Source organism: Pantoea sp. IMH (assembly GCF_000599885.1).
In the GTDB taxonomy this organism is placed as follows: Bacteria; Pseudomonadota; Gammaproteobacteria; order Enterobacterales; family Enterobacteriaceae; genus Erwinia.
Genome location: NZ_JFGT01000003.1, coordinates 56,979 through 235,354 on the forward strand (window position 1 = coordinate 56,979; position 178,376 = coordinate 235,354).

Annotated in this window: 141 protein-coding genes, 10 tRNA genes, 4 rRNA genes and 2 riboswitches (1 of these 157 only partly in view); of the genes, 53 read left to right on the forward strand and 102 right to left on the reverse strand. The window is 53.6% G+C overall.

The window, feature by feature from the left end; translation table 11 throughout:
* The 3 genes in view from amiB to nnr are tightly spaced (at most 2 nt apart) and all read right to left on the reverse strand, a layout consistent with a single transcriptional unit that may run on beyond the window.
* Positions 1-1,490, reverse strand: the 5' portion of a protein-coding gene (gene amiB, locus EA20_RS0105630; RefSeq protein ID WP_024965905.1) for an N-acetylmuramoyl-L-alanine amidase AmiB. 151 nt of this gene lie to the left of the window's left edge; only the first 1,490 of its 1,641 coding nucleotides appear in the window; it begins with the start codon at positions 1,488-1,490; its stop codon lies beyond the left edge, outside the window.
* A 2-nt stretch (positions 1,491-1,492) separates the two neighbouring features.
* On the reverse strand, positions 1,493-1,966 hold the full coding sequence (gene tsaE, locus EA20_RS0105635) for a tRNA (adenosine(37)-N6)-threonylcarbamoyltransferase complex ATPase subunit type 1 TsaE (protein ID WP_024965906.1): 474 nt from the start codon (positions 1,964-1,966) through the stop codon (positions 1,493-1,495).
* Entirely contained in the window at positions 1,963-3,486 is a 1,524-nt protein-coding gene (gene nnr, locus EA20_RS0105640; RefSeq protein WP_024965907.1) for a bifunctional ADP-dependent NAD(P)H-hydrate dehydratase/NAD(P)H-hydrate epimerase, read from the reverse strand. The genes tsaE and nnr overlap by 4 nt, the downstream gene beginning before the upstream one ends.
* Between nnr and queG the strand changes: the two genes are divergently transcribed.
* A complete protein-coding gene (gene queG / locus EA20_RS0105645; protein WP_024965908.1) occupies positions 3,485-4,624 on the forward strand; it encodes a tRNA epoxyqueuosine(34) reductase QueG in 1,140 nt (379 codons plus the stop codon). The two genes, nnr and queG, sit on opposite strands and share 2 nt — an antisense overlap.
* 312 nt (positions 4,625-4,936) lie before the next feature.
* Here queG and EA20_RS0105650 read toward each other — a convergent pair.
* The 6 genes from EA20_RS0105650 to orn form a co-directional block, all read right to left on the reverse strand.
* Positions 4,937-5,012 (reverse strand) — tRNA-Gly (locus EA20_RS0105650).
* 226 nt (positions 5,013-5,238) lie between these two features.
* Positions 5,239-6,030, reverse strand: a complete 792-nt coding sequence (locus tag EA20_RS0105655) for an A24 family peptidase (RefSeq protein ID WP_152540212.1) — start codon at positions 6,028-6,030, stop codon at positions 5,239-5,241.
* 401 nt (positions 6,031-6,431) lie between these two features.
* Positions 6,432-6,507: transfer RNA gene (locus tag EA20_RS0105660), tRNA-Gly, on the reverse strand.
* Between the two features lie 28 nt (positions 6,508-6,535).
* Positions 6,536-6,611: transfer RNA gene (locus EA20_RS0105665), tRNA-Gly, on the reverse strand.
* Positions 6,612-6,639: 28 nt separating this feature from the next.
* Positions 6,640-6,715, reverse strand: a tRNA-Gly gene (locus EA20_RS0105670).
* A 415-nt stretch (positions 6,716-7,130) separates the two neighbouring features.
* Positions 7,131-7,676, reverse strand: coding sequence for an oligoribonuclease (orn, locus tag EA20_RS0105675; protein ID WP_024965910.1), 546 nt, complete (start codon positions 7,674-7,676; stop codon positions 7,131-7,133).
* A gap of 96 nt (positions 7,677-7,772) precedes the next feature.
* Between orn and rsgA the strand changes: the two genes are divergently transcribed.
* The 3 genes from rsgA to mscM all read left to right on the forward strand — a co-directional run bounded on the left by rsgA (position 7,773) and on the right by mscM (position 13,187).
* On the forward strand, positions 7,773-8,834 hold the full coding sequence (gene rsgA, locus EA20_RS0105680) for a small ribosomal subunit biogenesis GTPase RsgA (protein ID WP_024965911.1): 1,062 nt from the start codon (positions 7,773-7,775) through the stop codon (positions 8,832-8,834).
* 108 nt (positions 8,835-8,942) lie between these two features.
* A complete protein-coding gene (gene asd / locus EA20_RS0105685) occupies positions 8,943-9,842 on the forward strand; it encodes an archaetidylserine decarboxylase (RefSeq protein ID WP_024965912.1) in 900 nt (299 codons plus the stop codon).
* Positions 9,843-9,851: 9 nt separating this feature from the next.
* Complete coding sequence (gene mscM / locus EA20_RS0105690; RefSeq protein ID WP_024965913.1) at positions 9,852-13,187, forward strand: miniconductance mechanosensitive channel MscM; 3,336 nt, start codon at positions 9,852-9,854, stop codon at positions 13,185-13,187.
* 42 nt (positions 13,188-13,229) lie between these two features.
* On the opposite strand, the gene epmA is transcribed toward mscM, so the two are convergent.
* A complete protein-coding gene (gene epmA / locus EA20_RS0105695) occupies positions 13,230-14,207 on the reverse strand; it encodes an elongation factor P--(R)-beta-lysine ligase (RefSeq protein ID WP_024965914.1) in 978 nt (325 codons plus the stop codon).
* A gap of 279 nt (positions 14,208-14,486) precedes the next feature.
* Here epmA and frdA point away from each other — a divergent pair, with 279 nt between their 5' ends.
* From frdA to EA20_RS0105720, 5 genes are all read left to right on the forward strand, one after another.
* Complete coding sequence (frdA, locus tag EA20_RS0105700; protein ID WP_024965915.1) at positions 14,487-16,268, forward strand: fumarate reductase (quinol) flavoprotein subunit; 1,782 nt, start codon at positions 14,487-14,489, stop codon at positions 16,266-16,268.
* On the forward strand, positions 16,261-16,995 hold the full coding sequence (locus EA20_RS0105705) for a succinate dehydrogenase/fumarate reductase iron-sulfur subunit (protein WP_024965916.1): 735 nt from the start codon (positions 16,261-16,263) through the stop codon (positions 16,993-16,995). The genes frdA and EA20_RS0105705 overlap by 8 nt, the downstream gene beginning before the upstream one ends.
* A gap of 10 nt (positions 16,996-17,005) precedes the next feature.
* Complete coding sequence (gene frdC / locus EA20_RS0105710; RefSeq protein WP_024965917.1) at positions 17,006-17,401, forward strand: fumarate reductase subunit FrdC; 396 nt, start codon at positions 17,006-17,008, stop codon at positions 17,399-17,401.
* Between the two features lie 10 nt (positions 17,402-17,411).
* Positions 17,412-17,768 (forward strand): fumarate reductase subunit FrdD, encoded by a 357-nt coding sequence (gene frdD / locus EA20_RS0105715; protein ID WP_024965918.1) that lies wholly within the window; start codon positions 17,412-17,414, stop codon positions 17,766-17,768.
* A gap of 74 nt (positions 17,769-17,842) precedes the next feature.
* On the forward strand, positions 17,843-18,367 hold the full coding sequence (locus EA20_RS0105720; protein ID WP_024965919.1) for a lipocalin family protein: 525 nt from the start codon (positions 17,843-17,845) through the stop codon (positions 18,365-18,367).
* 36 nt (positions 18,368-18,403) lie between these two features.
* Here EA20_RS0105720 and EA20_RS0105725 read toward each other — a convergent pair whose 3' ends face one another.
* Both EA20_RS0105725 and efp read right to left on the reverse strand, forming a co-directional pair.
* The gene (locus EA20_RS0105725; protein WP_024965920.1) at positions 18,404-18,538 is read right to left on the reverse strand and encodes an entericidin A/B family lipoprotein; all 135 of its coding nucleotides are present in this window, start codon (positions 18,536-18,538) and stop codon (positions 18,404-18,406) included.
* 229 nt (positions 18,539-18,767) lie between these two features.
* Positions 18,768-19,334 carry an elongation factor P gene (gene efp, locus EA20_RS0105730; protein WP_024965921.1) on the reverse strand — a complete coding sequence of 189 codons (567 nt, stop codon included), beginning with the start codon at positions 19,332-19,334 and terminating at the stop codon, positions 18,768-18,770.
* Between the two features lie 41 nt (positions 19,335-19,375).
* On the opposite strand from efp, the gene epmB reads away from it, so the two are divergent.
* Positions 19,376-20,404, forward strand: coding sequence for an EF-P beta-lysylation protein EpmB (epmB, locus tag EA20_RS0105735; RefSeq protein ID WP_024965922.1), 1,029 nt, complete (start codon positions 19,376-19,378; stop codon positions 20,402-20,404).
* 111 nt (positions 20,405-20,515) lie between these two features.
* On the opposite strand, the gene EA20_RS0105740 is transcribed toward epmB, so the two are convergent.
* The 4 genes from EA20_RS0105740 to EA20_RS0105755 all read right to left on the reverse strand — a co-directional run bounded on the left by EA20_RS0105740 (position 20,516) and on the right by EA20_RS0105755 (position 23,721).
* Complete coding sequence (locus tag EA20_RS0105740; RefSeq protein ID WP_024965923.1) at positions 20,516-20,866, reverse strand: DUF4156 domain-containing protein; 351 nt, start codon at positions 20,864-20,866, stop codon at positions 20,516-20,518.
* 196 nt (positions 20,867-21,062) lie between these two features.
* Positions 21,063-22,709, reverse strand: a complete 1,647-nt coding sequence (gene groL, locus EA20_RS0105745) for a chaperonin GroEL (RefSeq protein ID WP_024965924.1) — start codon at positions 22,707-22,709, stop codon at positions 21,063-21,065.
* Between the two features lie 46 nt (positions 22,710-22,755).
* Entirely contained in the window at positions 22,756-23,049 is a 294-nt protein-coding gene (locus tag EA20_RS0105750; protein ID WP_024965925.1) for a co-chaperone GroES, read from the reverse strand.
* Between the two features lie 210 nt (positions 23,050-23,259).
* Positions 23,260-23,721, reverse strand: a complete 462-nt coding sequence (locus EA20_RS0105755) for an FxsA family protein (protein ID WP_024965926.1) — start codon at positions 23,719-23,721, stop codon at positions 23,260-23,262.
* Positions 23,722-24,108: 387 nt separating this feature from the next.
* On the opposite strand from EA20_RS0105755, the gene aspA reads away from it, so the two are divergent.
* From aspA to EA20_RS0105780, 5 genes are all read left to right on the forward strand, one after another.
* A complete protein-coding gene (aspA, locus tag EA20_RS0105760; protein ID WP_024965927.1) occupies positions 24,109-25,542 on the forward strand; it encodes an aspartate ammonia-lyase in 1,434 nt (477 codons plus the stop codon).
* Positions 25,543-25,659: 117 nt separating this feature from the next.
* Positions 25,660-26,961 carry an anaerobic C4-dicarboxylate transporter gene (locus EA20_RS0105765; RefSeq protein ID WP_024965928.1) on the forward strand — a complete coding sequence of 434 codons (1,302 nt, stop codon included), beginning with the start codon at positions 25,660-25,662 and terminating at the stop codon, positions 26,959-26,961.
* Positions 26,962-27,161: 200 nt separating this feature from the next.
* The gene (locus tag EA20_RS0105770) at positions 27,162-28,886 is read left to right on the forward strand and encodes a protein-disulfide reductase DsbD (protein ID WP_024965929.1); all 1,725 of its coding nucleotides are present in this window, start codon (positions 27,162-27,164) and stop codon (positions 28,884-28,886) included.
* Between the two features lie 61 nt (positions 28,887-28,947).
* The gene (locus EA20_RS0105775; RefSeq protein WP_024965930.1) at positions 28,948-29,526 is read left to right on the forward strand and encodes a transcriptional regulator; all 579 of its coding nucleotides are present in this window, start codon (positions 28,948-28,950) and stop codon (positions 29,524-29,526) included.
* A 110-nt stretch (positions 29,527-29,636) separates the two neighbouring features.
* Positions 29,637-29,712 (forward strand) — tRNA-Phe (locus EA20_RS0105780).
* A 262-nt stretch (positions 29,713-29,974) separates the two neighbouring features.
* On the opposite strand, the gene EA20_RS0105785 is transcribed toward EA20_RS0105780, so the two are convergent.
* Both EA20_RS0105785 and EA20_RS0105790 read right to left on the reverse strand, forming a co-directional pair.
* The gene (locus EA20_RS0105785) at positions 29,975-30,661 is read right to left on the reverse strand and encodes an epoxyqueuosine reductase QueH (protein WP_024965931.1); all 687 of its coding nucleotides are present in this window, start codon (positions 30,659-30,661) and stop codon (positions 29,975-29,977) included.
* A 257-nt stretch (positions 30,662-30,918) separates the two neighbouring features.
* A complete protein-coding gene (locus tag EA20_RS0105790) occupies positions 30,919-31,278 on the reverse strand; it encodes a hypothetical protein (protein ID WP_024965932.1) in 360 nt (119 codons plus the stop codon).
* A 450-nt stretch (positions 31,279-31,728) separates the two neighbouring features.
* Between EA20_RS0105790 and EA20_RS0105795 the strand changes: the two genes are divergently transcribed.
* Positions 31,729-32,469, forward strand: coding sequence for a carbonic anhydrase (locus EA20_RS0105795; protein WP_024965933.1), 741 nt, complete (start codon positions 31,729-31,731; stop codon positions 32,467-32,469).
* 1,436 nt (positions 32,470-33,905) lie between these two features.
* Here EA20_RS0105795 and EA20_RS19545 read toward each other — a convergent pair.
* On the reverse strand, positions 33,906-34,166 hold the full coding sequence (locus tag EA20_RS19545) for a TraR/DksA C4-type zinc finger protein (protein ID WP_024965935.1): 261 nt from the start codon (positions 34,164-34,166) through the stop codon (positions 33,906-33,908).
* Between the two features lie 1,168 nt (positions 34,167-35,334).
* On the opposite strand from EA20_RS19545, the gene EA20_RS20110 reads away from it, so the two are divergent.
* Positions 35,335-35,538, forward strand: a complete 204-nt coding sequence (locus EA20_RS20110) for an Hha/YmoA family nucleoid-associated regulatory protein (RefSeq protein ID WP_071995383.1) — start codon at positions 35,335-35,337, stop codon at positions 35,536-35,538.
* A gap of 246 nt (positions 35,539-35,784) precedes the next feature.
* Here the strand turns inward: EA20_RS20110 and EA20_RS0105820 are convergent, their stop codons facing one another.
* The 3 genes from EA20_RS0105820 to EA20_RS21265 all read right to left on the reverse strand — a co-directional run bounded on the left by EA20_RS0105820 (position 35,785) and on the right by EA20_RS21265 (position 41,903).
* Positions 35,785-36,069, reverse strand: a complete 285-nt coding sequence (locus tag EA20_RS0105820; protein ID WP_024965937.1) for a hypothetical protein — start codon at positions 36,067-36,069, stop codon at positions 35,785-35,787.
* A 778-nt stretch (positions 36,070-36,847) separates the two neighbouring features.
* On the reverse strand, positions 36,848-40,954 hold the full coding sequence (locus tag EA20_RS21070) for a S6 family peptidase (RefSeq protein WP_255342948.1): 4,107 nt from the start codon (positions 40,952-40,954) through the stop codon (positions 36,848-36,850).
* A gap of 676 nt (positions 40,955-41,630) precedes the next feature.
* Positions 41,631-41,903, reverse strand: coding sequence for a DUF333 domain-containing protein (locus EA20_RS21265; RefSeq protein WP_369699780.1), 273 nt, complete (start codon positions 41,901-41,903; stop codon positions 41,631-41,633).
* A gap of 701 nt (positions 41,904-42,604) precedes the next feature.
* Between EA20_RS21265 and EA20_RS19550 the strand changes: the two genes are divergently transcribed.
* Positions 42,605-42,853, forward strand: a complete 249-nt coding sequence (locus EA20_RS19550) for a NirD/YgiW/YdeI family stress tolerance protein (protein WP_255342939.1) — start codon at positions 42,605-42,607, stop codon at positions 42,851-42,853.
* A 334-nt stretch (positions 42,854-43,187) separates the two neighbouring features.
* Here EA20_RS19550 and EA20_RS0105840 read toward each other — a convergent pair whose 3' ends face one another.
* The 5 genes from EA20_RS0105840 to EA20_RS0105860 form a co-directional block, all read right to left on the reverse strand.
* Positions 43,188-43,826: a LuxR C-terminal-related transcriptional regulator gene (locus EA20_RS0105840; RefSeq protein WP_024965940.1), complete on the reverse strand. Its 639-nt coding sequence runs from the start codon at positions 43,824-43,826 to the stop codon at positions 43,188-43,190.
* A 44-nt stretch (positions 43,827-43,870) separates the two neighbouring features.
* A complete protein-coding gene (locus tag EA20_RS0105845; protein ID WP_024965941.1) occupies positions 43,871-44,461 on the reverse strand; it encodes a helix-turn-helix domain-containing protein in 591 nt (196 codons plus the stop codon).
* A gap of 1,253 nt (positions 44,462-45,714) precedes the next feature.
* Positions 45,715-46,098 carry a YfaZ family outer membrane protein gene (locus tag EA20_RS0105850; RefSeq protein WP_024965942.1) on the reverse strand — a complete coding sequence of 128 codons (384 nt, stop codon included), beginning with the start codon at positions 46,096-46,098 and terminating at the stop codon, positions 45,715-45,717.
* Between the two features lie 255 nt (positions 46,099-46,353).
* The gene (locus tag EA20_RS0105855) at positions 46,354-46,848 is read right to left on the reverse strand and encodes a FidL-like protein (protein ID WP_024965943.1); all 495 of its coding nucleotides are present in this window, start codon (positions 46,846-46,848) and stop codon (positions 46,354-46,356) included.
* Positions 46,845-47,654, reverse strand: a complete 810-nt coding sequence (locus EA20_RS0105860; RefSeq protein WP_024965944.1) for a winged helix-turn-helix domain-containing protein — start codon at positions 47,652-47,654, stop codon at positions 46,845-46,847. The genes EA20_RS0105855 and EA20_RS0105860 overlap by 4 nt, the downstream gene beginning before the upstream one ends.
* A gap of 370 nt (positions 47,655-48,024) precedes the next feature.
* Here EA20_RS0105860 and EA20_RS0105865 point away from each other — a divergent pair, with 370 nt between their 5' ends.
* From EA20_RS0105865 to EA20_RS0105875, 3 genes are all read left to right on the forward strand, one after another.
* Positions 48,025-48,993: an XdhC family protein gene (locus EA20_RS0105865; RefSeq protein ID WP_024965945.1), complete on the forward strand. Its 969-nt coding sequence runs from the start codon at positions 48,025-48,027 to the stop codon at positions 48,991-48,993.
* 209 nt (positions 48,994-49,202) lie between these two features.
* Positions 49,203-49,622, forward strand: a complete 420-nt coding sequence (gene umuD / locus EA20_RS0105870; protein ID WP_024965946.1) for a translesion error-prone DNA polymerase V autoproteolytic subunit — start codon at positions 49,203-49,205, stop codon at positions 49,620-49,622.
* Between the two features lie 8 nt (positions 49,623-49,630).
* Positions 49,631-50,029, forward strand: a complete 399-nt coding sequence (locus tag EA20_RS0105875) for a hypothetical protein (protein WP_024965947.1) — start codon at positions 49,631-49,633, stop codon at positions 50,027-50,029.
* Positions 50,030-50,195: 166 nt separating this feature from the next.
* On the opposite strand, the gene treF is transcribed toward EA20_RS0105875, so the two are convergent.
* A complete protein-coding gene (gene treF / locus EA20_RS0105880) occupies positions 50,196-51,872 on the reverse strand; it encodes an alpha,alpha-trehalase TreF (RefSeq protein WP_038381534.1) in 1,677 nt (558 codons plus the stop codon).
* 488 nt (positions 51,873-52,360) lie between these two features.
* Here treF and EA20_RS0105885 point away from each other — a divergent pair, with 488 nt between their 5' ends.
* Entirely contained in the window at positions 52,361-52,987 is a 627-nt protein-coding gene (locus EA20_RS0105885) for a LysE family translocator (protein ID WP_024965949.1), read from the forward strand.
* A 15-nt stretch (positions 52,988-53,002) separates the two neighbouring features.
* Positions 53,003-53,914 (forward strand): LysR family transcriptional regulator, encoded by a 912-nt coding sequence (locus EA20_RS0105890; protein ID WP_024965950.1) that lies wholly within the window; start codon positions 53,003-53,005, stop codon positions 53,912-53,914.
* A gap of 24 nt (positions 53,915-53,938) precedes the next feature.
* Here EA20_RS0105890 and EA20_RS0105895 read toward each other — a convergent pair whose 3' ends face one another.
* Entirely contained in the window at positions 53,939-54,718 is a 780-nt protein-coding gene (locus EA20_RS0105895) for an L-threonylcarbamoyladenylate synthase (protein WP_024965951.1), read from the reverse strand.
* 240 nt (positions 54,719-54,958) lie between these two features.
* A complete protein-coding gene (locus tag EA20_RS0105900; RefSeq protein WP_024965952.1) occupies positions 54,959-56,026 on the reverse strand; it encodes an SDR family oxidoreductase in 1,068 nt (355 codons plus the stop codon).
* Between the two features lie 99 nt (positions 56,027-56,125).
* On the opposite strand from EA20_RS0105900, the gene EA20_RS0105905 reads away from it, so the two are divergent.
* Positions 56,126-57,031, forward strand: coding sequence for a LysR substrate-binding domain-containing protein (locus EA20_RS0105905; protein WP_024965953.1), 906 nt, complete (start codon positions 56,126-56,128; stop codon positions 57,029-57,031).
* A 5-nt stretch (positions 57,032-57,036) separates the two neighbouring features.
* Here EA20_RS0105905 and yjdN read toward each other — a convergent pair whose 3' ends face one another.
* The 5 genes from yjdN to gltP all read right to left on the reverse strand — a co-directional run bounded on the left by yjdN (position 57,037) and on the right by gltP (position 66,449).
* Positions 57,037-57,471, reverse strand: coding sequence for a VOC family metalloprotein YjdN (gene yjdN, locus EA20_RS0105910; RefSeq protein ID WP_024965954.1), 435 nt, complete (start codon positions 57,469-57,471; stop codon positions 57,037-57,039).
* 94 nt (positions 57,472-57,565) lie between these two features.
* The gene (locus tag EA20_RS0105915) at positions 57,566-60,517 is read right to left on the reverse strand and encodes a bifunctional diguanylate cyclase/phosphodiesterase (protein ID WP_024965955.1); all 2,952 of its coding nucleotides are present in this window, start codon (positions 60,515-60,517) and stop codon (positions 57,566-57,568) included.
* A gap of 431 nt (positions 60,518-60,948) precedes the next feature.
* Positions 60,949-62,598 (reverse strand): dihydroxyacetone kinase subunit DhaK, encoded by a 1,650-nt coding sequence (locus EA20_RS0105925; protein WP_024965956.1) that lies wholly within the window; start codon positions 62,596-62,598, stop codon positions 60,949-60,951.
* A gap of 624 nt (positions 62,599-63,222) precedes the next feature.
* Positions 63,223-64,767, reverse strand: coding sequence for a PAS domain-containing methyl-accepting chemotaxis protein (locus EA20_RS0105930; protein ID WP_024965957.1), 1,545 nt, complete (start codon positions 64,765-64,767; stop codon positions 63,223-63,225).
* A gap of 377 nt (positions 64,768-65,144) precedes the next feature.
* Positions 65,145-66,449, reverse strand: a complete 1,305-nt coding sequence (gene gltP / locus EA20_RS0105935; RefSeq protein ID WP_024965958.1) for a glutamate/aspartate:proton symporter GltP — start codon at positions 66,447-66,449, stop codon at positions 65,145-65,147.
* Positions 66,450-66,979: 530 nt separating this feature from the next.
* Between gltP and acs the strand changes: the two genes are divergently transcribed.
* The 3 genes from acs to actP all read left to right on the forward strand — a co-directional run bounded on the left by acs (position 66,980) and on the right by actP (position 71,177).
* Entirely contained in the window at positions 66,980-68,935 is a 1,956-nt protein-coding gene (gene acs / locus EA20_RS0105940; RefSeq protein WP_024965959.1) for an acetate--CoA ligase, read from the forward strand.
* Positions 68,936-69,210: 275 nt separating this feature from the next.
* Positions 69,211-69,522: a DUF485 domain-containing protein gene (locus EA20_RS0105945; protein ID WP_024965960.1), complete on the forward strand. Its 312-nt coding sequence runs from the start codon at positions 69,211-69,213 to the stop codon at positions 69,520-69,522.
* Positions 69,519-71,177, forward strand: a complete 1,659-nt coding sequence (actP, locus tag EA20_RS0105950; protein ID WP_024965961.1) for a cation/acetate symporter ActP — start codon at positions 69,519-69,521, stop codon at positions 71,175-71,177. The genes EA20_RS0105945 and actP overlap by 4 nt, the downstream gene beginning before the upstream one ends.
* A 188-nt stretch (positions 71,178-71,365) precedes the next feature.
* Here actP and EA20_RS0105955 read toward each other — a convergent pair whose 3' ends face one another.
* The 3 genes from EA20_RS0105955 to EA20_RS0105965 form a co-directional block, all read right to left on the reverse strand.
* Positions 71,366-71,911: a YfaZ family outer membrane protein gene (locus EA20_RS0105955; RefSeq protein ID WP_024965962.1), complete on the reverse strand. Its 546-nt coding sequence runs from the start codon at positions 71,909-71,911 to the stop codon at positions 71,366-71,368.
* 143 nt (positions 71,912-72,054) lie between these two features.
* Positions 72,055-72,753, reverse strand: coding sequence for an LrgB family protein (locus EA20_RS0105960; RefSeq protein WP_024965963.1), 699 nt, complete (start codon positions 72,751-72,753; stop codon positions 72,055-72,057).
* Positions 72,746-73,174 carry a CidA/LrgA family protein gene (locus EA20_RS0105965; protein ID WP_024965964.1) on the reverse strand — a complete coding sequence of 143 codons (429 nt, stop codon included), beginning with the start codon at positions 73,172-73,174 and terminating at the stop codon, positions 72,746-72,748. The genes EA20_RS0105960 and EA20_RS0105965 overlap by 8 nt, the downstream gene beginning before the upstream one ends.
* A 102-nt stretch (positions 73,175-73,276) precedes the next feature.
* Between EA20_RS0105965 and EA20_RS0105970 the strand changes: the two genes are divergently transcribed.
* Positions 73,277-74,179, forward strand: coding sequence for a LysR family transcriptional regulator (locus tag EA20_RS0105970; RefSeq protein WP_024965965.1), 903 nt, complete (start codon positions 73,277-73,279; stop codon positions 74,177-74,179).
* A 39-nt stretch (positions 74,180-74,218) separates the two neighbouring features.
* Here EA20_RS0105970 and EA20_RS0105975 read toward each other — a convergent pair whose 3' ends face one another.
* Together EA20_RS0105975 and EA20_RS0105980 are read right to left on the reverse strand one after the other, a co-directional pair.
* On the reverse strand, positions 74,219-75,868 hold the full coding sequence (locus EA20_RS0105975) for a Na+/H+ antiporter (protein WP_024965966.1): 1,650 nt from the start codon (positions 75,866-75,868) through the stop codon (positions 74,219-74,221).
* Positions 75,869-76,019: 151 nt separating this feature from the next.
* Positions 76,020-77,369, reverse strand: a complete 1,350-nt coding sequence (locus tag EA20_RS0105980; protein ID WP_024965967.1) for an NCS2 family permease — start codon at positions 77,367-77,369, stop codon at positions 76,020-76,022.
* A gap of 101 nt (positions 77,370-77,470) precedes the next feature.
* Here EA20_RS0105980 and EA20_RS0105985 point away from each other — a divergent pair, with 101 nt between their 5' ends.
* The gene (locus tag EA20_RS0105985) at positions 77,471-77,731 is read left to right on the forward strand and encodes a hypothetical protein (protein WP_024965968.1); all 261 of its coding nucleotides are present in this window, start codon (positions 77,471-77,473) and stop codon (positions 77,729-77,731) included.
* A 25-nt stretch (positions 77,732-77,756) separates the two neighbouring features.
* Here EA20_RS0105985 and EA20_RS0105990 read toward each other — a convergent pair whose 3' ends face one another.
* Positions 77,757-78,419, reverse strand: coding sequence for a glutathione S-transferase family protein (locus EA20_RS0105990; RefSeq protein ID WP_024965969.1), 663 nt, complete (start codon positions 78,417-78,419; stop codon positions 77,757-77,759).
* A gap of 41 nt (positions 78,420-78,460) precedes the next feature.
* Positions 78,461-78,931, reverse strand: coding sequence for a redox-sensitive transcriptional activator SoxR (soxR, locus tag EA20_RS0105995; RefSeq protein WP_024965970.1), 471 nt, complete (start codon positions 78,929-78,931; stop codon positions 78,461-78,463).
* A 112-nt stretch (positions 78,932-79,043) separates the two neighbouring features.
* On the opposite strand from soxR, the gene soxS reads away from it, so the two are divergent.
* Positions 79,044-79,433 carry a superoxide response transcriptional regulator SoxS gene (gene soxS / locus EA20_RS0106000; protein WP_024965971.1) on the forward strand — a complete coding sequence of 130 codons (390 nt, stop codon included), beginning with the start codon at positions 79,044-79,046 and terminating at the stop codon, positions 79,431-79,433.
* A gap of 13 nt (positions 79,434-79,446) precedes the next feature.
* Here soxS and EA20_RS0106005 read toward each other — a convergent pair whose 3' ends face one another.
* Entirely contained in the window at positions 79,447-80,769 is a 1,323-nt protein-coding gene (locus EA20_RS0106005) for a diguanylate cyclase domain-containing protein (protein WP_024965972.1), read from the reverse strand.
* An 868-nt stretch (positions 80,770-81,637) separates the two neighbouring features.
* On the opposite strand from EA20_RS0106005, the gene EA20_RS0106015 reads away from it, so the two are divergent.
* Positions 81,638-81,919: a YjcB family protein gene (locus EA20_RS0106015; RefSeq protein WP_024965973.1), complete on the forward strand. Its 282-nt coding sequence runs from the start codon at positions 81,638-81,640 to the stop codon at positions 81,917-81,919.
* A 52-nt stretch (positions 81,920-81,971) separates the two neighbouring features.
* Here EA20_RS0106015 and EA20_RS0106020 read toward each other — a convergent pair whose 3' ends face one another.
* Together EA20_RS0106020 and EA20_RS0106025 are read right to left on the reverse strand one after the other, a co-directional pair.
* Positions 81,972-82,931 (reverse strand): ATP-grasp fold amidoligase family protein, encoded by a 960-nt coding sequence (locus tag EA20_RS0106020; RefSeq protein ID WP_024965974.1) that lies wholly within the window; start codon positions 82,929-82,931, stop codon positions 81,972-81,974.
* A gap of 8 nt (positions 82,932-82,939) precedes the next feature.
* Positions 82,940-84,196 (reverse strand): hypothetical protein, encoded by a 1,257-nt coding sequence (locus EA20_RS0106025; RefSeq protein WP_024965975.1) that lies wholly within the window; start codon positions 84,194-84,196, stop codon positions 82,940-82,942.
* Positions 84,197-84,733: 537 nt separating this feature from the next.
* On the opposite strand from EA20_RS0106025, the gene EA20_RS0106035 reads away from it, so the two are divergent.
* A complete protein-coding gene (locus EA20_RS0106035; protein WP_024965976.1) occupies positions 84,734-85,129 on the forward strand; it encodes a transposase in 396 nt (131 codons plus the stop codon).
* 1,733 nt (positions 85,130-86,862) lie between these two features.
* Here the strand turns inward: EA20_RS0106035 and EA20_RS0106050 are convergent.
* Positions 86,863-87,603, reverse strand: a complete 741-nt coding sequence (locus EA20_RS0106050; RefSeq protein WP_024965978.1) for a nitroreductase family protein — start codon at positions 87,601-87,603, stop codon at positions 86,863-86,865.
* Positions 87,604-87,990: 387 nt separating this feature from the next.
* Between EA20_RS0106050 and EA20_RS0106055 the strand changes: the two genes are divergently transcribed.
* Positions 87,991-88,953 carry a VirK/YbjX family protein gene (locus EA20_RS0106055; RefSeq protein WP_024965979.1) on the forward strand — a complete coding sequence of 321 codons (963 nt, stop codon included), beginning with the start codon at positions 87,991-87,993 and terminating at the stop codon, positions 88,951-88,953.
* A 289-nt stretch (positions 88,954-89,242) separates the two neighbouring features.
* Here EA20_RS0106055 and ssb1 read toward each other — a convergent pair whose 3' ends face one another.
* A complete protein-coding gene (gene ssb1, locus EA20_RS0106060; RefSeq protein ID WP_024965980.1) occupies positions 89,243-89,782 on the reverse strand; it encodes a single-stranded DNA-binding protein SSB1 in 540 nt (179 codons plus the stop codon).
* A gap of 304 nt (positions 89,783-90,086) precedes the next feature.
* On the opposite strand from ssb1, the gene uvrA reads away from it, so the two are divergent.
* Entirely contained in the window at positions 90,087-92,918 is a 2,832-nt protein-coding gene (gene uvrA, locus EA20_RS0106065; protein WP_024965981.1) for an excinuclease ABC subunit UvrA, read from the forward strand.
* Positions 92,919-93,091: 173 nt separating this feature from the next.
* Positions 93,092-94,144, forward strand: coding sequence for an NAD(P)-dependent alcohol dehydrogenase (locus EA20_RS0106070; protein ID WP_024965982.1), 1,053 nt, complete (start codon positions 93,092-93,094; stop codon positions 94,142-94,144).
* A gap of 80 nt (positions 94,145-94,224) precedes the next feature.
* On the opposite strand, the gene EA20_RS0106075 is transcribed toward EA20_RS0106070, so the two are convergent.
* The 6 genes from EA20_RS0106075 to dnaB all read right to left on the reverse strand — a co-directional run bounded on the left by EA20_RS0106075 (position 94,225) and on the right by dnaB (position 99,320).
* On the reverse strand, positions 94,225-94,557 hold the full coding sequence (locus EA20_RS0106075; RefSeq protein WP_024965983.1) for an MmcQ/YjbR family DNA-binding protein: 333 nt from the start codon (positions 94,555-94,557) through the stop codon (positions 94,225-94,227).
* Between the two features lie 96 nt (positions 94,558-94,653).
* Positions 94,654-95,070, reverse strand: coding sequence for a secondary thiamine-phosphate synthase enzyme YjbQ (locus tag EA20_RS0106080; RefSeq protein ID WP_024965984.1), 417 nt, complete (start codon positions 95,068-95,070; stop codon positions 94,654-94,656).
* Between the two features lie 129 nt (positions 95,071-95,199).
* Positions 95,200-96,393 carry an amino acid aminotransferase gene (locus EA20_RS0106085; protein ID WP_024965985.1) on the reverse strand — a complete coding sequence of 398 codons (1,194 nt, stop codon included), beginning with the start codon at positions 96,391-96,393 and terminating at the stop codon, positions 95,200-95,202.
* Between the two features lie 71 nt (positions 96,394-96,464).
* Complete coding sequence (locus tag EA20_RS0106090; RefSeq protein ID WP_024965986.1) at positions 96,465-97,079, reverse strand: YitT family protein; 615 nt, start codon at positions 97,077-97,079, stop codon at positions 96,465-96,467.
* A 241-nt stretch (positions 97,080-97,320) separates the two neighbouring features.
* Entirely contained in the window at positions 97,321-97,788 is a 468-nt protein-coding gene (locus EA20_RS0106095) for an Lrp/AsnC family transcriptional regulator (RefSeq protein ID WP_024965987.1), read from the reverse strand.
* 116 nt (positions 97,789-97,904) lie between these two features.
* Complete coding sequence (dnaB, locus tag EA20_RS0106100) at positions 97,905-99,320, reverse strand: replicative DNA helicase (protein WP_024965988.1); 1,416 nt, start codon at positions 99,318-99,320, stop codon at positions 97,905-97,907.
* Positions 99,321-99,420: 100 nt separating this feature from the next.
* On the opposite strand from dnaB, the gene EA20_RS0106105 reads away from it, so the two are divergent.
* Positions 99,421-100,401: a quinone oxidoreductase gene (locus EA20_RS0106105; protein WP_024965989.1), complete on the forward strand. Its 981-nt coding sequence runs from the start codon at positions 99,421-99,423 to the stop codon at positions 100,399-100,401.
* A gap of 272 nt (positions 100,402-100,673) precedes the next feature.
* Here EA20_RS0106105 and pspG read toward each other — a convergent pair whose 3' ends face one another.
* The 3 genes from pspG to EA20_RS0106120 all read right to left on the reverse strand — a co-directional run bounded on the left by pspG (position 100,674) and on the right by EA20_RS0106120 (position 103,570).
* Positions 100,674-100,907 carry an envelope stress response protein PspG gene (pspG, locus tag EA20_RS0106110; protein WP_152540216.1) on the reverse strand — a complete coding sequence of 78 codons (234 nt, stop codon included), beginning with the start codon at positions 100,905-100,907 and terminating at the stop codon, positions 100,674-100,676.
* Between the two features lie 249 nt (positions 100,908-101,156).
* Positions 101,157-102,152: a tRNA dihydrouridine(20/20a) synthase DusA gene (dusA, locus tag EA20_RS0106115; RefSeq protein WP_024965991.1), complete on the reverse strand. Its 996-nt coding sequence runs from the start codon at positions 102,150-102,152 to the stop codon at positions 101,157-101,159.
* A gap of 176 nt (positions 102,153-102,328) precedes the next feature.
* Complete coding sequence (locus EA20_RS0106120; protein WP_024965992.1) at positions 102,329-103,570, reverse strand: conjugal transfer protein TraF; 1,242 nt, start codon at positions 103,568-103,570, stop codon at positions 102,329-102,331.
* A 471-nt stretch (positions 103,571-104,041) separates the two neighbouring features.
* Here EA20_RS0106120 and zur point away from each other — a divergent pair, with 471 nt between their 5' ends.
* Positions 104,042-104,560, forward strand: coding sequence for a zinc uptake transcriptional repressor Zur (zur, locus tag EA20_RS0106125; RefSeq protein WP_038381536.1), 519 nt, complete (start codon positions 104,042-104,044; stop codon positions 104,558-104,560).
* A gap of 199 nt (positions 104,561-104,759) precedes the next feature.
* Here zur and EA20_RS0106130 read toward each other — a convergent pair whose 3' ends face one another.
* The 4 genes from EA20_RS0106130 to EA20_RS0106145 all read right to left on the reverse strand — a co-directional run bounded on the left by EA20_RS0106130 (position 104,760) and on the right by EA20_RS0106145 (position 107,742).
* Positions 104,760-104,969, reverse strand: coding sequence for a CsbD family protein (locus tag EA20_RS0106130; RefSeq protein ID WP_024965994.1), 210 nt, complete (start codon positions 104,967-104,969; stop codon positions 104,760-104,762).
* Positions 104,970-105,234: 265 nt separating this feature from the next.
* The gene (gene dinF, locus EA20_RS0106135) at positions 105,235-106,554 is read right to left on the reverse strand and encodes an MATE family efflux transporter DinF (RefSeq protein WP_024965995.1); all 1,320 of its coding nucleotides are present in this window, start codon (positions 106,552-106,554) and stop codon (positions 105,235-105,237) included.
* Positions 106,555-106,657: 103 nt separating this feature from the next.
* Positions 106,658-107,266 carry a transcriptional repressor LexA gene (lexA, locus tag EA20_RS0106140; RefSeq protein WP_024965996.1) on the reverse strand — a complete coding sequence of 203 codons (609 nt, stop codon included), beginning with the start codon at positions 107,264-107,266 and terminating at the stop codon, positions 106,658-106,660.
* A gap of 107 nt (positions 107,267-107,373) precedes the next feature.
* Complete coding sequence (locus EA20_RS0106145; RefSeq protein WP_024965997.1) at positions 107,374-107,742, reverse strand: diacylglycerol kinase; 369 nt, start codon at positions 107,740-107,742, stop codon at positions 107,374-107,376.
* Between the two features lie 128 nt (positions 107,743-107,870).
* Here EA20_RS0106145 and plsB point away from each other — a divergent pair, with 128 nt between their 5' ends.
* The gene (gene plsB, locus EA20_RS0106150) at positions 107,871-110,294 is read left to right on the forward strand and encodes a glycerol-3-phosphate 1-O-acyltransferase PlsB (RefSeq protein WP_024965998.1); all 2,424 of its coding nucleotides are present in this window, start codon (positions 107,871-107,873) and stop codon (positions 110,292-110,294) included.
* Positions 110,295-110,358: 64 nt separating this feature from the next.
* On the opposite strand, the gene ubiA is transcribed toward plsB, so the two are convergent.
* The 8 genes from ubiA to pgi all read right to left on the reverse strand — a co-directional run bounded on the left by ubiA (position 110,359) and on the right by pgi (position 118,650).
* Positions 110,359-111,243, reverse strand: coding sequence for a 4-hydroxybenzoate octaprenyltransferase (gene ubiA / locus EA20_RS0106155; RefSeq protein ID WP_024965999.1), 885 nt, complete (start codon positions 111,241-111,243; stop codon positions 110,359-110,361).
* A 1-nt stretch (position 111,244) separates the two neighbouring features.
* Positions 111,245-111,772, reverse strand: a complete 528-nt coding sequence (gene ubiC / locus EA20_RS0106160; RefSeq protein WP_024966000.1) for a chorismate lyase — start codon at positions 111,770-111,772, stop codon at positions 111,245-111,247.
* Positions 111,773-111,907: 135 nt separating this feature from the next.
* Positions 111,908-112,306 carry a phosphate-starvation-inducible protein PsiE gene (gene psiE / locus EA20_RS0106165; RefSeq protein ID WP_024966001.1) on the reverse strand — a complete coding sequence of 133 codons (399 nt, stop codon included), beginning with the start codon at positions 112,304-112,306 and terminating at the stop codon, positions 111,908-111,910.
* 166 nt (positions 112,307-112,472) lie between these two features.
* Positions 112,473-114,566 carry a YjbH domain-containing protein gene (locus EA20_RS0106170; RefSeq protein ID WP_024966002.1) on the reverse strand — a complete coding sequence of 698 codons (2,094 nt, stop codon included), beginning with the start codon at positions 114,564-114,566 and terminating at the stop codon, positions 112,473-112,475.
* Positions 114,566-115,321 (reverse strand): capsule biosynthesis GfcC D2 domain-containing protein, encoded by a 756-nt coding sequence (locus tag EA20_RS0106175; RefSeq protein ID WP_024966003.1) that lies wholly within the window; start codon positions 115,319-115,321, stop codon positions 114,566-114,568. Before EA20_RS0106175 ends, EA20_RS0106170 begins: the two co-directional genes overlap by 1 nt.
* Positions 115,318-115,965, reverse strand: coding sequence for a YjbF family lipoprotein (locus EA20_RS0106180; protein ID WP_024966004.1), 648 nt, complete (start codon positions 115,963-115,965; stop codon positions 115,318-115,320). The genes EA20_RS0106175 and EA20_RS0106180 overlap by 4 nt, the downstream gene beginning before the upstream one ends.
* Positions 115,966-116,043: 78 nt before the next feature.
* On the reverse strand, positions 116,044-116,292 hold the full coding sequence (gene yjbE, locus EA20_RS0106185) for an exopolysaccharide production protein YjbE (protein ID WP_024966005.1): 249 nt from the start codon (positions 116,290-116,292) through the stop codon (positions 116,044-116,046).
* A 708-nt stretch (positions 116,293-117,000) separates the two neighbouring features.
* Positions 117,001-118,650, reverse strand: coding sequence for a glucose-6-phosphate isomerase (gene pgi / locus EA20_RS0106190; protein WP_024966006.1), 1,650 nt, complete (start codon positions 118,648-118,650; stop codon positions 117,001-117,003).
* A gap of 221 nt (positions 118,651-118,871) precedes the next feature.
* Between pgi and EA20_RS0106195 the strand changes: the two genes are divergently transcribed.
* The 4 genes from EA20_RS0106195 to EA20_RS0106210 all read left to right on the forward strand — a co-directional run bounded on the left by EA20_RS0106195 (position 118,872) and on the right by EA20_RS0106210 (position 124,494).
* Entirely contained in the window at positions 118,872-120,677 is a 1,806-nt protein-coding gene (locus EA20_RS0106195; protein ID WP_024966007.1) for a sodium:proton antiporter, read from the forward strand.
* Between the two features lie 52 nt (positions 120,678-120,729).
* Positions 120,730-121,043: riboswitch (Lysine riboswitch) on the forward strand.
* 95 nt (positions 121,044-121,138) lie between these two features.
* On the forward strand, positions 121,139-122,494 hold the full coding sequence (gene lysC / locus EA20_RS0106200) for a lysine-sensitive aspartokinase 3 (RefSeq protein ID WP_024966008.1): 1,356 nt from the start codon (positions 121,139-121,141) through the stop codon (positions 122,492-122,494).
* A 208-nt stretch (positions 122,495-122,702) separates the two neighbouring features.
* Positions 122,703-123,398 (forward strand): aquaporin Z, encoded by a 696-nt coding sequence (gene aqpZ / locus EA20_RS0106205; RefSeq protein WP_024966009.1) that lies wholly within the window; start codon positions 122,703-122,705, stop codon positions 123,396-123,398.
* Positions 123,399-123,576: 178 nt separating this feature from the next.
* The gene (locus tag EA20_RS0106210) at positions 123,577-124,494 is read left to right on the forward strand and encodes a bile acid:sodium symporter family protein (RefSeq protein WP_024966010.1); all 918 of its coding nucleotides are present in this window, start codon (positions 123,577-123,579) and stop codon (positions 124,492-124,494) included.
* Between the two features lie 61 nt (positions 124,495-124,555).
* Here EA20_RS0106210 and EA20_RS0106215 read toward each other — a convergent pair whose 3' ends face one another.
* Together EA20_RS0106215 and metH are read right to left on the reverse strand one after the other, a co-directional pair.
* On the reverse strand, positions 124,556-126,181 hold the full coding sequence (locus tag EA20_RS0106215) for a Na/Pi cotransporter family protein (protein WP_024966011.1): 1,626 nt from the start codon (positions 126,179-126,181) through the stop codon (positions 124,556-124,558).
* Between the two features lie 211 nt (positions 126,182-126,392).
* Positions 126,393-130,130, reverse strand: a complete 3,738-nt coding sequence (gene metH / locus EA20_RS0106220; RefSeq protein ID WP_369699781.1) for a methionine synthase — start codon at positions 130,128-130,130, stop codon at positions 126,393-126,395.
* Positions 130,131-130,271: 141 nt separating this feature from the next.
* Between metH and iclR the strand changes: the two genes are divergently transcribed.
* Positions 130,272-131,105, forward strand: coding sequence for a glyoxylate bypass operon transcriptional repressor IclR (gene iclR / locus EA20_RS0106225; RefSeq protein WP_024966013.1), 834 nt, complete (start codon positions 130,272-130,274; stop codon positions 131,103-131,105).
* Positions 131,106-131,167: 62 nt separating this feature from the next.
* Here iclR and aceK read toward each other — a convergent pair whose 3' ends face one another.
* From aceK to EA20_RS0106265, 8 genes are all read right to left on the reverse strand, one after another.
* Positions 131,168-132,946 carry a bifunctional isocitrate dehydrogenase kinase/phosphatase gene (gene aceK / locus EA20_RS0106230; protein ID WP_024966014.1) on the reverse strand — a complete coding sequence of 593 codons (1,779 nt, stop codon included), beginning with the start codon at positions 132,944-132,946 and terminating at the stop codon, positions 131,168-131,170.
* 17 nt (positions 132,947-132,963) lie between these two features.
* A complete protein-coding gene (aceA, locus tag EA20_RS0106235) occupies positions 132,964-134,268 on the reverse strand; it encodes an isocitrate lyase (RefSeq protein WP_024966015.1) in 1,305 nt (434 codons plus the stop codon).
* 30 nt (positions 134,269-134,298) lie between these two features.
* The gene (gene aceB, locus EA20_RS0106240) at positions 134,299-135,897 is read right to left on the reverse strand and encodes a malate synthase A (RefSeq protein ID WP_024966016.1); all 1,599 of its coding nucleotides are present in this window, start codon (positions 135,895-135,897) and stop codon (positions 134,299-134,301) included.
* A 444-nt stretch (positions 135,898-136,341) separates the two neighbouring features.
* Positions 136,342-137,271, reverse strand: a complete 930-nt coding sequence (metA, locus tag EA20_RS0106245; RefSeq protein WP_024966017.1) for a homoserine O-succinyltransferase — start codon at positions 137,269-137,271, stop codon at positions 136,342-136,344.
* Positions 137,272-137,742: 471 nt separating this feature from the next.
* A 5S ribosomal RNA gene (gene rrf / locus EA20_RS0106250) occupies positions 137,743-137,858 on the reverse strand.
* Between the two features lie 211 nt (positions 137,859-138,069).
* Positions 138,070-140,972, reverse strand: a 23S ribosomal RNA gene (locus EA20_RS0106255).
* A 218-nt stretch (positions 140,973-141,190) separates the two neighbouring features.
* Positions 141,191-141,265, reverse strand: a tRNA-Glu gene (locus EA20_RS0106260).
* Between the two features lie 89 nt (positions 141,266-141,354).
* Positions 141,355-142,896, reverse strand: a 16S ribosomal RNA gene (locus EA20_RS0106265).
* Together the 16S, 23S and 5S rRNA genes with 1 tRNA gene alongside form the textbook arrangement of a ribosomal RNA operon.
* A gap of 629 nt (positions 142,897-143,525) precedes the next feature.
* On the opposite strand from EA20_RS0106265, the gene purH reads away from it, so the two are divergent.
* Positions 143,526-145,115: a bifunctional phosphoribosylaminoimidazolecarboxamide formyltransferase/IMP cyclohydrolase gene (gene purH, locus EA20_RS0106270; RefSeq protein WP_024966018.1), complete on the forward strand. Its 1,590-nt coding sequence runs from the start codon at positions 143,526-143,528 to the stop codon at positions 145,113-145,115.
* A gap of 15 nt (positions 145,116-145,130) precedes the next feature.
* A complete protein-coding gene (gene purD, locus EA20_RS0106275) occupies positions 145,131-146,417 on the forward strand; it encodes a phosphoribosylamine--glycine ligase (protein ID WP_024966019.1) in 1,287 nt (428 codons plus the stop codon).
* Between the two features lie 257 nt (positions 146,418-146,674).
* Here purD and EA20_RS0106280 read toward each other — a convergent pair whose 3' ends face one another.
* The 7 genes from EA20_RS0106280 to nudC form a co-directional block, all read right to left on the reverse strand.
* Positions 146,675-147,340 carry a DUF1481 domain-containing protein gene (locus EA20_RS0106280; RefSeq protein WP_024966020.1) on the reverse strand — a complete coding sequence of 222 codons (666 nt, stop codon included), beginning with the start codon at positions 147,338-147,340 and terminating at the stop codon, positions 146,675-146,677.
* Between the two features lie 117 nt (positions 147,341-147,457).
* Positions 147,458-147,730 (reverse strand): nucleoid-associated protein HU-alpha, encoded by a 273-nt coding sequence (hupA, locus tag EA20_RS0106285; RefSeq protein WP_002438605.1) that lies wholly within the window; start codon positions 147,728-147,730, stop codon positions 147,458-147,460.
* A 188-nt stretch (positions 147,731-147,918) separates the two neighbouring features.
* A complete protein-coding gene (locus EA20_RS0106290) occupies positions 147,919-148,509 on the reverse strand; it encodes a YjaG family protein (RefSeq protein WP_024966021.1) in 591 nt (196 codons plus the stop codon).
* Between the two features lie 65 nt (positions 148,510-148,574).
* A complete protein-coding gene (gene nfi / locus EA20_RS0106295; RefSeq protein WP_024966022.1) occupies positions 148,575-149,243 on the reverse strand; it encodes a deoxyribonuclease V in 669 nt (222 codons plus the stop codon).
* A 2-nt stretch (positions 149,244-149,245) separates the two neighbouring features.
* Positions 149,246-150,313 (reverse strand): uroporphyrinogen decarboxylase, encoded by a 1,068-nt coding sequence (hemE, locus tag EA20_RS0106300; protein WP_024966023.1) that lies wholly within the window; start codon positions 150,311-150,313, stop codon positions 149,246-149,248.
* Between the two features lie 176 nt (positions 150,314-150,489).
* Positions 150,490-151,194, reverse strand: coding sequence for a polymer-forming cytoskeletal protein (locus tag EA20_RS19960; RefSeq protein ID WP_152540217.1), 705 nt, complete (start codon positions 151,192-151,194; stop codon positions 150,490-150,492).
* A gap of 154 nt (positions 151,195-151,348) precedes the next feature.
* Positions 151,349-152,122, reverse strand: a complete 774-nt coding sequence (nudC, locus tag EA20_RS0106310) for an NAD(+) diphosphatase (RefSeq protein WP_024966025.1) — start codon at positions 152,120-152,122, stop codon at positions 151,349-151,351.
* Positions 152,123-152,203: 81 nt separating this feature from the next.
* Here nudC and EA20_RS0106315 point away from each other — a divergent pair, with 81 nt between their 5' ends.
* From EA20_RS0106315 to thiH, 7 genes are all read left to right on the forward strand, one after another.
* Positions 152,204-152,710: an Rsd/AlgQ family anti-sigma factor gene (locus EA20_RS0106315; protein ID WP_024966026.1), complete on the forward strand. Its 507-nt coding sequence runs from the start codon at positions 152,204-152,206 to the stop codon at positions 152,708-152,710.
* Between the two features lie 125 nt (positions 152,711-152,835).
* Positions 152,836-152,936: riboswitch (TPP riboswitch) on the forward strand.
* A gap of 82 nt (positions 152,937-153,018) precedes the next feature.
* Complete coding sequence (thiC, locus tag EA20_RS0106320) at positions 153,019-154,947, forward strand: phosphomethylpyrimidine synthase ThiC (RefSeq protein ID WP_024966027.1); 1,929 nt, start codon at positions 153,019-153,021, stop codon at positions 154,945-154,947.
* The gene (gene thiE / locus EA20_RS0106325) at positions 154,944-155,591 is read left to right on the forward strand and encodes a thiamine phosphate synthase (protein ID WP_024966028.1); all 648 of its coding nucleotides are present in this window, start codon (positions 154,944-154,946) and stop codon (positions 155,589-155,591) included. The genes thiC and thiE overlap by 4 nt, the downstream gene beginning before the upstream one ends.
* The gene (locus EA20_RS0106330) at positions 155,581-156,342 is read left to right on the forward strand and encodes a HesA/MoeB/ThiF family protein (RefSeq protein WP_024966029.1); all 762 of its coding nucleotides are present in this window, start codon (positions 155,581-155,583) and stop codon (positions 156,340-156,342) included. Before thiE ends, EA20_RS0106330 begins: the two co-directional genes overlap by 11 nt.
* Positions 156,326-156,526, forward strand: coding sequence for a sulfur carrier protein ThiS (gene thiS, locus EA20_RS0106335; RefSeq protein WP_024966030.1), 201 nt, complete (start codon positions 156,326-156,328; stop codon positions 156,524-156,526). The genes EA20_RS0106330 and thiS overlap by 17 nt, the downstream gene beginning before the upstream one ends.
* Before the next feature lies 1 nt (position 156,527).
* Complete coding sequence (locus tag EA20_RS0106340; RefSeq protein WP_024966031.1) at positions 156,528-157,301, forward strand: thiazole synthase; 774 nt, start codon at positions 156,528-156,530, stop codon at positions 157,299-157,301.
* The gene (gene thiH / locus EA20_RS0106345) at positions 157,301-158,428 is read left to right on the forward strand and encodes a 2-iminoacetate synthase ThiH (RefSeq protein WP_024966032.1); all 1,128 of its coding nucleotides are present in this window, start codon (positions 157,301-157,303) and stop codon (positions 158,426-158,428) included. The genes EA20_RS0106340 and thiH overlap by 1 nt, the downstream gene beginning before the upstream one ends.
* A 289-nt stretch (positions 158,429-158,717) precedes the next feature.
* On the opposite strand, the gene uraH is transcribed toward thiH, so the two are convergent.
* From uraH to EA20_RS0106415, 14 genes are all read right to left on the reverse strand, one after another.
* Positions 158,718-159,140 (reverse strand): hydroxyisourate hydrolase, encoded by a 423-nt coding sequence (uraH, locus tag EA20_RS0106350; protein WP_024966033.1) that lies wholly within the window; start codon positions 159,138-159,140, stop codon positions 158,718-158,720.
* 157 nt (positions 159,141-159,297) lie between these two features.
* Entirely contained in the window at positions 159,298-163,518 is a 4,221-nt protein-coding gene (rpoC, locus tag EA20_RS0106355) for a DNA-directed RNA polymerase subunit beta' (RefSeq protein WP_024966034.1), read from the reverse strand.
* A 207-nt stretch (positions 163,519-163,725) separates the two neighbouring features.
* Positions 163,726-167,754, reverse strand: a complete 4,029-nt coding sequence (gene rpoB / locus EA20_RS0106360) for a DNA-directed RNA polymerase subunit beta (RefSeq protein ID WP_024966035.1) — start codon at positions 167,752-167,754, stop codon at positions 163,726-163,728.
* A gap of 324 nt (positions 167,755-168,078) precedes the next feature.
* Positions 168,079-168,444 carry a 50S ribosomal protein L7/L12 gene (rplL, locus tag EA20_RS0106365; RefSeq protein ID WP_024966036.1) on the reverse strand — a complete coding sequence of 122 codons (366 nt, stop codon included), beginning with the start codon at positions 168,442-168,444 and terminating at the stop codon, positions 168,079-168,081.
* 70 nt (positions 168,445-168,514) lie between these two features.
* Positions 168,515-169,018 carry a 50S ribosomal protein L10 gene (rplJ, locus tag EA20_RS0106370; protein ID WP_024966037.1) on the reverse strand — a complete coding sequence of 168 codons (504 nt, stop codon included), beginning with the start codon at positions 169,016-169,018 and terminating at the stop codon, positions 168,515-168,517.
* 379 nt (positions 169,019-169,397) lie between these two features.
* The gene (rplA, locus tag EA20_RS0106375) at positions 169,398-170,102 is read right to left on the reverse strand and encodes a 50S ribosomal protein L1 (protein WP_024966038.1); all 705 of its coding nucleotides are present in this window, start codon (positions 170,100-170,102) and stop codon (positions 169,398-169,400) included.
* Between the two features lie 3 nt (positions 170,103-170,105).
* Positions 170,106-170,534 (reverse strand): 50S ribosomal protein L11, encoded by a 429-nt coding sequence (gene rplK / locus EA20_RS0106380; protein ID WP_024966039.1) that lies wholly within the window; start codon positions 170,532-170,534, stop codon positions 170,106-170,108.
* A 196-nt stretch (positions 170,535-170,730) separates the two neighbouring features.
* A complete protein-coding gene (gene nusG, locus EA20_RS0106385) occupies positions 170,731-171,276 on the reverse strand; it encodes a transcription termination/antitermination protein NusG (RefSeq protein ID WP_024966040.1) in 546 nt (181 codons plus the stop codon).
* A 1-nt stretch (position 171,277) separates the two neighbouring features.
* Positions 171,278-171,661 (reverse strand): preprotein translocase subunit SecE, encoded by a 384-nt coding sequence (gene secE, locus EA20_RS0106390; RefSeq protein ID WP_024966041.1) that lies wholly within the window; start codon positions 171,659-171,661, stop codon positions 171,278-171,280.
* 229 nt (positions 171,662-171,890) lie between these two features.
* Positions 171,891-173,075, reverse strand: a complete 1,185-nt coding sequence (tuf, locus tag EA20_RS0106395; protein WP_024966042.1) for an elongation factor Tu — start codon at positions 173,073-173,075, stop codon at positions 171,891-171,893.
* Positions 173,076-173,188: 113 nt separating this feature from the next.
* Positions 173,189-173,264 (reverse strand) — tRNA-Thr (locus EA20_RS0106400).
* Positions 173,265-173,270: 6 nt separating this feature from the next.
* Positions 173,271-173,345 (reverse strand) — tRNA-Gly (locus EA20_RS0106405).
* A 156-nt stretch (positions 173,346-173,501) separates the two neighbouring features.
* Positions 173,502-173,586: transfer RNA gene (locus EA20_RS0106410), tRNA-Tyr, on the reverse strand.
* Positions 173,587-173,615: 29 nt separating this feature from the next.
* Positions 173,616-173,691: transfer RNA gene (locus EA20_RS0106415), tRNA-Thr, on the reverse strand.
* An 861-nt stretch (positions 173,692-174,552) separates the two neighbouring features.
* Between EA20_RS0106415 and coaA the strand changes: the two genes are divergently transcribed.
* Positions 174,553-175,503 (forward strand): type I pantothenate kinase, encoded by a 951-nt coding sequence (coaA, locus tag EA20_RS0106420; RefSeq protein WP_024966043.1) that lies wholly within the window; start codon positions 174,553-174,555, stop codon positions 175,501-175,503.
* 24 nt (positions 175,504-175,527) lie between these two features.
* Here coaA and birA read toward each other — a convergent pair whose 3' ends face one another.
* The 3 genes from birA to rrf (EA20_RS0106435) all read right to left on the reverse strand — a co-directional run bounded on the left by birA (position 175,528) and on the right by rrf (EA20_RS0106435) (position 178,250).
* Positions 175,528-176,490: a bifunctional biotin--[acetyl-CoA-carboxylase] ligase/biotin operon repressor BirA gene (gene birA / locus EA20_RS0106425; RefSeq protein ID WP_024966044.1), complete on the reverse strand. Its 963-nt coding sequence runs from the start codon at positions 176,488-176,490 to the stop codon at positions 175,528-175,530.
* Complete coding sequence (gene murB / locus EA20_RS0106430; RefSeq protein WP_024966045.1) at positions 176,487-177,524, reverse strand: UDP-N-acetylmuramate dehydrogenase; 1,038 nt, start codon at positions 177,522-177,524, stop codon at positions 176,487-176,489. The genes birA and murB overlap by 4 nt, the downstream gene beginning before the upstream one ends.
* Before the next feature lie 610 nt (positions 177,525-178,134).
* A 5S ribosomal RNA gene (gene rrf, locus EA20_RS0106435) occupies positions 178,135-178,250 on the reverse strand.
* Between the last annotated feature and the right edge of the window lie 126 nt (positions 178,251-178,376).

A 178,376-nucleotide genomic window follows, 5' to 3' on the forward strand; every position in this document is an offset into this window, starting at 1 on the left:
TTTGCTACTGATGCGCTGACCTGATTTCCCGCCGGCACTTTCAGCCGCTGCCCCACCCAGACACCATCTTTTTTTAGCCTATTCAGGCTGCGCAAGGTCGACATACTGACGCCATAATGCGCTGCAATGCCTGACAGCGTTTCGCCACGCTTCACGACATGACGCTGGGTCGCGCCGGAATAAAGGGCGGAAGCGCCGGAGTTCCCTGCTGAATCAACCGCCGTTGCGGAGTGCAACGGACGGTTTTCCGCCTTTGGGAGCGTTTGTAGCGGATGCGCCAGGAAGTAGTTGCGGAGTCCCTGATGAATCGACTCGGCAATCTTCTGCTGGTACGCGCTGCTGCCAAGCAGCCGCTCCTCCGAAGCGTTACTAATGAAGCCGGTTTCCACCAGCAGCGAGGGGATATCGGGTGAACGAAGAACGCCAAGACTGGCATGCTCTGGCCGTTTTTTATGCAGCGAGCCTACCTGCTTCAGCTGCGCCAGTACTTTAACCGCAACGTCATACCCCACGCGCTGGGAATGACCGAATTGCAGATCCAGCACCGCCTGACTGAGATAGGGGTCAGCCTGGCTGTTAGCCAGAAGATCGCCGGCGCCGCCCAACAGTTCTGACTGTTTCTCGTGCTGCTCCAGCCAGCCAGCCATCTCGCTGTTTGCGCGGCGATTTGAGAGCACCCACACTGAGGCGCCAGACGCGCTGCGGTTAGGCGCAGCGTCGGCGTGGATAGAGACCAGCACGTTTGCGTTTTGCTTTCGCGCCACCTCTGAACGGCCCATGACGGAAATAAAATAGTCGCCGTCGCGGGTCATCACGCCTTTAAACATCGGATCTTTGTTCAGAAGCGCTTTCAGCTTGCGTGAAATCGCAATGGTGACGTTTTTTTCTTTAAGCCCTCCCCGGCCGATTGCGCCGGGATCCTGTCCGCCGTGTCCCGCATCAATCGCCACGATAACAGCCTCGTTTTCCGCTCTGGGCGTTTTCCCGGGCCGGGCAACCTCGTTTCCGCTGGTGACGGTTGTCACCGGATTGGTTTTGAACGGGTTTTCAGAGGGCGCTGAGGGTGCCGGGCGGGGAGCGGCGCTACTGGCCGCGTTTGCAGATCGAGAACCGCTAATCGTAAACACTACGTTGTAGTTGCTGCCGCTGCGCTGGGTGACAGCACGCGTTTTACCCGGCTGGGTTAATTCGAAAACCAGACGGATACTCTGGCTGTCCTTAGGCTGGCTTGAGCGGATGCGCTTTACGATATTCTGACCGCTGAACGTCAGCGGCAGCCCCTTCACCACGCCGCTCTGGCGGATGTCGAGCACCACACGCTCCGGATTGTGCAGGGGGAAAAAACCATAGATAGGCTGGCCGCTGAAGCTCAGCGTAACGGTGGCTCGATCGTCACCGTTCGCGACTTTGATATCTGACAAACTGGCAGCAACGGTTGCAAACGAACTGAGTAAAAGTGCCAGTATCAGACCAAACTTCATGCGCAACATCATCAACAACCTTTTTCCATAATTATCTGCTGCACCATCGCTTCGCCAGCGGGGGAACAGGCGTGGAGCTCAGCCTCACGCGCTTCGCCCTGATAGCGCAGATGCAGCTCAAGATCGGGCACAGGCAGTACACCGGCCCCCTGCTGCGGCCATTCAACCAGGCAGAGACTTTCATCGGTGAAGTAATCGCGGATGCCCATAAACTCCAGCTCTTCAGGATCGGCAAGGCGATAAAGATCGAAGTGATAGACCCGACGATTCGGCAAAATGTAAGGCTCGACGAGCGTATACGTTGGGCTTTTCACATTCCCTTTATGGCCGAGTGCCTGCAGAAATCCCCGACTGAAGGTTGTTTTCCCCGCGCCCAGATCGCCATAGAGATATATCGTTACCGCACCTTTACAGGCACTGGCCAGGCTGGCACCAAGTGCAAGGGTGGCTGCCTCATCAGGCAGTGTGATTACACAGCTCTTCATTCTTTTGTATTTAACATCTCTGGGTTGACAAACAGATACAGCTCGGAAAAAAGATCGGTCGCTAACATCCCCCGGGTACCGTGACGAAGCGCCACGGCTTCGGCGGCGGCGCCATGTGCCACGCAGCCCGCGCAAGCTGCATCATACAATGAGAGCTTTTGTCCCAACAAACCGCCAATTATGCCGGAGAGCACATCCCCCATGCCGCCGCTGGCCATCCCTGCGTTACCCACATCGGCAAACGCCAGTTGACCTTCAGCACTGGCAATCAGGGTGCCGGCGCCTTTCAGTACCACCACGCCGCCGTAGCGTTTAGCCAGCTGCTGCGCTGAATGTAAGCGATCGCTTTCGATTTCGCTCGTTTTGACGTTCAGCAGCCTTGCCGCTTCGCCTGGATGCGGCGTAAGGATTCGATTTTGACGCTTATCAGGACTGATTGCCAGCAGGTTAAGCGCATCTGCGTCCCAGAGCATCGGTTTCTGAGCATTTTCTATCTTCCTGAGCGCATTTTTACCCCAGCTTCCCTGGCCTAAGCCCGGGCCAATCACAATAACATCGGCCCAGTCCAGCGCCTGTTCAATAGCATCATCGCTTAACTCCTGCACCATCAGCTCCGGGCGAGCCGTTAACAAAGGCGCGATATTTTCTTTGTGAGTAAGCACTCGCACTAATCCTGCGCCGGCCCGCAATGCCGCTTCGCCGGTCATCCGAATCGCTCCTGCCGTGCCAAGTTCTCCGCCAACGATCGCAAGTTTGCCCTGATCGCCTTTATGAGAGGTGGGCCGCCTCGGCTTCAGCCAGCCACTGAGGGAGGTCGCATCAAAACGGGCGTAAGGCGCGACTTGCCCGGCGATAAAAGGATCGAGGCTTAGCGCATGAAAATGCAGCTGGCCCACCACATCCCTCGCTTTGCCTGTTAACAGCCCCGGTTTCAGTGCAATAAAGGTCAACGTATGAGCGGCAAAAACGACCTCCCCTGGCGTAGTACCGTTTGCTGCGACCAGGCCCGAGGGCACATCAACGGCAAAAACCGGTGCTGAGTGAGCATTTACTTTGGCGATCAGTTCAGCGTAAGGCGCTTCAGGAGAACGGCTCAGCCCGGTACCCAGCAGCGCATCTACAATCAGCTCTACATTCTCCGGCCAGTAAGCGGCTGGCTCGTGGATTATCCCCCCCGCCGCCAGCCAGGCTTCACGCGCCTGTGCCGCTTCTTCCGGTAGCGGTTTCGTTCCCTCGCAGGCAATCACGGTCACCGACAGCCCGGCGGATTGTGCCAGCCGGGCAATGATAAAGCCGTCGCCACCATTATTGCCATGTCCGCAGAGCACCAGCCAGTGTTCCGCGGAGGGCCAGAGCGCACGTAGTTTTGCGAAAGCCGCTTCTCCGGCACGTTGCATCAGTTCGAACAACGTGATGCCAAGGCTGTCTGCACCTTCTTTCTCGAATTGCGCCAGCGTCTCTACAGGCCAGACAGAATAAGGTAAACTGGGGCTGTTTTTTTGTCTGTTTAGGTTAGTCATGTCGCATCCTCTCGATCTCCATCAGCTTGCCCGGGATATTAAACAGTGGGGGCAGTCGCTCGGTTTTCAGCAAGTCGGTATCTGTGATACCGATCTGAGCAGCGAAGAACCGCGCCTTCAGGCCTGGCTTGACAAGCAGTATCATGGCGAGATGGAGTGGATGGCACGTCACGGCATGATGCGCGCCCGTCCCCATGAACTGCTGCCAGGTACGCTGCGGGTTATCAGCGTACGGATGAATTATCTGCCAGCGAAAGCGGCCTTCGCCAGTACCCTGAAAAATCCTCAGCTCGGCTATGTCAGCCGCTATGCGCTGGGCAGGGACTATCACAAAGTATTACGCAACCGACTAAAAAAGCTTGGCGATAAAATACGCGAACGCTGTGCCGAAGCTCAGTTTCGTCCTTTCGTGGACTCAGCGCCACTGCTCGAAAGGCCCTTAGCAGAGAAAGCCGGGTTGGGCTGGACGGGCAAACATTCGTTGATTCTGAATCGTGAAGCAGGCTCCTGGTTTTTTCTGGGAGAACTCCTGATCGATCTGCCGCTTCCCGTCGACAGTCCGCAGGAGGAACAGTGTGGCCGCTGCGTGGCTTGTATGACCATCTGCCCCACAGGCGCGATTGTAGAACCCTATACCGTTGATGCCAGGCGTTGTATCTCTTACCTGACGATAGAGCTGGAAGGTGCCATTCCTGAGGAGTACCGGCCACTTATTGGTAACAGAATTTATGGCTGTGATGACTGTCAGCTTATTTGTCCCTGGAATCGTTACGGTCAGCTGACCGATGAGGATGATTTCAGCCCGCGCGCTTTGCTGCATGCACCGCCTTTAACCGAGCTGTTTAAATGGGATGAGACGCAGTTTCTGCGGGTGACGGAAGGTTCTGCCATCCGCCGTATCGGTCATCTGCGCTGGCTACGTAATGTGGCCGTTGCGCTGGGGAATGCGCCCTGGTCAGAAGAAGCGCTCAAGGTACTTGCTGCCCGGCGAGGTGAAAACACCCTGCTTGATGAGCATATAGAATGGGCGATTCAACGGCAGCTGGCGGCCAGGAGTAAAGATGCAGTTGAGTTACAGAGCTCACAGCATAAGCGACTGGTCAGGGTCGTGGAAAAGGGATTACCGCGTGATGCATAACTGAGCAATGGAGGAATATCGTGCGGCAGATAAGTTTCCCACAGGCTGTGTATAAAATTAAAAAATCGTTGTCATTCAAATGTCACGGAAAGCACAAGCGATCCAGTTAACAATTTGACACATTAGATTTATTTTATAAAACAATCAATTACTGATTATCGTTAGATTTATACATAGTCAGATGTATGGGTTTAGCCAATACAAACCTGTGCATAACTCTGTTGACGAAGTTTTTATATGCGCGAAAATGACGACGCGCAGCGGCATTCGCGCTGTGGATAATTTCAACCGTGGACGTTTAGAAAACCTGTCTGGAGCGGGAAACGAGACTCGAACTCGCGACCCCGACCTTGGCAAGGTCGTGCTCTACCAACTGAGCTATTCCCGCTTAAGGCGCTGACGTCTGAAAAAAAGGAGAAAAAAGCGACAAAACCAACGTAACCTATTGATTTTTAATTAACTCTCTATCCCGAATTTCGGAGCGGGGGGCATTATGGCCTTATTGCTTTCCGATGACAAGATCTTTTTAGCGTCCCGCATCAATACGTCCCCCCCAAAAAGCGCGCAAAACGGGTGAGTTTCTTCAGCACTGACGCTCTAAAAAAGCAGTTTAATCAACAAGTCGCATTAATCAGTATCAGCCATCCTGCCGCAGCCAGCGCGGGGCCAAAAGGAACAGGGTTGTCGAAGGTTTTTTTACTTCTCATTCTGGCAGTAATTATGTAGAGCAGACCGATCAGCGAAGCAATAAGCAGAAGAACAGGCAGACTTTGCCAGCCTGTCCAGGCGGCCAGGCCTGCCGCCATCTTACAATCGCCATATCCCATGCAGGTTTTACAGAATATCTTCTCTCCCAGCCCGCAGAGCAGTCTGAGCGCCATATACCCCACCATCCCTCCCGCTACCGCATCGGATAACGCAACAAAAGTCCCGTTCAAATTAAAAAATAATCCTGTCCAGAGCAGCGTCAATGTCAGGGTATCCGGTAACAGCAACGTATTGAAATCGATAGCGGAAAGCGCCAGCAGTAACCAGCTAAAGATCAGCAGACCGGTCAACACAGTGCCAGGCGGATAAAGAAAACCAGCGAACAGACACAACATCAGGGACAGCGCTTCAATCAGTGGATATTGCCAACTGACAGACTGCCCGCAATAGCGACATTTCCCCTTTAGCACCCACCAGCTGATAAGCGGCAGATTGTCGTACCAGCGAAGGACGCTCTGACAGGATGTACAGTGCGACGGTGGATATAAGAGGTCAGAGATGACGGTGGAATCAGGATGTGCAGATAAGATATTTACCGGCAAACGGTAGATGACAACATTTAAAAAACTTCCCACGCTCAGGCCCAGTACTGCCATTCCTGAAAACCAGAGTTCAGGAAAACGTTGTGAAATATCCATGATCGCGTCCACCCATTATTATCCTTTACTCCCGATCTCACCCTCAGAAAGTAGCATTGCCCTGTGCCCGGCTACAGCAGAATAACGTCTGTATGCGGTGCAAGTTCCACTAAAGATTTTCCGGCTACTTTGTCTGGTTATTTCCTGCGAAGCGGGTCGAAAGGCGACGGACGGAAACAGCCAAATCAGCAAGCTGACGTACCTGATCGCGAACTTGAACCGTGGAGACGCCAGGTGTTGGGTGTTGGGTGTTGGGTGTTGGGTGTTGGGTGTTGGGTGTTGGGTGTTGGATTCGGAATGTAGATGATGGCGTTTGGCACCGCAAAATGACAGGCACAAAAAAAGGAACCGCAGTTCCTTTTTCCGTTAATTGCACGCCTTAACGGCCTGCAAATCTTATCTGGAGCGGGAAACGAGACTCGAACTCGCGACCCCGACCTTGGCAAGGTCGTGCTCTACCAACTGAGCTATTCCCGCATTGATGCTGATACCTGTTGTCGCGTTTTGGAGCGGGAAACGAGACTCGAACTCGCGACCCCGACCTTGGCAAGGTCGTGCTCTACCAACTGAGCTATTCCCGCACTGACGCTGGTACCTGTTGTCACATTTTGGAGCGGGAAACGAGACTCGAACTCGCGACCCCGACCTTGGCAAGGTCGTGCTCTACCAACTGAGCTATTCCCGCTTAAAATGCTGACTGCTGTTTCAACAACGTTAACTTATTATAACGAAACTGGCTACCTCTTTAAGGTAACTGCTTGTTTAAAAAGAACTTTATCAAAACCGCATTCTGGAACGTGGGGAATTATGAACGTATCAGGGGGGAATGGCAAGCCCTTTCTTCACCCAGCCGTTTAAGTGGTTATTACGCAACCAGGCACCACGAAAACAGTCTGTAAGCGCCTCTTTTCTATTTAAAGAGAGAAGCGCATACGCCGTTTACTGCCTCTATATCGCCCTGGCAAGGCTTCTTTTTATCCGCTTAAGGCAGTATGACCAGAAAAAAAGAGTTTGCGATGGGCAAATAAACAGATTGTTGTCCTGCGTCTCATGACATCCTCTCTCCAAAGGATGCCGCTGGAGTTCGCTGGCACGGTAGATTACAGCCTGAAGAGCTGCTCGCGATACCAGCTCAACTCGGCAACGGACTCCCGGATATCATCCATCGCCTGGTGTGTCCCCTGCTTTTTGAAGCCGGTCAGCACCTCAGGCTTCCAGCGCCGGGCCAGTTCTTTAACCGTACTGACATCCAGATAACGATAGTGGAAATACGCTTCTAACTCCGGCATGTATTTGAACAGGAAACGGCGATCCTGTCCGATGCTGTTGCCGCAGATAGGCGAACTGTTCTCCGGCACCCACTGCTTCAGAAACGCAATAGTCGCCAGCTCGGCAGCGCGATCGTCAACCTTACTTGCTTTAACACGCTCAACCAGCCCACTGCCGGTATGCGTTCTCACATTCCATTCATCCATCAGCGCGAGCTGCGCGTCTGACTGATGAACAGCGAAAACCGGACCTTCTGCCAGAATGTTCAGATCGGAATCGGTGACCAGGGTGGCAATCTCAATAATGCGGTCCTGCTCCGGATCAAGCCCGGTCATTTCAAGATCAATCCAAATCAGATTATTGGCATTTACAGTCATGGGGTTCCTCGCCGTGGCTTATATCATCAAACGTAAGGGTGTATCATAAACGTTTTGCCCTGTCAGGGCGAAGCCTGCCAAGCCTTGTGAGGAAGAGTGAGTAAAAACAAACTGTCGAAAGGTCAGCAACGTCGCGTCAGCGCCAACCATGAGCGCCGCCTGAAGCAGCGTGCGGATAAGCCAGAGCCGGACGACAGCCTGTTCGGTGAAGCGCGCGATGGCGTCGTGATCAGCCGCTTTGGTATGCATGCTGACGTGGAAGATGCGGATGGATCGGTTCACCGCTGTAATATCCGCCGCACGATCCGCTCGCTGGTCACCGGCGATCGCGTACTCTGGCGTCCCGGCCAGGAAGGCGGCGCCACCGTAAAAGGGATCGTCGAAGCTGTCCATGAACGGACCTCAGTACTGACCCGTCCGGACTTTTATGATGGCGTAAAGCCCATTGCCGCCAATATTAATCAGATCGTGATCGTTTCAGCCATCCTGCCGGAGCTTTCGCTCAATATTATCGACCGTTATCTGGTAGCAAGCGAAACGCTGGATGTGGAGCCGCTGCTGGTCCTGAATAAAACTGACCTGCTTGATGATGAAGGCCGCGCCTTTGTCGATGAACAGATGGATATTTACCGCAAAATTGGTTACCGCGTCCTGATGGTTTCCAGCCACCGTAAGCGGGGTCTGGCAGAACTGGAAGCTGAGCTTACAGACCGCATCAGCATTTTCGCGGGCCAGTCCGGCGTGGGCAAATCCAGCCTGCTTAACGCCCTGCTGGGGCTGGAACTGGGTGAGGGAGAGATCCTGACCAATGACGTTTCTGACGTCTCAGGCCTGGGACAGCACACCACCACGGCGGCCAGACTCTATCATTTCCCGCACGGCGGCGACGTCATAGACTCACCTGGCGTCCGGGAGTTCGGTTTATGGCACCTTGAACCGGAACAAATCACCCGCGGGTTTGTCGAATTCCGTGAGTTTTTAGGCCATTGTAAGTTCCGTGACTGCAAACATGATACCGATCCCGGCTGCGCCATTCGCGAAGCCGTGGAGAACGGTGAAATCGATGAAGCGCGCTTTGAAAATTATCACCGCATTCTGGACAGCATGTCAGATATGCAGCTGAAAACGCGCCGTAACTTTTCTGAAAGCAGCGACTGAACTTGCCTGCCCGCGCTTCCACGCGGGCAACATAGCCTAATTGTAAGGGCACTGGTACAATCCGCCCCCCTTTCTTTAACTGCTATCTGATCAAGCCAGGAGGCTACCGTGTTGGATCGTTTAAAACTCGGCCTGAATCATGTTTTACCTAAAAAAGCCCTGACGGAACTGGCGGGCTGGGGCGCAGGAAAGCGCGCCGGCTGGCTCACCAAAGCGGTGATTGATGCTTTTGTCTGGTTCTATAAAGTCGATATGTCCGAAGCGCAGAAACCGGATACTGCCAGCTATCGCACGTTCAACGATTTCTTCGTCCGTCCCCTGCGCGATGAAGCCCGCCCGATTGAAACCGATCCCAATCTGCTCGTTCTGCCGTGTGATGGCGCAATCAGTCAGCTGGGTCATATTGAGGGCGATCAGATTTTCCAGGCGAAAGGACACACCTACTCGCTGGAAGCGCTGCTTGCGGGCGATCGCGCCATGGCGGAGATGTTTCGTGACGGCGAATTCGTTACGACCTATCTGGCCCCTCGCGACTATCATCGCGTACATATGCCCTGTAACGGTATCCTGCGTGAAATGATCTATGTACCGGGCGATCTCTATTCGGTTAATCCCCTGACGGCGCAGAATATCCCTAATCTTTTCGCCCGTAATGAACGCGTTATTTGTCTGTTCGATACTGAATTCGGACCGATGGTGCAAATTCTGGTCGGTGCCACCATCGTCGGCAGCATCGAAACGGCTTGGGCAGGGACCATAACGCCGCCTCGCGAAGGTGTGATCAAGCGCTGGAGCTGGCCGGGGGCGGAAGAAGATGGTGCGGTTGTCCTGCTGAAAGGTCAGGAAATGGGCCGCTTTAAGCTCGGGTCAACGGTGATCAACCTGTTTGCGCCTGGCAAAGTCAAACTGGCGGAAAGCCTGACGCCTGAAACCATTACACGTCTGGGCCAGACGCTGGCCATTGCACTGCAAAAAACCAGTGCGGAAGACGTCTTACACCACTCATAGCAGACTCCTATGTTACGCCTGATTCTTACTATTTTGTTGAGCTGGATGCTTCTCCAGCCCGCCTGGTCAGCCAGCCCGCCGGATGCCGGCCAGATCAGACAGCAGCTTGAAGAAGCCCAGTCTGACAAAAATGCGCCGAATCAGGCGGAAAGGGTGGAGATCCTTCAGGCCACCCTGAACTGGCTGGAAGAGCGGCAGGCTTCGCTTGAGAATATCAATGCCTATCAGCAGGTTATTGACGATTTTCCGAAATTAAGCCGCGAGCTTCGCCAGCAGGCAGCCTCACTACTGGATAAAGAGAAAAGCGTGCGCAGCACGATGACGGCAGCCGAGCTGGATCAGGAAATCCTCCAGGTGAGCAGTCAGCTACTGGAGGAGAGCCGTCAGGCGCAGCAGGAGCAGGAGCGTGCCCGTGAAATCAGCGATTCACTTTCCCAGCTTCCACAGTTGCAGTCGGAGGCTCGCCGTGCGCTGAATGAGATCGAGCGCCGTCTGCAGGGCCAGGCGGCGTCCGCCACGCCGCTGGCGCAGGCGCAGCTAATCTCTCGTCAGGCCGAATCAGCCGCCCGGAAAGCCCGGGTGGACGAACTGGAACTCGCTCAGCTTTCGGCGAATAACCGCCAGGAGCTGGCGCGTATGCGCAGCGAAGTGCACCAGCGTAAGGCCTCTCAGCTCGACACCTACCTTCAGGCATTACGCAATCAGCTCAACAGCCAGCGTCAGCGTGAGGCGGAACTGGCACTGGAGCTTACCGAACAGTTAGCGGAGAACAGCGGCGATTTGCCGGAAAGTATCAGCCAGCAGTTTCGCGTGAACCGTGAACTTTCTGCCGAACTCAACCAGCAGGCACAACGTATGGATCTGATCGCTTCGCAACAGCGGACAGCGACCAATCAGACCATTCAGGTGCGGCAGGCGCTGGGCACAATCCGTGAACAGTCAGAATGGCTGGGCGTATCCAATTTGTTGGGAGAAGCCCTGCGCGCCCAGGTGGCACGCCTGCCGGAGATGCCAAAACCGCAACAGCTCGATAATGAGATGGGGCAGCTACGTGTGCAGCGTCTTTACTATGAGGATCTGCTGGAGCGTCAGCAGTTGCTCCGCCAGTTAAAACAGGATGACGGCAAGCCGCTCACCAGCGAGCAACGCCGGATCCTTGATGCCCAGTTGAAAACCCAGCGCGAGCTGATTAATTCGCTGCTTGCCGGCTGCGATAACCTGATTCTGGAAGTCACCAAGCTGAAAGTCGCCAACGGGCAGCTTGAAGATGCTTTAAATCAGGTGAAGGAAGCCGCGCACCGCTATCTCTTCTGGACGGCGGATGTCAGCCCCGTCGGCCTCAGTTTTCCGTTAGATCTGATCCGGGATCTGAAGAGCTTGCTCTCGCTCGACACCTTAGGTCAGATGGGCGGCGCGCTGGTAATGATGTTCACCAGCAAGGAAACCGTGGTGCCGATTCTGGCCGCCCTGCTGCTGGTTGGTTTCAGCCTTAGTTCACGGCGCCATTTCCGGGAGTTTCTCAACCGCTCCTCGCAGAAGGTGGGTAAGGTTACCCAGGATCAATTCAGCCTGACGATGCGCACCGTTTTCTGGTCGATTCTGGTGGCGTTGCCGGTGCCGGTACTGTGGATGGCGTTTGGCTACGGCTTGCAGCACGCCTGGCCCTGGCCCATCGCGGTTGCGATAGGCGACGGCGTGACGGCGGCGGTTCCGCTGCTCTGGGCATTTATGATCAGCGCCGCCTTTGCGCGTCCCCAGGGCCTGTTTATCGCCCACTTCCGCTGGCCTCAGACCCGCGTAGCGCGGGCGATGCGCTTTTACTCTCTCTGTGTCGGGCTGGCCGTGCCATTGATCATGCTGCTGATTAGCTTTGATAATCTTGACGATCGGCAGTTCTCCTCCACGCTGGGGCGGCTCTGCTTTATTCTGATATGCGGCACGCTCAGTCTGGTGACCGTCAGCCTGAAACGCGCCGGTATTCCGCTCTATCTTGATAAAGAAGGTAGCGGCGAAAATGTGATCAACAGTATTCTCTGGAACCTGATGATTGGCATCCCGCTGCTCGCTGCGCTCGCCTCCTGCATCGGTTATCTCGCCACCGCCCAGGCGCTACTGGCACGACTGGAAACCTCAGTGGCTATCTGGTTCCTGCTGCTGGTGATTTACCATATTATCCGTCGCTGGATGCTGATTCAGCGGCGGCGTATCGCTTTCGATCGCGCCCGTACCCGCCGCGCTGAAATTCTCGCCCAGCGTGCTAAAGGAGAGGAAGAGCTTTCCGCTCAGCAGGCCAGTTCAGATACGCTTGACGTTGAGGAGCCGGTTATCGATCTGGATGCGATCAGTGCGCAGTCCCTGCGCCTTGTCCGCTCGATCCTTACGCTGATTGCGCTGCTCTCGGTCATTGTGCTCTGGTCAGAGATCCATTCCGCGTTTGGTTTCCTGGAAAATATCCGGCTGTGGGATGCCAGCACGACCGTGCAGGGCGTGGAAAGTCTGCAACCTATCACGCTGGGTTCGGTGCTTATCGCCATTCTGGTGCTGATCATCACCACGCAGCTGGTACGCAATATGCCCGCCCTGCTTGAGCTGGCACTGCTACAGCACCTTAATCTGACGCCGGGGACCGGCTACGCCATTACCACCCTGCTGAAATATATGTTGATTCTGGTGGGCGGGCTGCTTGGATTTTCCATGCTCGGCGTTGACTGGTCGAAGCTGCAGTGGCTGGTGGCCGCGCTGGGCGTCGGGCTGGGGTTCGGCTTACAGGAGATTTTCGCTAACTTCGTCTCCGGCCTGATTATCCTGTTTGAAAAGCCGATTCGTATAGGTGATACCGTCACTATCCGCGATCTGACCGGCAGCATTACCCGCATTAACACTCGCGCCACCACCATTACCGACTGGGACCGCAAAGAGATTATCGTGCCGAATAAGGCCTTTATCACCGAGCAGTTTATCAACTGGTCGCTTTCCGATTCGGTCACCCGCGTCGTGCTGACGATCCCCGCCGCGGCAGAAGCCAACAGTGAGGAAGTGACCAACGTGCTGCTGACGGCCGCCCAGCGCTGCCAGTACGTGCTGGATACGCCGCCGCCGGAAGCTTTCCTGGTTGATTTACAGCAGGGAATTCAGCTGTTTGAGTTGCGTATTCACGCGGCAGAGATGGTGCACCGTATGCCGCTGCGGCATGAGCTGCACCAGCTTATTTTGCAGGGCTATCATGAGCATGGTCTGGAAATGCCGTTCCCGCCGTTTCAGGTCAAAATGGAAACCGTCGGCGGTAAAACGGCGCGGGATCCAGCCGCTCCGGTGGCGCGGACTTACAAATCAGGCGGACTCTGACATTATGCGCGGGGCAGCCCCAGAAGGTTGCCCCGCACCTGCTCAGCAGCGGTCAACCGAAAAGGCGATAACCTCGCTCAGTGTCTCCGCCTTCAGGGCAAGCATCACGATGCGATCCACGCCCAGCGCCACGCCGGAACAGTCAGGCATTCCGTGCGCCAGCGCCTCCAGCAGATAGATATCAATCGGATGCTGTGGCAGGCCCCGGGCGGCGCGCTTGCGGTTATCCTGTTCAAAACGCTGACGCTGCTCGCGGCTGTCGGTCAGCTCACGGAAACCATTGGCCAGCTCAATTCCCTTATAGTAAACCTCGAAGCGCTCTGCGACGCGGTGATCTTCCGTGCTGATTTCCGCCAGCGAAGCCTGAGAGGCGGGAAAATGGTAAACGAAAGCTGGCTTCTCTTTACCGATATGCGGTTCCACGCCCACCATAAACAGCAGCTGTAACAGCGTATCGCGATCGTCGATGCGCTCAGCCAGTTCCCCTTCGCCCAGCTTAACGGCCACTTCGCGCAGTTGCGCCTTATCAGCGGAAAGCGGATCGATCTCCAGATGACGCAGGAACGCCTGCTGGTAAGAGAGCGTTTCCGCAGGCGCGCACTCCAGTACCTGCTGAAGCAGATCGTCCACCTCATTCATCAGCCGGTACATATCGTAATGCGGACGATACCACTCAAGCATGGTGAATTCAGGATTATGATGCCTGCCCGCCTCTTCGTTACGAAAGCTGCGGCAAAGCTGGTAGATCGGTCCACTGCCCGCCGCCAGCAGCCTTTTCATATGGTACTCAGGGCTGGTCATCAGATAGAGATCTTTCCCTTCTGCCGCACCCGGCCCGACAAAGCGCGTCTGGAACGGCACCAGATGGATATCGGTCACGGTCGCCTGACTCATCGCCGGGGTTTCCACTTCAAGCACCCCACGATCGGCGAAGAAGCGTCGGATTTCGCTCATTATCGCCGCGCGCTTCAGTAAATTCGCAATCGGGGCGCTCGGCTGCCAGCTGGCCGTATCGCTCATAGTTTTTACTCCTCAGGAAGAAGGTGAAGCAGTCTACCCGTCCAGGCGGAGACAAACAAATCTGCGGAAAAATAAAGCCAGTGATGCCGTTTAACGCGACCCGATAAGCCGTCCACTTTTTGTTGAAAACTCCAGACAGCTCGCATTTTTGATGCTGGTTTTTCATCCGAATACCGGAACATATCAAGTTTAGCGCTCCCGGACACTTTTATACTACCCGCACCGGAAGTGAGGGTATTTTCTCATCTTCCATCATGACAAGCTGACAGGGAGAATACCGTGCAACTCTATACAGCCGATCTCGTCATCGTGGGTGCGGGCGGCGCCGGACTCCGGGCCGCCATCGCCGCTGCCGAGGCTAATCCCACCTTATCTATTGCGCTGGTTTCTAAAGTCTACCCAATGCGGAGCCATACCGTTGCCGCTGAAGGAGGCTCCGCCGCCGTCACCCAGTCCCATGACAGTTTCGATCTCCATTTTCAGGATACCGTCTCAGGTGGAGACTGGCTTTGCGAACAGGACGTCGTGGACTATTTTGTTGCGCATTGTCCGCGGGAAATGGCGCAGCTGGAAAGCTGGGGCTGCCCGTGGAGCCGGCGCGACGATGGATCGGTCAACGTGCGGCGTTTCGGTGGCATGAAGATTGAGCGCACCTGGTTCGCCGCCGATAAAACCGGCTTTCATATGCTGCATACGCTGTTTCAGACCTCGCTGAAATACCCGCAAATTACCCGTTTCGACGAACATTTCGTGCTTGACCTGCTGGTTGACGAGGGGGAAGCCCGCGGACTGGTTGCGATGAATATGCTGGAAGGCGCGCTGATACAGATTCAGGCGAATGCTGTCGTACTGGCGACCGGCGGTGCCGGGCGCGTTTACCGCTACAACACTAATGGCGGCATCGTCACCGGCGATGGTATGGCCATGGCCTTTCGCCACGGCGTGCCGCTGCGGGATATGGAATTTGTCCAGTACCATCCCACCGGCCTGCCTGGCTCCGGCATCCTGATCACCGAAGGCTGTCGGGGTGAAGGCGGTATTCTGATAAATAAAGATGGGTATCGCTATTTACAGGATTACGGTATGGGGCCGGAAACGCCGCCTGGAGAGCCAAAGAATAAATATATGGAGCTGGGCCCACGGGACAAGCTTTCCCAGGCGTTCTGGCATGAATGGCGCAAAGGCCGCACCATCGCCACGCCGCGTGGTGATGTCGTTCACCTTGATCTGCGCCATCTCGGCGAGAAAAAACTGCTGGAACGGCTGCCTTTTATTTGCGAACTGAGCAAAGCCTATGTGGGCGTCGATCCGGTTAATGCCCCGATTCCGGTCCGTCCAACTGCACACTACACCATGGGCGGCATTGAAACTAATGCGCAGTGCGAAACACGTATACGCGGGCTGTTTGCGGTAGGTGAATGCTCCTCCGTTGGCCTGCACGGCGCTAACCGCCTCGGCTCTAATTCACTGGCAGAACTGGTGGTATTTGGTCGCCTGGCGGGTGAACAGGCCGCAGAAAGGGCGCTTCAGGCCAGTAAAACCACGGCATCCGTACTGGATGCGCAGGCCAGAGACTGTGAGCGGCGGCTGCAGGCGCTGGTCGCCCAACAAGGGGACGAAAACTGGTCCACGCTGCGCGATGAAATGGGCATGGCGATGGAGGAAGGCTGCGGTATCTACCGCACGCCGGAACTGATGCAGAAGACCATCGACAAGCTGGCCGAACTTAAAGCCCGCTTCTCTCGGGTACGCATTACTGATACCAGCAGCGTCTTCAATACCCAGTTGCTCTACAGCATTGAACTGGCCCAGGGGCTGGAGGTGGCCGAATCTATGGCGCATGCCGCTTTCCAGCGCAAGGAGTCTCGTGGCGCTCACCAGCGGCTTGATGAAGGCTGCACGGAAAGGAACGATGCCGATTTCCTCCAGCATTCACTGGCTTTTTACCGTGCCGGAGACGCGCCTCAGATCGCCTGGGACGCCGTGACCATTACCCACCTTCCCCCTGCGAAGCGCGTATACGGTGAGGAATCCGACCGGAAGGAGAAGATCAATGAGTAAAGACCTGCGCTGCAAAGTCACCATCCAGCGCTATAACCCTGAAGCTGACAGAGTGCCACGCCGGGAGATCTTTGACGTTCCCTGGGATGAGCAGACCTCGCTGCTTGATGCGCTGGGCTATATCAAAGACAACCTGGCTTACGATCTCTCCTACCGCTGGTCCTGCCGGATGGCCATCTGTGGCTCCTGCGGCATGATGGTCGATGGCGTCCCTAAACTGGCCTGCAAAACATTTCTGCGCGACTATCCTGATGGGCTGTGCGTTGAGCCGCTGGCGCATTTTCCCGTTGAGCGCGATCTGATCGTGGATATGAGCCATTTCATCGAAAGCCTTGCCGCGATCAAGCCATGGATTATCGGGAATAAACAGGATCCGCAAGCCGGACCTGGCATCCAGACGCCGGGGCAAATGGCGAAGTACCATCAGTTTGCGGGCTGCATTAACTGCGGTCTGTGTTATGCCGCCTGCCCGCAGTTTGGCCTCAATCCCGACTTTCTGGGACCGGCGGCCATCACGCTTGCGCACCGTTACAACCTTGACAGCCGTGACCGGGGGAAACAGGAACGTATGCCTCAGCTGAACGGGGATAACGGCGTCTGGCCCTGCACTTTTGTCGGTTACTGCTCCGAAGTCTGCCCGAAACATGTCGACCCCGCCGCCGCCATTCAGCAGAGCAAGGTGGAGAGCGCGAAAGATTTCATGATTACCCGGCTCAGACCGCAATAAGGAGTGGCTGATGATCTCGAAACGTAGACCCTATTCCCGGCCAATGGAGGCCAATTGGTGGTGTAAATCCCATTTTTACCGTTTTTACATACTGCGCGAGGCCACGGCGCTGCCCGCGATCTGGTTCAGCATTGAGCTGATCGCCGGCGTCTTTTCACTGCGACACGGTCCGGAAAGCTGGGCGGGATTTGTTGCTTTCCTCCAGCATCCAATAGTGTTGCTGCTGAATATAGTGACGCTGGCTGCCGCGATTTTACATACCAAAACCTGGTTCGAACTGGCGCCAAAAGCGTCAATCATCATTATTGGTGATAAAAAGCTTTCGCCAGGCCCGATAGTTAAAGGGCTATGGTGTGTCATGGTGCTGGTCAGCGCAGGAATACTTGCGTGGCTGATCAAGTTTTAAGGAGATGAAAATGAAATCGCAACCAGTGCGTTCTGACGAGCCTCTGTTCTGGGGAATGTTTGGCGCGGGCGGCATGTGGGCGGCGCTGGTATCACCCGCGCTGGTCCTGCTGGCCAGCCTGATGCTACCGCTGAGTGGGGCATCAGATCCCACCTTCAGCTACGACCGCATTCTGCATTTTGCCCAGTCGTTACCTGGCAAAGGGTTTCTCTTCCTGGCGATCGTATTGCCGTTGTGGTGCGGCCTGCACCGTCTTCATCACGGTATGCACGATCTGAAAATCACCGTGCCGGCCGGGAAATGGGTCTTTTACGGCCTGGCGGCAATTCTCAGCGTGGTGGCGGCAACGGGCCTGCTGGCGCTGTGAATTAACCGGCTGAAGGCTGGTGACGCGCAGAATATACCCTATACTTAAGCTATTCATACTTAAAGGAATAGCTTATGTCTCTCTGGAAAATGCTGGCCGCAGGCGGCGCAGCGCTGCTCTCGGTTGCCTGTAGCACCACGCCGCCTAAGGGTGTCACGCCGGTAGCCGACTTTAATGCCGAACGTTATCTGGGTCGCTGGTATGAAATTGCCAGGCTGGATCACCGTTTTGAACGCGGCCTGAACCAGGTCACAGCGACCTACAGCAAACGCGATGATGGTGGCCTGAAGGTCGTCAACCGCGGCTTTAATGAGAAAAAACAGCGCTGGCAGGAGAGTACGGGTAAAGCCTATTTTACCGGCCCGGCCGATCGGGCGGCGCTGAAGGTTTCTTTCTTCGGGCCATTTTACGGTGGCTACAACGTGATTGCGCTGGATGATGCCTATCAGCATGCGCTGGTATGCGGCCCTAACCGGGACTATTTGTGGATTCTGGCGCGCACGCCTGAGATCGGCGATGAGGTTAAAGCGTCGCTGCTGGCGAAGGCGCGGGAGGCAGGTTTTGACGTGTCGAAACTGATTTGGGTGAAACAGGGCTAAAGAAGCTGCCGGTGCCCGTCAGGCACCGGCCACAGATTACTGAGCGCTTCGCTGAATGGCCTGGCCACCGGCTTCTACATCTTCGCCTACGCCCTGGGTGGTATTACAGGCTGTGAGCAGAGAGGAAAGCACCAGAACGGAAAAAATTGTGGCGATACTTTTCTTTAACATAACAATTTCCTTTTAAGTAGAAGTCATAACCGCGATTTAAGCATAGCTGTAATTCAGCCAAATGCTCGCGCAGTAGATAAGGAAACGGAAATTTCTGACAGAAACGTTAAGAGGTAAAAAGCCGCACGGATAACGATCATTTTTAGCGAAGGAAGAAAAGCGGGGAATTCGGCTGCGGATGCAGCGACCGCTGAAAACAGGGCCTGAAGCTCAGGCCCACAGCGCGATTTTATTTTACGCGTGACACGTATTCGCCAGAACGGGTATCAACTTTGATCACTTCACCAATCTGCACAAACAGTGGCACTTTCACTACTGCACCGGTAGAAAGCGTCGCTGGCTTACCGCCAGTTCCTGCGGTATCGCCTTTCAGGCCCGGGTCAGTATCAACAATTTCCAGCTCAACGAAGTTTGGCGGCAGAACCTGAATAGGCTTACCGTTCCACAGCGTCACGATGCACTCTGCGTTATCCAGCAGCCACTTAGCGGCGTCACCGACAGTCTTCTCTTCAACCGGGTGCTGCTCGAAGGTTTCCGGGTGCATAAAGTGGTAGAACTCACCGTCGTTGTACAGGTAGTTCAGGTTGGTATCCACAACGTCAGCGCCTTCAGCGGAGTCGGTAGATTTAAAGGTTTTTTCCACACGGGTGCCGGTCAGCAGGCGGCGCATTTTCACGCGGGCGAAAGCCTGACCTTTACCGGGTTTAACGAACTCGCTCGATTCGATAGCGTAAGGTTCGCCTTCGAACATGATTTTAAGACCGGGACGGAAATCGTTGCTAGAATAAGTCGCCATAAAGGCCCTCTACAATTTAACACTGGTACTTAGCCAAAAAAATGGCACACATTGTAACCCTAAATAACCCTTCGCGAGAAGAATGGTTGCATCAACTTGCAGATGTAATCACCGATCCAGACGAATTATTGCGGCTTTTAGACCTCGATTCGCATCCGGCGCTATCGGCAGGCCGCGAGGCCCGTCGCCTTTTTGCCCTGCGCGTGCCCCGGGCCTTCGCCGCCAGAATGCGAAAGGGCGATCCGCAAGATCCCCTCCTGCTGCAAACGATCACTGCCAGCCAGGAGTTTATTGATGCGCCGGGTTACAGTACCGATCCGCTCGATGAGCAAACCAGCGTGGTGCCGGGTCTGTTACATAAATATCGTAACCGTGCGCTGCTGTTGGTGAAAGGCGGCTGCGCCGTCAATTGCCGCTACTGTTTCCGCCGCCATTTCCCTTATTCTGAGAACCAGGGCAACAAGCGCAACTGGCAGCAGGCCCTGGAGTATATCCGAGAGCAGCCAGAACTGGATGAGATTATTTTCTCTGGCGGCGATCCGCTGATGGCAAAAGATGGCGAACTGGACTGGCTGATCGGCCAGCTGGAACAGATCCCCCATCTGAAACGGCTGAGGATCCACAGCCGGTTGCCGGTCGTGATCCCGGCCAGGATTACGCCTGCGCTCTGCCGTCGCCTGGCAGAATCACCTTTGCAAGTGCTGATGGTGACGCATATCAATCACGCTCAGGAGATCGACGACGATCTGCGTGAGGCGATGCAGGCGTTAAAGCATGCAGGCATCACGCTGTTAAATCAGAGCGTTCTTCTGCGGCAGATTAATGACGATGCCACCACGCTCGCCGCGCTCAGTAACGCGCTGTTTGATGCCGGGATCCTGCCTTATTATCTGCACGTGCTGGATAAAGTGCAGGGCGCGGCGCATTTCTATGTCTCTGATGAAGAGGCGCGACGCATTATGCGGGAGCTTCTGGAGAAGGTGTCGGGCTATATGGTGCCGAAACTGGCGAGAGAGATTGGCGGTGAGCCGAGCAAAACGCCGCTCGATTTACAGCTGCGTCAGGTTTAAGCCGGTAAATCTGCAGGGGACGCGATCTCTGTCCCCCGCTCTGCTTGTTCCGTTTGCCGCTGGAACGGCTCGGTGTCAGGCGCCGGTTCTGTTAATGATTGCCTCAGGCAATCATGGGCATTTATAGACCTGGCCGCTCATTTTGCTGTCGAGAGGAGCAAAGCTTGACCAGAAGTTTTGCGTCGGGCTGGTGGCACCATAAATGACGTTGCCGCCCATGTCTGCCGCGCGGTTGCGCAGATCGTTCGCCGCACCACGCAGCGAGCTTCCTTCTCCGCCAGCACCGCTTAACCAGTTGCTCTGTGAGCCGGTCAGGTTGCCCAGCAGCTGGCATTCACTGCCCGGCTGCTGATCGGTAAAGGTCACCTTCTCACCCGCCGCGCTCAGCGTGTTGTTCGAGCTACTACAGCCAGCCAGAAGTACCGCTGCGACGGAGAGCCCCAGCAAAACGTTAATCCGCATTGTAATCCCCATTTATTATCATCAGAGTCGGGTGGCAGCGTAGCAGAAAAAGGTCGTTTTTTTCTGAACTTTCATTGCCCTAATCCCGTTATAGCCGAACGAATGCCCTACTACTTATACTATTTCCGGCCCAAAAGAAAAACCCCCGGCCGTTTCCGGTCGGGGGTTTTCTGATGACTTAAGCAGTCGTCGGCAATTACATCATGCCGCCCATGCCGCCCATACCACCCATGCCGCCGCCAGCACCTAAGTCAGGCGCATCGCCTTTAGGCAGGTCGGTCACCATGCATTCGGTGGTGATCATCAGGCCAGCCACAGACGCCGCGTACTGCAGTGCAGAACGGGTTACTTTGGTTGGATCCAGGATACCGAAGTCGATCATGTTGCCGTATTCTTCGGTCTGCGCGTTGTAACCGTAGTTACCTTCGCCCGCTTTCACCATGTTCGCCACAACAGATGGCTCTTCGCCAGCGTTGGAAACGATCTGACGCAGCGGTGCTTCCATCGCACGCAGGGCAACTTTGATACCGACGTTCTGGTCTTCGTTCTGACCACGCAGCTCGGTCAACTGTGCCGCAACGCGAACCAGCGCCACGCCACCACCAGCAACCACGCCTTCTTCTACCGCAGCACGGGTCGCGTGCAGGGCATCTTCAACGCGGGCTTTCTTCTCTTTCATTTCAACTTCAGTCGCTGCGCCCACTTTCAGTACGGCCACGCCGCCTGCCAGTTTCGCGACGCGCTCCTGCAGTTTTTCTTTATCGTAGTCAGAAGTCGCTTCTTCGATCTGCTGACGAATCTGCGTCACGCGAGAAGAGATAGCGGTTTCTTCACCCACGCCATCAATGATGGTGGTGGTGTCTTTGTTGATAACAACACGTTTCGCCTGACCCAGATCTTCCAGCGCCGCTTTTTCCAGCTCCATACCGATCTCTTCAGAGATAACGGTACCACCGGTCAGCACAGCGATATCCTGCAGCATCGCTTTACGACGATCGCCGAAGCCAGGCGCTTTAACCGCAGCCACTTTAACGATACCGCGCATGGTATTCACTACCAGGGTCGCCAGCGCTTCACCTTCAACATCTTCTGCAATGATCAGCAGCGGCTTACCGGCTTTCGCAACGGCTTCCAGCACTGGCAGCATTTCACGGATGTTGGAGATTTTTTTGTCAGCCAGCAGGATAAACGGTGATTCCAGCTCAACTGCACCGGTTTCTGGCTTGTTGATGAAGTAAGGAGAGAGGTAGCCACGATCGAACTGCATACCTTCAACCACATCCAGCTCGTCCTGCAGGCCGGTGCCTTCTTCAACGGTGATAACGCCTTCTTTGCCCACTTTTTCCATCGCCTGAGCAATCAGTTCGCCCACGGTTTCATCGGAGTTAGCAGAGATGGTACCTACCTGAGCGATAGCTTTAGAATCGGAGCAAGGCACAGAGAGGTTTTTCAGTTCCTGAACCGCAGCGATAACAGCCTGATCGATACCGCGCTTCAGATCCATTGGGTTCATGCCCGCCGCGACGGCTTTCAGACCTTCGGTGATGATGGACTGAGCCAGTACGGTTGCGGTGGTGGTGCCGTCGCCTGCTGCGTCATTCGCTTTAGAGGCCACTTCTTTCACCATCTGTGCGCCCATGTTTTCGAACTTGTCTTCCAGCTCGATTTCACGCGCAACAGAAACGCCATCTTTGGTGATGGTCGGTGCACCAAAAGATTTATCCAGAACCACGTTACGGCCTTTCGGGCCCAGGGTAACTTTTACTGCATCTGCCAGTACGTTAACGCCACGGAGCATTTTTACACGAGCGTCATTACCGAATTTTACGTCTTTAGCTGCCATCTTAAATATCCCTTAAATTCGTTTCGTTCAGTGAGGTTCGCGTCGATTACGCTTCAACAATTGCCAGAATGTCGCTTTCGGAGATGATCAGCACCTCTTCATTGTCGATTTTTTCAGTCTTGGCACCATAGCCTTCGTTGAAAATGACCACGTCGCCTGGCTTGACGTCCAGTGGCTTCACGTCACCGCTCTCCAGGATGCGACCATTACCGACAGCCAGCACTTCGCCACGGGTTGATTTACCCGCCGCAGAGCCGGTCAGAACGATGCCACCTGCTGATTTAGATTCCACTTCTTTACGCTTGACGATAACACGGTCGTGCAGAGGACGAATTTTCATTGATAGCTCTCCTTTGAGAAGTCCAATCAGTCTTTTGGGATGAAAGCCGGGCGTCACTGGCACCAGCCTCGTGACGGAAGAGATAGGGACGCGGAGGGACGCTTTCAAGGGCAAAAAAATAAAAAATTATGCTTCTGCGTCACAACTGGTCAATTAACGAACGGATATAACCGCGAGGCGAAAAAAAAGGCGGGAATCTCCGCCTTTCGCTTATTTACGATCGTCGCGATCGTCATACTCAATCAGCGTTGAGTCTTTTCGTTCATATTCGCCCTCAACGGTATAACCGCTGTCCGGACCTGCACCCGCACCGCGCCAGACGCGCAGATGCGGCATCAGCTTCAGTGTGAGGTGCTTCTGTACCGGAGGAAGCAGCAGCAGCAGGCCGAGGAAGTCAGTAAAGAAACCGGGGAGCAGCAGCAGGAACCCCGCCAGAATCAGCGAAACGCTTTTGATCATCTCCGCCGCCGGGCTTTCGCCCGCCTGCAGCTTCTGCTGCATCAGCATAAAATTTTTCATTCCCTGGTTTTTGACCAGTGAAATACCAATTACCGAGCTGAAAACCACCAGCAGCAGCGTCAGCAGCACGCCCATCACGTGCGCCACCTGAATGAACAGGCTAATCTCGATCCAGGCGAGAAGGAAGAGTACTAAAAACGGTATCCAGCGCACCGCAATCTCCTGTATATCAGCGCCGGTCCGCTTCGGGCGAACCAGCAAAAATGGGATCTTAACGATCGTAATAGGAAGAGATGGGGGCAGCCTGGTACTTTTCAACCTTGCTGCACTGACTCCTGCTGATAATCATAGTGGGATCGACATCAAATTTGCGCACAAAGCGATAAAAAAGTGCGGGCTTTATGATCTGCTAACACGTTTTCTGGCGCTGAGGGAATATGATTGGACCGGGTTTAAAACATCTCAAATGAATAAAGACGGGGTTTTGTGCCCTCCTGCTCCTGGAAGCAGCGGCAATGTAGTAATATTTACCCGGTAAATTTTTCATGGGCGGCGCTGATCCAACAAAGGAGCTGCGTGCGCGCTAATAAGAAGGTTCCCATGACGACAAGCATCCGCATCGAAGAAGATCTGCTAGGCATGCGTGAAGTCCCGGCAGAGGCCTACTACGGTGTCCATACTCTGCGCGCGATCGAAAACTTTTATATCAGCAGCAGTAAAATCAGCGATATTCCCGAATTTGTCCGCGGCATGGTAATGGTGAAAAAAGCGGCGGCGATGGCCAATAAAACGTTGCAGACTATTCCCCGTAACGTGGCAGACGCCATCATTATGGCCTGTGACGAGGTGCTGAATAACGGTAAATGCCTGGATCAATTCCCGGTTGACGTTTATCAGGGCGGCGCAGGCACCTCCGTCAATATGAATACCAACGAAGTGCTGGCCAATATTGGTCTGGAGCTGATGGGGCATCAGAAAGGCGAATATCAGTTTCTTAACCCTAACGATCACGTCAATAAATGTCAGTCCACCAATGACGCCTACCCGACCGGCTTTCGCATCGCACTCTATACCTCAATCCTGACGCTGCTGGAGGCGATTGGCCAGCTGAGCGAAGGCTTTCAGCGTAAGGCAAAAGAGTTTGAAAACATCCTGAAAATGGGCCGGACCCAGCTTCAGGATGCCGTGCCGATGACGCTGGGTCAGGAGTTTCACGCTTTTAACGTGCTGCTTAATGAAGAGATCAAAAACATTCGGCGTACCGCCGAACTGCTGCTTGAGGTGAATCTGGGCGCTACCGCCATCGGGACACGGCTGAATACGCCGGAAGGTTATCAGCAGCTGGCGGTACAGAAGCTGGCTGAAGTCAGCAACCTGCCCTGCGTTCCGGCGGAAGACTTAATAGAAGCGACCTCTGACTGCGGCGCCTATGTAATGGTGCACAGCGCGCTTAAGCGTCTGGCCGTTAAGCTCTCGAAAATCTGTAACGATCTCCGTTTGCTCTCTTCCGGCCCACGGGCGGGCCTCAATGAAATCAACCTGCCGGAACTGCAGGCGGGTTCATCGATTATGCCTGCCAAGGTCAACCCGGTCGTGCCTGAAGTGGTAAACCAGGTCTGCTTCAAAGTGATTGGCAATGATGTGACCGTTACCCTGGCGGCGGAAGCAGGTCAGCTACAGCTTAACGTCATGGAGCCGGTTATTGGTCAGGCGATGTTTGAATCTGTCCATATTCTCACCAATGCCTGTATGAATTTGCTGGAAAAATGCATCAATGGCATTACGGCTAACAAGGCCGTTTGTGAAGCCTATGTCTTTAATTCTATCGGCATCGTGACCTACCTCAATCCTTATATTGGCCATCACAACGGCGACATCGTCGGCAAAATTTGTGCGGAAACGGGCAAGAGCGTACGGGAAGTTGTGCTGGAGCGCGGCCTCCTTACGGAAGCGGAACTGGATGACATTTTTTCCACCCAGAACCTGATGTTCCCGGCCTATAAAGCCCGACGCTACACCGATGAACACGAATAACAGCAGCATTCCCTGACCTGATTAAGGCGCGCCGGTTTCCACAACGACGCGTCTTTTTTTATGGCGAGGCCTACATATTCTTAACGTTTAGTTATCATAAAATCTAAGGAGCGAATCATGATCGTGCCGGAGTTAATTATTGTTCTTCTGGCGATCTACCTTGGTGCCCGCCTGGGCGGCATCGGCATCGGCTTTGCTGGCGGTGTGGGAGTGCTGATCCTGACGCTGGGCTTTCAGGTCAGGCCTGGCGCCATCCCGTTTGACGTCATTGAAATTATCATGGCGGTGATCGCCGCAATCGCCGCGATGCAGGTTGCGGGCGGTATGGATTATCTGGTCAGCCTGGCGGAACGCCTGCTGCGCAAGCATCCGCGTTACATCACCTTCCTCGCCCCGCTGGTCACCTATTGCATGACTATTCTGGCCGGTACAGGTCATACCGCGTTTTCCACCCTGCCGGTTATCGCTGAAGTGGCTAAAGAACAGGGTGTACGCCCCTCACGACCGCTCTCTATTGCCGTGGTCGCTTCGCAAATTGCCATTACCGCTTCGCCTATCTCGGCGGCGGTCGTGTTCCTTGCCGGGATACTCGAACCGCAAGGGGTCAGTTACCTGGGGCTGCTTGCTGTCGCTATCCCTTCCACAATGGTGGCGATTTTTATCGCTGCGCTGATCACCAATTTTCTGGGTAAAGAGCTGAAGAGCGATCCGGTTTATCAGGCGCGCCTGGCGAAGGGCGAAGTCTCGCTACGCGGAGCCAGCGTGTTTGAAGAGAAGAAAGGGGCAAAACGTTCCGTTGCGCTGTTTTTGATCGGTATCGTTGCCGTTGTATTCTACGCTACGGCGATCAGCGATGCCGTCGGACTGATTAGCGACCCGGTGCTGCCCCGCAATGAAGCGATCGTGGTATTCATGCTGACTATCGCCGCGCTGATCTGTCTGAGCTGCAAAGTGGATACGGCAAAAATCCTCTCCGCCAGTACCTTTAAGTCAGGGATGAGCGCCTGTATCTGCGTGCTGGGCGTCGCCTGGCTGGGAGACACTTTTGTAAAAGCGCACATTGAGGAGATTCAGCAATTCGCCGGAGACCTGCTCACTCACTACCCGTGGATGCTGGCCGTCATTCTGTTCTTTGCCTCCACCCTGCTTTACTCTCAGGCGGCGACCACAAAAGCGCTGATGCCGGCGGCGCTGATGCTGGGCGTGTCGCCGGTGACCGCCGTCGCTTCCTTTGCTGCGGTCTCTGCACTGTTCGTGTTGCCAACCTACCCTACGCTGCTCGCGGCGGTAGAAATGGATGACACAGGTACCACCCGCATCGGCCGGTTCGTCTTTAACCACTCGTTTATCATCCCTGGAACGCTGGCGATTATCCTCTCTGTGATCTTCGGCTTTGTCTTCGGTCACCTGTTCCTCTGACCGGTAGCCTTTTCTTACGGCGGCTAATGCCGCCGTAAGCGCCCATCCTTTGCCCTCCCGGTTACAACCTGAAAGATCTGCCGCTTCCTCTGCATGTTATAGTCTGCGCTGTCCGTATAAAAATGAGTCAGGGCCTCTCCGTCAGGCGCTACGTTTACGGGCGTTTGGTTCGATCAGTTCAACATGGAAAGAGCTTCTTTATGGCCCAGCGCATCACCACACTTTTTTTCCTGCTGTTTGTTACCCTGTTTTGTACGGGCGCCAGCGCCTCGCTGTTTGAGAAAAGCAGCGGCAACCAGTTTGTTCCGGTTAATCAGGCTTTCGCCTTCGACTTTAACCAGCAGGCCGATCGGTTGACCCTGTGCTGGCAGGTGAAGCCGGGCTATTACCTTTACCGGCAACAGTTCAAAATCTCAGCGCAGGATGCGCAACTCGCTGACTGGCAGCTGCCGCAGGGGAAAGCGCATGAAGATGAGTTTTATGGCAAAACGGCGATCTTTCCTGAAAGTCTGACCCTGCCGCTGACGCTGCTGCACGCGGATAAAGGCGCGACGGTGACGGTCACCTGGCAGGGTTGTGCCGCAGCGGGCTTCTGTTATCCGCCGGAGACGCGAACCCTTCCCTTAGACGAAATTTCCGCAGCCGGTGGCACCGCAGCAACCAGTGCTGCTTCGGATCAGAGTCAGACAACGTTACCGGACACAACCGGACATAGCCTGCCTTTTTCACCGCTGTGGGCATTGCTTATCGGCATCGGTATTGCCTTTACCCCCTGCGTATTGCCAATGTATCCGCTCATTTCAGGGATCATTCTTGGCGGCAATCGCCACTATTCCACCGGCCGTCTTTTTGCCCTGGCGATGGTTTATGTACAGGGAATGGCGCTGACCTATACGGTAATGGGGATTATCGTGGCGGCGGCAGGACTGCGTTTCCAGGCCGCCTTACAGGCACCTGCGGTACTGATTGGACTCTCCGCGCTGTTTATTCTGCTCGCGCTTTCCATGTTTGGCTTGTTCAGCCTGCAACTGCCCTCCTCTCTGCAGACGCGCCTTACGCTGTGGAGCAATCGTCAGCAGGGAGGATCGCTGACGGGCGTGTTTCTGATGGGCGCGCTTGCCGGTCTGATCTGCTCGCCCTGTACCACCGCGCCGCTGAGCGCTATCTTGCTCTACATAGCGCAAAGCGGAAACATGCTGGCTGGCGCGGGAACGCTCTGGCTTTACGCGCTGGGAATGGGTTTGCCGCTGATCGCCGTTACCGTGTTCGGCAACCGTCTGTTGCCAAAAAGCGGCGTCTGGATGCAAACCGTCAAAGAGGGTTTTGGCTTTGTCATCCTCGCCCTGCCGGTATTCCTGCTTGAACGTCTTATTGGCGATCTCTGGGGGCTGCGTCTGTGGAGCGCGCTGGGCGTCGCCTTTTTCGCCTGGGCCTTTATCAGCCTGAAATCCTCAAATGGCTGGCTGCGGCTGGGGCAGATAGTGATGCTCACCGCCGCACTGGTGGCGGCGCGACCACTTCAGGACTGGGCCTTCAGCGATACGACAACGCGACAGGCGGCCCCTCACCTGACGTTCGATCGCATAACGAATACCGCAGAGCTGGATGCAGCGCTGGCGCAAAACCGGGGACGAATCACCATGCTCGATCTCTATGCGGACTGGTGCGTGGCCTGTAAAGAGTTTGAGAAATACACCTTCAGCGATCCGCAGGTCCAGGCCGCACTGGGCGATGTTCAACTGTTGCAGGCGGACGTGACCGGCAACAGTGCGCAGGACAGTGAATTGCTGAAACGGCTTCAGGTGCTTGGACTGCCGACGATCCTGTTCTTTGATGCTAATGGCATTGAAATACCGCACTCGCGTGTGACAGGCTTTTTAAAGGCGCCCGCGTTTCAGCAGCATTTGCAGAAACTGGCGCAGTAAACGACACTGGAAACCGACTTTTTGGCTAAGATGTGAATTATGCATACAAGAGGTGATCCACTTGCAACGTGAACAGGTACTTGAGCATGCGTTAAACATCCTTGAGCAAAACGGGCTGGCTCCCACCACCTCGTTCGCCATGATGGCGAAGGAAGTGCAGTGCGAGGAGCAGGATCTGAAGCGCTTCTGGCCTGACCGTGAGGCGCTGCTCTACGATGCCCTGCGCTATCATGGTCAGCAGATTGATATCTGGCGTCGCCAGTTGCTGCTGGATGAGACCCTGAATGCGGAACAGAAGCTGCTGGCGCGTTATCAGGTGCTGGCTGAAGCCGTCAAAAATAATCGCTATCCCGGCTGTTTATTTATTGCAGCCTGTAGTTTTTACCCCCAGCCTGACCACCCGGTTCATCAGGTGGCGGAGCAGCAAAAGCGCGCCTCATGGCAATACACGCACGACTTGCTGGCCGAACTGGGCACCGATAATCCCGAGCTGGTCGCGCATCAGATGGAGCTCATCCTGGAGGGATGCCTGAGTCGCCTGCTGGTGAAGCGCAGTGTGCAGGATGTGGAAACGGCCCGGACGCTGGCGGAGGATGTGCTGAGCTTCGCACTGTGCCGCAAAAACGGCGCGCTGACCTGAACAACTTTCGCACTGACTGACTGAAAAGCAGGCAGTCAGTGCGGATTTAGCCACTTTCTGTGACAAACCCGTTGACGGCAGAGCGCCTTTACGGTTTAATGCGCCCCGTTGCCCGGATAGCTCAGTCGGTAGAGCAGGGGATTGAAAATCCCCGTGTCCTTGGTTCGATTCCGAGTCCGGGCACCATTATTTAAAGAACCCGCCTTACGGCGGGTTTTTGCTTTCTGGGGTTCCGGAATAGCTGTAGCCGGTTTGACCGCAGACATCGCTGCTCTGCCTCTCTCATCCAGCCTGAATAGCTCCACATATGCTTTGTCACTCAATCCCACACCGCTGGTTTTGAGATCGGTAGTAAGCACTATCCCCATCACCTAAAAAATCTGCTGTACTCATCGCCGCAAGATAGCATCTGGTCTTTGTGAAGAGACAGAACACAAACACGGACGGGTTATCCGCCAGCCAGAGAATAAGCCTGTTCGTCATCTTTACCGTAATAAAGCTGACCAAGTTTGATTAACGCCCTTCCCTGAGATTTGCGATGTAAATTCGTATCGCGCAGTGAGTAAACGCATCCGCAATATTCCTGTTGATAGAAATGTTCGCGCTTACTGATCTCAATCATGCGTGATGAGCCGCCCTGCTTGCGCCAGTTATAGTCCCAATACACCATACCCGGATAATGCGCGGCAGCGCGCTGGCCACAGTCATTAATCTGCTGCATATTTTTCCAGCGGGAGATACCCAGCGAACTGCTGATAACGCTGAAACCATGTTCGGCGGCATAAAGCGCGGTGCGCTCGAAGCGCATATCAAAACACATGGTACAGCGGACGCCCCGCTCCGGCTCCCACTCCATCCCTTTCGCACGTTCGAACCAGTTATCCGTGTCGTAGTCAGCATCGATAAAGGGCACGCCATGTTTCTCAGCGAAGCGAATATTTTCATCCTTGCGAATGAGATACTCCTTCTGCGGGTGGATATTCGGATTATAGAAAAAAATGGTGTAATCAATCCCTGATGCCTGAATGGCTTCCATCACTTCACCGGAGCAGGGAGCGCAGCAGGAGTGCAGCAGCAACTTAGTTGCGCCGTTCGGCAGTGCCAGTTTGGGTCTTTCAAAGTCAGTAGGCGTCATAGGCCATTCCTGGAAATGGGTTTACTGGAGATTGTAGCATCTGTGAATGAGCAGCTCGGCGTGTGAAAATAGTCAGGTCTCACTGAGACGGGCCGTACTTTTCTACATCCACGCTTACGCTGGGCTGTGTGCTGATACAACCACACCACTGACATCACTCCCTGCCAATAGATCTGAATTGTCATCGCAGCATATCAATGTAAGAGATTGCCAGCTGAACTCGCGACTTCTCCCGGCGAGCGTCGATACCGGTAAAACTACTCAAGTTCGCTTTTGCAGGTGTCAAACATTGCTGACAGCTTATCCTCGATGCCTGCCTCTTTCTGACCATAATAAGCAAAGACGCTGGTCTGGTGATGACTGAAATGCGCGATATCCAGCCACGCAACAAGCGTACCCTGTTCTGACAAGTTATACCGTTTACTCCCATTACTGTAAGGTTCATCCTCTTCCATGAAAAGATTGTGCCGGTAAGCTTCAGTGTCCAGACACCGCTCTACCTGCCAGACCTCGCCAGAAAAATAGGCCGTTTTTACTGCAGGGTGTAACCCTACTGTTCCCAGATCGACGCAACCGGCAAGGAATACGCTGACGACAATAAGCAAAAACCTTTTCATTTCAGCCTCGTTATTACGAAAATTCACGTTAATGCTTAGGGTTTTTAGCAAGCCGCCCGGAAATAATCCTGGTGCAAGCACGCCAGCCTTTGGTTATTAAGCTCTGCCGGTTAATGCCCGCGCGTGGTCAAGCCTACTTCCGCTTGCTCTGTACCCCCCACACCGCTATTTAATCATATCTTTACGCAACAATGCCTCTCTGAACTTCATACAAACATAAATATTTAACAACGCACTCTTTTCTGGCTGGGTTTTATCCGGGATATTAACAATTAACGCCTATTTTAACGTTATTCTGCCACTTTTATTCCTGGCCTGAAATAAGACACGCAATTTGCGCTTTCGGGGTATATCGCAACCCTGCCCAAATTATATCGGTTTCAGAAAGATTAACTTTTGCGTGGGTATTATCTCAGCAATTTACGTTAACCCGGAATCCAGGAGCATAAGATGCAACCGAACTCCCCCGCTAAACCTTCCCGCCGGAAGATCCTGAAACAAACGCTGGCCATTTCCGCGCTCTCCGTCACCGGCCTGACCACGCTGTCGGTGCCTACCATTTCTTTTGCGGCCTCCCTGAGCAAAGAGGAGCGTGATGGAATGACGCCTGATGCGGTCATTGAACGTTTTAAACAGGGTAACCTGCGCTTTCGTGAAAATCGTCCAGTTAAACACGACTTTCTGGAACAGAAACGTAGCAGTGTTGCGGGCCAGTATCCTGCCGCAGTAATTCTGAGCTGTATCGATTCACGCGCGCCGGCAGAAATCGTGCTGGATGCCGGTATCGGTGAGACCTTTAATTCGCGGGTTGCAGGTAACATCAGTAACCGCGATATCCTCGGCAGTATGGAGTTCGCCTGCGCCGTGGCTGGCGCAAAAGTCGTTCTGGTGATGGGTCATACGCGCTGTGGCGCGGTACGTGGTGCCATTGATAACGCGGAGTTAGGCAACCTGACCGGCCTGCTCGATGAGATTAAGCCGGCCATTGCTAAAACCGCTTACAGCGGTGAACGCAAAGGCAGTAACTACGATTTCGTGGATGCCGTTGCGCGTAAAAACGTTGAAATGACCATCGAAAATATCCGTAAAAACAGTCCGGTATTAAAAGATCTTGAAGCGCAGAAAAAGATAAAAATCGTTGGCAGCATGTATCACCTCAGCGGCGGCAAGGTCGAGTTCTTCGAGGTATAAACTGATAATGAGGCGTGGCCGATCCTGTTAAGCGCATATGTAAAGGATAAAGGCATATCAGGCTGCGCCTCTCCAACGCTTTTCCAGTAAAACCCAGCGGCATTCCCAGGCTCATTTAGGTTTTATCTGGCATATTTAAACAGAGTAGACGCTGACCGTTGTTTACGTACGGCCTGTTGGTCCCGGTCACTTCAGACGGGCTCTGCTGTTATTCCCGTCAGTGCCGCCAATATCCTGCTGTGATTTATATGCAAGACGGCGCGGGCCTTTGTTGTAACAATCCTGTGGTGAAGAGCGCTTACCAGCACTGCCGGGCCATTTCAGATAACGGAATAAGTGAATTTCTACAGCGTAAGTTAAGGTAATTTCACTAACGTAAAAGGGAGCTGGGATTAAGCATGTTAATTTTGCGCCCTGCAAATGTTTATTATTGGTTAAAATAAATTAGATAACTCCATTTAACTTAACCTGCATTCCATAATAATCAGCACTAAATGGATAAATTACGAGACTCCGATGGTCATTCTGCGCTGCCAGGTGCTACTATTCTCTCAGCCGTATTTCCTCAGCGTTTCAATACAATTTCCGATGGCCCACTATGTCACATGTATATAAAATAATTAATTTATTCGTGTTTATCTGGATCCTGGCAGGGCTTTCCATTTTTCTTTTTGTCCTGCACCACCATCATGCAGCAACCATGGTGAATACAGCAAAATGCCTGTTGAACAAGGAGCCGGATAATTATCCTGGCTGGTTCTCGCACCTCGCACAACTTATTTACAGAACGTTATTTGAAACCTGCGATCATGATTACCGTTAATGGCTAATGGTTTTTATGCAAAATAAAATGCAACAGTGAACGCCATTCAAGTAAAAGTAACCAGATGGCATAACCGGCGGCACAGTAAAGCACGATAAACAGGATCATTTCCGTCACTTTATCCGAGGGGCGCATCCGAACAGACTCCCAATATTTTTGAAAATATCCCATTTACATGACAAATGTTCTGTCTGACATAGCATGCTTCGCTTCGTTAACAGTATCTGATAAGCATCATCAATTTCCCGTAAACGCCTGACGTAAAAACAGATAAGCGTAATATAACCGCACTAAAAGTGCTTTTGCATCAAGACAGCCAAAGCCTTACAGGGCTAAGCCAATTAATACTGCGTATTCTCAGCCTGGCGGGAGACTTGCAACACGCGTTTCAGGGTGGCTAATGCCCACGGTTTATCACTTCTGGTATCAGAAAACGTTGATGAAAAAAAAACGGCCTGTCGGCCAGACGTTGACCTGATGCAAACAGAGTGCAAGAGGGATTACTGTTGCTCTCTGTTTGCAGTTTCTGGCCGGTTCAGGGCGCGTAGTCAGATAATCCAGCTAACAACATGTCACCGGCGATGCCAGCGAATAGCCTGACCGGTAACCAGGCTTACGGCACCTCATTCTCCGGTGCCTGTCCTGTTCCAGCCTGACCCAGTTGTCCGGTTCGTTCACGTAGCTCCAGGATTTCCTGGCAGGTAACACAGGTCGTTACTGAAGGCAGCAACTGCCGCCTCGCCAGTGGAATTTCTTCGCCGCAGTTTTCACAATGGCGGCAGCCGGGCCGACTCAGCTGACGACGAATGACCGCGACTTTCACGTCCGCAGTAAGGTCAATCACCTCCATCGCTTCATCAATAATGTCTGCCATATCTCTATTCTCCTTATTGCTAACGTCGGCTCCGTAAGTTCGTACCCGGGAATTCAGACGTATTACAGGCTACCAGCGCCAAACGCCCTGCCTGGCTTCATCCAGACCTAACGCTGGCGTTCTGCATACCTGCTTCCCGTTCCCGGAAGCTGAGCCAACCCTTTTGCCGGTGCTTTTGTGCAGGCCACTATTTTTACCTGCCAGAAATCCCGTCTAACGGGCTGTGCCTCCGTTCCCATAACGGGTTTATCACTGGATAAGCGTTTGATAATGATTACCTGCGCGACCAAAACGATTTATCAATAAACAGAAATTTTTTGTAATTATTCCGGTTATGAGAACTAAAGTTATCACCCATGATTATTATATCGGTTAAGCCTGTCAGAAGCCTGCGTCACTATAGTAAAAAACCGCATTCAATAAACATAACCATCCCATATTACTCCCAATGTAATAAAATCATTACGGACCACAGTTAAAATCCCATTAAGATTATTTTTCTGCACCTCAGGGACATCAACAACAGGTAAACCTCTTTCTCTTTTCAGTTTCACCATGGCACCGGAAGTTATGCTTAAAAACCGCTCCTGTTAGCGTAATGCTATAAATAAACCACTCAATAAATATACCAATAAAAATAAACTCCTTATATTACAGGAAAATGGCCCATTGAGTGTTAACAGAAAGAGGATGAAGTGTTAATTATCCCAGCCAGATAAACCACAGAAATCAGCCCGCTACTTTTTTTACATGGTTGATATCCCTTTCTTTCACCATTATAAATAGTTCATTCCCAAGATAATATATTTCTTCATCCATCGTAAATACGTTAAACAAAAAATACCCTCATGGCCACGATGGATTAATAACTATAATGAATTTACGTTACGTGGCAGGCAGACATGCAGATATGAAAGAAAAAACTGACCATCCACACCACGAAATTACTGACAACCCGCTTCAGTGTATTATTCTGGAAGCAGGAGTTCATAACCCGACAAAAGGCATCACGTCAACGATTTTTGCAAGTGTTTCAGAAGGCCGGAATATCACAGGCCGGAATCGACATATCCGCCGGCGCGCCCGCACTCGCTAACCCGGCAACATATTATAAAATCAACAAGACCTTAATCAGTGACGGTTATTTTTTATATTGCGGAGAGGTATAATGGATAAGATTTTTTACTTAAATAAATTAAGACGATGCCCTTCTAAAGATATCCTTGATATGGTGACCTGCTATATGCGCAGAACAATCCCATACCAGGATCGCGCTTCATTTGAAGGGGCATACGATCATCGTAAAGCAGAACTGATTATGAACGAAATTTGTAATGAAATGCCAATGGGAGGGTGGCAACCGAGCCGGTAAACGGCATTTTATATTGATTTTTATACAATCTTTTCAGCAGGATAGCTATCTAATTTCAGAGTTTTCTCCCGGTAATCCAGTGCGGATAGGGCAGTATCTGTTGAGAAGAGCCAGCACTGTTTCCTGTAAGTTTTTTTGCTTAACGTTAACTCGCAAACACCTTCTCCGCTGAAGGCGTTTGCGAAGCGATTAACCTTGCCGGGGGACCATGTAAAAACATCCTGTCGGGCAATGACGAAAGCGCACTCAATTTTTTATCATCAGCAGACCGTCAAGTTTACTGAGCAAGGCTTTTAGCGACGAATAATCCTGTTTCATATCGTCATAAACAAATAGAAAACGATTTATCCCCGCCCGAATCGACTGAAGTTCATGACTTTGCAGCAATGACTCGCTTTGGCGTTCCAGTTCAAGCGCCAGGCTTCTTAGCTCGGGTGGGGCATTTTTAAGTTCTGCAATTAATACATCTCTTAACAGATCGTTTTTTTCATTTCCATCAGTTACATCAGTTACATCGTTACTTAACGTCATATTTTACCCACCCAATAATTAATAAACTAACTTATTATTTAAAACTACCTTTAAGCCAAAAAAAATAGGTCATTGAGAAACCAACCACAAAGCCGCCCCCAGGCTTTAAAGCAGTGCATATATAGTGAAGAACTAACGCAATTTACCTTTAACATTTATAATCACAACAAAGGTTAAAGCGGGAAAACGATCTATGCCACATCAAAGAAAGCCAGGGTTATACTTTTTGACAGCCTCGGTTTTTATGAGATTGCGAGGATAACTGAGGAGATTATCGCAACCGCGGAACGAAAACCCTCATTTCATCAAAGAAAAATACAAAGCAATACCGCCACTCCAGAAGAGTACGCAAAAGAGCAACATCAACCACCACGTGCCGCTACGCGAATACGCCTGATTTTCGACTTTCACCTTACGCCTCCAGATATTTTCAGAAATAATTTCATTTCCCACATCCAATGACGAAAAGTCATTTTGATTTGAATGTTTTTTACGCAAATCAGGGTGCCCTGGCATCTTTAAATCATCACTAAACCAGGTTAACGGCGGCAGACGACAATTGATTTACATCAAGTTAGGCATGAATTTACTGACATTTTGCAGAGCGGTTTATTTATGCAGGATCAATAAATAAAAAAGGTAAAGCTTGTTAATAACCTGCGTTACCTAAACAATTACCGAGAAAGTAAAGGCGCATATGTTATCCGGTTTGTTATTCCGAAACCCAACGGGAAGGATACAGAGCACCACCTCAGGTGACATGATGCTCTGTGAACGCTTAAAAGTGATAAGAAAGCCCGATAAGCCCACTGTAGTCCGTTTTGAACACGCCACCAAAACTGCTTTCCACCTTCGCGTTTACGGAGAGATCCGGCGTGATAGCGCCTTCAATCCCCAGATTCGCACGATAGCGATTATCGGACCAGGCATCATACTGACGGCTTGCATGGCGATCTTTCAGCGTCGTTGTGGGTCCGTTTTTTCCCGGTGAATACTGGTACGCAAGGGAAGCGGACAGGTTCACATTTTTAAGTTCTGCTCCCAGGCCGCGTTTTTGCACTCTGATGCCCGCATTGCCGAACCAGGCATTGCCGGAACTGAGAGAAACGTCCGCATCCTGCCCCTTCATTGAGTAGCCAGAAAGCATACCGCCACTGACGCCAACAAACGGGGAAATCATCAGGGCATCGTTAGCGAAACTGAACTGATAACCGGTTCGCAAGCCACCAGCCAGCATGAGACTATCCCGTTTTTTACCATTGATCCCCAGCGCAGGATCAAGCGTCAGTTCCTGATTCAGATACATTCCACTGCTGGCCGCATCAGCAAACCATCCGCTCTCAGACTGCCATGAATAATAGGCTCCCAGGGTAGCCAGACGGTGATCTTCTTTCCCTTTCCCCTCACCTTCAACCTGCCCTTGTGTGTAGCTGGCGCTTACGCCCACTATCTGCGTTCCGTCCTGACGATCCCAACCCAGATTGAGCGTCTGCTGGCGGGCATTCAGGCCGAGAAAGCGGCCTTTTCTTTGCTCAACGGTGACCCAGGAGCCGCTACTGTCCGGCGATGTCCGTAGCCGGTCTGTCCGGTTATGTAGCTGGCTGACCGCTTCGCTAAAGATATACTGCCGCGACGCCAGCATTGCCCGCGTATTCTGAATAAGCGGTTGATTATCGGAAATGGTGAACCAGTCCTCCGGGTTGAACGCCGGCTTTTTCACCGTGTCGGTCTGACCTTCTGACGCTTCTGACTCCGCTTTTTCCTGACCGCCCGCCTCAGTTTTTTCGCCCGGTTTCGGCGTGTCCGCACCGGTTTCCGCCTTCACATCATCTTGTGCTGGCGTTACCGTGCCCGTATGCGGCGTTGAGTCATCTTGTGCTGGCGTTACCGTGCCCGTATCCGGCGTTGAGTCATCCGGCGCTGGCGCTACAGTGCCGGTATCCGGCGTAGCGTCCCCCGACGCCGGTGTTACCGTTCCTGTATCCGGCGTTGTGTCATCCGGCGCTGGCGTTACCGTTCCCGTATCCGGCGTTGAGTTATCCGGCGCTGGCGTTACCGTGCCGGTATCCGGCGTAGTATCACCCGGCGCTGGCGCTACAGTGCCGGTATCCGGCGTAGCAGGATTAGGCTCTTCGGGCTGTACCGTCTGATTATGCTCAAGTACCCACTTCACCCGATCGTTCTCATCCTTAACCTGATAATTGGGCTGATAGACACTGAAGCCACTGTAGCTGTCAGCAAAGGTGAAATAGTCATGCGACGTGCCTGCTGGCGCATCAATCATCACCAGATCCTGAACGAGCGCAACCGGCTTACCAGCATCAACCAGCAGGCTCACATCCAGCAGGTTACTGCCTCCAGTGGCTGAGTTTTTAATAGTGAGCAGATCGCTTTCCAGCGTTTCTGGCTTCACGCCTAACATCACCCTGAGGCCTGACGCATCCAGTGAATCCACGCTGAGCGTTTTTGCATGCCAGTTTCCAGCCGGTACCATAGAAAGCGTTGCCCCGCTATCCGCCTGCAACGTACTGATGTGACTGTTATCCGTCATCATCCAGCCCGCATCGCCATTCATTGCCATTTGGGTCACGCCGGATGAGGTGACAGCCCCCTGATAGTTCACTTTCCCGAGAGAAAGGCTGGCATTGTTCGCCAGCCGGACATCGCCCACCACCAGGCTTGCCGGCAGAAGCGATAACGAATCCGCATCGCGGACAGGCTGGCTACAGGCCGCGTCGTCTTGATAAATAACAGCATAACAACGCCAGCTCTTTTCCTCAGAGGATCCGCTGCCGTTATAGCCGAAAACGAGATTTGCCGACTCGTCAGCAACCACATTTGCCTCCACAAGCGCATATTCGCCAACCTGGAAAGCCGCGCCTTTGCCCACGCTGATTTCCGTGGCTTTAAACAGCGACGTTGCCCAGTCATCATCAATGACGACGCCTCCCGCATGCGCAACCGGCTGGCCTGAAAGAACAAGCGTCCCTTGCTCAGCGGTAAGGTTGCCATTGAGGTTCATTCCTCCTGTCAGGGCTGTGATCGCTGTTGCGTTCTCAGGGGTGAGGGTAACGTCCAGCGCCCCGTTGGTGGCCGTTTCGTCCACTTCGCCCAGAAAACCACGGAAAACCTGCTGATTCAGCTGGCCTAAACGGGAATCGATCACCACATTGAGGTCCGTTCCCAGATAGGTCCAGGTCGCGGTAGAGCTTTTATCGGTCGGGAAATACCAGTAAGACTCAGTGTTTAGCTGGAAATACTCGGTATCTTTGGTATAGGGGTTGCTGTAGACATAAATTGAACCCGGCGTGCCCCTGGGATTACTGCCGCTGAACTTGTTTAATGCAATATCGGCACTTTCATAGCCAGTGAGGGTCAGGCTTGCGCGGCGATCGGGGTTGTGGTTTACCAGGCTTGCGCCACTATCGGTATGGTTGATTTTTTTGAAGCTTAACGCGTTGCCATGTAAATCGAGCTTGCCGCCACGGTAGCCAAAAAAGATATTGCTGGTCGCAACCTGCTCCGCATCCTCAAGGACGACTGTCGGACGGCCGCTGACTAAGGTCACTGATGAGAAAGCTTGTTTATTCCCCGAAGCATCCGCGCGCTGATCGAGGATCACCGTGCCATCGCCCACATTGAGGCTACCTGCGTTACTGCCTTCGGCATTGATATGCAGCGTGCCTGCGCCAATTTTATGCAGCGCGTCGCCGGCCAGGCCATTAACCTGCCAGAGCACCTCTTTGCCCGCGTCAACCTCAACGCCGCCGCCAGCCCAGCTGGCCTTGAGTCCATCGGCAGGCTTCACGGTGTAATTATTGGAAAACTGGAGCTTGCCCGCGCCCATATTGATCGGTGCGTTAAGGATGATTGCGCCGCCCGCACCGTTAAATCGCAAATCTTTGGTGGCGTCCAGCTCAGCATTACTGGCGGCAGAAGGCGCAACTTCAGCGTAAGCGGCATCCAGCCCGGCCCATGACCAGGTCGTGTTTAGTTGGGTGATGGCATCTTTATTCCAGTAAACAGATCCATTACCCGCCATGTCGACAATATCAGGTAAGGTATTACCGGCAATAATGTTCTGAATATAACCGTCAGGAATATATTCCCATATACTGGTTTCGCTTGTGATTTTGTCATCCACGACGCCACCATGCAGAACACCCGCGATTTTCCAGGCTTTATCCTGCTCGTCATAGACCATAATCGGGCTGCCGCTGTCACCACTCATGGTGCCTATTGAGAGCGGAGAAGTAAGGACGTTATCGGGCCCGTAACTGGTCGCCCGCAGAGAGGTCTCCCGCAGATCAATAGTATTGGCGTTGATAGTACCGCCACTTACCCAGTTATAAGCTGCGCTCAGCGTAATGCGTTCCGTCTCATCGTCACTGACCTGGCTCTGCGTACCACCACCGATACGGGTGTACCAGGTGTAGCGCGAGGTATCCCCTTTTCTGATTTCTGATTTTTCCACTACGGCAACAGGAGCCGCATCGGTCACGACCTTATTCAGACGCGGCAGATGAAAATCTTCGTCTGCGAGGGCCGACTCATTACGATTGATAAGCGTATAAGTTGCGCCATACTGTGCGCCATTGCCAAAGCCCACCGTTTTATAGCCGGTATTATGGCGCGCGCTGGCGAGATAAGAGGGTGCCACAAGAGTGCTGAATCCCGTATTTACTACCATGCCAAAATCAGGCACGGTAAAATCAAGATAACCCGAAAGCGAGCCATCCTTTTTATATACGGGCAAATGACTTTCCCCGACGGTATACCTTCCCAGATTTTCTGCAAAATCCCGGTAATCCTGAACGTCAACATCATGCCGCATAATACCGGCATAAGACTTAGTACAGATAAAAACAGTGCAGCAAAAAGCCACGCCCCCGAAATATTTCAATAGAGTGCCCTCAAGGAAAAATGTAAATCAGTACATTTATAATCAAAAGGATAATAACACCCGATTAAAATTTATCTGAACTCTTCTTATTGCCCTTTGTTTATCAGAACCTAAAGAAACGCAAAAACCACCTAAAACGGATCATAAGCCATTGTTTTATCGCGTATAAAAAATCAAACCAAAACCGGAATGCATGTTATAAAAGCATTAATAAAATCATCAAAAAATGCATTTTTAATTACATGGGTATTTTAAATGATAATGAAATCTGGCATGAGGATTTTTATCAGCAGAGCATTATAAATTTTCACAGGAAACCTTTCAGGCTATATAATCAGCAGCGGTAAAGTTAAAATAAATTTCTTTTCAATTTTTATACATAAAACTATATATATTTAAGAAAGCCAGTACAGATAGTTTTCCAGCGCGTATTTCACGTTCCTTAAAGTTTTTTTATTTTATGGTGGGCAAGCGTAGGGCATAGTTCTGACTGAACATGGACTCTTTGCCAGAAAGAAGACAGACCAAACGCCTTAAACCGGTTAACGTTTTGCCGCCCCGAGTGTAAGAGCGGCGATCTGTGTGAGTCCTGAGACAGCCTCAAGGCCCCCTTACAGGGTGAGCACGCCATCAGGGTAGCGCTGATAAACGGGCCAGCTTATCGGGCTGGATGATCCCGATGAAAGAGTGCCCACTGCTCAATCCGCTCCCCTGAGGGTAAAGTGCAATAGCCTGTCGTACCTGCATCCGTTTCAAGGTGTGACGTTTTTCCACCTGACTGCAGGCACCAGTCGGCAGCCGGATTATGCATATTCAAACGCGGTGGCTTGGCGTTCTGTTGTGAACATGCGGTGAGTAGTAGTCCTGCCAGAATAACGCCTGGCTTTAGTTTATTTTTAATCATCCGATAAGTTCCCATTGTGATTTTCATTCAGCATAGCGCAGGCAATTTGTATCCACCTGTTGAAGGATAAAAAGGCAAGTAACTCGTTAACTGTCTACGGCCATGGCATGCGGGTATCATCCTGCTGACAGTGATTCGCCTGTCAGTGTTGCTTTCGCCATCCTGTTGTTCCACACAGGAACTCTAGCGAATAAGCCCTCAACTTCACTTCAACACCGCCCGCTTTTGTTAGGTGGCAGCCAGCATTCATGCCGGTGATAATATAATTGCCCTCAAAAAAGAGCATATGTAAATGAAATCAACAATTATCATGCATTATTATCCATTGTAGCTTATTGATTTTACAATAAAAGTTTTGTAGAAGAAGTAGTCAGCATCGTTTGCACCTTACAACAATAATATGCAGCGAACTTTACAGAATTTATTTTCGGTCTGCATAATCCTGCGACTTCAATCCGTAATCTGAAAGGGATGGCCGTATCAGCAGAGCCCGATCGCCTCTCCCCATGAATTATTACCGTGAAGGACGGGTGAATTTTGTCATTACATAACGAGATCATCCCTCAGAGTTCCGTTACGGGATGAGGTGAGTGATCGTTGCCGTTGTTACGTTTGAACCCGTCCCTGGACAGGACTGCTTATCTTCATTAAGGGAATGATATATGAAAAAAACGCTATGGATTCTTCTTACCTTACTCGGTTCAACATCCGCCTTTGCCCGACAGTAAGTGACCGTCGCGCAGGCCAAAAAAATGCATGACGATCGTCACGTGGCGATAACGGGAACCATCAGCGGTCGGGCTGATGACGATCATTACTGGCTACAGGATTCAACCGGCCGTATCCGTATTGATGTGGATGACGACGATGATGATGGCCGTTACCTGATTGGTAAAAAGGTCCGGATAACCGGTGAAATCGATCGTGATGATGGACATAACGAAATCAGCGCCGATCGCGTTTATATCCTGGAGTAAACCCTCAGTCTTAAATCAGGTCAGCACCCGGAAAGAATCTGTAAATACGTATGCCTTACGGGTTGTTTATTAAATAATACGATGTAACAAAAGCACGCCAGCCTTAGCGTGCTTTTACTTTTCAGGCATGCCTGTTTTGCGCATCAACAACGCCGCATTCGCGCTGGGGAGAAGGGAAAACCAGCGGCGCATTCGTGACGGGGGGATGTATTTATAGCCTCGACTCAGTTAATAAGCAAAAAGGAAAACTCTATAATATTACGCCGACTGATAAAACCTGCTAATTAAAAAGCTGCTATTACTCATCAGAAGCAACGTTGAAATCCAACTTTGTCTAAAGTTCCCTTTCGTTGATCACCCCCATATAAAGCTCAAGTAGTGAGATATTATTAAGTAAGGCATGAAATTCACGATCGCCTTTGAGATCATATTTTTTCATCACGTTATACTTATGTGCGTAAATCGTTTTTACAGATAAGCCAAGTGATGCCGCTGTTTCACGCACTGTATTTCCATTTTTTAAATAACTCATGACTCTTAGTTGTACCAGAGACATTCGTGCATAACTGCATCTGATACAGTCTGTCGGCCTGTAGATTTTTGACGCCTCCGCACGCGCGACCGCCCATGCCTTAATCATTTTTTCTCTGACTTTTAGGACAGATTCAGTACGATCGATGACAGTCAAAGCCTGATAACAGACCGGAAGCTGCGCAGAAATAATACTTTCTGTTCGATCGACAAAAACCAGCAGCACACTTCCTTTTTTTCGATAGCGATAGGCAGGCTGACACATAAAAAGTCGCCATCGGGAGACGCTGAGGATAATGAAATCAGCGTCTTTCAGGCTTTCGCTATCAAAACCTGAAGAAAAATCGATATCAACACTTGATAATAGTGTTTCTTCAAGTATCACAGAGATGCCAAGCCTGAAATAATAATCTTCATCCGTGCAAACTACTTTAACTGTCATTTTCTATTCCTTCTGGCATCTCAAAATAACGATACTATTTTTGGCTAGATAAACTTCCCGTTAACCAGCTCAAGTTCTCCCTTTTCTTTTAACTCTTTCAATACTCTTGAAATGGAGCTTTTAGAAAGATGCGAACTGTTTTCAATCAGATAAAGTGCTGAAAAACGCTTCTTCAGATGCGGCGGCAGTTTTTTCCAACGGCCAATCAGGGATAGCACTTCGTCATGCGAGTTACCCTTGGGCAACTGAATATAATTCATTAAATCTGAATACTGTCCTGACAGGATGGACATAGCATCATGAAACAAATCCTTTTCAAATATCAGGCGCCAAAATGACTCATAGTCAATAAAGCTAATCTTGCCATAATCTATCCTTTCCAGGTAGACGGGTGGATCATCCAGCGCAGGAGTGACGCCCACTACCGAGGGAGCGGAGAGGATATTAAGAACCTTATTCTCTCCCTTCAATTTCAGTAAAAAATCGCCATCGAGAATGAACATGACCCGACGGACATTATCTTTAGTCAGATGATAACGGCGTTTGCCTCGCGATATTTCATCGGGATTTGCAATTTGCGTATAACCCGCCAATGTATCGATGATTCGCTCATGATTTTCAGTAACTCTAAACATATCAGTTAACTCAATCTCACTGACGCCCGTAGCAACGCTTCGTAGCCAGCAATCAGTATCAAAAAATTAATAAAAACTTGTTTTTTTATGATCTCTTTATTTTCCGCTGGTGCATTGCATTTAGCCTGAACCACCTCCACACTTGGCTGATGAAGACTGTAAATGACCTGGCTGGCTATAATAAAACCCCACCCGTAAAATTCAATCCCACAAACAGCACGAAAGGGAGGGCATAACACTACCTATTCAATAAATAGTAGTTCAATGTGCTATTTTATTGACAACAATCAGTTTTTAAAAGCTATAAACCAAGTTATCCTGGTTGTGTTATAACTTTTTTCTGAAAAGTTGATTTTAACAAGGTCAATTTCAAGCATATGTTATAAAAATCACACTACTAAAGAAGAAAAATAAAGATTCCATAAAAAACAAACCATTTAAGAAATGAGCATTACTTTTTTGGGTTCAATGTTAAACCTCCAGATAAAAATAACAGGTTAAGTCATTTTGGTTTATCGAAAGTAAATCACACACCCGAAAAATCAGACAATTAAATATACAAATACAATAAATTTAGATTTTTATGCTAAATTTTATATATTTTTTAGATAAAAAAACCAATAAAAAGCGAAGGGATTTATTGCGTCTAACTCTTTTACATTATGACTACCTGTAACGCTTTTCAAATATCAGTCTTTATACTCTCTTGTTTGTATCATGCTTGCCTCGATTTCCACTCATTATAATAAAAATTATGATTTTTCTTAATGCCCTTCCCTTTCGTAGTGTGAATTCCGCTTTAAAAAACTGGTTCCAGGTTCTGCCAGAAGGCCAGAAAAAGCAACAAGGAGCATCTTTTTCTCACTCCTGAGCATCCTTGCGCCCACCAATAAAATTATAGAGTGTCATTTTGGACTGCCTATCCTACTGGTTTTACTGCATCTGCCCGCCTATTGTCGTGAATCGCCTACTTCTGGAGATGGTCAAAAGCGCCACGCTTCGCCAAGTCTTCTATACATTTTCGTTAAACAGATTATTATATCCAGCTGCCAGGTTCAGCACGGCAATTTGTGAGTCAGCTCGTCTGGCACTTGATGATCTGTCAGGCTTTTTGGCAAAGCCTATATTCCGCTATAACGCTACCCACCAGACCTGCTAAAACGGGCGTCTTATGCTGGTCAGCGTAAAAAATTTTTGAGGAAGAGATTCAGGAAGCGAAACGCGACTACAACGACGCCGTTAACAATGCCGATTTACGCAAAATTGAGAAATATCAGCGGAAAATCGCCTTCAAGCAACGCAAGCTTGAAGAGGCGAAAGGGGAGGAGAAAAGCGCCGAAGAAGATCTGGCCGCGCTGGATAAATAACGAATAGTCAGCCTGCACGCCAACATTCACATCGACCGCGCCAGCTTTCAGATTCAGCCCGGCTTCCGCGCCCGTTTTTTCACGGCCGTTTTCATTGCTCTTGATGCAGTTACCGTTAATAGAGATACCTTCACTTTCCTGACCCATTCCGACAGTCACGTCAGTAAAGTTTTTACCCACGTTTACGCTTCCCTCAACGGCATTCGCTGCCGGGATAACTGACGCGGCCAGCAATGAAGAAACCAGGGTTAACATCAGTTTTTTAAGCATATGCTTAACAGGGCGTCCCCCTGAAGCCGCCTATAAGACAATTCCCGGCCTAATCACACAATTTAAATATTAAAAGGCATTATTTATTTTTTGATGTTAATTTTTAATTTTAAAGAAGATAAAAAATAATATTTCTATTTACCTACCTTGCGGATTGAGCATGCATTTACGGGGCTGAGGTGATATCGACAGGTGCAGGGCCGTTACCGGTTATCGCTTTTGCAGAAAAAGGAGATAACCGGTAACGCCAGAAGCTTAATAGCGCTGGCAGGTAAAAAGATAAGAGAGCGGTCCACTCATGAGATACGTTTTTTCATCCACTTTTACGATATCAAGCTGCAAATAAGAAGGATCCAGCGTAAGTTCTGCCAGCAGCGCGTTAAACATGCCATCGGGCGTGGTATCGGTAGAAGAGGTCACGACTTTATTTATCTGATAGCGGTACGTATTACCGTCAATTCTCTCTCCCTGAGTCAGAATAATCCTTCGATTGAGAATCGTGTCTACATCACCGTTCGTCGCCTGGCCATTGATTAACAGATAACCTGAGTTTTTACTCAGGAAGCGCAGATCCTGGGTGACGGCATACTCCAGTCGTTTCCCCTCGTTACGGCTGAGATCGTAGCGATTGAATGTCGCACAGCGGAAAGGATATGACTCTGCACGATGGGTAAACCAGGCTGAGGCGATAAAAAGCGCCACCAGCGCAGCCAGCATAAAAGCGACAATCATACCGGTATGCCGTTTCACTTCATTCTCCAGTCGAGATAATAGAAATTGTCGCATGAAATAACATGCCCATCGCTGTTGAGCCGGCATGAAGAAAGCAGTGTTCTGCCGTAATTTTGCGGAGTAAATGAGGTGTTATTATCAAAATAGATGCGCCGGGCGGTATCGCAGGGCTGATGGTTTTCACGCAGCATTTGCAGAATCTGCTGGTCCAGCGCCGGACGATCTGCCGCATCAAGCCCCTGTAAAAGCACCACATCGCAGCCGCCGGTCAGCTTTATACTCACCGGCGTTATTTCAGGATCGGGTGATGAGAACAGCAGATAATAGACGCCCATTCCCACCAGCAGGATAGCGGCAATAATAAGCGAAAAAAGCCAGGGATTTAGCCTGGAGGAGTGAGTTCGCGCTTTCTCCGCCGGTTCAGGTGTGGGCGGAAGCACTTCCGGCATGACCTCATCGACGGGCGTCGTTTCAGGAACGGGCGCTGGCTTGTCCGCGATCTGCTCAATAGTAATCTCAGCGTTAAGCCGGATGCCAACCTTGGGGATGGTTACAATAAGGTTTTCGCAACCATAGGCGGCGAGCGCCCTTCTCAGAATACTCAGATACTGATTAAGATTGCTGTTCGAGCCGCGCAGACCATATTTGTCCCACACTTCCGTCAGCAACGTATCCCGGGCCAGTATTTCGCCTTCAGATTTCAGCAGGCATTCGAACAGGCGGCCTGAAGAGATACTGAGACTTAATGACTCCTGGGTGGGTATATGACTCAGCGTACAGTCTTCTGAGTTGTAAGCGATACTGCCATCGATGATATAAATCATTAAGAAGTCACTACATTTCCATCAAATATGTCAGTACAGGGCCGCTTTCATCGCTGTTAAGCCAGCCTGCCCGTCGCTTTGGGGTAAGACACAGACAAAACGGTCAGTCCTGTCAGGTAAAACTGAAGGTTAGCATAGTAAAACGCATTGCCCCTGTTGTGAACATACCAAAAATCAGCTTTGTAAATGTCAGTCTGATAACGGAAGTCCGTGATCATCAGCCACGAACTGCGCAACCCGCAGGCACCCGTCAGCAATCTCCTCTACGCTTAATCATCATACTTAACAGCCTCCGCTTACTGCTGTTGCGTGCGCCTGATGCGCCACCGCTGTGGATGGCTACCCGTTCTTTTACGCAGGGAGCAATGAAGTGCAACGTTTAGATCTGCAGGTCCTGGAGCAGGCCAGGCGCTGGAACCTCGAGGGGCCCGTCTGGCTCTGTACGGTACTCAGTACCTTTGGCTCCTCACCTCGTCCACCGGGCACAATGATGGTGATTCGTGAAGGGGGAAACTATTGCGGCTCGCTTTCCGGAGGCTGCGTGGAAGAGGATTTCCTCCAGCGGCTCAGCGAGGGTGCATTTCGCCAGCCCAGCCAGATTATCCGTTATGGTGAAGGCGGTTTGCATCCAGGCCGCGCACTGCCCTGCGGCGGCGTTGTTGATATCCTGATCGAATATCTGCTGCCTGACGCCCATAGCCAGGCTTGCCTTCAGCAGATGGAAGCGGCACTGAGCGGCGCGGTGGCCTTACGCAAAGAAGTCCGGCTGCCGGAACGGTGCATCAGCCTTGAACGCTGTGACTACGCCAGCAGTACGCTTGCCCACTACGACAGCGAAAGGGTTACGCTGACGCTGGCGGCAGCGCCGAGGCTGATTGTGGCCGGGCTGTCCAGCGTGGCGGTTTTCTGCGCGAATTTTGCCGGGGCGCTGGGCTTTGACGTTATTCTTCTGGAAAATCGCCCTGAGGTTATCGACAATTTTGCCCCGCTGTTGCATCCGACCCTCCACATCCAGCAAATCTTTCCGGCAAAATACCTTGAACAGCAGGGTTGCCACGCCCATTCGGCGGTGGTGGCGCTGACGCATGATCCCCGCATCGACGACCTTACGCTGATGGAGGCGATCCACACGCCCGCTTTTTATATCGGCGCGATGGGGTCGGCGGGAAACAGTGAGAAAAGGCGTCGCCGTCTGCGCGATTATGGTGAGTTCAGCGAAGCGGAAATTAAGCGCATTCATGCACCGATCGGCATGGATATTGGCAGTAAAACACCGGCAGAAATCGCGCTGGCGGTGATGGCTGATATTGTTCGCCATAAAAATGGCGTGATGGAATAGCTGCCGAAAAGCACAAACCTGACAATCGCTCACCGGGATTTTGGGCGGCGCCTCGCTCAGTTAACCGGCGCGACATGGATTGCGGCTATTAAGTCAATGCAGAATGTTCTGCATCCCCACACATCTGAAAAAAAAACGGCCCCGTGCTTGTCGATTCTGCAAAATGCGAATACTGTATTTATATACAGTCATTTTGCGAGAGTCCTCCGATGAACCTACTTCAACCGGCCGTCAGAAACGCCGTTATGCGGCTGCCGCTCTACCTTGAACGTGTGCCCTGCGGTTTGCCCTTTTCCGCTCAGGATGGCGTGGAACAACGCCTCGATCTTAACGACCTCCTGATTCAGCGACCCGGCGCCACCTATTTTATCCGGGTGAGCGGTGAATCGATGACGGGAGCCGGGATCAATGACGGTGACCTGCTGATCGTGGATAAATCCATTATGGCCAGCCATGGCGATATCGTGGTCGCCGCCGTCGATGGGGAATTTACGGTGAAAAAGCTTCAGCTTGTACCGGACGTCAGGCTGATTGCCATGAACGATCGCTGGCCTGCCATCATTCCCAGCGGCGAAGAGAATCTGGAGATTTTCGGTGTGGTGACCTTTACCGTTAAAGCGATGGAATAGGAACGAAAATGAAAAAGAAGGCTTCGTTGTTCTCCCCGTCCGCCTTCGCCGTCGCGCCAGATCCGGCCCGCTTCTGCCGTCCTGCGCGCCGCGAGCTTACCTTTCTTTTTGGTAAGTTACAGGATATCGTGCCGACCAACGGCGACTGTTACCTGACCGCCTGCAACGGAATTTTACGCATTATTGATCGCTATCGCCCACCGGTGGCGGGCTGCCAGGTGCTGATAGAGTGGGCGGGCAGGAATGACTGGGCGCACGTCAGGGTTAACCCTGAGCGGCTTGTCACCGGAGAAGGCATCACATTGCAAGGCGATCAGCTGCGGGAGGTGACGGTGATTGGCGTGGCGATAGGCGAAGTGCTGTCAGCCCGCGACGCTGTTTCCTCAGCGCGCTCCGCCAGACACTAAAACGGGCCGCCGCCGCAGCGACAGCCCGTTCAGGCAGCGTCAACAGGTTGCCAGGCTCTGTGCAGGGGCATAATCCGGCATCTGTACTGTAACGCGAACCGGCTTTAGTTCAGTAACCTAAGCCGGTATGCAGGCCTGCAATATGTCAGGCCTCTTCACGGGAGCGTCAGTCCGGCTGTTTTTCCCGATCTTTCGCCTGACGTTCCGGCGCAAGATCGGGATACATCGCCAGCAGGCGGCGCGTCACGCCATTGGTCCAGCCGAAGCCATCCTGAAGCGGATACTCGCCGCCGCCGGCGAGCACCGGCGCCCGTCCGGCGACATTATATTTCTCCACCATTTTATGATGTCGGTGATAGGTAGCGCCTACCACCTGTAGCCAGCGTGCGGCGATCTCTTTCGCCAGCAGCTCTTCGCCATAACTGTTAAGGCCTTTAATCGCCATCCACTGCATCGGTGCCCAGCCGTTTGGCTTGTCCCACTGCTCACCCGTCTCTTCAACGGTGGAAAGCAGCCCGCCGGGCGCCAGCAGATGAGCGCGGATGGCGGCAGCGGTCTTGCTGGCCTGGTCAAGGCTGGCCATCCCCACATAGAGCGGCGTCACCGACGCGGCAGAAAATGCCCCTTTCTCCCGCTCACGCCAGTTGTAATCACGATAGAGTCCTGCTTCCGTGTCCCACAGGTATTTATCGACGATCTCCCGGCGGCGCTCCGCTTTCTGCTGAAACAGGCTCGCGGTGGCCCGATCGTTTCTGCTGGCGGAAAGGCGGGCGATCGTCGTCTCCAGCTTGTAGAGAAAGGCGTTAAGGTCGATCGGCACGATGCTGGTGGTCTGAATACTCTCCAGACGGCCTGGCTCATTCAGCCAGCGTGACGAGAAGTCCCAGCCTGATGCCGCGCCAGCCCGCAGATCGCGATAAACCTCGCCTGACGGACGCGCTGAACTGCGGGCCGTTTCCACATCCTCAATCCAGGACTCGTCACGTGGCGTATCGCGGTCATCCCAGTAGCGGTTCAGTACCGAACCATCCGGCAGCATCACCACGTGGCGGCAGGCTTCGTTAGGGGAAAGCCCCTCAGCGCCCTCCATCCAGAACGCATATTCGCTTTTGAGATGGCGAAGATAGCGCTGCGCTTTATTGACGCCATCTTTTTCAAACAACTCCACCATCATCGCAAATACCGGCGGCTGTGAACGGCTCAGATAGTAGGTGCGGTTCCCGTTGGGAATATGCCCGTAGGTATCAATCATCCATGCGAAATTATCGGCCATATTACTCAGCAAATCGGTACGACCGCTGGCGGCAAAACCGAGCATACTGAAATAGGAATCCCAGTAATAACTTTCACCAAATCGCCCGCCCGGCACGATATAAGGCTGCGGCAGCGGCAGCAGGGAGGAAAACTCCGAGTGTTTTTCCGGCTGGCGGGTTAATACCGGCCAGAGCCCATCAATATGCTGGCTCATGGTTTTTTGTGGATCGGACACATAACGGCTGTCGTGGGCCCTGGGAAGATCAAAATTCTCCAGTACGAAAGCCAGCAGATTAAAATCTTCACTCTCACGCTGAATATAATAGCGATAAAGAATATGTTCAGGCGCAGCCTTTGGCGCGCAGTCTGCAAAGGTTTTGCTGTCGCTGAAGATCCGCGACGACTGAACCGCCTCAAACAGTTCCTGATAGCGATCGGAAGGTGTCAGAATGTCCGGCGCAGGCAGGCCGCGAATCGGCTCCGGCTGCGGCTCAATCGCCACGTCCTGCCCTGCTTCATAGTCGTGATACCAGGCTTCATATTCCGTCTGGTTACGCTCAACGATTAGGTCATTTTGATTAAAAGCGATAAAAACCTCCTGATGCCAATAAATACCGACACTGATTGATGTGTAATATCAGGCGAAACAACAATTATAGTAACGCTGCCTCACAGCGCAAATCAGCTATTTTATGAATGAAAATTAGTTAATATTTCAGAATATAAATAACAGCGTGAAATGTTAAATCCAGGCGTAATTACGCCCATAATTATCCTTGAAATAACATAAGTTGACATAAATGGGGAAGTAGTAAAAAAATATCGCAGAAAAATTATTTTCTCCACCCCATGAATTAGCCTAAGGTAATTCTGAATTACAGGAAGACTTTTATAGCGCGTATGTGGCGCGACAAAAAGTGTCTTCTGTTGATTATGATTTTATCCCGCTCTGTGCAGGCAGCGGCTCACGGACCATCCCGGCGATTTACAACCCATCCTTCACCCATTAAGCTACAGCCCTCATTTATGGGCCGGTGGGCATCAGGCCTTTCTCCGTTATATTCAGGAACGTTGCTTATGACGCTACACCTCTGGCTGGCTTATACCGGCATTATCGCCGCGCTGATCGCGATTCCCGGTCCTTCCGCTCTGCTCAGTATGACTCACGGGCTGCGCTATGGTCACCGTCGCGCGCTCGCTACCGTGCTGGGTGGTGTGGTGGCCGCTATGACGCTGATGACCGCCTCCGCGCTCGGCCTTGGGGCGATTCTGGCTGCCTCAACCACCGCCTTTACCCTGCTGAAAGTGGTCGGCGCCGCCTACCTTATCTGGCTGGGCATCAGCGCATGGCGCACGCCATCGGTACCAGAAAGGGTGCAGGCGGAGCCCGCAGAGGCCTCTCCGGGCTTACTGAAGCTGTTCCGTAAAGGCTATATGGTGGGGATCAGCAATCCTAAAGACCTGCTCTTTTTCACCGCGCTTTTCCCGAATTTTATCGACACGACCCAGCCACATGCCGTGCAGTTCGCCACTCTGGCGGTGACCTGGGCGATTCTGGATTGCGGTCTGATGTTCGCTTATGCCTGTGCGGGACGTCATCTCTCCACCCTCTTTGCGAGTCCGGCGCGCTTACGTCTGCTTAACCGTTCCACCGGCACGCTGTTTGTCTTTGCCGGCGGTGCGCTGGCCGCCTCAGCCAGATAATCAGAGAGGACGCTGATGAGCGATCGGGAAAATCTTCAGGCGATGATCGTCTTCGCACGGGTGGTGGAGACGCTAAGCTTCACCGAAGCGGCGAAGCTGCTCGATCTCTCAAAGTCCGCAGTCAGTAAAGAGATTGCGGCGCTGGAAGTCAGGCTTGGCGCAAAGCTGCTTGAGCGAACCACCCGTAAAATAGCGGTCACCGAAGTCGGCATGACCTGGTATCACTACTGCGCCCGCATCCTCAGCGAAGTCAAAAGCGCCGACCTGTTTATCCGTCAGTATCATGAAGAGCCGACCGGCAGCTTGCGCGTCGTGGCGCCTGTTACCTTTGGCTGCCAGTGCATCGTTCCGGTACTTAATCAGTTTGTCGCCAGCAATCTGCACGTCAGCGTCGATCTCGATCTGACCGATCGGCCGGTCAATCTGGTGGAAGATAATGTCGATATCGCCATTGTTATTCGCCGCGAGCTGCCTGAACATCCGCACTTTAAGCCGCTGAGGGATATCAGCTGGGGCCTCTACGCCGCGCCCGATTACCTGGCCCGCTTCAGCCCGATTGAGAAACCTGAAGATTTACCGCGCCATGACTTTATTCTGTTTCGCGGTCCGGCCCACACGCTGGCGTTACCCTTCCGTCGCGATAAGCAGAAACGCAATATTGAAGTTCGCAGCCGCTTTCGCGCCAATAACAGCACCGCGCTGGTCAACTCCGCGATTGCCCAGACCGGCATCGCTTATCTGCCCGATTATATCGCTCAGGAAGCGGTAAAAGCCGGCAAGCTGACCCGGGTTTTAGCCAGCTGGGAAATGGATCTCTATAAATCTTATATTTTATATAAGCAGGAAAGTTATACCTCGCCGCGGGTGAGGCTGTTTATTGAAACCTTGCAAAAGGCGCTATGGCAGGAAGGGAAGCGAAATAAGTAGGGCGGCCATCGCCGCCCTTAAGTCTCAGTAGTAGTTACCGTGACGGTAATCCCAGGTGGTAAAGGTATCGGACAGCATCGACATAATCTTGTCCACGTCCAGCCCTTTACGAATCAGCACCGGGCAAGGCGTGACGTTACGTTCGCCTTTCTGTTCCGGCACCAGCTTTCCGCTCTCATCCACCATCGCCACCATCACACCCTGCTCGTAGCGGGTTTTTTCAGACTCGTTCGGCTGGATGGATTTCACATAATCGTTGGCTTCAATGATCAAATCGGCCTGCGATTCGATGCGTTCGCCGATGCCTTCCACCAGCCCACGGTTGCCTTTGCCTGATGGGTTAGCGGAGCTGGCGAAGGAGAATTTACCGTGGTTTTCCCACAGCTCTTTCGCCAGATTCTCACCAGGCACGCCGAATTTAATCACGAAGCAGCTGGTCTGACGGCGATCCATCATCAGATCTTTCGAGCCATCGTCAGGAATGCGCGCCACAGCCTCTTCTTTCCACGGCAGGATGCAGCCCAGCAGGACATCTTTATCCCAGTGCTGTTGATAGAGAGATTCGATTTCCGGGTTCAGCTGCGCCAGCTCTTTCAGCTGCGCCAGCGAGCCGCACAGCACCACGCCCGGCTTGTTACGGTTACGCTGCTTGGCATCAAATTTGCGCTCCAGACCTTTAGCGTCTGAGGTCATGATGATGTAGCCCACTTTGGTCGGGCAAACGATCATGCCGCCCTCAGCCGATAAAATGTCTACCGCTTCTGGCTGTAAGCCGCCGTTCCAGTGAAGAGTTTTATTGCTCACAATCGCACCTGCCTGTCTGAAAGAGTTGCCTATGGGCGGTTAGCATGTCGCTCAGCCTGAAGATATCTGTCGTCACAGCCTGAGGCGCCCTAACCTGATGAACTCATCCTAGCGCAGATACGCCTTCAAGCAACAATTAGCGAATTAAACACCTTATTGTTTCCATAAGGAAACAGTTGTTGCCTGCTGCACATGCCGCAGAGCAGCTGCGTACAGGGGGTGTACGCAGCATTACCTGTATTAGCGGGGGATAAGCTTTTCCGCTTTTAACCGGTCAAACAGGTCGATAAACGCGTCGCGGGTGCACTGGTAACCAGTAAAACCAGCTTTGCGGCTTTTACTGATGTCGGTGAAAACTTCCATCGGACGGCCGAGATCCGCATCGGTATGCCACCAGGAAACCAGACGAGTGATATCCGCTTCTTTAAGATCGTACTGCTTCGCGATGGCTTCCCACTGTGCCGGCGCGTCATCCATACGCTCTTCAAGCGGCTGCGCTTCGCCAGCGAACGGCGCGGCTTCAATGCCAAAGTAGTCCGCGATCTGACCCCACATCCATTTCCAGCGGAAGACATCGCCGTTGACAACGTTATAGTCCTGATTCTGCGCGGAGGCGGTAGTGGCTGCCCATTCCACCTGCTGCGCCAGCACGCGGGAGTCGGTCATATCGGTAACGCCTTCCCACTGCGCTCTGGAGCCGGGGAACAGGAACGGCTGGCCGGACTGCTTACAAAGGCTGGCATAGACCGCCAGCGTCTGCCCCATATTCATCGCATTGCCCAGCGCAAAGCCGATAATGGTGTGCGGGCGGTGAACGCTCCAGGTGTAACCGTATTTTTCGGCACCCGCGAAGACTTCATCTTCCTGCGCGTAATAGAAGTTATCAACCGGCTGACGCCCTTGCTCTTCGCGGAAAGGCGTCATCGGTACCGCGCCTTTACCGTAGGCATCAAACGGCCCCAGATAATGTTTGAGGCCGGTGACCAGCGCCACATGACCGCCCTTCAGGCCCTCGCCCAGCGCGTCGATAACGTTGCGAACCATGGCGCTGTTAACACGGATATTTTCTTTCTCGTTTTCCTGACGAGCCCAGACGCTGAAAAACACTTTATCGACCTTGATGCCGCTCAGTGCTTCCGTGACGGAGGCGCTGTCGGTTAAGTCGGCCGTCAACGACTTACAGCCCGCCGGGATCGCTGTGCGTCCACGAGACAGGCCATAGACTTCCCAACCGTCACCGGTTAGCTGTTCCGCGATGGCGGTACCAATGACGCCGCTGACGCCAACGATTAATGCGCGTGGTTGCATAAATTTTCTCCTTTTCAGTTCAGAAGATAAGCTTAATAGAGAATTTAAGTCTTATCTCAGGTATAAATTCACAACATTAAAGAAAAGGATTCATTAATTATGCACAGTCTTGATCGCCTGAAGGGCATTTCGCCGTTTGTGGCCGCCGTGGAGCAGGGAAGTTTCACCGCCGCCGCAGAAAGCCTGCACCTGAGCAGCTCGGCGGTCAGCAAAAGCGTGGCGAAGCTGGAAGCCCGGCTTGGCTCGAAACTCTTTGAGCGTACCACCCGCAGCCTGACGCTGACCGATGCGGGCCAGGCGTTTTACGATACCTGTACCCGGGTGCTGAATGAACTGGCTGAGGCGGAGTCGGTGCTGGCGGCACAGCGCACCATCCCGGTGGGGAAACTGCGCATTGCCGTTCCCAATACCTTTGGACGCATGCGCGTCATGCCTTTGCTGAACGCTTTTTGCCAGCAGAATCCTGAGATGCAGATCAATCTCGCGTTTTCCGATCGCTTTGTGGATCTGTTTGAGGAAGGCATTGATATCGCGGTAAGGATCGGCGGCCCCGCCGAATATCCGGCGTCGCTGGGTTTTCGCTTTCTGGGCAATGAACGGTTAATTTTCTGTGCCGCTCCGCACTACCTTGCGCAGTATGGTACGCCGCAAACGCTGGAGGAGTTAAGCAAACACCGCGCCATCGTCTACGATCGGGTCGATGGCAGCACCAGCCCCTGGCATATCGCCGCCCCTGATGGCCGCATAGCGCCACGGCGTATCGCTTACAGGATGGCGCTGGGTGATGGCGAAGCCCAGACCTCGGCCGTTGCCGCCGGACTCGGCGTGGCGCAGATGGCGACCTGGCTGATGGAAAAGCAGTTGGCGAACGGCGAGCTGGTAGAGATCCTGCCAGAACTGGCGGTAACGGGCCTGCCGCTCTACGTTATCTGGCCCCGCAGAAAGCAGCTCACGCCGAAAGTTGACGCATTGCTGGCGGCACTGGAAGGGTTGTCAATTACCTGAGCCTGTCAGCCCTGCGCCTGCGTTTTAACGGCGCTCACCATCCACGCCACGCCAAATTTGTCCGTCAGCATGCCGAAGCCGTTGGCCCAAAAAGTCTCTTCCCATGGCTGCATAACATCGCCGCCGACGGCGAGGTTGGCAAACCAGCGCTCACCCTCCTCCCTGTCCACGGTGGACAGCGCAATGGCGCACCCTGTCATGGCCAGCGTCGCATCGGGACTGTCGCACATCATCAGTTCGCTGTCGCCAATACGCAGCTGGGCATGCATGATTTTTTCCGCTGGCAGCGGCCCCGCACTGCCGCAGCCGTGGTGTGACTGCTCTGGCGGCATATCGCCCCAGGTCATTTTAAACGCCAGATGGGCGCCAACCGCCTGATGATAAAAGGCGATCGCCTCGTCGCAATTTCCCGGAAAGAACAGATAAGGGGTGATCTGCATAACTTCTCCTGAAACGTCATGATGGCGTAAGCAGGAGAAGTGTAGTTGGACAGAGAGCGTGAAAAGGTGATGCCTGTTGAAAAAACAGGCGAATTTAGCTACCGCCAGCCGCGCCGGGATCGGGGCGATCCAGTGGCTTGCCGCTTACCGCCTCCGGCAAAATTGTACCGGGAGGCGCGGCCATAAAACGTTCGGGAGGATGGAAAAGCTTCAGCCGTGTTTCAGAAGGCTGAGGCCGGCCAAAATAGTAGCCCTGGAAGAGCGTACAGCCTTCAATCTTGAGTTGCTCGAACTGTTCACTGCTCTCCACGCCTTCGGCGGTGATCTGGATATCCAGACTCCGGCTCATGCCGGTAATGGCGCGAATAATCGCCAGCGCCTCCCGGCTATCCTTCATATCGCTAATAAATGACTTATCTATTTTGATTTTGTCGAACGGGAAGGAGCGCAGATAGCTGAGCGACGAATACCCCGTACCAAAATCATCCAGCGCGATCCGTACGCCCAGCGCCTTAAGTTTTTGCAGCGTGCGGATATTCACCAGCGTGTTATCAAGCAGTACGGATTCGGTAATCTCCACCTCCAGTCGGTGCGGTGCCAGTCCTGAATCGTTCAGAGCGGCCTGCACCACTGAGACCAGCGAGCTGTTTTTGAACTGCAGCGGCGAGAGGTTAACCGCCACGCTCTGATCGCCGGGCCAGGTCACCGCCTCCCGGCAGGCTTCATAGAGCGCGAAAGCCCCCAGGCTGTGGATCAGGCCGGTCTCTTCGGCGATGGGAATAAAATCTAACGGCATGATCAACCCTTTTTCGGGGTGGTGCCAGCGCATCAGCGCCTCATAGCCGATGATCTCTTCTCCCTGCCCGTTGGTGATCGGCTGGTAGTAGAGCTTCAGATGCCGCCCGGTCATCGCCTCACGCAGTTCGGTTTCGATCATGCGCCGCTTGCTGGCTGCTTCTCCCATGGCGGCAGAGAAGTGTTCGTAGCGGTTACGCCCGTTACGTTTCGCTTCATACAGCGCCATGTCGGCGCAGCGCAACAGCTGGTCGGGCGTGGCGAGTTTACTGTCGGCCAGCGCAATGCCGATACTGAGTCCCACCGAGAGAGTATGCCCGTCAACGTTGAACGGCGGTCTGATGGCCTCGATCAGCCTCTTCGCGACCGCTTCCGCCTCGCCAGCCTGCATCAGGCCGGGTAGTACTATCGAGAACTCATCGCCGCCGCTTCGCGCCAGCGTATCCTGATCGCGCAGCACGTTACGCAAACGAACGGCCACTGCCCGCAGAAGTTCGTCTCCCACCTGGTGACCCAGTGCGTCATTAACGTTTTTGAAATTATCGAGATCGAGTCCAAGCGTGGCGGTGCGTTTACCATTGGCTTTATCGGCGCGCAGCGCTTCATTCAGCCGCTGGCTGAACAGTTCACGGTTCGGCAGACTGGTGAGATTATCGTGGTGGGCCATATGATGAATGCGGGCATCAGCGGCACGCTGGTCGGTAACATCGTTGGCGATCAGCAGGACATAATTATCACGTGCGTCGCTGCCGCGTACGATGGAAGCTGAGGCGTTGATAATGCGTTCGCCCGCCAGGGTCTCCAGCAGCTGCTCGTTTTTATGCAAACCTTCATTACGCTGCGCTGCGGCGGAGAGCTGGATAAAATATTCCGCCATCGCTGGCGACAGCCGGTCCGTCAGCTTTTTGCCGAGCATCTGCTGCTGCGAGACGCCAAGCAGCTGTTCAGCCCGGTTATTCAGCAACAGAATCTCCTGCGAAACCAGATCTTCCACGATCACGCATGAAGGAATATTGGTGATGATGGTGTCCAGGAACCGGGAGAGAGAAGCGGTTTTGGCACTGTTCTGTTCGGCCAGATCTTTTGCCCGCAGGATCTGCTGCTCATACTCGCGCAATTCAGTACAGTCGCGGGTGATCTTGGCATAGCCCAGTAGCCTGTTATCGTCGTTATAGATCGCCTGAATAACCACGTGCGCCCAGAAAGCGCTGCCGTCTTTACGGTAGCGCCACCCCTGATCTTCGAAGCGTCCTACCGTATGCGCCGTTTTCAGATTAATGTCCGGTACGCTGGCCTGCCGATCCTGCGCGCTGTAAAAACAGGAGAAGTGCTTACCGACAATTTCCCCGGCGGTATAGCCTTTCGCCCGGTGCGCGCCAGCGTTCCAGTTCACCACCACGCCCTGCGGGTCCAGCATATAGATGGCATAATCGCTGACGCTTTCCACCAGCAGACGGAACACTTCGGCCTGTTCGCGCTGTTCGTTGAGGATGCGCTGCTGCTCGGTGCAGTCGCGGGTGATTTTGGCATAGCCAATCAGCTTGCCGTCGTCATCATGGACGGCATCAATCACCACATTTGCCCAGAAGGCACTGCCATCTTTGCGGATCCGCCAGCCCTGCTCTTCAAAACGCCCCGTCTGATAGGCCGTTTTCAGATTATTTTCCGGCTGCCTGGCCTGACGATCCTCCCGGCTGTAAAAACAGGAGAAGTGTTTGCCAACGATCTCTTCTGCGGTATAGCCTTTATTGCGCCTTGCGCCTTCATTCCAGTTAACTACATAGCCATCAGGATCCAGCATATAGATGGCGTAATCGGTGACGCCTTCCACCAGCAGACGGAATTTTTGCTCCTGCGCGTGCTGCTCTGCCAGCTTCTCTTTCTGTTCGGTGCAGTCACGGGTGATTTTGGCAAAGCCAATCAGCGTGCCATCTTCGGCCCGGACGGCGTTGATGACCACCTGTGCCCAGAAAGAGCTGCCATCCTTACGATAGCGCCAGCCTTCAACGTCATAATGGCCAGTCTCTTCCGCTATTTTCAGTCCACGCTGCGGAACGCCCTTTGCCTGCTCTTCTTTGCTGAAGAAACAGGCAAAATTCCTGCCGACGATCTCTGAAGATAAATATCCGATAGCACGCTGTGCACCCGAGTTCCAGTTCATCACTGTCCCATCGGGTTTCAGCATAAAAAGCGCAAAACCATTCACGTTCTGTACCAGCAGGCGGTACATAACATCGTCGTTTTCATTCATTATTTTTTCGCCTGGTTGCAGAACGCTTAACCGGGGGCCGGAATAAGACCCCAGCCGTTACACGGCGCCATAAGCTGGCATAAATAAATGCTTTCTGTCCCTTGCAGAATGGCAGGGATTTTTGCCTCATATTGTCTTAAGCTGAACACGTAAAAGCGCAATGAATTCAGGCCATTTTTATCGACCGGTTAAAGTTATTGGGTGGTTATCGGCACCGTATAAAAAACTTTCAGATATTATTTTTATGCCGGAAAGTGCAGCAGGAAAGCTTTGCGTTGGCGGCAGGTAAAATAGCGGATATTGCCTTTAGTCAGAAAAAAGCGTGCCGCTCAGCGCACGCGGAGACCTCTTCCGCAAACAAAAACGCCCTCATCAGTGAGGGCGCGTAACCATAAAACAGCGGGAGGCACAGAGTCAGCCTCCGGGACAAATTATTTTTCCCGTTTTGCCAGGGCAGCGAAGACGCTTTCTACCGCCAGCGCACCCGGATCTTTCACGCCGGTCAGGCTCTCCTGATTGAGGTAAGAAGATCGTCCAGCCTGCGCCCGGGTCATTTTCGCGGTTTCATCGGCTCCTTTTCTGGCAGCATCTGCCACGCTGGCCAGATCGCTGCCTGCCATCAGCGCTTCAAAAGCTGGATGAAGCGCATCGATCATCGTCCGATCGCCGGGACGCGCCCCGCCATAATGCTGCATACGTGCCAACCCGTAAGCCAGCGCATCGGCCAGCGAAGCGCCCTCTTCACGCTTCTGTCCGGCTGAGGTGAACATGATCGACATCAGCACCCCGCTCGATCCTCCCATCACCACCGCCAGCTGTTCGCCGACCAGCGTCAACAGGCTGGCGGTTTCATTCAGCGGTAGTTTGTTCTGCGCCAGTTCGCTGAGCACCTTACCCGCGCCCGCCGCGAAAGTTGAACCGGTGTCGCCGTCACCCACTTTGGCATCCAGCTGATTCAGTTCTTTTTCCATGCTGACCAGCGTTTCGCAAACGACGCGCACCACGGCGGCCACCTCTGCATTGTCGGAAGGCGTCACCGGTTGCTGAAATGCCACTTTTTCACCTTCGACCGGCTTTAGCGCCGCCAGACGTGTCACGGGCTGCCAGCCGCTGGTTTCAACCGGCGCCAGCAGCGCTTCTTCAAATCTCTCTGAGAGCAGCAGCGTAGATAGCGAGAAACCTTTCATATCCAGCGCGCTGACCAGGGTCGCCGGGCCAGCCAGCAGTTTGACGTTTTTACCCAGCGGCGAATGAAGTACTTCACGCGTCAGCACCGCCATTTCCAGCGCAGAGAAGCCACCAAGATTATTGACCAGCAGCGCCACTTTTTTGCCGTCAGGATGATGCGACGCCAGCTTTTCCGTCAGATGGGCCACGATTTCATGGCTGTTCTGCGTTGCCAGCGTGGAGGCGCCCGGTTCGCCGTGAATGCCCATTCCCAGTTCGCTGTGGCCCGCCTTAACGCGTTCGTCACGCTGTTCACCGGGAACATGGCAGGTCGAAAAAGCCAGCCCGATGCTGGCGGTCGCCTCAATGGCTTCGTTTGCCAGCGCGGTCACTTTTTCCAGGGATTCTCCCTGTTCAGCCGCAAAACCTGCGACTTTATGGACCAGCGCCGTACCCGCTATCCCCCTTGGCTGCGGATTGTCGGGCAGCGCGATATCATCTTTTACCATCACCATTTCAACCTTCAGCCCGCGTTTTTTCGCTTTCTCCGCCGCCAGGCCGAAGTTGAGGCGATCGCCGGTATAGTTTTTAACCACCAGCAGACAGCCTTTTTCTCCCGTTACGTTAACAATGGCGGTGAATACCGCTTCCACGCTGGGAGACGCGAAAATATCACCGCACACGGCAGCGGTCAGCATACCTTTGCCAACGAAACCAACGTGAGCAGGTTCATGGCCGGAACCGCCGCCGGAAATAACAGCCACGCGGGATTTATCCCAGTCGTTGCGCACCACAACCCGTATATCGCTGCCGGTTTCCAGTCGGCTGAGGTTGTGATGGCGGCTGCTGAGCAGCGCGCCTTCGATCGCCTCGTTAACGAGGTCGCTTTTTTTGTTCATAAAAAACTGGCTCATGACGCATCTCTCTCTGATGTTGAAGGGAAAAAGGGCAGCTGCCGCTAAGCCTTAACTGTAGTTGAGTTAGCGCGGTGAAGGGCGATGAAGAGGCAATCTGACGAAAGGAGATAAAATCAATTAAGAATATTCCCCTTAAATTATAAGAATAATCTCTAAAAAAGAGGCCAAATATCAAAATGGCATGCCAGCAGAAAAAGTAAAATTATATTTCATAAGTTTTGACTGATGGAGTAAATAACCTTTCTGTTTGATAACACAGAAAGACCCCAGGACAATAGACAAATCTAATCCATTGAATATTATGCAATTAAACGCAATTTCATCTGGTAAGAAAAAGTAACAGTAAAAGGATATTGCCGTATTAATCACATTAACGGAAAAAAGTAGTGCACTCTTTCCAGAAATATTTTAATAATACTGAGCCAATGAATCCCCTGTTCTGCTACTTCATCGCTTTTTAAGCAGGCGTTGGATTTGTCAGGACAGCATCTTCCATAACAGCAAAAGCGTTTTATTACGCCGACACCAGGGCGTATCTCCAGCAGGCCGTAAGGTCTGCTTTTTTTTGGCTTCTGCTCGCTGTAGCCTGGCCGAACGCCTGCACGTCCGCCAGGCCGCAGGCTAGCGGAAGACGCTGATCGCCTCCACCAGTCGCGTGGCCTGCCGCGTCATCTGCCCTGATGCCTGGGCGCTCTCTTCCACTCGGGCCGCGTTCTGATGCGTTATATGATCGAGATCTTCCACTGCCAAACTGACCTCACTCAGGGCCGTCGCCTGTTCGGCGGTCGCTGCGCTGATTTGAGCGACCAGTGAAGTGACGTTCTGAACCTGTGAAACGATGTTATCCATGGTCTTGCCAGCATCATCCACATGCTCGCTGCCCGAATGGACCTTGGTGGCGCTGGTTTCAACGAGGTTTTTGATTTCGCTGGCGGCTCTGGCGCTGCGCTGCGCCAGATTGCGGACTTCGCCTGCCACGACCGCAAAGCCCTTGCCCTGCTCACCCGCGCGTGCCGCTTCCACGGCGGCATTCAGCGCCAGAATATTGGTCTGGAACGCGATACCGTCAATCACGCTGGTGATGTTGGCGATCTTTTTCGAGCTGTCGGCGATTTCGGCCATCATGCTAACCATATCTTTCATCGCTTTACCGCCGTTGCTGGCCGCATCGCTGGTAGTCTTCGACAACACATTGACCTGCTGAGCCGTCTCGGTGTTGCTTTTCACCGTGGCGGTCATCTCATTCATCGTCGCAGCGGTCTGCTGCACATTGGCGGCGGCCTGCTCGGTCCGGCGGCTGAGTTCATTATTACCACGCGCGATCGCGTCGCTGGCGCTGAGGACGTTAAGCGCCTGACCGCTGACGTCATTCACCAGCCAGCGGAACATCAGGCCCAACTGACCAATGGCGCGCTGCGTGGTGCCGATCTCATCGGCACGATCCTGTTCTTCCACCTTGTGGCAGGCGCCGGTCGCCACCCGGAGTGCCTGCTGGCACAAACGCTCAACGGGACGGGAAATTTGCTGCTCCAGCCAGACTGAGGTAAGCAGCAACAGCACCGCCATAACGGCAGTAAACACAGCCAGCGGCTGCATCGCCAGGCCCAGCGCCCAGACGCCCGCCACGCTAAGAGGGAGCAGCGTCATCAGCGGGGTACGGATACGCCAGCGCAGCGGAAGCGTTTTCATTACCGACGCCCAGCGCATCATACCTGTACGTACCAGCAGCCCTTTATGGAAGCGCCAGCCCTTCCGCTTACCTTCACGAAATTCGCGGTAGATCTGCTCGGTTTTCTCGATCTCCTGCGCCGATGGCCGGGTTCTTACGGACATAAAGCCCTGCACTTTGCCCTCACGCACCACCGGAACGGTATTGGAGCGCACCCAGTAGTGATCGCCATTTTTGCGCCGGTTCTTGACCAGCGCCGACCAGGGCTCGCCCTTTTTTAACGTGGCCCACATATCCTCAAAGGCTTCCGCAGGCATGTCAGGATGGCGCACAAGGTTATGAGGCTGTCCGTTAATCTCCTCCGGCGTGAAGCCGCTGACTTCAATAAATGCGTCATTTGCATAGGTGATGTAGCTGCTGGCGTCCGTGGTTGACATCAATGTGGCATCTTCATCAAACACATGTTCATGCTGGGTGACGGGCAGATTAGTTCGCATGGAAATCCTTGAAGCGTGGCGAAATTGATAAAGGGGTAAATGATTACTAATTTTTACTATTTTCGGCGGGAGGGGAGCGATCTTTAGCGCCATAAATGAAATTTTGTGATCCCGGTGCGTATCGCTCCTTTATTAGCGATGACGGCATTTATAAGAAGATGGCGATAGCCTGCGACAGGCAATAACAGCAAGCTCAATTATTCAGGGAAATTTGATGATATCGTATGAAAATGATTAATCGCTGACCGAAAACAGGGCGTCAGCGTGGTGGCGGCGGAATAAAGAGAGAAATCGACGAAAGAGGAATAAGGAAGGCGTGGCGAGGGATGAGTCCTAAGGAAAAGTGGCGGCACGACTGTGCCGCCAGCGATCTATGATCAGGTTGCGGAAGAGACCTGCTTCATCTTGCTTTCGTAAGCGATGGCCTGCTTATTATCAAACTGGTTTTCCCACTTGGCGATCACCAGCACGGCCAGGGCATTGCCCACCACATTCAGGGCGGTACGTGCCATATCCATGATACGGTCTACACCGGCAATAAAGGCAAGCCCTTCCAGCGGGATCCCCACGCTGCCCAGCGTGGCCAGCAGCACCACAAAGGAGACGCCAGGCACACCCGCAATCCCTTTCGAAGTCACCATCAGCGTCAGCACCAGCACGATTTCATCGCCGAGAGAGAGATCGATGCCGTAGAGCTGGGCAATAAAGATAGCGGCGATGCTCTGATAAAGCGTCGAGCCGTCCAGGTTGAACGAGTAGCCGGTCGGCACCACGAAACTGGTGATCGACTTAGGCGCGCCGTACGCCTCCATCTTCTCCATAATCCGCGGCAGTACGGTTTCCGAACTGGAGGTGGAGTAAGAGAGGATAAGCTCATCTTTCAGGATACGCATCAGCGTGGTGATACGCAGGCCACAGATACGTGCCACGGTCCCCAGCACCACAAACGCAAAGAAGAGGATAGCGGCGTAAACCAGAATCACCAGCTTGGCGAGCGGCCAGAGCGAGGCAAATCCGAAGTTCGCGATGGTGACGGAGATCAGAGCGAAAACGCCAATCGGGGCGTAGCGCATGATCATATGGGTCACTTTAAACATCGCTTCTGACGTGGAGCGGAACACTTTCAGCAGCGGATCGCGGTGCTCGGATGGCAGCGATGACAATCCCAGGCCAAACAGCACCGAGAAGAAGATAATCGGCAGCATATCGCCTTTGGCAATCGCCGCGAAAATATTCTGCGGAATGAGCGAAAGAATGGTGGTCACCAGGCTATGCGCCCCGCTCTGCACCTGTTCCGTGGTCGCTTCATATTTAGAGATGTCCACCGTTGCCAGCGTCGACATATCAATGCCGTAGCCAGGTTGAAAAACGTTCGCCAGGGTAATGCCTACCACAATGGCAATGGTGGTTATCACTTCGAAATAGACGATGGTTTTAACACCAATTCGCCCCAACTTTTTTGCGTCGCCTACGCCGGCAATGCCCACGATCAGCGTCGAAATAACGATAGGTACCACGATCATTTTGATCAGGTGAATAAAGATGTCACCCGCAGGGCTGAGAATATTGGCGACTAACCATTCACGATCTTCTGGCTGATTATGCAATATCGCGCCAACGACGATCCCCAGTACCAACGCCGTCAGTATTTGCCAGGCCAGGCTGAATTTAGCAGCTTTCATGTTTTTTGTTTCCTTAACAAAACCCGCTTTCCGCATGAACGCTGCGGAGTGAATCACTCTCAAGGGAGGTTGTACCGACGTCGGTGAATTCGCGGATATTGGATGGTTGATACCTGATTTGCAGGCGCGTGATCAGTACCATTTTCACTGGTATAAATGCAACCCTGCCAGCGATGCGGCTACTTTATCGGCGACTTACAGGATAAAGCTCTGTAAGCGCCGCTTTTAAATAACCCGTTGTTATAATTGGTAATATTTTTTCGGCCTGACGCATAGCTATGCATTGCGCCTGTTTTTGGCACAATGACACAAAGGTTTAATTGCCTCTTTTGTGACCAGTTTAACGCCGCGGTTTACCGCTTCTGAGGCCATAATGTCCGTTAGCGCCTCACCGTTCGGGTGATTATTCCCCTCTTTCCATCACGTGTCGTTATGACGTGATCTGTCGCGCAAAAAGCAAACAAAGCATTCAGGCTGTCTTTATTTAACCTTTGATTGACATATGATTAACATCTTCAAGGAGATTAGCCATGAGCCAACTACACAGACATCCCGTTCCCGCCAGCATTGCGGAAAGCACCCTGATCAACGCCGAACAATACCAGTCGATGTACCAACTTTCCGTGCAGGACCCGGATGCGTTCTGGGGAGAGCAGGGCCGGATTCTCGACTGGATTAAGCCCTATTCGACGGTAAAGAATACCTCCTTCGCCCCCGGCGATATCCGCATCCGCTGGTACGAGGACGGCACGCTCAACCTGGCGGCCAACTGCCTCGACCGCCATCTGCACAGCCGCGGCGATCATCCAGCCATTATCTGGGAAGGTGACGACGCCAGCGAGAGTAAGACGCTGACCTTTCGTGAACTGCACCGCGAGGTCTGCCGCTTCGCCAATTCGCTTAAGGAACTGGGCGTCAATAAGGGTGACGTGGTAGCCATCTATATGCCGATGGTGCCAGAAGCCGCCATCGCCATGCTGGCATGTGCGCGCATCGGTGCCGTACACACGGTCATCTTCGGCGGTTTCTCGCCGGAGGCGGTTGCTGGGCGCATTATGGACTGCAATGCCAGACTCGTGGTCACGGCCGATGAGGGCGTACGTGCGGGACGGACCATTCCGCTGAAGAAAAACGTGGATGATGCACTGGCGAATCCTAAAGTCACTTCCGTGACCAACGTGGTGGTCTTCCGCCGCACCGGTAAAGAAACGGGGTGGGAGAATGGCCGCGATCTCTGGTGGCATGAGCTGGTTAATAAGGCGTGCGCGCACCATCAGCCAGAAGAGATGAACGCGGAGGACCCGCTGTTTATCCTTTATACTTCCGGCTCCACCGGCAAACCGAAGGGCGTCCTGCATACCACCGGCGGTTACCTGGTTTATGTGGCCACTACCTTTAAATACGTTTTCGATCACCGGCCGGAAGATATCTACTGGTGTACCGCTGACGTCGGCTGGATCACCGGCCACAGCTATCTGCTGTATGGCCCGCTGGCGTGCGGCGCCACCACGTTGCTGTTTGAAGGTGTGCCAAACTGGCCGAAGCCGAGCCGCATGGCGGAAGTGGTGGACAAGCACAAGGTCACGCTGCTTTATACCGCGCCAACGGCCATCCGTGCGCTGATGGCGGAAGGCGACAAGGCGATTGCCGGCACAGACCGCTCATCGCTGCGCATCATGGGCTCGGTCGGAGAGCCGATCAACCCGGAAGCCTGGGAGTGGTATTACAACAAAATCGGTAATGGTCGCTGCCCGATTGTCGACACCTGGTGGCAGACGGAGACTGGTGGGTTCATGATTACGCCGCTACCTGGTGCCACCGAGCTGAAAGCGGGATCCGCCACTAAGCCTTTCTTTGGCGTGCAGCCCGCGCTGGTGGATAACGAAGGCATCCCGCAGGAAGGGGCCTGCGAAGGCAACCTGGTGATGACGGATTCATGGCCAGGCCAGGCGCGAACGCTGTTCGGCGATCACGATCGCTTTGAACAGACCTACTTCTCCACCTTCAAGAATATGTACTTCAGCGGCGACGGCGCCCGGCGCGACGAGGACGGCTACTACTGGATTACGGGGCGCGTTGATGACGTGCTGAACGTCTCCGGCCACCGACTTGGCACCGCAGAAATTGAATCCGCACTTGTTTCGCATCCGAAAATCGCTGAAGCGGCGGTGGTCGGCATTCCGCACGGCATCAAAGGCCAGGCGATATATGCCTACATCACGCTGAACAGCGGCGAAGAGCCATCCCCTGAGCTTTATGCCGAGGTACGCAACTGGGTGCGCAAAGAGATCGGCCCGATTGCCACACCGGATGTGCTGCACTGGACTGACTCGCTGCCAAAAACCCGCTCCGGCAAGATTATGCGCCGCATTCTGCGCAAAATCGCCACCGGCGATACCGGCAATCTTGGTGATACCTCGACGCTGGCCGATCCTGGCGTGGTGGAAAAACTGCTGGAGGAAAAACAGGCTATCAATATGCCTTAATTCACCGGTTCTTTATTAAGGAGGAAGCCCGCAGCGCCTTTAACTGCTGTGGCTTTCTCTGTTTCTTCACCGTACAACCTGTTCAGATATCGTTATCAGAAGCAAGCTAAGCAACCACCGAAGATAAATATAACAAGCGCCCTACAGGCGGAAACACTCGCCGTGGCCAGTTTGCTGTTCGTCCGTGCCATTTCTACGTCACGACGCAGAGCGCGCTGAGCCGCCCTAAAACAGGCGAAAGCATCCGTCCCAATACTACCTCTGGAGATTCTGTGATGAACGATGTGATTTATCAGCGGATAGAAAAGAGTGCACGCTTTAAGGAGCTGGTGAGAAAACGCCAGGCTTTTGCCACCCTGCTCTCCGTGATTATGTTAATTCTCTACGTCGGGTTTATTCTGTTAATTGCTTTTGCCCCTGGCTGGCTGGGCACGCCGCTTGATGCGGACACTAACGTGACCCGTGGTATTCCTATTGGCGTGGGCCTGATTGTGATCTCGTTTCTGCTGACCGGTATCTATGTCTGGCGGGCAAATGGCGAATTCGATCGCCTGACCCGTGAACTGCTGAACGAGGTGAAGGGATGAAATTACGCCATGCAATATCTGCGCTTCTCGCCTTCCTTCCCTTTTCCACGCTGGCGGCGGATGCCATCACGGGCGCGGTAGAAAGGCAGCCGACAAACTATGAAGCCATCGTGATGTTTCTGATCTTCGTGGCCGCCACGCTGGGCATCACTTACTGGGCTTCCAAACGTACCCGCTCACGCAGCGACTATTATACGGCTGGTGGCAATATCACCGGTTTTCAGAACGGACTGGCGATGGCCGGCGACTTTATGTCCGCCGCCTCCTTTCTGGGGATCTCTGCGCTGGTCTACACCTCTGGCTACGATGGCCTGATCTATTCGCTGGGCTTTCTGGTCGGCTGGCCGATTATTCTGTTTTTGATCGCAGAGCGGCTGCGTAACCTTGGTCGTTACACCTTTGCCGACGTAGCGTCTTATCGTTTGAAGCAGATGCCGATCCGTACCCTTTCCGCCTGCGGCTCGCTGGTGGTGGTGGCGCTTTATCTCATCGCGCAGATGGTGGGCGCAGGCAAACTGATTCAGCTGCTGTTCGGTCTGGACTACCATATTGCCGTGGTGCTGGTCGGGATTCTGATGGTGCTCTATGTGCTCTTTGGCGGCATGCTTGCCACCACCTGGGTGCAGATTATTAAAGCTGTACTGCTGCTGTTCGGCGCCAGCTTTATGGCTATCATGGTGATGAAGACCGTCGGCTTCAGCTTCAACAACCTCTTCACCCAGGCGATGGCGGTTCACCCGAAAGGCATTGCGATCATGTCGCCCGGCGGGCTGGTCAACGATCCTATCTCGGCGCTCTCGCTCGGGCTGGGCCTGATGTTTGGTACGGCAGGCTTACCGCATATTCTGATGCGTTTCTTTACGGTCAGCGACGCTCGTGAAGCACGCAAGAGCGTATTTTATGCCACCGGCTTTATGGGCTATTTCTACTTCCTGACCTTTATCATCGGCTTCGGCGCTATTCTGCTGGTGGGCGCTAACCCGGCGTTTAAGGATGCCGCAGGTGCGCTTATCGGCGGAAACAATATGGCGGCCGTTCACCTGGCAGACGCCGTTGGCGGCAGTATGTTCCTTGGCTTTATCTCTGCGGTCGCCTTTGCCACCATTCTGGCAGTGGTTGCCGGACTGACGCTGGCCGGTGCCTCTGCGGTATCCCACGATCTTTACGCCAGCGTCTTCCGCAAGGGTCAGGCTACCGAGCAGCAGGAGCTGCGCGTATCGAAGATCACCGTGCTGGTACTGGGTATTGTGGCCATTGCGCTCGGTATCCTGTTCGAGAAACAGAATATCGCCTTTATGGTTGGCCTGGCGTTTTCGATTGCCGCGAGCTGTAACTTCCCGATCATTCTGCTCTCGATGTACTGGTCGAAACTGACCACGCGCGGTGCGATGGTGGGCGGCTGGCTGGGGCTGTTGACGGCGGTTTTTCTGATGATCCTTGGCCCAACAGTCTGGGTGCAGGTGCTGGGTCACGCAGAAGCGATATTCCCGTATGAATATCCGGCGCTGTTCTCGATGGCGGTCGCGTTTATCGGCACATGGCTCTTCTCAGTTACCGACAATACGGCGGAAGGTGCTCAGGAGCGCCAGCGTTTTCAGGCGCAGTTTGTTCGCTCACAAACGGGGGTGGGCATCGATACCGGCAAAGCGCATTAATGACTGAACGGGGTGAGTCGAAAGAGTCGCCCTCAGTATAAGGCTGAAGGAGTGAGCATCCGGCGCGAAGTGATGGTCGCACTGCTGATAAAGTTGGCTGGGCGGGTATCGCGACAATCGCCTTGATGCACATAATTTCAGACGATTAAAACGTTGAGGGGCGAATCGAAAGATTCGCCCTTTTTACCTTAGAAGTGCAGCGCAGCACCTACGTAAGGGCCATCGGCAATCACGTTGTCTTTACGACCGTCTTTACCGTTCATGGTCATATATTTGTAACCCACGCGCACATCTACCAGTGAAATTGGCTGGAAGCTCACGCCGCCTGACGCTTCCTGGTAGTTATCGATATGGCTGGAGAACGAGTCCGGAGAGTAGTAGTACTCGCCAAAGACGTTAAACATTTTGGTTACCGGGAAGTTCACGCCGCCGCCGACCGCGACCGCATAGCCATCTTTGCTGTCTTTCGGGCTGGTTGACATCACTTTAACCTGTGGCGAAAGGAAAATGTCGCCGATGGCCACGTTGTAACCCAGACCCAGGCTTCCCAGGCTGCCATCGTGATCGCTACGCAGCCAGTTACCTGACAGTGCGAAGCCTGGCGTAGTGGTGCCCAGACCAACGCGAACGTTCGTATAATCTTCACCGACGTCAACGCCGCCTTCGATTGCCTGTGCCGATCCTGCCAGCACCAGAAGCGCGAGTGCGCCTGCGGTAGTTGCCACTGCTTTCATATTATTCTCCTGATAAATTTACTCACGCCATTTTCCGGCGGCTTCGCAGAGTAAACTAACTATCCGCTGAATAACATGGGAAAAGGGATAATCGTCACGCCATTTAGTTAACATTACAAAACTCTGGTAACAGAATATGTCCCCTACACCGTTGCCCACATCAGATGCCCGATGAGCGGAGCGACGATCACAGTTACAACGCCGGAAAGCATCATCACCAGGCTTGCCACGACCCCTTCCTCCTGCCCAGTTTCATAGGCACGTGCGGTGCCAGCGCCGTGCGAGGCCGCACCAAAACCTGCCCCTTTCGCTATGCCCTGCTTTACCGCCAGCCGGATAAACAGCAGATCGCCGACCGCCATGCCAAACACGCCAGTGATTACCACAAACAGTGCCACCAGGTCGGGCTGGCCACCGAGCTGTTTCGCCGCCGCCAGCGCGAAAGGGGTAGTGATGGAGCGGACCGCGAGGCTGCGCTGGATCTCTTCCGGTAACGCCAGCAGCCTTGCCAGCCACACCGAGCTGCAGACGGCGACCAGCGTGGCGGTTATCACACCCGCCGAGAGCGACAGCCAGTGGCGACGGATAATCGCCATGTTTTCACAAACCGGAACGGCAAAGGCCAGCGTCGCCGGTCCCAGCAGCCACAGCAGCCAGTGGCTCTCGCCGATGTAATTGTGCCAGGAGATATGCGTGAGCAGCAGCAGCGCCACCAGTACCATCGGCGTCATCACCAGCGGCATCAGCAGCAGTTTGTGCCAGCGGCGATAGAGACGTTTATTGCAGAAATAGATGCCGAGCGTAGCGAGCAGACAGAGCATACTGACGGTGAAATCACTCATCGCGTGGCTCCCGCCTGCGCCGGGCCAGCCAGCATTCAAAATGATAGACTTTCTCCACGACCAGCGCGGTGGCAGCCAGCACCAGCAGCGTACTGATACTGATTACCAGCATAATCCGCCAGCCCTCAACCCGCAGAAGCGGCGCGTAGTTCACCACGGCCACCACGGCGGGCACAAAAAACAGCAGCATCTCCGCCAGCAGCCAGCGCGATCCCGCTTTCACCCAGTTAAGCGGCAAAAGGCGCAGCAGCATCATCGCCAGCAGTAGCAGCATACCGACAATGTTTGCCGGAAGCGGCAGGTGCAGCCGCTCCACCAGCCATTGCGCCAGTAAAAAGAATCCGATGTAAAACATGACCTGTAGCGGTACCTGAAGATACCGCACCCATTCCCAGCATCGCGGGCGCATTGCCAACGCCATGATGATTTCTCCTGATTTATTGAGTGCGGCCAGTATAAAGCGGTTACAAAGCGTGAAAAAAATGACTTAATATTATCCACACTATGCCTTTCAGGAATGTTTATGGACGTCAGAGCCTTACGCTATTTCGTTGAAGTTGTGCGCCAGCAAAGTTTTACCCGGGCGGCTGAGCAGCTGTTTGTGACCCAGCCGACCATCAGCAAAATGCTGCGCCAGCTGGAGGACGAGCTGGGCTGCACGCTGCTGATCCGCGAAGGGCGTAAGCTTCACCTCACTGATACCGGCCAGGCGGTGTTTCAGCGCGGCGTCACCATTTTGCAGGAATTTAAGCAGCTGGAGGCGGAGATCAGTGATATTAACGATCTGAAAACCGGCGAGCTGCGGCTTGGCATACCGCCCATGGTCGGTATGCAGATCGCCGGTGCGATTTCGGCGTTCCGCCAGCGTTATCCTGGCGTCGGGCTGAATATTGCTGAGTTTGGTGGCCTCACCGTGCAGCAGGCCGTGCTCTCCGGCACGCTGGATATTGCGCTGACCGCGCTGCCGGTCGCAGAGGATCTGCCGCTGAACGCCCTGCCCCTGATGAGCCATCCGCTGTGTGTGCTGGTACCGCGTACCGAAGAGTGGCTTCGCCGCACCCATATCCCTGTCGCCGAGCTGGCGGGTCACCCCATTCTTATTTACAACGAGGAGTTCTCCCTCAACCGTCAGCTGATGCGGGCGTTTCAGGCCAGCGGATTTGCGCCACAAATTGCGGTGCGCAGCGGACAGTGGGACTTTCTCGCCTCCATGGTACAGGCGGGCATGGGGATCGCTATTCTGCCGGAGCCGATTTGTCAGCGGCTGGATAAACGCCATCTGCTCTGGCTGCCGCTGGAGTCGGATCTGGTCTGGGAGCTGGGGCTGATCTGGCGTGACGGTAGTTATCTGTCGAAGGGCGCGCAGGCCTGGATCGCCTGCTGCCGGGAATTCTGGCCGGGCGAGGCGCCCCGCCTGTCGATCTGAGCCGTCCCGCCGGCAATCAGGGTCAGCGGGAGAGGCCTTTTACTCTTCTTTTTCAACCAGCAAGGATTCCAGCAGATCGAGATCGTGCAGCAGTTTCTGCATCGTTTCGTTGCTGATTTTCTGGGTGGCGCGCAGATGATAGACCTCTGCCCGCTCGGCTCGTAGTGCAGTCACGCGGAAGCGCCGCTCAAGGCTTTCCGCCAGAAGAGAACGATCCAGGTCCTCTTTCCCGTCCACCCGCCGCCGCAGATTGCCAATCACCCGGGAGCTGATTTCTTTCAGGAGATCGGCATCAATGTTCTCTTCCACATCGGCCGTCAGACGCTCTTCCATTTTGTAGAGGCTTTCAATGGCTGAACCTGCCATCACCGCGCGCGCCATCTGAAGCTCATGACGCTGGGCAGTTTTATCCATGCGCGGCATACCACGCAGCAGAACCGGCAGCACAATAACACCGACCAGCAGTGAGAACAGAATCACGCCCGTGGCCAGAAAGACCAGTTCATAGCGTGCCGGAAACGCATCCCCGTTCGTTAAGTAGAGCGGAATCGAGAGCACACCGGCCAGGGTAATCGCACCGCGTACGCCCGCAAAAGAGGCGATAAGCAGATCGCGCAGCGTATAGGCGCTGAACTCCATCGGCCTTTTCGTCAGCAGGCGACGGCTGATCAACTGCATCGTCCAGAGCCAGCCAAAGCGCACGATCATTAGCGCAGCGTAAATCAGCACCACAGAAACAAACAGCATCCAGAGATCCACATTCGGATCGACCTCGACCTGAGTGACAGAGGTTTCCAGAATCGCCGGCAGCTGCAGGCCCAGCAGCAGGAATACCATGCCGTTGAACACAAACTCCAGCATCTGCCAGACGCTGTTAGCGCGAAGCCGCATGGCCAGCGGCGCCTGACGGATAATGCCCGAGCGGGTAATGGTCATCCCGGCGGCCACTGCGGCGAGGATACCGGAGACGCCAAGATGTTCCGCGATCAGATAGCTGGCGAACGGCAGCAGCAGCAGCAGCACGGTCTGCGTGGCCGGATCGTCACCGCTCCAGCGGCTGAGCAGGCGCAGCGATTTTCCGTAGATCCAGCAGATAGCGATCCCGGCCAGCAGGCCGCCAATCGCCACTTTGAGGAATTCAATGGTCGCGCCGGAGACGGTAAATACCATCGTGCCCATCGCCACCGCCACGGCAAATTTCAGCGAGACCAGGCCGGAAGCGTCGTTCATTAAGGCTTCGCCCTGCAAAATTGCCATGATTTTTTTGGGAATACGTCCTTCACCGACGATACCGGAGAGCGCCACGGCATCGGTTGGCGACAGCACCGCCGCCAGCGCAAAAGCCGCCAGCAGCGGGATCCCCGGCACCAGCCAGTAAATCAGATAGCCGATGCCCACCACGGTGATCAGTACCAGCACCAGCGCCAGCCCGATAATTTCCCGGCCATGATTCAAAAACTCACTGGTGGGCGTTTTCCAGCCGTCAGCAAACAGCAGCGGCGGAATAAAAAGCACCAGGAACAGTTCAGGATCGAAATCCACATGCAGGCCAAATGTTGGCCAGGCAAGCAGCGCACCCATCGCAATCTGCACCAGCGGCAACGGGATTTGAAAGGGGATAATGCGCGCAGCAACGCCGGAGAGCGAAACCATCAGCGTAAGAATGAGGATGGTGAAGAAGATTTCCATGTTTTCCTTATACGTCTTCCTGTTGTTTATCAGTAATGCGACCACTGTAACCGGTCGGTCTCCACCGATAATAAAACAAACTTGCCGATAGTTTAAAAACAGGAAGTGCGCAGTCCGGAAGAAAAAGGGGCCGGGAACCCGGCCCCAGGCATTAAATGGCCCAGCCGCCCGCGTAGAAGGCGATCAGCGCCACGGCGATAATCACCGTACCCGAGTTGAGCTTACGCCATTCGCCCGCGAAGACACGGCCAATCACCAGCGCGCCGAAACCGAGCATAATGCCGGTCACGATGTTACAGGTCAGCACGATAAAGACCGCAGCCAGCAGGCCGGACATCGCATCCACAAAGTCGGAGAAGTCGATCTTGGAAACGTTGCTTAGCATCAGCAGGCCCACGTACATCAATGCAGGCGCCGTGGCATAGCCGGGAACCAGATAGGCGAGCGGAGAGAGGAACAGGATCAGCAGAAAGAGTACGCCGACCACAATCGCCGTCAGTCCGGTTTTGCCGCCTGCCGCCGTACCAGCGGCCGATTCGATATAGACTGCCGCCGGCGATGCGCCCACCAGCCCGGAGAAAATGCTGCTTACCGAGTCGGTGGTCAGCGCACGGCCACCGTTGATGATCTGGTTATCTTTGTCCAGCAGGTTCGCCTGGCCAGCCACGGCGCGGATGGTGCCCGTAGCATCAAAGACGGCGGTCATCACCAGCGCCAGCACGCTCGGCAGCACCGCCGGCTTCAGCGCGCCCAGAATATCCAGGCTGAAGACCAACGAGTTGCCGCTGGCGTCGCTCAGGCTTGGCATGGCAAACAGCCCCTGATACTTCACCGCCGGATCGACCATCAGCCCAATCACGGAGATAACGATAATCGTCAACAGAATGCCGCCCGGTACGCGACGCTTCTCCAGGCCGAAAATGGCCGCGAGGCCCAGCAGTGACATGATCACCGGAAACGAGGCGAAGTCACCCAATGCCACCGGCAATCCCGGCGCCGGATTTTTAACCACCAGACCCACGCCGTCAGCGGCGATTAGCAGCAGAAAGAGCCCGATACCGACACCCGTTCCGTGCGCCACGCCCATCGGCAGATTGCGCAAGATCCACGAGCGTATGCCCGTCGCCGAGATAAGGGTAAAAAGCACCCCCATCAGAAAGACCGCGCCCAGCGCGACCGGCACGCTGATTTGCTGACCCAGCACCAGGCTGAACGCCGTAAAGGCGGTGAGGGAAATCGCGCAGCCAATTGCCATTGGCAGGTTGGCCCAGAGTCCCATGATCAGGGAACCGAAGCCCGCCACCAGACAGGTGGAAACGAAAACGGCGGTAGGCGGAAAACCCGCCTTGCCCAGCATAGACGGCACCACAATCACCGAATAGACCATCGCAAGAAAGGTCGTCAGGCCAGCTAAAACTTCCCGGCGAACGCTACTGCCGCGCGCAGAGATTTTGAACCAGGCGTCTAACGAGCCGCCGGCCTGTGGAGAAGGAGTCGACATAGTGAAAATCCCCTGAGATTTTTTTTGATTTAGTAATGCGGGGTGCGGGAAGCCTGACCTGGTTCAACGTTTTACATCCCCGGCAACAATGTTCACGGATCGTGAAAACCTCAACAGAGGCGACGATCGGAAAAAAGGCAAACGTTTACCACACCACGCTTAACAGCTGCATTATTTTAAAGGCAAACGATTATCCAGCCTTTTCCAGGGCATTATCAACACCGTTCAGCGATAAATTTGTCAAAACAGGGTATGCGGATCAGGCGAGCGGTGGAAAATGCCAGCAAAGCAAACTTTACGCGGCTTCAGCACTTTCCATGACAGGGTTTTCTTATGACGTGCGCGGCCGGACGCTGACGTGAAGCGTCAGGCCCTGAAGGGGAATCGTTACTCAAGCGTCAGTTCGCCACCCTGTTTCAGCGCACGTTGCCAGGCAGCCCGCATCTGAACCTTACCGAGCCACGCCTGAATGGCGGGTGAGCTGGCCGCCCCGCCGCGTGCGGAAAGAGCCTGAAGCGGAAAACTCATCTGCACATCAGCGATGCTGAAACGCGGTCCGGCAAACCACTCATGGCTGCTCAGATGCTGTTCAATGTAGTCGCGGTGGGTGGCCAGCTGTTTATCCAGATAGCCTTTCTGTACGCCTTTGCCAAAAGCGCTGCCCACCGGCCTCAGCAGCCAGGGAACCGGCGGTTTGCCCATCCGGCTAAAGATCAGCTTCATGACCAGCAGTGGCATCAGCGAACCTTCTGCATAGTGCAGCCAGTAACGGGATTGTAGACGCTCGTCCTCGTCAACAAGCTTCAGCCGGCCTTCAGCATCGTAACGTTCTTCAAGGTACTCAAGGATGGCGCCAGATTCGGCGACGACCCGGTTTTCATCGGTAATCACCGGGGATTTCCCCAGCGGATGGACTTTTTTCAGCGACTCGGGCGCCAGCATGGTTGTCTCGCGCTGGTAACGCTTAATCTGATAAGGAATTTCAAGCTCTTCCAGCATCCAGAGAATGCGCTGCGATCTGGAATTATTAAGATGATGAACGGTGATCATGAGCTAACCTTGCGTGAAATGTGGAGTCCTCATTATAGACGCTACCGATCTCTTTCAGGCTCCAGCAGGATCGCGCCCGTTCCTCGCTCGCCCAGCCGATCGTCAGGATTGCGCAGCGGACAATCCGCCATCGATAAACAGCCACAGCCGATGCAGCCATCGAGATCGTCTTTCAGACGGGTCAAGGTGGCGATACGCCGATCGAGTTCCTCCCGCCAGCGCTCAGTCAGCAGCCGCCACTCTTTCGGCGTCATCCGCGTGCCCGGTGAAAACTGCATCAGATGTTCGCCAATCGTCGCCAGCGGAATGCCGATGCGCTGGGCGATTTTCACAATCGCGACGCGACGGAGGACGTCACGCGTATAGCGCCGCTGATTGCCAGCGTTACGAAAGCTGCTGATTAATCCTTTGCTTTCATAAAAGTGCAGGGCTGATACCGCCACGCCGCAGCGCTTCGCCACGTCGCCCGGCGTCAGTTCGCGCTTGTTGGGGTAATTGCGATCTTTTTTCATTTAGCTCTTTACCTCAAGTTAACTTGAGGAATTATACTCAGCGGCCAGAAAGAAGGCGAAATGAATTATCCACACTTTGCATGACTGCAGCTGAACCAGGGAGAAGAGACGTATGCATGACGAAATCATTCAAACACTTACCGACTGGATCGAAGAGAATCTTGATAAGACGCTCTCCATTGATGAGGTTGCAGCAAAGTCTGGCTACTCCAAGTGGCACCTGCAACGGATGTTCCGCACCGTGACCAAAAAAACGCTGGGAAATTATATCCGCGAACGCCGCCTGACGCTGGCGGCGGCTGAACTGAGTCAGACGCAGCGTCCCGTATTCGATATTGCCATGCAGTACGGCTACGATTCTCAGCAGACCTTTTCCCGCGTATTTCGCCGTCAGTTTGCCCAGACGCCGACAGCGTACCGTCATACGATGCGCCATCAGACGCTGACCCGGCAGAACCGTTATAGCTTTGAGCACAGCGAATGTCCTGCGGCTATCTGTTAGCTGTGTCGCTGCGTTAGCTGTTCTGTTGCAGATGGTCAGCCACGGGCGACATCCTCATCGCCCGCTGGCGATCGTTTACCGTCGCGCTTTTCCAGAGTAAAGGTGAAACATACCATCCCCCGCCCCGTGCTTTAATCTGATACATGGCTGCGTCAGCCTGCGCCAGCATACCCCGAGCTGAAAGGGGATCGATCCCCAGCGCGATACCAATACTCAGCGACTGCCAGACCAGCACACCGTTATCCAGTCCGATCGGCGTCCGCATGGCTTCAATAATATCCTCCGCCACCCGCGCAGCCTGTTCATCACTGTTAACCCTGGAAAGCAGCACGGCAAACTCATCGCCACCCAGCCGGGCGACCAGATCGTCTTTCCCCAACCGGCTGCGCAGACGCTGCGCGGTCGCGATCAGTACCGCATCGCCCGCCGCATGACCATAACGATCGTTCACCTGCTTGAAACGGTCGCCGTCGATAAACAACACAGCCAGCTGCGGCGCATCCAGCAAATTACTCTGCCGCCGGTGAAGTTCATTGATAAAAGCGGTGCGGTTGGGCAGGTCTGTCAGACCGTCGTGACAGGCCTGGTGTGTCAGCAAGGCGTTTTCACGCTGCAGATGGTGCTGCCAGGCTGAAAGCTCATCCAGCAGACGGTGAAAATCCCCGTTCAGCTTGTTGAGTTCTGCAATCGGAGAAGTGGGTACGCGCAGAGAAAAGGTGCGTCGCCTTCTGACATTCTGCGCTACAGAAGCAATATTTTGCAGACCGGCTTCTATCCCGCCATGCAGGCGGCGAGAAAGGTAACAGACAAGCAGAACGGTCACTAACAGGCTGCCCCCCAGCCACGTCAGGACCTGACTCAGCCAGAGCAGGACTCTGCTGGCGTCTCCGGTCAGCCAGACATGGCCAATTTCGCGATCGGCAACCCGTACTGGCAACTTGACGGGAGCGGGAAACAGCCACTGTGCAATCGCCTCTTCCGGCCCCTCAGGCGGTTTCTGCTCAATAGTGGGCCAGGTAGCCAGCACACGATGACTGACGTCTGAAATCATGACTTTACCGATATCGACTTTCTGCCCTATCTCTTCAAGGATACCCGCAGCAGCCACGCTATCGCCTGCCAGCAACGCCGGCTTCACGCTATAGACGATCGTGGTTGCCGCCAGTTCAAGATTATTTTCCGCGTAGTCACGCAGCGCCATCAGCGACAGCGCCGACAGCGATATCCCACTGAACAGCAAGGCGACAAAGGCCAGTGCAAGATGGGTACGTTGAAAGCGCGTTTTTAACGACAGTAGCGCTCTTTTTGATGGCAGTGCGGTCTGGTCGTCGGACACTGATATCTCCTCAATCGTGGCCGTTACGTTAATGGCACCTCCGTGCACGCTAAGAAAATAACGGCCTCAGTAAACAGGACAGCTTAATTCCTCAGAGAGAGCTGAAGATGATCAGTGAGCGGTAATCAATGCAGTTTGCAACTGCAAAGTTTTGTTCCGCGTCATGGGAAGGAAGTGCGCCAGCATGCTGAATACATGAAAAAGCCTACAGCCCACCTTGACTGCATACAATGCTTCAGAGGTCAGATTCATCCCAAAGGAAATGAGAGAAGTAAAACGTGAGCGTTATTCGCAACGTCTCGGTGGTGTCATAAAAGATAATCTGGCGTTTACGTTCTTTTTCGCCGACAGCATTGTTCTTAAGGGCGTTCTGTAAGTGTCCTTGTGCCGCGTTAAGGCTGCCCTGGTTTCCTGATAAATTAATCCGTAGTAATGCCGATAATCTGTCAGTGAAAAGTATCTCTTTAAAGAAAGGGAATAGTTATACGCCGAATGATAATGATTATTATAAATAGTCTCAAAAATAGAAGTGCTTATATTCAGACAGTAAAAATAAAGGCTATTGTTTATTCGTTGTGTTATATCGCGCCTCATTACCTGCATACCGGAATGAAGTCCGCGCCTGACGGCATGACCAGTACAGGGAAATTAATGCCCTGCTTTCAACGATCAGCCCCTTTGTAAAAATCTGCGCCGCTGGCCTGAATTTTGTACAAATCTGTAAACTGAATGATATAATGTGATCTTCATCACACTTCTTTGACCTGTCGGGTCGGGTTTGATCGGGGTTTATCTGGCATGCCTGTCTGCAGCCCGTGTGATGTGCCGTTCTGTTGCCAGGCCTGTGATATCGCGGAGTAAGAAAACGATGGGAACTATTGCTGCCAGCGTAATGCTGATGCGCTGGGAACTGCTTAGCGCTGTAATGATGTTTTTTGCCAGCACCTTCAATGTGAAATGCCGTAAAGCCAGCCGCAATGCGATGGCCTTCATGTTCACCGGCATCGGCATCGGCATGGCCTGCTGGTTCGTGATGGGCCTGGCGGGTATCAGGGTCAGCGCGGCCGAACTGCAAAACTTCTGGCATATTACTAAAGATGTGTTTATCCAGGTCATCAGCACTACACCGCCCGAATATCCGCTGCCCTGAATATCAATGTGCCGCCTGACAAGCCAGCGGCACCCTGAATTTCACTGCGGAATCAGACTTTTTTCAGCACTGCCGGGATTGGCGTCGTCTCACCGGCACGCAGTTCCTGCGGATGAATGGCGGCTTTACGCTCCTGCAGCCACATATCGCCCATCATTCTGTCCAGCCCCTGATCCAGCCCAGTTACCAGACCTGCGCCTGGCGTGAAGGTCAGCTCGCCGAAATAAATTTGCCCCTCGCTGATATACCAGTCAACGCGAACATAGTCGAAATCGCTGGCCAGTTTCTTACTCAGCTCAAGCGTTTTTTCCAGTGAAGCCATTTCGCCACTGATGTCCAGGCCGGTGTCACGGATCTTGTAAAAGCACTGCTTAAGATTATTGACGTAAAAATTCATCGAAAGCGGCGCGTTACCACAGCGGTTATAGATAACCTGCAGAACATACTCAAAATTACCGTCTTTCTTGTTAAACATGTGGAACTTGTAGTCGACAGCGGCAAATTTGCCGTCGCCCACATATTGTTCGACCAGAATACGCGGCTTGATGTAACGATAATGAATCTCGCGGGATTTATGCGAGAAATCGTGACGAAGCCACTCTTCACAACGTTTTATCAGCTGCTGCTTCTGAACGCAGTCAGGCTCTTCCAGCAAAATTTCCACCATACCGGAACCGTGGTTCGGCTTTATGACGGTATTTTTTAATGAGGCCATGTTCAGCAACGTTACGGGTTCTACCGTCTCATGCAGCAACGGGATCAGATATTCCTCACCGATGGTGGCAGAGATGTATTCCCTCACCAGAAATTTATCCGACAGCATGCCGTAACGTACATAGTCGCCAGTGACAAATTTACGGTAGAGAACTTTCTCATTAAACAGCTTCGGCTGACGAATATTGGGCAACCTCTTAAACTGTCGAAAATATTGGATCCTGTCCTGGTAAGTCCAGGGCATTTTCTTCAGCAGGTATAAGACGCCTTTTCTCAATTCGGCCTTGAGTTTTAACATTTTTTACCTCATTTGTAGGTTTTGTAGTTCAGTGAGGAAAGCTGTATTTTAAGAATGACCCCATTCTTAAAGAAATAATTCATTACGGTCAGCGAAAGCAGTTCCGTAATCAGGACGCTCCATGCAGCGCCTGTTAATCCCCAGGTTGTGATAAAAAACCAATTAGTCACCAGGCTAATAGCGACCAGCAGAACAATCTTAACCAGCAGATAGTTAAAACCGCCCTCTTTTACCATGTAACGGTAAGCGACTGTTCCCATAGCTGAAAAGCAGGTTGCCAGCGACAGTAACGTCACGAGATGTCCCGATTGTGCGTAGTCTTGCCCATAGAGAGCAGCGATGATCCGGTCACCAAACAGCGCGACGATAAGAAGCATCAAAAATGAGACAGCCATGACATAGCCATACAACCTTGCAGCCAGCTTCGCTGCAACATCTGACCGCTCTCTGAAAATCTCAGTGAAGCAAGATGTTATGATCGCCACCGGGATAAATATCCACGAGGCTGAAATCGTGTTAGCTGCGGTAAACAGCCCAAGCTCATGTGCGGAGCCAACGCCCACCAGGAAAAACTGCGCCAGCTTCACCTGAATGGAAATAAAGACGCTGGAAATCGCCAGCGGCAGCCCGGCATGCATCAGATAACGCAGATAGCTGCGCCGGTTGCGCTGCGGTGGCGGCGTGATGCTGTTCGCCTGATAAAACATGCTGCGCTTAATCATATAAGGCACCAGCGTGACTGAGACAATGGAGAGCGACAGCAGTAAAGGGCTTAGCTTCAGCCAGGCCACAAGGAAGCTGATCGCAAAACTCAGCAACATCCCGATCGCGTTCGCCACGGTGTTCAGGCGGGAAGCCAGTCGGGCATTGTTGTAGACGCTGAAAATATCCTGGGTGACAAACATCGCCGCCAGGAAAGAGGCGACGGCAAATACCAGAAAATTCTCCCGCATGGTCAGCCAGACATAGAGCAGAACCGGCAGCGAAAGGAGTAATAACAACGCCAGTCGCAGCTGTTTGACCACGGCCATCAGGCGCATTCCCTTCGCCGTACTCTTGCTGATGCTTTTGAACAGAATGGTTTCTGTACCAAAAATAGCCACCGTCTGCACGATGGAGAACAGCGAGGCTGAAAAAGCAATCTGTCCGAAAATCGACGGTCCAAAGGATTTAGCAACGTAGGACGTGACAAATATCACTCCGAATACGGAAACAATCTTTTCCGACATCATCCAGACGGCGTTTGACATGACACGGTATTTCATCGAAGCATCCTTTGTGTTACTGACAGCGACTGCACAAGCAAAACATCCATGTGTAAAACGGGGTAAATTACGCTCGCCTTACCCAGGAAAAAATGGCGTGAGTTATTTTATTTTTTAAGGAATAACGAAAGCATTCTTATTTAAGCGTTTTATTCACTCTGTCAGCCAGTGATCAGGATAATTCTGATCTTTTCTGGCCTTAATTTTTTCTACGTAAATTCTTAAAAATGTCGCACCGATAATTATCATGCCACAGAAAAATTTGGCCTCATGCGGGAGCATTCTTAATTAATCGCAGGGCTTGTTGTTGGTATGGGACGAATTTATAACAAAAATCTGAATATCGAAAGCTAACTACGTCCTTTGCAAATAAAATCGGAGAAATCCCATGATGTTATTTATTCATAATCCCTTAACGTAATCCCTGCCATTCACATCGCGTGCTTAACGTGACGTCGTTAATTTTTGGCCAACGTAGATCCATTTTTTAATGAAGTCACTCTCATCACATTATAGTTAAGAAAGGTAATAGAATTCATGAGAAAGTCACGATATACCGAAGAGCAAATCACCAACGCTATTAAAGCATCTGAATGTGGCGTGAAAGTGAAGGAGATTTGTGAAGATTTAGGGATTTCAGAAGCCACCTTCTATAGCTGGAAAAAGAAATATGCCGGCCTCTCCTCAGAAGAAGGAAGAAAAATCAAAGAGTTAGAGGATAAAGTACACAGCATGGAGCGTGAGCTTCAAATGCTGACTGCGGACAAAGAGATGCTGCAGAGCGTGCTGAAAAACTTCTTTACTACCAACGATAAACGTCAGGCCGTTAATTATCTTCAGGACACGTTCGATATCGGCACGCGCCGCAGCTGTCGCCTGCTGGATATTAGCCGTAGCGTATATCACTATCCGTATAACTGTGAAAATCAATAAATGAGATCCAGAACACAATTTTTTGCTATATGCAGGACCACATTAAAATATTCCTTTTGCTAATTAAAAAGCTCAGAATGATTTTGCAGAGACCTCTTTACGTGATGAGTTGCTTACCATGATTGTCCTCTGCCAGGCTGCTTCGCCGTTCGTCACCAGCTAAAAAAGCAATATATTTCAATAAATTGAGAGCGCATTTATCTTTGAACGCAAAGATAAATGCGCCATCCATTCCATTAGCCGTGCTACATGAAGCCTGCCAGTTACCGGTAATATCTCCGGATTTTGTGATGACTCCCCCTGTTTATAAATGGTTTGCAGCTCTAACGCTTCTGGTAAAAATGCATATTACGTGCTACTTCACAACACACCCCTACCGCCAGTAATACGGGCATTCCTTATTCCTCAACGCCAACACCCCTCAGATCTGAGGCCAAAAATTAAGTAGAGCCACTTAACCATTATCAATGAATTGCTCAAAAAACAGACAAATGTAAGCGCTTAACCTTAACTTTCCTGATGCGTTAAACGCTTTACTGTTGCTATATCAACCTCAGCATCCCCAGAAAATTTGATTTAAAAGTGGTTTTATATTTTAAAAGTCGTCTCAAAAATAGCGGGGCTGAGAATGAGCAGTACGATTTTATTGTCCGGAATTAATGATGAATGACATTAGCGATTATTCTGATAGCGGAACAATTCTTCTCTGTGCCAGGACGATCCGGATGAAAAACAGCAATGCGCTCACGCGGAACACTCCTAAAAATCAGTAGCACCTCACAAATTTGAGATATTAAAAGCGGCCTTTGCGACCATCCCGCTAAGGGGAAATGCGCAATAAGAAAGCGAAAAGAAAGCAGGAATTACCAGGATAATGATAATACTTCTCATAAAGGGTACCAATTTATTGCGTTGCGCTAAGACCACGCCAGCCACGAGCCGGATACTGCGCCGCACTGCCACGAAGAAAGGTATAAAGTACATTTCCTCAGCATCCCATTAGCGCCTGTCGGACCAGAGGGTCCGTTAGAGAGAGTGGCACTCTCCAGACAGGTGTGTGCATAGGTCGCCAGAGTAAACTCTCTGCATAAAATGCCAGTAACACAGACATTGTAATTTCTGGTACCCAGCCTGACAGCACGTCCATAAAAGAGATACCACAAGCCATAACGGTATCCGGTGCCAGGCGCTGAGAGAGGAATATATATTACGGCAAATTCAGCCAGGCCGCCGACGCTGATGCTAACTGTGTAACGGCATCATGCCGTTATAAAGTTGTCAGAAACGGCACGATGGCTGTTTCTCAACGCTACGGTATTAAGGATCTGGCCGGGTAACACAAAGCGTCACCCGGATTTTCATACCGCATCTGCCTTCAAGACCGCTGAAAATGACAAAATCAGCGCAAACACGCTCAGTCAGCGCGCTGAAGGTCAGAAGCAAGGGAATCGTATAGGCCAAAGAAAGGCGAAGCTGATAACTGACTCTTAGCAAGTACGCGGAAGGCTGGAACGAGATAATCGCTATGAGGTTGAGAAAGGCGAAGCAGCTAACGGACTTTCAGCAAGACCGTGGAAACTGGAACGAAACTCCCGTAACGAGACTGAGGCTGGCGAAGCTGATGACAGCCCCTCAGCAAGACCGCGAAAGTCCCGGAGCAAGGCCACCCTGTTCTGGTGCGCCTTTACTCCCTCTTACTGCGATCTTCCTGATACCAAACTACGCCGTACAGGCTACTTATCGAACTCAAACCCCTGCTTAAGCAAGGCCGGGCAGACTGCCGGATAGTAGATATTTTTGTAATAGGCACCCATGCTTTCGCTCCAGTTAACGCCTTCTCCACGGTTAACCGTCTGCCAGTGCTGCATGAGTTGTGCGTTATACGCCTGGATGTGTGTTTCCAGACCTTCCCGCTGATAGGTCTCTTCATGCCTGAAAGTCTGCAGAGGTAGCCTTGGCTTACGCGCTGAAGGCTTATCCACATAGCCAATCACTACGCCCGCCACGGGGAACGTATGTTCAGGCAGATCCAGCAGCTCAACGATCGCCTCAGGGTGGCGTCTGATCCCGCCAATTGGCACAATGCCAAGCCCTTCCGAACGGGCAGCGCTCATGATTGACCCCAGCGCAATACCCACATCGGTGCTGCCGGAAATCAGGCTTTCAACGCTGAGGTGGGCTTTCTGCTGTTCGTCGTTAAGCGCCATGCCTTGCTGCGTTTTATACATATCCAGCACGAGCGTAAGAAATACGGGCGCCTGGGCAATCCAGGGCTGCCCGCCCGCCAGCTCAGAAATGCGTTTGCGCGCTTGTGCATCTCTGGAAACAATAACCGAAACCTGCTGAGAGTTTACCGAGGTCGGCGCGCGGTATGCCGTCTCGATAATACGATCGAGTACGTCATCCGGGACCGGTTTGCTGAGGTAACTTCTTTCACTGTAATGATCGACCAGATTCTTAATGACGGGATTCATTGTGCATCTCTGTTTATCAAAAAAATGACGATAGCTGAAGCGCAGATAAACGTGTTAACCCATTGTGCCAGTCATTGTGAAAAATAGTGATTTAACCCTATAAAACAATCACCTGATAAAACATTAAACTAAATGAAGTTTAAGCGATTTTAGGTGTACTCCAGACGATCGCCGCTATTATTACCCTGGGGTTTTAAACGGGAAATTGCGGGCGCAGAGAAACAGCGGGAGATACCCGGCTATTCTTCGTTAAAATTTAGCTTAAGTCACAGCCATCTTAAACACTCCCTCAACCAGACAATAAATAACCACGCCGCGATAGTTACGTTGAAGCAATGTTGAATTTTCAGATGTTTCAATCTTGATCTTTATCTGGGAATGCGGCATATGGCTGATATTACGATCGAACCTCGTCAGGCAACTGGCCTCTCTTTTTTTCTGTCACTGGTGACTGGCAGACTGCAGCCCGGAAAACTGTGGTTTGACCGCGAGTATCGGATGAAATATCTGTTCCGCTCTCTGGCCTATCCCATCACCACATGGAAGCTGGTTAACGCTATCGCTACCGAGCCGGTTCTGCGCGAGATCCTGCCTGTCCAGCATTCTCTGCCCAGCAAAATTCACCGCCCTTATCTCTATGGTGGAATGCCGGTGTCTGCCCGCGCCCAGGCGATCCTGGATCACTACAATTTTGCTAAAAACCTTCCTTTCCCCAGATTGCGCCAGGGGATGCTGACCAGGCAGGGTGTGACGCTGGCAGCGTTCCGAGGGAAAAACGATGAGGCGTTCAGCGTGACGCTCGCCTGTAGTGGTCGTTGCGAAAGAGAAGGCGAAGTAAATCTTGCTATAACCTGTAATGGCGTCCAGCTGGCGACGCTGACCTTTGCGGTAATGCAGGTTAAGGGTGAGCACGTCGTGACCATTGGCGGGATTCAGGGGGCGCATCGCGATACGCCGCATGAAGCGATCCGCGATGCCACCAAAGCCTGTCACGGCCTCTTCCCTAAGCGTTTGCTGATGGAGACGCTGTCGCTGTTCTGCCAGGCGACCGGCATCAGACAGATCCGTGCAGTCAGCGATAACGGTCATATCTTTCGCAGCTTCCGCTACCGGTTCAAGAAAAAAAGTCTGTTTCACGCCAGCTATAACGAGTTCTGGGAAACGCTGAACGCCAGGCCGCTTTCACCGAAGCTGTATGCGCTGCCCGTCATCTTCCCGCGTAAACCGCTTGAAGATATCGCCAGTAAAAAACGCGCTGAAGCCCGCAGGCGCTACGAGCTACTGGATAATATGGCCACCTGTTTCGCTGAACAAACTGGTCCTGCTCCGGAGCAGACCGCGACCTCATAACATCAGCAAATGAAGCAACGAGCTTCTGCTCTGATCGGGGCTCGTGATCGGAACGGTGTTTCCCTCCGGCGGCGCGCGCTAATGCCGGTAAACGCCGTTCCGCCACGCCTGTGATAATTTTTTTGCCGGATAACCGGGCAATAATGCCGCTTCGCATACTGGTCAGCGTCCGCTGGCTTTGTACCGACGTCTTTTCTTTAGACTAACAATAGCGTTCTGACCTGTAGAATAAAAAAAGCCCCGAATAATCGGGGTCTTTCAGGGCGTTGCTGTGTGGGGCGCAAGGACCTCAGAACGGGATATCGTCGTCGAAATCCATTGGCGGTTCGTTGCTGGCCGGCGCATTGTTCTGCTGCGGCTGCTGCGGACGTGACTGAGCCTGCTGTCCGCCGCTGAACTGGTTGCCGCCCTGCGGCTGCTGTGGCTGACCCCAGCCGTTATTATTGCTCTGGCTGCCGCCTGCCGGTGCGCCACCGCCCTGACGGCCACCCAGCATCTGCATGGTACCGCCAACGTTCACGACCACTTCGGTGGTGTATTTTTCCACGCCAGCCTGATCGGTCCATTTGCGCGTTTGCAGCGCACCTTCGATGTAAACCTGAGAGCCTTTACGCAGGTATTCACCCGCCACTTCCGCCAGCTTGCCGAACAGCACGACGCGGTGCCATTCCGTTTTCTCTTTGGTTTCGCCGGTCTGCTTGTCACGCCAGCTTTCGGACGTGGCCAGGGTAATGTTGGCAACGGCGCCGCCATTCGGCATGTAGCGGACTTCCGGATCCTGACCCAGATTCCCTACCAGAATTACTTTATTAACGCCTCTGCTGGCCATGTACGTCTCTCCGATAAATGTTCTGCTTTAAGTCTAAGCCGAACATTCTAACATTGCATAACGCGAGATCCTACTTTCCGATACGGATCCAAAAGGGTTTCTCCGGCTTACATCGTTACAGTGCGCTGCCCATGCTGGATCGGAGATTTTAATTATTTTCACGAGAGCTGTATCAGGATCCCGCCACGCCATTCCCGACCGAACACTGTATATCCAATCAGGTTATTTTGTGCCATACTAACAGGCTTATTTCTGGCCATGCCGGACCGGCATGGTGAGGTCTGTGTTAATCCGGGAAGTGTGAATGGATAAGATCGAAGTACGGGGTGCACGCACCCATAATTTGAAAAATATTAACCTGATCATCCCTCGCGACAAACTGATCGTTGTCACCGGCCTGTCAGGTTCCGGTAAGTCCTCGCTGGCGTTTGATACGCTCTATGCCGAGGGGCAGCGCCGCTATGTAGAATCGCTTTCTGCCTATGCGCGTCAGTTTCTCTCCCTGATGGAGAAGCCGGATGTCGATCATATTGAAGGGCTGTCGCCCGCCATTTCGATCGAGCAGAAGTCAACCTCACATAACCCGCGTTCCACCGTGGGCACCATCACTGAAATCCATGACTACCTTCGCCTGCTGTTTGCCCGCGTAGGCGAACCGCGCTGCCCGGATCACGACGTCCCGCTGGCCGCACAGACCGTCAGCCAGATGGTGGATAACGTGCTGGCGCAGCCTGAAGGCCGCCGTCTGATGCTGCTGGCGCCGATTGTGAAAGAGCGCAAAGGCGAACACAGCAAAACGCTGGAAAATCTGGCCGCCCAGGGCTATATCCGCGCCCGTATTGACGGCGAAGTCTGCGATCTTTCCGATCCGCCGAAGCTGGAACTGCAGAAGAAGCACACCATCGAAGTGGTCATCGATCGCTTTAAGGTACGCGAGGATCTTAAACAGCGCCTGGCCGAATCCTTCGAAACGGCACTGGAACTTTCCGGTGGCGTCGCCGTGGTGGCCGATATGGACGATGAAAAAGCGGAAGAACTGCTTTTCTCCGCCAACTTCGCTTGCCCTATTTGCGGCTACAGCATGAGTGAACTCGAACCGCGCCTGTTTTCGTTTAATAATCCGGCGGGCGCCTGCCCGACCTGTGACGGCCTGGGCGTGCAGCAATATTTCGATCCAGATCGCGTGGTGCAGAATCCGGAGCTTTCGCTGGCAGGTGGCGCGATCCGCGGCTGGGATCGCCGCAACTTTTACTATTTCCAGATGCTGCGCTCGCTGGCTGACCATCTGAGCTTCGATATTGAAGCGCCGTTCGGTTCGCTGGATGAGAAAGCGCGCCAGGTGATCCTTTACGGCTCCGGCAAAGAGACCATCGAGTTCAAATATATCAACGATCGCGGCGATACCTCGGTGCGCCGTCATCCGTTTGAAGGCGTGCTGCATAATATGGAGCGCCGCTATAAAGAGACGGAATCTTCCGCCGTCCGCGAGGATCTGGCCAAGTTTATCAGCAATCGCGCCTGTGCCAGCTGTCACGGCACCCGCCTGAAGCGCGAAGCGCGCCACGTCTATGTGGAAAACACCACGCTGCCGACCATTTCCGATATGAGCATCGGCCATGCGATGGAATTTTTCCAGAACATGAAGCTGAGCGGTCAGCGTGCCCAGATTGCCGAGAAAGTTCTGAAGGAGATTGGCGATCGCCTGCGTTTCCTGGTCAACGTCGGCCTGAACTATCTCTCTATGTCGCGCTCCGCCGAGACGCTCTCCGGCGGCGAGGCGCAGCGTATTCGTCTGGCCAGCCAGATTGGCGCCGGTCTGGTGGGCGTGATGTATGTGCTGGATGAACCTTCCATCGGCCTCCACCAGCGTGACAACGAGCGTTTGCTGGAGACGCTGGTGCATCTGCGTAACCTCGGCAATACCGTAATCGTGGTCGAGCACGATGAAGATGCGATCCGCGCCGCCGATCATGTGATTGATATCGGACCTGGCGCCGGTGTTCACGGCGGTCAGGTGGTGGCGGAAGGCACGGTTGATGACATCATGGCGGTGAAAGAATCGCTGACCGGCCAGTACCTCAGCGGCAAACGGGGTATCGCCATTCCTGAAGAGCGCGTGAAAGCCGATCCGGAACGGGTACTGAAGCTGACCGGAGCTAAAGGCAATAACCTGAAGGATGTGACCCTGACGCTGCCGGTTGGCTTGTTCAGCTGTATTACCGGCGTTTCCGGATCGGGGAAATCGACGCTGATTAACGATACGCTGTTTCCTATCGCCCAGCGCCAGCTGAACGGTGCCACCATCGCCGAAGCGGCGCCTTATCGCGACATCAGTGGTATGGAACACTTCGATAAAGTGATCGATATCGACCAGAGCCCGATTGGCCGTACGCCACGCTCCAACCCCGCCACCTATACCGGTATTTTTACGCCGGTGCGCGAGCTGTTTGCCGGCGTGCCTGAATCCCGCACGCGCGGTTATACGCCGGGGCGCTTCAGCTTTAACGTACGTGGCGGCCGCTGTGAGGCCTGTCAGGGCGACGGCGTGATCAAGGTGGAAATGCACTTCCTGCCGGACATCTATGTTCCCTGCGATCAGTGCAAAGGCAAACGCTATAACCGCGAAACGCTGGAAATTAAGTACAAAGGCAAGAGCATCCACGAAGTGCTGGAGATGACCATTGAGGAAGCGCGTGATTTCTTCGATGCCGTTCCGGCGCTGGCACGTAAGCTGCAAACGCTGATGGATGTGGGCCTCTCCTACATTCGTCTCGGTCAGTCGGCAACGACCCTTTCCGGCGGTGAAGCGCAGCGCGTTAAGCTGGCGCGTGAGCTGTCCAAACGTGGAACCGGCCAGACGCTTTATATCCTCGATGAGCCGACTACCGGCCTGCACTTCGCGGATATTGAGCAGTTGCTTCAGGTGCTGCACAAGCTGCGCGATCAGGGCAATACCATCGTGGTGATTGAACATAACCTGGATGTGATCAAAACGGCGGACTGGATTGTTGATCTCGGTCCGGAAGGCGGCAGCGGCGGCGGTGAAATCCTCGTTTCCGGTACGCCGGAGACGGTGGCGAAGTGCAAAGCATCGCACACCGCCCGTTTCCTTAAGCCTTTGCTCGAAGCGAAATAAACCTGCACCGGGGCGACGCCCTTCGCCCCGGTCATTATCCACTTACCGCCCTTCTTGCAGGATCAGGCAAGATTTAAACAGCTTCCGCTATACAGACTTCCCTCCGCCCGCCTTATCCTTAATGCTCCGTTTTTTCCATGAGTTTCACTCACTTTTCACTAGCTGGAGCTACCATGACTATTACCCATGCCTATGCCGCTCAGGACGCCAATGCAAAGCTGGCACCTTTTGAGTACCAGCCGCGCGAACTGCGTGATCACGATGTTCAGATTGAAGTGATGTACTGCGGCGTGTGCCACTCCGACCTTCACCAGGCCCGTAATGAATGGAAAAACACGATTTTCCCGGTTGTGCCAGGCCATGAGATTGTCGGGCGCGTCACTGCGGTCGGCGGACATACGCAGAAATACAAAGTTGGTGATTTAGTCGGCGTGGGCTGTATGGTCGACTCCTGTCGTACCTGCGACAGCTGCAAAGAAGACCTGGAACAGTATTGTGAAGAGGGCTTCACCGGCACCTATAACGGCCAGGATCGCGTGACGGGTGACATCACCTACGGCGGCTATGCCACGCAGGTTGTGGTGAACGAAGATTTTGTGCTGCGCATACCGGAAAATCTCGATCCCGCTGGTGCCGCACCGCTGCTTTGTGCAGGGATTACCACCTATTCCCCACTGCATCACTGGAACGTCGGTCCCGGCAAGAAAGTAGGCATCGTCGGGCTGGGCGGCCTTGGGCATATGGGCGTGAAAATTGCGCATGCCATGGGCGCGCATGTCGTGCTGTTCACCACCACGCCCTCCAAAGTCGAAGACGGCAAGCGTCTCGGCGCCGACGAGGTAGTGATCTCGAAGGATCCGGAGCAGATGGCCGCTCACGCGAACAGCTTCGACTTTATCCTCAACACCGTGGCAGCCCAGCACGATCTCAACCCTTTTATCACCCTGCTGCGCCGCGACGGTGCCATGACGCTGGTTGGCGTACCTGAACATGACCATCCGTCACCGCAAGTGCTCAACCTGATCTTTAAACGCCGTACTCTGGCCGGTTCGCTGATCGGCGGCATTAAAGAAACGCAGGAGATGCTCGATTTCTGCGGCAAGCACAACATCACTTCCGATATCGAAATGATCAAAATGGATGAGATCAATGAAGCCTATGAGCGCATGCTGAAAAGCGACGTGAAATACCGCTTTGTGGTTGATATTGATACGCTGCGCGGCTAATCCTTACTGAGGTTCAGCACAGCAAAGGCAGATGCGTTTCTGCCTTTGCTGCTTCCGTTCCATCATTTTCTGCCTGACTATCAGCGTGCCGTTTTGGTATTCAGCGCCTGCTGCCAGGAAGCATCCACCAGATAGTAAATCTGGGAGTCTTTCAGCGAGCCATCCAGCATCAGCGTACTCCAGTGTGATTTATTGAGGTGTTCACTGGGCACCACATCTTTATGCTCTTCGCGCAGGAGATCGGCCAGCGCTGGCGTGGTTTTTAACGCGACGGCGGGTCGCCCGTTCACGTAATGCAGCATTGCAAACAGCACATCATCAATTTTGACCTGGGTGCCTTTCCAGTCGCTGTGCACGCTCTGTTCAGCGCCCGGTTTGTTCATACAGTAAGAAAGCAAATCCGATACGTTCATTATTTATTCCTTGTAGCCTGGCAACAAGGAGTGAGTATAGGCGATATTCACCGGCCTCTGCCTTCACCAGCCTGCGCGCTGGAAAAGCCAGCGGGGTTACTCTCCCTGGAGTGTGGCGACAATCCGTCTGGCACCGCCATGAATGCGGTGCTCTCCCAGCCAGATCCCCTGCCAGGTGCCGAGCATCAGCTGACCACGACTAACCGGCAGCAGCAAGGAGACACCCAGCAGTGACGCTTTAACATGCGCCGGCATATCGTCCGCACCTTCATAATCATGTTGCCATGCGGCGCTCTCCGGTACCGTGCGCAGAAAATGCTGCTCCATATCGCTGCGCACCGTCGGATCGCAATTCTCATTCAGGGTCAGGGAAGCGGAGGTATGCTGTAAGAGAAGATGAAGCTGGCCCATCTGCACATCGTTTAAGCGCCTCAGTTCGTCCAGGATCTCATCGGTGACCAGATGAAACCCGCGCGGTTTCGGGCTCAGGGTAATTGTCTGCTGATACCACATTGAATGCTCCTTCAGGATAGCGGTCGCTGGCTGCGTTTAGTTGAGCCTTTAAGTGTGCAGCATGACGGGAAAAGGTAAAGCCGGAAGAAAAAAGAAGATCTGGCCGGAGCGTTATCCGGCCAGTGAGGCTTACATCACCGCCGCGAAGGCTGTTGCCACCTGTTGAACATTGTTGCTGTTCAGCCCGGCAACGCACATGCGCCCGCTGGCGATCAGGTAGATGCCAAACTCATTACGCAGACGATCCACCTGCGCTTCACTCAGTCCGGTATAGCTGAACATGCCGCGCTGCTTAAGCAGATAGTCGAAATTCTTACCAGGTACGGCCTGCTTCAGCACCTCAACCAGCGTCTGACGCATTGTCAGGATACGCAGGCGCATCGCTTCCACTTCCGCCAGCCAGCTTGTCTTCAGTTCGGCATCGTTCAGCACGCAGGAAACCAGCTGCGCACCGAAATTAGGCGGGCTGGAATAGTTGCGGCGTACGGTCGCCTTCAACTGCCCCAGCACGCGGGCAGCTTGGTCTGCATCATCGCATACCACGGAAAGGCCGCCGATACGTTCGCCGTAAAGGGAGAAGATCTTCGAAAAGGAGTTGCTTACCAGCGCCGGTAAGCCCGCAGCCGCAATAGCGCGAATAGCATAGGCATCCTCTTCCATCCCGCTGCCGAAGCCCTGGTAGGCGATGTCGAGAAACGGGATCAGGCTACGCGATTTCAGCACTTCGGTGACGCTGTCCCACTGGGTATTGGTCAGATCGGCACCGGTAGGGTTATGGCAGCAGGGATGCAGCAGAACGATGCTCTGCGCTGGAAGGCTACTCAGGCTGGTCATCAGCTCGTCAAACTTCACGCCGTTGGTTTTATCGTCATACCAGGGATAAGTATGCACGTTAAAACCCGCGCCCGAGAAGATAGCAACATGATTGTCCCAGGTCGGATCGCTGACCCAGACCTCAGAATGAGGAAAATAAGTTTTTAAGAAGTCGGCGCCCACTTTCAGCGCGCCTGAACCGCCCAGCGTCTGAATAGTGGCGATGCGTCCGGCTTTCAGCGCAGGGTGATCCTGGCCGAACAGCAGCGGCGTAATCGCATTGCGGTAAGGCGGTAAGCCTTCCATCGGCAGATAAAGCGAAGCGCCGTGCGGCTGCTCGTTCAGATGCGCTTCCGCTTCCGCCACCGCCTTCATCTGCGGGATCGTGCCCTGCTCGTCGTAATATAACCCGATGCTCAGATTCACCTTATGCGGTCGCGTGTCCTGTTTGAAGGTCTCCATCAGGGAGAGAATTGGATCGCCGGCGTAGGCATCAACGTTTTGAAACACGGTGCAGATCTCCATCATTGAGTTAAGGCAGGTGGCCGTAAAGGCACTTTCCGTTACGGCAGGCCAGCAGTTCAGACTTCATACCGGCCAGGCCGGTGATTCATGGCGATGATCAGATTCAGGATCAGCGCGCCGGCAATGGATGCCGCCAGCATGGGCAACGGCACCACGAACAGCGAGGCGAGCACCACGCAGGTATCCACGCCCATTTGCAGCTTCCCGGCCCGGATACCGTACCGATCCTGCAGCCATAACGCCAGAATATTCACGCCACCGAGGCTCGCCTTATGACGAAACAGAACAATAAACCCGATACCCATAATGACGTTACCAAACAACGTGGCGTAAAAAGGATTAATGGCGGAGAAATGGATAAAAAGCGGATGCAGCTGGGAAAAGAGCGATACCAGGCCAACGGCAGCAAAGGTTTTCAGGGTAAAGGGCCAGCCCATACGCTTTACGGCCAGCCAGTAGAAAGGAATATTGATGATAAAAAAAGCGATGCCGAATGAGGTTTGCGTCAGATAGCTCATCAGAAAAGCGATCCCGGCGGTGCTGCCGGTTAAAGCCCCGGCGGTTTTTAACAGGGTGACGCCGAAGGAGACCATCAGCGTTCCGAAAAGAATCGCCAGCGTATCTTCCAGCAGCGTGTGGGGGATTCTAACGGGTTGAACGACATTATCCATGTTGCTGAGATTCCAGAAAAAATAATTCTCTACTCAGCAAAAAACGCACCAGTCTGGCTGTTTCCTACGCCAGGAGAAAGCGGAAACAGCTTAACCTTTTGAATAACTTACGCTTTTATTATCAATTTCCTGCGTACTTTGCGCGAATTTTCTTTTATACATGCACAAAAATCGCGTTACTAGCGCTTTTACTGCATAAATTCAGGCGCAATGCACCGTTTTAAGGCAGGGACGCCTCTTTTTAGTGCACAGCAGCCATAATGCCGTTCTCTTTGAGACGATCCAGCACCACGGAGGTTTTCACATGGGAGACGCTTTTATGGCCCGCCACCAGCTGGCTGATAAGCGCGCTCAGGCTGGCAAGATCGGCAACCGCGACTTTCAGGAGATAATCCGCGTCACCGGTTGTTTTATAGGCATCAACAATACCGGACTCTTCCGCCACCATGCGGTGGAAGCTTTCGACATATTCCGGCGTATGGTTGATCAGGCGCACTTCAATCAGGCCAATCATACCGAGCCCGACGGCATTAGCCGAGAGCCGGGCGTGGTAGCCCAGGATCAGGCCTGCCTGTTCAAGGCTGATGCGCCGGCGCGAGCACTGGGAGGCGGAAAGCCCCACCAGATCGCTTAATTCCTGATTGGTCAGGCGACCATTGGTTTCCAGTAACGTCAGTATCTTAAGGTCGTAATCATCAATCTGAGTCATTATCTATCCGGGCGGCTGAACAGTAAGCTATCCGGACAGATAAGCGCATTCTTCGCCCGGTTGTCCAACACTATTTCGTGATGGCAGAAGGGAAACCGGCGGTGATACTCAGGGGATTATTCGTCGTCGTACTGCGGACCGGCATAGTTATCAAAGCGCGACCACTGACCGTTAAACGTCAGGCGTACCGTACCGATTGGGCCATTACGCTGCTTACCGAGAATAATCTCCGCAATCCCTTTCATGTCGCTGTTTTCGTGATAAACCTCGTCACGGTAGATAAACATGATCAGGTCAGCATCCTGCTCGATGGAGCCGGATTCACGCAGATCCGAGTTAACGGGACGTTTGTCGGCGCGCTGCTCAAGGGAGCGGTTCAACTGCGACAGCGCGACGACCGGCACCTGAAGCTCTTTCGCCAGCGCCTTCAGCGAGCGGGAGATTTCAGCGATTTCCAGCGTACGGTTATCCGACAGCGCCGGGACGCGCATCAGCTGAAGGTAGTCGATCATAATCAGGCTCAGGCCGCCATGCTCACGGAATATGCGTCGCGCACGTGAACGAACCTCCGTTGGCGTCAGGCCTGAGGAGTCATCGATGAACATGTTCTTTTTCTCCAGCAGAATGCCCATCGTACTGGAAATGCGTGCCCAGTCCTCATCATCCAGCTGGCCAGTACGGATTCGCGTCTGATCGACGCGGGAGAGCGAGGCCAGCATACGCATCATGATCTGTTCGCCGGGCATCTCCAGGCTGAAGATCAGCACCGGTTTATCCTGGGTCATGGCCGCGTTTTCGCAGAGGTTCATGGCGAAGGTGGTCTTGCCCATCGACGGACGAGCCGCCACGATAATCAGATCCGAACGCTGCAGCCCGGCGGTTTTCTTATTCAGATCCTGATAGCCGGTATCGACGCCGGTCACACCGTCGTGAGGTGTCTGGTAGAGCGACTCGATGCGTGAAATCGTTGCTTCAAGGATCTGATCAACGCTTTTCGGCCCTTCATCCTTGTTGGCACGGTTTTCAGCGATTTGAAATACGCGGGATTCCGCCAGATCGAGCAGATCTTCACTGCTTCTTCCCTGAGGATCGTAGCCCGCATCGGCGATCTCATTGGCGACGGCGATCATCTCACGCACAACCGCTCTTTCGCGGACGATGTCGGCATAGGCGCTGATGTTAGCGGCACCTGGCGTATTTTTGGACAGCTCCGCCAGATAGGCAAAGCCGCCTACCATGCTCAGTTCGCCTTTTGTTTCCAGCGACTCCGACAGGGTGATCAGATCGATCGGCTTACTCTGCTCCAGCAGGCGCTGCATTTCACTGAAAATCATCCGGTGCGGCCGGCTAAAAAAATCTTTCGCGACCACACGTTCGGAGACGTTATCCCAGCGTTCATTGTCCAGCATCAACCCGCCCAACACGGACTGCTCCGCTTCCAGAGAATGTGGCGGCAACTTCAGCCCTTCCATTTGCCGGTCGCGCGGCTCACGGTTATCTGCAAATTTGTTGGTGGGTTTATTTCCTGCCATAGTGATGCAATACCAAAAAAACGGAGTGGGGGACGCGCAAGTATACCCGTTTGGTGCCCTGTCGTCCTCCCTCAATGACGCTGAATCAACAGGAGTGACCATGGCAAAACGTATAGAAATCAGCCAGCATGGCGGACCCGAAGTGATGCAGTTTGTTGACGTCAGCCTGCCTGAACCGGCAGCGGGCGAGGTCGTGGTGGAGAATAAAGCCATCGGGATTAACTATATAGATACCTATATCCGCAGCGGCCTCTATCCCGCTTCCCTGCCTTCCGGTCTGGGTACCGAAGCGGCGGGCGTGGTGAAAAGCGTCGGAGAAGGCGTTACTGGGGTGAAACCAGGCGACCGCGTGGTGTATGCCCAGTCGGCATTGGGTGCCTACAGCGAGTTTCATGCAGTGGCTGCCGATAAGCTCGCCCTGCTGCCGGACTGCATCTCATTCGAACAGGCGGCCGCCTCGTTCCTTAAGGGCCTGACCGTGCATTATTTGCTGCGTCAGACCTATGTCATACAGCCTGATGAAGTTTTTCTGTTCCAGGCGGCGGCCGGTGGCGTCGGGCTTATCGCCTGCCAGTGGGCGAAGGCGCTGGGTGCGCATCTGATTGGCACGGCTGGCTCGGCGGAGAAGATGGCGCGGGCAAAAGAGGCCGGGGCCTGGGCGATGATTAACTACCGTGAGGAGGATGTGGCAAGCCGCGTCACTGAGCTGACCGGAGGAAAGAAAGTCCGCGTCGTCTATGATTCGGTGGGTAAAGATACCTGGGAGTCCTCACTGGATTGCCTCCAGCGCCGTGGACTGATGGTCAGCTTCGGTAACGCTTCAGGGCCGGTAAGCGGCGTCGATCTCGCCATTTTGAACCAGAAAGGCTCACTCTATGTGACCCGGCCTTCGCTCAACGGCTATATCACTACCCACGAAGCGCTGACGCATGCCAGCAATGAGCTTTTCTCACTGATCGCCAGCGGCGCAATTAAGGTGGAGGTACCGGAACAGCAGAAGTTTGCGCTGAAGGATGCGCAGCAGGCGCACAAAGTGCTGCAAAGCCGTGCCACACAAGGTTCCAGCTTGCTGATCCCTTAAGTCAGACTAGAGGGCAACTATAGCGGCAGCGCGCGTCACCGGACGGACAACTGCCAGATACAATAAGGGCTTCCCGCAGGAAGCCCTTTTGCTTTTTTATCGTTCGCGCTGAATGTAGGGTCCAGAGCGATGAATTTGTGTCAATTCAGTGAAGGCATCCTGCCAGAATTCATAAGTAAAAAATATGTTTAATTGTCATGGCACCCGCGGAATGTCCCAGGGTGTGATCAAGACCGCATTTTGTCGACACAAATAACGCCCAACACCTTGTTTTAGCGGGATAACCATCGTCTGGTTCGCGAATAAGGTTTTTTGTATTCGCGGTAAACCCAGACGGCTAGCAGCGTCAGCAGCATCCATGGCAACATTTTGATAACAAAAACCAGCATGCCGCCTAACAGCATCACCAGGGTTGCCACCACCAGCGCGGCGATAATGCCCAACAGGGAAATACCGGTAAGCATCAGCATCAAAAAGAAGCCAAGGACAAATAAGATTTCCATCAGGGTCGCTCCGTTAAATAGTCTCTGCAGGAGTATTACAAGAAGCGTGCCAGAATATGATGGGAATTAAACCCTTGAATTTCAACAGGTGAGCTTTTTGGGCAGCCTGAAACCCTGGTGAATTTGCTTATAAATTGGTGAAAAAATAACGTCAGTGATTCGCAAACATGACGTCCTGGCAGGAAGACCGCTGCCATGCAAAAACGGCAGCGGTAAAACGCAGATGGTATGTTTGTTACAACGCCCGGCGGATCAGACCGCCGCGGGAATTTTATCGGCAACCAACGCCAGCGCCTGCTCCACCGTATCGATATTTGCGCCCGGCTTGTGCGCATTTTCACTTAAATGACGGCGCCACTGACGTGCGCCTGGGATGCCCTGGAACAGGCCCAGCATATGTCGGGTAATGTGGCCCAGATAGGTGCCCGTCGCCAGTTCACGTTCGATATAAGGATACATGGCGCGTACCACTGCAACCGGATCGACCTGCGGCGCATCGCTGCCGAAAAGTTCGCGGTCCACCTGCGCCAGCAGGCCGGGATTCTGGTAAGCCTCACGCCCCATCATCACGCCATCCAGATGCTGCAAATGGCTCTTTGCCTCTGCCAGCGTTTTCACGCCGCCGTTGATCGCCAGGGTCAGATGGGGGAAATCGCGCTTAAGCTGATAGACACGTTCATAGTCCAGCGGCGGAATTTCACGGTTTTCCTTCGGGCTGAGGCCCGAGAGCCAGGCCTTGCGGGCGTGAATGATAAACATCTCGCAGCCGCCCTGCTCTGAAACCTGACGGATAAAATCACAGAGAAATTCGTAACTGTCCTGGTCATCAATGCCGATACGGGTCTTCACCGTAACGGGAATCGACACTTTATCGCGCATCGCTTTAATGCCATCGGCGACCAACGCCGCCTCGCCCATCAGGCAGGCACCAAAGCGGCCATTCTGTACGCGATCGGAGGGACAGCCCACGTTGAGATTCACTTCATTGTAGCCACGCGCTTCCGCCAGCGCGGCGCATTGTGCCAGCGCGGCCGGATCGCTGCCGCCAAGCTGAAGCGCAACGGGCTGCTCTTCCTGGCTCCAGGCCAGATAGTCGCCCTTGCCATGAATAATGGCGCCGGTGGTGACCATTTCGGTATAGAGCAGGGTCTGGCGCGTCAGCTGACGATGAAAATAGCGACAGTGCCGGTCAGTCCAGTCAAGCATTGGGGCGATGGAAAAGCGGTGTGCAGGTAAACTCTGGGTCATAAAGCGCGCAAACTCGGATTAACAAATGATGATATTGTGCGCAATGATATCACGCTCAGCCGTAGCAGGCCTACTTTGCGGTGAAGATAGCAGGCAAGCTACGCAGGATTTTAGCCCCATTAGCCAACGTGTTTGCATAAAGTTACCGGGTGCGCGGGCTGCGCACCCGGTCGGCGTCAGAAGGTGAAATTCAGCTGAGCAACGGCACCCCAGGTGTTGTCATCCCCTTTCATGCCCGCCAGATCCAGATGGACTTTATTAAACGGCGACAGACCAAAACCGGCGGTAAAGACATTGGTATCGGTGGATTTCATATCGGCACGATAACCGGCACGAACCTGAAGCCAGCTTAGCAGGCGATATTCTGCCCCGACGCCCGCATACTGGCTTTCGCCCTGCGTTTTAAAGCGTTTGGTAGGCGTGACGTCCACATCCAGCGCCGCCGTCAGGCGATCCGTATGAAACGAGACGCCCGGCGTAACGACCGGACTAATCTGGTAGGTATCCTTGTAGCCACTGATCACCTTTGTCTCAATGTCGCGGGAAATCAGGTTCTGTGCGCTCAGGCCCAGCGTCCAGTTATCACCAACGTCGGTGGCCACGCCGGCGTCCATGTTGAATCCGGTATCGGTATTTTTATAACGGCCTTCGGTAAAATCTGACTTGTCGTAGTTATAAACCGATGCGCTGTAGTTATAGAGATAGGTCTTTTGTAGCTTGGGCGTCACGCCGAATGAAACCGGATGGCCCGCAATCATAAATTCATGGGCAACGGCGATGCCGTAATCATACACAATCGCGCCGCGCCCTAATCCTGCGGAAGTCAGCCTCTCCTCGTCGCCCGGCTGAGGAATTCTCAGGCCATCGGCAACGCTTTGCAGGTAGTCGATATCGCCCTGGCTGACTGCTGCCGTCAGGTGAGCCGTGCCGTAGGCTTTGGTCACAAATGCGAAGGGCAAGACGCTGTTTGGAATGGTGACCGCAACAGCCGCTCCGGCGGTGCCAAACGCCTCGTTGCCTTTGATACCGCGCAGCTGGTTCGCGAGATCGCCTGCCGCAGCCTGCGCTCGTGGGATATCCGCGAAGCTGATGCCGCCCCGTGCGATATCCTGGTAGCGATCGACGCTGTCGGTCAGATCGTCCACTTTATCAATCAGTTTGTTCTTGTCAGATAATTGCGCCCCTACCGCAGGGAGGATAATGCTGACGTCATCTTCGGGTTGCGCTTTGGTCATCAGCGCCGGGTTAGCCAGCACCGCCGTACCATAGGTGGAAGAGGCGACGCCGGTTCCCCCCATCGCATCATTACGCGCGTCGTAATAATTACCTGCCGCAAAGGCGCTGAAGGGAGCCAGAAGAAAGACGGGGAGAACCGCAGACCGGGAGAGCCTGCTCAACTTACTGATTTTAAATGCCATATAACTTTAACCCACCCAGAGAAGGAGAAGCGCTTGACGTAAGCGTGCAGAGTGCAACTGCCAGAATATGAACATAAAGGCAGCAATTCATTGCCGTGAAGTCAGATAGAAAGCGTGGGCTTATCAGCGCATTGGCGATTTATTTATCTGTTATCAGGCTAATCGATAAGCCTGATAACTCAGTATTTTTACAGAGGAACTCCCTGTAATGCCCTGTTTCAAAGTAGTCAGTAACATTACATGCTGCAAATTACATTAAGACTGTTTTACTGGAAATAGCTGGATCGAATGAATTCAGCCTGTTTAATGAGATTAATTTAAGCATTTAACCTGACTCAAATACCAGTTAATACGAGAGCAATCTGGCCGGATTGGTCCTGACTGTTTTCAGTAAACCCAGCGCGCCAGGAGATTCGGCGTTTCAGCGCGGGCGTGATAATATAACAACTGAAACCAGCCTGAGGGGGAAACATGACCATTCACAGTTCTGAAAAAATTCTGTCGCAGGCGGAGAGCATCTGCCAGCAGCGCAACGTCAGACTGACGCCTCAACGGCTGGAGGTGCTGCGCCTGATGAGTCAGCATCACGGCGCTATCAGCGCCTATGACCTGCTTGATCTGCTGCGCGCCAGCGAGCCACAGGCGAAACCGCCTACCGTATACCGCGCGCTCGATTTTCTGCTGGAACAGGGATTCGTGCATCGCGTTGAGTCGACTAACAGTTATGTGGTTTGCCATCATTTTGAAGAGCCGTCGCATACGTCAGCGATGCTGATTTGCGATCGCTGTGGCTCCGTAGCGGAACAGCATGCGGATGGCGTTGAAAACATCTTGAAAACGCTGGCCCTGTCTACTGGCTTCAGCCTGGCCCATAGCGTTATTGAAGCGCATGGATTATGCCGTGATTGCGATGAGGTGGAAGCCTGTACGCGTCAGGATGCGTGCCAGCACGATCATACGGTGACGACGGCGAAAAAGCGTGGCCGCTAGCGTAGCGAAGCTTTAACTTTCTCTCGCGGGGTCCTGGTATTGCTGGTGGATGGTAGAGCTCGAAATGAAAGAGATGTGCTGTCTCCGGGAAAGGGATTACACATTTTTGGGAAGAGATGCTGGAAAAATTAAGCGGCACTTTCCTTGTGCCTGGGTAGGAGTATCATCCTGAAAGACTTATCGTGCCGATAAAGGGCTGTCAGAAACGGTGGTTGTTAGTGCTTTCCCAGTCGCTGACTTCTTTCTCAGCCTGGTCTTTTGCGTAACCGTAACGTTCCTGAATTTTACCCACCAGCTGGTCGCGTTTGCCTTCCACAACGGTCATATCGTCGTCGGTAAGCTTGCCCCACTGTTCTTTAACTTTGCCTTTTAACTGCTTCCAGTTACCACCGGCTTCATCGCTATTCATCTTTGTCTCTCCTTAAACCTCTGGGGTAAACAGCTTTAGTCATTTCGTCCCGACAATATGTTTACAGCAAAATAAAATACTGATATCGCCTGACGTAAAGTTAATTGTAGTAGAGATTACGGTTTTTGCACGTTTATGACAGGAAAGGGCCATGGAGAGGATAAGCGGACCAGAGCGCTTGCCCGGTAATCTTCAGCGTGACTGTCCGGAGAATCTCCGGTATGTCTTCACGCTTAGGGTAACTACCAGGCTCCTGCTAACGTCGCTACGCGAACCATGTGCCGTTGCGCCAGTGCCGGCGCCAGACCGACCATAGCGTGATGCCGCGCAGCAGCAGGAAAATCGTCACCGCCAGCCACAGGCCGTGATTACCAAGTAGCGGCACGGTGAATAAGGTCAGGCCATACCCCAGCGCGGCAACGGCCATACCGTTACGCATTTCGGCTGCCCGCGTGGCGCCAATAAACATGCCGTCCAGCAGATAGCACCAGACGCCGCATACCGGCAGAATAATTTGCCAGATCAGATAGCTATCAGCCTGCTCACGGAGTGCGGGAAGCGAGGTCAGTAATGATACGATCCCAGGCCCCGCAGCGGCATAGAGCAGTGAAAACAGCAGGGCGACCAGCCCCGCCTGGCGACAGGCCGCCTGCCAGACCCGCAGCAGTTTGCGGCTGTCTCTGGCACCATAGGCTTCACCTGAGCTCGCCTCAACGGCATAGGCGAAGCCATCAAGCGCATAGGCGGTAAAGGTCAGGAACATCAGCAGAACTGCATTAACGGCCACAATATCGCCGCCGAGCCGTGCGCCGAACAGCGTCAGTGAGACAAAGCAGAGCTGGAGAAGCAGCGAGCGCAGCATGATGTCGCGGTTGAGCCTGAGCAGGCGGGCAAAATCACCCCGCCAGGATTTCTTCAGCAACGCGATACCGATGCCCCGCAACTTCGTTACCCTGAACACCATCATCAGCCCTATCGCCAGCGTACTGTATTCAGCAATCGCCGTCGCCGCTGCGGCTCCCACTACGCCCCATCCCAGCCCCACGACAAACCAGAGGTCGAGCACGATATTAACGGCGTTGCCCACTACCAGCAGAATAACGGGCGCCCGGGCATACTGTACGCCAAGCAGCCAGCCCAGCAGAACGAGGTTGCCCAGCATGGCTGGCGCACTGAGCCAGCGGATATTCATAAACAGCCCCGCCTGATGGCGCACTTCAGGATCGCCGCCCACCAGACTCAGCGCCAGCTCCGTAAGCGGCGACCGGCAGAGAATAAAGGCCACCCCGGCGACAGCCGCAATGATTAACGGCTGCATCAGCGCCTTCGCCAGAGCGGGCTTGTCTCCCGCGCCGAATGCCTGAGCGGTCAGGCCAGTCGTGCTCATCCGCAGAAACAGCAGAAGCATAAAAAGGAAACTGGTTACGGTGGTTCCCACCGCCACGCCGCCCAGATAGACCGGACTGTCGAGATGACCTATTACGGCGGTATCGACCAGGCCCAGTAACGGGACGGTGATATTGGAGAGGATCATCGGCAGCGCCAGCCGCCAGAGCTGTTTGTCGGAAGAGGTAAAGAAACGCATCGGCATTAACTCAGCGATGACGGGAGAAAACCAGGCTGCGACCGGGGCAGTCGCAGCGGTAAAAACGCTGCACGGGGATGCCGTGCATCAGCGCGCGATGCGCTTACAGCCAGTTGCCGTTACGGATAACGCCAACTGCCAGCCCCTCAATGGAAAGGGTATGTTCACGCAGGTCGATCACAATGGGCTTGAACTCGCTGTTTTCAGGCAGCAAATGCACGATGTTGCCCTGCTTCTTCAGGCGCTTAACGGTGACCTCATCATCAATTCGGGCCACCACAACCTGGCCGTTGCGCACGTCCTGCGTTTTATGGACCGCCAGCAGATCGCCATCCATGATGCCGATATCTTTCATCGACATGCCGCTGACGCGCAGCAGGAAGTCGGCGCCGGGCTTAAACAGATCGGGATCGACCTGATAGTGTCCTTCAATATGCTGTTCGGCCAGCAGCGGCTCACCCGCGGCCACGCGACCAATCAACGGCAGCCCGGTCTCTTCTTCCATCATCAGACGGATACCGCGTGACGCACCCGATACAATCTCAATCACGCCTTTACGCGCCAGCGCTTTCAGGTGCTCTTCTGCGGCGTTCGGGGAGCGGAAACCGAGCTGCGAGGCGATTTCCGCCCGCGTCGGCGGCATGCCGGTCTGGTTAATATGGTCGCGTATCAGGTCGTAAACCTGCTGCTGCCTTGCCGTTAGTGCTTTCATCCCGCCCCCTGGTTGTTTATACAGTCGACTGTGAGTATATACAGGTATTTGCAGGATGAAAACCTAAAGATCAAGAATTAACCGCAGATGAATCAATTCTGGAAAGGTCATCGCAAAAGCGGCAGCAAAAGTGCCAGCCAGACGAAAATGGCGAGCAGGATAGCCAGCAGGACCGCCGCCGATCCCATATCTTTCGCCCGTCCCGCCAGCGGATGCAGTTCGCTGCCGATCCGGTCAACAACCGCCTCGATGGCGCTGTTCAGCACCTCCACGATAATCACCAGCACGACAGAACCAATCAGCAGCACTCGCGTAACCGGCTCCACTTCCAGCCAGCAGGCGACAATAATAGCGATAAGGGCGGCAACGGCTTCCTGGCGAAAGGCGGCTTCATGCTGCCACGCGGCCCGGAGCCCCTGCCAGGAATAGCCTGCCGCTTTTATGATGCGGGTCAATCCGGTGACGTTATTTGCCATGATGAGGGAACCCTTTGTGAAGTTTAACGTCAATGTCTGGGTGGCGCACTTTTTGCAACGTCACAGATCTCACTGGCGCTTTCTGGTATGCTTGCGGCGCTTTGCTAACAAGAGGCTTCATGTTGTCTATGTCAGGTTGGCGTAATTTATATTATAACCTATTGAATTTACCAGTTAAATTACTGGTGAAAAGTAAGGCGATACCCGCTGAGCCGGTCGCTGAACTGGGGCTCGATACTTCGCGCCCTATTATGTATGTGCTCCCCTACGATTCAAAGGCCGATTTGCTGGCGCTCCGTGAGCAATGCCGCAAACAGGATCTTCCCGACCCCTTAGATCCGCTGGAGATTGACGGCGCCATGCTGCCGCGATACGTCTTTATTCACGACGGTCCGCGTGTCTTCCCCTATTTCGTGCCCAACCTGGAATCGGTAAAACTGTTCCATGACTACCTTGATCTGCACCGCAGTAATCCGCTACTGGACGTGCAGATGGTGCCGGTTTCCGTGATGTTTGGCCGCGCGCCGGGCCGTGAGGTGCAGGGGGAAAGTCAGCCTCATCTGCGTATGCTCAATGGCATTCAGAAATTCTTTGCCGTCCTCTGGCTGGGGCGCGATAGTTTTGTGCGTTTCTCGCCGATGGTTTCGCTGCGCCGTATGGCAACGGAACACGGCACCGACAAATCCATCGCCCAGAAGCTGGCCCGCGTGGCGAGAATGCACTTCGCCCGTCAGCGCCTGGCCGCGATTGGCCCGCGTCTGCCGGTTCGCCAGGATCTGTTCAACAGGCTGCTCCAGTCGAAGGCGATTGCAAAAGCAGTTGAGGATGAAGCGCGCAGCAAAAAAATCTCTCATGAGAAAGCTCAGCAGAACGCCATTGAGCTGATGGAGGAGGTCGCGGCAGATTTCTCCTATGAGGCGATCCGCCTGACCGATCGCATTATGGGCTGGACGTGGAGCAAACTCTATCAGGGCATTAACGTTAACGGCGGCGAACGCGTACGCCAGCTCGCCCAGGACGGCCATGAAATTGTTTATGTGCCCTGCCACCGCAGCCATATGGACTATCTGCTGCTCTCTTACGTGCTCTATCATCAGGGTCTGGTGCCGCCCCATATTGCGGCCGGTATCAACCTGAACTTCTGGCCGGCCGGGCCGATTTTCCGCCGGCTGGGCGCCTTCTTTATTCGCCGTACCTTTAAGGGCAACAAGCTCTATTCCACCGTTTTCCGCGAATATCTTGGCGAACTTTTTACCCGCGGATACTCGGTAGAATATTTCGTTGAAGGTGGACGTTCGCGCACGGGCCGCCTGCTCGATCCCAAGACCGGCACGCTGTCGATGACGATTCAGGCGATGCTGCGCGGCGGTAACCGCCCTATCACGCTGGTACCTATCTATATTGGCTATGAGCATGTGATGGAGGTCGGAACCTACGCTAAAGAACTGCGTGGCGCCACCAAGGAGAAGGAGAGCTTTCTCCAGATGGTGAGAGGCTTGCGCAAGCTGCGTAATCTCGGTCAGGGCTACGTCAACTTTGGCGAGCCGCTGCCGCTGGTCAGCTACCTGAACAAGCGGGTGCCGGAATGGCGCGAGTCGATCGATCCGATTGAAGCGCACCGTCCCGCCTGGCTGACACCTGCGGTCAACGATATCGCCCAGCAGGTAATGGTCCGTATCAATAATGCAGGTGCCGCTAACGCCATGAACCTCTGCGTGACTGCCCTGCTGGCCTCACGCCAGCGTTCACTGACGCGGGAACAGCTGACCGAACAGCTGGAGTGCTACGTACAGCTGCTGCGCAACGTGCCTTACTCACCTGACGCCACCGTGCCGGATATGACGCCGGAAGCGCTGCTTGATCACGCCCTTGGCATGAACAAGTTTGAGATTGAGCAGGACAGTATTGGCGAGATTATCATTCTGCCGCGCGAGCAGGCTGTACTGATGACCTATTACCGCAATAACGTCCATCATATGCTGGTTATGCCATCGCTGATCGCCGTGTTCCTGGTACAGCATCGTGAACTGACGCGGGCGGAGCTGCTGCGCCAGATCGGCGTGATCTATCCGATGCTGAAAAGCGAGCTGTTTCTGCACTGGGAGAAAGAGGATTTACCGACGGTGATGGATGCGCTGATAACGGAAATGGCGCGACAGGGTCTGCTGACGGTTGAAGATAACACGCTGCGCCTCAGCCCTGCCCGCAGCAGAACGCTACAGCTGCTGGCGGCCGGCGTGCGGGAAACGCTTCAGCGCTACGCCATCACTTTCTCTATTCTTAGCGCAAACCCGTCGATTAACCGTGGAACGCTGGAAAAAGAGAGCCGGACCATGGCTCAGCGTCTGTCGGTGCTGCACGGCATCAATGCGCCGGAGTTTTTTGACAAGGCGGTCTTCTCTTCACTGGTGCTGACGCTGCGCGATGAAGGATATATCAGCGATACCGGCGATGCGCAGGTTGAGCAAACGCATAAGGTGTATCAGATGCTGGCAGACCTGATTACTCAGGATGTCAGAATGACCATCGAGAATGCGTCGCTGCCGGTCTGAATCCGGGATCAAAAAAGGGTCGATGACGGCAATGTCATCGACCCTTTTTTTTGCCTTACGGCAGTCAGAACGCCTCCACCAACGGCGGTAAGCTCAACGCGATGCCGGCGAAAAGTACCATCCCCACAGCGTTATTGTTCAGAAACGCCCTGAAGCATAAATCACGATCGCGCCCGGCAATCAGTTTCTGCTGGTAGATGAACAGCAGACCGGCTACAGCGACAGAACCATAAAACAGTCCGCCGAGCTGTAACCGCCAGCCAAGCAGCGCTATCAGACCGAGGGCGGCAAGCTGTAACAGGCCAATAATAAGCTTATCGAAACGCCCGAACAGAATTGCCGTGGATTTGACCCCTATCTTCAGATCATCGTCGCGATCCACCATCGCATACTCGGTGTCGTAAGCGACCGTCCAGCACATATAGGCAATAAACAGCAGCCAGCAGTTCAGCGGTAAACTGCCGCTGACGGCTGCCCAGCCCATGGGAATACTCCAGCCGAACGCCGCACCCAGCACGACCTGGGGAAGATGGGTGTAGCGTTTCATAAAGGGATACATCCACGCCAGCGCCAGCCCCCCTAACGACAGCCAGATGGTAATGGCGTTCATGGTCAGCACCAGGCAAAACGAGATCAACACCAGCAGAGCGAAAAGCAGAATGGCTTCTTTTGTGGTGACCGCACCGCTGGGCAGCGGCCGGAACCGCGTTCGCTTCACGTGACCGTCGATTTTACGATCGGCAAAATCGTTCACCACGCAGCCTGCCGCACGCATAAAGAAAACCCCAAGCGTAAAGACAATCAGCACGTTCAGCGGCGGAACTTTCATTCCGGCGAGCCACAGCGACCAGAACGTTGGCCAGAGCAGCAGCAGCGTGCCGATGGGCTTGTCGATGCGCATCAGACGGCTGTAAGCCCGGAATTTATTCACTGGCAAACTTTTCTCCACGCTACAGGCTCCCTTGCACCGGCACGCTCAGATAGAGCGGTGCGGGCGGTAAAAACAGTTCAGTAAGTAAAAGTGGCTTACCGGAGAGGCGCAGCCGCGAGCGACGTCCCCAGAGGCCTTCCACTACGCCCGGCTCAATAAAGTCCCGCGTCAGGGTGGAAGAAGCAAAGAGATAGCGACCCAGCGGCCGCGTTCCCAGATGCTGAAGCATCTCTTCAGGGCCATTCAGGGTAGATTCAGGCACCAGCGTACGGCCAGCCAGCCAGGGCTTGCCGTCGCCGCAGAGCAGGATTTCCCGCAGCCAGTATCGCGGCTCAAGCGGCAACAAGGCGATCTCCTCTCCGGCCTCCTCTGCGCTGATAAATCCTTCACGCTGAACCTCGACGGTGACTTTGTCACAGTGGCGCTCAAAACGGCGGGTCATGGAGTCCTCCTCCATCAGCCAGTCCAGCAGCGGGGCCGTCAGCAGCGGCGAACCGTCAGGCAGCCAGTTGATGGCGCGCAGCTGCGAGAGCACATTCTCAGCCATATGGCGTCTCCAGGCGAAATTTGGGTGTCATAGTGTAGCGCAGTCGCCGCCCGGGTAGACAGGATATCGGGGGGAATTATCAGGAATTTTGGGAAGAGGGATAAAGGAAGGGGCGCCTGCGGGCGCCCATCAGACCTACTCACGCTTCAGGCGATTACTGTTCGCCAGCCAGAGCGTGACGACCAGCAGCAAAATGGCAATGGCATAAGCCAGAGTATCAAAGGGATTTTTATGATCGACGATGATCAGGCGGATGATCGCCGTAATGCCAATATAGACAAAATAGCGCAGCGGGAAATGGTAGCCAGACTGGAAATATTTCACGATCAGCGCAATAAATTCGAAATAGAGAAAGTAAATAACAATCCCTTCGATCAGCATATAGGAGGAGGTCTGCTCACCGGTGTAGAGCAGCACGTTAGCCAGGTGAATGGTTTCTTTACCTAAAAAAATGGCCAGTATGCCCGCCAGAACAATCAGGCCAACGTTGAGCACCATCTGCAGTAGCCAGGCAATACGTGTTGCGGTAATCATAAAAACATCCTTTAAAGTCACTCTGTTTCGTCAGGAAATGACGGTACGGCTACTATGCGTTAGTGTGATGAACTTCACAAGTTTTTGCCGCTGACGAATGACGTAAAAAAGGGGTGCCGCACTGCTTCGCGGCACCCCTTCGATATTTACCCACCAGGACCAGACATTACCGGAAATGGCTGTCCCGATCGCTGGTCATATTATAGAGCTGATATTTCCGTCCCAGCATCTGACCGCCATCACGCGTCAGCGGCGTCCAGCTGACCTGCGCGCGTCCCCGCGTTGGCGAGGCGGTGAACAGATCCATTGGAATGGAGATATAGAAACCTTTGGTGAAGTCCCCTTCGCCATATTCTTCAGCCGAAACGTTGGTTTTCGTGGCGTAAGCACCAACGATTACCCCACTGTCGAACTGGCGGGAGATATCCAGCGTGGCACCTTTATCTTCAGCCAGATACTGCCCGACGCTCGCCTTAACCAGCACGCTGCGCATAAACCATGGACGCCAGTAGGCGGTCAGGTTGCCGACATTGGCGCTGTAGTCGTCGAACTGCATCATATTGTCCCAGTCGCGTCGCTTAACGTAATTCGCATCAACGCCGACGGCCCAGTCCGCATCCAGCGGCCGGTAAAGCACTTCGCCACCCACACCGCCGTACATGGTTTCGAGATAGCCACCATACATCTGCCCATAAAACCCGTTCCCCAGGTAACGCATATAGTTCGCCTGCAGGTTATTCACGTAGACATTATTTTCTACGTAATCACGGATATGGGTACGCACACGCGGCAACGAAGAGTCAGCAGGCGCGCCGTTATAGCGGAATTTATCGTAATTGTTGGCAAGGTTGGCGAATACGCTGCCATCAATTAACAGATGATCCGTCAGCCAGTAGTTGGCGTTGCCCATCACACCAACCTGGTAGAGATAGAAGCTCTCTGGCCCGCCCACGGACTGATTAAGCACCGGCGACAGGCTGTAGTCGAGCGGATCGGCATCAATGCGGAACCCCTGTTCGGTGCGTCCCGGATCAACCGGATTAATCCGCTGCTGATCCAGCGTCTTCTCCTGGCCCAGCGGGTAACCTTCCAGCTGCTGTCTCAGGCCGGCAACCGGGGTCACGGTGGTGACCTGCGGCATGTTATTCCGGATTTCCGTCACGCTCAGCGTATCGATGCCGTCAGGCAGGTTGTTCATCATAATCAGGTTGGCGCGATCGATGCCTTCCTGTGTGTTCCGGTATTTATTCTGCTGCCCTGAGGCATACAGCGTGCTGCCTTTGATTTGCAGATTTGGCCCATTCAGCCCGGCGTTATATTTCAGTCCGGTAAGCTGACTTGCCACCGCAGTAGGCTCGAAGAACCGCCCCTGAGGCTGGGGGTTATAGGCCGGTTTCGGCGCATCAACTGAAGCAACATGCAGATCGTTAAAATTCGTCCGCAGGGTAAAGCCCGCCATAAAAGTATTGCCGCGCTCGTAGCTGATATTCATATCCGCCCACTCCGTCAGGCGATAGACAGCCCCGACGTTGACTTTGCTTTTTTGCTCCAGCTGTCCGGCGAAATCATCCTTATAATCGTTACCTTCATACTCAACCTTCAGACGAAGCGGCTGCCACGGCGTCTGGTATTCGATACCGCCAAAGATTGCAGCCGGACCTTTGAACATATCCTTGCCGTTGACCGAACCAGCCTCGCCATTGCTGTCAGAGCGGTTACAGTAGCCGCTGTCGGCCTGGCAGAAGGGATTTTTCACCGTGCCGCTGTTACCAAGGTAGCCAAAGCCCAGGCCGAGAGTGAAATCAAAAGGTCCCCAGGCCTTGGTGGCAACCAGATATTCGCTGTCAAACAGACCCGTTCCGCCAAGATCACGGGCACCGACCGCCACTTCCGGCAGCCAGAACCCTTCCTGCCAGAGGCGCGCCTTAAGATCGAACGCTTTATCTTTATAGGTCTGACTGCCGCTGAAGCTTTCAACAGCGCTGTAGCGGCGCGTTTTCACATCGGTATAGCGGATGGTCGCTTCCAGCCACGGGAACAGCTGCACCGATGAGGAAAAGAAGCGGTACTGATCGTTGTAGCGATAGTTAAGGCTGAATTCGCCATCTTCCGCCATGCGTGCCGTTGGCACCTGTAGCAGACCTGCGCCGCCGAGATCGGATTGCGACGGGCTTACCGGGTTAGTCAGCATTGCCGCCTGCGTCTGACAGGCACAGGCGACGGAAACAGCCAGCAGGCTGAGGAGATAATGTGTTTTCATCAGTCAGGGATCCGGTGCGTCAGAACTGTAATGATTTGCTGGTTGAGATCCTGGTATTCGCCAGGCAGCGACCATGAGGAGAAACCAACGTAAAGGATGCTGCCCGCTTCCGGCTCGCGATGGCGCCGGTTCCAGTAAGCCACCGGCACCTCACTGACGTCACCGGCAGGACCAATCAGCATCGCCGTATTACGCTCAGCGCCAGGCAGAAGATCGTGATTCGCCAGATAATCAACCAGGCTGCGGCCTGGCTGCCAGGTCACTTTACCGCTTCCCACCAGCAGGCCAGCCAGGGTAACTGTTGCCGGCTTTTGCCGCATATAGAGGCTGTAATCGCCCTGCAGACGGCGGTTTTCCGTCGCCCTGACGCGAACGATGTCCGGATCAAGGTTAACAAACTGGCGGCCTGTCACCTTCACTGCCGCGAGTTGTTGCCAGACGTTTTCGACAACGGCGGCCTTGCCGCTATCGCCTGCTGCGCGTAGCGCCGTACTCCAGTCTTTAAGCCTCGCCAGAAGTTGCTGCCGCTGCCGCTGTGCTGCTGCGGTGGCATTTTTTTCTGCAATCACCGTGCCTGGCCACCAGGTTTTCCCTGCCAGCGCCGGGCTGGTCACTAACTGCGCCAGATTTTCCGCTTCATTGACGACGACACTTTCGATCTGACCGGGAGAAAAAACCGTGACCTGACTTTCCGCACGTATGTTCATCGAAACGCAGAACGCGACGCCGGCGAGGATGAGGGATATTTTTTTCATGATTTCGCCGGCTTCAGTAGGGTGATTTCAAGAGAGAGATCCTCTCCGCCAGAGCGCTGCTGTGACTGACGGACCAGCCCTGTCGTCGCCTCAATCCAGAAGGTATTCGTCCAGGAGGTACTTTCTCCGGTCAGTTCAACCGTTTCCTGCCAGACCTGACAGGCAATGTTGCTGCCGGCGATGCTCACCGTCCGATCCTCAAGCCGCCTGAAGTGAGAGACCGCCGTCGCTGCCCGGAACTGACCGTTCTCTGTCCAGCTCATCGTCCGCGTCCAGCTTGCTCCAGCGGTCAGGCGCAACGGGTCCGCCAGCGGGTCATGCTGAAGATCGGTCACTTCTTTCAGGTTGTCTCGCAGCCCCAGCGTTTTCACCACGCGGCCATGCTGCGTCACGACCATTGAGCGATCGCGGGTAATCCATTTTTGCTGCCCGTTTTCATCAAAGCCCAGCACCACAAAAATGCGCTGACCGCCATTGATGCGCAGATAGATACTGGCATAGGGAAGCGCGTCGATCTGCTGGCTTGAAACCTCGATATCGTCGGGCCCGAGAAGAGCAAGGCTGACCGTATCGACCAGCCCTTTTTGCGTTTGCGTACAGGCCTGCAAAAGCAGGCACAGCAGCAGAAGTGGTATGTAGCGCACTGGTGTGAGTCCCTGAATAACGTCTGACAAGGTCGAAAATAACCACACAGGCGTGTGGTTATGATTAATTTTTTGTACTTAACGCGTTGTGCTGGTCGTGGTGGTGGTCGTGGTTCCGGTATTGGAACCATTTCCGCCGCTGCTTGCTGCCAGCGCCACGCCGACCACGGCACCGAGGGCGCCCACGCCGACGGCGGTCGTGGTTCCGGCGGAGAGCGTTCCCGCCGCGCTACCGGCAGCCGCACCGGCTTCGGCTGGTGCGGCAAACGCAACAGAAGAGACCGATAAACAGGCTACGGCAACAGCCGCACATAAGACTTTTTTCATTACATTTCCCTTCATCAGATGAATGGATAGTTCGCCTGAAGGGTTTCAGGCGCGCCCAGTATAAGGCATCGGCTTGCCCGAATTGACGGGCGCGCCAGCCCGCCAAATAGGCCGTTACCGGCACGCCGCTAGCGGTTTTATTCTGCGCATTTAAGCTTCTTTTAACTGAATAATTCAAAATGTTGGTATTTATGTCTGTAAAGAACGCGCAAGTCAGTGCCATAAACTAACAATAAGCGTTAAGTGAGCGCTTCAGTCTGAAAGCCGAAGCGAGAGAGAGTAAAAGCAAATAATTGCATTTTTTTCAGTTGGTTAACGGTAACTACCGGCATTATTTACTGAAAAAAGCGCAAAAAGATTTCAGATTTATCTGGCAGGGAATTGGCTTAAGTTGCCGAATTTTAAGAATTTCCTCAGCAGCTAAACGCCATTTTTAGTAATAACTGGTGTGACTTTAAGCTCTCTGCGCGCTCAAATCTGACGAGTCACCACCGCCAGGTAAGGGAAAAAGCACAAAGCATCCTGTCAAACAGGACCATAGCAGGCTGAACTGGATCGGATTTAATGATTCACCGAATCACGGGCACTAAAAAGGGCTGTGGCGAGTGCCAGCAGCCCTGATTACAGCGGGCGCCCAGCCTTTTTGACTGCGCGCTCAGAGGAAAATAACCGCGCTGGCAGAACGCGTTGTGACTGCCAGCGGCCGGTTTAGCCTCGCCAGTTTTTATAGCGGTTGATCAGCCCATTGGTAGAGCTGTCATGTGAACTCACCGCTTCGCTTCCTGACAGTTCCGGGAGGATGCGGTTAGCCAGTTGTTTACCCAGCTCAACGCCCCACTGATCGAACGTGAAGATGTTCAAAATGGCACCCTGTGTAAAGATTTTGTGCTCGTAGAGCGCAATCAGCGCCCCAAGGCTGAACGGGGTGATATCACGCAGCAGGATAGAGTTCGTCGGGCGGTTGCCTTCAAACACTTTAAAAGGAACGATATGCTCAACGGATGCCGCCTCTTTACCCGCATCGGCAAACTCTTTTTCCACCACGTCGCGTGATTTGCCAAACGCCAGCGCTTCAGTCTGGGCAAAGAAGTTAGACAGCAATTTGGCGTGATGATCGCCCAGTTTGTTATGAGTAACCGCTGGCGCAATAAAGTCGCAAGGTACCAGTTTGGTCCCCTGGTGGATCAGCTGATAAAACGCATGCTGGCCATTGGTGCCCGGCTCGCCCCAGATGATCGGTCCGGTTTCATAAGAGACCGGGTTACCGTTGCGATCGACACACTTACCGTTGGACTCCATATTCCCCTGCTGGAAATAGGCCGCAAAGCGGTGCATATACTGATCGTATGGCAGAATTGCTTCGGTTTCCGCGCCGAAGAAATTGTTATACCAGATGCCAATCAGCGCCAGGATGACCGGCAGGTTCTCCTCCAGCGGCGTGGTGGCGAAGTGCTGATCCATTGCATGAGCGCCGCTCAGCAGTTTTTCGAAGTTATCGAAACCGATGGAGAGCACGATAGAGAGGCCGATGGCGGACCAGAGAGAGTAACGTCCACCAACCCAGTCCCAGAATTCGAACATGTTGTCGGTATCGATACCGAACTCACCGACCGCTTTTGCGTTAGTGGACAGCGCGGCGAAGTGCTTCGCGATATGCTGTTCATCGCCTGCGGCTTTCAGGAACCACTCACGCGCGCTGTGGGCATTAGTCATGGTTTCCTGAGTGGTAAAGGTTTTGGAGGCGACTAAAAACAGCGTTGTTTCCGGATTCAGCGACTTCACCGTTTCCGCAATGTGGGTGCCGTCAACGTTCGACACAAAATGCATGTTCAGATGGTTTTTGTAAGGACGCAGCGCTTCGGTCACCATAAAGGGGCCGAGATCGGAGCCGCCGATACCGATATTTACCACGTCGGTAATTGGCTGACCGGTATAACCTTTCCACTCGCCGCTGATAATGCGTTCTGAGAAGGATTTCATCTTCTCAAGCACCGCATTCACTTCCGGCATCACATCTTTTCCGTCCACCATTACCGGCTTGTTGCTGCGGTTGCGCAGCGCGGTATGCAGAACAGCGCGGTCTTCGGTGCGGTTAATTTTTTCACCGGCGAACATCGATTTGATGGCGCCCTGCAGATCGGTCTCTTTCGCCAGCGCCTGAAGCTTGTTCAGGGTGTCGGTGGTGATGCGGTTTTTGGAATAATCCACCAGCATCAAGTCGTCAAAGGTTGCGGAGAATTTTTCGAAGCGCTGACCGTCTTGCGCAAACAACGCGGCGATCTCGACGTCTTTCATCTCTTCGTAATGCTGTTCCAGCGCTTGCCAGGCAGCGGTTTGTGTCGGATTGATATTTTTCATAGCAACACACTCTTTTTTAAGTAAGAACCGTAAATCAGACCGGACGTCATGTTACAGGAAGCCGCTTGCTTCGCTCTCCTCTTCCTGTAACAGGCTAAATCTATCATCAGGCAGGATTTTTCCGCCTTTTTATCCGGGGCTATTTATAATTCAGGCTGCGGGAGATCTTCACCGCACAGCGTTTCAGTATGACCACTCTTGTTGTCGAAAGGAAAAATTTTATGGCGATGTCTGCCCCACTACTGTTGGTCATCATCGGAATCAGCTCACTGGCAGCCCAGTGGGTCGCCTGGTTACTGCGTTTACCCGCCATTTTACCCCTGCTGGTTTTCGGCATTCTCCTGGGGCCTGTTGGCCATGTTTTGCAGCCTGACGCCCTGTTTGGCAGCCTGCTGTTCCCCCTCGTTTCGCTCTCGGTCGCCATTATTCTGTTTGAAGGCGCCTTGACCCTGCGCTTCGATGAGATCCAGGGGTTAGGCAAAGTAGTACGCAATCTGGTGACCATCGGCATGCTGATCACCTTCCTGGTAATCAGCGTCAGCTGCTGGGCGTTACTGGATTTCCCGCCCGAGCTGGCCGCGCTGGTAGGCGCCGTTACCGTGGTCACCGGTCCGACGGTTATCGCGCCCCTGATGCGCGTCGTCCGGCCTAACCGCGCCATCAATCAGGTGCTGCGCTGGGAAGGCATTATCATCGATCCGGTTGGCGCCATTTTCACGCTTCTGGTGTTTGAATTCATTGTGCTGAGTCAGAAAGCTGAATCGTTAATGCACCTCTTCTGGACGCTGGGCGTAACGGCGGCGGTCGGTATGGCTGGCGGCGCGCTCTTTGGCTGGCTGTTGGGTATCGCCCTGAAACGCGTCTGGCTGCCGGCCTATTTGCAAAACTTCGCCGTGCTGGCCGTTATGCTTTCCGCTTTTGGCCTTTCTAATGCCGTCGCGGATGAGTCTGGCCTGCTGACGGTGACAATTATGGGCATCTGGCTGGCGAATATGCGTGATGTGGATTTGACCGATATTATCGCCTTCAAGGAAGAGCTTTCCGCGCTGCTGATTTCCGGACTTTTTATTATTCTGGCCGCCCGTCTGGATCTGAGCGCGTTACTGGCGATGGGCTGGCCTTTGCTGGCGCTGCTGCTGATCGTGCAGTTTATTGCGCGTCCTTTGTGTATCGCCGCTTCCACCGCAGGTTCCTCCCTGCACTGGCGTGAAAAAGTGATGCTGAGCTGGGTTTCACCTCGTGGCATCGTTGCTGCCGCAGTCAGTTCCCTGTTTGCCCTGACCCTGGAACGAACCGGTTATCCTGGTGCGGATAAGCTGGTTACAGTCGTGTTTGCGGTGATCATCGGCACGGTGGTGCTGCAAAGCCTGACCAGTTCGATGCTGGCGCGATCGTTGCGCGTGCAGCAGCAGGAACCACGTGGCGTGCTAATTGTCGGGGCCAACAGCGTCGCCAGATCGGTGGCCGCCGCCCTGAAAAAACTGGATATTCCGGTGCTGGTTACCGACAGCAGCTGGGAATATTACCGGCAGGCCAGGATGGAAGGCATCGCGGCCTATTATGGTAATGCATGGTCGGAACATGCAGAGAACTTCCTCGATTTAAGCGAAACTGCACATGTTCTGGCGCTGTCACCTAATCGTCATCAGAATGCGCTGGCGGTCTACCATTTCAGTCATATTTTTGGCGAAGGAAAAGTGGCGGCCATCCGTTCCGGTCCGGCGCTGAAAAACCGCCGTGACAGTGAAAGCCCCCGCTTTCGTCGCCATGAGGTGCTGTTCGGGCAGGAACAGACCTATGGCCGGCTCAGCAGCCTGTTATCCAAAGGGGCCACGTTGAAAACCACTCGTCTGAACGAGAACTTTGGCTGGGTGGATTACCTGGAGAAAAACCAGGGTGTGATCCCCCTGTTTGTTCAGAATGAAGAAGGGAAGCTGAGCGTGGTGAAGGGCGACCAGCCGCTGCCGCTGCCCTGCACGCTGATTGCGCTGGTACAAAATGAAAATTACTCAAACGGCAGAGATTGACAGCGAAGGCAGAACCCGATATTTCTAGGCGGCTAGTTGCGCATCTGATGCGCAAGCCAGAAGAGGCGCGTCGCCCAGGCAGTGTGTTGGAGGAGCCGGATCCACAGAAAACACATCAGGGGGAGCGACGCCGAGGTGTAATCCCTTCGGTAGGGTGCGCATCGACCACAGGGGCTGAATCCTCTGGGTTGTCACCAGGTTCGTTCGGCAGTCGGACGAACCCTACCCGTGTTAGCGGGCGTTGCCGTAAGGCGCAGGCTAATCCTCCAATGGAGTGACGCCTGGCAGTAGATCGGCTGAGTTCAGCCACAGGGTCATGCTGACGTCAGGTTACGCAGGTAGACAAGGTGGAGCGCTTCTGGGTGACTCGTAGTCAATCCCTTTTCTACGTCTGACCCGTTTCTGCTCTTCCCTTGTGCCAAGGCTGATGGAATTTAACCTGACACGAGGTATACCAAATCATGTCCCACTCTTCACTGATCGTGGCAAAATTCGGCGGCACCAGCGTTGCCGACTTTAGCGCGATGAGCCGCAGCGCCGATGTGGTGCTGTCAAATCCCGATACCCGCCTGGTGGTGCTCTCGGCTTCCGCTGGCGTAACGAACCTGCTGGTTTCACTGGCTGAAGGGCAGGAGCAGGCGCAGCGTGCTTACCTGCTGGATGAGATCCGCCGTATTCAGTACGCGATTGTCGAACAGCTAACCCAGCCAGATGTGATCCGTGACGAGATCGATCGGATGCTGGAAAATATCACTATGCTCTCCGAGGCCGCCGCGCTGGCCAACTCAACCGCCCTCACCGATGAGCTGGTCAGCCACGGCGAGTTGATGTCTACCCTGCTTTTTGTCGAAATTCTGCGACAGCGGGGCCTCACCGCGCAGTGGTTCGACGTACGCAAAATCATGCGCACCAGCGACCGTTTCGGCCGCGCCGAGCCGGATGTTGCCCAGTTGGCTGAGCTGAGCCGGGCGCAGCTTGCTCCCCGCCTCAGCGAGACGTTAATCGTCACCCAGGGATTTATCGGCAGCGAGGCGAAGGGCCGCACTACCACGCTGGGACGGGGCGGCAGCGACTATACCGCGGCGCTGCTGGGTGAAGCGCTTCATGCCAGCCGCATCGATATCTGGACAGACGTACCGGGGATTTACACCACCGATCCCCGCGTCGTGCCTGGGGCGAAACGCATCGATGAAATCACCTTCGAAGAAGCCGCCGAAATGGCAACCTTTGGCGCTAAGGTGCTGCATCCGGCGACCCTGATGCCTGCGGTGCGCAGCGATATTCCTGTCTTCGTTGGCTCAAGCAAAGATCCTTCTGCTGGCGGCACGCGCGTCTGCAAGGCCTCGCAGAATCCACCGCTGTTCCGTGCGCTGGCGCTGCGTCGCAGGCAGACGCTGCTGACGCTGCACAGCCTGAATATGCTTCACGCCCGTGGCTTTCTGGCGGAGGTATTCAACATTCTGGCGCGTCACAATATCTCCGTTGACCTGATCACAACCTCCGAAGTCAGCGTCGCGCTGACGCTGGACACCACCGGTTCCACCTCCACGGGTGAAAGCCTGCTGACTCAGGGACTGCTGACCGAGCTCTCCTCGCTGTGTCGGGTCGAAGTGGAGGAAAATCTGGCGCTGGTGGCGCTGATCGGCAACAAACTTTCTCAGGCGTGCGGCGTGGGAAAAGAGGTCTTCGGCGTGCTCGAACCTTTTAACCTGCGGCTGATCTGCTACGGCGCCAGCAGCTATAATCTCTGTTTCCTGGTGCCTGGCGATGATGCCGAGCGCGTGGTACAGCGACTGCACCATAATCTTTTTGAATAATGAGTGAACCGGGCCTGGCCCGGTTTTTTTTGCATCGCGATAACATGCCGTTTACCCCCTTCTCTCAAAAAATTTTTTCCCTACACCGCCGCAGAATCTGAAAATCATTTTTTCAACGGTTTCTATTCTCAAATGACACTGCAGGCTTGTGAAACGATTCAGCAAGGAGATAATTCTCTTTTTTTAACCTCCAGAGTGACAACGCAGGATGATGAAAAAGTTAACGGCTGAGTTTTTGGGAACCTTTGTTCTGGTTTTTGGCGGGTGTGGTAGCGCGGTCCTGGCCGCAGGTTTTCCGGGCCTGGGTATCGGCTTTGCCGGCGTGGCGCTGGCGTTCGGCCTGGCGGTGCTGACCATGGCTTATGCGGTAGGTCATATCTCCGGCGGACACTTTAACCCGGCGGTGACGCTGGGCCTCTGGGCTGGTGGACGCTTCCCGGGACGCCAGATTGTGGGGTATATGGCAGCTCAGGTTATCGGCGGTCTGGCAGCAGCAGCCGTTCTGTATGTGATTGCCAACGGTAATACAGCGTTCGATGCAACCGCAGGCGGCTTTGCCTCGAACGGCTACGGCGCACATTCACCGGGCGGCTACTCGCTTCTGGCAGGCATGGTAACGGAAGTCGTTTTGACGGCGATCTTCCTGATTATTATCCACGGCGCGACCGATAAACGTGCGCCTACAGGCTTCGCACCCATCGCGATTGGCCTTGCGCTGACGCTGCTCCACCTTATCTCTATTCCGGTGACGAATACCTCCGTTAACCCGGCACGTAGCACCGCCGTTGCGCTGTTCCAGGGCGGCTGGGCAGTAGAGCAGCTGTGGATGTTCTGGCTGATGCCGCTGGCTGGCGGCGTGGCAGGCGGCCTGATTTATCGTCTCCTGCTCGCCAGTAAGGATTAAGTAACGCCGGCTGGCGTGCCCGCTGTGGCCCGCCAGCATCTTCTCCCCGCGACACATTCTTTTCTCTTCCCGGTTGATGCTATGCTCCCGCAGTCACTTTTCCCTCGTTCCGGGATAAGCGATCTTCTATGGCAAAATCTGTACAAGATAAACACAACAAACAAAAGGAAGTCTGGCTATGCTCGCCACCGTTACCCGGCTGTTCCCGCTCTGGGCACTCCTGCTCTCCGTCGCCGCCTATTATGTTCCCACGCCCTTTCTGAGTATCGGTCCCTGGGTGCCCTGGCTGCTGATGCTGATTATGTTCGGCATGGGCGTGACGCTGAATATCAATGATTTCAAACGCGTCCTGATCCGCCCTGCGCCGGTCTTTGCTGGCACCTTCCTGCACTATCTGGTGATGCCGCTGGCTGCATGGGCACTGGCCAGACTCTTCAAGATGCCGCCCGATCTCGCCGCTGGTATGATCCTGGTGGGCAGCGTTGCCAGCGGTACAGCCTCGAACGTGATGATCTATCTGGCGAAGGGCGACGTGGCGCTTTCCGTCACAATTTCCTCCGTCTCGGCGCTGATTGGCGTGTTTGCCACGCCCCTGCTGACGAAATTTTATGTTGATACCCACATCCAGGTTGATGTGATGGGCATGCTGTTCAGTATTGTGAAGATCGTAGTGATACCGATCGGCGCAGGCCTGATTGTGCACCACACCATGAACAAGTTAGTGAAGCGGGTAGAGCCTTATCTGCCTGCGTTTTCCATGATCGCGATCCTGCTGATTATCAGCGCGGTTGTGGCCGGTAGTCAGGGCTTTATCGGTTCGGTGGGCCTGATGGTGATAGCGGCGGTGATGCTGCATAACGCCATTGGTCTGCTTGGCGGCTACTGGGGCGGTAAGCTGTTTGGCTTTGATGAGTCCACCTGCCGCACGCTGGCGCTGGAAGTCGGTATGCAAAACTCCGGTCTTGCGGCGACCTTAGGCAAGCTTTACTTCTCGCCGCTGGCGGCGTTACCCGGCGCGCTGTTCTCGGTATGGCATAACCTTTCCGGCTCCCTGCTGGCAGGCTACTGGTCCGGCAAGCCTGTAAATAAAAAGTAAGCACTCGCTCCGCCCACAAATCTGATACTGTGGGCGGAGATGCTGTCTGAACGTTATCCTTTTACTCCTCTTCCCGGTGCTCCTCAGGCTGCTCCAGTACGCTGTAGGCAACCGCACAGAACAGCGAACTCAGGCGCTTCATATCACCTAACAGGCCAAGATGCAGCGAGCTGGTTTCAATGCTTAGCACGTTTTGCTGATGCAGACGCTCAACATGTTTATGTGAGTAGCGACGGTTGGTGATGCGGAAGCGGTGCTTGGCCCGGCGTAGCCGTTTGGCACTGGTCACATCCCGCGATAAAAACACCGACAGGCTCAGGCGCAGGTTAGCCGTTAACTGCTCCAGCAACGCATCCAGTTCGCGCATGCCATCTTCGGAGAATGCCCGGCCAGCCGTCAGCGATTTGTCAGCAACCTCACCGCTCATGCGCTCAAGAATATCGCCAGCCATTTCCAGGTTTACCGCCATTTCAATGGTTTCAGCCCAGCGTCGGGAATCCGCTTCGGGCAAATCATCTTTCGGCATGCGTGCCAGATAGAGTTTGATCGCGGTGTAAAGCGTATCGACATCATCGTCCAGCTTACGGATTTCACGCTCCTGCCGGAGTTCACCATGCACAACTTTGCTGAAGGTGATCAGCATCTGCTCAATGACATCCCCCATTCTGAGCGTTTCGCGGGCGGCATTGGCAAGAGCGAGTGCCGGCGTGTCCAGCGCACTACTGTCGAGATGTTTCGCTTTAAGCCGCAGATCGGTCTCGGGCTCATCCTGAATCAGGCGCTGGCACAGGCTGGCCATCGGTCCGGTAAACGGCACCATGATCAGGCAGCGGATCAGGTTGTAGAAAACGTGGAAATATATCACCAGCTCTTCATCGTTTACCGCCAGGTTATCCATCCAGTCAGCCAGCGGATCGATGAAGGGCAGCACCATCAGCGAACCGATAAATTTAAACAGCAGGCTGCCGAGCGCAACCCGTTTGCCTGCCGCGTTGGAAGCGCTGTTATTGAGCATCGCCAGCAGGCCGCTGCCCAGATTAGCGCCGATAACCAGGCAGAGGGCCACCTTAAATGAGATAACGCCCGTGGCCGTCAGCGTGGCAGTAATCAGAACAGCAGCAAGGCTGGAGTAGCTGATAATCGCAAAGACAGCCCCAATCAGCGCATCCAGTAAGATATCCCCGGTTAGCGAGGAGAAAAGGACCTTTACCCCGGCAGCCTGGGTGACCGGCGTGGCGGCGGTCACAATCAGCTCCAGCGCCAGCAGAATCAGCCCCAGCCCGATACTGGTGCGGCCCAGCTGGCCCGCCCGCGACTGTTTCCGGCCCAGAAAGAAGATCACACCAAATAAGATAAACAGCGGCGAAAGCCAGGAAAGATCAAACGTCAGGATACGCGCCATCAGCGCCGTTCCGACGTCTGCACCCAGAATAATGACCAGCGCTGGCGTCAGTCCCACCAGCTGCTGCGCCACAAACGAGGTGACCAGTAGCGTGGTCGCATTACTGCTTTGTACCAGCGCGGTCACCCCGATCCCGGCGGTAAAAGCCATCGGCTTTTTCGAGACGCTGTGGCTGAGCACGCGACGTAAGTCGGCGCCATAGACGCGCATTATGCCGGTCCTGACGATATGCGTTCCCCAGACCAGCAGCGCCACGGCAGAAAGTAAATTTAGCAGAGTTAACAACGCGATCGACCTCACAACAGCTTAAACTGAACGTACCTGGAGCCGCTTTTCCCAGCCCCTGGAAAGCATTAAGTTTAGTTGGAATATGGAATAATCTTGCTAATCAGATGGATATATTTGGCGTTTCCCGCAGATCTCAACAGCGGATGATGGCAGGGTTGAAAAGATAAACCTGGCCGGGTAAGTCTGTCCTTACTTACCTGGCGGGGTGTTACTCTGCGTCGTAGCCCAGATTGGCGGCCAGCCAGCGCTCCACTTCGCTGACGGACATCCCCTTACGGCGGGCATAATCCTCCACCTGGTCACGCTGGAGTTGCGCCACGGCAAAATATTTGCTTTCCGGATGGCTGAAATACCAGCCAGAAACGGCGGCGCCAGGCCACATGGCATAAGATTCCGTCAGCTTCATGCCGGTATGGGTTTCCACGTCCAGCAGTTTCCAGATGGTTTCTTTTTCAGTATGTTCCGGACAGGCGGGGTAACCCGGCGCCGGCCTGATGCCCTGGTAGTTTTCGCGAATAAGCTCTTCATTACCCAGATTTTCCGTCGCAGCGTAGCCCCAGATGACCTTCCGTACCCGCTCATGCAGGTATTCAGCAAAGGCTTCCGCCAGACGATCGGCGAGTGCTTTCACCATGATTTTATTGTAGTCATCATGCCTTGCGTCAAAAGCCTCAGCCAGCGCGTCCTCTTCCAGCCCACCGGTCACCGCAAACGCCCCCAGATAGTCCGCTTTGCCGCTGCTTTTAGGGGCCACGAAATCGGCGAGGCAATAGTTAGCAAACTCCTTTTTATCTGTCTGCTGACGTAAGTGATGACTCACTTGCAAAACCTGGCTTCGGGATTCATCCTGGTAAATCTCAATATCGTCTCCCACGCGGTTAGCGGGAAAAAGACCGACCACGCCACGCGGATTTAACGATTTTTCTCTGCTCAGATCGTCCAGCATCGCATTGGCATCCGCCAGCAGGCGACGGGCTTCCTCGCCGACGATTTCATCTTCCAGGATCCGCGGATATTTCCCCGCGAGCGACCAGGTCATAAAAAAAGGCGTCCAGTCGATGTAGTTGCGCAGCGTTTCGATGTCAGCACTTACTTCGCTTATGCCCAGCCTGTGTACTGGTGGTGGCGTGTAGGTCTGCCAGTCAAGGTTAAGGGCATTCTCGCGGGCGGCGGCCAGCGTCACCGGCGGCGTACGCGGTTTTTTACGGCCATGCTGTATGCGTACCGTTTCGTACTCTTTGCGGGTGCGGGCGACAAAATCATCATGCTGCGTTGCCGACAACAGCGCTGAAACGACGCCAACGGTTCGTGAGGCGTTCTGGACATACACCGTCGGGCCACTGTAATTTTGTTCGATTTTCACTGCCGTATGCGCTTTTGAGGTGGTCGCGCCGCCAATCAGCAGCGGCAGCGTAAACCTCTGTCGCTCCATCTCTTTTGCCACATTGACCATCTCATCCAGCGAAGGCGTAATCAGCCCCGAGAGGCCGATCATATCGGCGTTCTGCTCCCTGGCCGTTTTCAGTATTTTTTCGCTGGGCACCATTACACCCAGATCGATAATTTCGTAGTTATTACATTGAAGCACCACACCCACAATATTTTTGCCGATGTCGTGAACGTCGCCTTTGACCGTCGCCAGCACGATTTTGCCATTCGTACTGCCCTTTTCCTTACTCGCTTCAATATAGGGTTCCAGCCAGGCAACCGCCTGTTTCATCACGCGGGCAGATTTTACGACCTGTGGCAGGAACATTTTGCCTTCGCCAAAAAGATCGCCGACTACGTTCATACCCGCCATCAGCGGTCCTTCAATGACCTCTATTGGCCGGCTGACGTTCTGACGCGCGGCTTCGGTATCTTCCTCAATAAATTCCGTGATCCCTTTTACCAGCGAATATTCCAGCCGTTTTTCCACCGTCCAGCTACGCCACTCGGCCTGAGGACGGGTGCTTTCATCCTCTGGCTTGCTGCCACGAAATTTTTCTGCCAGCGCCAGCATCCGCTCGGTGCCATCTTCCCGCCGGTTCAGAATGACGTCTTCTACCGCCGCCTTCAGTTCCGGGTCAAGGTCGTCGTAGATCGCCAGCTGCCCGGCGTTGACAATGCCCATATCCATGCCGTTACGGATGGCGTAATAGAGAAAGACGGCGTGAATCGCCTCGCGCACCGGATCGTTGCCGCGAAATGAGAAGGATACATTCGAGACGCCGCCCGAAATCATCGCGTGGGGCAGTTCACGCTTGATGTCTTCACAGGCGCCAATAAAGTCCATGGCGTAGTTGTTATGCTCTTCAATGCCGGTAGCAATGGCAAAGATATTGGGATCGAAAATAATGTCTTCCGGCGGGAAACCGACCTCTTCCGTGAGGATTTTGTAAGCCCGCCGACAGATGGCGATTTTGCGCTCACGCGTATCAGCCTGGCCTTCTTCATCAAAGGCCATGACCACCATCGCCGCTCCGTAACGCCGTACCAGGCGGGCGTGAGCGATGAAAGCTTCCACGCCCTCTTTCATCGAGATGGAGTTAACAATCCCTTTCCCCTGGATGCACTGCAGCCCTTTTTCGATAACGTCCCATTTTGAAGAGTCGATCATGATCGGCACGCGTGCGATATCCGGTTCGCCCGCAATCAGGTTGAGGAAACGCACCATTGCCGCTTCGGCATCGAGCATTCCCTCATCCATATTGATATCGATGATCTGTGCGCCACTCTCGACCTGCTGGAGAGCAACTTCCAGCGCCTCGTTATACTTTTCTTCTTTAATCAGCCGTTTAAACTTTGCCGAACCGGTGACGTTAGTCCGCTCGCCTACGTTAACAAACAGTGAGCCGGCGCTGATGTTCAGCGGTTCCAGCCCAGAAAGGCGACAGGCCACCGGCAGCACCGGCAGCGCGCGCGGCGGGACGCCCTCTACCGCGTTCACCATGGCTGCGATATGCGCTGGCGTGGTGCCACAGCAGCCGCCGACAATATTCAGAAAGCCCGATTGCGCCCATTCGCCAATCTGTTGAGCCATGACTGCCGCATCAAGATCGTACTCGCCGAACGCGTTTGGCAGACCCGCATTCGGGTGCGCGGTGACGTAGCCTTCAGCAATACGCGACAGCTCCGCCACATACTGACGCAGCTCGTCCGGGCCAAGCGCGCAGTTGAGGCCGAAAGAGAGCGGCCGGGCATGGCGCAGCGAATTGTAGAAGGCTTCCGTTGTCTGGCCTGATAATGTCCGGCCAGACGCATCGGTAATCGTGCCGGAGATCATCAACGGCAGGGTGATGCCGAGCGCATCGAATTCGCTCTCAACAGCGAAGATGGCCGCTTTGGCGTTAAGCGTATCGAATACCGTCTCAATCATGATGATATCCGCCCCGCCCTCTACCAGCGCGCGGGTAGACTCACGATAGGCTTCCACCAGCTGGTTAAAGGTCACGTTACGGAAAGCGGGATCGTTCACATCCGGTGAAATGGAACAGGTACGGTTAGTTGGCCCAAGGACACCCGCCACATAGCGCGGCTTCTCTGGCCTGCGCGCCGTCCACTCGTCGGCGCAGGCGCGGGCCAGCCTGGCCGCCTCGTAGTTAATTTCCGCAGAAAGTGATGACATCTGGTAGTCCGCCATCGCAATGGAGGTGGCGTTGAAGGTGTTGGTTTCGAGGATGTCGGCGCCCGCCTCCAGATAACCGTTATGGATCGCCGCGATCACATCCGGACGTGTCAGCACCAGCAGATCATTGTTGCCTTTCAGATCGCTCTGCCAGTCGGCAAAGCGCTCACCACGAAAATCCGCTTCTTGCAGACGGTAGCTCTGGATCATTGTGCCCATGCCGCCATCCAGCACCATGATGCGCTTCGCCAGCTGCTGATGCAGCGCTTCTGTTCTGTTACCCACTCTCGCCTCTTCAACGTCACCCAGCGGCAAAATGCCTGTGAGCCATACTGGCATAACTTCTGAGCAGGACAAAGCAAAGGACCTTGAGACATTTTCAGTCTGTGACAGGCACTGATCCGACCAGAAAGTGTGACGTTGCATTCCTGAGCAATAAAACGAAAATGGTTTCCACAGAGTGAAATTAAGGAGTCCGGAATGGCTAATTCTGAAGTTGTGAAACGCGGCAAGAAACCGCGCGTGGCCTCCGCCCAGCCCGCACAGCCTGCCGGACAGGTGCAGTCGCTGACGCGGGGATTGAAACTGCTGGAATTCATCGCCGATTCTCACGGCAGCGTTGCGCTGACCGAGCTGGCACAGCAGGCAGGTTTACCCAATTCCACCACGCATCGTCTCCTGACCACCATGCAGCAGCAGGGCTTTGTCCGCCAGGTCGGTGATTTGGGCCTCTGGACCATCGGCTCTCATGCTTTTGTTGTCGGCAGCAGCTTTCTGCAGAGCCGCAACCTGCTGGCGCTGGTGCATCCGATGCTGCGTCAGCTGATGGAGGATTCCGGCGAAACGGTCAACCTTGCGGTGCTGGATATCAGCGATCGCCAGGCGGTCATTATCGATCAGGTGCAGTGCACGCAACTGATGCGCATGTCCGCGCCGATTGGCGGCAAGCTGCCGATGCACGCGTCAGGCGCAGGCAAAGCATTCCTGGCCAATCTCGATGATGCTCAGGTCAGTGAACTGCTGCACCGCCAGGGGCTGCATCATTACACGCCGCATACTTTGATGTCGCCGCACAGCCTGAAAGAGAACCTTGCGCAGATACGCAAAATTGGCTTCGCCTTTGATGATGAAGAGCATGCGCTGGGGCTGCGCTGCGTGGCGGCCTGCATCTACGATGAGCACCGTGAGCCCTTTGCCGCGATTTCGATTTCGGGGCCGGTATCGCGCGTCACGGACGATCGCGTGACCGAACTGGGCGCGCTGGTCATCAAAGCCGCGAAGGAAATTACCCGTCAGTATGGTGGTGTGCGATAGCAAGCAGGCTCTTTACGCTGCCCGCAGATAGCCAGTTTAAAACCCGCTGTCCGGACACGCCATCAGGAACCTACGTTTCCGACCCCCCTTAAGAGGTTTGCAGACGACTCAGTGTGAGGATCGCGATAGCGCTGGCAAAATCGCTGACGCCGGCGATAAGCATAAACATCCTCAATATGGCCTTCACGAATACGCTGCTGTAGTCCACGCCACCATGCGGCGTTAAACAGATCTTCGTGCATCTCGCCGAACAGTGCCGCTATCGCCGGATCCACACAGAGGTAGTGGCGGAACTCTTCAGGGAACACATCTTCCGGCGAGGTGCTGTACCAGGGCGTAGCGGCAAGTTCATCTTCCGGGAAGCGGGGCTGCGGGATGTCGCGAAAATTCACTTCCGTCATGTAACAGATCTCGTCGTAATCGTAGAACACCACTCTGCCGTGACGCGTCACGCCGAAATTCTTATAAAGCAGATCGCCAGGGAAAATATTGGCGGCGGCCAGCTGCCTGATGGCGTTGCCGTACTCTTCAATCGCGTCACGTCTTTGTTGTTCGTCTGCCTGTTCCAGCCAGAGGTTGAGTGGCGTCATCCGGCGCTCCAGATAAAGATGGCTTATAATGATTTTATCGCCCTCCTGCCGCAGCTTATCGGGGATTTCCTGCCACATTGCCGCCAGCAGATGGTCGCTGATGCGTGCACGTTCGACAGCAAACTGCTCAAATTCCTGGGTATCCGCCATGCGGCCAACCCGGTCATGCTCTTTTACCAGTAGATAACACTCCCGGACCCGCTCCGGCGTAACATCCTTTTGCGGGGCGAAGCGATCTTTGATCACTTTAAACACCCGATCGTAGCCGGGCAGCATAAACACCAGCATCACTAAGCCCCGTACGCCTGGCGCAATGTCAAACCGGTTTGCGGTGGCCGACATCACCTGAAGATATTCCCGGTAGCATTCCGTTTTACCGTGCTTCTGGCAGCCGATCGCCATATAGAGATCGGCAGTGGTTTTTTCGGGTAAAATCTCCCGCAGCCATTCCACCAGCGCGGCAGGCAAAGGGGCATAGACCATGAAATAGGCCCGGGCGAAGCCAAACACGATGCTGGCTTCCCGGCGGCGTGTCAGGCAGGTATCAATGAACAGCTCGCCATTTTCACTGCGGTGCAGCGGCAGCAGGAAAGCATATATTCCTGAAGGCAGGTGTAATTTCCCCACCAGCCAGGCGGCTTTGTTGCGATAAAACAGTTCATTGGCGATCTCAAGCTGGCCTGCGTGCAGATCCGAATCACTGAAATTTTCGCGCAAATGAGCCAGCGTACAGGCAACATCCCTGCCGAGATCCTGCCAGGGCAGCCGCAGGGGAAGATCGCTTAGCATAGTGTGCAGCAGCGCCCCCCAACCCTGCGAGGCGCTGAACGTTCTGGACAACGGCCGGGGAATAGACCGGAAGCGGCGTTCAGGCTGGGAGCTGGTGATAAACAGGCGTTCCGGAGAGAGCCGCTGATGGCCGCACAGGCGGCAATAAACGGAGTTAAAAAAGCTTTCAGCAATTTCAAAACGCGGATAGTCCGCCAGCAGCTCACTATAGAGCGCCTTCACGCGCAGCAGGAAATCGCCTTCAAAGTCGGTGAGGGGAGTGATGCATTTCAGTTGCTCCACGACCAGCGCCACGTGCCGGTCATAGAGATGAATGCGCGCCTTCATCGCGTCCTGCACGGCCAGCCAGTCAGCCTGCTCAAAGCGCTGCTGGGCCCCGGCCGTCACCTCTAAAAAGCGACCATACTGCGCGTCAAATCCCTGCAGTATGGTGCGGGCGATAAGCATTTCCAGCTGCGGCATAGACCCTCCGGCTTTGCTCAGAACTGCTGCTCTTCGGTGGAACCGGTCAGCGCCGTTACCGAAGATGCGCCACCCTGAATAATGGTGGTCACATTGTCAAAGTAGCCGGTGCCTACTTCCTGCTGGTGCGAAGAGAAGGTATAACCCTGCTCGCGGGCAGCAAACTCAGGCTGCTGCACTTTTTCCACGTAATGACGCATCCCTTCACCCTCAGCATAGGCTTTTGCCAGATCGAACATGTTGAACCACATGCTGTGGATGCCAGCCAGCGTAATAAACTGGAAGCGGTAACCCATTTCCGCCAGGGCGTCCTGAAAACGGGCGATGGCGGCGTCATCAAGATTCTTTTTCCAGTTAAACGAAGGAGAACAGTTATAGGCCAGCAGCTTGCCGGGAAAACGGGCATGGATAGCGTCGGCAAAGCGCCGGGCCAGCGCAAGGTCAGGCGTTGAGGTTTCGCACCATAACACATCAGCATAAGGCGCATAGGCCAGCCCCCGGGCGATCGCCTGTTCTATCCCGGCGCGCGTGCGGAAAAAGCCTTCGGTCGTGCGTTCTCCCGTAATGAATTCACGATCGTAGTCGTCACAGTCGGAGGTAATCAGATCGGCAGCGTCAGCATCGGTTCTCGCGATTAAAACCGTCGGCACATCCATTACGTCTGCCGCAAGCCGTGCGGCAACCAGCTTCTGGATGGCCTCCTGGGTAGGGACAAGCACCTTACCGCCCATATGACCACATTTCTTCGCCGACGCGAGCTGATCTTCAAAATGTACGCCACCAGCACCAGCCTGAATCATCGCCTTCATCAGTTCAAACGCGTTCAGCACGCCGCCAAAGCCCGCTTCCGCATCGGCGACGATGGGCAGATAATAATCCGTGTGACGCGGATCGCCTGGCTCAATCTGGCTGGCCCACTGGATCTGATCGGCTCGCTGGAAGGTATTGTTGATACGTTCCACCACTGACGGCACCGAGTTGGCTGGATAGAGCGACTGATCGGGATACATGCTTCCGGCAAGGTTGGCATCGGCAGCCACCTGCCAGCCGGAGAGATAAATCGCCTCAATACCCGCTTTCGCCTGCTGAAGCGCCTGACCACCACTCAATGCGCCAAGGCTGTTGATATAGCCTTTTTTCGCTTCCCCATTCAGCAATCGCCAGAGTTTTTCAGCACCAAGACTGGCCAGCGTGCAGGCCGGATTGACCGAACCGCGGAGCCGGACAACTTCTTCAGCACTGTAAGGACGGGTAATTCCCTCCCAGCGGGCGCTGCGCCATTGCTGTTCCGTTTTCTCAATCTGTTGGATACGCGTTGTCATAGAGAGCCTCTCAGAGTCAGGGATCGATAATTAATGCAGCAGCTGGTAACCAGGCAGGGTCAGGAATTCAACCAGCTCCGGTTCGGTTGTGATGCGCTCCATCAGATCGGCGGCTTCGCTAAAGCGTCCCTGGCAAAAGCGCTGGTCACCCAACTCCTGCTGGATAACCTGCATCTCCTCTGCCAGCATCTGACGGAACAACGCTTCGGTGACCACTTCGCCGCTTTGCAGCGTTTTTCCATGGCGGATCCACTGCCAGATAGAGGTGCGGGCGATTTCTGCCGTGGCGGCATCTTCCATCAGGCCATAAACGGGTACGCAGCCGTTACCTGAGATCCATGCCTCGATGTACTGCACCGCCACGCGGATATTGGCACGCATCCCGGCTTCTGTTCTTTCTCCAGCGCAGGGTTCGAGCAGCTCAGCGGCGGTTACCGGCGCATCATCTTCCCGCAGCACCTCCAGTTGGTTTTGCCGGTCACCTAGTGCCTGACTGAACAGAGTCATTACCGTATCTGCTAATCCCGGATGCGCAATCCAGGTGCCATCATGACCATTAGCCGCCTCTCGCTCTTTATCCGCCCTGACCCGGTTAAGCACCCACTCGTTGCGCTCACGCTCTTTACTGGGAATAAACGCGGCCATCCCGCCCATGGCAAAGGCACCCCGGCGATGACAGGTTTTGATCAGTAAACGGGAGTAAGCATCCAGAAAGCCTTTATCCATCGTAACCGACTGACGATCCGGCAAAACACGACCGGGGTGATTTTTCAACGTTTTGATATAGCTGAAAATATAGTCCCAACGGCCGCAATTGAGTCCGACGATATGATCGCGCAGGTGATAGAGGATCTCATCCATCTGGAAGACCGCAGGCAGCGTTTCGATCAGCAGAGTGGCTTTGATCGTGCCACGTGGCAGATCGAAACGATCCTCGGTATAGCTGAAGATCTCACTCCACCAGGCCGCTTCCTGCCAGCTTTGCGTTTTCGGCAGGTAAAAATAAGGGCCGCTGCCTTTTGCCAGTAGCGCATCCACGTTGTGAAAAAAGTAGAGGGCAAAATCGAACAGGCTGCCTGGGATCGCTTCATCACGCCACGTTACATGTTTTTCTGGCAGATGAAGTCCGCGAACCCGGCAGATCAACACAGCGGGATCGGGCTTGAGTTGATAGATCTTTCCTGCTTCGTTGCGGTAATCGATCGTGCCATTTACCGCATCACGCAGATTGATCTGTCCCTCAACCACTTTTTCCCAGCTGGGCGCCAGTGAGTCTTCAAAATCAGCCATAAAAACATCGACATTGGCGTTAAGCGCGTTGATCACCATCTTGCGTTCGACCGGGCCAGTGATCTCCACGCGTCGCCGCTGAAGATCGGTCGGGATACCGCGGATCTTCCAGTCTGAACTTTTTATGGAACTCGTTTCCAAAATGAAACCGGGCAGTTCACCGTTATCAAACTTTTCTTGATTACGTTGCCGATCGCGAAGCAGTTCGTTACGCCGCGGCGTAAAACGACTAACCAGATCGGTCAGGAAATCCACGGCGGGCTCCGTGAAGATCTGCTTCTCTGTCAGACCAAAGGGGCGCTGGAACGCCAGTTCGCTGTTAATTACCTGCTCTGTCATTGTTTTGCTCCTGCCGTCAAAACGCTGTGAAGAGATCACTTTCAGGATCGCTTTCGCTGCTGGCTACTTTCCGCTCAGCCCGATCAAAATATAATCAATCGATATCTAAAATCAAAAACTATTTCCATTTTATGGATAAATATTTTTTACTAATTGATATATATGGATTTAAAAACCCGCCAAAGAAGAAAGTAATTTTCATAAGCACTTGCTTTGGATGGGTTATGCAAAAAGCCTCTTAAAGTAATCAGTCAGAACCCGCCACAGGCTAAGTGGCAGACAGACGGTAAGGAGCGTATATCTGGCAGGGGAAGACAAAGGCCTGAAGTCAGACACAGGCTGATGTCAGGTTAAAACCGAAGAGGTAATACAGAGGAAGGCAGTAAAAAAGGCGTTAAATCAGGGCCATTTTATAGCGGAAAATAGCCCTGTTTTCGAAGATACTTAATCAAGCGTGGGATTCATATTACGCAGATCAAATGGCGTAATCTGGTAAACATAATAGTTTAACCAGTTAGTAAACAACAAATTACCGTGGCTGCGCCAACTGGCTCGTGGCGGCAACTCGGGATTATCCTGCGGAAAATAATTGCAGGGGATCTCTGGATGCAAACCGGCCTCATAATCACGATGGTATTCGGCCGACAGCGTTAATGCATCATATTCTGGATGTCCCGTCACGAAAGCCAGTCGTTTGTCCTTACTGGCAAACAGATAAGCACCGGTTTGCTCTGATTCGGCAAAGATTTCCAGATCCGTATAATCACGCAGCAAGTGAGTAGGAAAATCGGCATAGCGTGAATGAGGCGCAAGAAACGTATCGTCGAAACCACGCGTAAGTAACGCATGCGGATGCAGTATCTGGTGCTCATAAACGCCGGAAAGCTTCACTTCACGCGTTTGCTTAGGAATGCCATACAGAATATTCAACGCCGCCTGAACGGCCCAGCAGACAAAGAGTGTTGAAGTCACGTGCTCTTTCGCCCAGTGCAGCACGCGCTGTATCTGCGGCCAGTAAGCCACATCATTAAAATCGACCAGCCCCAGCGGCGCGCCTGTCACAATCAGTCCATCAAAGTTCTGATGCTGTATCTCATCAAAATTGCAGTAGAAGTTGTTCAGATGCTCCATCGGCGTGTTACGTGACTCCCGGCTGTCAATACGCAGCAACTGAACATCAATTTGCAGAGGAGAATTGGAGAGCAGGCGCAAAAACTGATTTTCAGTTTCAATTTTCTTTGGCATCAGATTGAGTACCAGCACCTTTAAGGGACGGATCTCCTGAGTACTGGCGCGAGAAGAAGTCATTACAAAGACATTTTCGTTACGCAGAAAACTCACGGCTGGTAATTCATCGGGTACCCTGATCGGCATAACCTGCTTCCTCAACTCACCATTTATACGTTTAGACATCCAGACAGCCAAAGATAACGCTATGCAGAGCAAATGTCGAGGTTTCATCCGGTTGTTGAAAAAGTTTCATATGGATAAGGGCGTACAGCCGAGAGGTTGAGAGAGTCCTGGTGGAAATGCACAACCGATCCAGGACGGAGCCAGATGTGAAGCTAACTTTGATGTTTCGGGATGGAGCACGTGAACTGAAAGGGCTGTTTCAGGCCGTGCGGTGACGGGGGAAGCTGCCGCTTTTTCCCGGCCCTGAAACGCAAAAAACCCTGACCGTCAGGTCAGGGTTATCGCGATTTGATGCCTGGCAGTTGATGAACTTACGTTCACCCTGCGGGCCGTTGCGTTGCAACGTTCAGACCGCGCCTCACGGCTTGTCTGTCCCACTCTCTGAGAGCAGCGAACTGCCCCGCAATACCAGTTTACTGCTTATAATTTGATGCCTGGCAGTTCCCTACTCTCGCATGGGGAGACCCCACACTACCATCGGCGCTACGGCGTTTCACTTCTGAGTTCGGCATGGGGTCAGGTGGGACCACCGCGCTACAGCCGCCAGGCAAATCTTGGTGCACGAAACGAATCTTTTTCACTGATGCCGCGTTGCCTGCGCTTGCAAAGTCAGTCACATACCTGAGTATGCTCCTTCCTTTCCGGCGCTTGCCGCCTTGCCTCAGCGCAAAATCTTTCGTTTCCGCTAATTCTCTATCCGGTACAGGCTGAAAATTGTTGCGTCTCTCATAACGCTCACCAGAACGCTTCTGGTGTTGTAAGGTTAAGCCTCACGGGTCATTAGTACCGGTTAGCTCAACGCATCGCTGCGCTTACACACCCGGCCTATCAACGTCGTCGTCTTCAACGTCCCTTCAGGAGACTTATAGTCTCAGGGAAGATTCATCTCGAGGCAAGTTTCGCGCTTAGATGCTTTCAGCGCTTATCTCTTCCGCACTTAGCTACCGGGCAATGCCATTGGCATGACAACCCGAACACCAGTGGTGCGTTCACTCCGGTCCTCTCGTACTAGGAGCAACCCCTCTCAATCTTCCAGCGCCCACGGCAGATAGGGACCGAACTGTCTCACGACGTTCTAAACCCAGCTCGCGTACCACTTTAAACGGCGAACAGCCGTACCCTTGGGACCTACTTCAGCCCCAGGATGTGATGAGCCGACATCGAGGTGCCAAACACCGCCGTCGATATGAACTCTTGGGCGGTATCAGCCTGTTATCCCCGGAGTACCTTTTATCCGTTGAGCGATGGCCCTTCCATTCAGAACCACCGGATCACTATGACCTGCTTTCGCACCTGCTCGAGCCGTCACTCTCGCAGTCAAGCCAGCTTATGCCATTGCACTAACCTCACGATGTCCGACCGTGATTAGCTGACCTTCGTGCTCCTCCGTTACTCTTTAGGAGGAGACCGCCCCAGTCAAACTACCCACCAGACACTGTCCCCACGCCGGATTACGGCGCCAGGTTAGAACATCAAACGTTAAAGGGTGGTATTTCAAGGTTGGCTCCACGCAGACTGGCGTCCACGCTTCAAAGCCTCCCACCTATCCTACACATCAAGGCTCAATGTTCAGTGTCAAGCTGTAGTAAAGGTTCACGGGGTCTTTCCGTCTTGCCGCGGGTACACTGCATCTTCACAGCGAGTTCAATTTCACTGAGTCTCGGGTGGAGACAGCCTGGCCATCATTACGCCATTCGTGCAGGTCGGAACTTACCCGACAAGGAATTTCGCTACCTTAGGACCGTTATAGTTACGGCCGCCGTTTACCGGGGCTTCGATCAGGAGCTTCTCTTGCGATAACCCCATCAATTAACCTTCCGGCACCGGGCAGGCGTCACACCGTATACGTCCACTTTCGTGTTTGCACAGTGCTGTGTTTTTAATAAACAGTTGCAGCCAGCTGGTATCTTCGACTGGCTTCAGCTCCGGGAGCAAGTCCCTTCACCTACGCGCCAGCGTGCCTTCTCCCGAAGTTACGGCACCATTTTGCCTAGTTCCTTCACCCGAGTTCTCTCAAGCGCCTTGGTATTCTCTACCTGACCACCTGTGTCGGTTTGGGGTACGATTTCGTGTTACCTGATGCTTAGAGGCTTTTCCTGGAAGCAGGGCATTTGTTGCTTCATCACCGTGGTGACTCGTCATCACGCCTCAGCCTTAAGTGTTCCGGATTTGCCTGGAACACAAGCCTACACGCTTAAACCGGGACAACCGTCGCCCGGCCAACATAGCCTTCTCCGTCCCCCCTTCGCAGTAACACCAAGTACAGGAATATTAACCTGTTTCCCATCGACTACGCCTTTCGGCCTCGCCTTAGGGGTCGACTCACCCTGCCCCGATTAACGTTGGACAGGAACCCTTGGTCTTCCGGCGAGCGGGCTTTTCACCCGCTTTATCGTTACTCATGTCAGCATTCGCACTTCTGATACCTCCAGCAGACCTCACAGTCCACCTTCGACGGCTTACAGAACGCTCCCCTACCCAACAACACATAAGTGTCGCTGCCGCAGCTTCGGTGCATGGTTTAGCCCCGTTACATCTTCCGCGCAGGCCGACTCGACCAGTGAGCTATTACGCTTTCTTTAAATGATGGCTGCTTCTAAGCCAACATCCTGGCTGTCTGTGCCTTCCCACATCGTTTCCCACTTAACCATGACTTTGGGACCTTAGCTGGCGGTCTGGGTTGTTTCCCTCTTCACGACGGACGTTAGCACCCGCCGTGTGTCTCCCGTGATAACATTCTCCGGTATTCGCAGTTTGCATCGGGTTGGTAAGCCGGGATGGCCCCCTAGCCGAAACAGTGCTCTACCCCCGGAGATGAGTTCACGAGGCGCTACCTAAATAGCTTTCGGGGAGAACCAGCTATCTCCCGGTTTGATTGGCCTTTCACCCCCAGCCACAAGTCATCCGCTAATTTTTCAACATTAGTCGGTTCGGTCCTCCAGTTAGTGTTACCCAACCTTCAACCTGCCCATGGCTAGATCACCGGGTTTCGGGTCTATACCCTGCAACTTAACGCCCAGTTAAGACTCGGTTTCCCTGCGGCTCCCCTATACGGTTAACCTTGCTACAGAATATAAGTCGCTGACCCATTATACAAAAGGTACGCAGTCACCCCATAAAAGAGGCTCCCACTGCTTGTACGTACACGGTTTCAGGTTCTGTTTCACTCCCCTCGCCGGGGTTCTTTTCGCCTTTCCCTCACGGTACTGGTTCACTATCGGTCAGTCAGGAGTATTTAGCCTTGGAGGATGGTCCCCCCATATTCAGACAGGATATCACGTGTCCCGCCCTACTCATCGAACTCACAGTAAGCACATCTTCGTGTACGGGAGTATCACCCTGTACCCTGCGACTTTCCAGACGCTTCCACTGATGCACAAACTGATTCAGGTTCTGGGCTGTTCCCCGTTCGCTCGCCGCTACTGGGGGAATCTCGGTTGATTTCTTTTCCTCTGGGTACTTAGATGTTTCAGTTCCCCAGGTTCGCCTCGCAACACTATGTATTCATGTTGCGATGATGCATAAATGCACCGGGTTTCCCCATTCGGGTATCGTCGGTTGTTGCGGTTCATATCACCTTACCGACGCTTATCGCAGATTAGCACGCCCTTCATCGCCTCTGACTGCCAGGGCATCCACCGTGTACGCTTAGTCACTTAACCTCACAACCCACAAGCGTCCCGCAGGATACTGTGTGCTGTAAGCATTTGAGAGACTCGAACACACCGGTCTGTTTATCCTTATTACGGAGGATAAACGCAGTGTGTCGTTTCAATTTTCAGCTTGTTCCGGATTGTTAAAGAGCAAATATCTCAGACATGGCTCGTAAGCCAGTTTTGAGATATTTCGTGGAGACACCTTTCACCTGTCACCAAGCAAGTGGCGTCCCCTAGGGGATTCGAACCCCTGTTGCCGCCGTGAAAGGGCGGAGTCCTAACCGCTAGACGAAGGGGACACAGAAGTGTCACGACTTCGCAGCCGTCTTGCTCTAACGTTTCTATCAGACAATCTGTTGTGGACACTACGCGGGAAAGTATCTTCAGGTAAGGAGGTGATCCAACCGCAGGTTCCCCTACGGTTACCTTGTTACGACTTCACCCCAGTCATGAATCACAAAGTGGTAAGCGCCCTCCCGAAGGTTAAGCTACCTACTTCTTTTGCAACCCACTCCCATGGTGTGACGGGCGGTGTGTACAAGGCCCGGGAACGTATTCACCGTGGCATTCTGATCCACGATTACTAGCGATTCCGACTTCACGGAGTCGAGTTGCAGACTCCGATCCGGACTACGACGCACTTTGTGAGGTCCGCTTGCTCTCGCGAGGTCGCTTCTCTTTGTATGCGCCATTGTAGCACGTGTGTAGCCCTACTCGTAAGGGCCATGATGACTTGACGTCATCCCCACCTTCCTCCGGTTTATCACCGGCAGTCTCCTTTGAGTTCCCGACCGAATCGCTGGCAACAAAGGATAAGGGTTGCGCTCGTTGCGGGACTTAACCCAACATTTCACAACACGAGCTGACGACAGCCATGCAGCACCTGTCTCACGGTTCCCGAAGGCACTAAAGCATCTCTGCTAAATTCCGTGGATGTCAAGAGTAGGTAAGGTTCTTCGCGTTGCATCGAATTAAACCACATGCTCCACCGCTTGTGCGGGCCCCCGTCAATTCATTTGAGTTTTAACCTTGCGGCCGTACTCCCCAGGCGGTCGACTTAACGCGTTAGCTCCGGAAGCCACTCCTCAGGGGAACAGCCTCCAAGTCGACATCGTTTACGGCGTGGACTACCAGGGTATCTAATCCTGTTTGCTCCCCACGCTTTCGCACCTGAGCGTCAGTCTTTGTCCAGGGGGCCGCCTTCGCCACCGGTATTCCTCCAGATCTCTACGCATTTCACCGCTACACCTGGAATTCTACCCCCCTCTACAAGACTCTAGCCTGCCAGTTTCAAATGCAGTTCCCAGGTTAAGCCCGGGGATTTCACATCTGACTTGACAGACCGCCTGCGTGCGCTTTACGCCCAGTAATTCCGATTAACGCTTGCACCCTCCGTATTACCGCGGCTGCTGGCACGGAGTTAGCCGGTGCTTCTTCTGCGGGTAACGTCAATCGGTAAGGTTATTAACCTCACCGCCTTCCTCCCCGCTGAAAGTACTTTACAACCCGAAGGCCTTCTTCATACACGCGGCATGGCTGCATCAGGCTTGCGCCCATTGTGCAATATTCCCCACTGCTGCCTCCCGTAGGAGTCTGGACCGTGTCTCAGTTCCAGTGTGGCTGGTCATCCTCTCAGACCAGCTAGGGATCGTTGCCTAGGTGAGCCATTACCCCACCTACTAGCTAATCCCATCTGGGCACATCCGATAGCGTGAGGCCCGAAGGTCCCCCACTTTGCTCTTGCGAGGTTATGCGGTATTAGCTACCGTTTCCAGTAGTTATCCCCCTCTATCGGGCAGTTTCCCAGACATTACTCACCCGTCCGCCACTCGTCACCCAAGGAGCAAGCTCCTCTGTGCTACCGTCCGACTTGCATGTGTTAGGCCTGCCGCCAGCGTTCAATCTGAGCCATGATCAAACTCTTCAATTAAAAGCTTGATTTGCTTAAACACGTTAAGCGATGCTCAAGTGTAAAACACTCATAATGAATTTCATTATGTGTTCACTCTTAAGACTTGATATTTTTTGCGTCCGGAGACGCTGATATCAATCCTGCGAGTGCCCACACAGATTGTCTGATAAATTGTTAAAGAGCGTTGCGGTAAGCGCCTTGGCGACTTACTGCGAGGTGGCGTATAATACGCTTTCCTCCTTCAGAGTCAACCTCTTTTTCAGAAGTTTTTCTCCGGCGGCTCAGCTTCCTGAACCTCCTGAGCCGCTGGCCTGTAAGCCGTTGTGCCGTCTCAGTGGTTGCGCATTATAGGGAGTTTCCGTCAGCTGACAACCCTTAATTTGTGGAAAATAGCGCGTTCGCTGCATTCCACAGCAAAACGGGGGTTTATACCCACTTATCCACTAACTTATCCACACTGGGTGAGAAGTGATAATTTAGACGAGCATCACGCAAACGTTTTCGCTACAATGCCGGGCGAAAACCTGGCCCCCATTTTGGGGCGTTACCTGAACCTTAATCTCCTTTTCTCTTTATAAGAGTGAAAATGGCTAAGGTTGATGTAACGCTCTTACTCTATGCGAACTAAAGCCAAGGGATCATTTACCATGCAACAACCTCGTCCTGTACGCCGCGCCTTGCTCAGCGTGTCTGATAAAGCCGGTATCCTCGAATTTGCTCAGGCGCTCTCCCAACGCGGCGTCGAACTGCTCTCTACCGGTGGCACCGCGCGTCTGCTGGCGGATGCGGGCCTGTCTGTCACGGAAGTGTCTGACTATACCGGTTTCCCGGAAATGATGGATGGACGCGTCAAAACCCTGCACCCTAAAGTGCACGGCGGTATTCTTGGCCGTCGCGGGCAGGACGATGCAATCATGGCGCAGCACGACATCAGCCCAATCGACATGGTAGTGGTAAACCTTTATCCCTTCGCTCAGACCGTCGCCCGGGAAGGTTGCTCACTGGAAGATGCCGTTGAGAACATTGATATTGGCGGCCCGACCATGGTGCGCTCCGCGGCGAAGAACCATAAAGATGTGGCGATCGTGGTAAAGAGCAGTGACTACGAGGCTATCGTGGCCGAGATGGATGCCAACCAGAATGCCCTGACCCTTGAAACCCGCTTTGACCTCGCCATTAAAGCCTTTGAGCACACTGCCGCTTACGACAGCATGATCGCTAACTATTTTGGCTCCCTGGTACCCGCCTATCACAGTGAGCGCAACCAGCCAGCCGGTCGTTTCCCGCGCACGCTAAACCTGAATTTCATCAAGAAGCAAGATATGCGTTACGGCGAGAACAGCCACCAGGACGCTGCCTTCTATATAGAAGAGCATATTACCGAAGCTTCTGTTGCCACAGCACAGCAGCTACAGGGTAAAGCGCTTTCCTATAACAACATTGCAGATACCGATGCGGCGTTGGAATGTGTGAAGGAGTTTAGTGAACCAGCCTGCGTGATCGTCAAGCATGCCAATCCCTGCGGCGTAGCTACAGCAAGCACTCTTCTGAACGCTTACGAGCTTGCTTTTAAAACCGATCCGACTTCAGCTTTTGGTGGAATTATCGCATTTAACCGCGAACTGGATGAAGCCACCGCCCAGGCTATCGTCAGCCGTCAGTTTGTCGAAGTCATTATCGCGCCTTCGGCCAGCGAAGCCGCGCTGAAGGTGACGGCAACTAAGCAAAACGTTCGCGTGTTGACCTGCGGTCAGTGGCAACAGCGTGAGACCGGTCTGGACTTTAAACGCGTCAACGGCGGCCTGCTGGTACAGGATCGCGATAATGGCATGGTGACAGCCGACCAGCTGCGCGTGGTAAGCAAACGACAGCCTGACGAAAAAGAGCTGCGCGACGCGCTGTTTTGCTGGAAAGTAGCGAAATTCGTCAAATCCAACGCCATTGTCTATGCGCGCGACAATATGACAATCGGTATAGGCGCAGGACAGATGAGCCGCGTCTACTCAGCGAAAATAGCCGGGATAAAAGCGGCGGATGAAGGGCTGGAAGTGCGCGGTTCGGCGATGGCTTCCGATGCCTTCTTCCCCTTCCGCGACGGTATTGATGCCGCCGCCGCCGTTGGCGTGAGCTGTGTGATTCAGCCCGGAGGATCTATTCGTGATGAAGAAGTGATTGCCGCCGCCGACGAGCATAACATTGCGATGATCTTCACCGACATGCGCCATTTCCGCCATTAAAAACGGAGCAACTTAATGAAAATTCTGGTAATTGGTAACGGCGGCCGCGAGCATGCGCTCGCCTGGAAAGCGTCGCTTTCGCCGCTGACAGAGACCGTCTTCGTTGCGCCGGGCAATGCCGGCACTGCGCTTGAGCCGGCACTGCAAAACGTGGATATCAGCGCGACTGATATTCCGGCGCTGCTGAGTTTTGCGCAGAATGAGAAGATCGATCTGACTATAGTAGGCCCGGAAGCGCCTCTGGTGATTGGCGTGGTGGATGCCTTCCGCGCGGCAGGACTGAAAATTTTTGGCCCCACTCAGGCCGCTGCGCAACTGGAAGGCTCTAAAGCGTTCACCAAGGATTTCCTTGCCCGCCATAAAATTCCTACGGCAGAGTATCAGAACTTTACTGACGTTGAGGCCGCACTGGCTTATACGCGCAGCAAAGGCGCGCCTATCGTTATCAAGGCTGATGGCCTGGCGGCAGGTAAAGGTGTCATTGTGGCGATGACGCTGGAGGAAGCAGAAGCCGCCATTAAAGATATGCTGGCCGGAAACGCCTTTGGCGATGCAGGTCACCGCATCGTGGTGGAGGAGTTTCTGGATGGTGAAGAAGCCAGTTTTATCGTAATGGTTGATGGTAAAAATGTGCTGCCGATGGCCACCAGTCAGGATCATAAACGCGTCGGTAATGGCGATACCGGACCAAACACGGGCGGGATGGGCGCCTACTCCCCTGCTCCGGTAGTGACGGATGAAATCCACCAGCGGGTAATGGATGAGGTTATCTGGCCGACTGTGCACGGCATGGCGGCAGAAGGGAATACCTATACCGGCTTTCTGTATGCAGGACTGATGATTGACAAGCGCGGTCAACCAAAAGTCATTGAGTTCAACTGCCGTTTTGGCGATCCGGAAACGCAACCGATCATGATGCGCATGCAGTCGGATCTGGTAGAGCTCTGTCTTGCAGCCGTTGAAGGTAAGCTGGATACGAAAGATTCCCTCTGGGATCCCCGTCCATCACTGGGTGTTGTTCTGGCCGCAGGCGGCTATCCTGGCGATTACACTACTGGCGATCAGATTCATGGTCTTCCGCTGGAAGCGTTACCGGATGGCAAGGTCTTTCATGCCGGCACGAAGATGCAGGGCGAACTGGTAGTGACCAATGGCGGACGCGTGCTTTGCGTGACGGCGCTGGGTGAAGATATTGCCGCTGCGCAGAAACACGCTTATAAGCTGGCTGAAGATATCTCGTGGAACGGCAGCTTCTGCCGGCAAGATATCGGCTACAGGGCCATTTCCCGTAAGCAACCTTGATCATGTAGTTATATGCCGCCACACAAGGCGGTATATATAGCGGCAGACTCATCAGGGCGGGTATTCCCGACCTGTTGAGTTGACCACAAGTCCCATTCTGACTTACCCCACCTTTGAGGCTCCTGCCAGAGCAGCTCGTTTCTCTGCTGCCTGTTTTTGCCATCCTTACAGCAACGTTATCTTTTTCTGCACCTGAGAAGGTACATCGTTGCGTAAAGTCGCGAGAAAGCGGCGTAAACCACCCGGTGTAGTCGTGCTTACAAGTCAGCTTCTTTGGGTTCTGTTGCGCAAAGATCTTCCGGTGTCACCAGCAGAAGCTGTGTACCTTCGGGAGCCTCAAGCCAGGCGACGCTCACGGGCTTACCTGACTCACGCTGGTGTTGGGTGATGGTGTTCAGCGAATAGCCATCAAAATCGGGACGGCTCTCACTTCCCTGGCAGCTGGTAATAGCGCCAGAGGCAGCCCAGTGTCCCTGTCTGAGCAGAACCCTTCCTGTGAGCAGGTCATCGCTGATTCTTAACATCCGTCCCGCATCGAACTGATAAAGCGCGACGGCATCGGCGGAAAGCGCTTCACGATGGCTTTGCAACTGACGCTGCATAAAGCTCACCTTGCCGTTCTGATCAAATCGCAGCGTAATGCTATCCGGCTGCTCACCGATGCTCTGACGCTCAATGGAAACCAGCTTTCCTTCCTGCCACAAATAGCGCGTGGTTTGCTTACCTGAACCGGTAAAGGGCGTATAGACCGTCATCATATGGCGCGTGTCGGGTGGAACCTCTTTGCGCCAGATGCGGACAACGCCACGATCGGCAAGATAACCACTCGCGGTAAAGGCCGGAAGTTCAGGTCTGACGCTACAGCCTGCCAGTAACAGCAGCAGTGAGAAGGTGGAAAGGAGACGAAGAGGGGAATGCCTCATGGTGTGTTCACCACACTGATAGCGCAGAAGACATTAAGCCGTTCCTGCGGCACCCGGAAAGGAGAGTAACAAAAGGGGCTTAACGCCCCCCTGTTTAAAACTTTCACCGTTAGACGATTACTTAACAGCGTCTTTCAGTGCTTTACCAGAAACAAATGCCGGTACGTTAGCAGCGGCAATTTTGATTTCTTTACCAGTCTGCGGGTTGCGGCCAGTACGCTCAGCGCGGTGATTAACTTTAAAAGTACCAAAACCAACCAGTTGTACAGCATCACCTTCTTTCAGAGACTCAGTAATCGCAGCCAGGGTGGATTCCAGAGCAGCTTTAGCCTGGGTCTTAGACAGGTCCGCTTTGTCCGCAATTACATCAATCAGTTGAGTCTTGTTCATAAGTTATCCTTACAGTGTATTTATCGCTTGCTAAGCATCGAGTGCGAGGGAAAAACCAGTTTCTGGCACTCTCCTGCATACACACACCGATAGCCACATTTTTCAGCCCCCCAAATGTAGACCAGACTGGGGGCGGATGTGAAGCCTCCAGGCGCTACAAATCAGGCCTGAAGTCACGTTTTATCGCCTTATTGCTGAAAATTTATACCGATGTTGCTTATCCCCGATTCCCGCAGGTCAGAACGCAGTCCTTTTATCAGCTCAAGATCCCTTTCCTCACAGGCGCTGAGCAGGCGAAAAATCTCCCACTGGATGTCCCATTCCTCTTCAACCGCGGGATTCGCTTTAAGCTCTTCCTCGGTCATTTCCCGTTCTGCCTGAGTCATTTCCAGCATCGCCACGGAAGTGATTGACGCTTCGCTGACGGCAATCGCATGGGCCAGCGTTTCGCCACTCAGACGCGAATGCAGCAGCTCGCTCAGCGCCACGCAGGCGTCAATAGCAGGGTAGACGCCGTACAGATCGTAATCTTCTGCCGCCGGGATCGCTTCCTCCAGCTTTTCCAGCTGCGAGTCAAAGTTGACTTTGGCATCCTTCACCACCAGCGTTTCCCACACCAGATCGAGAATGCGGCGATAAAGCTGGCCGTCGCCAAAGCCGGTCTGCTGGCAGAATGCCCAATAATTGGGGTACATGCGTTCGCACAGGCAGGCCATAAAAGTAACGTGCTGCCAGCTTTCCAGCTTTTCCAGCCGCAGGTGAATCGGATTACGTAACATGTTGGGATCTCTTAAACAAAAGTGCGCGGCCCGCAGTGTAACCGAAAAGCGGGCGCCTCACACCGTTATAGCGGGATGCCAAGCCGGGCGAAAGCGGGCCGGTTTGACGCCACGGCGTCGGCCCATCGGGTCGGTTCCGGCAGACGATATCCCTGCAGGCAGGTTTCGACCCACTGCAGGGCTGTATCAGCACTCACACGATGGCCGGATGAGATGAACAGCGGGTTGCAGCGCTTCTTACTGCGCAGTACCCAGCCAATCTGCTCCCCTTTGTCGAGCAGCGGCTGACGTGAACCGGGCTCATCCGCCAGCGGTTCAAATTTGCCGCACAGGCGGCGTTTGGCCACGCCAATGGTCGGCACATCAACCAGCAAACCAAAGTGGCTGGCAACGCCAAGGCGACGGGGATGGGCTATCCCCTGACCATCCACAAAGAGCAGGTCGGGCTGTTGTTCCAGCATCTGCCACGCGGCCAGCAGCGCCGGGTATTCCCGGAAGGAGAGAAAGCCGGGAATGTAAGGCATGGTCGTGGCAATACGCGCCACGCGATGCTCAACCATTTTCAGCGAGGGGTATTCGAGAATGACCAGCGCCGCGCGCGTCACGTCGCCGCCCTGTTCAAACCCTACGTCGGCACCGCCGATATAGCGCGGCGGCATTACGTCAAAGTCATCTTCCCGTAGGACTTCTGTCGCACGAGTTAGCTGTTCCTGTCGTAACACCTGCATGTCCATGTTTAATCCTGATGATAAGGCTTAGAAAGTTTATGTACCGCCTCAATAAAGGCGCCTGCATGTTCTGGCGGTACGTCCTGATGAATGCCGTGGCCCAGATTGAATACGTGACCGGTGCCTTTGCCATACCCTTGCAAAATAGTGGCAACTTCCTCTTCAATGCGGGCTGGAGAAGCATAGAGCATGGACGGGTCCATATTCCCCTGCAGGGCAACCTTATCTCCCACGCGGCGACGCGCATCCGCAATATCTGTCGTCCAGTCCAGCCCCAGCGCGTCGCAGCCGGTCGCCGCCATCGCCTCAAGCCACTGGCCGCCACCTTTCGTGAATAAGGTTACTGGCACCCGACGCCCTTCGCTTTCCCGCTGGAGGCCATCGACAATCTTATGCATGTAGTGTAGCGAAAACGTCAGATAATCGCGGCCGGTCAGGACGCCACCCCAGGTGTCAAAAATCATTACCGACTGAGCACCGGCACGGATCTGAGCATTAAGATACAGGATGACGCTATCGGCCAGCTTATCCAGCATCAGATGCAGGGTTTCCGGTTCCGCGTACATCATTTTTTTAAGCTTGGTAAAAGTTTTGCTGCTGCCGCCCTCAACCATATAGGTCGCCAGCGTCCACGGACTGCCAGAGAATCCAATCAACGGCACATCACCGTTAAGATTCTTGCGGATGGTGCGTACCGCATTCATCACGTAGCCCAGCTCCTGTTCGGGATCGGGTATGGGCAGCTTTTCGACGTCAGCACGACAGGTGACCGGTGAGGAGAAACGCGGACCTTCCCCGGTTTCAAAATAGAGCCCAAGCCCCATTGCATCGGGAATGGTCAAAATATCGGAGAACAGGATCGCCGCATCAAGCGCATAGCGCCGCAGCGGTTGCAGCGTGACTTCACAGGCCAGCTCCGCGTTTTTACACAGCGACATAAAATCGCCAGCAACGGCACGGGTCGCCTTGTACTCTGGCAAATAACGTCCGGCCTGGCGCATCATCCATACCGGTGTCACATCAACGGGCTGGCGCAGCAGCGCACGCAAATAACGATCGTTCTTCAGTTCATTCATCACAGGACTCTCTCTCCATACAGGCCTGTAGTGTAACATTTAATGGAAATGTCGGTGATTGGCCGCATGAAATATTGAAGAGGCGAAAGGGAATATTCCGTCCCCGCCGCGTAAACCGGACACAGGGACAGGAGAACGAGAAGACCCGCAGCCTTGGGCAGAGCTAAGGCGCTGTATCAGGCTTTTTTCAGCAGGCGGTTAACTTCGGGGGCTGGCGTAGCGGAGAGCTCACTGACGGTACCATCCTGTTTTTTCTCTTTCTTTACGCCCGGCGCGCTATTTTCACTAAGCTGATGAGCGCTGCCAATAAATACCCCGCCTTTCTCTATTGAGAATTCGCCAGCATGAACCTCACCTTCAATTCGACCACGTGACATAATGATCACCACTTGAGCATAACAACTTCCTTTCAACAGCCCATTTACAATAAGCTTTTGCGATTTTACTTTGCCAATAATTTGACCCTCTTTACCTACCTGAGTCACTTTCTGGCTGGTAATATCCCCCTCAATAATTCCGTTTATCGTAATATTATTTTCATTCGTTATTTCACCCCGTAACAGGGTGCCTGAGGAGATGGTCGTTTCTTTGAAGCTGCTATCTTCAACTGGCAGCGGGGCAGCCGCAGGGCGCTTTTCAGGGCTGGCGGGCGCCAGGGCCTCTTTTGCTGACAGATGTTCTTCTTTTTTCTTGAGATTGAACACGCCGGTTATCCTCTTTTCGTTATGTCGTTTTCGTATTATCAGCAGCAGAAATAGACATCCCATACCGCCAAGCGCAATTAACATGGGTATTCTTCGTGAAAGGACAAATGCAATAAGGCTACTGCCCCAGAACATCCATATTCCCCACAGATAATAATGCGTATTGGTTTCAGACATGCTGTCCACGCTCAATTTCTGGAATTCTGAATATGACGGGATAGAACCCGATAGGATATCTCCCCCGATGGGAACGGCTTAAATTACCTTTAAACAACCCGCCAGCACAATAAAAACCGGCCATTTTCGGGCCGGACGCACATTATTCCGTATCTTATTCTGCATCAGCACGGCAGCAGGCGACGGTATCTTCGATCAGCCGGCGCGCTACCGTACCAGCCGGGGGAAGCTGGGGCAGCGCATCGTAGCGATACCATCCGGCATCCAGTAACTCTTTCGGGTCGATTTGAATCTCGCCGCTGTCATAGTCTGCCATAAAAGCCACCATGAGCGACTGCGGGAAAGGCCAGGGTTGCGACGTGACGTAGCGAAGATTTTTCACTTTGATGCCGCTCTCTTCCATCACTTCACGGGCAACGGTTTGCTCCAGCGTCTCCCCTACTTCCACAAAGCCAGCCAGCACCGTATAGATACCGTTACGATGACGGGTATGCTGGGCCAGCAGAATATGATCGTCACGGCGGATAGCGACAATGATGCAGGGCGCGATCTGCGGATAGTAACGTTGCCGGCAGTGACGGCAAAGGCAGGCCCACTCCGTGCGGCTCTGATGCATTTCATGCCCGCAATAGCCACACCACTTATGCGAGCGGTAGAACTCAGCCAGCTGAATCCCTCGCCCGACAAGCTGGAACAGGCCTGCATCCTGATCGAGCAGCTGCCGGAGCGATCCCATCTCTTCCTGGCGGCTTTCACGGATCAGCCAGACAGGGTCGCCAAGCCACTCCCCAATCAGGGATCCTTGCGATCCAACAAGTCCGACCTCACAAGCTGTGCCGAACGGTAATTGACCTTTCGGTAACCAAAGTTTATGTTGGTGGCTGACAACCCACCAGCCAGCGTCTACGCTAGAAATCTCACGTTCCATAAATTGCTTTCCTCAGCTTTACAGGGCTTTCTGCATTACTGGATTGGGATCAGACTTTATATAACACTCACGGAGCCACTCATGCTTAACCAGTTAGAAGACCTGACCGCGCGCGTAGGCGGTTGTAGCGACCTTGTGGACTTTTGTCTGCGTGCCCGTAGAGAGTTACTGGTTGCTTATTATCAGTTAGTTGGCATCAAGCCTAACAAGGAATCGCTGACCACGCTCGACGAAAACGCACTGGATACTTTCTGTCAAAACCTGGTCGATTATCTCTCTACCGGTCATTTTACCGTTTACGAACGTTTTATCGAAGAAATGGAAGGCAGCCAGCAATTAGCCAAAGCGGCGCTGATCTATCCTTCGCTGCAGGCAAATACCGAGCAGATTATGCAGGTTTACGACAACCATCTGGAAACCGCCATCGACCACGATAACTGTCTTGAGTTTCAGCAGGCGCTCTCGGAGGTTGGCGAAGCGCTGGAAGCGCGCTTTACGCTGGAAGATAAATTTATTCAGCTGGCGTTAGAAAAAACGGCAGAAACCATCCCGGCGGCTAACGATCCGGCGATGGCTCGTCCGGCCTGATACGTTATCTGTTTGTAAACCGCTTGTGGTTTTAAAATTGCCCCTTTATGCTGAAGAGGCAATAAGGTAACGGACGCTTTTCATCCGTTACTCGTTTTGGTGACACCTCATAAGGTGGACCAAAATTCTTCTTGTCGGAGTGCCCTTAGGGGCTGAGACCGTTAATTCGGGATCCGCGGAACCTGATCAGGTTAGAACCTGCGAAGGGAACAAGAGTAAACATTCAGTGACGGTGTGAGTCCTCACATCCTGCGCTTACTCATCCGAGCTCCAGACAAGCAACTTCCCTTTTTATACAGGAACGAGCTATGTCTACCCCTCCCAAAAAACTGACCCGACGTGAACAACGTGCCGAAGCGCAGCAGTTTATCGCCTCTCTGAAGGGCGCCGCTTTTCCCAATTCGAAACGCATCTGGCTGACCGGGTCAACGCCGGATATCCGCGTTCCCATGCGTGAAATTCAGCTCAGCCCGACCAGAATCGGCGGCAGCAAAGAAGCGCCTCTTTTTGAGCAAAATGAACCCATTCCGGTTTACGATACCGCCGGGCCTTATGGCGATCCCGAAGCGAGTATCGATCTTCATGCCGGGCTGGAAAGAGTGCGGACAGTCTGGATTATCGATCGCGATGATACCCAGCCCGTGGAGCATCTCAGTTCCGTTTTTACCCAGCAGCGTCTCGCCGATGAGGGGCTTGATCATCTGCGCTTTGATCGGTTGCCGCATCCCCGCCGTGCCTTGCCAGGGCGCTGTGTCACGCAGTTGCATTATGCCCGGCAGGGCATCATCACCCCGGAAATGGAGTTCATCGCGCTGCGTGAGAATATGGGCCGTGAGCGGATCCGCAGTGAAGTCTTGCTGCAACAGCACCCAGGCAACAGCTTCGGGGCGAGCCTGCCGGAAAATATTACTCCCGGGTTCGTCCGCGATGAGGTCGCTGCGGGCCGCGCTATTATTCCGGCCAATATTAATCATCCGGAATCGGAGCCGATGATTATCGGGCGAAATTTTCTGGTGAAAATTAACGCCAACATCGGCAATTCCGCCGTCAGCTCCTCCATTGAAGAAGAGGTTGAAAAGCTGGTCTGGTCTGCCCGCTGGGGGGCGGATACGATAATGGACCTCTCAACAGGCCGGAATATCCATGAAACCCGGGAATGGATACTGCGCAACAGCCCGGTGCCTGTCGGCACGGTTCCCATTTACCAGGCGCTGGAGAAAGTCAACGGCGTCGCGGAAAACCTCAACTGGGAAGTGTTCCGCGATACGCTGCTGGAGCAGGCCGAACAGGGCGTGGACTATTTTACCATTCACGCTGGGGTGCTGCTGCGCTACGTCCCGATGACGGCGAAACGCCTGACCGGCATCGTTTCACGCGGCGGTTCAATCATGGCGAAGTGGTGCCTTTCACACCATAAAGAGAGCTTTCTGTATGAGCACTTCCGCGAGATCTGTGAAATCTGCGCTGCCTATGACGTTTCGCTTTCACTGGGCGACGGCCTGCGTCCGGGATCGATTCAGGACGCTAACGATGAGGCGCAGTTTGCCGAACTGCGTACGCTGGGCGAACTGACCAGGATTGCCTGGGAATATGACGTTCAGGTGATGATCGAAGGTCCGGGTCATGTGCCGATGCATATGATCCGCCGCAATATGACCGAGCAGCTGGAACATTGCCATGAGGCGCCTTTTTACACGCTTGGCCCCCTCACCACCGACATCGCACCAGGCTACGATCATTTCACCTCTGGCATCGGCGCCGCCATGATTGGCTGGTTCGGCTGCGCCATGCTTTGCTATGTCACACCAAAAGAGCATCTGGGCCTGCCGAATAAAGAGGATGTGAAACAGGGTCTGATAACCTACAAAATTGCCGCGCATGCTGCCGATCTGGCAAAGGGGCATCCGGGTGCGCAAATCCGCGATAATGCAATGTCCAAAGCCCGTTTCGAGTTTCGCTGGGAGGATCAGTTTAATCTGGCGCTCGATCCTCACACCGCCCGGGCCTGGCATGATGAAACGCTGCCGCAGGAGTCGGGTAAGGTCGCGCATTTCTGTTCTATGTGTGGGCCAAAATTTTGCTCCATGAAAATTTCTCAGGAGGTGCGGGACTACGCTGCAAAGCAGGAGGCTCAGCCTGTCGAAATCGGCATGGCCCAAATGTCCGGCGCTTTCCGCAGTCGTGGCGGTGAGCTTTATCATCCGGCAGATGCCGCTTTGCCGGAGGAGAAATCATGAGCCGCGGGCCTTTTCCCCCAACCGCGGCACGCCTCGGTCTCTATCCGGTCGTCGATACAGTTGAATGGATTGCACGTCTGCTGGACGTTGGCGTGCGGACACTACAGCTCCGTATCAAAGCGTTGCCAGAGGCAGAAGTTGAGGATGATATTGCTGCGGCCATTGCGCTGGCGCAGCGATATCAGGCCCGACTGTTTATCAATGATTACTGGCGTCTGGCGGTTAAACATCAGGCTTACGGCGTTCATCTCGGGCAGGAAGACCTGGAGATTGCAGATCTTGATGCCATTCATCGCGCCGGTCTCCGCCTTGGCCTGTCGACACATGATGATGCAGAAATCCGGCGCGCCCTGGCGGAGCAGCCTTCTTATATCGCTCTGGGGCATATATTCCCTACGCAGACAAAAGTGATGCCATCTTCGCCGCAAGGTCTGGAGGAGCTGAAGCGGCATGTTGATCGTCTTCAGGGAATTTCTACCGTTGCCATTGGCGGCATCAGCCTGGATCGTGCGCCCGCCGTGCTGGCTACCGGCGTGGGCAGTATTGCGATGGTCAGTGCGATCACCCGGGCGCCTGACTGGCAGGAAGCGACACGTCAGTTACTTTCTCTTGCCGGCACAGGAGGAACGGATGATGTTCAGTGACAGCGATTTCCTGCGCTACAGCCGCCAGCTGTTGCTCGACGAGTTTGGTCTGGAAGGACAGCAAAAATTACAGGCGGCCAGCGTACTGATTATTGGGCTGGGCGGGCTGGGTTCCCCGGCGGCCCTTTACCTTGCTGCCGCCGGCGTGGGTAAACTGCTGCTGGCTGACGACGATAAGGTACATATCAGCAACCTGCAGCGGCAAATCCTTTTCCGGCATAGCGAGACCGGCCAGTCTAAAGCGCGCCTGGCAAAAAAACACCTCCAGGCTCTTAATCCTCAGGGTGAATATATCGCCTTTGAACAGCGTATTGATGAAACCAGCCTGGCCGCCATTATTCAGCAGGCGGACCTTGTACTGGACTGCTGCGACAATATGCAGACCCGTCATGTTATCAATGCGGCCTGTGTTCAGAGCGGTACGCCACTTATCAGCGCCAGTGCAGTCGGCTTTGGCGGTCAGCTGCTGGTCCTCACGCCACCGTTCAGCCAGGGATGTTACCGCTGCCTCTGGCCCGATGACGCTGAGCCACAGCGAAACTGCCGCACGGCGGGCGTGCTGGGTCCGGTTGTCGGCGTTATGGGCACGCTTCAGGCACTGGAAGCGCTGAAATTGCTCGCCGGCCAGCCCTCTCCGCTTACGGGCAAGCTTCGCCTGTTTGATGGACGTCAGCAGACCTGGCGTACGCTGAATCTGGCACGTAGCGAAAACTGCCCGGTATGTGGAGGCAGTCATGAAGATCCTCATTAACGATGAAGCCATGATCTTTCCCGCGCCACTACGGCTGTCAGAACTTCTGGAACACCTTGCACGCCATCAACCTGGGACCGCACTCGCCGTTAATCAGTGCATTATTCCCCGCGATCGCTGGTGTTCTTATTTATTACAGGAGGGCGATGAGCTGGTGATTTTCCAGGCCATCGCCGGAGGTTAATATGCTCAGGATTGCTGATAAAACTTTTTCTTCGCGCCTGCTGACCGGTAGCGGCAAGTTCTCCAGCCCTGCCATTATGCTGGAGGCACTGCGTGAGTCGGGATCTCAGCTGGTAACGCTGGCAATGAAACGGATTGACCTGCGCGGCGTCGACGACGGGATCCTGCTACCGCTGCAGGCTTCAGGCATCCAGCTGCTGCCCAATACCTCAGGAGCAAAGACCGCTGAAGAAGCGATTTTTGCCGCGCGTCTGGCCCGTGAGGCGCTGGGAACGCACTGGCTGAAGCTGGAGATCCATCCCGATGTGCGTTACCTGCTTCCCGATCCGATTGAAACACTGAAAGCCGCTGAAGCATTAGTAAAAGAGGGGTTTACCGTCCTGCCTTACTGTCATGCGGACCCGGTATTATGCCGCCGGCTGGAAGAAGCAGGCTGTGCAGCCGTCATGCCGCTTGGCGCGCCAATTGGCAGCAATCAGGGGCTGAAAACGCGCGATCTTCTGGCCATTATTATCGAACAAGCCAGCATTCCTGTAATTGTGGATGCCGGTATTGGCGCCCCAAGCCACGCCAGCGAGGCGCTGGAAATGGGCGCAGATGCGGTCCTGGTGAATACGGCCATCGCCTCCTCCCGCAATCCGGTGATGATGGCTCGTGCCTTCAGGCTGGCCGCTGAGGCGGGTTCGCTGGCCTGTGAAAGCGGGCTGGGCGAGCGGAGTCTGCGGGCGCAGGCCACCAGCCCGCTGACAGCCTTTTTGCAGGAGAGTACCCCATGATGAAATGCTTCGCCGATCAGTGGGAAAAACTGGATTGGGATGATATTCGCCTGCGGATAAACAGCAAAAGGGCAGTGGATGTGGAGCGCGCACTGAATGCGCCTCAGGTGGGAGGCGAAGAGCTCATGGCGCTGCTTTCTCCCGCCGCCGCAGCCTATCTTGAGCCACTGGCGCAAAAAGCTCAGCACCTGACCCGGCAACGGTTCGGTTATGCGGTTAACCTCTTTGTCCCGCTTTATCTCTCCAACCTGTGCGCCAATGACTGCACCTATTGCGGATTCTCAATGAGCAACCGCATTAAACGTAAGACGCTGAACGCCCAGGAGATCGCGCGAGAATGTGCAGCGATAAGAGCTATGGGGTTTGATCAGCTGCTGCTGGTGACTGGTGAACATCAGACCAAAGTTGGCATGGCCTATTTCCGCCAGCACCTGCCTGCCATACGCCAGCACTTCAGTTCGCTGCTGATGGAAGTTCAGCCGCTAAAGGAAGAAGAGTATGCCGAACTTAAAACACTTGGCCTGGACGGCGTTCTGGTTTATCAGGAAACTTATCATCCGGCGGTTTATGCCCAACATCACCTGAAGGGAAATAAGCAGGATTTTTATTTCCGTCTGGAAACACCAGATCGGCTCGGTCGTGCCGGGATCGACAAGATCGGGCTGGGTACGCTGACCGGTTTGTCAGACAGCTGGCGAACCGACTGCTTTATGATGGCGGAACATCTGCGATGGCTGCAAAAAACGTACTGGCAGAGCCGCTATTCGGTCGCCTTTCCACGCTTACGGCCTTGCGCTGGTGGAATTGAACCAGCGTCAGTGATGAGTGAGGCCCAGCTGGTGCAGGTTATCTGTGCTTTCCGGTTATTTGCGCCAGAGGTAGAGCAGTCTCTTTCAACACGAGAGTCCCCTCAGTTCCGTGACAAAGTGGTACCGCTGGCGATCAATACTCTCAGCGCCTTTTCGAAAACACAGCCTGGCGGATATGCAGCAGCACAGCCAGAGCTTGAGCAATTTTCCCCTCATGATAATCGCCATCCTCAGCAGGTTGCAGAAGCCTTAATTCAGGCAGGTATGCAGCCGGTATGGAAAGACTGGGATCGCTATCTGGGGCGGACATTACAGTGAGCTGGGGATAGAGTGAAAGCGGTTCAGAATGATTTGAAGCCGCTACGCATATCCGCCTGAGCCTGCTGGTACCAGCGGGCCGCCGCGCTATAGTGGCTTCGTTAACGATCATCCGGTTGTTGACCAGGGTCAGCTTACCCACCTTCCCGCTGACCCTGCCTTCTCATATTTCGTGATGCTGTACCACACTCGTCCTTGATGTCCTGAAAGGAGTCCACCAATCGGAACCGCCTGCCACCAGTAACAGCTCCACGCGTGCATGCCCTGTCAGCCTCAGCGGTAAAGGCGATTAATTGCCGCGGTAAGTCGAATAGCCATACTGACTCAGCAGTAATGGAATATGGTAGTGGCCGCCCTTGTCTTCGGCATGGAAGATCACCGGGATCTCTGGAAAGAAGCTGGGTTGCTTCACGCTGTCATAATAATCGCCCGTTTTGAAAACCACTTTGTAATCACCAGCGCTCATGGTTTTTCCCGACGGGAACAGGGCAGTGATACGACCATTGCTGTCCGTGGTACCTGAGGCGAGCTTGACCCATTTCTGATCTTTATATTGCTCAAGCTCTACCGCAACGCCCGCCGTCGGCACGCCGGTTTGCAGGTTAAGCACGTGCACGCTCAACGGGTTTTTTGCTTCGGCAGCCACAGCGGCACCGGTAGTGAAAGAAGCCAGAACCAGCGTGGCCAGAAGTGTTTTACGGGTGAAATGCATTTTTTCTCTCCTTGGGTTAATTGCTAGCAAAATATAGCCAACTTGTTAGCAGAGCACTATTTCCCGCCGTAATATCTGAAATTTCCCACGTCGCCTTAACTAACAGGCATAAAAAAACCGCTCCGGAGAGCGGTTTTTAAGGCTAAGTCAGCGACGATTAATCGTCGTTACCGCCCAGACCTGCGTTCAGCAGTTCCGCCAGGCTGGCAGACGCTTCGTCAGCCGTAACCTGTGGCACAACTGGCGCTTCGCCTGCAGCCTTACGGCGCATACGATCCTGGTGATAAGCGTAACCGGTACCGGCTGGGATCAGACGGCCCACGATAACGTTCTCTTTCAGGCCGCGCAGTTCGTCACGTTTGCCCGCAACGGCTGCTTCGGTCAGTACGCGCGTCGTTTCCTGGAACGAGGCCGCAGAGATGAAGGATTCGGTCGCCAGTGATGCTTTGGTGATACCCAGCAGATCGCGCATATAAGTTGCCGCGATTTTGCCGTTGGCTTCCAGCTCACGGTTAGAGATCTTAACGCGTGATACTTCAACCTGCTCGCCATCCAGGAAGTCGGTGCTGCCTGCGCTTTCGATGGTCGCTTTACGCAGCATCTGACGAACGATAACCTCGATGTGCTTATCGTTAATCTTAACGCCCTGCAGGCGGTAAACTTCCTGCACTTCGTTAGTGATGTAACGGGTCACCGCATGCACGCCGCGCAGACGCAGAATGTCATGTGGAGACTCTGGGCCATCGGAAACCACGTCACCACGCTCCACGCGCTCACCTTCGAACACGTTCAGCTGACGCCATTTCGGGATCATCTCTTCGTAGTGATCGCTGCCATCGATCGGCGTGATCACCAGACGGCGCTTACCTTTGGTCTCTTTACCGAAGGAGATAATGCCGCTGATCTCTGCCAGAATTGCCGGCTCTTTCGGACGACGTGCTTCAAACAGATCCGCAACGCGTGGCAGACCACCGGTGATATCCTTGGTACCGCCAGATTCCTGAGGAACACGGGCCAGGGTGTCACCTGAACTGATCTTCACGCCATCTTCCAGCTGAACGATCGCTTTACCTGGCAGGAAGTACTGCGCTGGCATATCTGAGCCAGGGATCAGCACATCGTTACCGTTGGCATCAACGATTTTCAGCGCAGGACGCAGATCTTTACCGCCGGCAGTACGTTCTGCACTGTCCAGGATCACCAGAGAAGAAAGACCGGTCAGGTCATCCGTCTGGCGGGTAATGGTCTGACCGTCAATCATGTCAGTGAAGCGAATGAAACCGCTCACTTCGGTGATAACCGGCATGGTGTGCGGATCCCAGTTTGCTACGGTTTCGCCCGCTGCAACCTGCTCGCCGTCGCCTTTCGCCATGGTAGAACCGTAAGGAACTTTATAGCTCTCTTTGGTACGACCAAATTCGTCGATCATTTTCAGTTCGGTGTTACGCGAGGTCACCACCAGCTTGCCAGCGGAGTTGGTTACCGACTTGGCGTTGATCAGCTTCAGCGTACCTTTGTTCTTCACCTGGATGCTGGATTCAGCAGCCGCACGAGATGCCGCACCACCGATGTGGAACGTACGCATCGTCAGCTGTGTACCCGGCTCACCGATGGACTGTGCTGCGATAACGCCGATGGCCTCACCTTTATTGATGATGTGACCACGCGCCAGATCGCGTCCATAACAGTGCGCACAGACGCCAAAGTCAGTTTCGCAGCTTACGACGGAACGGACTTTCAGGCTGTCAACAGAGTGCTCTTCCAGCAGGTCACACTGCTGTTCGTGCAGCAGGGTGTTGCGTGGCAGCAGAATGTCGGCAGTACCCGGCTTCAGCACATCTTCTGCGGTCACACGACCCAGAACGCGCTCACGCAGCGGCTCTTTAACATCACCACCCTCGATAACCGGGGTCATCATGATGCCTTCGTGCGTACCACAGTCATCCTCGGTCACCACCAGATCCTGCGCCACGTCGACCAGACGACGAGTCAGGTAACCGGAGTTCGCGGTTTTCAGTGCGGTATCCGCAAGACCTTTACGCGCACCGTGTGTGGAGATGAAGTACTGGAGTACGTTCAGACCTTCACGGAAGTTCGCGGTAATTGGCGTCTCGATGATGGAGCCATCTGGCTTCGCCATCAGACCACGCATACCGGCCAGCTGACGGATCTGCGCAGCAGAACCACGCGCACCGGAGTCGGCCATCATAAAGATGCTGTTGAAGGAAACCTGGCGCTCTTCTTCACCGTCACGGTTAATGACAACTTCGGTTGAGAGGTTTTCCATCATCGCTTTAGCAACGCGTTCGTTGGCCGCAGCCCAGATATCGATCACTTTGTTATAGCGTTCGCCAGCGGTAACCAGACCTGACTGGAACTGCTCCTGGATTTCAGCAACTTCAGCTTCCGCTTCGGTGATGATTTCCACTTTCTTCGCCGGAATGACCATATCGTCAATACCGACGGATGCACCAGAACGCGCCGCATAGGCGAAACCGGTGTACATAGTCTGGTCAGCAAAGATGACCGTTGGCTTCAGGCCCAGGATGCGGTAACAAGTGTTCAGCATCTTGGAGATCGCTTTCTTACCCAGCGCCTGGTTGACGATAGAGTAAGGCAGACCTTTTGGCACGATCATCCACAGAATAGCGCGACCAATGGTCGTGTCGATGATGCTGGTTTTAGCAACCCACTCGTCCTGCTCGTTCTTCTCGTGTTCGGTGATACGCACCTTAACGCGAGCGTGCAGCGACGCCAGGCCAGCGCGATAAACACGCTCAGCTTCTTTCGGGCCAGTCAGCACCATGCCTTCGCCTTTGGCGTTAACACAGTCACGGGTCATGTAATAGAGACCCAGTACAACGTCCTGAGAAGGAACGATGATTGGCTCGCCGTTCGCAGGTGACAGGATGTTGTTGGTAGACATCATCAGCGCACGCGCTTCCAGCTGGGCTTCCAGCGTCAGCGGTACGTGAACAGCCATCTGGTCACCATCGAAGTCGGCGTTATAGGCCGCACAAACCAGCGGGTGCAGCTGGATCGCTTTACCTTCGATCAGCACAGGTTCAAACGCCTGGATGCCAAGACGGTGCAGGGTTGGTGCACGGTTCAGCAGCACTGGGTGTTCACGGATCACTTCGTCCAGGATATCCCAGACAACCGCTTCTTCGCGCTCAACCATTTTCTTGGCGGCTTTGATGGTGGTAGCAAGACCACGCAGTTCCAGCTTGCCGTAGATGAACGGTTTGAACAACTCAAGTGCCATTTTCTTCGGCAGGCCACACTGATGCAGACGCAGGTATGGACCAACGGTGATAACGGAACGACCAGAGTAGTCAACACGTTTACCCAGCAGGTTCTGACGGAAACGACCCTGCTTACCTTTGATCATATCGGCCAAAGATTTCAGAGGACGCTTGTTCGAACCGGTGATGGCACGACCACGACGGCCGTTATCCAGCAGCGCATCGACCGCTTCCTGCAGCATACGTTTTTCGTTACGTACGATGATGTCAGGCGCAGCCAGATCCAGCAGGCGCTTCAGACGGTTGTTACGGTTGATTACGCGACGATAAAGATCGTTCAGATCTGAAGTCGCGAAACGACCGCCGTCCAGCGGTACCAGCGGACGCAGATCCGGTGGTAATACTGGCAGTACGGTCAGGATCATCCACTCCGGCTTGTTGCCAGACTGGACAAAGGCTTCCAGCAGCTTGATGCGCTTGGTCAGCTTTTTACGCTTGGTTTCGGAGTTGGTTTCGTTCAGCTCTTCACGCAGCTGTTCGCATTCCTGCTCCAGGTCCATGTTTTTCAACAGGGCCTGAACCGCTTCCGCACCCATTTTGGCGTCAAATTCGTCACCGAACTCTTCCAGCGCGTCCAGATACTGCTCTTCAGTCAGGATCTGACGGCGTTCAAGGTTGGTCATCCCGCCTTCAACAACCACATAAGATTCGAAGTACAGCACGCGTTCGATATCACGCAGCGGCATGTCCAGCAGCAAACCGATGCGTGATGGCAGCGATTTCAGGAACCAGATGTGCGCAGTTGGTGAAGCCAGTTCAATGTGGCCCATACGCTCACGGCGAACTTTGGTCTGTGTAACTTCAACGCCACACTTCTCACAGATCACACCGCGATGTTTTAAACGCTTGTACTTACCGCACAGGCATTCGTAATCTTTTACCGGCCCGAAAATACGCGCGCAGAAAAGCCCGTCACGTTCTGGTTTGAACGTACGGTAGTTAATGGTTTCCGGCTTTTTAACTTCACCAAAAGACCAGGAACGGATCATGTCTGGCGAGGCCAGCGCAATTTTGATCGCATCAAACTCTTCGGTCTTAGTTTGCGCTTTCAGAAACTTAAGTAAGTCTTTCACGGATTAGCTCCCGTCGGAGTGAGACTTCTCAGGAGAGCCCAGAGTGACCCGGGCCATCCTGTAACCAGTACGAATTCGAGGCATCCCCGAACATCTTTCAAGCTGCAACGCTGTCGCTGCCTTCCCTCACCCGATCGCCTGCCTGAGGCAATCGATCGGGGATTCGTTCAGTTGCCGTCTTGCCGCAACTCGAAATCTGCTGAGGTGTTACTCGTCTTCCAGTTCGATGTTGATACCCAGCGAGCGGATTTCTTTCAACAGTACGTTGAAGGATTCCGGCATGCCCGGCTCCATCTGATGGTTACCGTCAACGATGTTTTTATACATCTTGGTACGGCCATTAACGTCATCAGATTTCACGGTCAGCATTTCCTGCAGGGTATAAGCGGCACCGTATGCTTCCAGCGCCCATACTTCCATCTCACCGAAGCGCTGTCCGCCGAACTGCGCCTTACCACCCAGCGGCTGCTGCGTAACGAGGCTGTAGGAACCGGTAGAACGCGCATGCATCTTGTCATCAACCAGGTGGTTCAGTTTCAGCATGTACATGTAGCCAACGGTAACCTGACGCTCGAACTGCTCGCCGGTACGGCCATCAAACAGTGTGATCTGACCGGAAGAAGGCAGGCCGCCAAGCTGTAACAGCTCTTTGATTTCGCTCTCTTTCGCACCATCAAACACTGGCGTGGCGATTGGCATCCCTTTTTTCAGGTTCTCTGCCAGACGCAGTACTTCGTCATCGCTGAAGGTATTCAGGTCAACTTTCTGACGCACGTCCGTGCCCAGATCGTAAGCACGCTGAATAAACTCACGCAGTTTGGAGACTTCTTCCTGCTTTTTCAGCATAGCGTTAATTTTCTCGCCGATGCCTTTTGCAGCCATACCCAGGTGGGTTTCAAGAATCTGACCAATGTTCATACGTGAAGGTACGCCCAGCGGGTTCAGTACGATATCAACCGGCGTGCCGTTTTCATCGTAAGGCATATCTTCGATCGGGTTGATCTTGGAGATAACACCTTTGTTCCCGTGACGGCCTGCCATTTTATCACCAGGCTGAATCTGACGTTTAACGGCCAGGTACACTTTCACGATTTTCAGCACGCCTGGTGCCAGATCATCGCCCTGAGTGATTTTGCGGCGTTTAGCATCAAGTTTTTTCTCAAACTCATGCTTCAGCTCGTCGTACTGCTCCGCCAGCTGCTCCAGCTGGTTTTGCTTATCTTCGTCGGTCAGGCCCAGTTCCAGCCAGCGCTCGCGTGGCAGCTTGTCCAGTTTTTCCGCTTCAACACCGCCGGAAACCAGCAGGTAATTGATACGGCTGAACAGGCCAGCTTCGAGGATCTGCAGTTCTTCAGACAGGTCTTTTTTCGCCTGCTTCAGCTGCATCTCTTCGATTTCCAGCGCGCGCTTGTCTTTTTCCACACCATCGCGGGTGAAGACCTGCACATCTATTACGGTACCTGATACGCCGTTCGGTACACGCAGAGAAGAGTCTTTAACGTCAGACGCTTTCTCGCCGAAGATGGCGCGCAGCAGTTTCTCTTCTGGCGTCAGCTGGGTTTCACCTTTAGGCGTTACCTTACCAACCAGAATGTCACCGCCGGTCACTTCAGCACCGATATAAACGATACCGGATTCATCCAGCTTGGAGAGCGCCGCTTCACCCACGTTAGGGATATCAGCAGTAATCTCTTCTGGCCCCAGCTTGGTGTCACGAGACACACAGGCCAGTTCCTGAATGTGGATAGTGGTGAAGCGATCTTCCTGTACCACGCGCTCGGAGACCAGAATGGAGTCTTCGAAGTTGTAGCCGTTCCACGGCATGAACGCGACGCGCATGTTCTGACCCAGCGCCAGCTCACCCAGATCCGTTGAAGGACCATCGGCCAGCACGTCACCACGTTCAATTGGCTCGCCCAGGTTGACACACGGCATCTGGTTGATGCAGGTGTTCTGGTTAGAACGGGTGTACTTGGTCAGGTTGTAAATATCGATACCGGCTTCGCCCGGGTACATCTCGTCTTCGTTAACTTTGATAACGATACGGGAGGCATCCACGTACTGAACGGTACCACCACGTTTCGCTACGGCGGTAACACCGGAGTCTACCGCTACCGCGCGTTCCATACCGGTACCAACCAGCGGCTTGTCAGCGCGCAGCGTCGGAACCGCCTGACGTTGCATGTTTGCACCCATCAATGCGCGGTTGGCGTCATCGTGTTCCAGGAACGGGATCAGTGACGCACCGACGGAAACCACCTGCTGGGTGGAAACGTCCATGTAGTCAACCTGATCGCGGCTGAACAGGCTCGATTCGCCTTTGCTACGGCAGGTCACCAGATCGTCCACGAAGTGACCTTCGTCGTCGAGGTTGGTGTTTGCCTGAGCGATAACGTAGTTACCCTCTTCAATTGCAGAGAGGTAATGAATTTCGTCGGTCACCACGCCTTCGCGAACGCGACGGTATGGGGTTTCCAGGAAACCGTACTCGTTGGTCTGTGCATAGACAGACAAGGAGTTGATCAGACCGATGTTTGGACCTTCAGGCGTTTCGATTGGGCACACGCGACCGTAGTGAGTCGGGTGAACGTCTCGAACTTCAAAGCCTGCACGCTCACGCGTCAGACCGCCCGGGCCAAGTGCAGAGATACGACGCTTGTGCGTAATCTCAGACAGCGGGTTGTTCTGGTCCATAAACTGTGACAGCTGGCTGGAACCAAAGAACTCTTTCACGGCTGCAGAAATCGGCTTGGCGTTGATCATATCCTGAGGCATCAGGGTATCGAGATCGCCCAGGGAAAGACGCTCTTTCACCGCACGCTCAACACGTACCAGACCAACACGGAACTGGTTTTCAGCCATTTCGCCAACGGAACGAATACGACGGTTGCCGAGGTGGTCGATGTCATCCACTTCGCCAATGCCGTTACGGATACCAATGAGCTTCTTCATCACTTCAATGATGTCGTCTTTGCTCAGGATACCGGAACCTTCAATCTCGTCACGCAGCAGCGAACGGTTGAACTTCATACGACCTACCGCAGAAAGATCGTAGCGGTCTTCAGAGAAGAACAGGTTCTCGAACAGATTTTCAGCCGCTTCACGCGTTGGTGGCTCACCAGGACGCATCATGCGATAGATCTCAACCAGCGCGCTCAGGCGATCGCTGGTTGGGTCGACGCGGATGGTTTCTGAAATATACGGGCCGTGGTCCAGATCGTTGGTGAACAGCGTTTCGATGCGCTTGTGACCCGCCTGGCTCAGCTTAGCCAGCAGATCCAGCGACAGCTCCATGTTGGCAGCAATGATCAGCTCACCGGTGCTCTCATCGATGTAATCTTTAGAGACCACTTTGCCCGCGATATATTCAACCGGAACTTCGATATGCTCGATGCCATCTTTTTCCAGCTGACGAATATGACGTGCCGTAATACGACGACCTTTCTCGACGTACACAGTACCGTTGGATTCGATATCAAAAGAGGCCGTTTCACCGCGCAGGCGCTCAGGAACGAGTTCCATCTGCAGCTTATTGTCGCGAATGTCATAAACCACTTTGTCGAAGAACAGATCGAGGATCTGCTCAGTGGTGTAGCTCAGCGCGCGCAGGATAATGGTTGCGGGCAGCTTACGACGACGGTCGATACGAACGAACAGGTTGTCTTTCGGGTCGAACTCAAAGTCCAGCCACGAACCACGGTAAGGGATGATACGTGCGTTATACAGCACTTTACCCGATGAGTGGGTTTTACCCTTATCGCTGTCGAAGAAGACACCAGGACTACGATGCAGCTGAGAAACGATAACGCGTTCTGTACCGTTGATGACAAAGGTACCGTTATCGGTCATGAGCGGAATTTCGCCCATGTAAACTTCTTGTTCTTTGATGTCTTTAACGGTGCCTTCCGGCGCTTCGCGCTCGTAGATCACCAGGCGCAGTTTTACGCGCAGGGGTGCAGAGTACGTGATACCACGAATCTGACACTCTTTCACATCAAATACAGGCTCGCCTAAACGGTAGCTGACATACTGCAGCTCAGAGTTACCGCTATAGCTTTGGATAGGGAATACGGAACGAAATGCCGCTTCCAGACCATATTGACCTTCAGGATCTTGCTCGATGAACTTCTGGAACGAGTCAAGCTGGATAGAAAGGAGATAAGGAATATCCAGAACTTGTGGACGTTTTCCAAAATCCTTACGAATGCGTTTTTTCTCGGTATAGGAGTAAACCATAGGGTTCCTCAGCTCGCTGAAAAGTAGAACCTCTCTGTCCGTCCAGGGGGGACAGTTCATGCAACACTATTTTGTGACGCGGAAAGAAGACTCCCCTTCCGTAATACCTCTTTCTATCACTCTTAAATCATTTCGTTGCCGCAGCGAGGCAGGGAACCTCAGCAGAAGAGCAATATATTAAGTCGTCGATAGAGAAAGATATTAAGCAAATCAATGACTAAATAGTGTGAAACGTCATTGACGCTTTAGAGCGCAAAAAGGCTGGTGACCAAAAAGTCACCAGCCATCAGCCTGAAAACTCAGGCTGCAACCTGAAAGGTTGGCTTATTTAACTTCAACTTCTGCGCCAGCTTCTTCCAGTGCTTTCTTCAGAGCTTCTGCGTCGTCTTTGCTGATGCCTTCTTTCAGGGCAGCAGGTGCAGACTCAACCAGGTCTTTAGCTTCTTTCAGGCCCAGACCAGTTGCGCCACGTACTGCTTTGATCACGGCAACTTTGTTAGCGCCGATAGCTTTCAGTACAACGTCAAACTCGGTTTTTTCTTCTACAGCTTCAGCAGCAGCAGCAGGACCTGCAACAGCGGCAGCAGCTGAAACGCCGAATTTTTCTTCCATAGCGGAGATCAGTTCAACGATTTCCATTACAGACAGGGCGGCAACGCCTTCGATGATTTGTTCTTTAGTGATAGACATTTTAAAATGTTCCTGAATTCAGTGTAGATAAAGGTTACGTAAGCAAGAGTCGGAAAAGAAAGGCGTAAGCTTAAGCAGCTTCAGCTTCTTTCTGATCGCGGACTGCAGCCAGAGTGCGAACCAGTTTGCCGGCAGCGGCTTCTTTCATGGTTGCCATCAGGCGTGCGATTGCTTCATCGTAAGTAGGCAGAGTTGCCAGGCGGTCGATCTGAGCCGCACTGATTAACTCACCTTCAAAGGCCGCAGCTTTGACCTCAAATTTTGCATTCGCTTTCGCGAACTCTTTGAACAGACGAGCAGCAGCGCCCGGGTGTTCCATAGAGTATGCAATCAAGGTCGGACCGACGAACGTGTCTTTCAGGACCTCAAACTGAGTTCCTTCAACGACGCGGCGCAGCAGGGTGTTACGAACAACACGCATGTAAACGCCAGCTTCACGACCTGCTTTACGCAGTTCAGTCATTTTGTCTACGGTGACGCCACGAGAATCCGCAACTACCGCAGACAGCGCGCCTTTGGCTACTTCGCTGACTTCAGCAACAATCGCTTGTTTGTCTTGAAGATTTAAGGCCATTAGCTTGTGCTCCTGGATTTTGCCGGAGATGAATTTCTCCGGAACTCACTTCACCTGGCCGAGGCCAGGCGCTCAAACACGGTGAGCAGAATCCAGCAAAGACTATAAAAATATTCTTCAGGTTCTGTCACCGTCTACGCAGGAGATTAAGCCTCTTACGAGACACCTGCGGTCTTGGACGGAGGCCTGGATAAGGCCAGGCTCCAACCGAAAATTCTGTCTATTCTGCGTCATTCGAGCTGATACTGCGTTGGCTGCTCCTGGCGATTTATGCCTTTGCCGCCTTGTCTCAGTCCGACTGACTTGAATAGGGGTTCTGTATATTAACAGAACAACGGGCGTAAGATTCTAGTCGAAACTTTCGCCCGCGTAAAGCAGATTAGTTAGCAGTTGCGTTCAGGCCAGCCTGATCAACAGCAACGCCTGCACCCATAGTGGTGGAGAGGCTAACTTTCTTGATGAAAACGCCTTTCGCCTGAGAAGGTTTCGCTTTTTTCAGCGCAACCAGCAGGGATTCCAGGTTTTCTTTCAGTTTATCTGCGTCGAAATCAACCTTACCGATTGTGGTATGGATGATGCCGTTTTTGTCGTTACGGTAACGAACCTGACCCGCTTTAGCGTTCTTAACCGCTTCAGCAACGTTAGGGGTTACGGTACCCACTTTCGGGTTTGGCATCAGACCGCGTGGACCCAGAACCTGGCCCAGCTGGCCAACAACGCGCATTGCATCTGGAGATGCGATAACAACGTCAAAGTTCATTTCGCCTTTTTTGATCTGGTCAGCCAGATCTTCCATACCTACCAGTTCAGCGCCAGCAGCTTTAGCCGCTTCAGCATTTGCACCCTGGGTAAATACGGCAACGCGTACTGAACGACCGGTACCGTGTGGCAGTACGGTTGCACCGCGCACGTTCTGGTCAGATTTACGGGCATCAATGCCCAGGTTCACAGCTACGTCAACGCTTTCTACGAACTTAGCCGTCGCCAGTTCCTTCAGCAGAGCAACAGCTTCGTTGATGTCATACTGTTTAGTTGAATCAACTTTGTCACGGATCACGCGCATGCGCTTGGTCAGCTTAGCCATTTCTTAGTCCTCTACTACCAGGCCCATGGAACGAGCAGTACCTTCAATTGAGCGAGTCATCGCTTCAATGTCAGCACCAGTCATGTCCGCAGCTTTGGTTTCTGCGATTTCACGAATCTGAGCAACAGATACTTTACCTACTTTGTCTTTGTTCGGCTTGCCGGAACCAGACTTGATACCAGCCGCTTTCTTCAGCAGAACTGCTGCCGGAGGCGTTTTGGTAACGAAGGTGAAAGAACGGTCAGAATAAACGGTAATAACAACCGGTGTAGGCAGGCCTTTTTCCAGGGATTCTGTTTTGGCGTTAAACGCTTTACAGAATTCCATGATGTTAACGCCCTGCTGACCCAGAGCCGGACCAACTGGTGGACTCGGGTTTGCCATACCTGCTGCAACCTGCAGCTTGACGTAGGCTTGTACTTTCTTAGCCATGATATTTCCTCTATTGGGTTCAAACGCTCCAGAAGAGCTCCCCGTGATTAATATTTCACACGCTCACTGAGCGCATAAAAACAAAAGGCGCGAAATTGTATTGCAATTTCGCGCCTCTCGCAACCAATAATCAGGCTCATGAATCACTTTTTATGCAGCGCCAGGGCATGCAGTCGATCCAGAGACACCTTCGTTATCAGCCTTTTTCAACCTGCCCAAAGTCCAGCTCAACCGGTGTTGCACGGCCAAAGATAGAGACGGACACTTTCAGGCGGCTTTTTTCGTAGTCCACTTCTTCCACAACGCCGTTGAAGTCGGCAAACGGACCGTCGTTGACGCGGACCATCTCACCCGGCTCAAACAGCGTTTTCGGCCGCGGCTTGTCACCTGCAGACTGCAGGCGGTTCATGATCGCGTCGACTTCTTTATCGCTAATAGGTGCCGGACGATCGGATGTACCGCCGATAAAACCCATCACGCGCGGCACGCTGCGCACTAAGTGCCAGCTTGCATCGTTCATGACCATTTGAACCAGCACATAGCCAGGGAAGAACTTGCGCTCGCTTTTACGACGCTGACCGCCGCGGATCTCAACCACTTCTTCGGTTGGAACCATAACGTCGCCAAACAGCTCTTCCATGTTGTGCAACTTGATATGCTCACGCAGCGACTGGGCTACGCGGCCTTCAAAACCGGAAAACGCCTGAACGACGTACCAGCGCTTTTTTGGTGCTTCAGACATCTCAGAACCTCAGGCCAGTGATAAACGATACCAGACGGACCAGAATACCATCCAGCCCCCACAAAATCAGTGACATCACGGCAGTTACCGCGGCGACGATTAACGTGGTGTGCAACGTTTCCTGACGGGTCGGCCAAATAACTTTGCGGACTTCGGTACGCGCTTCACGGGCAAATGCCAGCGTTGCCTTACCTTTTGTCGTCAGCAGCGCAATGCCGCCAGCTACAGCAATCAGGATAACAACGGCCAGCGCACGCAGCGGCAATGTGATCTCACGATAATAGTAGTTACCGACGATAGCCACGATAAGCAGCAATGCCACCACTAACCACTTTATCGCTTCCAGGCCGCGCCCGCTCCCTTGAGCTTCGGTATTAGCACTCATAAACCAACCTGCCACAATAAATCAGAAACTATTTTGCCCCGTAGAACGAGGCAACCGAACCGAATGAAGCTGTCAGGCGAAACTCGGTATATAACGCCGTGCTACAGAGCCTGTCTCAGCAATGATTATGGTTGAAAATCACTGATGAGCCAGGTTCTATGTTACAGCGTGCAAAAAGGGCATCAAATGATGCCCTCTTCGTGTACGTTGCGTCAAATATTATCCGCGATTAAGCGATAACTTTAGCAACAACGCCCGCACCAACGGTACGACCACCTTCACGGATGGCGAAACGCAGGCCGTCATCCATTGCGATTGGGTGGATCAGGGTAACAACCATTTTGATGTTGTCGCCTGGCATTACCATCTCAACGCCTTCTGGCAGTTCGATGGTACCGGTCACGTCAGTTGTACGGAAGTAGAACTGTGGACGGTAGCCTTTGAAGAACGGAGTATGACGGCCGCCTTCGTCTTTGGACAGGATGTAAACCTCAGACTCGAACTGAGTGTGTGGCTTGATGGTGCCTGGCTTAGCCAGAACCTGACCACGCTGGATCTCTTCACGCTTGATACCGCGCAGCAGGATACCACAGTTCTCACCCGCACGGCCTTCGTCCAGCAGCTTACGGAACATCTCAACGCCGGTACAGGTTGATTTCACGGTATCTTTGATACCAACGATTTCAACTTCTTCACCAACTTTAACGATACCGCGCTCAACACGACCGGTAACAACGGTACCACGACCAGAGATGGAGAACACATCTTCGATTGGCAGCAGGAACGGCTTGTCGATCGCACGCTCTGGTTCTGGGATGTAGTTATCCAGGTGACCGGCCAGTTCGATGATTTTTGCTTCCCACTCAGCGTCGCCTTCCAGCGCTTTCAGCGCAGAACCGTGAACGATTGGGGTATCGTCGCCCGGGAAGTCGTACTGTGACAGCAGGTCACGCACTTCCATCTCAACCAGTTCCAGCAGCTCTTCATCATCAACCATGTCGCACTTGTTCAGGAACACGATGATATAAGGAACGCCTACCTGGCGGCCCAGAAGGATGTGCTCACGGGTCTGAGGCATAGGGCCGTCAGTCGCAGCAACAACCAGGATAGCGCCGTCCATCTGGGCAGCACCGGTGATCATGTTTTTCACATAGTCGGCGTGGCCTGGGCAGTCAACGTGCGCGTAGTGACGGGTCGGGGTGTCATATTCAACGTGAGAGGTGTTGATGGTGATACCACGAGCTTTTTCTTCAGGCGCGTTATCGATCTGGTCAAATGCACGAGCAGAACCACCGTAGGTTTTAGCCAGTACGGAAGTGATAGCAGCAGTCAGGGTAGTTTTACCGTGGTCAACGTGGCCGATAGTACCAACGTTGACGTGCGGTTTGGAACGTTCAAATTTTTCTTTAGACATCGCTTGTCCCTCTAAGACACGGATAAATCGGTGATATCACCACATCAACCAGGCAGTGCCTGAACAGTTGAATTTTAACGTACAGAGAAGAATCAGGGAGGGAGATTTAGAAGTGGTGCTGATACCCAGAGTCGAACTGGGGACCTCACCCTTACCAAGGGTGCGCTCTACCAACTGAGCCATATCAGCACGGCTTGGAGCGGGCAGCGGGAATCGAACCCGCATCATCAGCTTGGAAGGCTGAGGTAATAGCCATTATACGATGCCCGCATCCTGGAACTCGGCTACCTGTTCTGTCTGTAGCTTTTGAACAACAAGAAGATGCCCCCTTGCTATTCGAGTCAACCCGCTAACGCTTGATGACTCTGACTGTGCTTGTGCTCAGTCTGAAATCTGCATTTGCAGCCTTAGACCTCAGGGCTGAAATGGTGGTGGGAGAAGGATTCGAACCTTCGAAGTCGATGACGGCAGATTTACAGTCTGCTCCCTTTGGCCGCTCGGGAATCCCACCTCGTCTTGCTTATACTACTTTTTACTTGATGGTGCCGGCTACCGGAATCGAACTGGTGACCTACTGATTACAAGTCAGTTGCTCTACCAACTGAGCTAAGCCGGCATCAAGTGACGCGCATTCTAGGTAGAGCGGCCGTGGGATGCAACAAAAAAATTGCGATAATTGTTCTAATGCTTACTATTTGTGCGATTCTTCGCAATTTATTACCTCAACCCGATAAATCCGCACAAATAAACGCCAGACTAGCGATTTTTTCACCACTGCTTTGGCGACACGGAATCTTCTTTGTACGCTTTGTTAGTAATACCTTTTTCACAAAATCGGTTTTTAATGCTCGCTGTCTTCTCCCAAGAGTTGATTATCGCCCTGAAAGCCCCCTGGACTCCGTCACTAGCTGTCCTTACTGGTTAATAGAAGTAAGATTCTTTCATCTTCCATATTCTCCTCCTGTTAAAGAGAGAAGCTTAAAAGAGCAACGGTTGATAAACCGCCTTCTCTTTTAGGTAGCGGCACCGCTCTCACCTGCAGTGCTCACTTATACGAAGTTGTGCGTTAGTTATCTATGAGTTCTGGTAAAGGCATGACCTGACCTCTTTTTACGCTTAATCAGCAGGCTGATAATGCCTCCCTCGATTCCTTGATAAAATACGGGGTGGAACTTTCTGACTTTTGCACGGCGCCGTGCTTAAACCTGTAGGGAGCAGAACTACCGCAGACAGCGCCACGCCGTCGCTTGAGTCCCTAAACGTGTTGCATTCATTTCTGTTAATAAGTGTGGACGCCGTTACGTTTGCGCCCGCAGAGCGTATTTTTCCTTCTGATTACCGCCTCTCTGGTGTTAACCTCCTGCCCATTGTTTTCTGAAATTTCCCTTAGTCCGTGAATGAGAAGCGTCCCCGGGGCACTTCATCAAGCGAGCTTTAGCATCACGACAGGCAAATTCTTGCTGACAGAAGCATGCATATGAACAAAAAAGAATCATTGTTAACTACACCGTATTTGCAATTTAACCGTGCTCAATGGGCTACGCTGCGTGATTCGGTGCCGATGACCCTGAGTGAAGAGGAAATTGAACAACTGGAGGGGATAAATGAAGATTTGTCTCTGAAAGAAGTGGCAGAAATCTACCTGCCGCTTTCGCGCTTGCTCAATTTTTATATCAGTTCAAATTTGCGTCGGCAGGCTGTTCTGGAACAGTTTCTCGGCACTAACGGACAAAAGATCCCCTATATCATTAGCATTGCTGGCAGCGTAGCCGTAGGTAAGAGCACTACAGCTCGTGTACTGCAGGCGCTTCTCAGCCGCTGGCCTGAGCATCGTCGTGTTGAATTGATCACTACCGATGGTTTTTTACATCCGAATGAGGTGTTGAAAGAACGCGGATTGATGAAGAAAAAAGGCTTTCCTCAATCTTATGATATGCACCGGCTGGTCAACTTTGTTTCTGATCTTAAATCGGGCGCCGCTCAGGTGACCGCGCCGGTTTACTCACATCTGATTTATGACGTTATTCCTGACGGGGACAAAATCGTTCAACAGCCTGATATTTTAATTCTTGAAGGCCTGAACGTTTTGCAAAGCGGGATGGATTATCCTCACGATCCGCATCATGTATTTGTTTCCGATTTCGTTGATTTCTCAATCTATGTAGATGCACCGGAAGATCTTTTACAGCACTGGTATATCAACCGCTTCCTGAAATTCCGCCAGGGTGCTTTTACCGATCCAGATTCTTATTTCCACAATTACGCCAGGCTTACCGAAGAAGAGGCGGTAGGCGTTGCCACCCAGTTGTGGGAAGAGATTAACCTACTGAATTTAAAAGAAAATATACTACCAACACGCGAGCGGGCCAGCCTGATTATGACCAAAAGTGTCGATCATGCGGTCGATTTAGTCAGGCTCAGAAAGTGATAATGAGGGGGACTCCCCTCTTTATTAATTTTGCGGGCGTAGTGAAATCTCGCCGCCTACCCAGGATTTCCTTATTCCATTCTGTTCCAGAATCAGTCCACCCTGCTGATCGATTCCACGCGCTATTCCCAGAATTTCCCTGTCGCCAATAAGCAATTTGACTGGCCTGTTGATAAAGTTGTCCAGTTTACTCCAGCGATCAATAAAGGGAGCCAGCCCTTCCTTTTCAAAAACCTGAAGTGAACTTCTCATATTATTCACCAGACTTGCCGCCAGCTTGTTTCTGTCGATCGTCACACCTGCTTCCTGAAGATTAATCCAGCCTTGATTCACGATAGTGGTATCCGGTGAACGCATTGCCAGGTTGATACCGGTTCCCATAACAATCTGAGCGGCATCACCGGTTTTGCCCGTCAGCTCGACCAGAATCCCCGCCAGCTTTCTGTCGTTGAGATAAAGATCGTTTGGCCATTTAACGCGAACATCACTGGCGCCAAGCCCCTGAAGCACTTCAGCCGTGACAATGCCAATCACCAGGCTAAGTCCCATCGCGGCTACAGGTCCCTGCTCCAGTTTCCAGTACATTGACAGATAGAGATTGGAGCCAAAAGGTGAAAACCATTGCCTGCCACGGCGTCCTCTGCCTGCCTGCTGATATTCCGCCACGCAGGCATCGCCAGATTGCAATGAATCCATGCGCTCAAGCAGATACTGATTCGTTGAGTCAATGACAGGAACCACCGCCAGCCGTCCCTCCTCCAGCTGAGAAGTGATGACGGCCTCATCAAGTAGCTGAACGGGTGCCGGCAGGCTGTATCCTTTACCTGTTACGGTAAACACATCAATCCCCCAGTCTTTGAGTGTATGAATGTGTTTATTGATTGCTGCGCGGCTCATGCCCAGCATTTCACCCAACTGTTCGCCAGAATGAAATTCACCGTCAGCCAGTATATTTATCAGTGTTAAAGGGACAGTATTACCTTTCATGCGATGACTCCAACAGCATCCTTTTCTCCCAGTGCGCCAATAAAACGCACCTCCGGTTCAAGCCACACGTTAAACTTTGTTCCCACTCGCTGACGAACTTCATGGGCCAGGGCCACAATATCCGCGCCTGTTGCTTCTTGCTGATTGATAAGCACCAGCGCCTGTTGACGATGAACTGCTGCACCGCCAATCGTAAATCCCTTCAGATCGCAGCGATCGATAAGCCAGCCAGCGGCGAGTTTGACCTGCCCGTCACGCTGCGGATAAAAAGGTGCATCCGGAAAGCGGGCCTTGAGTAAGGCTGCCTGTTCAGCGCTAACTACGGGATTTTTGAAGAAGCTACCAGCATTACCCGTTATTTTAGGATTGGGTAATTTACTGGTGCGCATATAGCAGACAGCATCAAATATTTGTTGAGGTGTTACTTTTTCAGCATCCAGCCGGATCAAATCACCGTAGGTGATCACCGGAATCCACGCTTTTTTAAGCGCTAAACCCACGGCGATAATGGCATAGCCTGTCTGATACTTATGCTTAAAAATACTGTCACGGTAACCGAACTGACACTCCTGCGCAGTCAGACGCTGAATTTTACCGGATGAAAGGTCCAGGATATCGACGTATTCACATACATGCTTCAGCTCCACACCATATGCGCCAATATTTTGAATTGGTGATGACCCCACGCAACCCGGTATCATTGCCAAATTTTCCAGTCCGGCCAGACCTTTCTCAAGCGTGTACTCTACAAGATTATGCCAGTTTTCTCCGGCTCCCACGTGCAGATGCCAGTCATCATCACTTTCACGAACCGCGATACCCCTGATCCGGTTAACCAGCACTGTCCCCTGGTAATCCTCCAGAAAAAGCACATTGCTACCTTCACCGAGCAGTAAAACAGGTTGGCGATCTGCCAGGCTTTTCTGCCAGACAAAAACCATTTCCTCTGCCGTTTCTGCAATCACAATATTTGCAGCCATGGCGTTTAGGTTAAAGGTATTAAATGGTTTCAGAGAGTGAAGCTGGGTGGACATGGGAAGGCCTTCAAAAATTTAACTGCCGGTAGTTTACCCGATAAGACGATATGACGCCTAAGGATTTGCCCACCGTGGAGGGAGATGGCGTACAGGCATTACCACTCAGCAGGGATAGTAAGCTGGATGATTGACGGAACGGGATTAGTGACAGTGCTTGCGGGCACACAACCGGTTACGTGGAAGGACGAAATACCTGCCAGCAGAAGCAATATTCCGGGTTCAGTACAGAACCGACTGATACTCTTGAGAATATAATACATCAGGGAACGATATGCATGTCACCGTTCGCTCCGGTAAGTCACTGCGGGTACACACAGCAATTCCGCCTTCTTCGACAGATGTGGAAACGGAACGACTGAGGGTACAGGTGAGCCCCTGCAGCCCGCATACGGGGCAGGGAAAACGCTTCAGGCAACGGCGGGCATCAGCCGGTGTCGTCCGGAGAGGGCCATGCTCATCCGGCATGACACATGAAGATAACCGTGACGCAAGGGCATTTGGAATAACGCAGGGGCGGCGTCAGACCGGAGACCTGGCGCAGCCGCTTTTTTCCGGCCCTGAAACGCAAAAAACCCTGACCGTCAGGTCAGGGTTATCGCGATTTGATGCCTGGCAGTTCCCTACTCTCGCATGGGGAGACCCCACACTACCATCGGCGCTACGGCGTTTCACTTCTGAGTTCGGCATGGGGTCAGGTGGGACCACCGCGCTACAGCCGCCAGGCAAATTCTTTTCGTGCCGTCCTGTGTCTTTTGCTTTCTGGCCGCGTTGCCACAAAACAAAATCCCACGGACCTCAGTCCGCAGAACGTCACTTTATTCTTTATCCGGTACAGGCTGAAAATTGTCT

Excerpts from the sequence above, each read along its gene's own strand:
- tsaE (WP_024965906.1), bottom strand. The coding sequence starts at position 1,966 with ATGAAGAGCTGTGTAATCACACTGCCTGATGAGGCAGCCACCCTTGCA.
- queG (WP_024965908.1), top strand. The coding sequence starts at position 3,485 with ATGTCGCATCCTCTCGATCTCCATCAGCTTGCCCGGGATATTAAACAG.
- nnr (WP_024965907.1), bottom strand. The coding sequence starts at position 3,486 with ATGACTAACCTAAACAGACAAAAAAACAGCCCCAGTTTACCTTATTCT.
- EA20_RS0105655 (WP_152540212.1), bottom strand. The coding sequence starts at position 6,030 with ATGGATATTTCACAACGTTTTCCTGAACTCTGGTTTTCAGGAATGGCA.
- orn (WP_024965910.1), bottom strand. The coding sequence starts at position 7,676 with ATGACTGTAAATGCCAATAATCTGATTTGGATTGATCTTGAAATGACC.
- mscM (WP_024965913.1), top strand. The coding sequence starts at position 9,852 with ATGTTACGCCTGATTCTTACTATTTTGTTGAGCTGGATGCTTCTCCAG.
- epmA (WP_024965914.1), bottom strand. The coding sequence starts at position 14,207 with ATGAGCGATACGGCCAGCTGGCAGCCGAGCGCCCCGATTGCGAATTTA.
- EA20_RS0105705 (WP_024965916.1), top strand. The coding sequence starts at position 16,261 with ATGAGTAAAGACCTGCGCTGCAAAGTCACCATCCAGCGCTATAACCCT.
- frdC (WP_024965917.1), top strand. The coding sequence starts at position 17,006 with ATGATCTCGAAACGTAGACCCTATTCCCGGCCAATGGAGGCCAATTGG.
- frdD (WP_024965918.1), top strand. The coding sequence starts at position 17,412 with ATGAAATCGCAACCAGTGCGTTCTGACGAGCCTCTGTTCTGGGGAATG.
- EA20_RS0105720 (WP_024965919.1), top strand. The coding sequence starts at position 17,843 with ATGTCTCTCTGGAAAATGCTGGCCGCAGGCGGCGCAGCGCTGCTCTCG.
- EA20_RS0105725 (WP_024965920.1), bottom strand. The coding sequence starts at position 18,538 with ATGTTAAAGAAAAGTATCGCCACAATTTTTTCCGTTCTGGTGCTTTCC.
- efp (WP_024965921.1), bottom strand. The coding sequence starts at position 19,334 with ATGGCGACTTATTCTAGCAACGATTTCCGTCCCGGTCTTAAAATCATG.
- epmB (WP_024965922.1), top strand. The coding sequence starts at position 19,376 with ATGGCACACATTGTAACCCTAAATAACCCTTCGCGAGAAGAATGGTTG.
- EA20_RS0105740 (WP_024965923.1), bottom strand. The coding sequence starts at position 20,866 with ATGCGGATTAACGTTTTGCTGGGGCTCTCCGTCGCAGCGGTACTTCTG.
- groL (WP_024965924.1), bottom strand. The coding sequence starts at position 22,709 with ATGGCAGCTAAAGACGTAAAATTCGGTAATGACGCTCGTGTAAAAATG.
- EA20_RS0105750 (WP_024965925.1), bottom strand. The coding sequence starts at position 23,049 with ATGAAAATTCGTCCTCTGCACGACCGTGTTATCGTCAAGCGTAAAGAA.
- aspA (WP_024965927.1), top strand. The coding sequence starts at position 24,109 with ATGACGACAAGCATCCGCATCGAAGAAGATCTGCTAGGCATGCGTGAA.
- EA20_RS0105765 (WP_024965928.1), top strand. The coding sequence starts at position 25,660 with ATGATCGTGCCGGAGTTAATTATTGTTCTTCTGGCGATCTACCTTGGT.
- EA20_RS0105770 (WP_024965929.1), top strand. The coding sequence starts at position 27,162 with ATGGCCCAGCGCATCACCACACTTTTTTTCCTGCTGTTTGTTACCCTG.
- EA20_RS0105785 (WP_024965931.1), bottom strand. The coding sequence starts at position 30,661 with ATGACGCCTACTGACTTTGAAAGACCCAAACTGGCACTGCCGAACGGC.
- EA20_RS0105790 (WP_024965932.1), bottom strand. The coding sequence starts at position 31,278 with ATGAAAAGGTTTTTGCTTATTGTCGTCAGCGTATTCCTTGCCGGTTGC.
- EA20_RS0105795 (WP_024965933.1), top strand. The coding sequence starts at position 31,729 with ATGCAACCGAACTCCCCCGCTAAACCTTCCCGCCGGAAGATCCTGAAA.
- EA20_RS19545 (WP_024965935.1), bottom strand. The coding sequence starts at position 34,166 with ATGGCAGACATTATTGATGAAGCGATGGAGGTGATTGACCTTACTGCG.
- EA20_RS20110 (WP_071995383.1), top strand. The coding sequence starts at position 35,335 with ATGGATAAGATTTTTTACTTAAATAAATTAAGACGATGCCCTTCTAAA.
- EA20_RS0105820 (WP_024965937.1), bottom strand. The coding sequence starts at position 36,069 with ATGACGTTAAGTAACGATGTAACTGATGTAACTGATGGAAATGAAAAA.
- EA20_RS21265 (WP_369699780.1), bottom strand. The coding sequence starts at position 41,903 with ATGAAAATCACAATGGGAACTTATCGGATGATTAAAAATAAACTAAAG.
- EA20_RS0105840 (WP_024965940.1), bottom strand. The coding sequence starts at position 43,826 with ATGACAGTTAAAGTAGTTTGCACGGATGAAGATTATTATTTCAGGCTT.
- EA20_RS0105845 (WP_024965941.1), bottom strand. The coding sequence starts at position 44,461 with ATGTTTAGAGTTACTGAAAATCATGAGCGAATCATCGATACATTGGCG.
- EA20_RS0105850 (WP_024965942.1), bottom strand. The coding sequence starts at position 46,098 with ATGCTTAAAAAACTGATGTTAACCCTGGTTTCTTCATTGCTGGCCGCG.
- EA20_RS0105860 (WP_024965944.1), bottom strand. The coding sequence starts at position 47,654 with ATGATTTATATCATCGATGGCAGTATCGCTTACAACTCAGAAGACTGT.
- umuD (WP_024965946.1), top strand. The coding sequence starts at position 49,203 with ATGAACCTACTTCAACCGGCCGTCAGAAACGCCGTTATGCGGCTGCCG.
- EA20_RS0105875 (WP_024965947.1), top strand. The coding sequence starts at position 49,631 with ATGAAAAAGAAGGCTTCGTTGTTCTCCCCGTCCGCCTTCGCCGTCGCG.
- EA20_RS0105885 (WP_024965949.1), top strand. The coding sequence starts at position 52,361 with ATGACGCTACACCTCTGGCTGGCTTATACCGGCATTATCGCCGCGCTG.
- EA20_RS0105890 (WP_024965950.1), top strand. The coding sequence starts at position 53,003 with ATGAGCGATCGGGAAAATCTTCAGGCGATGATCGTCTTCGCACGGGTG.
- EA20_RS0105900 (WP_024965952.1), bottom strand. The coding sequence starts at position 56,026 with ATGCAACCACGCGCATTAATCGTTGGCGTCAGCGGCGTCATTGGTACC.
- EA20_RS0105905 (WP_024965953.1), top strand. The coding sequence starts at position 56,126 with ATGCACAGTCTTGATCGCCTGAAGGGCATTTCGCCGTTTGTGGCCGCC.
- yjdN (WP_024965954.1), bottom strand. The coding sequence starts at position 57,471 with ATGCAGATCACCCCTTATCTGTTCTTTCCGGGAAATTGCGACGAGGCG.
- EA20_RS0105915 (WP_024965955.1), bottom strand. The coding sequence starts at position 60,517 with ATGAATGAAAACGACGATGTTATGTACCGCCTGCTGGTACAGAACGTG.
- EA20_RS0105925 (WP_024965956.1), bottom strand. The coding sequence starts at position 62,598 with ATGAGCCAGTTTTTTATGAACAAAAAAAGCGACCTCGTTAACGAGGCG.
- EA20_RS0105930 (WP_024965957.1), bottom strand. The coding sequence starts at position 64,767 with ATGCGAACTAATCTGCCCGTCACCCAGCATGAACATGTGTTTGATGAA.
- gltP (WP_024965958.1), bottom strand. The coding sequence starts at position 66,449 with ATGAAAGCTGCTAAATTCAGCCTGGCCTGGCAAATACTGACGGCGTTG.
- acs (WP_024965959.1), top strand. The coding sequence starts at position 66,980 with ATGAGCCAACTACACAGACATCCCGTTCCCGCCAGCATTGCGGAAAGC.
- EA20_RS0105945 (WP_024965960.1), top strand. The coding sequence starts at position 69,211 with ATGAACGATGTGATTTATCAGCGGATAGAAAAGAGTGCACGCTTTAAG.
- actP (WP_024965961.1), top strand. The coding sequence starts at position 69,519 with ATGAAATTACGCCATGCAATATCTGCGCTTCTCGCCTTCCTTCCCTTT.
- EA20_RS0105955 (WP_024965962.1), bottom strand. The coding sequence starts at position 71,911 with ATGAAAGCAGTGGCAACTACCGCAGGCGCACTCGCGCTTCTGGTGCTG.
- EA20_RS0105960 (WP_024965963.1), bottom strand. The coding sequence starts at position 72,753 with ATGAGTGATTTCACCGTCAGTATGCTCTGTCTGCTCGCTACGCTCGGC.
- EA20_RS0105965 (WP_024965964.1), bottom strand. The coding sequence starts at position 73,174 with ATGGCGTTGGCAATGCGCCCGCGATGCTGGGAATGGGTGCGGTATCTT.
- EA20_RS0105970 (WP_024965965.1), top strand. The coding sequence starts at position 73,277 with ATGGACGTCAGAGCCTTACGCTATTTCGTTGAAGTTGTGCGCCAGCAA.
- EA20_RS0105975 (WP_024965966.1), bottom strand. The coding sequence starts at position 75,868 with ATGGAAATCTTCTTCACCATCCTCATTCTTACGCTGATGGTTTCGCTC.
- EA20_RS0105980 (WP_024965967.1), bottom strand. The coding sequence starts at position 77,369 with ATGTCGACTCCTTCTCCACAGGCCGGCGGCTCGTTAGACGCCTGGTTC.
- EA20_RS0105990 (WP_024965969.1), bottom strand. The coding sequence starts at position 78,419 with ATGATCACCGTTCATCATCTTAATAATTCCAGATCGCAGCGCATTCTC.
- soxR (WP_024965970.1), bottom strand. The coding sequence starts at position 78,931 with ATGAAAAAAGATCGCAATTACCCCAACAAGCGCGAACTGACGCCGGGC.
- soxS (WP_024965971.1), top strand. The coding sequence starts at position 79,044 with ATGCATGACGAAATCATTCAAACACTTACCGACTGGATCGAAGAGAAT.
- EA20_RS0106015 (WP_024965973.1), top strand. The coding sequence starts at position 81,638 with ATGGGAACTATTGCTGCCAGCGTAATGCTGATGCGCTGGGAACTGCTT.
- EA20_RS0106020 (WP_024965974.1), bottom strand. The coding sequence starts at position 82,931 with ATGTTAAAACTCAAGGCCGAATTGAGAAAAGGCGTCTTATACCTGCTG.
- EA20_RS0106025 (WP_024965975.1), bottom strand. The coding sequence starts at position 84,196 with ATGAAATACCGTGTCATGTCAAACGCCGTCTGGATGATGTCGGAAAAG.
- EA20_RS0106035 (WP_024965976.1), top strand. The coding sequence starts at position 84,734 with ATGAGAAAGTCACGATATACCGAAGAGCAAATCACCAACGCTATTAAA.
- EA20_RS0106050 (WP_024965978.1), bottom strand. The coding sequence starts at position 87,603 with ATGAATCCCGTCATTAAGAATCTGGTCGATCATTACAGTGAAAGAAGT.
- EA20_RS0106055 (WP_024965979.1), top strand. The coding sequence starts at position 87,991 with ATGGCTGATATTACGATCGAACCTCGTCAGGCAACTGGCCTCTCTTTT.
- ssb1 (WP_024965980.1), bottom strand. The coding sequence starts at position 89,782 with ATGGCCAGCAGAGGCGTTAATAAAGTAATTCTGGTAGGGAATCTGGGT.
- uvrA (WP_024965981.1), top strand. The coding sequence starts at position 90,087 with ATGGATAAGATCGAAGTACGGGGTGCACGCACCCATAATTTGAAAAAT.
- EA20_RS0106070 (WP_024965982.1), top strand. The coding sequence starts at position 93,092 with ATGACTATTACCCATGCCTATGCCGCTCAGGACGCCAATGCAAAGCTG.
- EA20_RS0106075 (WP_024965983.1), bottom strand. The coding sequence starts at position 94,557 with ATGAACGTATCGGATTTGCTTTCTTACTGTATGAACAAACCGGGCGCT.
- EA20_RS0106080 (WP_024965984.1), bottom strand. The coding sequence starts at position 95,070 with ATGTGGTATCAGCAGACAATTACCCTGAGCCCGAAACCGCGCGGGTTT.
- EA20_RS0106090 (WP_024965986.1), bottom strand. The coding sequence starts at position 97,079 with ATGGATAATGTCGTTCAACCCGTTAGAATCCCCCACACGCTGCTGGAA.
- EA20_RS0106095 (WP_024965987.1), bottom strand. The coding sequence starts at position 97,788 with ATGACTCAGATTGATGATTACGACCTTAAGATACTGACGTTACTGGAA.
- dnaB (WP_024965988.1), bottom strand. The coding sequence starts at position 99,320 with ATGGCAGGAAATAAACCCACCAACAAATTTGCAGATAACCGTGAGCCG.
- EA20_RS0106105 (WP_024965989.1), top strand. The coding sequence starts at position 99,421 with ATGGCAAAACGTATAGAAATCAGCCAGCATGGCGGACCCGAAGTGATG.
- dusA (WP_024965991.1), bottom strand. The coding sequence starts at position 102,152 with ATGACCCAGAGTTTACCTGCACACCGCTTTTCCATCGCCCCAATGCTT.
- EA20_RS0106120 (WP_024965992.1), bottom strand. The coding sequence starts at position 103,570 with ATGGCATTTAAAATCAGTAAGTTGAGCAGGCTCTCCCGGTCTGCGGTT.
- zur (WP_038381536.1), top strand. The coding sequence starts at position 104,042 with ATGACCATTCACAGTTCTGAAAAAATTCTGTCGCAGGCGGAGAGCATC.
- EA20_RS0106130 (WP_024965994.1), bottom strand. The coding sequence starts at position 104,969 with ATGAATAGCGATGAAGCCGGTGGTAACTGGAAGCAGTTAAAAGGCAAA.
- dinF (WP_024965995.1), bottom strand. The coding sequence starts at position 106,554 with ATGCGTTTCTTTACCTCTTCCGACAAACAGCTCTGGCGGCTGGCGCTG.
- lexA (WP_024965996.1), bottom strand. The coding sequence starts at position 107,266 with ATGAAAGCACTAACGGCAAGGCAGCAGCAGGTTTACGACCTGATACGC.
- EA20_RS0106145 (WP_024965997.1), bottom strand. The coding sequence starts at position 107,742 with ATGGCAAATAACGTCACCGGATTGACCCGCATCATAAAAGCGGCAGGC.
- plsB (WP_024965998.1), top strand. The coding sequence starts at position 107,871 with ATGTCAGGTTGGCGTAATTTATATTATAACCTATTGAATTTACCAGTT.
- ubiC (WP_024966000.1), bottom strand. The coding sequence starts at position 111,772 with ATGGCTGAGAATGTGCTCTCGCAGCTGCGCGCCATCAACTGGCTGCCT.
- psiE (WP_024966001.1), bottom strand. The coding sequence starts at position 112,306 with ATGATTACCGCAACACGTATTGCCTGGCTACTGCAGATGGTGCTCAAC.
- EA20_RS0106170 (WP_024966002.1), bottom strand. The coding sequence starts at position 114,566 with ATGAAAACACATTATCTCCTCAGCCTGCTGGCTGTTTCCGTCGCCTGT.
- EA20_RS0106175 (WP_024966003.1), bottom strand. The coding sequence starts at position 115,321 with ATGAAAAAAATATCCCTCATCCTCGCCGGCGTCGCGTTCTGCGTTTCG.
- yjbE (WP_024966005.1), bottom strand. The coding sequence starts at position 116,292 with ATGAAAAAAGTCTTATGTGCGGCTGTTGCCGTAGCCTGTTTATCGGTC.
- pgi (WP_024966006.1), bottom strand. The coding sequence starts at position 118,650 with ATGAAAAATATCAATCCGACACAAACCGCTGCCTGGCAAGCGCTGGAA.
- EA20_RS0106195 (WP_024966007.1), top strand. The coding sequence starts at position 118,872 with ATGGCGATGTCTGCCCCACTACTGTTGGTCATCATCGGAATCAGCTCA.
- lysC (WP_024966008.1), top strand. The coding sequence starts at position 121,139 with ATGTCCCACTCTTCACTGATCGTGGCAAAATTCGGCGGCACCAGCGTT.
- aqpZ (WP_024966009.1), top strand. The coding sequence starts at position 122,703 with ATGATGAAAAAGTTAACGGCTGAGTTTTTGGGAACCTTTGTTCTGGTT.
- EA20_RS0106210 (WP_024966010.1), top strand. The coding sequence starts at position 123,577 with ATGCTCGCCACCGTTACCCGGCTGTTCCCGCTCTGGGCACTCCTGCTC.
- metH (WP_369699781.1), bottom strand. The coding sequence starts at position 130,130 with ATGCCAGTATGGCTCACAGGCATTTTGCCGCTGGGTGACGTTGAAGAG.
- iclR (WP_024966013.1), top strand. The coding sequence starts at position 130,272 with ATGGCTAATTCTGAAGTTGTGAAACGCGGCAAGAAACCGCGCGTGGCC.
- aceK (WP_024966014.1), bottom strand. The coding sequence starts at position 132,946 with ATGCCGCAGCTGGAAATGCTTATCGCCCGCACCATACTGCAGGGATTT.
- aceA (WP_024966015.1), bottom strand. The coding sequence starts at position 134,268 with ATGACAACGCGTATCCAACAGATTGAGAAAACGGAACAGCAATGGCGC.
- aceB (WP_024966016.1), bottom strand. The coding sequence starts at position 135,897 with ATGACAGAGCAGGTAATTAACAGCGAACTGGCGTTCCAGCGCCCCTTT.
- metA (WP_024966017.1), bottom strand. The coding sequence starts at position 137,271 with ATGCCGATCAGGGTACCCGATGAATTACCAGCCGTGAGTTTTCTGCGT.
- purH (WP_024966018.1), top strand. The coding sequence starts at position 143,526 with ATGCAACAACCTCGTCCTGTACGCCGCGCCTTGCTCAGCGTGTCTGAT.
- purD (WP_024966019.1), top strand. The coding sequence starts at position 145,131 with ATGAAAATTCTGGTAATTGGTAACGGCGGCCGCGAGCATGCGCTCGCC.
- EA20_RS0106280 (WP_024966020.1), bottom strand. The coding sequence starts at position 147,340 with ATGAGGCATTCCCCTCTTCGTCTCCTTTCCACCTTCTCACTGCTGCTG.
- hupA (WP_002438605.1), bottom strand. The coding sequence starts at position 147,730 with ATGAACAAGACTCAACTGATTGATGTAATTGCGGACAAAGCGGACCTG.
- EA20_RS0106290 (WP_024966021.1), bottom strand. The coding sequence starts at position 148,509 with ATGTTACGTAATCCGATTCACCTGCGGCTGGAAAAGCTGGAAAGCTGG.
- nfi (WP_024966022.1), bottom strand. The coding sequence starts at position 149,243 with ATGGACATGCAGGTGTTACGACAGGAACAGCTAACTCGTGCGACAGAA.
- hemE (WP_024966023.1), bottom strand. The coding sequence starts at position 150,313 with ATGAATGAACTGAAGAACGATCGTTATTTGCGTGCGCTGCTGCGCCAG.
- EA20_RS19960 (WP_152540217.1), bottom strand. The coding sequence starts at position 151,194 with ATGTCTGAAACCAATACGCATTATTATCTGTGGGGAATATGGATGTTC.
- nudC (WP_024966025.1), bottom strand. The coding sequence starts at position 152,122 with ATGGAACGTGAGATTTCTAGCGTAGACGCTGGCTGGTGGGTTGTCAGC.
- EA20_RS0106315 (WP_024966026.1), top strand. The coding sequence starts at position 152,204 with ATGCTTAACCAGTTAGAAGACCTGACCGCGCGCGTAGGCGGTTGTAGC.
- thiC (WP_024966027.1), top strand. The coding sequence starts at position 153,019 with ATGTCTACCCCTCCCAAAAAACTGACCCGACGTGAACAACGTGCCGAA.
- thiE (WP_024966028.1), top strand. The coding sequence starts at position 154,944 with ATGAGCCGCGGGCCTTTTCCCCCAACCGCGGCACGCCTCGGTCTCTAT.
- EA20_RS0106330 (WP_024966029.1), top strand. The coding sequence starts at position 155,581 with ATGTTCAGTGACAGCGATTTCCTGCGCTACAGCCGCCAGCTGTTGCTC.
- thiS (WP_024966030.1), top strand. The coding sequence starts at position 156,326 with ATGAAGATCCTCATTAACGATGAAGCCATGATCTTTCCCGCGCCACTA.
- EA20_RS0106340 (WP_024966031.1), top strand. The coding sequence starts at position 156,528 with ATGCTCAGGATTGCTGATAAAACTTTTTCTTCGCGCCTGCTGACCGGT.
- thiH (WP_024966032.1), top strand. The coding sequence starts at position 157,301 with ATGAAATGCTTCGCCGATCAGTGGGAAAAACTGGATTGGGATGATATT.
- uraH (WP_024966033.1), bottom strand. The coding sequence starts at position 159,140 with ATGCATTTCACCCGTAAAACACTTCTGGCCACGCTGGTTCTGGCTTCT.
- rpoB (WP_024966035.1), bottom strand. The coding sequence starts at position 167,754 with ATGGTTTACTCCTATACCGAGAAAAAACGCATTCGTAAGGATTTTGGA.
- rplL (WP_024966036.1), bottom strand. The coding sequence starts at position 168,444 with ATGTCTATCACTAAAGAACAAATCATCGAAGGCGTTGCCGCCCTGTCT.
- rplJ (WP_024966037.1), bottom strand. The coding sequence starts at position 169,018 with ATGGCCTTAAATCTTCAAGACAAACAAGCGATTGTTGCTGAAGTCAGC.
- rplA (WP_024966038.1), bottom strand. The coding sequence starts at position 170,102 with ATGGCTAAGCTGACCAAGCGCATGCGCGTGATCCGTGACAAAGTTGAT.
- rplK (WP_024966039.1), bottom strand. The coding sequence starts at position 170,534 with ATGGCTAAGAAAGTACAAGCCTACGTCAAGCTGCAGGTTGCAGCAGGT.
- nusG (WP_024966040.1), bottom strand. The coding sequence starts at position 171,276 with ATGTCTGAAGCACCAAAAAAGCGCTGGTACGTCGTTCAGGCGTTTTCC.
- secE (WP_024966041.1), bottom strand. The coding sequence starts at position 171,661 with ATGAGTGCTAATACCGAAGCTCAAGGGAGCGGGCGCGGCCTGGAAGCG.
- tuf (WP_024966042.1), bottom strand. The coding sequence starts at position 173,075 with ATGTCTAAAGAAAAATTTGAACGTTCCAAACCGCACGTCAACGTTGGT.
- coaA (WP_024966043.1), top strand. The coding sequence starts at position 174,553 with ATGAACAAAAAAGAATCATTGTTAACTACACCGTATTTGCAATTTAAC.
- birA (WP_024966044.1), bottom strand. The coding sequence starts at position 176,490 with ATGAAAGGTAATACTGTCCCTTTAACACTGATAAATATACTGGCTGAC.
- murB (WP_024966045.1), bottom strand. The coding sequence starts at position 177,524 with ATGTCCACCCAGCTTCACTCTCTGAAACCATTTAATACCTTTAACCTA.